The sequence below is a fragment of the Psychroflexus lacisalsi genome (genome assembly GCF_020164495.1).
Taxonomy (GTDB): Bacteria; Bacteroidota; Bacteroidia; order Flavobacteriales; family Flavobacteriaceae; genus Psychroflexus; species Psychroflexus lacisalsi.
The window spans coordinates 1-181,146 of record NZ_JAIQYZ010000005.1; the positions used below are offsets into that span (position 1 = coordinate 1).

Here is a 181,146-nt window from a genome sequence, read left to right on the forward strand (position 1 = left end):
AAGGCTACCATAAACATCAAATACATCTTTACTAATGTCAACTCCATAAGTTTCTCTATATTTATTCATAAGAACTGATTTATGAAAGAGCATACTACCTTACTCACAACAACTTAAAAACGAGATCCAAAGTCTCACAGAACTGAACGTGGTTGAGATAGTAAAAAGAGAGGGGATTATCAATGTTGACGAAGTCTAAGCTTCACCGTGTATAGTAACCTTAATCCTCTCTTTTGTTCTTTCTGATTTATATCTAAATGTAATAGAAATCAAACTTAAGCCGTATATAGCTCATAGCTAATTAGTTGATTAACCGTAGTTAAAGTGTATTTGGAAAGTCGCCAAATTTTTAAATTTGACGATTTCCAACAAAAAAGATAAATAGTAAAATTTAAAAATCTGGCTTGTGTTTAATCCGAAAATAATCGCTAATTTACACGCTACGAGCCATATACAATACCGTTGCCAGTAATTTGAAAAATGACAGTACTTAAAGCAATCTTACTGACTTTATTTTTGATTTTAGTTTTTGCTCTAACCCAAGTTGGATTTGGATTGTTAGTATATAAAACTGAACTAATACCTGAAAGCTACCAAACACATTACGGAATTACAATCGGGTTATCATTCATTATTGGATATTTGGTAACATTCAAAATTTTCTGGAAATCCAATTTCGGTATTAAGAAATCGCTGAAATTAAAAAAAATTGATTTTAGGTTAATACCCTATTTAATTTTAATAGTTGTCGGACTTCAATTATTGGATAGACCTTTTTGGGATTTAGAAAGAATATGGAATTTTCTAAATTACTCTGAATTCCAAACTGACATTAGCTCATTTAGTGGATTTAGACCAGCACTTTTATATAATACCATATCGATTTTAATAATCGCACCAATTTTTGAAGAGTTGTTTTTTAGAAAATTTCTATTGCAAAATTTATTAAAGAAAAACAGCAAAATAATCGGAATATTAATTTCGAGTTTGTGCTTTGCTATTATACACATTGAAACACTATTGAATTTAGTACCAACTTTCATTTTTGGAATAATTAGCGGACTAATATTTATTAAAACCAAAAGAATAATTTATTCTATAATTTTGCACTTTTTGGTTAATTTAATGGTTCAAACATTATATGTGTTTGACTTTACTTTTGACAGATGGTTGTTAACTTTAGATTTTAATTTTATATATTGGGTAATGTTTTTAATCGGAATTGGAATAACATACTTTGCGACAAAAAAACTACTGGCAACAACGTATATAACTCATAGCTAGTCAGTTGCCTAATCGAAGTTAAGGCATATTTGCGAGTCCGCCAAATTTTTAAATTTGGCTTATTAGTAAAAAAAGATAATAAGAAAAATTTAAAAATTCGGCTCGTGCTTCATCCGAAAATAATTGTTTAATTTGCACGCTACGAGCCATATACAGAGACGTTGTAATTTAGGGCTCAGAAAAAATTAATTGAAAATAATGAATTATAGAAAAATATTTCAAGTTATAAGTTATCTACAATATCCATTTATTTTGCTCGCACTATATTTCGCGGCTAAACCCTATTTCAATGGGTTTGATTATTTAGTTAAAAATCCTGACATTGTTTTTTACAATTACAATTATGTTTTGATCTTTATCGGACTTGGTTTTAGTTTTTCTACACTTCAGGACACAACCAAAACACAAAATAATTTTTCGAAAAAAATATGGGAAAATCCGAAAAAAGGAAAGTTATTTATTGGAATATTATCATTTTTCACCTTCATAATTCTGACCTTTGGAATCTTTGGATATTTTATTACAAACAATGAAAATATCCAACAATTATCATTCGGAACAATAATATTAGGAATTGGATTTATCGGATTTTTAAAGACTGGTTTAGATGTATTTGAAAATCATAGATTAGAAAAAAAAAACTAAACAAAATAACGTATAACCGAGACCTTTTAAGTGAAAGCAAATTATTAAAATTTAAAAAAAGTATATAAAATGAGTAAAAGAAAAATTGGTTTAGTCATTATGATACTTGCAATTTTCATAATAGGAATAGGAATTGGTTTAAAACTCAACAACTCTGAATTGAATACTAATTTGTTTTTAATTGTGGGTTTAATTCTTAATGGTATTGGACTATTGATTTTAGTTACAGCCAAGAAAAAAACGGATAAGCAAATTGAAAATTAATTTCTGAATGTAATATGTTTATGATAGCAAATTTAATTTGCTGATTTTACTCAGATATATAAAAAATTTATTTTAATACATACTTAGAATATCGCCCCAAAATACAACATCGGTTAAGCGCAAATAGCGGGCTTAGTCGAAAAAGTGTATTTTAGATACTTATCAAAAAACAACTAAGCCGACAAGAACGTGTCCCTACTCCACGCTACTTGCCTTAACCAAGACCGTTGCATTTAATTGAGACGCCTTTTTGGAGCGGATGTAGTTCTGAAGTTTAAAATGGATGATATGGGCACGCTAGTGCTCAAGTCTTTTGCGATTAGCATCGTGAAAATGTATTTTCAAACGTTGATAACGTCCTAAAGACTTAATGAAGTTAGCGAATAAAATTGACAAAGTCAAGTGAGCTAACTCAATATCAGTCATATACAGTTCAGAACTAGGGCTCTTGGTACTCTCCTTATACCAGCATAAAGATAATACCAAGAGCGCATCCTGTGTCTTTTATTGGCAGGCGAACGGGAAAGCGTCTCAACTCCGTTACTCTAGCGCTATTGAAACATACACTCTCAAAAGGATAGCGAGAGCAACTAAACACAACTGGCGAATATAACCCATACCTCCTCCGTCATGTTTTAATAAACTATTACAATTGGAAGAATTGTAGTAGTTTTACATTAAGGTCTTGACTCGGTACGGGTCATATCCGCTTTACGTTACCCAACATTTGAATAAAAAACCGGAATTTAATGAAAAAAACAATCGGAATTGGAGTTTTATTTCTGTCAATTATTTCTTGCGGATATTTATTCCAACTTGAAAACGATGAAAAATTGGCGAAAAAAATTGAAACAGAACTGAACTCTGAAAATGGAGCGGTTGATTTTGCGAAAATGACCGATTTTGATTGGGACAGCTTAATAATTCTTGGACCTTATACTACGATAGAAAATGTCGAAGATGAATTTAACTTAAATCTTGCAAATATCAGACAGAACGGAATTCACTATTCTGATTATTATGATTTAATCGTTTTCTTAAAAGACAAAAAATCGGTCAAAATTATTGAGCTTAATAGAGCATTAAGTTCACAACGGAGAATTATTAAAAAAGAGGAAAGTAAATTTAAAACTGGAGAAGACGGAATAATAAAACTGACCGAATAAAAACGTTGGGTAACACCATATATAAGCTATGGCTTGGTCTGTCCTCACTTGGAAAATCCTGCGGATTTCCCAAAGTTAGTTTATATTTGGAGAGGTTCGTGCCAAAACACGCCACAGCTCATATACAAATCCGTTACCACACATATGAGAAAAACGATATTACTTTTAATAATTGCAATTATCTTTACGAATTGTGCTAAATCTCAATCTGAATTGAGCTTTTTGGCGAATGAATTATGTAATTCTTTCGAGGAATCTGATTTAAAAAAATCTAATAAGAAGCTTTTTAAACTCATTCAGAATAAATCGAATGAAATCTATAATAAGTATCCGAAAAAATTAGATTCTCTAACAGAAGAACTGAAAAAAAAATATCCTGACAAAAATCAACAAGAAATAGCTTTAACGGTTGGTAACGAAATTTCTTTGTTTGCAATTGAAAAGTGCCCGATTTTTCAAAAGATAACCCAAAAAATAGCAGTTCCCGAACCTAATAAAAACAAAAAATCAATAACAAATGTTACGGATGAATTATGTGAACTACTGAATAATAGTTCGGACAAAAACACTTCTGCTCTAAATAAAATTGTGGATGACAAACTGTTTGACCTTGTATTTCAGAATAAGGAACTGATTGAGAAAGAATATGGAAACTTTGGTAGTTCGGAATATAAAACTGACTTAAACGCAAATCTTATGAAAAATTGTGATATCTACTATAAATTGATAATGGGGGAAAATTAATAAAATACGTGTGGTAACAAAGAACTGAAGTGAAAACAACTCTTTTCTTATTTAATTTGAGACAAAAAAATATTTCAGGCTCACAAATTCCTAACATAGATTCTTTGAACTTTTTTCCTCAAGTTCGTCCCCTTTTGCCATCTTTAATCCCAACGTAGCTAACGATAGACAATTCAGTTGGCAACAAGCTGAACCCAAGATTCTGTATTCAATAACCCAAAGCAACCTTTTGGTATACATCTCATCTTAAAATAAAAATCGTTACGAAGTTTTTCAATTTAAATAAGGCATATATATTATTCATTGTTATTGTAACAAGTAGTTGTAGTAAAAATAGCGATGATATAATCATTGAACCAGCAGGTTCAGCAGAGTATTTTATAAATAATGAAACAAATAAAGATATTCTTATAATTTACCAAAAATCAGAAGAACTAGGATTCGAAATAGACACAACCGATGTTATAGAAAAAAACACTTCTTTCAAAATTTTTGAAGATGGAATAATTGGAGTCAATCCAGTCCCTAAAAATTCATTTAGTGAAATTAAATTTTATGAATTACCTGATTTGATTACTCCTTTTTCAATGTTATCACCAGTTGAAAATGAAGATTGGACGGTCATCAATCAAGATTTAGGAAGTTCAGGGTATGGATTAACAACTTATGAAATTAAATTGACTGATTAAAGGTTAATATAACATAAAAGCCAGTTACCAACAGTGTATAATCGCAATCATGGCAGATTCGACTACGCCCGAATCCACTCGGAATTGCTAACTTCATTGCAAAACCGAAAATTAACGCATATTAATCCGTAACTGACGGTGATATGAGACCGTTGGCAACAATTAGAAAACACAATGAAAATATTAGATATTAATATTATGAGTCTATTTACAAGATTATTAAGTATGATGCTTTTAATTATCTTGACTAATTCTTGTAAGGGACGAGAAACAGAGAATATAGACAATAAAAAAGTTAATTCGAGTCAACCAAGTATAGAGAAACATAAACCTTTCATTTACACAAACTCAAAACAACATTCTACTTTAAATGGGATCGTTAGGGAATTTGTATGGCAAATTTATCAAGATAGAAAAGGAAATTATTGGTTTGGAACTAACCACGATGGTATTCTCGTCTATGATAATAATTCAATTATTCAATATACTTCAAAAGATGGAATAGGTGGAAATGCAGTAAGAGCTATAACCGAGGACAAAATTGGGAATATTTGGTTTGGCACATCAAATGGTTTAACGAAATACAATGGAAAAGAATTTACTAACTACACAATAGATGACGGACTAATTGACAATGAAGTTTGGGCAATTGAAGTTGACAATACGGGAACAATTTGGATTGGCACAGTTGGAGGTGTAAGTAAATTTGACGGAAATAATTTTGAGACTCTCGAAGTTCCAAAACCTAATGTTCCTAACGCCAAACCTATGCTATCTAAAAATAGAGTCAATGATATTTTAATTGATAAAAATGGACATTTTTGGTTTGTTAACGATAGCTACGGCATCACAAAATTCAATGGTAGTCAATATGAATTTTTCACAACTGAAAATGGGCTGACCGACAATAATGTGGCTGACCTTTTTGAAGATAGTCAAGGAAATATTTGGATAGGAACTTATTATGGAGGTGTAAGTAAATTTGATAGCAAGACTTTTACAAACTTCACAAAAGAAGGAATAATTAAGGGAATAGAGACCTATAATTTTTGTGAAGACAAAACAGGTAATATTTGGTTTTCCGCAGAAAATTATGGTGTATATAGTTATAACGGAAAAGATTTTACCCAATTCACAATGAAAGACGGACTAGCCACAAATACAATTCAAACAATTTATGAAGACAAAAAGGGGCAAATGTGGTTTAGCACTTGGGAAGGAATAAGCCTTTATGATGGAAAAGAAATAACCAATGTCGCTGAAAAAGAACCTTGGACAAAATAAAATAATTGTTGCCAACATTCAACCCTGTAAAAACGATCGTTTTGATTTTCAATAAGACTCAAAATTTATTTTCGTTTAGATTTCGTTTAATTTTTGATTAAACTTGATATTTCTTTGGGCAAATATTCTATTTCTGATGAAAAAATATCTCCTAAAAACCTTAGACAAAACATCTTGTTAAGACGTCTAGCTTTAGCCCATTAAATCTTTATTTTCGCCATTCAAAAGTTACAGAAATGAAAGATAATAAAGTGCTGAATTACGTTGAAGATGTGTTAGAGAACACGCCGTTGGATTGGTTAAAATTAACAACCCACCGTCTAGATATTTATGAGGAGAGTTTAGCTAAAACTCAATTTATAGATCGGTTTGAAGAACTCTACAAAGCCAATAATTCTTCTTTATCTGCACTTAGTGAATTGCCCACCGCTTTTGATTATATAAGGCTGGGACACCCGCTTTCTTCTGTTTTGGAATGGGCTATTGCGCATTTACATCATCTCCAACCCGCACAGGTTATCAGTTTTTCATCTCAAACTATGCCGGTTTTAGCAGTGTTAAGGAAGAATTTATTTGATCATAAGAAAACTCAAATCGCTTACACTGGAGAACTTCCTGATCATTTTGATTTTGACGCGCTAAAACGAGTTTACGGATACAATTTCGAATTAAAACAAGTTGAAAGTGCGGATCAAATTCCAGACTTCAACGGGAGTACTATTTTCATTTCAGAAGAAGATAAAATCGGAGAAGCTGCGTTGAACTCGTCGATTGATTTTTTTCTCACTATGCATGCCGATTTAGGAAGCATAATTGTAGTCAACAGTGAGTATAGCGACAGTTATATTTCAGAAATTCTACATGTCCGTCGTAGAGAATCCATTGCGATGACTCCTGCAGATTCATTTTCTGCTTTACAGCGATTGATTGGAAAATCCCCATCTGTTCATGTCCACAGAGATGTGGAGAAAAATAAAGCAAGTGTGGTTAAATCTGTTCAAAAAATTACGGCTGCCCAATCGAATGTGCTACTTGGCTCCTGTGGGCTATCAGTACAATATGCCATCATGATGGGGCTCATTGATGATGCCATGCAAAAGCATCCTGGAAAAGCGATAAAAATTATAGTTCCGCCAAATTGTTACGGGGGAACAAACGATCAGGCCAGGCGTGTGGTTGCTGCGATTGACAATGTGGATATTTTAGATTTACCAGTGGATCGAGATAATGATATGGTCCAAAGTACAGATCAGGTTTTGAATGAAGTTGCTAGTGAAGATGCTGTCCCTCTTATTATTGCTGAAATTCCTACCAACCCAAGAGTCGAAGTTCCAAACTTAGAAAAACTAAGAGACGCTTTAAATAAAATACGCAAAACACCATCTGTCGAGTTAGCTATTGATCCGATTTTTATTTTAGATCAAACCTTTTGCCCAAACGTGCAATTCTTAAGTAAAGAGGGGATCTTCTCATCGATCCGAACTATTTCTTACGTAAGTGGATCAAAATTTCCTAGTGGAGGTAAATGCACTGCAGGGTATTGCGTTGCCAACGAAAAAGCTGAAAACCTAATGCCTTCGATTAAGAAGCATTTTAAAATTTGTGATAATGAAGCTACTGATTTGCAAGTTGAAATACTTTCAGAGCAATTACCATCCATGAACCAAAGAATCATCGATGCTTACACAAACACTCGTGAATTTGTTGATTTTATAGAAAAGGAATTACCCGAAGCTAAAATCAATTTTGTTCCTGAAGACGTTGTTCAGCAAGGATTTACGCCTTCCGTTTTTTCACTGGATCTTCCAACCAAAGGAAATACAGATGAAGAAAAGGAAACTTATAAAAGGGCTTTAAATAAGAAGTTAATCAACATGATGATAAGTAGAATACCCGATGAAAGCAAACACTGTGTAAGTTACGGGCAGCTAAAGGGTTGCTATTGGACCATACCAGCCACATCTACGCAAGGCACCACCAAAGAAAAAGATAAAGATTACATTGCCCGTGTATCTGTATCGCCAAATCTTAATCTTGAGTTACATAAAAAGGTGTTTTTAGACTTCATCGAAGAAATTGAGTCGTAATTTGATACAAAAACAATTAAATCCATGAGGCTATAATCTAAGTTTAATTCTTACTTTTCAATCCTTTGTTTGTCTTTGAATTGCAAAGCGAGGTCCTGAATGAAAAATTGAAGTTGAGTGTTATTATTGGTTTCAATAGCTTTTTTAATCTCAGCATTATCGACAAGAACATAGATAAATCTGTTGAATTCTTCTTTTGAAATATTTAGTGTAGTTTTTATAAAATCGGATTGATTGTCAATAATAAAATCAAAGTAATCTTCATCTTGATCAAATTTTACCAGCTTCTTAAGCTTATCGGTTCTCCCCGATATTTTATTGAGAATCGGGTCCAGAGGTAAGGAACCTCCTAAGATTGCCAAAAGGTGAATGGGTTTGAAATCTCCGGCTGTTTGAAGCCGCCTTTCATTGGGTGTGAGTTCCACCGCTTTATGATCTACGATACGTAAGCTTACTGCGTTAATATTTGGAAATGCATTTACAGTAACCTCATCCAGAGTATTTACTTTGTCTGAAACTTGAATATTTAAAACTTCTAAAGCAAGAATTACATCAGTTAATTTTTCGTTGAAACTACTGAAGGCTATATGAGAAAAATTTAAAGTATCGCCAGCAGATCCCTTGATCTTAAATTCGCCGTTGTCGTTTGATTCTGAAAATTCGCCAGTTGATATATTTGTAATGATAACATCTTGAACCGGTAAGTGTTCATTCTGAATTTTGCCTAATATCTGCAATTGCTGTTGGTTTTGTGATATTAATACCACAGGAAACAAGAAAAAAATTAAGCCTAACAGCTTCATATTATTCTGAATATTCATTGAATTTAGACTTAGTAGCTTTAAATAAAGTAAGCTTTAACTTTTTTATATCACCAAAGCAATTCATTGAATTAGATTTATTTTATTTGTTGTAATCTTTGAATTTTAATCTATGCGCCTCAAATTTTTATCCATTACATTAATGTGTATTTCGCTATTAAGTATTCAGTGTAAAAAAGCATCAACTAATAAGGAAACTCCTCAGATAAAGTTTGCAAGCTTTAATGTGAGCATGGAGTCCGAGAATTATCTGGGAAGAGGTGCTGAAGGAGTTTCCGCTCAAGTCTTGATAGACAGTCTCGCTTCAGGTAAGAGCAAACACATAATGAGTATTGCAAGCATCATACAAGAAGTAAGGCCTGATGTAATTCTCCTCAACGAGTTTGATTATATTGAAAACCCAGAAGAAGGGGTTGAGCAATTTATTGAAGCTTATTTGAAAGTGGATCAAGAAAACACCAAAGCCATCGACTATCCTTACTATTACTACTCAACTTCCAATACTGGTGTCGAAACTTCTTTCGATCTTAACAGGGATGGAGAATTTGAAGGCAATAGAAACGATGCTTTTGGTTACGGAAGATATCCGGGTCACTATGGCATGGTGTTGCTCTCAAGATATCCTATTGACACGGCGAATGTCAGAACTTTTCAAAAATTCAAATGGAAAGACATGCCAGATTTTCTTGAAACCAAAAGTAAAAATGGCGAAGATTTCTATAGTCCGGAAGCCTGGGAAGAATTCAGATTATCATCAAAGTCTCATTGGGATGTGCCTATTCAATTTGAAAATAAAGTCATCCATGTTTTAGCAAGTCATCCTACCCCTCCTGGCTTTGACGGTGAAGAAGACAGAAATGGTAAACGGAATCATGATGAAATCAGATTTTGGGGAGATTATGTGGATGAACATAAAGGTTCCTACATGTATGACGATAAAGATAAAAAAGGTGGACTTGGTGATGCCTCTTTTGTGATCATGGGAGATTTAAATGCTTCGCCAGATGAAGGAAGCGCCATCAATGACGGCATAAAAAGTTTGCTGAATCATCCAAAAGTGAATAACCAATTCACACCCTCAAGCAAAGGCGGAAAACTACATAGTCCGGACAATGCATTTGGAAAATTTCATACAGTCCTTTGGAGGTTGAGAGCAGATTATGTCCTGCCTTCTTCGGATCTTAAAGTACTGGATCATGGACTTTTTTGGCCTATTGAAGGCGAGCCCTTGCACGAACTAATGGCAGACAGAGAAGCTAGCTCAGACCATAGATTAGTTTGGGTTGAAATTGGAATCTAACTTTAGGTTCTTTATGAGTAACTTAAACTTACAACATTTTGCTTATAATATTATCAGGATATTAAGAAGTCAAAATAACCATTGGCTAATTATTACGATACTTAACAGACAAAAATTAGAACTATAATGTTTTGTCTAATGAAAATTTTTAAACACACTCAAAAAATTCTAAAGCATTGAATCTGCACCAAAGCTTTTGAATTTATATTTTCTGCAGAAAATATTTATAAAGTTTTGATAACAAAATATTTATAAATTAAATAAAATAATTTACTTATTTAACTTAATCAGAATCTAGGAGAATTTTTTCATATTTAAAAGTCCATAATCGTTACAACAAAACTACAAAAATTAAATATTTCATAATTTATTTCTATATTTAGCTATTATTAACAAATAAATTTTGTGTTATGAAATTAAAACTACTTTTTATCAGCTTTTTGTTATTTTCAGTAACTGCAAATAGCCAATTGCTGCAAAAGAATATTGAATTTGCTCAAGCACATTTGATTAATGCCAATTTAGCTCAGGTTAACGATGGAACCAATGATGTTGTTATTGCAAGTAATTTACTAAGCACTGCTTCTCCAGAACCAATGCTAAAGCGCTTGCAGGATGATGGAACTATTGTGTGGGCAAAAACCTACGACGACCAGACTCTGGCAAATGCCAGAATATTTGACATCACCAATTATTTTGATCTTATTTTTATGACTGGCTCTGTTGATGTGAACGGAGTAAAAAAAGTATTTGTTGCCAGAATAGAAGCTACAACTGGTGATCTTTTGGATGACAGATATTACGATATTATTAATACCAATTTTAATTCTACAGGTTTAAAAGTTATTGTTTCCGAGTCTGATGCCACAGGAGATGGAAACCCTAATCCAGGTCTTTTGATAACCGGTTTTTTAGGGAATTGTGCAAATGCTGACCCAAGTTGTAACTTTAACGAAGGCTTTGCTCTAAGAACAGATCTAAATTTAAATCATTTTTGGGTTACAGAAGTCGAATCTTCTGTTTCAGGATCACTTGACTATGATTTTGTAAACGGAGTAGTTGAAACCAGCGATGGGTTTGTACTTACGGGAAGCGCTACTGGACAAGGTAACACAAGTATACAGGCTGGAGCTTTAGCTCACAAAATAGATTTTGAAGGAAATCAAGTCTGGGACAGTAGTTACATTTTCGGAAATTCTAGAGACGTCAGTGTCGATGCATATTACGATTCAACTAATGATGAAATTTTTATGCTTAACAACTATTCAAATCAACACGGTTTTGGAGTTACAGTATTAGATAATGCAAATGGCACTATAAATGCTTCGAAATCGTGGTATGTTAACGAAGTCAATTTTACACTAGATTTCTATGGATTTTCACTTAGGGAATCTTTAGCCTCTGCAAACAATTTGATAATCTACGGATATCGAAGAGAATATTTCGATGGTGCAAACACAAATCAAACTAATATTATAATACACGAATTTGAAAAATCAACTGGTAATCAAGTAGGCACAAGTTATCAGTATTTACTGCCTTACCAAGAGCCAACAGGGGATGACTACGGCTTTTGGGATTCTCAACTACCTTTGATCTATTATCCAGATATGGCTTTATATGATACTAGTGTTACAACCCCCATTCATTATGCTGTAGGATACCGTAATGGAGACTCTGCTACTGGTGGATTTTCAAATATCGAGTTTATGAATGTGGATGCTCAAAAGATGAATGCTTGTGATCATATGAGCTTAAATTTCACAGCAAATGCATTGGGAACTGTCAATACAATAACAAATGTTTCATCTGCTTTAGTTTCTGTTGTTGAAAGTGCAATGGCTATAAACGGAACAGCAATTACTTTGACAGAAGATTCTTGTAGCAACCCATTATCAATTCAAAGTCAGAAACAATTCAATATAAAACTCTATCCGAATCCAGCTTCAGACTACGTTTTCTTAAATGAAGATATTGATATCAAGAAAATTCGCATTATGGACATTACAGGTAAAAAGGTATTTGAAACTAATTCTTATTTAAAAGATGGAGGAATTTTTATAGGTGACTTAAGTAAAGGTATTTATTTCATAAATATTGAAACACGTGATAATGTTTCAGGCAATTTGAAGCTGATCAAAAATTAATTTAGCTTATTTATTATCGTTTATTTTAAAAGCTGGTTTTAAATTTTAACTAGAAAAGAAAAGCATTTTGGAATTATAAAATTGATGAATGATTTTCAATATTTCTGCTAGCAAAAAAAGACACCTCAAAAATTAGGAGGTGTCTTAAAGCTAATAAAAATAAACTCTATTTTAGTAGAGGAAGTTTAAAGCTGTAATGTCATTGGAATTAAATTCTCCGTCTTCATTATTGCTGAAACAAGCCAGCATGATGGAAGTTGAGTCGTAACCACTTGGAGTTCCAGGAATATAATTGGCGCCAACACCAGCAGTTCCTTCATTGGTGTTCTGACCACAGCTTTGTCTACTGAAATAATCTGTATGTCTAAAACCAACGGAATGTCCTATTTCATGAGTGATCACATGCTCAATCACATTGGTATTGTAATTACTCAAACCGTAAATTTGAACAAATTTGAAAGGACGGCCGCCACTAGGAAACCCTGCTGAACCTCCTGCACCATTGGGGTTGTTTATGGTGTTGTTATACACGACCATGTCTTTATTGCCAAAGTTGGTACCGAACGTCAAATTAAAATTTATGTTCAGATTCAATCGGTTATAATTCGCCACTGCCCAGCTCAAAGCTGTTCTTTCCGAAGAAGTTAAAGCCTGACTACCACCTGTATAGCCAATGACATTAATCGTTCTTGGACTTACCAGGGCGTTGGTGCTGTATTGCTTTTGGTGGATATTTTCATAACCGTCAAAATCCAGTTGATCTAGATCTTCAGGAAACATAACAATATCTCCTTCCACGCGAATCACCTCTCTTTTCTCCCCGCCAGGTAGCACCATTTCTTCAAGCTGTGCACCCAAAGGACTCAAATGGTTCTTGGAAATTAAATCCAATGTTTTCTGATCAAGATTGGTGGGCGTTTCAGAAGTATTAACTCCTAAAACGATACGGTCTGAAGTATCTATTTCGTTAGTATCAGCAACTTCGTCTGTCACAGTGTTCTCATTTTCACATGATGTAATAAATAATAATCCCAAAAATGCCGGAACTATAAAGTGTTTAGTAATTGTCATAAAATTTAGATTTAAGGTTAGTAATACTTGCGCAAGTATTCATTAATTTTGCTCTAATTTCATTTTAAATGATCAATTAAGACAATTAATTTTGATAATTTTAGTTTTATTTAACATTTATTTAAGTTTATTCAAGGTGTTTGTATTATTAAATCTCATGGAGATAAAACTTACTTAGACAAGTATGAAAAAATCAGTAAAAATCTTGTCAGTAACCCTGTTTTTAGTTGTAGCCACAGAAGCTTCATCACAAATCACAGCCTCTTTCTAAGCCAATAGTAACTCGTCAAAATTTGCGGTAGGCTAAAATATCAATGAACACTTTTGGGCAGACCTTTGAGTGTATTCCGATACCAGTTTGGATAACATTACACCAGAAATAGTTATCAATCACAACATCGAAAAAAAGCTAATGACGATGTTTACTTTGGCGCAGGCGCTATTCTGAATAACATTAATGCGGTTGTCGTTCCTGTAGGTATTGGCATCAAACCCTTCGAAAGTCTCAGGAATCTATCCTTTAATATTGAATTTAACCCAATCTATGAATTTGACCTTGATGATGTGTTTATAAGAGGATTTATAGGCATACGTTATATCTGAAACTAGGATCTGATAACTCAATTTTAATATATTTACAGTTCAAAAACTAACTAAAAAACTATTAACTATGAAAAAAACACTTTTAGTACTGCTGATCTGTCTTGGAAACTACAGCATCAGTTTAGCACAGGATAGTGCATTTATGGAAGATGCCTTGAAACTTACAAGATTGTCTAATGATGCAGTTGAAGCTTCTTTCGGTCAATTATACGCCATGATTCCAGCAGAAAAACTGGAAGACTTTAAAGAAGAATTAAAACCTGTTCTGGATAATTATTATACCAAAATGGCAAAAGTATCTATGGAGTTTTACAGCCATGAGGACGTAAAACAGCTCTTGGACTTTTACGAATCAGACCTTGGTCAAAAAATGTTGGATGCACAGGCTAAACTGACAGTGAGGAGTATGGAAATGGCTCAACCGCTTAGTATGGAGCTGATGCCAATCGTTCAAAAATATACTAACTAATTTTTTCAGCAGTAAATTTTAAAACACCAGAGCAAAATCTGGTGTTTTTTTTTGAAATATATTCCCCCTGAATCTTGACTTAAGCTTATAAAGCTATGTGTTATGAAAAAAACTTATTAAGTCCTCCTTCCCTATTTTATCTATTTCAACTTCAGTTTACAGCCAATTCAAAGAAAACAATAGAAAGCTTACTTTTTTCGGGCTTCCTTTGATAGGGTCTTCAAATGCATTTGGATCTGGTATCGATGGATTTGCAAAACGCCTTCCGTCGGCTATTTCATTTCAGAACGCACTTCCATCGATATCAATTTTAGTTTTGCAACACCCAATGATTTAACTCTGAATGATGTCAATTCTTATGCTTTTATTCCAACGATTAGAAATAATTTTTTCAATAAAAAAAACTTAGACTATTTGGAGAAATCGGTTACAGACTTGAAACTATAAAATACAATGCAGATAATAGCCTATAGTGATCTGCAAGTCATAGAAATTTGAGTGGAAGTATTTCAATCCTCAATATTGGCATTGGTTTCAACTACTTCTTCAATGAGGCAATCGGGTTGGAAGTTCTGCTTCCTTATCTCTGTACTACCAATATCACTTAAGAATCTATAAACGTACTTTATTCAGGAATTGGACCAACATTAGGAGTGATTTTCGTGATCAATTAGCTGTAAGACATATGTATACGAGGTTACTCCTCTTCTGAATTTGCCTTAAGACAGTTTAGAGTGAAGATGACTTTTTTGGACGCTATTTAAAGCCTTAAAAATATTAACTTTAGATTCTAATTTTAAATTTAAACGCATGTCAACACAACTCAAACTATCATTTCTGCTGATGGCTTTCCTTTTCATAGGAATCTCCTGTCAGAAACCCACCAAAAAAGAAGATGTCAATGAAAAATTGACCTCCTGGCTAGATGAAAAACACGAAGAATCCCTTCAGAAAAGCCCTCTAAGATTAATGGCTTTAGGAAGAAAAGACCGTTATGACGACATTGACGACATGAGTCTTCAAGCTTTGGAAGATGAAGCAAAGTGGATGCAGGAAAGTGTAAATGAACTTGAAGCAGAATTCAACTACGATGAGCTTGATCAACAAGGCAAACTATCTTACGATTTGTGGATGTATCAAAATGACATGAAACAAAAAGAGGTGAAATATGCTCCTATGGAATATGTCTTTGACCAAATGACGTCTATTCATACCCGCCTTCCCAATATGTTGATCAACTTTCATAAAGTAGACAGCCTTCAAGACATGAAGGCTTACATCAGCCGAGTGGAAAAAATGGGGAGAGCTTCAGAACAATTATTGACAAGAGCAAAATCCCAAGCCGAGAATAATATTCTACCTCCACGATTTGCTTTAGAAATTGTTCAAAAACAATCTAGGTCTCTCATAGAAGGACACCCATTTGATGATAGTGAAAAAGCTTCAGCCATCTTTCAAGACATGACCAAAAAAATAGAAGCATTAGTTGAAGACGAATTAGTTTCAGAAGAAAAGGCTGAAGAACTCAAAGAATCTTCAAGACAAAGCTTACTAAAAGTCTTCAAGCCTGCTTACGAAAATCTAATCGCCTGGACCGAAAAAGAACTTCCCAATACAGAGGAAAAACCATCAGGAGTAAGTCGTCATGAGAATGGTGCAGAGTATTATGATTATAAATTAAGTGCTTCCACCACTACCAACCTCACCGCCGATGAAATTCATAATATCGGTCTCGAAGAAGTGAAACGCATCCAGGAAGAGATGAAAGCTATCAAAGCCGAAGTGGGTTTTGATGGCGATCTGCAAGCATTTTTCAAATTTATAAATGAAGATGAACAGTTTTATTTTCCCAATACAGACGAGGGTCGTCAGGCTTATCTCGATCTAGCTACCAAATACATTGACGAAATCACCGAAAAACTTCCGGACTATTTTGGCATCTTACCAAAAGCGGATTTAGAGGTAAAACGTGTAGAAGCCTTTAGAGAGCAAGATGGCGCACCTCAGCATTATATGGCAGGAACTCCAGATGGATCCAGACCGGGGACCTATTATGTCCACCTGTCCGACATGACTTCCATGCCAAAATCAACTTTGGAAGGTGTAGCTTATCACGAGGGAAACCCTGGTCATCACATGCAGATTTCTATCGCTCAGGAACTAGAAGATATCCCAAAATTTAGAACGCAAGGCGGCTACAATGCTTATGTAGAAGGCTGGGCACTGTACTCTGAAAAACTCGCCAAAGAAATGGGACAATACGAAAATCCTTATTACGATTTTGGACGTTTAGTCAACGAAATCTGGAGAGCAATTCGTCTTGTCGTTGACACAGGATTACACTCCAAAGGATGGACCGAAGCAAACGCTATAAAATATTTTAGTGAAAATTCATCCGTTTCCAAAGGGGCTATCCAGGCAGAAGTGAGACGCTACATGGTCATTCCTGGTCAAGCCACTGGCTATAAAATTGGTATGCTCAAGATTGGTGAACTAAGACAAAAAGCAGAACAGGAACTCGGTGAAAATTTCAACATCAAAGAATTTCATGACTTAATTCTTGGTAGTGGAGCTTTACCATTAAATTATCTGGAACAGCAAGTGGATTCCTGGATAGAGCAAAATAAAGGAAACGCTTAAAATCTTGTTTTGAAAATTGAAAACGTAAAAGCGCAACTTATCGAGTTGCGCTTTTTTTATACTTCAGAAGCAGATTTACGCTTTAGCTTGATCACGGTAATTTCTGGCCATATACCTACCCTTCCAGGATATGCCAAATACCCAAAACCACGGTTCACATTGATGAAACGCTTTGCATTTTTGTATAAACCAGCCCATTGGTCATAACGGTATTGTACCGGACTCCACTTGAACCAGCCTGGGATTTCAATCCCAAATTGCATCCCATGCGTGTGTCCACTTAAAGTCAGTTGAACATCTTTTTCATGCGTTTTGATCACCTCATCCCAATGAGAAGGATCATGACTCATCAGGATTTTAAAATCCTTGGGGTCTACACCATCAGCAGCTTTATCAAAATCACCGGCTCTTTTAAAACCTCCCTTCCCCCAATTTTCAACACCTATTAATTTGAGTTTACTTTCTCCACGCTTTATTTCTCTATTTTCATTTCTTAACAAATCCCAGCCCATCTCAGCATGAATATTCAAGAGAGCTTCAAAATTTTCCTGTTTCTTATCTTTACTATCAAAATCATAATAATCCCCATAATCATGATTCCCCAAAATGGAGAACACGCCGTCTTTAGCCTTCAACTTCTTAAAAACCGAAGTCCAGGGTGTCATTTCATCCGCCAAATTATTGACCAAATCTCCCGTAAACAAAATCGCATCTGAGTTTTGCTCATTCACTAGATTTATCGCATATTCTATTTTTTTAGTATTATCGAAACTCCCGCTATGGATATCGCTTAGTTGCGTAATTTGGTAACCATCAAAAGCTTCAGGAAGGTTGTCGAATTCCAGTTCGTAAGACAAAACTTTAAAATTATACTTTCCTTTATACATCCCGTATAGCAGGGACAGGAAAGGAATCGCGCCCAAACCAAGCGCGATAGTACTGATGAATTTCCGCCGTGAAGGCAAATGATCAGGGGAAGAGGTGGACAATTTCCGGTAAATAAAAATAGAGCCCCTTACTATATCTTCACCAAACATCCACAAAATCACGCTCAGCTTAAGTGCCATAATACTCAGAAAAAAACCAATCATATAGGCGCGAAACCCTGTCAAAGATCCGTGAGGACTTGGCTGGTAGAAAGAGTAAAACAGCAATCCCAAAACAACTACCGTTACCCCCACATATACAGAAAGGCTCCACCAAAATTTGAAAAGCGTCCTAAACGCCTGGAAAGCATAGACTTCCAATGCCAACAAAATGACAATTGTAATGATCCACCGCATCTTTTTTTGTGCAAATATATCTCTGACAAAAGCTTAAGCACCTGATTTATATAAAGTTTTAGAAGATTTTATTCTGAATTTAATCCTGCTAGATTTCAAGTGTTGAAGACCACTAAAACTTAGTCTAAACTTAATGCAGGTATCTGCCTCCGTTTTCCACTGAAGGAGACAATGAAGATTCGTGATTTAAATAAAAATGAATCCCTTGTGTCCTCTGTGGCTCTATGGTAAAATCACACTAGTTTTTCCTCCTAACAAATTCAAAATAAACCATCCCTTAAGATGTCAGGGCTACGCCCCTAATCTTTAAAGAATCAGTTCAATAAAAATAAGCTAATGAGCCAGTGTGCAGAACCATTGAATCTTTATGATTAAAAGTATCGTATAATCAAAGGGGCAGAGCCCCAAAATCTTCGTAATAAAAAGACATACAATATAATAGAAGGGGCAGAGCCCTGAAATAATTCACCGCAAAGACACAAATCCCACTTGTAATAAATTTTATTATTCCTTTTTAGAGTGCAACTTGTTCAAGTTAGAGCGGAGTCGAGAACCAGATTTATTTTAGCTTTAGTTAATCCTAAGCACCTGTCGAAGGACACAAAGGAAATCAAAGGGGGCACAGCGCCCCGAAATCTTCGTAAACAAACCTCAACTTCCATTTGGGCTAAGCCATAATTTCAGTTAAATTTACATTCAACAAAACAGACTTATGGCTTCCAAAAAACGACTTTTCTTAGTAGACGCATACGCAATGATATTCCGCGGGTATTACGCCCTCATCAAAAATCCAAGAATCAATTCCAAAGGCCAGGATACCTCAGCCATCATGGGATTTATGAATTCATTGTTTGATGTCATCAAACGTGAAAACCCAGACCATCTGGCGGTTTGTTTCGATAAAGACGGCAGCAAGGAACGCAAGGAAATGTATGAGGAGTATAAAGCCAATAGAGACGAAACGCCCACAGTCATCAAAGAATCTATTCCTATTATTCAGAACATTCTTCACGCTATGGAAATTCCAGTCGTTGAGATTTCCGGTATGGAAGCCGATGATATTATAGGAACTCTAGCTAAACAAGCAGAGAAGCAAAACTATGAAGTTCATATGGTAACCCCGGATAAAGACTTTGCACAGTTAGTGTCAGAAAATATATTTATGCAACGCCCTGCACGAATGGGTAACGGTGTTGAGAAATGGGGTATTCCCGAAGTTCAAAAGAAGTTTGGAGTGGAACGCCCCGAACAGGTTATTGACTTTTTAGGAATGATGGGAGATTCAGCCGATAATATCCCTGGGCTTCCTGGAGTTGGCGAAAAAACGGCTAAAAAATTCCTGCAACAATTTGGATCCATGGAAGCCCTCTTGGACAATACCGGCCAGCTGAAGGGTAAAATGAAAGAGAAAGTCGAAGACAACGCAGAGCTAGGTCGCTTGTCTAAAAAGCTAGCTACCATCTTTACCGATTGTGATGTCACCTTCGATGAAGAGAAATATGAGGTCTCCCCTCCTGATGTGGAGAAAGTGCTGGAGATTTTCAAAGACCTAGAGTTCCGAAGGTTGACTGAGCAGTTCGTCAAAATGTACAACAAAGGCGAAGCTGCTACAGAAGAACCTTCTTCCAAAACGGCTTCTTCCAAAACCGCAGGTGCTGGTCAGTTCTCCTTGTTTGGCAACGACACCGATGCTTCCAATGTTGATCCTTCCGATTTTGACGGTTATAAAACTTTAAAAAATACCGATCACCATTACCAATATGTAAAAGGAAACATGTCTGTAAAGTTATTTATGGACAAACTCATGAAACAAACTTCGGTGTGTTTTGATACTGAAACTACCAGCCTGAAAACACTGGATGCAGAATTGGTGGGAATAGCATTTTCCTGGGAAGCACACAAAGGCTATTATGTCGCTTTCCCCGAAGATCCAGAGAAAGCTCAGGAGTTGGTTGAAGTCCTTAGACCTTTCTTTGAATCTGAGGAGATCGAAAAAATTGGTCAGAATTTAAAGTATGATATCAAAGTCTTAGCTAATTATAAGTTGAAAGTCAAAGGACCTCTGTTTGATACCATGCTGGCGCATTACATCATCAATCCAGACATGCGTCACAATATGAATATTCTGGCGGAAACTTACCTCAACTACTCCCCACAACCTATTGAAGATCTCATTGGCAAAGGAAAAAACCAAAAGTCGATGCGAAGCGTTGATCTCGAAGACCAAACCCAATATGCGGTAGAAGATGCCGATATCACCTTTCAGCTGAAAACCTTTTTTGACAAAGAATTGAAAGAAGCCTCCAATGAGCCGTTATTCAAAGACATGGAAATTCCATTACTTCGTGTATTGGCTGCCATGGAACTAGAAGGCATCAATCTGGATAAATCGGCTTTAGAAAACATTTCAGAAAAGCTGAATGAAGATATCGAGCGCCTGGAAAAATCAGTCTATGAGGAAGCAGAGGAAGAATTCAATATCGGGTCTCCAAAACAATTAGGAGAAATTTTATTTGGAAAATTGGAAATTGCAAAAAAGCCCAAGAAAACCAAGTCTGGACAATATTCCACCGCAGAAGATGTCTTGTCTGACTATAAGAAAGACCATAAAATCGTAAGAGAAGTACTGGAGTGGAGACAGCTCTCTAAATTAAAGAGCACCTATGTGGATGCTTTGCCAAAGCAAATTCATCCAAGAACCAAACGGGTTCATACCGAATTTATGCAAACCGTTGCGGCTACTGGTCGCCTAAGCTCCAATAATCCCAACCTGCAAAATATCCCCATACGAACCGAGCGCGGACGTGAAGTAAGAAAGGCGTTTGTGCCTAAGGACGAAAATTATGTCCTTCTTGCTGCCGATTACTCCCAGATAGAGCTTAGAATTATCGCGTCTTTAAGTCAGGAAGAAACCATGATCAATGCCTTTAAAAATGGAGAAGACATTCACGCTTCTACCGCAGCTAAAGTGTTTGATGTAGATATCAAAGACGTGACACGGGAACAACGAAGCAACGCCAAAACCGTTAATTTTGGGATCATCTATGGTGTTTCTGCGTTTGGCTTGAGCAATCAAACCGACTTGAATAGGACAGAATCCAAAGAGCTGATAGAAACCTACTACAAAACCTATCCAAAACTCAGGGATTATATCGACGATCAGGTAGAATTTGCAAAGGAACATGGCTACGTAAAAACAGTAATGGGCAGACGTCGATACCTTAAAGACATCAATGCCAAAAATAATGTAGTACGCAGTGCAGCCGAACGAAATGCGGTAAATGCTCCCGTACAGGGAAGTGCTGCCGACATCATTAAGGTCGCCATGATTAATATTTATGAGGCCATGGAAGAGAAAAACTATAAGTCCAAAATGCTCCTTCAGGTGCATGATGAATTGATTTTTGATGCACACAAAGACGAACTGGAAGAGCTAAAAGCTTTGGTAAACGACAAAATGGAACACGCTTTTAAACTTGATGTTCCACTAGATGTCGATATGGGAACAGGCCAAAACTGGCTGGAGGCGCATTAAAATATTAAAGCCTTGTCATTTTAAATTTATAGATATAAAAACAAAACTCCCGAAATATCGGGAGTTTTGTTTTTAGAATAAGGTTCATCGTTAACCCACAATATTCACAATCTTACCGGGAACGATGATTACCTTTTTAGGGGTTCTGCCATCCAGTTGTTTTTGGGTGCGTTCATCTGCCATGACGATCTCTTCTAATTTGTCTTTGCTCAAATCTAAGGACAGGTCCATGGTAAACCTCATCTTCCCATTAAAAGATATGGGATAGGTTTTGGAATCCTCCTTGAGGTACTTTTCATCAAAAAGAGGATACTGTACTTCAGAAATACTTCCGGAATGTCCTAAGCGCTCCCACAATTCTTCAGCGATATGCGGCGCGTAGGGAGAAATTAATACGGCTAATGGTTCCAAGATTTCTCTTGAATTACACTTTTGCTGAGACAACTCATTCACGCAAATCATAAAAGTGGATACCGAAGTATTAAAGCTAAAGTCTTCGATATCCTGAGTTACCTTTTTGATCGTTTTATGTAGAGTTTTTAAGGCCTCTTTGGATGCTGGTTCTTCAGAAACTGAAAACTGATCTCCATCGTGGTATAATTTCCAAAGTTTTTTCAGGAAGTTATGCACTCCAGAAAGCCCGGCAGTATTCCAAGGCTTGGCCTGTTCCAGTGGACCCAGGAACATTTCATAAAGCCTTAAGCTGTCGGCTCCATATTCCTCACACACATCATCCGGATTGACCACGTTGAATTTGGACTTGGACATTTTTTCGACTTCGCGACCCACGGTAAATTTCCCCAACTCATTAGTGATAAAGTGGGCATCTTTAAATTTTGGTTTTATGTTTTTTAAACTTTCTATATCTAACTGATTAGAAGCATTGACTACTGAAACATCAACATGCAACGGTGAAAAATGAGAAGATTGAGTTTTAGATGACTTCAATTGAACGCCATCCAATATCTTGTAGATTTGATTAGCAACAGATTCGCTATAATTGATCAACATTTCTTCATTACGTATGGATTCGTCAATAATAGATTTAGAAACAAATACTGTTTTAAAATTCTCACCTTCTACATTATAATTCCACCTATAAACAAAAGCACTCTCCCCTAAAATCATCCCCTGGTTGATCAATTTTTTAAAAGGTTCATTCACAGGTAGGACTCCTTTGTCGTTCAGGAATTTGGTCCAGAACCGCGAGTATAGCAAGTGACCAGTCGCGTGTTCGCTACCTCCGATATATAAGTCAACGCTGTTCCAATACTCCAAAGCTTTTTCTGAAGCAATATGTTGGTCGCGGTTGTTTTGTTCTTCCATATAGCGAAACAAATACCAGGAGCTTCCCGCCCAGCCTGGCATGGTGTTAAGTTCTAATGGGAAAACAGTTTTGTGGTCGGTCTTGTCATTAGAAACTACCTTATTACTTTTAGTATCCCAAGCCCAGTCGTTAGCTCTTCCTAATGGTGGAGCACCATCTTCAGTAGGTAAGTATTTTTCCACTTCTGGTAATTCTAAGGGAAGGTGTTTTTCATCGATCATTTTAGGAAGTCCGTTGACGTAATACACAGGAAACGGTTCGCCCCAATAGCGTTGTCTGGAAAAGACGGCGTCTCTTAATCTGTAGTTGACTTTCTTCTCCCCTTGCCCTAGTTTTTGCAAAGCCTCGATAGCTTTAGGAATAGCTTCCAAAACACCTAAGCCATTCAGGAAGTCAGAGTTAGCGATTTTAGTCGCATTGGTCTTGTCGGCGTAGGCTTCTTGAGAAATATCAATGCCATCAAACACGTTTGGAATTGAGATGCCAAAGTGATTGGCAAAATCGTGATCTCGTTGATCACCACAAGGGACGGCCATGACAGCTCCAGTTCCATAACCCGCCAAGACATAATCGCCAATCCAAATCGGTAGTGGCTCTTTAGTCAATGGATGCTCAGCATAAGCTCCTGTGAATGCACCGGTGATAGTTTTGACATCGGCCATACGTTCGCGTTCGCTTCGCTTGGCCGCTGCTTTTATATAAACTTCTACTTCTTCTTTCTGCTCGGGAGTCGTGATTTGAGTCACCAAATCGTGTTCTGGCGCCAGTACCATAAAGGAAACACCGTAAATGGTGTCGGGTCTTGTAGTGAAAGCTTCAATTAAAGATTTTGAATTCTTAATATTGAATTTAAGCTGTGCTCCTACCGATTTTCCGATCCAGTTTTTCTGAGTTTCTTTAAGGCTTTCGCTCCAATCTAAATTATCTAATCCTGAAAGCAGACGTTCAGCAAAAGCTGAAATACGCATGCTCCACTGTTTCATTTTTTTGCGGGTCACAGGATGGCCGCCACGTTCTGAAACTCCGTTCACAATTTCATCATTAGCCAACACAGTCCCTAGTGCCGGACACCAGTTCACTTCGGTTTCGGCGAGGTAAGTGAGTCGGTAGTTGAGTAAAATTTCTTCTTTTTGTTCTTCTGAAAACGCTGACCATTCGCTAGCAGAAAAAGCAGGCGTATCTTCATCACAAACGGCATCGATTTTTGAATTGCCTTGGTTTTCAAAAATGGAAATTAATTCTGAAATGGCTTTGGATTTCTGTACATCAGCGTCATACCAACTTTCAAACAACTGAATAAAAATCCATTGTGTCCATTTGTAATACTTAGGATCGCTAGTGCGCACTTCCCGACTCCAATCGAATGAAAATCCGATTTTATCGAGTTGCTCACGATAGCGTTTAATATTGGTTTCAGTGGTTTTAGCGGGATGCTGACCAGTTTGAATCGCATACTGCTCGGCTGGCAAACCAAAAGAATCGTAACCCTGCGGATGCAAAACGTTGAAACCTTTATGACGCTTGAATCTCGCGTAGATATCACTGGCAATATAACCGAGTGGATGCCCAACGTGGAGTCCCGCACCAGATGGATAAGGAAACATGTCCAACACATAAAACGGCGGCTTTGGCTCTCCTTCAAAATCTTGTGGTTGCTTAGCCCTAAAGGTTTGATGCTCTGCCCAATACTTCTGCCATTTCTGCTCTATTGCTTTATAATCGTACGCCATAATAAGTCTGCTTATTTACAAGTCGCAAAACTAATATATATGACATTAACTCCTAGCCGAGAGAGGAATTTAAATTGCTGATGTGGTGACTTTTGATTGGTGGTAGGAAAAATTGATTCAGCTCATTAGTCATGTGTCTTGAGTCAAATGTGCTTACCTAAATATCGTTGACTGTTTTAATGTATGATTCGACATTAAGTTTACATTATTCGGCATTTTAAGGTTATAGCTGAAGAAATGCAATTTCATTCTGATTAGAATTTAAGGTGAATGTAACGGTATTTGATATTAATTTATACTTTTAGCTTCAAATCTATATGAAATGAAATTTATCCTCAATTTTTTTAAAGTCGTTGTTGTGTTTTTAATTTTACTCGTTGCGGTCCTATACATCACAGACACCGATTATCTGATTAAAGCCGTACGTACCATTTATTTGCAAGGGCATACGACGGCATTTTTAGATGATTATAAACGTTTTGATAATCAAGTTATCGATGCTGGAACTCCTCAGGACTGGCCAAAACATAAAGACTATAATTCTGTAAGTGAAACGAAAGCTCTTCAAGAAGCTAATCAAGATTGGGGAACAGTAGCTTATGTGATCATTAAAAACGACAGTATTTATTTTGAGAACTACTATGATGGTTATGATACCGATTCAAAATCTAACTCATTTTCTATGGCTAAAAGTTATGTGTCTGGATTATTGGGTAAAGCTATCATGCAAGGCCACATCAAAAGTTTAGATCAACCCGTTTGCGATTTTTTACCAGCTTTTTGTGAGGGTAAAGCTGCAAAAATGACGGTTGGTGATTTATCAAGTATGGCATCGGGTACCAATTGGGACGAAGCTTATTATTCGCCATTGTCCATCACCACACGTGCTTATTTTGACGATGATTTACGAAAAGTGATTAATGGATTGGAAGTTGTAAATTCTCCAGGGCAAGCCTACAAATATGCCAGTGGTGATACGCAAATGTTGGCCATGGTCATTGAAAAAGCAACAGGTAAAAAAATGTACGATTATCTCACCGAGAGTTTCTGGAAACCCTTAGGATCGGAAAATCCAGCTTTATGGCAGGTAGACAGTGACGAAGAGGATTTAGTAAAAGCTTATTGCTGTATAGCAAGTAATGCCAAAGATTTTGCGCGATATGGAAAGTTGTATAAAGACCATGGAAAATGGAATGGAAAACAAATTCTGGATTCTGCTTTTGTCTCTAAATCCTTAACACCGCGTTTTCCTTCTAGTCCAGAATATGGCTATGGGTGGTGGCTGAAAAACCAAAATGGTAAAGATTATTTTATGATGCGTGGCCACCTTGGCCAATACGTTATTGTGCAACCAGATGACAACCTAATTATAGTTCGATTAGGACATCAAAAATCACCTGATGCTGGTGTTGGAGCTTATACAGAGGATATTTCCTTATATATTGATGAAGCCTATAAAATGATGAATCAGGAGAAAAGTTAATGGAAAGATTCAATTTCAAAATTGAAAATTAGAATCTATAGCCGATGTAGACATCCCCAGTGGCTAGAAATTCATTTGGGCTTTCCCCAAGTAAATTTCTTCCTACGCCCAATTTGAGTTGAAATACAAATCCATTTGAATTTATCCACTTAGATCCAACAGCAAAACCTGGAGCTACTTCAAAAAAAGTATCGTCTTCTCTAACGAAATCACCCTGTTGATTATAATTAAAACTGTCGTCTTCTCCAATGTGGAAATAAGAAAAAGCTTCTACAAAAAAACCACGACCCTTAAATTCAGGATTTTTCCCAAAATAAAAGCGATAATAAGGAATAAGGCCAAATTTTTCATAGTCGATATTATCGTCGAAATTCACCATAAGAGAAACCCCATAACCTGAGGTTTGCGAGTTGACATATTCATAACTTACGTCCAAAAACCCACTAGCAAGTAGCTTAATTGCCCCTAATCTGAGTTCGTGTACTTTTTCGTAGTTGTTTTTTGAGATGGAATCTACAGTTTCAGGCATTTCTTTTTCCTGAGCAAAAGAAAAAAAGACGCTAATAAGTAATAAAACAAAAGTGATTATTGATTTCATGAAGTTGATTTTGGATAGTTAATGCGAATATATAACAAAACAAGACTCGATATTTTTAATTTTCGATTCTAAGCCCTGGCATTACGAGTTTCTCCCGCGCTCCCGATAGGAGTGAAAACCCCGCAAAGGCTGAGCGCTCTAGGTCGAGCTTGTAGCGATTGACCAACGGAAAAGACGCTACGGGCTCTAGACCTAGAAGTGAAGCCTGCGGAGTTGAAGCGGATAGCGGGAAATAGCGGCCATGAAATTAATTTGGTGCAGCGTCGTTATAATGCTATAGTTTTATATTTTTACCAAAATTTATTGAGTGGCTTCTTCTTTTGAAAAATACCAAAAACGACGATTAATTACCTCCTACTTTTCGGTGGTGATCAGTATCGCATTAGTGCTGTTTTTGGTGGGTTTGCTTGCACTTTTGGTGCTGAATACCAAAAAAGTTGCCGACCACTTTAAGGAACAAATCGCCTTATCCATCTACCTCAAGGACACGGCAAAAGAGGTCGAAATTGATCAATTACAGAAGTCTTTAGCGATGGCAGAATACACCAAAAATATAGATTTTGTATCCAAAGAGGAGGCGGCGAAAGCCTACAGCAAGGAAATTGGAGAGGATTTTATGGAGTTTTTGGGATATAATCCCTTGCAAAATTCTGTGGACGTGTATTTTAATGCAGATTATGTTTCTGAAACCAAAATTGCTGAAATTTCCAGAGACCTAAGTGAAAAGGAATTTGTAGATGAAATCATTTACGACAAACCCCTGATTGCCTTACTAAACGACAATATCAAGCGATTGAGCTTTTGGATCCTGGCGGTCAGTGGATTGCTAACGTTCATCGCGGTGTTGCTCATCAACAGCTCAATACGACTTTCGGTTTATGCCAAGCGGTTTACCATCAAAACCATGCAAATGGTGGGGGCGACCAAGCGTTTTATCCGTAAACCATTCATATTAAAAAGCTTGAAATTGGGAATTATTGGATCGACCATTTCTTTGATTGGGATGGGTGTGGTCTTATATTACCTGGACCAAAGTTTTCCTGAGCTCAACCTGATCAGTGATGAAATCTTGCTAGCTGCTATTTTTGCTGGAGTGCTTGTTTTGGGAATTTTGATTTCCTGGCTCAGTACTTTTTTTGCCACACAGCGCTTTTTAAATTTAAAAACTGACGAATTGTACTACTAATCATATGGGAGAAAGTAAACGAAAGAAAGAGGCCAAAGCCAACGAAAAATTCATTTTTGAAAGGGATAATTATAAGTTCATGATCATTGGACTTGCTGTGATTGCTCTTGGATTTATTTTGATGGCTGGCGGTGGCAGCGATGATCCTAATGTTTTTAACCCAGAAATCTTTAGTTGGAGACGTATTCGGCTGGCACCTACTGTAGTTTTGATTGGTTTTGCGATTGAGATCTATGCTATTTTACTGAAGCCAAAGTCAGCTAAGTAATGGATGTATGGGACGCAAGTATCCTTGGCATTATCCAGGGTCTGACTGAATTTTTACCTGTTTCGTCAAGCGGACACTTAGAATTAGGTAAAGCTATTTTAGGAGATGACAGTCTGCCAAAAGAATCCTTATTACTGACCGTAATTCTTCATTTTGCAACAGCTTTGAGCACGATTGTGATTTTCAGAAAAGACATTGCTAAAATCTTAAAAGGTTTATTTTCCTTTAAATGGAACGAAGAAACCAAATTTTCACTTAAAATCATCATTTCGATGATTCCTGCCGCTTTGGTGGGCTACTTTTTTGAATCTGAAATGGAAGTCCTTTTTGGAGATAATATCATTCTTGTAGGGTTTATGCTTATTTTTACTTCACTTCTACTCTGGCTTACCGATAAAGCCAAGGCTACTCAGAAACCTGTTTCTTATACCAATTCTTTTGTAATTGGTGTTGCTCAGGCTATCGCCATCTTACCTGGTATTTCCAGAAGTGGCGCCACCATAGCGACTTCCGTTATTTTAGGAAATGATAAATCCAAGGCGGCGCGCTTTTCGTTCTTAATGGTCGTTCCTTTGATTTTTGGAAAAATAGCCAAAGATATTGCTGGCGGTGAAATCTCAACTGACAATGCTAACCTGCTCATCTATGTCGTAGGGTTTATTACTGCATTTGTTTCAGGCTTATTTGCCTGTACGTGGATGATTTCGATTGTAAAGCGGAGCAAACTAAAGTACTTTGCGATTTACTGTTTTTTTGTTGGGGTGGGATCTATCATTTTTACTCAAATAAATGGATAAATTGACACTCGAACATATCAAAGAAGGACAAGTCTTACTATTTGATAAGCCACTGCACTGGACCTCATTTCAAGTTGTAAACAAAGTAAGGTGGCTCATCAAGCAAAAATTTGGATTGAGGAAAATCAAAGTTGGTCATGCCGGCACTTTAGATCCTTTGGCAACTGGACTTGTGATTTTATGCACAGGAAAAGCAACCAAAACCATTGAATCTTTAATGGGACAAACCAAAGTGTATACCGGAGAATTAACCCTTGGCGCCACTACTCCCTCTTATGATCTTGAAACTGAAATCGATAAAACCTTCGAGACTTCTCACATTACTCAGGAACTTATTGATGAAGCTTTGATAGCATTTCAAGGAGACATCATGCAAAAGCCTCCTGTGTTTTCAGCTTTGAAAAAAGAAGGCAAACGGCTTTATGAATATGCCAGGAGAGGTGAAGAAGTAGAAATCCCCAAACGTCAAGTCCATATTGATCATTTTAAAATCACAGAAAACCTTTTACCAAAACTCAACTTTGAAGTCCAATGCAGCAAAGGCACTTACATTCGTAGTTTGGCCTTTGACTTTGGAAAAGCATTAAATTCTGGTGCTTACTTATCTGAACTTCGACGCCCCCAAATTGGGGATTACAATGTTGAAGATGCCCTTTCTATTGAAGACTTCGAAAAGTTGCTGAATGATTAATTTGATTGGACCAAGCTGTAGACTAAATCTTCAGCAATATTTTTGCCTTTGTCTTGGTTGTACCATTTCTGAAGTATGATTTTAAATTCATCTCTCAATTTTCCAAATTCAGCTTTTTCTTTAGCAACTAAATCTGCAGCTTCTTTTGGCCGTGGGCCCCAAGTGAATAAAATATTATTTTCTTCAAGATTAAAAGAAATCAATTTTGGGATTGACTTGCCACCGTTTGTCAGAAATTCATTCATCAACTCATCGTTATCATCTCTTAAGATCAATTTGAAATCGATCAGCGGATTCAGATCAGCTATCTTTTTCATGATAGGAATTACGGGGGCTGCGTCTCCACACCACCCTTCAGTAATCATCAACAAGGTTTGTTTTTGACTGACTCCTTTTATCTTTTGAATTTGATTCTCTGTCAATTCTGAAGTTTTTTCCCAACGTTTCATTCTATTAAAACCAAGTTTGGAGTAATTCAAATAGGCTTCATTTTGTGTATATCCCGTGGATTTACCTTCTTTCAAGAGATTTTCTACAAGTTGCTTATATTCTGAATAAGAAAGCGTTTTATCTAAATGCTTTTTTATAATTTCAATTTTATCTTGTTGAGACATAATCAGTATTTTTAGAATTTAGTCGAAATTAATTTGAATAATTATAATGGCAAAAGTAAGGTGTGACTGGTGCAATAACTCTGAAATCTATGTGAAATATCACGATGAAGAATGGGGTGAACCAGTTTACGAAGATCAAGAGTTTTTTGAGATGCTAGTACTGGAAAGTTTCCAGGCGGGTCTGAATTGGTTAACGATTTTAAAAAAGAGAGAACACTTTAGAGAAGCTTTTGATGACTTTGATTACAAGCTAATCGCTCAGTATTCTGATGCTAAAGTCAAGGAGTTACTCAGTAATGAAGGCATCATTAGGCATCGGGGAAAAATTGAGGCAACGATTAATAATGCAAAGGCCTTTATGTCAATTCAAAAGGAGTTTAATTCATTTTCAAATTACATCTGGAGCTATGTGGATCACCAGCCAATTTTGAATCATTTTTTAACTTTGAATGAAGTTCCAGCTCAAACAGATTTGAGTCAGAAAATTTCGAAAGACTTGAGAAAACGAGGCTTTAAATTTCTGGGACCAACTACGGTTTATGCCTTTATGCAAGCTACAGGTATGGTTAACGATCATCTGACCTATTGTTTTAAACATAAAAAAAGTGCCTGATTTCTCAGGCACTTTATATAATCTAAGGTGAATACTATTTAATTACTCACCACTTCAGTTTTTCCGTTATTGGTCACTTTTACTCCGGCGATTCTACTGTTCTTATAGTTTACTTCAGTTTTCTCGCCATTATTCCAGAATATCCATTTTCCAACTTTCATTCCTTTGCTATAATTAGCTTCTGTAATTGTGTTACCATCTCGATCGAAAGATTTCCATTCACCGTGAAGTTTATCATTTTTGATAAATCCCATTTGGTGTACTTCACCGCTTTCATAATATATAGTCACTTTTTCTAAATCTCCTTGTTTCTCTGTTTTCACCAGGTTATTTTCAGTCTGAGCAAAAAGTGTAAAACTCATTAAAAATACCATTAAAAGGGTGCTAAATGCTTTCATATCTTTTTTTGTTTAGTTCAAATATACAGATATTTTACGTTTAAAATACATTGAGTTAACGTTAAATTTACATAGTAGCGCTTAATACCTGTATAATCTGACTTTTACTTAAAGATATTAAGTATTATTATTGATAAGACTTTGATCAAAAATTTCTTTTACATCTCATCGATAAGACCGCTAACTTCTTATTTTTGCAAATTGTTTCATAAATCAGTTGGCATGTATAGAGATCACAATAACAGCGAGTTAAATATCTCATCTTTAAATAAGAGGGTGACTTTGTCTGGCTGGGTACAGAAAATAAGAAATAAAGGATTTATCATTTGGGTAGATCTTAGAGATCGTTACGGTATAACTCAACTAGTATTTGATTCTGAGCGTACTTCCAAAGAAATTATGGAGCAGGCTAGAGAATTGGGACGAGAATTTGTGATCCAAGTCGAGGGACAGGTTTTGGAAAGAGAATCCAAAAATGAAAAAATTACAACAGGCGATATTGAAGTTTTAGTAGAAAAACTAACTGTTTTAAACGTTTCTGAAACTCCCCCCTTTACCATCGAAGATAAGACTGACGGTGGTGAAGACTTAAGAATGAAATATCGCTACTTAGACATCAGAAGGAACCCAGTTAAAGACAAACTGATTTTCAGAAGCAAAGTCTCAATGGCAGTGAGAAACTACCTTTCTCAGCAAGATTTTGTAGAAGTAGAAACTCCTTACCTCATCAAATCCACTCCGGAAGGTGCTAGAGATTTTGTTGTCCCTAGCCGAATGAATGCTGGACAGTTTTACGCTTTACCGCAGTCTCCACAGACTTTTAAACAATTGCTTATGATTGGTGGGCTAGATAAGTATTTTCAGATTGTAAAATGTTTTAGGGATGAAGATTTGAGAGCAGACAGACAGCCAGAATTTACACAGATCGACTGTGAAATGACTTTTGTTGAACAAGAAGATATCTTAAATACTTTTGAAGGTTTGACCAAGCATTTGCTCAAAGAAATCAATGGCGTAGAGGTTAAAGAATTTCCTCGTATGACTTATGATGAAGCGATGCAAACCTACGGAAATGATAAACCAGACATCCGCTTTGGGATGAAGTTTGGCGAATTGAATGCCGTCGCTCAACACAAAGAATTTAAAGTTTTTAATGAAGCAGAGTTGGTCGTAGGTATCGCCATTCCTGGTGCAGCATCTTATTCCAGAAAAGAAATCGATAAACTCATAGACTGGGTTAAGCGCCCGCAAGTTGGTGCTAAGGGCATGGTTTACGTAAAATATAATGAAGATGGAAGTCTAAAATCTTCTGTGGATAAATTTTATAACGAAACAGATTTAAAAGCCTGGGCAGAGCAAACCGATGCGAAGCCAGGTGATTTAATATGTGTTTTGTCTGGTGACGCCAATAAAACTCGTGCACAATTAAGTGCGTTGCGAATGGAAATGGGCAATCGACTTGGATTGAGGAAACCAGATGAATTTGCACCCTTATGGATTATAGATTTCCCTCTTTTGGAATGGGATGAAGAGACTCAGCGTTATCATGCAATGCACCACCCGTTTACCTCTCCAAAAGTTGGACAGATTCCATTATTAGCGACAGACCCAGGAGCTGTAAAGGCAAACGCCTATGATTTAGTCTTAAATGGAAATGAAATTGGCGGCGGCTCCATCAGAATTCATGATCAAAAAACACAATCCTTGATGTTTGATTATCTTGGGTTTACAAAAGAAGAGGCAGAAGCTCAGTTTGGGTTCTTGATGAAAGCCTTTACCTTTGGTGCTCCTCCTCACGGCGGTATTGCCTTTGGCTTGGACAGACTCGTCGCCATTCTTGGAGGTCAGGAAAGCATAAGAGACTTCATAGCCTTTCCAAAGAATAATTCTGGAAGAGATATTATGATTGATGCACCAGCACCCATAGATGAAGAGCAACTCAAAGAACTTGATTTGAAGTTGAGAAGCTAATCATCTTTACAGAATTACCAGAAGTAAATTTTGCTTTTTTACATAAAAGTTTTCTTCATGATACTTTAAAATATGAGTCGTAAAAAGTTGAATATTACATCTTTAGGAAATAAGACCATGAATTGGTTAGGAAATTTTCTGACCAAACAACAGATACTTATTCTGCTTAGTGCTTTTGTGGGATTAGTATCAGGGCTAGTAGCCGTGACTCTAAAAAACTTAACCTATCTCATTCAATCTTTGCTGGGAGGTGGCTACATATCCAATTATCATAATGCATATTATTTTGTTTTCCCTTTGATAGGTTTAACCTTGGTCTATCTGCTCTCAAAATTTATTTTAAAAAAGGATATAGGTCAGGGAATATCCACAACATTATATTCCATTTCCAGGAGAAAAGGATTCATGCAGAAGTTTCAGAACTATGCCTCAATGATTGCTGCCCCAATCACTTTGGGGTTTGGCGGCTCTGCGGGTCTTGAAGCGCCAACAGTAGTGTCGAGTGCAGCTTTGAGTACCAGTTTTTCGAAATACCTTAACTTAACACAAGCTTCAAGAACCTTGCTTATAGGCTGTGCAGCAGCAGGTGCCATGTCCTCAATTTTTCAAGCACCTATAGCTGCCATCATTTTTGCCATTGAGATTTTTAGTTTAGACCTCACTTTAATTTCTATGATACCATTGCTTGTAGCTTCTGTGTCCTCTATCTTAACGTCTTATTTTTTCTTTGGATCGGACATTATACTCCACACTCAGTTAGAAAAAGCATTTAGTATTGGTGACGTACCCTTTTACTTAGCTTTAGGAGTTTTTACGGCTCTTGCTTCTATCATATTTACTAAAGTATATATGTATACTTTTAAAAAATTCAATACTATTGATCATAAAATCAACCGCATTTTGATCGGAGGTATCATTTTAAGTGCTATCCTGTTTTTCATTCCTCAAATTTATGGTGAAGGCTATGCGACTGTGAATGAACTTTTGGCTGGAAATCATGACTTGATAACCAATAACCGATTTTTAAAAGGTTGGGATATGACGTGGATGGTCATTGTTTTTTTGCTTTTACTCGTCATATTTAAAATGATAGCTACGTCCGTAACCATTGCCGCCGGTGGTATTGGAGGTATTTTTGCGCCAGTTTTATTTATAGGAAGTATGATAGGCCACAGTTACGCTTTAGTGATTAATGCGTTAGGAATTACTAAAGCACCTTTATCTGTGAGTCAATTTACACTAGTAGGCATGGCAGGTTTGATGGCAGGCGTTATGCATGCGCCTCTCACCGCTATTTTCCTTATTGCTGAAATCACAAGTGGATATAGCTTATTTATCCCATTGATGATTACCGCAGCCATTTCATATGTCATCACCAGTCAATTTCAACCTAACTCAGTGTATACTTTGGAATTGGCAGAACGAGGAGATTTGGTTACTCATAATAAAGACCAAGCAGTGCTTACTCTTATGGATATTGAACAAGTCGTAGAAAACAATTTTGAAATACTTACAGACAACATGAATCTTGGTCAAATCGTTAATGAAGGCGTGGTCAAGTCCAATAGGAATATTTTCCCGGTGGTAGACAAAAACAATATCTTTAAGGGAATTATACTTCTTGATGATATAAGAACCATCATGTTTGATAAATCTTTGTATGAGGAAATGACAGTTACTTCCCTAATGCAAAGAGCACCCGATGTTATAGATTTGAAAGAATGCAGAATGAATCATATCATGAAGAAGTTTCAGGATACAGATGCCTGGAATTTACCCGTGGTAAGAGATGGGAAATATGTCGGTTTTATATCTAAATCCAAATTACTGACAGCCTACAGACAAAAATTAATTGAAGTCACCGTTTAGAATTAAACTATGAGAGCATTAATAAAATTAGTTTTTATATTGATAGCAGCGGGCTTTGCCCTGGGTGCGTATTTTAAAATTTATGATGAAGAATTGATTGGTGAACGAATTATTGGCATATGCGTTTTAGCAAGCGCTTTTGTGTTGATGCCCTTATTTTTGGCCCACCGATGGAAAGGTAAACGTCTTCAGGATTATACACTTACCAAAGAAAATATTGAAAGAATGAACAAAAAGGATACTGATAGAGATCTAGAAAAGGGTAATGAATCTAATAATGATAAAGACTGAAAACATTACTTTATTGAAAATGATTTATTTAAAGTAAAATTTTTCGATAAATGTGATGTAGACCATTAATTTTAATTACTTTTGTATTATATTATTAATTATTATTTATTATTATGCAAGGTAAAGTAAAATTTTTCAATGAGTCTAAAGGTTATGGATTCATTACAAACGACGAGACAGGAGAAGATATTTTTGTACACGTCACAGGACTTAACGGAGAATCTCTAAACGAAGGAGACGAAGTTGAGTACACAGAAGAAGAAGGAAGAAAAGGAATGAACGCTACAGATGTACGTTTGATCTAATCATATAAACATTTTTTTTTCAAAGCCTTAAAACGCCACTCTTTCGAGTGGCGTTTTTATTTTAAGAACTTACCTAAATTTAAGGCCTTTAGCTTAAATCACTTTCAAAACAATAGTTTCTTCATTTACCCCTATTTAAGGTCAGCTTACCAACCAGTAAATTATAAATAGAGAATAAGAATCATGCGATTCATCAGTATTCTGGTCTCATTAATGGTTTGAACATTAGAGATAAAAACCAATATCAGTTATAAGCTTATTTGAAATACTCTATGAAATTATTTTTAGTCTGTCACTAATAATGACTAAGAGGAATAAAAAAAGTCACATAGCTCTACAAGTTAAGATTACTGATAAAATAACTTCTAGTTGCAACAAAAAAACTCCTTTAAGTTAATAAAGGAGTGATATCAAAATAAAAAGTAAAATAAAATTACTCTACTACTTCAGCGTCTTCAGTATTATCAATTAGGACTTGGCCTCTGTAAAACATTTTACCTTCATGCCAATGTGCTCTATGAAATAAGTGAGCTTCGCCAGTGGTTGTATCTGTAGCGATTTGAGGCATCTTAGCTTTGATGTGCCCTCTTCTCTTATCTCTTCTTGTCTTCGATATTTTTCTCTTTGGATGTGCCATTGCTCAAGTATATATTTATTCGTTTAGTAATTCCTTTAATTTATCCCATCGAGGATCTATATCCTCTTCTTTATCTTCTTTTTGATTTAATTTTGGCTTTAACTCTTCTAATTTTTCAAGAATGTCTGATTGAATTGTTCCATCTTCTACACCAGGGTGTATTCTTTTGGCTGGTAAGCCTAAAACAATCCCTTCATAAATGTACTGTTGTACGCCTACCTCATGCTCCCCATGCGGGAGAATTAATAATTCCTCATTATCATCGTTGTATTCATCTCCAAACTTCACAACTAAAGACAGATGATTATCTATTTCTTGGTCGTAAGGTTCAAGAGTAACATCACAATTTACATTAACGTAGCCTGAGAAATCGAATTCCAACTCCAGCATATTTGCTTTTTTGGTAAATTCCAAATCTACATCAACGTCAGAACTATTAAATTCCTGAAAATCAAAAAGATCAAAGAACGCATTATCAATCTTAAAATCAAATCTGTGCTGCCCCTCCTTCAACCCTACAAAGGGTATAGCATAAGCTTTAAACTTCCTCATACAACATCAGTTTTGGGTTTGCAAATATATTAAAAATTAATAATAATCCTTATAAAGATTTGATAATGATTTATAAAGGATTTTTAGTTAACTCCAAATATTCCATTCGATACTTGAAAATTGAAATCGACATAAAGATAGCCTGTGAAAAAGAACTACATTTTGCAATGCCTTTACCGGCAATATCAAAGGCTGTACCGTGATCTGGAGAAGTCCTGATGCGATTAAGTCCCGCAGTAAAGTTAACTCCATTTCCAAAGGATAAGGTTTTGAAAGGAATCAATCCCTGGTCGTGATAGGCTGCTATAATGGCATCAAAGTTTGCATTGTTTTTAGAGCCAAAAAAACTATCTGCTGCGTAAGGTCCAAAAACAAATTTCCCATTTTCAACAAATTTCTTTATCGCTGGTTTTATAACTTCATCATCTTCTTTACCTATAACACCTCCATCGCCTGAGTGTGGATTTATTCCTAAAACTGCAATTTTTGGTTCTCGTACGTTGAAGTCTTTTTTGAGAGATTCGTGAATGGCATTCACTTTTTTATCTATCAGCTCTTCGGTGATCTTTGAGGAGACATCCTTCACAGGAACGTGATCTGTTAATAAACCTACTTTAATGTTGTCAGAAACCATAAACATTAGACTATCCCCTTTCAGTTCCTGAGCTAGAAAATCTGTATGTCCTGGAAAATTAAAATCCCCTGACTGTATGCTATTCTTATTAATAGGAGCTGTAACGAGCGTATCAATATCTTTTTTTGCTAAAGCTTGGGTCGCAGCCCTTAGAGATTTAATTGCATATCCACCAATGGTTTTGTCCTCTTCACCAAAGTTGACTTTTACGTTTTCTTTCCAAACATTCACAACATTAATTTTGCCTTCTACAGCATCTTCAGCTTTGGATATTCCGTGAAATTGTAGCTTGATTTTAAAATGATTTCCGAAAAAAGACATCATCTTAGAGTTTGCAAAAATCACAGGCGTAAAAAGCTCAAGAACACGGCTATCTTGTAAGGATTTAAGAATAATTTCTGGACCAATACCGTTCATATCTCCAATACTTATACCTACTCTTATATTTGACTTCGCTTTCATAAAATTCGTCTATTTTTGCAGTAAACAAAGGTAACGAAATAATCTACAATTATGTTTACAGGTATTATTGAGGAGGTAGGAACGATCTCAAAAATTGAGTCGTCTGGAGGGAATATTGATTTTACAATAAAGGCCAATCTAGCCGATGAATTAAAGATTGATCAAAGCGTAGCTCACAATGGAGTTTGCCTGACTGTTGTTGATATCACAAATGATACTTATAAAGTAACAGCGATAGGTGAAACTTTAAATAAAACCAACCTTAAGCAGCTTAAGGAAGGGCATCAAATCAATCTCGAAAGAGGAATGAAAATGAATGCACATCTGGATGGGCATATTGTTCAGGGCCATGTAGACCAGGTCGCTATCTGTGAGCGTGCAGAAACTAAAGATGGAAGCTGGGAATTTACATTTTCCTATGATCCCAAGCTTATGAATGTCACTATAGAGAAAGGTTCTATCACCATTAACGGGGTTAGCCTTACGGTCGTCAATTCAAAATTGAATGAATTTAGCGTTGCTATCATTCCTTACACCTACGAAAATACTAGTTTCAAAACCTTACAAAAAGGCGATATTGTAAATCTAGAATTTGATGTTATAGGAAAATATGTAAAGCGATTGATGGAGATGCAATCTAACTAAACAACTATTCTACTTCTACATCGTTAACTAGAATATTGAATAAGCTTGCTTTAGATTTAAGTAGTTGTTCAAAGACTTTAATCTCTTTCAACCTAGAATCTATCAAACTTACTTCTCTAGCGTTGACTAGAAAAACTGAGCTTTCGCCAAAGCTAAATTTTCTCTCTTCAGCTCTTAGTAAACTTGAATAATCTTTTACGATGGATTGGAAAGTGTTGAGTTGAATGATAAAAGACAATATTTCGCTTCTGGATGCTTGAATTTTATTCTGAAGTTGAAGCGACTCAAAATCTAGATCCAGTTGGGCTTCATTGACTTTAATTTTAGCAAGCTTTAGATTTCCTCGCTCTTTTCTAAGAAACAATGGAAGTTTGAAAAACAAGCCGGCTTTGTAATCGTTTGGATTGAAATTCAAATTGTTAACTTGACTGACCCGTTCGTTTACAAAGTTGTACTCCAGATCCAACTGTGGTTTTAACATTTCAGCTTTAAGCTGCTGATTCACTTCCAATTTATCAATTTTGTAGTCTAAAGCTCTAATCTTGGGATGATCTGCTAATACAAAATTCTCTAGTTGCAGTAAATTAGTTCCCAAAACAGGGTCCAAAGAATTTTCGCCTAGCTCTTCTGGCAAAACAAAGGGCCCGAGCTCAAGCGGAATATTATCTTCGAACCAAAGAAAATTGGAAAGATGAAGTCGACTTTTAATCAATTTTAAATTCGATTGCTCCAACCTCAATTCCCGGTCTTGGACTACTATGCCTGCCTCTAGAGTATCAATAGTAGGCATATTTCCAGCTAAAGCACTTTTTTTGATTCCATCAAACCTAATTTCTGCACGTTCGAGAAAATCTTGAAAAAGGTTGACTTCACGATTGGCTAAATACCAATCGAGATAGGCCAAAACGGCATCAGACAATAACTGGTTAAGACGAATATCACGCTGAGCCTGGCTTAAATCCTGCATGATTTTGGCTTGTTTTAAATCTGCCATTCTTTGGTTGATAAACAAACCTTGACCAATAGGAACCGAAACTCCTGCACTATAAAGGCCATCATCTGGAACGCTATTCTGTGGATTTAAAAATTCACCTTGGTTTTGTTCAAACCCAGCCTTGACTTCTATGCCATACCAAGTTGGTATTTTGAAGGTAGAATTTAGAATATCGTAATACCCTTTACTATCAAATTCTTTGTTTTTCCAATCCACCATCACCTGAGGATCGAAAGCTCCTCGAGATTTTAGCAAAGTTGCTTGGGCAGTTGAAATTTCAAAATTAGCAAGTTTTGCAACCGGATGGTATTCTTTTACATACGCCAAAAACTCATTTAAACTGAGAACATTTTCATCTACAACAGGATTTGTCTCACCCTGTGCATACAAACTGAAATGAAAAATTAAGCTTAGAACAAGTAAATAAACTCTACACATTTATTTTCCAGTATTTTGATTTTTATTGGAACTCATATTGGAATCTTGCGGGGTGTAATAATCTGGAGGAAAGCCATTGATTTTCCTCCATAGCTCATACCATACAGGGACGTCATTGAGTAAAGCCATAGTCTTTGCACCAGAACCAGCACGGATAACTTCTGGCCAGGATTGTTCGTCAGGATCTTCTTCTATCAATACTCTGAATTTTCCTTTTGCTGGATTCATAGTTCTTTCTACCGCAACTATTCTTCCTCCATAGGTGCCATAAGACAAATTGGGCCATCCGGAGAAAAATATAGCTGGCCAGCCATCAAATATTATTCTTATAGGCTCACCAGGATGTAACAACGGTAAATCTATTGGATCCACGTAGGTTTCTACCGCTAGGTCAATGTCCAAGGGCATAATACTTACAATCTGTGTCCCAGCTTTGAAAGTCTCTCCAATACCACTTTGCAAGGCTCTATTTACAAAACCATCTTGTGGCGCTGTAATGTATCGCATTCCCGATCTTACACTGAAATTGGAGAAGTCGTTTTCCAGCTTAGTTCGTTGAGCTTCGGTATCATATTGACCCGAAAGTGCTGAAAACTTATCACTTTCTGCTTTTGAAATCTTCTCCTGGTAACTGGCTTTAATGCTCGAAATTTCAATTTGGGCATTGATCACTTCATTTTTACTGGATAGCAAGCGATTTTTACGACCCAAAACGTTTGCTAAACTATTTTGTAGCTGAAGCCTCTTAGCTTCAAGGTCTGTTTTGGCTAGCAAGCCTTCCGCTTCAAGGTTTTCTGTCCGTTCAAACTGTATTTCTGCAATTGTTACCAAAGTTTGAGCAGCTTCCAGTTCTATACTATCACTTTCTACCTTTAAGTTAGCTTGTATAAGTTTGTTTAAAGCCTGTTCAAGTTTTAGTTTTCTTTCTTCTTTTAACGATTCAATCTGAATATTCAAAGATTTCACCTTTTCAACGTAGGAATCCAGAGAGTAGTTCTTGGCCTTGATCTGAGATTCAGCACGAGATAATAAATTTGGATCGAAGAACTTATCTGTAACTTCAGATATGTATAAAATAGTGTCTCCTTTTCTCACAATTTGCCCTTCTTTTACATACCATTTTTCTATTCTGCCTGCTATTGCAGATTCTATAGATTGGGATCTTTGGCCTGGGCTTAATGCTGTGACATAACCTCTACCTTGAACAATCTGGGTCCACGGTAAAAAAAGTATTGCCAAAAGAACAACCCCAAAGATCGTCATGATCTTATTGAAGGTAAGGAAGCGATCCTTATGAAATGTGAATTCCATTGATTTATACTTGGATAAATCAACCTTTTCGTTCAGTTTAAGTTTTGATATATCAAGCATATTATTCTTTTATTGTCATTTTACCATTATCCATATAAAGGAAACGATTACATTTCTTTTTCCAAATTTCTTTAGTACTTATAACTACTAAAGCCCAAGGTCGGTCTGGTTCTGTAAGAAAATCAATAATTACTTTGGACTCGTCGTCCAGTAAATCCTCTGTGGGGTCTTTTAGAACCAGTAACTTCGGCTTTGAGGCAACTGCTCTGGCAATCATTATTTTTTTATTAACCGTATAAGGGAGTTGTCTTCCTTCAGAATAAATAATTGTTTCCAAACCTTTATCCTGAGATTTGACATAATCGCTAAGCTGTAATTTTTTCACCAATAATTGCACATAATTCATAGATATATCTGGATTATTGAGTGTTATATTTTCAAGTATTGTTCCTTCAAAAGTCCTATTGCTTGGAAAAAAGTGCCCTGCAAAATCTCTAAAATAAGTAAGGTCAACATTTTTCAAATTAAAATCATTTACAAAAATATTACCGTCTATATTATCAATAAGCCCCACCAAAACCCTCAGAAGTGATGACTTACCAGAACCAGGCGTCCCGTTTACAAGTATTAAGTCTTCCCGGGTTATTTTGATATTTATATTGTTAAGTATGTTCTCTTTACCCAGGGTAAGGTTTATATTTTTGTATTCGAAAATAAAATCTTGCGTTTTATCGAAGGGCTTATTACCTCCTTGGCGCTCTATTGAAATATCTGTAACCCTTCCAAGTTTTTCTAAACCTGCAAGTAAAGCATAAAGATCTTCGAGACCCTTTATCAATTTTTCTACAGAATTAATCATCAAAACAATAATAATTTCTGCAGCTACAAATTGTCCAATATTCATCTGTTGATTGATGACTAAAAGCCCGCCAACGATAAGGAGTGCAGCGGCTACAATCACCTTAAAAGCTATCATTTTGAAAAACTGAAACCTTAACACCCGGAAATGTTTTTCTCTGGCGTTCAAATATTTAAGGCTTGTCTCATCGTTTCTTTGTGAGGCATAAGAAAAACTTTCTGAAACCTTAAACCCTTCAATACTTCTGGCAACTTCTTGGATCCAGTGCGCTGTTTTATACTTAAAACTCGACTCCATCAATGATTCTTTTACGCCTTCTTTCAGAGATAATTTAAAGATTAGATAAAAAAGCAGAATCAATAAAAAACCAAAAAAGACAAAGAAAGGATGATAGAGAGAAAGCAAGACCAATCCAAAAAAGATTTGAATGAAGGCACTGGAAAATTCGATAAGCAGTTTGGGTAATGATTTTTGAATGGTCATCACATCAAAAAAACGATTGGCTAATTCTGGAGGATATTCATTTTGCAAGGCAGAGTATTCCATCTTTGGAAATCTGTAAATAAGCTCAAAAGAAGATCTAGCAAAAATTCTCTGTTGTAAATCTTCACCGATTCTTAGCTGCATATATCTAAGCACTCCGGCAAAAGCAACACTGAATAATACAACACCAGTAAGCAGAATCACCGATGCATTAAAGCTGCCACCCACAATTATATTTACAATTGCCTGTATGCCAAGCGGTAAACCAAGCTCTACAAGACCAGCAAAAACGGCATAAAATAAAATTTTAAAAACGGATTTTCTTTCAAGACTTAACAGTCTCCCTAACCTAATCCATGGGGTTTTAGTATCTATGGCCATATATTAAGACATTAATGTTTTGGTCAGTAAATCTTTATAGAATAAATATAGATTATCTTTTGAATGACAGTCGGTTAAGTTATGAAAATGTTCTGATAAGAAGTATTGATTCAACGAACCTTCTGTAATGACAGAAGCCAAACTTTTGCAAAAGGAATAATCTGAATTGACCTCGACAATCATCTCAGACAATCGTGAAACTAATCTTTTGTAAATGCTGAAACATCCAGCTTCATTTTCTTCATCCACAAATTTGTGGTGATAAGCCTTTACGAATTCTGAATTGAGAATGTGTCTCAACTTTTGTCCTTCAATTTCAAAAGAAGTGCATTTTGTTTGCGGCGTACTAAATAAAGTTTCTACGGCTTTTAGTAATTTTTCTAAGCCGTCAGACACGTTATTAGTCTGTACTACCATCTGAAATTCCATAATCCCCCAATAAAGGGACGAAATGTATAAAAGAAGGCGATGCTTGTTTTCAAAATATCTGTAAATCGAGCTTTCAGTAGAACCAATTTCCTTTGCTAATTTTTTGAAATTAAACTCTTCAATTCCATGAGCATCAATAAGATCGATGCTCGATTTTACAATATTGATACCCAATAGAGAACTCTCAGGATCCTTTAGATATAGAGATGAATTGATATCCACTCTAAGATTAGATAGTAAATTATGCATAAATCAAAATTGAAATCGCAAATATAATAGTAATACTATCATTTAATACTACCTCAAAACCTTAAATATTTCTTTAGACTATTTAATTAAATGTTAATTTTGTTAAAGTATCTAATTTTACATGAACCTTAGAATGTTATAAATTAGCTCTTATTTAATATAAAATGAAAATCAGATTAAGATTAAAGTCAAGGCCTAAACGCTTTCCACACAGAACAGAAAAATGTTTAAACTGTGAGAAAAAACTGGATATTTCCGATCAATTTTGCTCGTACTGTGGTCAAAAAAACTCCTCTAAAGCCTTAAATCTTAAAGAACTTTTGATGGAATTCTTCTCGGGACTAATTTCTTACGATTCACGTTTTAGAAAAACCATCAGTGCATTGATTTTTAGACCCGGAAAATTAAGTAGAGAATATATCATTGGAAAGCGTATAGGCTACGTCAATCCTTTTAGATTCTTTATAAGCATAGCGATCGTTTTCTTTCTTGTTGTAAGCTGGATCAATCGTGATGAACTTAAAGAGGCAAAAGTCTTAACTGTCGAAGAAAGTGAACAAAACTCAGATATATTCAAAAGTGGATTGTGGTTTGACGAAAACTCAGGAGCCTCAAAAATTACAGATTATATAAAAGAACATCCAAATGCTAAATATTCTGAAGCGATGAAATCTTTAGCACTGGAAGAAACTCTGGTGAACAGATTAAAATTTGACTTCATATTTGGTTACAATAGACTTGTAGACAATCCTGCAGGATTTATCAACTTTCTTCTCCCAAAGTTACCGTTCTTTCTTTTCTTCTTCATCCCAATCTACACACTTTCAAGCACCTTAATTTATTTCAGAAGAAAAATTCCCTATACACATCATCTTATTTTCAATTACAACCAACAGGCTGTTTTTTTAATTCTGTTATTTCTAGCCTTTATAATTGACTTCATCCCTGTCAAAATTTGGCTATTAGTTTATGTGTTCTACCTGTATAAATCCATGAGAAAATTTTATTCACAAGGAAGATTTAAAACTATTTTCAAGCAAATCATAATAATGAGTTTCTATTTAATAAGTAGTATTTTGGTCTTAACCAGCTTATCATTTTTGAGCATTATCTTTTTTTGAACCTGACAAAGACATCATATAGAAAACTTCTCGCCTGATTTCCAAAGCACGTTCCAGGTATTTTACATCCTTTAGCTGGGTAGTATCAAACAATTTTGGATCTTCATAAGGTGTAGCAAATCTGGATAAAGCTTCAGGGATAAACGGGCAATTTTCGTCTACATGAGAAGAGGTCATGATCGCCAAAAAATCTTTATTTGGGTTCTCAGAATCATCATAAACTTTAGAAAAACAAGTTGTAGATTTTTGTTTTCCAAACTTTACGTCATGTTTGGGATTCGCTTCAGATGTAGTTGTACTTACTTCAAATCCCATCGATTTTAATGCAGTTACCGAATTGGGATGAAGTGCAGTCACTTCGGTCCCACCAGAAAACGCTTCAATTTTTGAGGAAAGTCCATAAAATTCTGCAGCAACATTGACCCAAACCTGCCCAAAATGACTGCGCCTGGAATTGTGAGTACAGATATAGATGAGTTTAGCTTTCCTTCTAGAGTCAATTTCAGAAGCTATCATTGCAGCTATACTTTTCAAAATTTCCTTTCTTTCTTTTGAAATTAAATCGCATTCACTTTCAAATATTCTACAAAGCTTTTCAATTTTTGGAAACATGAATTATGATGTTTGGTGGTGAATACAATTAAAGATCAATATCTCCATTTATTAGCAATTGCCACTAAAGACAACATCACTGGCACTTCGATAAGAATACCAACCACCGTTGCCAATGACGCGCCGGAATTTAATCCGAATAACGAAATCGCTACGGCAACCGCCAGTTCAAAAAAGTTACTGGCACCAATCATGGCCGATGGAGCACAAACATTATGTTTCAGTTTTAAATATTGACCGATAAACCAGGTAACAAAAAAGATAAAATAAGTTTGTATCGTCAGCGGTACTGCAATCAATAAAATATCAAAAGGGTTATTGATGATTTTATCACCCTGAAATGCAAATAAAAGCACCAAGGTGGTAATCAGGGCAATCATTGAAACTGGTTTCAGTTTGGCCAAGAATACAGAATTGAACCATTTCAAACCGTGTTTTTTAATCAAATATTTATTGGAGACGTAGCCGGCTGTCAGAGGAATTACCACGAAAATCAGCACTGAATAAATCAAAGTGTCATATGGGATTTCAATATCTGTAACGCCCAGAAGCAATCTTACTATAGGAATAAACAACACAAGCAATATTAAGTCGTTCAAAGACACCTGAACGAGTGTGTAGTTTGCATCACCTTTAGTCAGGTAAGACCACACAAATACCATCGCTGTACAAGGCGCTGCTCCAAGAATAATTGCACCGGCAATATATTGCTGAGCATCTTCGGGATTGAGATAAGCGCTAAAAATCTGGTCTAAGAATAACCAGGCAAAAAAGGCCATGGTAAATGGCTTTATCAGCCAATTGATCACTAAAGTTAAACCCAACCCTTTGCTATTTTTGGTCACATCTTTTATCGACGAAAAATCGATCTGTACCATCATAGGGTAGATCATCATCCAAACCAAAATTGCGACAGGAATGTTGACTTTTGCCACTTCCAACTGACTTAAAAACTCGATTGAGTCTCCAAATAATCTACCGATTGCAATTCCTACTATTATGGCAATAGCGACCCAAAGTGTCAGATACCTTTCAAACTTTCCCATGACTTAAACTTCTATCTTTTCAATATGGAATTAGCAACAGCCAGAGTTTGGAGCACATGCTGAACTTGGCTCTTCAATTTGCGGCTCCGGAACCCCACATTTATCTTTGGCTAAACAATCGGTGAGTGTACTTGCCAATTGAAACTTACCATCACTAAAATCTAAATGGTACTTACCAATAGTATCGCCTTGATATTCTACCTCAACCTCCAACCTATCGTCTATAAACAATTTCTTTTCTGACAGCTGAATGATGTTTTTAAGTTTCTTTGGTTGCAATCTGTGATCAACGTCATCGGCATTCCACAACTGGAAATTCACTACTTTCTCATGCCTCATCGTACCTCCACAGTCAATAAAATCTTTTGTCACCTGACCTACTTCTGTCACATGAAAGTGAGCTGGTACAATGTTCCCATTTGGTAATTGAAATTGTAAGGAATCCACTTCTGCTAAATGTTCTTTTACTTGTTTAAGTGTCATAATTATACTTTTAAATAATGCTTTATTTTTCTTTGCGTTCTTCGCATATTGACTTTGCGTTTCTTTGCGTGAAATTTTAGGAATAATGATTTAAAATACTAACAACAATCTTTTGGGTTAGGATAGCGATCGAAAAGCTCGTTAAAAATCATTTTCATCTCGTACCATTTTTCTTCATTGATGCAGTAGCAAACCGAAGTGCCTTCTATGTTCCCTTTAATGATGTCTACGTTTTTCAACTCCTTCAAATGCTGGCTGATGGTCGATTGAGCTAAACCCAATTCTTCTACTAAATCTCCGCAGATGCAAGAATTAGATTTCAATAAAAATTCTAGAATTGCTAAGCGGGCGGGGTGCCCGAAGACCTTAGCTACCTGTGCGAATCCATTTTGTTTTTCAGTAAAGAGGTCTGATCTAGTAACTCCCATATCGTAATATTTATATATTGCAATATTACGATTAATAAGTAAATTTTTAAAAATTGAGCAATTTATTTTCAACTTCTTCAATAGTTAAAAGTCCTAAGGCTGTACATTTGAATTTTTGAAATTAGACTCCTTATGGTTGGACGCTACGTCTGTTTATTACTTTACTTTTTTATAAGTTTTGGTTGGGCTCAACAAAAAAAACAATATTCGATTTTGAGACAAGAGGCATCTGCAGAAATTGATGGTGTTTTAAGTGATGAGGTTTGGCAGAACCTTGATGTCGCTTCAGATTTCATGCAATTCACGCCTAATCTAAACCTTGCAGCAACACCAGATCGCAAGACGGAAGTAAAGCTGTATTATAATAATGAAGGTGTTTTTGTTTCGGCAAAGCTGTATGACGACCCAGCTAAAATCATGAGTCAAAATACCATCCGGGATGAGTTTGGACAAACCGATTATTTCACGCTGGTTTTAAACCCCAACAATGATGCGCAAAACGATACCCAGTTTATAGTTTTCAGCTCAGGAACTCAAGCCGACGCCTTGTCTTCACCAAGTATAGGTCAGGATTTTGGATGGAATGCCGTTTGGGAAAGTGCTGTAAAGAAAACGTCTTTTGGCTGGCAATTGGAAATGAAAATTCCCTATAGAACACTTAGATTTCCAAAGACAGATATTCAAACCTGGGGTGTTCAATTCCGAAGATATTTTAGAAGAGAACGCTCTGAATATGCCTGGAATCCTATCGATAGAACCAAGGGTTATGAAGGTCTTTATCATGGAAAATTGCTGGGTATAAAAGACTTAGCACCGCCATTGCGATTGAATTTGTATCCCTTCACAACAGGTATCGTCAACACCGTTGGTGATAAAACTTCTACAGATTTCAAACTGGGTATGGATCTTAAGTATGGTATTACAGATAACCTCACTTTAGATGCTACGCTTATCCCCGATTTTAGTCAAGCCAGATTTGATGACGTGGTACTGAATCTTGGCCCTTTCGAACAAACTTTCGCCGAGCAGCGTCAATTTTTTACCGAGGGAATTGATCTTTTTACCAAAGGAAATCTGTTCTTTTCCAGACGAGTGGGGAGTGCTCCAACAGGAAGTGCAGAGTTAAACGAAAATGAAACTTTAATAGACCGTCCAAGTGAGGTAAGCCTCATCAATGCCTTAAAAATGTCTGGTAGATTAAAAAGTGGTCTTGGAGTTGGCGTCTTTAATGCCGTAACAGAATCTACTAAAGCAACAGTTCTGGGCACCTTTGGAAACAGGGAGAGGCAAGTTGAGGTAGAACCCCTTTCCAACTATAATATACTGGTCGTTGACCAGCAGTTTAATAGAAATTCTTCAGTGAGTTTAATCAACACCAATGTGACCCGTTCTGGTAGTTTTAGAGATGCGAAAGTGACCGGAGCTTTGTTTAACCTTATCAATAACAGCAATTCCTATAGTCTGGCTGGGGAGTTTAAGATGAGTCACATTAACGAAGCAGCAGAGAATACAACAGGCTTTAGTTCAGCGCTAGAAGTAGCCAAAATTAGTAATCAATACCAGTTTGCTTTAGGCCATACTTATGCGGATGAAAAATATGATATCAATGACCTTGGTCTACTGCTGAGAAACAACTTTAATAATTTCTCTGCCAATGCTTCCTATAGGATATTTGAACCTACTGATAATTTTCAAAGTTATAACATCAGCTTTTCTTCACAATATAAACAATTAGCTTCACCAAATACTTATACGGGCTTAGAACTAGAAGCCAGTTTAAGGATTAATTCTCTAAAGCTCGATACCTATGGTTTTGATATAGCTATGGAGCCTGGTAGACAATTCGATTACTTTGAGCCAAGAGTCGATGGTCGATTTTTCATTTACGAGAACTTCACCAGCTTTGGAGGTTTTCTGTCTTCAAATTACAACAGGACATTTGCTATTGACATCAGAAGTAATGTAAATACTTTTTTTGAAAGCGGAAGAGAGTCTTATGCATATAATGTGAATATTGAACCCAGAGTGCGGTTCAATGACTACTTTTTTATGGTTTATAGTTTTACTTTCGATAACCGCATCAACGACAGAGGATTCGCAAGTTTTCTAGAGGAAGAACCGATTTTTGGAGAACGGGACAGAGAAATTTTAACCAATAGTATTTCTGCCAATTACAATTTCAATCCTTTCCATGGCCTGAAATTACAACTGCGTCATTACTGGGATACAGTTTTATACGATGATTTTATGTATAATTTGAACCTTAATGGAAGGCTCTCTGAAAATCGAAATCTTCCAAAGGCTGATTTACCCAACAGTCCAGATATTAATTTCAGCACCTGGAATCTCGATTTGAATTACTCATGGCAATTTGCTCCGGGGAGTTTTCTGACAGCTTTATATAGAAATCAATTGTTTACAAATAATGATCAGGCGCAAAACAATTTTGAAACCACCTTCACCAATTTATTTCAACAAGATATACAGCATACGGTTTCAGTTAGATTACAATACTTCTTCGATGTAAATACGGTAAGTTCTATTTTCACTTCTGAAAAAGGCTAAATGATTTTAAATTTCATTTATTCGTGTAATCCAATAATGGTTAAAACTATTTCTTTACACATTCTTTATTTTGGAGCTCAAAATCAATCGTTTTAACGGTTTCAAATTTGTATTTAATTTTAATGTGGGCTATTTATTGGTTCCAAAAAAATCTAAAGCTTTAAGTACTCGCTGACTTCTTGGATGGTTTGCTTAGCATAACGTCCAACTCCAATAATCGTTGCTGAAGCAAAACCAGTCCAGCCTCCATAGCCTAAGAGCCACAAACCATCAGTTTCTTTGGCTTTTGTTGATTTAGTTGGTACTTTTCCTTTATTGTCTATAGAAACTAAATTGTTTAAAAATCCAGTTGAATAGCCAAAACCAGTACACCAAATGATTGTGTCAATTTCTTGATGACTGCCATCTTGCCAAATCACACCATCTTTAGTGATGGCTTGAATTTGTCCTTTGGAATGCAAAACATCTCGTTCACGCGCTTCCTTGACTGAAGGAACCATGACGATATTTCCTAGGTTATATTTGGATGCATCAAATGTTTCGCCTTTCTTTTCAGCATAATATTTGGCTGAAGCAACATCAAATAAAACTCTGCCGTCCACATCATCAGGAAGATACTCAGGTTCTTGGTGTGTGGACCAAAACGTATTTGCCACTTTAGAAACTTCGGCTAGAATTTGAGCTCCAGAATTACCCTCACCAACGATCATTACTTTTTTATTTTGAAAATCTTCTGGAGTGCAATATGCTGATGAATGTAATTGCCGTCCTTCGAATTGATCACGCCCTTTTACCTCTGGAATAAATGGGTTTTGAAACGTGCCTGTAGCAGAAATAACAGCTTTCGATTTGTAGTCCTTCTTGTTGGTTTTGATACTGAAAATACTATCGTATTTATTTACTGAAATGACTCTCACCGGCCGCTCTATAGAGAACCCATACCGGTCTTCGTATTGACAGAGATAATCAATAGTTTCCTTTCGAGTAGGGAACTCTCCTTCAGAAGCAGGCATTTGCCAACCTGGAAGTGAACTGTGTTCTGGAGGAGAAAATAAAGTGAGTGACTCCCAGGTATGTTTCCACGATGCTCCACAAGAATCCTGATCATCCAAAATGAGATAGTCTATATCTTTTCGTCTTAGAAAAAATGCACAGGCCAGGGCGCTTTGCCCTCCTCCTATAATGATGAGGTCATGTATTTTATCGTCCATACCTTAAATTTGGTCTGTAATTCTTATTTGTTTCTTACTGAAGTAGAATTTACTCTAAATCTTTCTTTAATTTATAGTCGCCTTCTATTTGGCTACGGATCAAATGACCTTCCCTATCTAAAGCCATCATTGCATTTTCCATAACTTTATAGGTGTTTGGTCTTTCTTCGCTTTCTAAAGTGATTTCACTTCCTGAAGCATTCCAGCTGAAGTTCCCCTGAGATTGATCTTCTTTTTCATCTTTACCTAAATACTTTATGGACTTTATGTACGTATTGTTGGATTTGAGTTGAATTTTGGTCTCGATACCTTCACAATCGGCGCAAGGTAAAATACCCTGATATGTTCCTTCCCAGTCTAAAGAATTTTGACTGGTATGTTCCTCTTTAAATGATTCATCTAGCACATAGATATCTAATTCTACGTTGGCTTCAGTATTATTCTTACATGAAATGAAAGCAAACAGAATTAAGCAAACGCAATACGGACGTAGCATCATTTTAGTAGGAATTTTGAGCTGAATATCTACAAAGATAAGATGAAGTGTGGCAAATTCCGAAGAAAAGCTATGCCTTAGATCGCTTCCTCGCCGGATTTTTGGTCACCATAAATACTCCTAAAAACACAAGTATGACAGAAATAATTTTAAGAAGCGTTAATTGGTCTGCACCAGAAAAAATGGCAAATGCAATAGCAATAACTGGCTGTAGATAGGTAAACACGCCTATGGTTGAAGCGGATAAATGTTTTAAGGCAAATATATTGAGAAGATAGGTCGTAAAGGTTGTCCCTACAATTACAAATCCGATGCGCCATAGAGCAGAAAACGGCATGTTGATCCAGTCTACTTCTCGAAATTCGGACCAGCCAATAGGAAGGTTGATTATGATTGCGGTTAAAAATAGCCAACGCATCAAGGTAATAGGGTGGTAAGTTTTGGTAAGTGGCTTGGCGACAATTAAAAACATACCAAAGGACAGGGCGTTGACAAATAACAGGACGTTTCCAAGAGGAATATTGGGGGCACCCACCTGTTGCTGAACACCAAAAAAAATAAGGCTAAGTCCTCCAAAAAGTCCCAGAATTGCTCCGGAGCCTTTGAGAATTGTAATTTTTTCTCGAATTAATACCGCTGAAAGTATAAAGACTAAAATTGGTGTAATAGTAACGATGACTGAGCTATTGATTGGTGTGGAAAGACTCAAACCCTTGAAGGAAAGCATCATATTGATGACCATACCGAACAAAGCACTCAGCAAAAGTCTTGGCCAATGTTCTCTTTTTATCTTTTCGTTTTTTATAAAGAGGCTTACAACCCAAAATATAATTCCTGCACCGAGTACCCGTGTAAAAACAAAGCCATAAGGCTGAACGTAATCTGGCATTAAACCCTTGGCTAAGGTATGGTTGATTCCAAAAAATGTTGTGGCAACTAGAGCGGCTAGTAAAGCTTGTACTCGCTTAGTCATTGAATAGAGACTTTAAGGCGTCTACTGTATGCTTATCATTACCTATGAATATTTTATCGTCAATGACAAAAATAGGTCTTTTTAGAAATGTATAATGTGATAGAATGTATTCCTTGATTTCTTCTTCGGAAAGATTCTCGTCTTTTAAACCTGCTTCTGTATATTTTTTAGCCCTTTTGTTAAGTAAGATCTCGTAAGATCTCGTGTTTTTGTAGAGAAATTCTAAATCTGATTCAGAAATATGTTCCTTCTTGATATCTTGGATAATAACATCTTCTGGTAAAGAAAGTTTACCTAAAATACGTTTGCAAGTATCACAGGTTGAAAGATGGAAAACTTTTTTCATTGTGTGTTTTGTTGAGATTTCTTTTTCTTGAAGGATCTATAAACCACATATAGAACTCCTCCTACGAGAATGTATGGAAACGCCATAAGATAAACTATACCATCGTTGATGGCTTCTGCCTGTCCTGTATCTTGTTCAGATTCTAATACTGCTCTGCACATAGAACACTGGGAAACGGAGTCCCAAATTGTCACAAATATTAATACCAGTGCTAAAAAATATTTATTCATCTTCATCATCTTTCAAATTTAGTAATAAGGTAGCATAAATAGATAAACAAGAACTCCTGTTATAGCAACATATAACCATATGGGAAATGTCCACCTTGCAATTTTTTTATGTTTTGTATATTCTCCTGTCAAACCTCTATACATTGTAAATAAGACAAGAGGTATAATGATGGCAGAAAGCGCGATATGTGTAATTAAAATAAAAAAGTAAATATACCTCAGGGCTCCTTCTCCACCATAAGGCACAGGTTCATTACTGATTTTTGAAATGACATAGCTTACCAAAAATAAGGCGGATAATCCAAAAGCAGTTATCATGACATTCCTATGAGCTATTTTTCTGTCTTGCTTGATAAAAGTGTATCCTAGAAGCAATAAAATTGCCGTCATACCATTGATAAGCGCATGGAAAAATGGAAATGAACCAACTTCTAAACCTAAGAGGTCATATCGGGTTGGAAGGTTCATTAATACAACAACCACAATAGGTACAATAACGGATAGCCCTATTATGATAGGAACAATAGTTTTGTCAGATCTACTTAAAGTCGCTTTCATTTTAAAAGTATTTCAATGTCTTCTATCAATATATCAATTTGTTGTGTCTCATGACTTTGACTGTCAGATTGATTTCTGGGTACCGAACCCTGGTAAAAAATAATAGGATTACCGGCCTCGTCTTTCCTACTCCGGATGTAACCCTCTTGGTCAATTAAAGCGAAAAATCCAGAATGCTCAAAACCACCCTCTGCATTTTCATCTTCTCGAGCATAAATATTGAAACCTTGGTTTGCTAATTCGTAAATTTCATCTTGGTCACCCGTAAGGAAATTCCAGTGTGGCAACTTCACCCCCAACTCATCAGCATGTTCTTTCAAAACCTCGGGAGTATCATGTTTAGGATTGATGGTGAATGATGCAATTCCAAAGTTCATATTTCCATAAAATTCATCTTGAACTTCCAGAAGATTCTCGTTCATTATGGGACAAATCGTTGGACATGTCGCGAAAAAGAATTCCACTACATAGACTTTACCGAGGTAGTCTTCATTGGTTATTGTGTCTTTGTTTTGATTTACAAACTCAAATTCTGGAACTTTTTTGCGCTCACCATTGATTTCAATATACGCTAAGCTCTCTGTGGAATTTCTTGATAACATCTCACTGACTACCCAGATTCCAAAAACTAAAATCACTAGAGATATTCCTACGTAAGAATATTTTTTCATTATTTTTTCTCTCTTTGGGCGTTATTCTTTTTCAAAGCAAATCTATATTCTGCTAAGATAATCTTTACATCATCGTTCATTTTATCGCTTACTTCTTTCAAATTACTAAGATCGTAGGCATATTTTGTTCCTTCATCTTCATCATCGCTACGCCCTCTTAATTTCATCTGCTTGTCAATGATAAAAGCATATTCACTGGAAAGTTTGTCATCTAATTTCAAATCTGAATCCAGGCTTTCAAATAATCTCTTTATCTCTTTGTCTCCAAGCACTAGAAAAAACCATTCGGAAGCATCAGATGTTTTGTTGATTTCATTTCTGAAATCTTTGATACGTTCTTCTGAATTTAATTCAGTTATGCTTACAACCTGAAAATTATCAAACTTGTGATAGCGGTCATAAATCTTCTCTTTCATATTGAAAGCGTGAACCTTTATTACATCAAAGTCTTTTCCAAAGAAAGTGAGGATAGTGATTTTGTCATCGAAAGTAATCTGCTCAGTCTCAAATTCTTTTAATTCTGAAAGGTTTTCATTGAGTACGGGAAGTCTGCCAAATGAATTTATTCCGCTAGAAAAAAACAGATAAGCAACAAGCGGCAGTACAAATAAGACAATAAGAACAATGTACTTTTTCATGTTTAAAATATATGCAAAATTAAAAAAGGCGGTTCTCTAAAAACCGCCTTTTGAAGTATTTTTAACCTTTAATCTTTAGAAATCCCAAGTGATATAACCACTTTCGTAGATCTCCTGAATATATGTACCTTCTATGAGAAGGATGGCAATTAAATAGGATATAAGAAAAACGCCTGTCCATACTACCACTCTTCGCAGACTTGCAGCTTCATGCTCCATGTGCATAAATGCCCAGACTATGTAATAGGCTTTAATTATTGTTAGTACTATAAATATCCAGTTAAGAAGTGATAATGAAACCAAATCTGTATGAACCAAAAAATCTGGTTTAAAGATACCGAGTACTACCTCTACTATCGTTAAGATAGAAAGAATGATGAATACTTGCCAAATTCGCTTTTTCGCTCCTGAGTGTTCGCCGTGAGTTGTATCGTGTGCCATTGTGATATAATTCTTTATTAAAATGTTATACTAAGTAGAAAAAGGTAAAAACAAATACCCAAACTAAATCGACAAAGTGCCAGTATAGTCCGACCTTTTCCACCATTTCATAACTTCCTCTTTTCTCATATGTTCCTACTAAAACATTAAAGAATATAATAATTAGTATAATAACTCCTGAAAGAACGTGAAAACCGTGAAAGCCGGTAATGAAGAAGAAGAAACCTCCAAACAATGGTGCACCATATTCATTTTGAGATAAATTGGCACCTTGTATAACTCCAATACCCGATGTATTTAACTTGAGCAAAGATTCCTCTCTGTTTAAAACTTCTTTTTCACCCTCGTCAGTAATTTCCATGGTTCTAACCCGAAGATCTGGATTTGCAGCAAAGCCATTTTTCACATCTTCTATAGACAAAGGATTATAAGAAGCTTCAGAATTATACCATATCCCATTTTTAGCTTCATGCTGAGTTCTATCTTTTATAGATGCGCTGGAGAATTCCTCAAGAGCTACCCGATTACCTTCAGAGTCAGCAAACTGTATAATTTTACCACTTCTGGTTTCAACTGCTCCATATTCACCTGATATAAAATTAGACCATTCCCAAGCTTGAGAACCTATGAAAATAATACCTCCAAGTATTGTCAAAGCCATATAAGTAACGACTTTATTCTTTTGCATTTGGTGACCAGCATCTACAGCAAGAACCATTGTTACAGATGAAAAAATCAAGATAAACGTCATTAAAGCCACATAATACATCGGAGCATCTACACCGTGTAAGAATGGAAAATGATTAAACACTTCATCCGCTATAGGCCATTCATTTATAAATTTAAATCTTGTAAACCCATAAGCAGCCAAAAACCCTGAAAATGTAAGAGCATCCGATGAGATAAAGAACCACATCATCAATTTTCCATAACTCGCTTTAAGTGGTTTTTCATCACCTCCTCCCCAAGTTTTTCCCTCGGTACCTGTTTTCGCAACGGTAGTAGCTTCCATAAAAATCAAATATTAATGTTCTGCAAAAATAGACAATTTTATTATTATCTAAAGAAATATAAAAACAAAAAGAGGTATAGCCAAAGCCCATCTACGAAGTGCCAGAAGGTTACTCCCAAACGCAATCCCAACATGTTTCCTTTAGAATATTTCTTTTTAAAATGATTATAAATTACAACTAAAAGTACAATGAGACCGGCAGCTACGTGGACTACGTGTGCTAGAACCAATAGATACACAAAAGACATAGTGATGCTACTTGCGCTTCCAGTAAAGTAGTAACCCGCTTCCACAATTTCATCAAACCCGATGAATTGCATCACTATAAACAAAACCCCTAAAATGAAAGTGGATACGATTGCGATATTAGCTTTATCTGTATCACCTTCAGCTGTAAATTTTTTGGTCAAATGAAATGTAATACTGCTTATAAAAATGACCAGTGTACTCCAGATAAAAACATCTGGCAACTGATAATCTGTAAGCCAATCTGGGCGGTTTTCACTTACTACATAGGCACTAGTAAGACCAGCAAACATCATTCCCATACTTATGATGCCAAACCACATCATCATCATTCTCGCCCGTTTGTGTTTCTCGTCTAAAGCCATAATCTGATATATTTATCTAAAACGTAAATAATTTGTATTAAAGTAATATAGGACACACTTGCCAACATAAGTTGTCTTGCCTGTTTAATTTCTCTGTTTTTGAAAAGTTTAATTGCATAAAACAACATCACCAAACCTAGAGCAAAAATTAAAACTGCTGAAACCACAGACAACTTTAAGTCACCCGTTACTCCAAGTACTGGAACTACAGAAACAAGAAGTGTCCAAACTGTGTATAAAATAATTTGCATGGCAGTTCCTTTGTCTCTTTTGCCTGTAGGCAACATAAAAAAACCACCTTCCTTGTAATCGTCATAAAGCCACCATCCTAGTGACCAAAAGTGAGGGAATTGCCAAAAAAACTGTATCATAAATAGCGTCCCTGCCTCTATCCCGAAAGAACCTGTTGCAGCTACCCAACCCAGCATAAAAGGAATTGCTCCTGGGAATGCTCCAGCAAATACAGAAAGCGGAGTCATCGTTTTTAAAGGTGTGTAAATACTTACATAGAGAAAAATAGAAATGGCGCCAAACATGGCTGTAATAGGATTGATTACAAAAAGCAGTAGCAATCCAATGATGGTAAGAATTGTAGCTATGGCAAATGCGGTATTCACCGACATCGTGCCGGAAGGAATGGGACGGTTTTTGGTCCTCTTCATTTTTGCGTCAAGATCCTTCTCTATGATCTGGTTGAAAGCATTGGATGCACCAACCATTGCATAACCCCCAATTGCCAATAGGATTAAATTCCAAAAACTGAATTCATCTGCGCCTAACAAGTAACCTGCTATGGAAGAAAAAACAACACTTACAGCTAGTCTAAATTTTGTAAGCTCTTTGAAGTCTTTAATCCATAAAAGTATATTTGGATATGCTAAGGAGGTTGACAATACTTGAAATTTTTGCAAAGATACGGCTAAAAAGTTTTTTTTTAGAAGCAGACGTTCGTTAATATTTACTAAGTATTGGCTTAATAATCATAATACCAATTAAAAATATCTGTCCTGAATCCTAGATTAACCCAAGTTGTATTTCTGTCAAAATTTAGGGCTGTATTTTCTGAAACATCAAATTTTCGATGAATTAAATTGAGGTAAACTTTTAAGTTAGTTGTGGGATTGACAATAAATCCAGCCTCTAGTTCGCCGTAGTAAGAATTGCCTCTGTTTCCTTGACCAATATTTATACCTTCATCAGCGATTCTTAGCCTTTCATCTCCGAGTAAATTAGTTCCATAAAAAGGATCGCTGCTTTCATTGGTTTCGAATCCACGTTCACCAAAAATGAATTTCGCATGTCCATACCATCTGTCTTTCTTATATCTGGTAATGAATAAAAGTTCTCTAAAATTTGCTCCCCACAAATGAGCCATAGACTGGTTATCGTTGGTGTAATGAAGATTCAAAGTATTGTGAGAATAAGTGTAAGGTCTTACCTGGTTATATTCTAATTGTAAGAAGAGATTATCCACCTTGAAGGCGTCAGCATATTTTAAACCCATCTGAAAGCCGAATTTATTTTTCCAGCTTTTATTACCTGCAGTCACATCATTAACCGAAAATTCATCTATAAGTAGCTGACCATAGCTATTGATTTGGTCAGTCCATTTATATTTATAACTAAGGCCAATAAGGGATTTACCAGACCTGGAACCTGTGGAGTATTCAACCATATTGTAAAACAAAATTGGGTTTACAAAATTCCAATCGAAGCCTCGATTGGGTTCATTTTCAAACAAAACAGATTCAAATAAACCAATATTAAGTCGTTTATTGACATTGTAGCTCAAATAATGAGTCGCCATATATTTGGTCAAGAAAGCACCACCATCCGTGAGTGTATTTGGATTTCTTAAAGAGGACCAGGTATTGGTATACTTAAATTTCCAAAAACTTGTATTGACTTTTACATAAGCATTGGGTGAAGCATTATCACTCATAAAAAGAGATCTGTAACCGTCACCGATAAAATTATTGCCTCTACCAAATTGTACGTCTAGAAAATCTGTAGCATTATAAGACAGATAGCCTTCAACAACGGGATAATCAAACCCGTCACGATAAGGCTCTCCAATTCCTCGACCTGGAATATTCACCTGGCCTGAGTTCCTTCTCCCTAAATCCTCCGCTAAATCATTGAAATACCCTGCAAATTTTCCCTGACTCTCATAAATCACCGTGAAAAAATTGAGCCGATCTCCTAAACCTCCTTGAAAAATACCAGCTCTAGTATTATTGTAGGTTGTAACGGACTCTTCAAAATCTCTACCTACCTGAAGATCTGCAGCAATATCAAACGTAAACCAATAATCTTCACCTTGTATTTGAACAGTATTTTCATTGAAAAATTTTCGTCCGAACCAGGTCTCCTTATCATAAAATAAAGCCCTGTTTTCTTTTTCAAAGTCGTAATAAGGTTGAACTTCTGTATACTTGTAAGGCTTTGAAGCTGTGTGCGCATTAGTTCCAATCTTATCCATCTTTGTCGTAAATCTATTATACAACTCATGAGATAAAGGAATGTTGAGACCGCTTTTGTACTGAGGATAGTTAAAGTCTTTTGTTTTTATATCATCAAATTCATTCTGGTAACTTTCTAATGGCTCTTCTTTCTGAATTGACTCTTCTTGAATAGATGATTGAAAAAGTGGGATTTGGAGTGGCATTCTAAATTGAACATAAGTTGGTGCTCCATTGTAAGTTGCGGGTCTAATTTTTGGAATACTACTGAAGACTCTTTCGAGTTCATCGTTCAATTCTTGGTATTCTGAATTCACATACAACATCTGAAATACCCCATCTCTGTCAACTTCAAAAATTACAGTCGCAATTCCATTATAATTTTCTGAAGAAATGATTTTAGGTTCATTATAATTGGAAAAAATAAAGGACTTGAGTTGATTCTTAAAACACTTTTCCTGTTCTGATTTTGAAATACTTTCACAAGAAGGAAAAGTAGGATAACTTTCAGTTTTTGAAATAAAGTTTTGACTGAAACCCGAAACAAAAGCAAGGAATAAAACTAAAGGAAGGCTTTTCATAATTTACTAGTTGGAAAGACTCTACAAATATGATTTAAAAATAGGAATAAAAAAATCCCGAATGCAATATTCGGGATTTAGGTATTATGAAATTATAAAATTTAGTCCTGGACTTGAAAAGTAATAGGAAGGGAATAAAGTACCCCTACATTTTGACCTCTTTGTTGACCAGGCTTCATTTTAGGTAACTTTTTTATAACTCTTTCGCCTTCAGATTGTAATCTTGGGTGTGGAGCTCTAGCCGCAACATTTACAATATTACCAGATTTATCAATTTTAAATTGAACGTAAACTCTATTTACACCGCTTAATCCTAGATCTGCAGCAAGACCAGTGTCAAAGTTTTTATTTACAAACTGACTTATCTTTTTACTCATGCATTGCTTACGTTCTTCATTGTTATTTAAGCCTTCACAACCTGGAAAAATTGGCACACTTTCAATAACAGCAAAAGGAACATCACCAATTTCTTCCTCTACCTCCTCTACCTCTTCAACTTCGACCACTTCATTCTGGTCAGTCTCAGTAGACTCAATAACTACTTCCTCCACTTCTTCATCATCTTCAACAACCTCAATTACTTCCGGTGCTGGTGGCGGCGGCGGTGGTGGCGGTGGTGTTTTTTGTATTTCAGTAATTGGCACATCTTCTTCATCTAACATGTCAAGATTTACAACACCAGTATCAATAGCATCTCTGTCATAGGTCTTCCATTCAATCATTATCAGTGTAATTCCTAGAACTAGTGCTAGTCCAATCTGGAAAAACAGAAGACTTTTTCTGGAAAGATCTTTCTTCGGATTCTTTTTTGGTTCCATATTATTATTTTAAATAGTTTACTAAAGTATAAAAAAAATGAAATTTACTTTCAATTTGGATTTATATTTTCAAAAATCTTTTTCTAAAAAAATGAAATGTAGAATAACTTATAATAACTCCTGAGCTGTTTGCTATGATATCATAAATATCAAAAACCCTATAATCTGTTGTTATTTCTTGTAAAATCTCAACAATAATACCAAAACTAATAATTCCTAAAGAAATCAAAACATTTTTTTTAAAAGGTTTTGATGAGTAAGGGACTATAGCTAGAAGCCAAGCAGTATTAAGAAAGAAATAAGCAATGAGATGATAAAGCTTATCTTCATATTGAACCTCAAGTTTTGGTAAGCTACTAATATCTGATAAAGACAAATAAAATATTAGAAGGGTACATAAAATTGCAAATACTAGAAGCAATTTACTATTCAATATGAGACTTATAAGTTTCTGCATCCATCAACTCTTTAATCTCGTCTTGATTTGCTATTTTCATTTTGATCATCCATCCTTTTTGGTAAGGCTCCTCATTTACCATTTCTGGCTCATCTTCTAGTTCTTCATTGAATTCTAAAATTTCGCCACTTAGAGGTAAGTAAAGATCAGAAACTGTTTTTACTGCTTCTACAGTACCAAAAACTTCATCTTTATCCAAGGTTTCTCCAACGGTTTCCACTTCTACATATACTATGTCCCCAAGTTCACTTTGAGCAAAATCAGTAATACCAATAGTTGCTGTGTCTCCGTTAATCTCGATCCATTCATGATCTTTTGTGTACTTTAAATTGTCTGGTGTGTTCATTCGTTAGTTATTTTTTTAATTTCCAAAATTATATCTCAACGTAACTCCTGTTCTAATCGTTGTTTGAGGAAATATCGTTGAGATTGCGTTTTGCGAAAATACGTGATCGTAGAAAAATAATGCAGTTAAATTCTTAGTAAATGCATAATCTGCTACAAAATTTATTGACCAGATGTCCTGTCCGGAAGTTACTCGATTACTTAACACATCTAAATTTCTAATAATAGTTTCATTTCTTCTCAAAGAAAGGTCCGCTTTTATATTCAAATCGCTACTCAACACTCTCCTATTTCCTTCAAATTGAGTTACAACTGTTAGATCTTTTATCCTGTACCCTAATCCAACAATATACTCATCTCCTTGCATTTCTGTGAGCAAATTATTATTAAAGCTTAAAGACAGAGCCCGGTCTCTTCTAACTTCAGCAATCACACTTATAGAATTTTTCATTTCAAAATCAAACTTGACTAGGGGACTGAACTCTTCTATAAGATTAACATTTGAAACAAATAACTCTGGTCTAAAGTTGCCATTTTCATCTAAATTGAAATTTCCGAAAGGGTCTCTTCCGTTGAATTCTAAGTTGGATTGGAACTGATTGATTGTATAGGTTGACCTGTAGCCATGTTGAATAGAGAAACGGTTGAAGTTTTCTCTGAACCAGGTTAATCTCATAAATCCTGTATATTTCAAATTCCAGCCTGGTATTGGTATATCTCTAAGTATTCCCAGGTCTTCACTTTCTGGACTTGATCCCGTGTATGCCGATAAAAAAGATGGTAATAATACAGCCTGACTAGTTCTACCAAACCCAACCGGAAAACCATTTTCATCTATATTATTAGGATCGTTAAGATTGATTCCTGCTTGTTCTGCCAATCTATTGGCAACTATAAATCGATTTTCTCTAAACTGTTCAAAATTCTCTGAGACATCTCTTGTACTCGTGCTGAACGACGTGCGTATCATATTGGTAGAAATCCTGAAGTTCCCAAATGTGTTCGGAATGATGGAATTATATTCCATCGTTTCAGGATCTACCCGGAAGTTCTCAGTATACGTATCAGAATACAGTCTATTGGCGATTAAGTCTACAGTAAGACCTGGCAAAAGTTTTAATCCTGCCTGGATATCCAATTGTTGATTATCTGTCCTGGTATATTGTTCATTAAAATCCTGATACATTGTAAGCCAGCCTCTTCTTGCCGCTTCTCGTCTTACATCGTTTTGGCTTCCAAAAGTAAAACCAGCAGTAGGTTTCAAAGTTCCACCAAAACCAACATCATTGGTATAGCCTGGCAAGAAAATACCCTTCGTGTCAGAATAATTAACTTGTACTCTGTCCAAAGCGGTCACAATTCCGATAAGCGTATTCACGGCTTTATCGCCAACGCTTAATTCTGTGTCAGTATTTTGTGTAGTATTATTTTGGTTTCCTCCTTGATTTTCTTCCTGCCCTTGACCAGGTTGTCTTCTTCTTACGTTTCTTTTGATCTCTGCCGGATTTTGAGCTCTTTTCTTCGTCAATCCTAAGTAAGAATAAAAACTAGACATATTCAAGTTCGAATTGATTTGATGACTTGCCGAATTTTGAACTGAGTTCCCCAGATCTGGTATTCCTTCAAGACCTCTTAAAATTTCTGAACCCTTAGTCCATAAAAAATCACCTGTATAAGAGTATTGTGTTTGAACAAATTTTAAAAAAGGAATTTTATTAAACGGTAGAGTGTAATTAAGCTGAAGTTGTTGATAATGCCTGTTCGGTATTCCTACATCAAAGAAATCATCGAAAATACCGATACTGTTATCCTGTAAATTATTTTCATCTATGTAATTCCTTACAATTCTATTGGTGGAGGCGTTAAAGTTGAAATTAAGAGCTTTGGTTAAGCTATAATCTATGGCATATTCCCAATCAAAAAAGTAGTTCCTTTGGAATAACTTCGGAGTTCCGAGGCTTCCTGGGGGCAGATTAAATTCTCTATACCTCAACTCATTGTATTGTCTATTCACATTTGCTCCAGCAGTAATACTATTGGGCAAAAGATTAACATTAAAATCTTTGAAAATTGCAAAATACGGACTTTCAAAAAGACCTATATTTTCTAAAGGTTTAACTTCCAGAGGTTGAAAGTTGAAGCCATAAGTAAGTGCAGCATCTACATTTTGATCCAGAGATTCTCTTATTTCAAAATCTCTGTAATCCGTTTGATTATAACTGGCGGATAATGTAAAATTTTCAACATCATAAGGCATTGGTGTTTTATCTTCGTTGGTTCTATCCTTCCTCAGACCAATAACACTAATTCCCTGCCTTCTGGTGTATGTTTCAGCCTGCTCTTGAAATTCAGCTCTATCATTTTCATCAGCGGTATTATCCAAGAGGGTTTCAAGTTCGAGGTCACCAAATACAGGATCAAATTGTGGAGTAATAAGTTCTTCTCCTCTATTGTAGTTTAATGGAATTTTTACTCCCCACTTTTGAGGCAGGACCTGGCCTAAATTAAGTCCTGTTACAACATCGTATTGCTGGATATCTTCTCTGCTCCTTTGATTTGGACCTTGCTCAATTGCTCCAAAACCTATAGTAGACATTCTTCCACTTGCTGAGACATTTGCAAAATCTGCAAAATTGGTATCGAGGTTTAAAACTGCAGCCCAACCTCCCTCATTTTTTAAACCCGACAATCTCATTTCATTAAACCAAACTTCACCAGAAACGTTTTGACCACTAGAATTTTTAAGACCAAGCATCATAACTCTTATATTACCAAAACTAGGATTACCAATAATTCCTACTTTAAGATTTTCATTGAAGCTGCCATTAACAGGATTTAGAGATTCATCAAAATAATTGAGCTCAAGATTACTTAAATTATCGTCACCTAGAACTCTTGATTTAATCTGCTGAAGTAATTCTAAAGGAAGATTCAAATCATTTTCTAAAGGCCAAACTCCTCTGGGAGAGAGATCTTGAGGATCTGAAACTTTTAAAGGAATTTCAATCTGGTAATAGTTACTGGTAAAATCAATACCCATTCTTATAAAAGCCGTAAGCTGGTCATCTTGGAGCTGGGTGTTTGGTGATGGTAATGATTGTGCGTGCAAATACATTTCCAATCGTTCAAATTGCCGCATATCAATCTGGTAGTTTTTGAAAACCCCTCTAGAATCTTCAGACTTTAAGTTACTCACTTTTAAAGCAAGAGACTTTTCATCTTCACGAATAGCTACATTATTATTTACTAATTCCTCTCTCAAAACTCCAGGCGGAGTTACGTAATTTGAAGTGATTTCTTCGCTTACTGCTTCAGAATTAAACTGGGTATTTCCAATATTTGGATTTGATCCATCTGGTAAAATGGGTTGATCGTAGGTAAAATAATCTCCTCTTACGAGTTCCAAAGTTCCAAATCTTAAGATCGTTTCCTGACTGAAGTCTGTCATAAACATTCTCATGAACCGTATAGATCTGAGGTCACTTATTCCCCCGATAGCAAATTCTTCGCTAGTTCTCAACGGAACTCTAAACTGAACCCATCTTGCTTCTATTTCTTGTCCATTTTGAAGCGTCGTAATCACTTCCTGAACATCCGTAATGTAATCTGAATTTATTCCAGGCCTAGAGCTTGTATTATTTTCTACACTCATGTTAGGAAAAACAGGAACTTCATACTCAAAGTAACTATCGATCGTATTCATGGTGTTGTCCATATTTACATCTTCAACATCTGGAAAAGCAGAATTACCACGATTATTCTCCGTGACTTCCACAGGATTGTTTCCTTCAGTACCATTAAAATTTCTGTACCGATTTAGAATATCTCCATTTCTATCTAAATAATACTGGTAATCATCATTGGAAGGATCTTCGAAGCTTGAAAATTCGGGAAACTTTTCGGCCTCATCTAGATTATCTAATCCATCAAATCCAACGTCTTGATTTACTCTTTCTTGCCCATTGGTATCAAAAGCATAGACCAAAGATTGATTGCTTGGTACTTTAGCATAATTGGTCGATAAAGTATTTGAATTTCCGCCATCTTCTGGTAGACCATTTTCAAATTGTTTTCTCCCATCTTTCAAAATATCCTCGGATATACTTCCAAAGTTAAGTACCACTTTACCTCCTGTATTTGCAGTATTTTCAGGATAGATAAAAGGATCCATCACCCAAAATTCGACATACTCTACATTGGATTGTTCAAAATCTGTAGTTTGTAAACCTCTCATTATACCCCCAAAATTTTGATTCGGGTTAGGAAGTGTGTTATCGCTAGTGGCTGCCGAATTGTAGTTATACATTCCTCTTTCACTGGGTCTGTATACCAAATCCAACGGAAATAAAGTTTGAATTTGTCCAGGTACAATATCAATATTGGGAAATATTTCATTCACGAGAATCCGTCTTGAGTAATATTGAGAAAGATCTTCGTCTGTTACATCTCCTGGTCTTTGAAAACTATAAAAAATGGGGTCTATGGTATACCAATTGAGCTTGGCTCTATAATCATTTGTGCTTATATCATTGTTGGCATCGTATGTACCGTTAGCATCATTTGGCCCTCTGTAACCTACTGGAGCGCTTGACAACTTCCAAGCCTGCGGATCTATAACAGAGATAGACGTTTGTGAACCTTCAAAATCGTCTACATAACTTGTAGCATCTCCTTCAAAATCACTTGCATTTGGGCTTCCGGGTAATAAATAAGCAAATTCTCCTCTGAGAGAAAAATTCGATTCTACATCTGTATCAATATTTGGTAGTTTATTAACCATTCTGGTAAAGAATGGAACTGTAGTATTATAATTGAAATTAACTCCGTAAATACTATTATTCACAGGTTCGGTCCCATAATCTGCTTTTTGGGTAATCGGTCTTTCGTTCAAATTTAAAAATGTTCCACCTATCAGTAATTCTTCACTAAACCTATGCTGAACATCAATTCCTGTAAATCGCTTGGTTTGCCTTCCAAATAAAGCATTGTTTTCTGTAGACACCTGGATTGGAGTATCCGAAGCGAGTAAGGCATCATCGAGGATGTTTACCCTTCCTAACTCATAATCCACCGTATAATCTATTCCTTCCTGAAGTATTCTGCCTCCTGCGGAAACAGTCACAGAACCCCTGGGAACGTTGAAGGCACCAATAGGGATTCCACCAGTATTTGAAGCTTTATAACGTCCTGATAATTTGAATTTATTTTTCTCAGCTCCTTCTTGTTGAGCCTGTATTTTGGTAGTTGCATAAAGACTTCTGAAAACATACTTGGATTGGTTTTCGTTATAAGTCTGAGGATTATCATAATCTTCTGAACCAGTCTCTAATTTACTAAAGAGGTGCTCGCCAAAAGGTTCTACTTTGGTAAACTTTAAAATTCCGTTTTGAGGATCAATGGTGATATTGGGCACAAAGTCAAAAAAGCCGTCGCCACCATTCACGGGGTCATTATTAAAATTTAAGTTATCGAGATCTAAAACCTGCAAAAGGTTAGTTTCACTCACATCATCTGGAAGAGGGGTTGTGCTCCCTGGCGCTTCGGTAATAAAGTTGACAGGTTGTGGATCTGCATATAAAATATTGAATCTAAACCCGTCCTGCTCCAATCCAGAAGCTCCTAGACTGTAAAAGTTTTTCATCATCAGATCCCAAATTGGCTCCTGGACAAAGGTAATTGGACTCTTGAGTAGTTTTACAATTAAGTTTTGGTTGAGTGCAATTTGCTCCTCCTGTTGTTCCGGGTTTTCTTGAGTTTCTGTTCCTGGGGGTCCCCCATTTCCAAATTCACCAACACGAAACACCCGCCCATCGGTTGTAGTATATTCAAAAGCAACTCCTAAAACCTCGTCATTGTTAAGACGTTGATTCAAAGAAATATACCCTAACTGAGTGTTTAAGTAATATTCATTGGGCTGCAATTCTCTTGCATTTTCTAGAATTGCATAATCACGCCCTTCAGAAACAAAAGACTGTGCAGAACCAAAGCCCTCCTGTATGGATGCTAGATCTCTTATCTGGCTCGTCAGCACCGACTGCCCGCTACCAAGAGCACTGGGGTTGAACAAGTTATTAGCATTATTAGGTCTTCCGTTGGGGTTCAATATAAAATTGGGGACTGGAGATGGTATTGGGTCACCTGTATTATCATCTTGTAATAATCCTAGATTGCCAGGTTCACTTTCACCAAGATCTTGCAAAGCAATAATATTCCTTGCATTGGATGTCGTTGCAGAATTGTTTGTCCGATTGGTAACCCAAACCTGAAGTCTTGTAATCTGAATCCTGCTATTGATAAAGGGATAGTTTTCTAAAGCTCGATCATATTCGTCTCTAAAGAAATGGGCAAGAAAAAAGTGCCTGTTTTCATCATAGTCCAAAGCAAATTTATCAAATTCTCTCACAGTCGCTCCACCCTGGATATTTACACTTTGTCGCTCTGAATTTAATTCTGAAAATACTCCCGTTATTGTAGTCTTTCCGAATTGAAGCTGAGTTTTTACACCAAACAAACTTTGTGAACCTTGTATAAGCGAACTATTTAAAGGCATCTGAACGTTACCCACTTCAATCTTTTGAATAATATCGTCTTCAGAAGGAGTATAATCCAATTTAATTTGATTCTGAAAATCAAAAGTTGATTCCGTATCATATTCAGCATTCACTTGCAGTCGAGTCCCTACTGAAGCTTGTAAACTCATGCTGATGCGTTGATCAAAATCAAAAGTGAGATTGCTTTGATTTCTTGGAGATAACGAGGGATTATCCTGTTTACCATATAGGATGCCCATGTCTACGGCAACAGACCCCCTGGGTTGTACATCGATTTCATTTCCTCCAAATACTGACTGAAAAAAAGAATTGTTCACGTAAAAAATAGGAATCAAATTCTTTTGATTCTCCTCGTCGCCTTTTCCTAAACTGGCATCAGATTTCTCTTTGAAATAAGCTTTCATCTGTTCTTCCAGAACAAGATCTTCAAATTCCTGAGGGGTGAGAACCAAAGGATATTTTGTATTTACAGAACCGATTTTTTCTGTGTAGATATACCGATCTAAAATAGGATCATACTCATATTTCGAAACTATACTCGATGGATTTGGCATAGATATATTGCCAAAAGAAGGACCTTTAGGAATAGAATCTTGCTCATCCTGAGCATAAACATCAGATGCAAATAATATTGCAACAAGTAAAACTACAGGGCAAGAAATTATGTTAATGAGTCGATGAGTAATCTTCAAATGCTTTATAGATTTTTTAAGGCGAGTTTGATTATCTCTTCAACGCTTGCATTTGGATTATTATTACAAATTTTAGTGATAATTTTTCCAGATTGTTTTCTCGTGTAACCTAAAGTCTCCAAAGCGGATAAGGCTTCTTCTTTATTGGCGTGACTTGGAGAACTAACAATTTCTGTAAGCGCTTCTGTACTTTTGAATTTATCTTTAAGGTCTAAAATAACACGTTGTGCAGTTTTCTTACCAATACCTTTTACACTTTGTATGGTGTCTGTGTCTTCACTCGTGATTGCTTCAATCACCTGTTCCGGGGTAAGAGAAGATAACATTATCCTAGCTGTACTTGCACCAATACCAGACACGGATAATAATTGTCTAAATACTAGACGTTCCGCCTTATCTATAAATCCATATAACGTGTGGGAATCCTCTTTAACCTGAAGATGGGTGAATATTGTGATCAATTCTTCATCCTTCAAACGAGAAAAGGTATGAAGTGAAATATTCACCTCATACCCTATCCCGTTACAATCTATAACTATATGAGTTGGGTTTTTTTCTAAAAGTTTACCTCGTAGCTGAGTAATCATCTTAACTTAATTTTAGGAATCAAATGTAACAAAATTAAGTTTAGAACTTAAAAGTCTTTACCACATTATAAGCCACTCAATAATGGGATCTACTATACCTTACGCTTGCTTTTTTGCTGAGCATCTACAACCGCAACAGCAGACATATTTACCATCTCATCTACACTCGCTCCAAGTTGAAAAACATGAGCTGGCTTATTAAGTCCCATCAAAATTGGTCCTATGGAACCAGCACTATTTAGTTCTTTCATTAACTTATAAGTACTATTAGCAGAGTCAAGATTTGGATAAATGAGTGTATTGACTTTTTTTCCATTAAGTTTAGAAAAAGGAAATTTATCCATTCTCATTTTCTTGTTGAGAGCAAAATCAATTTGCAACTCTCCATCAACTGCAATTTCCGGATAATTTTTATGTAAATATTCCACTGCTTCTTTCACCTTTGATGCATTCGGATAGCTGGATGATCCGAAGTTGGAATACGAAGCCATAGCGATAACAGGGTCTATTCCAAACATTTTCACTGTTTTGGCTGTCATCTGGGCGATTTTAGCCAAAACTGTAGAGTCCGGATCTATGTTGATAGAGGTGTCACTAATAAAGATAGGCCCTCTTTTGGAGTTCATTAAGTTGGTAGCTGCTACATTGGTAACTCCTTTTTCTTTTCCTATTAATTCTAAAATCGGCTTTAGAACTGCAGGGTAAGCTCTAGAATATCCAGATAACATAGCATCTGCATCTCCGTTCTCTACCATCATTGCTGCAAAATAGTTTCGCTCTCTTATCAATTTTTTAGCATCGTAAAGAGTAACACCCTTTCTACTTCTTTTTTTCCAAAGAGCTTCCGCATATTCGTGTCTCTGTTTTTGCTCTTCATCAGATTTAGGATCTATGATAATGATATCCTCTCCTTCAAATTCAATTTCACTCATCAATTCAAGGATTACATCTCTTCTGCCTAGAAGTATGGGTGTAGCGATTTTTTCATCATAAACCTGTTGAGCGGCCTTTAAAACATCCAGATGATCTGCTTCAGCATAAACTATACGTTTAGGGTCTTGTTTAGCACGGTTAATAAGAAGTCTTGTTATCTTATCCTCACTTCCCATACGTTCCAGAAGATCTTCTTTGTAAGCCTCCCAATCTTCAATCGGAGTCTGAGCCACACCAGAATCCATAGCTGCCTTGGCAACGGCAGGTGGGACTTCAGCAATAAGTCTGGGATCAAAAGGTTTAGGTATGATATAATCTCTTCCAAAGTTGAGGCGTGTTTCAGCATAAGCAATATTCACTTGCTCTGGAACAGGTTCTTTGGCAAGTCTAGCCAGTGCTTTAACAGCGGCCATTTTCATCTCTTCGTTTATTTGCGTTGCGCGAACATCCAATGCACCTCTGAATATGTATGGAAATCCAAGAACGTTATTGACCTGATTTGGAAAATCTGTCCGTCCTGTTGCCATAATAATATCATCCCGAGTCTCTAAAGCTAGATCGTAATCTATTTCTGGATCTGGATTGGCCATTGCAAAAACAATAGGATCAGGCGCCATTTTTTTCAGCATTTCTGCCTTTAAAACTCCTCCCACAGAAAGCCCTAAAAACACATCTGCATTTTCGATTGCCTCGTTTAAATCTTTTATTTTTCTGGTTGTTGCAAACTCTATCTGTTTAGTAGATAAGTCATCTCTACTTTTATCAATTATCCCTTGACTATCAAACATCAGGATATTTTCTTTTTTAACACCAAGCAAGACATAAAGTTTTGTGCAAGCAATAGCAGCGGAACCTGCTCCAGACACTACAATCTGAACTTCATCTATTTTTTTGTCTGCCAGCTCTAAAGCATTCAAAAGTGCTGCAGCAGAAATAATAGCTGTTCCGTGCTGGTCATCATGCATCACAGGAATTGGCAATTCTGCTTTGAGTCTTTCTTCTATTTCGAAAGCTTCTGGAGCTTTAATATCTTCTAAATTGATACCCCCAAAAGTTGGTGCGATATTTTTTACTGTTTCAATAAATGCATCTATATCCTTGGTGTCTACTTCAATATCAAACACATCGATATCAGCAAATATTTTGAACAGTAAGGCTTTACCTTCCATAACTGGCTTGGAGGCTTCAGCTCCGATATCACCGAGTCCCAAAACGGCTGTTCCGTTTGATATTACTGCTACCAGATTTCCTTTGTTGGTGTATTTATAAGCATTTTGAACGTCCTTTTCTATCTCCTTACAAGGCTCGGCTACTCCTGGAGAATACGCCAACCCTAAATCTCTTTGGGATGCATGTTTCTTGGTAGGCACGACTTCTATTTTACCAGGTCTTGGTTTGGCGTGGTAGACTAAGGCTTCTCTGCGTTTTCTTGATGTACTCATAGGTTTCTTACTCTTGTCGAAGTCGTTTTAACTTCAACATATATTAAAAAAAACAAAGGTAAGGCTTAAGTCTAATTCTGAAAGACATCCGCTTCAATATTAGAACCAACATTTAATTGTTGCGGAACTTCTAAAAACTAAGAATCATAAAATTTAACAGAAAAGAGAACTTACCTATTTGCGAAAAATTGAATTATCTACAGGATTGATCTGGGGGGCATACTTTATAGGGGATTTAACTTGATTGAATATAATTCATATTTCTTTTCAAGCCTTCATACTTGGTACGTTTTACGGCTGATTTTCTGAAAATTTCATTGAAAATATCTTTAGTAATTTCCTCCCAGTCTTTTTTATCGAAAGAAAGCAAATCTGGATGAGGGTTGAACAATGGCTCATTATGAGGTTTACTAAATCGGTTCCAGGGACAAACATCCTGGCAAATGTCACAGCCAAACATCCAGTCTTCAAATTTATCTTGAAAGCCGTTGGGAATTTCATTCTTCAATTCAATGGTGAAATAGGAAATGCATTTGCTTCCATCCACTTTGTAGGGTTCATAAATCGCATCTGTGGGGCAGGCATCAATACATTTAGTGCATGAACCACAATGATCTGTTACTGGGGTATCGTATTCCAGATCGATATCCAAAATCAATTCGGCAATGAAATAAAACGACCCTGTTTGTTTTGACAGTAAATTGGAATGTTTGCCTACCCAGCCCAAACCACTTTTGGTGGCCCAGGCTTTTTCCAAAACTGGAGCAGAATCTACAAAAGCTCTACCTCCAATTTCACCTATTTCCTGATTCAGCGTATGCATCAGTTCCCTCAACTTAGACTTTATGATGTGATGGTAGTCTCTACCATAAGCATATTTACTGATTTTGTAGGTGTCGTCTCTTTGAGTTTCTTCTGGGAAATAATTATAGAGTAAAGAAATCACGCTTTTGGAACCTTCAACGAGTTTGGTAGGGTCCAAACGTTTGTCGAAATGATTTTCCATATACTGCATCTCACCATGAGCATTTTGCTTCAGCCAATTTTCCAATCGTGGAGCTTCTTTTTCTAAAAATTCAGCCTTAGAAATTCCACAAGACAAAAACCCAAGGCGATCTGCTTCAGCTTTTATCAGTTGGGTATAGGTTTCTTTAGTCGAGATAAGCTTATCGTTTTGAAAATTTTACAAAGGCATTTTTTGGCTTCAAACTAATGAGAGGCTGGATTTCAATTTCTGGTTTAACTTCTTCGATTTTAAATTTTTTCAACAGCTGATGAAGAGCTAAAGTGATTTCATACATTGCAAAATTATTACCAATACATTTCCGGGGTCCGGCGCCAAAAGGAAAGTAAAAATCGGTTACGCTCCTTGTCTCTGCAAAGCGGTCCGGATTGAAATCTGAAGGATTATCCCAATTTTTTGCATTCCTGTGTATTTGATGCACAGAAAAAAGTAGTGTAGTATTTTTAGGAATCTCAAAACCTTTAAAAGAATCCTCTTCAATATTTTGCCTGTCGATAAAGTAAACCGGAGGAAATAAACGCATAGATTCTTCAATCACGTTTTGGTTGTATTTACTTTCTTTTAGAACCTCAAAAAGTGATCTCTCCTCGAGATCTTTAATTTCTGAAAATAACTTTTCCTGAACCTTACCTTTTTGCCCAATCAACTGTATTGTGAAGGACAAAGCATTGGATGTAGTTTCATGTCCCGCAATAAAAAGAATGAGAATTTCATCGATGAGTTGCTCTTCGTTCATCTTTGAACCGTCCTCATAGCTCAATCCCATTAGCATGTCCAAAAGGTCTTTCCCTTCTTGTTTGGAATCTCGCCTTCTTTTTATAATACCAGATAATAAATCTCTAGCATCCTGACTTAAACCCAAATTCCGCTTAAGTTGGCCACTTAATATAAACCACCATTTTTTATAAGGCTGTCTCAATTCTTTGACGAGCATTTTCTGAGTTTCTTCGGTGATGAACTGTAATCTTGCTATTTCTTCTGAATTTATGGCGTCACTGAAAAGACTTTTGACCACCACTTTAAAGGCTAAATCATTAAATATTGGAAATATATCAATCGTCTTATCGACTTCAATTCTGTCTAATTCCTTATCAATGGCTTCTACCATAAAATCTAAAAGCGTGTAAAGATTCTTTCTGTGGAAGGCTGGTTGAATCAATTTTCGCTGAAATTTCCACTCATCACCATCAGAAGTGAGTAGACCGTGACCAACATACTTGGCAAGATCTTTAGTCTGAATCTCAGTTTTTTTGAAATTCTTTTGATTATCTCGTAGCGCATATATAGCAAACTCAGGATCTCTGGAAAAAACTACAGAATTTCCAAACCCAAGGTTTAGTCTAAATGTATCACCTAGTTTTTCAAAATTTTTTTGATGAAAAGGAAGAGGGTTTTTTAATATTCCGCCTGCATGTGTAAAAAAATCAATCGAAGGAACTTCAGGAAGTTGTTTTAAATCTGACATAAATAATAATTAAAATAATCCACCTTGTTTATTTTCTCTAAGCCTTCCAAGGTGTTTGTAGGCAGATTCTGTTACTTCTCTACCACGAGGAGTTCTATTGATAAACCCCTTCTGAATAAGGAAAGGTTCATAAACCTCTTCAATAGTCTCTGCATTTTCGCTCACTGCTGTAGCCAATGTTGTAAGTCCGACGGGACCACCTTTAAATTTGTCGATGATGGTAAGTAATATTTTATTATCCATATCATCAAGACCGAAGGCATCAACATTTAAAGCTTTCAAACTATATTTTGAAATTTCCATATCAATTTTACCATTGCCTTTTATCTGGGCAAAATCTCTTACTCTCCTCAAAAGTGCATTGGCAATCCTAGGAGTTCCTCTGCTTCTGCCGGCAATTTCAATAGCTGCTTCACTGGTTATGGACACACCAAGAATAGAGGCACTTCTCAAAATAATATCGCTGAGTAACTCTGTTGAATAGTACTCCAATCTACTTGATATTCCAAACCTTGCTCGCATGGGTGCAGTAAGCAATCCTGACCTTGTAGTTGCTCCAACTAATGTAAAAGGATTTAAGTTGATTTCAACACTTCTGGCGTTAGGACCAGATTCGATCATAATATCAATCTTGAAATCTTCCATTGCTGAATACAAGTACTCTTCAACAACAGAACTTAGTCTATGGATTTCATCAATAAACAATACATCCCTAGGTTCGAGGTTGGTCAACAAACCAGCAAGGTCACCAGGCTTATCTATAACCGGACCTGAAGTAATTTTGATGCCTGTTTCTAATTCGTTAGCGAGTATATGCGCTAAGGTAGTTTTACCAAGTCCGGGAGGACCATGGAAAAGCGTATGGTCGAGAGCTTCACCACGAAGATTGGCAGCCTTAACGAAGACCTGTAAATTTTCTAGAACATGAGATTGACCTGCAAAATCATCGAATGAGAGTGGTCTTAAAGCTTTTTCAACTTCTTGGTCTTGAGGAGTGAAGTTTTCACCGGAGGCATCTAAATTTTCATTCATAAAACAAAGATAAATAAAAAAGCCTCCAAGGAGTTAATGCTTGGAGGCTTCTAATTTTTTATTGACAAATTATTCATTCATCTCTTCTTCGTTATCTTGGACAGGAACATTTTGTGGAACAAAATCTTGTCCCGCAATGATGTAATCTGTGTCTTCCTTATTTCTTTTGCTGTAATCATAAGACCATCTATACACTTTAGGAATTTCTCCAGGCCAGTTACCGTGAATATGTTTTACAGGCGTAGTCCATTCTAGTGTATTTGATTTCCATGGATTTTGTTCAGCCTTTTTACCGTAAAATATCGAGTGAATAAAATTATAAACAAAGAATATTTGAGCTGCGGCAGTAATAAAAGCAAAAACTGAAATTAAGATATTAGTATCTGCTAAATCATCAAAATATGGAAATTCAGTAAACTTGTAGTAACGTCTTGGTAATCCAGCCATACCAATGAAGTGCATTGGGAAGAAAATACCGTAAGCACCAACTGCAGTTATCCAGAAATGTACATAACCTAAGTTTTTACTCATCATTCTTCCAAACATCTTTGGAAACCAGTGATAGATACCCGCAAATAAACCATACAATGCTGAAATACCCATAACTAAATGGAAGTGAGCAATTACAAAATAAGTATCGTGAACATTGATATCAAGTGTACTATCTCCTAAAATAATACCAGTCAAACCACCAGTAACGAACGTAGATACAAGACCTATTGAAAACAACATGGCTGGATTCAACTGTAAGTTACCCTTCCAAAGCGTAGTTATATAGTTGAAAGCTTTTACTCCAGAAGGTATAGCAATCAATAATGTGGTAAATGTAAATACAGAACCTAAGAATGGATTCATACCAGATACGAACATATGGTGACCCCAAACAACAGTAGACAAGAAGGCGATGGCAAGAATGGAAGCAATCATAGCTCTGTAACCAAATATTGGTTTTCTTGAGTTAGTCGCAATGATCTCTGACGTAATACCAAGAGCCGGTAAAAGGACGATATAAACTTCAGGGTGTCCTAAAAACCAGAAAAGGTGTTCATATAATACTGGTGAACCTCCTTGGTAAGATAAAACTTCACCTTGAATATAAATATCACTTAAGAAGAATGAGGTTCCAAAACTTCTATCCATCAACAATAATAAACCTGCGGCTAATAAAACCGGGAAAGAAACGACACCAATAATGGCAGTAACAAAAAATGCCCAAATTGTCAAGGGGAGTCTTGTCATTGTCATACCTTGAGTTCTAAGGTTTAAGACTGTAACAATATAGTTTAATGAGCCTAACAAAGAGGAGGCGATAAATATAGTAATCGCTACTAACCATAATGTCATCCCAAGACCAGATCCTCCTATAGCCTGTGGTAACGCACTAAGAGGTGGATAAACAGTCCATCCAGATGATGCAGGACCAGCTTCTACAAAAAATGAAGAAACGATAACGACACATGAAAGAGCGAATAACCAATAAGATAACATATTAATGAATCCAGAAGCCATATCTCTTGCACCAATTTGTAAAGGTATAAGTAGGTTACTGAATGTACCACTAAGGCCAGCAGTTAAAACGTAAAATATCATGATTGTACCATGAATTGTAGAAAGAGCTAAATAGATACTAGGATCCATAACACCATCTTCTCCAAAACGACCTAATAGAACTTCATAAATCCAAAACGTTTCATTTGGCCAAGCTAATTGGAGCCTCATAAGCATTGACATAGCAATACCTATAAATCCCATAATAAGACCAGTAATAAGGTATTGTTTAGCGATCATTTTGTGATCGGTACTAAAAATGTACTTCTCTATGAAAGTGGGCTCGTGGTGACCTTCCTCGTGTGCATGATCGTTAGCAAGTGGTTGTGCAGCTACTGACATATATATTCTTGTTTAATTTTATAATTAATTTTGGGCTGTTAATTCTCCAAATGTTTGTTGTTCCGAAATCCATTTCTGATACTCTTCTTCTGTTTCGACAACAATTTTCATTTGCATGTTGTAGTGAGATACACCACAAATTTTATTACACAACAGATAATACTCGAATTCATAGTCCTTCTCATCTGGACCTAAATTGTCATTATTTTGACGAATTTCGTTGATATTTTTTACTTTTTCAACCATGTATTCGCTATTTCGGATTTCTTTAGAGGTTGTTGTAGGAGTGAAACCAAACTGGGTGGTCATACCAGGAACAACGTTCATTTGTGATCTAAAAAATGGAAAATAGGCGGAGTGTAACACGTCCTGAGATCTGAATTTAAAAAGAACTTGTCTGTCTACAGGCAAGTGAAGCTCTGTTGTAATTTTATCGTCTTGAGCATAAGGATCAGATTCATTTAGACCTAACTGATTTATGCCTTCTATGAATCTGACGTTTGCTTCTCCAAGTGTTCCATCTTCTCCTGAATATCGGGCTCTCCAGTCAAACTGATAAGCGTATATCTCTACAACTAATGTATCGTCTGTTTCCTGGACATTCATGATTTCCGACCAACTGAATAATCCATAAATAATCAAAGCTGCAAGAGTTATAACGGGTATGATAGTCCAAATAAATTCCAGCTTATCATTATCGGCATAAAACAGGGCTTTCTGACCTTTTTTACCTCTGTATTTATAAGCGAACCAGTGGATCAAAAACTGGATAATAACTTGAACAAACATGATAAGTCCAAGAGATATAAAAAATAATTGATCGTAATCATCTGAGTGGGAAGAAGCACCAGGAGCATAAAATTTACTTAAACTCCAAAATGAATAAATCATTAACCCATACAGGAAAACCGTAAAAACCAGAAATATTTTTCCTTGCTTTTGATTGTCTTCATTAGTGGCTATTTGAGAATCATCGCTTTCAATTGGCTGGGATAATTTGAAGATTTTTGAAATCTGCCAAATCGTAATCCCTAATAAGGCTGCGACTAAAATGATAAGTAATGCGGTCATCTTCTATCTTTCTTTTAAATAGTTTTAATAATGGAAATGTTTGCTTTCTTCTAGAAAAGCACCGTGTTGAACTGTTAGCGGAGCTTTTGCTAATGCTTTGAACACTGTAAATATAAATACACCTAATATCAGCAATATTGAGCTAATTTCAGGAATACCAATCGTCCAGGATTCTCCAACTGTACCTGGCATAATCATAACGAAAAAGTTTAGATAATGTCCCAAAAGGATTATAACCCCTGCGAAAACAATTATCCAATTAATTCTCTTAAAGTCCGAATTGATAAGAATAAGCATTGGTAACACCCAATTCAAAATAACAGTACTGAAGAATAATACAGGGTAATCCTCCAATCTTTGTGCGTAATAAGTCACCTCCTCTGGGATATTTGAATACCATATCAATAGAAATTGAGAAAACCATAGGTAGGCCCAGAATATTGAAAAGCCCATCATGAATTTACCTAAATCATGGATATGACTGTTGTTGACGTGCTCTAGGTAGCCCTTACCTTTTAAGTAAATAGTAACTATTGCAATAGTTGTTACAGCAGATACTAAAATACTGGCTAATACGAACCATCCAAACAAAGTACTAAACCAGTGAGTATCAATACTCATAATCCAATCCCACGACATCATAGACTCTGTTACAATAAAAAACACCAAGAACCCAGCTGAAAGCTTGAAATTGCGCTTGTGAAGCCTCAAGTCAAAACCTTCATCCATTTTTCTGGAATTCTTAATAATCAGTTTAGAAAACAATATCCATCCCGCTAAATATATAAAGGCTCTAATTAAGAAAAAGGGAGTGTTTAGATAAGCCACCTTATTCTGAATGATTTCATCGTGAGCTACTACTTCAGGGTCCATCCAAACAAAAAGATGATTGAGATGTAAACTTGAAAGTATTAAAAGTAAGTATACAATGATACCCCCTGGAACTAAGTAGGAAGAAATACCTTCCATAACTCTAAATAGTACAGGAGACCATCCAGCTTGTGATGCGTTCTGTAAAGCGTAGAATACAAAAACACCAAGTGAAATTAGAAATAAAAATAAAGCAGGAACATAGATTGCAGCCCATGGTTTATTTTGTAGTTGGTGATAAATGTGTTCAGCGTGCTCATCGTCACCGTGTGCATCAGAACTAGATGAAGAATTAGCTTCCATAGCGACACTTTCACCCTCGTGGGACGCGCCGTCTGAATGTAGCATTTCTTTAACCTCTTCTACAGAAGATGGTGCATCTATGAAACTGTAAGCCAACCCAATAGCCCCTACAACAATAAGGATTAAGGAGAATGATTTTATTTTACTTGACATTGTGTACATAATATCTCAGCTATGTATTATAATTAGTTTTATTCTGATTCTGTTTCAAATTCCCTAGGTTCTTTACCTTCCAATTCAGCTTTCAACTTCATGACATAGTGGTCAACAAGCCATAGTTCTTCGCTGTTCATTTGTGAAGCATAAGAACCCATAGTATTTATACCATGCCACATTACATGATAAACACTACCTTCTGTGATAGCTCTACCCTGGTCATCATAGCTAGGAACACCAAGAATTTTCTCTCTCTCTACTAAATAGCCTTTACCATTACCATTTTCTCCGTGGCATGTAGCGCAGTAGATGTTATAAAGTTCTTTTCCCGTAGCTAGATTCTCTTCGGTGTAAGGAACTTCATTTTTCAATTCTTCCTTCGCCTTTGTATAGCCCTCTGTATTATCTTCATATTCATATGGCGTAAAGCCACGAGGTATAGAACCCTCTACAACAGTCAATGCTTCTTGCTCCTCTGGAAATATCTCATATTCTCCATAGGTATCGTAAGGTACTGAAACGTACATGTTTGGAAAGTACTGATAGTTACGCTCCGTTTTATCAGAACAAGAGATAAAAGCTAAGGAAAAAACTATAAGTAATATAGTAATCAAACTTTTCATAAACTTATTTATTATCAATTAATTTAATTTCAGAAGCACCATTTTCATGTAAAACTTCTGCAATGGCTTGCACATTATTTTCGTTTACTGAAATTTCCATCAAAAATTTATCGTCTGTAGTTCTTACATCAGGGTTTTCAGATTTTTTGAAAGGCCATAATTTACTTCTCATATAAAAAGTAATGACCATAAGGTGTGCAGCAAAAAATACTGTCATTTCAAACATAATAGGCACAAAGGCTGGCATATTTTCTATATAACTGAAACTTGGCTTACCTCCAATGTTTTGAGGCCAATCTTCAATCATAATGAAATCCATCATCCAGGTAGCTACAGCTAAACCAACTAAACCGTATAGGAATGAGGTGATCGCCAGACGTGTATGAGAAAGACCCATAGCCTTGTCCAGACCGTGAACAGGAAATGGACAAAAGACTTCTTTTATACTATATTTTTTCTCGCGCAAAGCTTTAACCGCCTGCATCAATATATCATCGTCTGTAAAAATCGCATGTAAAGATTTTGATGCCATTATGAGTTTGATTTTGAATTAAACTGTGCTGAAAAATCTGGTAAAGGTTCTTGCTTAGGCTCAACATATAATTTAGCGTCATCTCCTTTTTCAGCTCTTATTTTTTTGAATTTTTCTCCGGAAGCTTTCAATATTGATTTTACTTCAGCTTGAGCAATTACTGGGAATGTTCTTGAGTATAATAAAAACAACACAAAGAAGAATCCAATAGTTCCTACAAATATGCCAATATCGACAAATGTTGGTGAGAACATGGTCCAAGCTGACGGCATATAATCTCTGTGCAATGAAGTCACAATAATTACAAAACGCTCAAACCACATACCAATATTTACTACAATAGATATAAAGAATGAGAACATAATACTTCTTCTCAACTTTGGAAACCACATAAGTTGTGGAGAAAACACGTTACAAGTCATCATTGACCAATAAGCCCAGGCATAAGGACCTGTTGCCCTGTTAAGGAAAGCATACTGTTCGTATTCTACACCAGAATACCATGCCATAAACAATTCCGTAATGTAAGCAACACCAACAATAGAGCCGGTAATCATGATGACTATATTCATCAACTCAATATGCTGAATGGTGATATAATTTTCTAGGTTGGATACTTTTCTCATAATAATAAGAAGCGTATTCACCATAGCAAATCCTGAAAATACAGCTCCCGCAACAAAATAGGGAGGGAATATAGTGGTGTGCCAACCTGGTATTACAGAAGTAGCAAAGTCAAAAGATACAATAGTGTGAACTGACAATACAAGAGGCGTTGCCAAACCAGCTAATACAAGGGAAACTTCCTCGAAACGTTGCCAGTCTTTCGCTCTACCACTCCACCCAAAAGCGAGTATTCCATAAATATGCTTTTGGAATGGCTTTACAGCTCTGTCTCTAATCATTGCAAAATCTGGCAGTAAACCTGTCCACCAGAATACTAAAGAAACCGATAAATAAGTTGAAATCGCAAATACATCCCAAAGTAATGGGGAATTAAAGTTTACCCACAAGGATCCATATTGATTTGGAATAGGAAGAACCCAATAAGCCAACCATGGACGACCCATGTGAATAATTGGGAACAAACCAGCTTGTACTACGGCAAAAATAGTCATTGCCTCTGCAGACCTATTAATTGCCATTCTCCACTTTTGTCTGAAAAGCAAAAGCACTGCCGAAATAAGTGTTCCAGCGTGGCCAATACCTACCCACCATACGAAGTTAGTAATATCCCAGGCCCATCCAATTGTCTTGTTAAGACCCCAGGTACCAATACCTTCGGAGACAGTATATACTATACAACCTAAACCCCATAAAAAGGCGATGAGTGCAATTGAGAAAGCAACCCACCATGATTTATTTGCCTGCCCTTCAACAGATCTTACCACATCCAATGTAACGTCATGGTAAGACTTATCTCCTGTAACTAAGGGTTTTCTAATAGGCGATTCGTAATGAGACATAATTTGATATAAATTTGTTCCTAATTAGTTGATTAAGCTTCTGTTGTGTTTCTAACTTTAGTATGGTACATGACATTTGGCTTGGTACCTAAATACTCTAGGAGATGATACATTCTATCATCTTGAGTCTTTTTATACACAACACTTTCTTTATCATTAATATCTCCAAATACCATTGCGCCATTGTCACAAGCGGCAGAACAAGCAGTCTGGAATTCTCCATCTTCAATAACTCTTCCTTCTCGCTTAGCGTCAAGTATAGTTTTTTGTGTCATTTGTATACACATAGAACATTTCTCCATTACACCACGTGATCTTACAGTCACATCTGGATTTAATACCATACGTCCAAGATCATTGTTCATATGATAGTCAAATTCGTCATTTTGGTTATATAAAAACCAATTGAAACGTCTAACCTTATAGGGACAGTTGTTGGCGCAATATCTTGTACCGACACAACGATTGTAAGTCATATGATTTTGACCTTGGCGTCCGTGAGCAGATGCTGCAACAGGACAAACGGTCTCACATGGAGCATGGTTACAGTGCTGACACATTACAGGCTGAAAAATAACCTGAACATCTTCTGCTGAAGCCACTTCAAGATCTCCGTAGGTACCAATAGCACTGCTTAAGCCTGAGATATCATTTTTCTTATCATAATCACCCTGGATAGTATCTTCAGAAGAATAGTACCTATCGATTCTTAACCAGTGCATATCCCTACTCTTACGGATTTCATCTTTACCAACTACAGGGACATTGTTCTCACTGTGACAAGCTATAACACATGCGCCGCAACCAGTACAAGCATTTAAATCGATTGATAGATTAAAATGGTGACCAATAGATCTATCAAATTCATCCCACAAATCTACATCTGGGCTCGTCACCTCAACTTCTTGATGATTAAGAGAAACTTCAGGAACTGCATTCCAGTGTTTTTTATCTTTAGTATTGAATATCTCCAAGGAAGTTTCCTTTACGATATCCTTTCTACCCATCATTGTATGGTGCAACTGGACACAAGCAAACTCATGAACACCATCTACTTTATCAACTTTTACAGTTTGATTGACATCAAAGTTTTGATATAGAGGATAAGCATTTACACCAACCTGCATTTCTTCTTGTATGGATTCGATTTTACCATATCCCAAGGCAACACCTATTGACCCAGGAGCTTGTCCTGGCTGAATAATCACTGGTAGTTTAGCAAGTTTTTTATCACCAATGGCGACTGTAACGTAATTCCCGTTCAAAGCACCGTTGGCGACATTGGTATTTACAAGACCTAAGCTTTCAGCATCATACTTAGACATTGTTACATAATTGTCCCAAGAAGTTCTAGTTACGGGATCTGGCATTTCTTGCAACCATGGATTATTAGCCTGACGACCGTCACCCATGGAAGTTTTAGTGTATAAAGTCAATTCAAATCCTTCTGAATCACTCTTGGAAACAAGTTTTCTGGCTCCGGCTGAGATATCAATAGTCGAAGTTTCTTCTACTTTTGATAAATCCATATCGTAGACAAAACTACCATCATGAAGTGATTGATTCCAAGATATGCCTTCGAACGTAGACTTGAAGTTATCTTTTACATATTCATAATATTTAAAAGAACTATTATTCAGCTTCAACAAGCAATCTTCAAATTGCTTTGTATTGAATAATGGTTTTATTGTGGGCTGTATTAAGCTAAAGTCATTCTTAGTAACTCTAACATCTCCCCATGATTCAAGATAATGTGGAGTTGCCGCAATATATTTGAAAAGTTTAGCAGTTTCGTCTTTCTTCATTGAAAAACTCACTGTAGTTTCTACATTTTTTATAGCTGAAACAAATTCATCAGCATTAGGAAGAGAATATGCAGGATTCACACCGGCTACCATAACACTTCCAACCTTGCCTGCATTCATTTCTGAAATCACAGTCTGAATTGTAGAATTTTTTCCTTGACGAATAAGACGTGGATTTTCAATATTGAAAACCTGGCTGGATAGTTTTTCATTAATCTCTAAAGCCATTGCCTGTGCTTCTACTGAATCTAATCCAGTAACAAATATAGCTCCAGAAGACTTAGATTTCAATTGAGCAATTGCGTTGTCAACATGGCTTTGTAAGGCATCACTAAGGTCTGTAGAAGCTACTCTACCCACAATTTGGTTATAAACTTCAACCACAATTTGGTTTTGCAAAGAAGGCTTTACAGGAACTCTTTTATCTGCGTTTGCTCCACTCAAAGTCATGTTAGCTTCAAATTGCACGTGGCGAGACATTTTACCGTTATTTGGAACTCTGCTCTTACTGTAGCCAGAATCAAAAGCACCTCCCTGCCAATCTCCTAGAAAGTCAGCACCAACAGATACAATCATTTCTGATTTTGAGAAATCATAGTTAGGAAGAGCTCTATATCCGTACTTAGCTTCAAATGCATTTAAAGCAGATTCATCAGAAACCGTGTCATATACAACATGTTCCACATTCGGATACTTCTCCTGAAATTCTTTAATAAGTTTCTCAGTAGATGGAGAAGCAAATGTCTGAGTTATCAAGTAAGTCTTTTTATCAGAAGTAGCTTTTAGTTCTGTTTCAAGAGAAGAAAAGAATTCAGTCCACGTTACATCTCTATTTTCAATCTGTGGGTTTTGAAGACGTTTAATGTCATACAAATCCAGAACAGATGCATGAACTCTAGCTTTACCAGCAGAAAGCCCATTGGATTCTTTATTAGTTTCAATTTTAATAGGTCGACCTTCTCTGGTTTTCACAAGGATACTTGCAAAATCAAAGCCGTCGGCAATAGTTGTCGCATAATAATCTGCAACACCAGGAACAATGCGTTCTGGCTGAACAACGTAAGGAATCGACTTAATAACTGGACCTTCACAAGCCGCTAAAGATGCAGCCGCTGTACTAAATCCAACATACTTAAGAAAGTCTCTACGCGATGTTTGAGAACTCTCTAGCTTATCCTTATCACCTAAAAACTCATCTGCAGGAATATGTTCTGCAAATTCATTTTGTTCAAGCGCTTCTACAAGAGGGCTGTTTTCCTCAAGTTGTTCAGCACTTTTCCAATATTTTTTTTCTGATGACATATTAAACTTTAATTTTTCTTTATTGATATTAATAATGACACTTTCCACATTCCAGACCACCCATTTCTGCAGCGGTTAACTGATCAACATCATACTTTTTGGAAAGTTCTTCATGTATTTTTTCGTAATAGGCATTACCTTCAACCTTGATGTTGGTTTCTCGGTGACAATTAATACACCAGCCCATTGTTAGAGGTGCGTACTGTTTTTGGATTTCGTAAGTTTCAACTGGACCGTGACAAGTTTGGCAATCAATTTGGCCAACAGTTACGTGTTGTGAATGGTTGAAGTAAGCAAAATCTGGAAGATTATGAATACGAATCCACTTCACAGGCTTTGTATCTCCAGTGAAAGATTGAGTGGAAGTATCCCAGCCTGTAGCTTCGTAAAGCTTTTGAATTTCAGCGTTGTAATCGACACCATATTCTTTTTGACCCTCAGCTTGAGTTTCCGGCGCGACCTCAGCAATCTGTTTGTGACAATTCATACAGACATTCAACGAAGGTATACCTGAATGCTTTGAAACTCTTGCAGAAGAGTGACAGTACTTACATTCTATTTGGTTTTCACCAGCATGTATTCTGTGAGAATAATGTATCGGCTGAATCGGCGCATAGCCTTGATCAACACCAACTTGCATTAAAAAGCCATATCCACCCCAAGCTACTGCCAACAATAAGAATACCACTGCCACAAGAACTAAAAATTGATTCTCAGCAAACGCTACCCAAATTGGTTTCCCTTTAGGCTTGTCAGCTCTTACGGGAATTCCATTAACCTCAGCAAAACGATTTAAAGTTTTATTGACAAGGTATAAGATAACTGAAAGTACAAGTAAGACCACTGCAAGTAATCCCAGTACAATTTCAGTAGAAATACCACCACCACCTTGTGCGTCTGCAGCTGGAGCAGCAGCTACATCAACTATAGGTTCTGGTTTTGGCATTTCAACATAAGCTAATATGTTATTGATATCTTCTTCACCCAGCTGTGGATAAGCATTCATGGCTACTTTATTCCATTCCTCATACAATTGAACAGCTTGTGAATCCCCAGATTTTATCAGCTCCTGGCTATTGACAATCCATTTGTACAACCAATCCATTTCTCTTCGGTCTGTAACCTTGTGTAACGCAGGTCCAGTTGCATTTTTGTAGCGCTTGTGACAAGCGGCACAAAGAGAATTGAATAACTCTTTTCCTTTTGCATCATCAGCATTTACAACTACTTCTGGCACATAATCGCCGTATCCTCCTTCTTCTTCGTCTTGTGCAAATGTTGTAAAGGTGAAAAGCAAAAGAAACATTAGGAAGAAATGTTTCAAATTTAATGGGCGTTCCATCGTCTTTCTCATATGTATTTTATTAATCTTTTTGAATGTGATGCCCGTAAAAATATAGGTTTAAGCATCAAAAAAACTGACTACAAAAGTAATACTTATAAGACGTTTCTGGAATACCTACATATGTTAAATGGCAATTTATAATCTTTCTAAATTACAATTTAAATGCTTTATTTTGCGTTAAACTGTACATTTGCTTTAAAACCAATGAGATGTTAAAAAATGTAGTTTTCACCTGTATATTTATTGTTTTTTATTTTTCAGCAAACCCATGTTTTGCACAAGATAAATTAAACACTACTGAACTGAATATGGTGAAAAAATTAATCAAAGAAAAGCATCAACTAGAATCTAACAATGAACTAAAGAGTTCCTATAAATTACAAATTTTTTCAGGTCCTTTAGACGATGCCAAGAACACCAGAGTTAAGTTCGAGACTTTAGAATTTGACTTAGATTCAAAAATAATTTATCAAACTCCAAATTATAAAGTATGGGTTGGAAACTACAGAAACAGAATCCAAGCCGATAGAGCTTTTGATAAAATAAAATCTGAATACCCAAATACGCTTATCATAAGGCCTGGGAAATAAAAACTAAGCATCAGCTGAGTATTCCTAAAATTTATATCTGTAAATTTTGAAACCTTGTAAGAATTTTCTCGTAAGTAAGACTAAAGTTAAAGATGAATACCACTACAGCACTTTTAATTTTTGCAAGAACTGCTTCCGAAGAAAGTAAGCATAAGTCATTCAAGGCTTCTGAAGCTTTTTTCAGGTATCAAAATAAAAAGTTGCTTGAACTGGCTAAAACATCAGGACTTGACTACTTCTGGGTAGACGAAAGCCATCAAATTGGTGAAAACTTTGCCCAACGTTACCTCAACGCCATTCAGTTTGTTTTTGAAAAAGATTATGAACAGGTCATCTCCATAGGAAACGATTCTCCAGGCTTGAGTTTAGATCAAATAAATCAATCTGTTCAACTTCTCAAATCCAGGGATATGTGTTTTGGTCCTTCTCAGGACGGAGGCTTCTATCTTTGGGGAGTAAAAAAAGCATTTTTCAAAAAAGAAGAGTTTCAGAATTTCCCCTGGAAAACTCAGAATCTGCTTTCAGTAATTTTAACTACTCTTGAGCAGCAATCAATTTCAGTAGATTATCTCCAAACCTTAGGGGATCTGGATTTTCGGGAAGATGCTCAGCACCTGCTGAAAAACACCAAACTATCCTTCACACTAAAGGACATTTTGCTTCAGATGATCAATCCGAAGCAAAATGTACTTTCCCTATTTCAACCCCATTTAAAATCAAAATTCACAGACGTTTATTATAATAAAGGATCGCCAAAAAGCTGCTTAATACAGACCTTTTGAAACTTTAATGAACATGTAATAATGTTATAAAATCCGTGTGAAATATCTGGTTCTATTAATTCTTCGTGAAAGCCTTGGAAGTAAACCTTGGAATTTTGGGCCTAAAATTTCAGGAAATCTGTCTGCCTTTTTAGGCTGATTAGACCTTCAATCACGGATTAAACAAACACCATAATGAAACTATTTCTCATTGCCGCCTGGCAATTATTTGTGATCACTATGTTTTCACAAAATACCTTTTATGAATCCAGAATCGTGGATAGTGATCAAAATCCTATTCCATATGCCGCTGTAAATGAAACAGGTACTCAAAACTATACCACTACAGATGCTAATGGCTTTTTTAAATTAAAGACCCAGTCTGAAAATTTTACACTTCAAATCTCCTCAATAGGGTTTAAAACTCTCAGTATTGAAGTAAAAAACGGCTTACTCCAGGATGAAATTATTTTAAAGGATTCCGAAGAGGTACTCAGTGAGGTTGTCGTGACAGCATTAGGCATCAAAAAAGAAAGACGCTCTTTGTCTTCTTCAGTTTCTACAGTAAATTCTGAACAAATGGTCAATGTGCCGCAAACCAATATGGTGAATGGCATGGCTGGTCAAGTAGCAGGGGTACAAATTACCAATGGATCCAGCGGCGTGGGGTCATCGTCACGAATTATCATACGTGGTGAAAATTCTCTAAGTGGCAGTAACCAGCCGTTGTTTGTGGTAGATGGAGTTCCGATTAGCAACGAACAAATCACCAGCGATCTTGTTAATAACGGCGCTTTACAGGAGGTGGATTATGGTAATGGAGCTTCAGAGTTTAGTCCAGACGACATCGAATCGATTTCTATATTGAAAGGTGCTGGTTCTGCGGCACTCTACGGCACTCGTGCTGCAAACGGAGTTGTTCTTATCACTACAAAACGTGGTAAGAAATCTAAAGGCTTAGGAGTTAGCATCAATAGTAATTTTACGGTTGAAACTCTATTAACGCTTCCAGAATATCAAAATGAGTACGGTTTAGGTTCTAATGGCCAATATGCCTTCCAAGATGGAGTTGGGGCAGGAATAAACGATGGAGGCATAAGCAGTTATGGACCACGACTGGATACTGGTCTTTCGATTCCACAATTCGATAGTCCGTCTGTGGATATCAACGGTAATCCTGTTCGAGCAGGTGATGTGAGTTCCCGTAGGCTTGCAGATGGTTCTTTTACTCCTATCACTGCCACTCCCTGGGTTGCAAGACCAGATAACGTTCGTGATTTTTTCAATACCGGTATCACTTACCAAAATAATATTGCCATAAGCAACCGAGGAGATATTGGAGGAATGCGTTTGTCTTACAGCAATCTGCGTAACGAAGGCATTGTTCCTAACACAGACCTGAAAAGAGATGGTATTGCTTTAAGTCTAGACCAGGAACTTAGTGATAAGCTAAAGGTCAACACATTTCTGAATTTCATAAACACGCGAAGTGGCAATCGTCCCAACTTAGGTTATGGTTATGAAAATGTACTTTACGGCTTCAACTGGACGGGTCGCCAAGCCAACATTGGTTCTATGAGAGATTACTGGCAAGCTGGGCAAACGGGGCGTCAACATTATGATATCAATTATTTATGGCTCACTAACCCCTACCTCACTCTGTTTGAAAACACCAACAGTTTTGATAAGAACAGAATTTTGGGAAATGCATCTGCCACTTATGAATTTAGCGATCATTTATCGTTTAAAGCAAGAACGAGTATAGATACTTATGATGATCAAAGGAATTTCAGGAGGGCGGTTAGTACCAATGCGAATCCTTTTGGTTCCTATAGAGAAGACAACGTGCGCTTTACTGAAATGAATACCGATCTTTTGCTTTCTTATCGAAATAAAATCAACGAAGATTGGGACTATACGCTTACCGCAGGAGCCAATCGATTTGACCAGGAAATACAATATTCATTTTCTGAAGCCTCACAGCTAGCATTACCCGAAATCTTTACGTTAGCGAACTCTCGTTCCCCATTACTTGGGAATAGCGAAAGTTTTAAAAAACGCATCAACAGTGTCTATAGCACAGTCAATTTTGCATTTAAAAATGAACTATACGCTGATTTCACGTTTAGAAACGACTGGAGTAGCACTCTGCCTTCAGAAAATAACTCATTCAGCTATTATTCTGCAGGGTTAAGCTATATAGCTTCAGAGCGCTTCAAGCTACCTGAAGCTGTATCATTTCTAAAATTCAGATTAAGTGCAGCATCGGTAGGAAATGATACAGACCCCTTCCAAAATTCACAAAATTTTCAGTTAAATGGTAATTATGGTTCCAACTTTAGAGTCACAAATGCCACAGTTTTACAAAACACCAACTTAAGACCAGAACGACTGGATGCTTATGAGGCTGGTTTGGAAACTTGGTTTTTTAAAGGAAGACTTCAACTAGATGCTTCTGTATATCAAAATGTAAGTAAAAATCAAATCATCTCCAGACCAGTTTCTAATGCAAGCGGCTTTTCGAGCTTTAATGAAAATGGAGGTCAGATCAGAACCAGAGGTGTGGAAGTCATGTTGTCGGCATCACCTATTAAATTAAATGACTTTCAATGGAATACCGCTTTAAATTTTAGTACGTTTAGAAGTATTGTGACCGAGCTTCCACAAGGCGTGGATCAATTTGTAACTGCTACAGCAGACGTCTTTAGCGGTAGTGGCGGTTCTAACACAGTCTTTTATATCGCCAGAGAAAACGGCCGAGTAGGCGACATGTATGGATCTGGCTTTATTCAAATTGACGGTCAAAACCTATTTGACTCCAATGGCTTACCCGTTCAGGATCCCAACTTACGTAAATTAGGAAATTACAATCCAGACTTCTCTGTAGGTTTGAATAACAGCTTTTCTTACAAAAATTTTGATGTAAATATTTTATTTGACTGGCGTCAAGGTGGCACCATCGTGTCTAGAATTAAAGCCCTTGGAAGCACATCTGGCGTTTTAAGGGAAACCTTGGCTGGCCGGGAAGGAGGTTCGCCAAGTACTCGTTTTGCTGATGGAAATGGTGTTGTAGGAGATGGAGTGATGAATGTTGGATCTTCAGAAAACCCAGTCTATGTGCCCAATACAACTGCAGCCGCGGCAAGCACTTTCAATAATGCTTTTTATGATAGAGGGAATGAAGAAAGTGCGCTTTATGATGCTTCTTATGTTAAACTGAGGCAGCTCAGCATCTACTATACATTTCCTCAAAAAATAGCTAAATCTCTGGGTACAGAAGATCTGAAAATTGGACTCACAGGAAATAATTTATTGCTATTTACAGAAAACCCTCATTTTGACCCAGAACTCAATGCCTTACAAGGCCGTAATATCGTTCAAGGCGTGGAAGATTTTTCATACCCTTCGACTAGAAGTTTTGGCGTCAGTTTAAAAACCAATTTTTAATATAACTAATATGAAATATATACAACCCTTTCTTTTTGCATTGATGTTTCTATTGACATTAAGTTGCACAGAGGATTTTGAAGACATCAACGACAATCCTAATGCTCCTCAGGAGGTGAGTCCAGAATTTTTGTTGACCAATGTGATTTTAGAACAAATCAATGAGCACACCTATACGCAAGGCTTAAGATTCAACAACTACCTGGCTCAATTTAATGCAGATGTCGAATTTGAAAGAATTGATCGCTATGAATTGGGCAGCAACTCTGGCTATTGGAACATGATATTTGGTCTATTGGCAGATTTGGAATCTATGAAAGAACTACCAGGCTACAATGATGCCTACGATGCTGTGGCAGAAATTTACAGAGTTTATCTCTTTTCTCAACTTACAGACTTGTGGGGTGATGTGCCTTACAGCGAAGCCATTCAGTTCAATGAGCTCAACTTCACACCTGTCTACGATACTCAAGAAGATATCTATATCCATCCAGAAAATGGCCTGTTAGCAAAACTGGAAGTTGCGGCTGCTCAACTTGAAGATACTAGCGAAAGTATACGGGGAGATGTGATGTTCAATAACGATCTTACCCAATGGTTCCAATTTGCCAACTCGCTACAAGTAAGATTTCGGTTACGCATCAGTAAACGATTTACAGACTTTACCCCACTCCAACAGCTTGCAGATGGAGGCAACCTCATGCAATCCAATACCGATAATGCTGTTGTGCCCTACTTAAGCTCTGCTCCCAACCAATTTCCATTGTTCAATGCAGCAACAGGAATATTTCAAGGCTTAAAAATGAGTGAGACTGTAGAAAATCAATTAAAACAATGGAACGATCCTAGACTAGACGTTTTTTTCAAGCCAACTCCAAAAAGTATACTGGATGGAACTCCTGAATTTAAAGGTTTGCAAAATGGACTGAGCACACAATCCATAAGCGAAAGAGGAGTTGACCTTAATGATCTTTCAGTTCTATCAGATCGGTTTAGGACTATGCCTAACGGAGTAGACGCTCAGATTATGTTGTATTCTGAAGTGCAATTTGCATTGGCTGAAGCTGTAGAGCGCGGTTTTATTTCTGGTAATGCAGAAGTCTATTATCAAAACGGAATTGAAGCTCATTTTGAATACTATGGAGCTTCACTACCAGGCGATTACTTTACTCGAGATGCTGTCGCATTGAATGGTTCTACCGAAGAAAATCTTGAAAAAATACTTACACAAAAATGGCTAAGTCTATTTATGATTGGCCATGAAGCGTGGTTTAATATCAGAAGAACAGGCTTCCCAAAACTGATGCCAGGACCAGACAACTTTAACGATAACAGGTACCCTGTACGCTATTTGTATCCAGAATCTGAACAAGCAGTGAATAAAGAAAATTATGATACGGCTGTGGAAAGAATCGATGGTGATGATATCAACTCCAAAAACTGGTGGGAAAATTAAATTAACTCAAAACAAACTCTAATGCAAAATCTATATAGAAATACGCTTGTCATCTTGTTTACACTTGCACTAATAAGCTGCCAAAGTGACCAAAGAAACACTAAAGAAAACACCGCTGACTTAGATGGTAAAGCCACAACCGAATCTACTTTAGATAAAACTAATGAAGAAGAAGGAAAGAAAAAAGTGTGGATAGATGCTGATGTGGCCGTAGGCATGAAGCGTTATGAACGCGAAGACTATAGCGATGTAGATGATGGCTTTGCTATTTTGCAGCTTTTTAAAGCTGAGAATATTGAGGTCAAAGGGATGAGTGCTGTATTTGGGAATACGAGAATTGATGATGCTTACCGCCTTTCTCAAAAAATGGTCGATGATTTCGCACCATACGAGATCCCCGTTTTCAAAGGAGCAGGAAAAGCAATCACCTTAGATGAGATAGAAACTAACGACGCTGTAGAAGCCTTAGCAGAAGCCTTGAAAAAAGAACCTTTGCATATATTGGCTATTGGCCCTGCTACAAATATTGCCACTTTAGTGTTGTTATATCCTGAATTGAAATCTCAGATAAAAGAAGTAGTACTTGTCGCTGGAAGACGAACCCCAACCTCCTATTTTGAAATTGGCAAACCAGAAGTAAAACACGCACCAGACCTTAACTTTGATTTGGATAACGATGCCTTTCGAGTGCTGTTGGAAAATGAGATTTCAGTTGTCCTTTGCCCGTTTGAAATTTCCAACAAAGTGTGGATCACTCAAAAAGATCTAGGAAAACTGAGTGAAGGCGACCCAGCTAGCAAGTGGATGGCCAAAGAATCACAACCCTGGTTGCAACAATGGCAGTCAATGGGAGAAAACGGATTTAACCCTTTTGATGTTTTGGCAAGCCATTATCTCATTGCCCCGGAAGATATTATACAAGAAGATCTAAATGCTCATCTGGAAATTCACCCCAATGACATGAAACTGGATTCTCCTGGAAATCATTTCAAAAATTATCTTCTTTGTAATGAAACTCATGGATCCACTGTGACATATTGTTATGATGTTGTTGAAGATTATCATGAAAAATTGATGGAAAGCCTTTTAAAATAAAAAAGCCGAGGATAATGAAACATGTAGAAGAATTAACTGCAGACAAGGCCAGTTTAGAAAGCTATCTAAAGGGACAAGGTTGGTTACAACTGAATGAAAAGATCACAGCATTAGAAATACCAGGCGCTGGAAATATGAATTTCACGATTCGTGTAAAAACTGGGGAGCGTAGTTTTATTGTAAAACAAAGCCGGGAGTACGTAGAGAAATTCCCTCAAGTTCCAGCTCCCTCTGAACGTGCGCTACGAGAAGCAGAATTTTATCAGTTGGTTTCAAACAAGAGTTTGCTCAATGAAAAGATGCCAAAACTCATCGGCGTCGATAAAAAAAATCACGTCTTAAATCTTGAAGATTTAGGACACGGGGTAGACTATACCTTTTTATATCAAAAAGGGGAGCATATCGATGAAGCAGAGCTTAAGCAAATAATGACTTTCATTGCTAATCTCCATAAAGCCATAAACACCAAAACTACTGATACCAGACTGCCCAATAGAAAAATGCGAAAGCTCAATCACGAACATATATTTATTTACCCCTATCTTGAAGATAACGGTCTAAATCTAGACGACGTTCTCCCTGGCCTCCGAGCGGCAGGAAAACCATTTAAGCAGGATGAGGCCTTAAAGAAAAAGGTGGGAAAATTAGGAGATCGGTATCTACAGGATGGAAACACCTTACTACACGGGGACTATTTTCCTGGAAGCTGGTTGAAGACGAACGATGGGATTAAAATTATCGATCCAGAATTCTGCTTTTTTGGAGAGGTAGAATTTGAAATTGGTGTCACTTTAGCACACCTTAAAATGGCTGATCAACCAGATAAATTGGTAGAAAAGGCTTTGAGATTTTATAAAGATCGATCTGCTTTAAATGAATCTCTTTGTAAGCAATTCATGGCTGTAGAAATTTTACGCAGGATTTTAGGTTTGGCACAATTGCCATTAAGTCTTGATCTAGAAAAACGAAAAGAATTATTGAACGAAGCGCAGTCAATTCTGATACCAGAATAAATCACATGTTCTAGGCTAATTTAGTAACAGATGATAATGACAGGAAAAACCAATCGTTTCGAGTAACCTGTTCAAATATTAAAAGATGATATCTTTGAAAAAAGATTCTAAAGGTTTAGAGAAACACACTTAAAACTACAGATTTGAAATACAAACTTTTAATTTCAATTATTATGTTTGGAGGACTTCCGTTTTTGGGAATCTCCCAAAACAAGATTGACAAAGCTTTAAAACGATACAACTCAAATTCAGTAGAATACATTAGTACTGAAGACTTGATTCATCTGAAAAATTCAAGCGACAACATCAAAATTTTAGACACGAGAGAAGCCTCAGAATATAGCATAAGTCATATTCAAGACGCCATTTATGCTGGATACGATGATTTCAACTTGCAACACATTCAAGATAAAATCGATACCAAAGATACCATTGTAGTCTATTGCTCCATTGGAGTACGTTCCGAAGATATTGGAGAAGAACTTCTAAAAGCAGGATATGAAAATATTTATAACCTCTACGGAGGAATTTTTGATTGGATGAATAAAGACCAAAAGGTCTACGATCACAAAGGAAATCCAACCGATAAAGTCCATGCCTACGACAGATTTTGGGGTGATTACTTAGAAAAAGGACAGAAAGTATATTAATGGATAGATTAATTATAGTTTTTGCAAAAAACCCTGAACTTGGCAAGTGTAAAACACGTTTGGCCAAAAGCATTGGAAGTGAAAAGGCTTTAGAGGTTTATAAAAAATTGATAAAACACACGGCTAAAATAATCAGCAACGTTAGCGCTAGTCGGGCAGTGTTTTATTCAGAAAAAATTCAAAAAAATGACTTCTGGGACGATTCTCAATTTCATAAATCAGTACAGAGCAGCGGTCATCTTGGTGAGAAAATGCAAGCTGCTTTTGAATGGGGTTTTGCTCAAGGCTATTCTAAAATTTGTATTGTTGGTAGCGACTTATTTGAGCTTGAAACTTCGGACTTTGAAAAAGCATTTCTGGAATTAGAACAAAAGGACCTGGTTTTTGGACCCGCCAACGATGGTGGATATTATCTCATGGGTATGTCTACGTTTTACAAAGAAGCCTTTCTGGAAAAAGCATGGAGTACAGAAACTGTCCTAAAGCAAACTCTAAAAGATTTAAAGAATCAAAACATTGCATTTCTGAAAACCAAAACCGATATTGACATTGTAGAAGATTTGGTAAAACATCCAGAATTTCATCATGTTATACCACACCAAATTTTAAAAAAACTAACATAAATCTATGAAAGACAGACTAGAAAAAACTGTAAGCTACCTTGAAGAAAAAGGATTTGAAAATCCTGAAATCGGCATCATTCTCGGCACAGGCTTGGGAAAACTGATTGACCAAATAGACATTGAAAAAGAAATAAGTTACAACCACATTCCACACTTCCCGACAGCAACAGTGGAGTTTCATCAGGGCAAATTTATTTTTGGCAGCTTAGGTGGCAAGAAAGTCGTAGTTATGCAAGGACGTTTTCATTTTTATGAAGGCTACTCGCTGCAAGACATTACTTATCCCGTACGCATTATGAAGGAATTGGGCATACAGAAGCTTTTGGTGTCTAATGCCGCAGGCGGTATCAATAAAACTTACAAAAAAGGCGACTTGATGCTTATTGACGATCATATCAATTTACAAGGCGGTTCGCCATTAGCATTCAAAGGCGTTTCTCAACTTGGCGAGCGTTTTGTCGACATGTTGGCACCTTACGATAAAGAGATGAACACCCAATTCAAAACCATCGCCAAAGAACATGATATCAGGCTTCATGAAGGCGTTTACGCTTCCGTGGTGGGTCCCCAATTGGAAACTCGTGCAGAATATCACTATCTCGGCATCATTGGCGCCGATGCTGTGGGAATGAGCACTGTGCCAGAAGTTATTGTCGCCAATCACCTAAAATTACCTGTTTCGGCTATTTCGGTCTTAACCGACGAATGTGATCCCGATAATTTGCAACCTGTGAATGTCGAAGAAATCATTGCCGTGGCGGGCAAAGCCGAACCCAAACTCGTACAACTTTTCAAAAGCCTTATAGAAAACATGTAGGGCGTTTTCGGGCTTTTCGCTGCAAGTCCGCCTGCAGTTTTAGAGAGTTGTAAAGCTATAAAAAGAGCTTCTTTGCAGTCGCTTTTTTATAGCCACACCTCTAATCCAAAACCGCAGTGCGGGCTTTACGCTTTAATCCCTAACGCAAGTCTTAAGTCTATTTAAACAATAAATTTTTAAGTTTGCAGCAACCAATTTAATATTAATGATCTCGAAGTGCTTTATCAGTCTAAGCTTTATATTGTTTAGCTTTTGTTGCTTAGCTCAGGAAAAAGCATCCAAAGCATCCGATGTGTTTCATGCCGATTACCTCTATGGCAGAATCATGAGGCATAGCCCTCAAATTTTACATCTCATCCAGGGAACTACTCAAGGAGTTTTGTTTTCCTGGGAACGGGAAACCTTTGGCGAAAAGGAGTGGCAGCAATTGTACAATTACCCGAGTTATGGTGCATCCCTGTTAATTCAGGATATGGGATCGCCAGAATTGGGTAGAGTGTATAGCTTACATGGAGAGTACAGGTTCTTCTTCCTAGATCGAAAGCTTAACCTTAAAGCGGGACTTGGTGCAGGATATATCCCAAACACTTATGACCCCATAGAAAATCCGAGAAATACAGCTTACGGATCGTCCTTCACCGCTTCAATATTATTCGGCCTGGAGTACCGCTTCCAGCGCCTTTTCGATTTGCCTTTGGATTTTAAAGTCGGGACCTTTTTAGTCCATTATTCCAATGGGAAAACTAAATCACCAAATACCAGCACCAACAACTACGGACTTCAGGCCGGATTGAATTATAACCTATCTGAAACGAAAAAGGAATATAACACCTCATCTTTAGAACCCATATCCAAAGACTGGACCTGGGATATTTTAGCAGCATCGGGAGCCAATGACAGTGGCATTTGGGGAGAAGCAAACGAAGCGTTTTTAACGCTCACAACTTCTGTCAACAAACGCCTTTCTCACCGCAGTGGATTAAGTTTAGGACTAGATGCTTTTTTTACACCCTCCGTCAAAACCTTTATCCAATACCGTGCTGCAGCATTTCCTGAATTGGACAACTTCCAAGGGGATGAAGATTGGAGACGGGTTGGCTTATTTTTGGGTCATGAATTGTATTTAGGAGGTTGGAGTGTGATGTCTCAAATAGGTTATTATGTGTATTATCCGATAGATTATCTTAACAGGGAATATATAAAAGTAGGATTGAGACGTTATATCACCGATAAATTTTATGTGTCAATCGTGCTTAAATCTCACTATTCTAAAGCGGAGGCTATAGAATATGGAATAGGAATACGTTTATAAAACCTAACATGATAAAATATATTTTCCTTTTTATTTCAATTTTAATCCTTAGCTCTTGCGATCTGGAAGCGACAAAAGACTGCTTAAAAGGAGCTGGAAATACTGAAGCACGCAATTTGAATATTTCTGATTTAGAAAGAATTATAATAAGAGAAAATATTCGTTTAGAAATAACCGATAGTGATATAGATGAATTAACAGCTGAAGGTGGAAAAAATCATCTGGACCAACTAGAAATTATTCAAAATGAAAATGAATTCGAATTCAAGGTAAATGAACTCTGTACTACAGGATTTTCTGAGGCACCTATCGTTTTAAAACTAAAAAGCTCAAGGCTCAATTATGTGAGAAATTCCTCACAATTTGAAGTTGTGAGTACCAATGTTTTGAAATTTGAAAATCTTTCCCTGATTTCAGAAGATTTTAATGACAGTAATGCTCTAAATCTGGGAAATTTCAAGGTAAAAGTAGATAACGAAAGAGTAAATATTGTTGGAAACGGTATATCAGATTTTGAAATCAGTGGAATAACTCAGCTTTTTAATTTTATGACTGCTTCTGGATCAGGAACCATATTGGCCAGAGATTTAGAAGCAGAAGCAATCACTTTTTCACATCGGTCGTTTCGAGATGCTATCGTCAATCCTGGCAAGTCGTTGAAAGGAGAAATCCGATCCTCTGGAAATCTTATCAGCACAAAAAAACCTCCACTTGTGGAGGTTGAAGAATTTTATACGGGAAAACTTATTTATGAATAAGCTTCCTTAATTTTTAGCCTCTCGAGACTTCAAGGATTTCAAAGTTCAGTATTCCGTTGGGCACTTGAATTTCAGCGGTATCACCAGCTTTCTTACCTAACAAACCTTTTCCGATAGGAGAATCTACAGAAATTTTACCTGTCTTTAAATCAGCTTCACTTTGTGCAACCAACTTATAGGTCATTTCTTTATTCATTTTGGTGTTTTTCAACCTCACATTACTGTGAATCAAAACTTTTGAAGTGTCTAGTTGAGACTCATCGATTACTCTAGCGTTAGCAACAACTTCTTCAAGCTTAGAAATACGCATTTCCAGCATGCCTTGTGCTTCCTTAGCAGCATCATATTCAGCATTTTCACTCAAGTCTCCTTTATCTCTTGCATCAGCAATATCTTGCGAAGCCTTAGGCCTTTCCACGTCTCTCAACTGGTCAAGTTCTGCTTTAAGCTTTTTCAATCCTTCTTCCGTATAATAAGATACTTTACTCATAATCTAGTCGTTTATATATAACAAAAAAGAATCCCGGTCGTTTCGAGATTCTATAATACAAATATAATATTTTTGTAGGTCCAAAGTTGTAAACACTTAAAAATTAATATGAAAGCTATTTTTCTCTTTATTGGATTGTCTTTATTGATGAGCTGCGAAAACGATGATAACTTGAGGAGGAATCCTAATTTGCTAAATATAAATGTGAACTACGAGGTCAATTTAAACCTGCCTCAATTCAATAACCTCAACTTTAGCGGTAACTCGGTTTATATACCCGGTCAGGGGAATCAAGGGCTTATCATAGTAAATTCGGGTAGTAGTTATTTAGCTTGGGATGCTGCAGACCCTAACCTTGTTCCAAGTGACTGCTCAAGACTTATTATTGATGGTTTGAATGCTGAATCTACATGTGATACACCTCCAAATAGTTATAGCCTAATAACAGGTCAACCTTTAGTAGAAGATTTAAGATATCCACTATTTGCTTACAGGATAACTGAAAGTGGCGGAGTACTCAGAATATTTAATTAAGCCTATTTTTAATCTTATCCCAATCAAAGTCGAAGTTTACATTATCGTTTATTTTGAAATCTTCAGTTGAAGTCGCAAAAATTGATTTTGAATTGAAGTCGATTTCGATAAGATAATGTGAGCCTTTAAAATAACTAGATGTAACCCTGCCTTGATATTTTGAAGTTGTACCCACTCTAATCTCGTGAGGAAAAATAATAACTTTATCATCTGCCAGTTCGAGATTAAATTCACAGGTGTCAATTACATTGACATCTCCAAAAAGTGATGCACAGTACTCATTTTTTGGCTTGCTATATACCTGCTGAGTAGTTCTAAAATCTAGAGATTTTCCGTCTTTAAGAACCATAGTAAAATCAGAAAATGGCAAGACGTCATCTGCATCATGAGTCGCAAAAATGCAGGTAATTTCTTCTTTTTTCAAAAATTTAAAAAGTCGACGCCTTAATCTATGTTTCAAAAATTGGTCAATATGGCTAAAGGGCTCATCTAATAAAATCAGTTCTGGAGGCTTTGCTAAAGCTTGTGCAATTGCTACTCTCTGTTTCTGCCCGCCGCTTAATGTTTTAACTTTTTGATGTTTAACCTCATCGAGATCAAACAGCGCAATAAGTTCATCACTTCTTCTTTGATTTTCTTCGGGAGTTTCTCGCGATAAAAACTTCTGTATATTCTCCTCTGAAGTAGTAAAAGGCATCAAATCAAATTCCTGAGACAGATGTTTAAATCTTTTATAGCCTGGTACAAGATTATAAGCAGGTCCCAAAATTTCTTCTTTTCTCCATTTTATGGATCCCTTATCAAGGTCAAAAAGTCCATAAACTGTTTTTATAAGTGTGCTTTTACCACAGCCACTTTCACCTATTAGGGCTAAGTGATCTCCTTTTTTTAATTCGAAATTGATATTTAAAACGCCCTTATCATTTTCGTGTAAATAGGTAAGGTTACTGACTGTTAGCATAAATAACTATTTACACAAAAGTAACTAAAGCAAAAAGACCAAAGTCAAATGACTTCAGTCTTTTAAAGCTGCTGAAAATTCAAATTTTATTGAACTATTAATTTCTTAGTATAGGTCTTGCTTCCAGATTCTACCATTATGATAAATACTCCCGAATTAAGAGTTTGAATATCAACTTTCTGGTTATTATCAGAAGTTTTTGAAAGAATTAATTTACCTGTCATATCATAAATATCAACTTGAGCGTTCGCAAGATTTCCGTTTGTCAAACTTAAGCTGAAGCTTTCTTGAGCTGGGTTTGGATAAATCCCGAAAGAATCAAATCCAAAACTTTCATTAGACAATGAACAATTCAACACACCAGAAGGTGGGAGATCAAAAGCTTCTTCCTGGTCCTCTCTGTTATCTGTATCCCCCTGTTTAGCACTCCATCCAAGGCCTCGTTTAGCAAATACTTCCCATATGAGGCATTGGTTTGCACCACCATTTGCGAGCAGATCTGCTTCCAATATAGCATCGCGTGCATCGATAAAGCCAGGACTGCAAGCCTGTAATTTCATGCCGTCAATAACCAGTTGCATATTGATATTATTTCCACCTGTTCCTGTATATAGATTTGAGTCAAACCCATAACGCTCTATAAGTGCCCAGTTCAAATCCCATAACATGGAAGCCCAAACAAAACCAATTCCGTGAGGTTGGCTTAGGTCTAGATTGTTTGTTAGGCCGTAAGTTGCAGGATTAATGTCTGTTGATGTGGAATATCTGAATGGTCGTATCCCTACTCCTTCAATAGATTGAGATGTGGCAAAGGTACCTATACCTCTACCCTCAGTCGCAATATCTCCATCAGAAATTGTCATCATCAGTCCCAACCAATCACTCCATCCTTCACCCATTTGTTCTGCGTTTGTTAAGCAATCGGCTTCAGAAGCACCGCCGGTTAAACGATTAGAAATACCATGACCATATTCGTGTGCAATAATCCCATTATCAAAATCCCCATCAACTTCATATGGACCATTATTAGCTAAAGAACCTAAAACGACCTCATCATTTTGAAGGGCTTGAATTATCATCTCACCATCAGCCTGACTCAACATAATAGAAGGAATGGTAATACCAGTATCATCACCTCCCATAATTATTGGCTCCCCAGCAACATTATTAACCATGATTACTGCTGAAGCTCCAGCAGCTTGTGCTTTCTCAATCTTACTCGCAAAAGCGCATTCTCCTCTTCTAATGATCACAATCTTTCTATTTAATACTGTGGCATTCAATAATTCTCCACAAGCATCTAAAGGGTCTGAGCTCGAATCCTCATCAAGTGCCAGAGCAAACTCCCGTGAGACTGGTCTTGAAGAAAGGCTAGGACCAAAAGCAGCAGCAACACCATTATAACCGCCAGCAAGATTACTTGGATCTGTAATTGATAATGGTTCTATTAAAGGGCCAGAAGGTGACCACAAAAACATTTGCATTCGTGGACGAGATCCATCTGGGGGCGTAGCAAAATTTGCATTGTTAAGACCGTCACCGTCTTGAGCCTCAGCTCTAACATAATCATTACCCAAACCTCTTCCATTATAATTGGTTTGTTGAAAATTACCAGAGGATTCATCAAAACCGTAATTAGCCCACATATCGTGAACGATATTATTCCAATAAAATAAATTGGTGATCGCAGCAGCTTGATTGAACTGAGGTTGACGGTTTAAGTCCAAAGGGAAATTGAAATTTAAACTTTCACCACCATCTGGTGAATAACCTTCAATATTTTCATTCGCAATGTCTTCGTAAGCATGTACATTATTACCTCTGGTAATAGTATATTCAGCACCTTCAACACCATCAGTATCATGCCATCCAAAGGGTGAAAACAAAAGGTCTTCTGGGTTTGATACTATTTCTCTCAACCCATGATTCGGAGACTCCACAGGATAAGGGAACACATTATAACTTGATCCAAGCATAAAGGTAGAAGTTAAATTTTGAAATGCATTATGGGTAAAAGAAGTTCTTAACTTTTTATCTGCAATGCTAGAATGATCAAAGTCACAACTTACCATCCAGTCGTTCTTTTCTAAAATCCTTCCATTAATAGCATCTACCCTTAGGCTCCACCAATGAGAACCATCCACCATGTGAATTGACATATCCCAGGCTAAACTCAAAAAACCTTCTTTTGATTTTTGATATACGAGCTTAACTGGAATCTCATCGATTGAAATACCAGATTTAGAGAGTAGTAAATCCTCTTTAGAGTTAGATTTTAAAACATTAATTTTATTAGGTTTTTGTATTCCCAGTTGAGTGGTCGCTGCGATTAGAGCCTCTTGGGGAGATAAAGACGGTTTTTTGTTGGAAATATTTGTTTTAAGATTGAAAGTAAAATTATAAGTTGCGAACTTAACCTTTCCGCCTTGCAAGGCAAAGTTCCCTAATGCATTAAAAATTGGAATACCCTGATAAGTTTGTTGAACATACACATGTTCTACATTTGTACTTTTAGAAAAGTGTTGAGAACTTATATCTAAATCTGCAAGATCGTCTGTAGATATTAGATTTTTTGATATTCCTTGCTCCAAATAGGCTTTGATAATATCAATTTCTGATTGAGCATTAAGTTGAAAAAAAATAATTGATAAGAATAAGAAAAATGGTAATTTTAATTTCATGTGAAGCTTTTATTAAATTTAAAGCAACTTAATTATAAAAAATAATAATCATTTACTAACAGATGTTAATTTAATAATGAAAAAAGACCAAAGTCATTTGACTTCGGTCTTTTAAAGCTAAAACTTGCTTAGTATTACTTAGCGTCTGCCCACATTGAAGTTTCATAATCTGCTACCTTTCCTTTCAAAATAGCAATGTTTTGTTCTTTGGAAGCTGTAGGGTTCATTTGAATAGCTTCACCTTCTGGAGTGTATACCATATAAAAACCATCTTCCATGGAAGCTAACTTGATCAATTCTCCATTCTCATCGATAGCATTCCAGGTTTTATTATCTGGTGTATATACCATTTCTAGAATTTCACCTTTATTTTCTCCTGAAAGCACTTCTACACTAAAATGATTTTTAGTAGCCGTCATTTTGACGTCCTGACCTTTTACGTTTGCGTATTGTGTTTCTTCTTCACCTTCTGCCATCGCGATAGGATTATCCCCGGTCCAGAATTCCAAAACGTTGAAAAATAGAACATCTCCAGCTATGAATAATCCATAAACCGGCACAATATTAAGCGCCCAAAAAATTAAGTTATCTAAGAATTTGTTATCCGTTACACCATCATTCCAGTCCCTTAGCGAGTTAAAAGCGCTAAATGAACCCAAGCAACTTGTACTTAGTAGGGTCATTGATAAAGCACCGCAAATAAAAATTTTCTTTTTCATTGTATTTAGGTTTTTAGGTTTGTATTTACAATGTAGAAGTAAATAAGCAACCTGACTTTTGACTAAACAGAAATTTAACATTACAGAGCTATACTCAAGTGCCTTGCACAAAGGTAAGCACTCGTCCAAGCAGCCTGAAAATTGAAACCTCCAGTAACCGCATCGATATTTAAAACTTCTCCAACAAAAAATAAATTGTCATGTAGTTTACTTTGAAAGGTTTTAAAATCAATTTCTTTCAAATGGATTCCGCCTGCAGTTACAAATTCCTCTTTAAAGGTGCTTTTCCCATTCACATGAAATTCTCCGGCACAAAGTTCTTCGGCCAGAGATTGAGTTTGGGATTTATTGAGAGTGGACCAGTTGAGTTGAGAATCGATATGAATGTAATCCAAAAGACTTTGCCAAAAGCGTTTAGGCAAGCCTTCTATTGGATTTGAATAAAGTAACTGTTTGGGATGTGTGTCCTTCAAACCTTCCAATAAAGATTTAGCAGACTCTTCATTATGTTGGGGTAACCAATTGACTCGCAATTGAAATTGATGATTCAGCTCATGAAATACTCTAGCTCCCCAAGCCGAAAGCTTCAATATACAAGGACCACTCAACCCCCAGTGGGTTATCAATACTGGCCCGGAAGACTGAAGCCTCTTGAGTTTTTGCTTGGATACACCTCTGTCTTTTGTAGTAAAAACTTCAACTTCAGCATCCAGACTTATTCCAGGAAGGTCTTGCAAACGTTCATCTTTCACATTAAAAGTGAATAATGAAGGGACGGGATCTACAACTTGATGACCTAGCGTTTGAATCAGCCGCCACATTTTTGGACTACTCCCGGAAGCAACAATAAGATGTTTGGCGAAAACATGAACTTCTTTTCCTTTCATTTCCCAAGCATAATCTTGGTCTTCCAATTTTGAAATCGCATCTATTCCAGCATTGGTTTTGACATTTACACCTAGTCTATCTGCTTCATTTTGAAAGCAGTCCATTATGGTTTGTGAGGAATCTGACACTGGAAAAACCCGACCATCTTCTTCAATTTTGAGCTCGACGCCTCGTTCTTCCAGCCAGGCAAACATATCGCCTGTCATAAATTGATGAAAAGGACCTAGCAATTCCTTGTGGCCTCGAGGGTAATTATGAGCCAGAGTTTTTGGATCAAATTCTGCGTGAGTAACATTACACCGGCCACCTCCAGAAATTTTAACCTTACTAAGAACTTGCTTTCCCTTTTCAAGAATAATAACTTTTACTGCTGAATTTGATGCTGCTAGATTAATGCCTGCGAAAAAACCTGCTGCCCCTCCTCCAATAATGGCTACATCTGTTTTTGTAATTTTCATTCAGCAAAAGTAATGGAATAGATGCTTCTAATCTGGTAAAAAAGTTTAAGATGGAATTGAATATCCAACTATCTAGCTGAAAAAGGAATCCGTATGAAGTTTAATCTAAAGATGAGGCTATCTGCTTAGCCAAAAACTTTTGACCAAACTCAGAATTGAGGTATTTCATATCCTCAGAATTGGATAAAAAGCCTAATTCGACCGTAACTGCAGGACATTTTAAATTTTTCAAAAGAAAAAAATTAGCTGATTTAAGGTCTGAGGTTTTAAAATCTTTTCGTTTAAACGATTCCAGAATTTTAGTTCCAAAATAAGAAGATTTGACTGTGAATTCATTTTCAGCAACAAAAACCTCCACTCCATTTCTGTCTCTATCTGGCGAATAGTTAGCATGAAGGGAAATAACTAAATCTGGTGAAAGGGCTTCTATTTTAGCGAGCCTATCTTGTAAAGACATAAATTCATCTTCTGTTCTCAGTAAAATGACTTCAATGTTCTTATCTGAACAAAGCTCCTTGAGGTGAGAAGATACATCTGCAACAATTTGCTTTTCCAATATTGAATTGCTTTGCGCTCCAGTATCTATACCACCATGACCTGCGTCAATGACAACGCGAATTTTGTTTGGATGAGACGGATCCGCAGACACAAAATTGAACCCAACACAAAAAACAAATAAAAAGCAAAGTAATCTCATAACTCACAAAAATTTGAATGTTAAATGTAATGATTTTTTATAAAAAATTAAGGTTTCATTATGAAAAATATATTATTTAACATGTGGTCAAAACGGGATGCTTATCACTTAAAAATTACAAGCCTTTGACATTTAACGCATTCGTAATGTATAAAATTATATTAGTTGCTTTTTCCCTTTTCAGCACTAAGCATATTTCGATACTCATCACTAAATTTATAAAACTTGTCAATTAAGTCAAGTTCGTAGGAAGGTTCTAAGTAAACATACTCTAATTGCTGAATGGCAAGAAATTCGTAAAATAAATCATGACTTTTTTTCGGGATGAGAAGTTCTAATGTTAGAAACTCAGTATCAAAAAAATCATCCCTAAGAAATAAGATCTCAAAATCTTCAAAACTTAAGTACTGAGGAGAAGCGTTTTCAGGCTTTGAATCATTTTTAAACAGATCAAAAATGGATTGAATCATATTACCAATATTCCCTTTGGAAGTTCTGTAAAGGTTTGGATGTTTTTTAATATCCTTTTGAATTTGACCAGAGAGCTCGGTATCCAAATCCTCAATAGCTGTATTACGAGATCGATAACCCGTAATCCGCACTTCATCTAAAGTAGATATACTTAATTCAACTACAAACTTTTTCTCAACATGCTGATCTTCAACAACCAACTCATACAAATCGTAAGCCACTGAAGTAAAATGAATAGTATCTCCAACAGCTGCTTCAACTCTGAAGTAACCATTGGGGTTAGAAACTTCAACTATTTCTTGATTCAAATTACTAATGCGTACCCCCGGAACCCTTCCTGAATCATCGTAGGTGTAGCCCTCAATTTCCTGTCCATAAGCATAGACACAACTGAAAAGGAATACATAAAATAAAGTTTTTGTCAAAATTTGGTCACTAGATTTAAAACTACAATATACTAGATTATGACAATCCAAAGCAGTAGGTACCTGAATTATATCAGTAAAGTAACTTTTCTATAGGGGCTTTATTTTAAGCTCTGATTCAAAAAAAGCCTCTCAGTATATGAGAAATTTTTAAAATTTAATAATTATCTATAATCTTAGCTTGAAAAGCCTTGTTAAAAAAACACATGGTTTTATTTTGGTTTTTAATTCGTGATTTAAAAATTCATCATTAAAGTTAGAGTTTACTTACATTGACTCAGCAAACATTAATAAACCTATAATTTCAAGAAGTCATATAACTAATGATCAAAGTTCCTATTGCTAAAGATATTAAGACAATGTCTTTTGCAATATCAAACCTGTATTTATTTCTTTTTCTTCTTTCATTTTCAATTTTACCTTTTATTAATTTAAAATAACCACCATCAAAACTTAAAAATGTGTTTGCTTTTTCAGTTATATGGTATTGAAAGACTTTACCCGAAATTTGAGGTCTTTCGTAATATGTTTTTGAAATAAATTCATCAACAATAAATAGGTCTATCAGATTCCAAGGAACAGTTAAGGATTTATTTTCAATTAAAAAATCTGATATTTTATTGTGAATTTTTTTAAAATCAACTTTGCCTTCTATGTTATTTATCAAAAAAAATAGTACTTGATCAGCTTCTTTTGCTTGCTTTAATGTCATTACCTAATTATTTATTTGATGTTTATATAATTCAATACCAAAATTTAAAATAAGAGATAAGAAAGCTACAACTGAAAGAATTTTATTTATAGCTAAATCTTTCCTTCTATTCCTCATCTTCTATTTTTTGAGTTCAATTTCATTATCTACCGCTTTAGTGTAACCTCCTTTAAATAATATAAAAAAGCCTCTCTTTTATCAGACAACTAAAAATAATCTAATTTTTTTATCTTCAATTTGAGTAACTATTAATTTTATTTAATAATAGTTCTTTAGGTGATAGGATAACTTGTAAATAAAAGTTAGGCTATTATATTTTCATTAAATCAGACATGATTTTGAGGTTTTGTTTAGCTAGGTTTGAAAAATAATGATCTTCTGATTTTAATATTTTTCTAGCTATCTCCTTATTCTCAATACTTTCAGAAATAGAATTATGAAAAAAAAGTTTTATTTTTTTAAAGAAATCATCTTTTTCATTGAAATTAAGATCAATTATTTTTTGTTGATTACCATTAACAGTTTTTAAAATATATTTTATTATTTCCTCTGTTTTTTGAGAAATTTCATTTTTACTTAAGTAGCTATTTGATTTTGAATCTGAAAATGGAATATGTGCAATTGCAGATGCAATTTGTATATCTCGTAAAAAATCTTTGCTTTCTGAAAATCCGATTTTTTCTTTGCTAAATCGAGCACCCATAACTATCATCATATTAGTCATAAACCTTACTTTGTAAGCGCCATAATCAGACACTTGAATTTCTTCATTTGGATAGTCTTGCTTAAAATAAGAAATTTGATTTCTATAGGCTTTCTCTGTTTCATCAGAATATAGTTTCATGCACTCTAAAACTTTAATATTGATCTTTTCTATTTTCTTTTTCTTACCGAATACTCCAAACATTAATTTTAGTTTTACTTATGTGATTTTACTTTTGATTTTATATAAAAAAATTGTTATTGAATTCGCCTTTTTAGTAAATAATAAATGCGTGTTTTACTATTTAGGGACTATTTAATAAACCCGAAGTTTATCTTGTTTTTTTAACCTACTCCCACCTATTTCACTGAAGGTATTTTGAATAAATTTAGTCCTTAGAAATAATAAAATTTCAAAAATTTTTCAAGTTCTTAAGGCCGAATATTATTCGATAACATTAAATTCAATCCCACTGTAAGAGAAAGTTATACCAGTAACATTCCCACTACTTCTAGTTTCTATAGTATAAGATCCCTCAGGAAGCCAGAGCGGAAACGGATTTAGGTTAGAATATTTTGTATTATCAGTATTAATTATACTTACTAAATGCCCATCAATTTTTGCATACGCTGAATTAAAACTATCTCCAATTGTTGCAGATGTTATTTTCCATATTTTTCCAGAAGGAACTGTAAGTATACTGGTTTGGGTTCCATTTTCAACGTCAGCATTAAATTTAATTACACTATTAAACTCAAGATTCTTTTGTGAAAATGCATTAAATGAGAGGAAAATTAGTACGATTAAAAAGGTTGTTTTTTTCATAGTTTAAGATTTAGAATCCATCCGATAAATACATTAAAGTTTTATTTTGTTGGCTAGTCCCAGATTTTTTTGAATAAAAAGAAAAAGGTACACTTAAAAATTGTGTTGTTCCTAAATTAACAAATCCACTACCAGTATTCAATTCGATGTTTAAGTGAAAAATTCCTGTAGACCAGTCAATTTGATTAAATTGTCCAATTTGTGTGTTGCCTTGACCTACAATTGTGTTGATTTGACCTAAATCATCAGTTATTAAAGAATTTGTTTCACTGTAAACAGGTGTGTTTTCTGGCAAACCACTTATAATATTAAATTTAAAAATGACTTCTTGATTTTTTATTAGATCACCATTATTATCTCTTACTGTCGCTTGATAATTAAATCCATAAGGAACTTGACTCAATGCGCTAATGGAATAAAAACATAACAACAGAATTACTATATTTTTCATTTTTTAATGATTTTAATTGATTTGTAAAAGTTTGTTTCCCTATTAGATAGGCTTAGAATATACACGCCCTGAATTAGATCCCCCATGTATAATTGTCCTTCTTTCAAAGTCTTTGACTTGATTAATCTACCATTTATATCAAACACCTTCACATCAAATAATGTATTTGACTCATACTCAAACTTTAAAAAACTTTGGACTGGGTTTGGGTAATATTCAAAGTGGGTAATGAAAGGGTTCTCTATTGATAGGGTTGAGATATTTAAACTTTGATAATAGCCATTTGACAACTGAATATCTGAGCTCTTCATTAATCCAATAACGGGCTCACCAATTGAGAAATTTGTCCGACTTACAGTGCTACCCAAAGAACCATTGGAGCTAATTAAACTTTTCGAAATGCTCTGGCTTAAAAGGTTTAGGCTATAAAAAGCAATAAACAGAAATAATGTAAATTTAAGTTTCATAATATTGGTTAATCAATATTATATATTCTAAAAGTATATTCCAAAGATTATTTAACTTATTTCAGTAAAGCATATGAATGTTAATTATAAATATCGCTCTAAATTTATATGGCAATAAGGCAAAAAACATTGCAATGGAGTGTCATTAATATAAAACAGGGTAGGATTCAGGGGAATAAACAAAATAAGAAAAGGCTAAACAACTATAATATAGCCATTTAACCTTTTCTTTTAGTACGGGCGGAGAGACTCGAACTCTCACACCTTGCGGCACTAGATCCTAAGTCTAGCGTGTCTACCAATTCCACCACGCCCGCATTATTTTTTGCGATTGCAAATATAGATAATAATTACAACTTTCAAATTAAGTTTCAGGAAAAAATTTTATATTGTAAAAACTCAAATTTTTAGCATGACAACTAGACCTTATATCGACCAACACCAAGAGCGTTTTATAGATGAGCTTATCGAGCTATTAAAAATTCCATCTATCAGTGCAGATCCTAAGTTTAAGAAGGAAGTTTTGATGACGGCTGGCGCCGTAAAAATCAATTTGGAAGCTGCTGGCTGCGATACCGTGGAAATTTGTGAAACCTCTGGGTTTCCTATCGTTTACGCAGAAAAAATCATCGATCCTGACCTCCCTACTGTATTAGTTTACGGGCATTATGACGTCCAACCCCCAGACCCTGTGGAATTATGGACGAGTCCGCCTTTTGAACCCGTCATTAAAAACACCGATATTCATCCTGAAGGAGCTGTTTTTGCCAGGGGGGCCTGTGATGACAAAGGTCAGATGTACATGCACGTGAAGGCCATGGAAGTCATGATGCAAACCGATGAACTGCCTTGTAACATCAAATTTATGATCGAAGGCGAAGAAGAAGTAGGCAGCGTGAGCCTGGAAGCTTTTCTGGAACACAACCGAGAAAAACTAGCTAACGATGTGATCTTGATTTCCGATACAGGGATGATTAGCAAAGACGTCCCCTCCATCACCACCGGTTTAAGAGGATTGAGCTATGTGGAGGTAGAAATCGAAAGTCCTAACCGTGATCTTCATTCTGGACTTTACGGCGGAGCAGTGGCCAACCCCATCAATATTTTATCTCAAATGATTGCCTCACTTCACGATGAGAATAATCATATTAATATTCCGGGTTTTTACGATAAGGTAGAAGAATTGAGCGATGCTGAAAGAAAGAAAATGGCTGAGGCTCCATTTGATCTGGAAGACTACAAAAAACACATTGGCATCAACGATATCCACGGTGAAACAGGCTTTAGCACCAACGAACGTAACTCTATCAGACCTACCCTGGACATCAACGGCATTTGGGGAGGCTATATTGGTGAAGGTGCGAAAACGGTGATTCCAAGCAAGGCATTTGCAAAGATTTCCATGCGTTTGGTACCTAACCAGGATTGGAGAGAAATTACAGAACTATTCAAAACCCATTTTGAAAGTATCGCTCCCAAAAGCGTAAAAGTAAAAGTTAAGCCGCACCACGGTGGACAGGGCTATGTTACGCCCATAGATGGTATTGAGTACCAGGCTGCAGATCTTGCCTTTCAGGAGGCCTTTGGCAAACCTGCAGTACCACAGCGTAGCGGAGGCAGCATACCTATTGTCTCTTTATTCGAAAAATATTTGGGTAGCAAAACGGTTTTGATGGGCTTTGGTCTCAACTCCGATGCGATACACTCACCCAACGAACATTTTGGGATCTGGAATTACCTTAAAGGCATCGAGACCATTCCTTATTTCTACAAGCACTTTACAGAACTTTACAAAAAAGAAAACCAATAGGGTTTGGGCGTTACCCCCAACGCATTGGGGGTCGAGCTATTCGTTGCAAGCCATTTCAGTAAAGCTATAAAAATATAAGCCTGGCAAAAGCTTCCTTTGGTCGCTTTACCAGACTTTATTTTTAAAGGGCTTTTACTTTATGGACTTTTCACTGCTATCCCTAACGCAGGTCTTTAGTTAACTTTAATTTTTATAAATAATCAATTAAATTTTACGCCGATTTCAATTAAAACTTAACAGTTTAGACGCCATATGAAATCATAAGACAACTCGAAGCTGAATATCGAAAACTTAAAAGTGAGCTGTTGCAAAATCAATAGAAAAAAGCAATAGAAATTCTATGAACTCTTGTATTCCTTCACGGCGTCTACGAAAGCTTTTGCATTCTCCACAGGAATATTGGGTAAGATGCCATGTCCTAAGTTTACGATATAGCGGTCTTTTCCAAACTCATCTATCATTTGATGAACCATTTTCTTAATGTCTTTTGGCGGAGAAAATAACCGTGAGGGATCAAAATTTCCCTGTAAGGTGATCTGGCCTCCAGACAAAAGCCTGGCGTTTTTAGCAGAGCAAGTCCAATCGACTCCAAGGGCTGTAGCCCCGGATTTTGCCATCACATCCAGTGCAAACCAGCAGCCTTTTCCAAAAGCAATCACTGGGATTTCATCTTTTAAAGCATCAATGATTTGCTGAATATAAGGCCATGAAAACTCCTGATAATCGACTGGGGACAGCATGCCTCCCCAGGAGTCAAACACCTGTACCGCATCTACGCCAGCCTCCACTTTTCCTTTGAGGTAAGCAATAGTAGTGTCGGTAATTTTTTGAAGCAACTCATGAGCCATTTGGGGTTCTGTAAAGCAAAATTCTTTGGCTTTATCAAAATTTTTGGAGCCCTGTCCCTGCACACAATAGCAAAATATCGTCCAAGGTGAGCCTGCGAAACCGATGAGAGGCACCTCATCGTTCAGCTCTTTTTTGGTCATTTTAATAGCCTCGTACACATAGCCCAATTCTTCATAGACATCTGGAACAATCACCTGGTCTAAAGTTTTTCTATCCCGAATAGGATTGGGCAACCAGGGACCTACTCCAGGTCTCATCTCTACTTCTATGTTCATGGCTTGTGGAACAACCAGAATGTCACTAAACAAGATCGCTGCATCTGTCCCTACCTGATGTATGGGCATAACAGTGATTTCAGTTGCAAGTTCTGGAGTTCTACATCGTGTAAAAAAGTCGTATTTAGCTTTTAGCTTCATAAAATCTGGCAGGTATCTGCCAGCTTGCCTCATCATCCACACCGGTGGTCTTTCTACAGTTTCTCCCTTTAAGGCTTTGAGAAATAAGTCATTTTTAATCATGTATTCTGTATTGAGAATTCAATAATATTTTTAAAATGCAAAATTAGTGAGTTACAGTAATTTTGCAGCATCTTTTGCAAAATAACTGGCAATCATGCTGGCTCCTGCCCTTTTGATAGCGGTTAGTTGCTCCAACATGACGGCGTCGTGATTCAACCATCCTTTTTCTGAAGCTGCTTTGATCATGGCATACTCACCGCTCACCTGATAAACTGCAACAGGCACTTCCACCTCGTTGGCAATATCTCTAACGATATCCAGATAGCATAAACCTGGTTTCACCATTACAATATCAGCACCTTCGTCGATATCGGTAAAAGTTTCTTTCAGAGCTTCAGATCTATTGGCCGGGTCCATTTGATAGGTTTTTTTATCTTTTGGAATGTCTTTGACATCTACTGGAGCAGAGTCCAGTGCATCTCTAAAAGGACCGTAAAACGCAGAGGCAAATTTGGCAGAATAACTCATAATTCCTATATCGGTGAAATGAGCATCTTCCAGAACGCTTCTTATTTCTAAAATGCGTCCATCCATCATGTCACTAGGGGCAACAAAGTCTGCTCCTGCCTGGGCATGGCTGAGTGCCATTTGAGCCAAAAATGAATTGGTTCTGTCATTAACAATTTTTCCCTGATCCACAATACCATCGTGACCATATATAGAATAGGGGTCCAAAGCGACATCGGTCATCACCAACATTTCTGGAACAGCATCTTTTACCGTTTTGATAGCTCTCTGCATCAATCCGTTAGGATTGGTAGCCTCCTCTCCTCTATTGTCTTTTAGTTTTTCATCCACCTTTACGAATAGTAAAACTGACTTTAAGCCTAGTTGCCAAAGCTCCCTGACTTCTTTTACCAGAAGGTCCAGGCTAAACCTATAATAATTGGGCATAGAGGCAATCTCATCCTTCACGCCCTTGCCTTCAACTACAAACAATGGAACAATAAAGTCTGTTGGACTTAAATGGGTTTCTCTTATCAGTGATCGTATAGATTCATTTTGTCTTAAACGACGGTGTCTTTGCAATGGAAACATACTACTTGAAATTTGGCTTTTTCTTGTTTAAGAACGCTTGGGTTCCTTCTTTAAAATCTTCGGTTCCGAAGGATTTTCCGAAGTTTTTGATTTCCGTTTCAAATCCGTTGATGCCATCTTTGTAGTTATCATTTACGGCTTCAATCGCCACTGAAATGGCTTGCATGGAATTATTCAAAATCTTGTTGGCCAGTTTTTCAGCAAGAGGAATAAGCTCCTCTAAAGTGGTGACGTGATTCACCAAACCGTAATCTTTGGCTGTTTCTGCATCTATCATGCCTGCGGTCATAATCATTTCCATGGCTCTCCCTTTTCCAACCAACTGAGGTAAACGTTGAGTTCCACCGTATCCTGGAATTACTCCCAGAGAAGTCTCTGGCAATCCTAATCTTGCATTATCACTAGCAATTCTGAAATGTGCAGACATGGCCAATTCCAATCCACCACCAAGGGCAAAACCATTAACAGCTGCAATCACTGGCTTAGGGAAGTTAGCGATATAATCAAAAACAGTCTCCTGTCCTTTAGCCGCAAGATCCTTTCCTTCTTCTACAGTATATTCAGAAAATTCTGAAATATCTGCACCAGCAACAAATGCTTTTTCTCCGCTTCCGGTTAGAATTATAACAGACGCCTCTTCGTTGGCTAAAAGCCCTTTAAACGCTTCGTGAAGCTCCTGAATAGTAGCTCTATTTAAGGCATTTAGTTTTTTGGGTCTGTAGATATAAACAGTCGCAATGCGATCTTGGATACTAACTTGTAAATTTTCAAATGTCATGAGTATTGGATTTTGGAAATTTTAGTGTAAAGATAATGCCTTCATCAGGTTTTGAAGTCAGTTTTATATCTCCTTTATAAGTTTCAACAATATTTTTTACCATACCCAAGCCTAATCCCATGCCGCTGGTTTTAGTGGTAAATCGTGGTTCGAAAATACGCTCCTGCAAATCTTCAGGAATACCAACTCCATTATCTTCTACGGTTATAATCGCATTTTCTTCTTCAGAAAAAATATTTACTGAGATGATTGGGTTTTCCAAATGTTCAGTTGCCTGAATAGCATTTTTCACCAGGTTGGTGATGATTCTAATTAACTGACTTCGATCAAATTCAATCTGAATGTTTTGTTGTTCAGAAGAAAATTGAATTTTGTTATCGTTGAAAATATCCAGAGCCAGTTTGATGATTTCAACAGCATTTAAGTTTTCATTCTGTTGAGCTGGTAATTTTGCGAAGTCCGAAAATGCCCCAGCAATAGCGCTTAAATTGTCAATTTGCTGAATGATGGTTTTAGAAAATTCCTTAACTCTAGTCTTTATATTTGGGTCGTTTGGATCAAATCTTCGTTCGAAGCTTTGCATGCTCAAGCGCATAGGAGTAAGAGGGTTTTTAATTTCGTGAGCTACTTGTCTTGCCATTTGCCTCCAGGCCTCTTCACGCTCGGTTTTAGCGAGCTTTAAAGCGCTTTCTTCCAACTCGTCAATCATATCGTTATAAGCTTTTACTAGAGGTTTAATTTCATAACTTATCTCCTCATAAGATATTTTGGGATTGGATTGATCTAGTCTGGTTTTGGTGATTTTTTTGCTGATGCTCTGCAAAGAACTTGTAATATATTTAGATAAAAAATAAGCTAATACAATTGCAGAAATCAGCATAAATAAATAGACTTGAGACAAAAGCATAAGAAAATCTCTAAGCTCTTTTTGTAAAAATCCATCATCTTCGATGTAAGGTAAATTTAATATCCCAATCGGTTTGAAATAATTATCGAGTATGTAGGTGTAAGAGGACTGGTAATTTTGATTATCTAATTTAAAATTTTCAACGTATTTCTTTTCACTAGAATTCTGAAGCGCCTGTACCTTTTCTGGATTCATTTGAGTTTCCAGAGAATCCATATAAAAGGTCGCAATGGAAGATTTAAGCAAATTTCCCTCAAGATCATAAATATTAATTTCAGTATTATGAATGTCTTGGATCTCGTATATTTTTTCTTTAAAAATGAGAGGTAAACTTTTGGTCTCTACTGGATAAGTTGTGGTCCTGAGGACGTAATTGATATTGGCCCTTATCGCATTCTCCTTTCGGTTAAGTTTTTCTCCATGTAATTCTTTGGCTTCTTCTTTAAATTGAAAAATAGTTACCCCTGCAATCAGTACAGAAGCTCCAACAACCAAAGCAATCATGGAGATAAAAATTCGAGTTCGTAAGGATCGCCTGTAATTGAACATCATGAGGAAGATTTTCGGTTTCTAAGGCGTTTGTACAATTTAATCCCAAGCATCAGTACAACACCAAGACCAATTAAACCTATAAGACCCCAAATCCAGTTGATTGCACTTTTTAAAATGACCAAGAACACAATAGCAAATAATATAAGCGTAGCGCCTTCATTCCAAAAACGCATCCCATTGGAAGTCCACCTAATATCGTCCTTTTGAAACTGCTTAAATATGAAATGATTTTTGATGTGGTAAGCGAATAGTAAAACAACGAAAGCAAGTTTCACATGCATCCACCCTTGCTCCAACCAACCCGGAACGAGAATCAAAAGCCAAATGGCGAAGATGGTTGCCAGAATTGCAGATGGCCAGGTGATGATGTACCATAGGCGTTTTGCCATAATTTTGAGCTGTTCACTCAAAATATCGGCATCAGGCTGTGATTTTTGTCTAGCTTCAATGTGATAGATGAAAATTCTTGGAATATAGAATAAGCCTGCAAACCAAGTGATTACAAATATGAGATGTAGCGATTTGATGTAGTTATATTCCACTTGAAAATATTGAATTTATTGGATCTATTGAATCAAATATAAGCATAACAGTAAGATTTATTAATTGAGAAAAAGTTCACGTTAAAAAAGAAAATAGGACAAGGATTCAAAAACTCGGACTTATACTTAATAAATCAACTCAGAATCTAACTCTAAGAAGTTTTCACTTGTGCTTCATCTTCAACAATCAGGGTCGATTTTACTTCTCGTCTAAGGAACAAGCCGGTTATAATAGTGGATATTAAATCTGCTAATGGGAATGAAATCCAAACCCCAAATTCTCCGTAATAATTTGGCAAAATCAAAATCAAAGGAATAAATATAAAACCCTGTCTTGATAAAGTAAGAAGTAACGCAGGTACTGCTTTGCCAATGGCTTGAAAATAAGCACTCCCTATCAATTGAATTGAAATGATTGGAATAGCAGCAAACACCCATCGCATAGCACTGGTTGTATCGTTTACAACTTTTTGATCTTGGGTAAAAACAGAAGCTATTTCTCCAGGGAAGATCATAATAATAGCAAAGACTAAAATGGCCATCACCGAAGCATAAAGAATAGCTTTATTGATACTTTCACGCACACGTGAATATTGATTTGCTCCATAGTTGTAACCAGAAATTGGTAAAAATCCTTGAGTTACTCCTAAAACAGGGAATAAGGCGAACATAAGCATACGCCCAACGATGCCGTAAACAGCAACAGAAGATTCTCCCCCCAATTCAAATAAAATATTATTCAATAGTAAATACGTCACACTTACCACAGCTTGTCTGGAAAGTGTAACAAAACCAAGCGCTCCGATTTCTTTCAGAATCGTAAAATCAATTCCAAAATCTGAAAATCTAATTTTCAATTCAGAATGTTTTGACAAGAAAAACCAGACGATGTATCCTAAACATAAAATGTATGAACCAGTAGATGCCCAGGCAGCGCCATGCATTCCCAAATCCATTATATTAATGAAAATATAATCCATAATAAGATTGCCAACAGAAGGAATAATCATGGCCACCATAGCAAATTTGGGTTTACCCTCAGCGCGTATAACGCTATTGCCCATCATAGCCACCCCAAGCACTGGCACTCCGTACAGGACTATCTTATAATAAATTTTAGCAGGATCGAAAATATCACCTTTCCCCCCAAACGTAGGAATTAAATCATCCACGAATGAAAGTCCGAAAATGACCATAGTGACAGTCACCAGTAAAGTAATAGTAATTTGATTACCGAAAGTTTTGAGCGCTTTCTTGTCATTATTGGCCCCTAAAGCCCGAGAAATAATTGAAGACCCTCCTATTCCAATAGCCATTCCCAGAGCTGCTATGAAGAAAGAAACAGGAAGCACGACATTGATCGCCGCTATGCCAATAGAACCGATCCAATTGCCTACAAAAATTGTGTCCACCAAAATATTGATGGACATAACTAAAATTCCAATAGATGCAGGAACGGCTTGTTTAATAAGCAGCGGACCTATAGCCTTGTTTCCTAATTCTTCAGAGTTAGCTCTAGCCATTTACTATGCGTTAACCTTTTCATTTTGATGCGCCCATTCATCAATCCAGCGACTCATGGTTTTTATCCAATCTTCTCTATCGTTGAGACAAGGAATAAACATAAAATCATCACCGCCAGATTCTTCAAAAATCTCTCGAGCTTCCATATTGATTTCTTCCAAAGTTTCTAAACAATCTGAAACAAAAGCTGGGGATACTACCGCCAACTTTTTAGTGCCTTCTAGACCTAACTTTTCAACGGTTCTGTCTGTGTACGGCTTCAACCAAGGGTCAAATCCTAAACGGGATTGAAAGCTCGTACTGTAGGTTCCCTCTTTTAAGCCTAAAGTTTTCGCCACGCCACGGGTGGTTTCAAAACACTGGTGTCTGTAACAAAATTGATGTGCTTTGGAAGGCGTTTGGCAGCATGACCCATCTACTTTACAATGCGAATTGGTGATATCGCTTTTTCTGATATGACGTTCAGGGACTCCATGATAACTAAACAACAAATGATCATAATCAAACTCATCTAGCTTTTCTCCAATACTTCTTGATAAAACAGTCACATAGTCCGGATGATTGTAAAAAGGAGGTAGTGTGGTAAACGACATTTCAGGGAAATGTTCGCGTCTCAGCTCCTCAGCCAATACAAGAATCGTTTCTGTGGTTGCCATAGCAAACTGAGGATACAAAGGGACTAACAATACCTCATCTACGCCTTTGTCATGAAGCTCCTGGAGGCCAGATTTAATATTTGGTTGACCGTAGCGCATGGCCAACGAGATAGGAACTGTTGTTTGCTTATCAATTCCCTTCTGTAAACGCTTTGATAACACAATAAGTGGAGAACCTTCATCCCACCAAATTTTTGAATAAGCTTCTGCAGATTTTTTGGGTCTTGTATTTAATACAATTCCTTTTACAAGAATTGTTCTGAAAAACTTCGGTAAATCAATAACACGCTCGTCCATCAAAAACTCACCCAAATAGGTTTTTACATCTTTGGGATCTGTTGATTTAGGCGAACCTAGATTAACTAATAATACTCCTTTCATGTGCTTATTTTTATCATTTTTAAATGCTCACACCTATTAGTCGGGGGTAAGGGGTAAGTGTCACTCAGTTGATTAAAATTTATTTTTAAGAACCATTTTAATCATGTCGGTTTAATTACATTTTCAACAAGTGTCAAAATTAAAGCACTTAATTTTAACAATAGCTAATTTTGATAGAATGTTATAATAAGTGTAAAGGAAAGCGTTATTTTATTTCATTCAAAAAAAGAACGACTTCTGAAGTCCCTTCGTAGACTTTTATCAATTTATTATCCTTGTTATATAAAAAAGCAGTTGGAAATGGACCGACATTAAAAGCATCTGCAAATTTGTAATCTTCATCTCTTAGGATCTCAACATTAACTAGGTTTTGAAGTTTGGGAGCGTGTTGTTCGAAAAAAGACTGGGTAAGTTGCTCTGTATTTGCTGAAATTGTATAAATCTGAACGTCTGCTTTTTTGATCTGATCCGATTTAAGATTCAAGACCTTAAAAGTATCTACACAGTGCCCGCAAGTCGGATTGTAATATATGAAATAATTAAAACTGTTTTCTTTGATATTTTCCTTACTAAAGGTTTCACCATTGAGTTCATATAATTCAAAATCTACCAAGCGCTCTGGATGGCTTTGAGCTATATATGACTGAGTAATAAATAAACTAAAGACTAATAAAATGTTCTTCATGATGTTATTATGTATTGTTAATAGGAAATAATTATAATTTCAGTTTCAAAATTAGATATATTTAGATCAAACAATTTCAATATTTAGACAAACTTAATGTTTCAAAATAGCATCATGGTTAAAAAATAGACAGATAGAAAAGGATTGACAACTTTAAAGGCAACAATACTTATGTTTGTATATGCCAAAATCTCCCGATATATCCTTATTTACCGATTGGTTTGCGTCCAAAGGCTGGACACCATTTGAATTTCAAACTGAAACCTGGCACGCCTTTGCAAAAGGAAAACACGGTCTATTGAATGCACCGACGGGTAGCGGAAAAACTTATGCGCTTTGGATTCCAATTTTCCTGGAAATTTTGAAACTCAAGGCTCAAAAAAAAAGAAAAGCTTCCACCCTGAAGGCGGTTTGGATCACCCCATTACGAGCGCTTTCTATTGAAATACAACAAGCTGCAGAGCAACTTATTGTTGATCTTAATTTGGATCTTAGTGTAGGTATTAGGACTGGAGATACCCCTCAGAAAGAACGGGCAAAGCAAAAGCGCAAAATGCCAGACTTGCTTATTACCACTCCGGAAAGCCTACAGTTACTTCTGGCATCCAAAGATTACCCCAAAACATTTAAGGATTGCCAGGCTATTGTCGTCGATGAGTGGCATGAGTTGTTGGGCACCAAGCGCGGTGTACAAATGGAACTGGCATTATCCCGTTTCAAAACCATCAATCCAAAGTTGAGAGTCTGGGGAATATCAGCCACCATTGGCAATCTGGAACAAGCAAGAGATGTATTGCTGGGCGTAGATCCTAAGATGCTCAAAAATTCCATTTTAATCAAAGCGGATCTTGAGAAAAATATACACGTCCAAAGCATAATTCCTGAAACTATGGATAAATTCCCGTGGCGTGGGCACCTGGGTTTACATCTTCTGGAAGAAGTGGTCCCCATCATCAAAGCCTCAAAAACCACTTTGCTGTTTACCAACACACGGTCACAATGTGAAATCTGGTTTCAGAAGATTTTAGAAAAACATCCTGAATTTGCTGGAGAACTGGCGATGCATCACGGGAGCATCAATAAAGAAACCCGACTTTGGGTGGAGAGTGCTATCCGAAATGAAAGCCTCAAAGCAGTGGTGTGTACTTCCAGCTTGGACCTGGGTGTTGATTTTGCGCCTGTGGAAACTATTATTCAAATTGGCGGACCTAAAGGTGTTGCCCGATTTTTACAACGGGCCGGCAGGAGTGGTCATCAACCTGGTAAAACCAGTGTCATTTATTTTCTTCCCACCCATGCCATTGAATTGATTGAGGCTTCTGCTCTGCAAAAAGCCGTTAAGTCAAAAACGGTGGAAGATCGTTTGCCTTATCTCAACAGTTTTGATGTCTTGGTGCAGTATTTAACGACATTGGCGGTATCTGACGGATTTTACCCTAAAAATATTTTTCCTGAAATCCAATCTACCTTTTGTTTTCAAACCATTACTGAAGAACAGTGGGACTGGGCCTTAAGTTTTATCACTAAAGGTGGAGAAGCACTGCAAACTTATGATGAATACCGCAAAGTGGAAATTGAAGAAGATGGTTTATTTAAAGTCAACCGAAAAGGGATTGCGATGAGGCATCGCTTACAAATTGGAACGATTGTAAGTGATGCGGTCTTGACGGTGAAATACATGACAGGCGGCTTTATAGGATCTGTTGAAGAATGGTTCATTTCAAAACTGAAGCCTGGAGATGTATTTACTTTTGCTGGCCGAAATTTGGAATTGATTCGCATCAAGCAGATGCAAGTATTGGTGAGAAAATCCAAATCTAAAACCTCCAAAGTTCCCAGCTGGATGGGAGGGAGATTGACGTTGACCTCACAAATGAGTGAACTGCTTCGGGAAGAACTCTATAACCAGGATGCTGAAGATAAAAGTCCGGAACTGGTGGCTCTTGAACCGATTTTTGAACGGCAAAATCTGGAATCCATCGTCCCCAGACCGCATCAGTTTTTGATAGAAACCTTTAAGACCTGGGATGGCTATCATCATATATTTTATCCATTTGAGGGACGTTTTGTCCACGAAGCCATGGGAAGTTTACTAGCCTATCGCATCAGTTTGCTGTCACCGATCTCATTTTCGCTGGCCTTCAACGATTATGGGTTTGAATTGCTTTCTGATCAGCCAGTAGATATGCAATCTGTTTTGGATAATGATTTATTTACAGCCGATTATTTGCTGGACGATTTATCCAAAAGTCTTAACGCGACGGAAATGGCCAGACGAAAATTTAGAGATATTTCGGTTATTGCTGGTTTGGTCTTTACTGGCTATCCTAACAAGCTGATCAAAAACAAGCATTTACAATCCAGTTCGCAGCTGATTTTTGATGTATTCAAAGATTTTGATCCTGATAATCCTTTGTACCAACAGGCGTTTACGGAAACGTTTGAACATTCACTGGAACAAGGGCGATTGCAAAAAGCTTTGGAACGCATTGCCACTCAGGATATCGTCTGGAAAACATGTAAAAAACCAACTCCGTTTTCTTTTCCTATCATCACTGACCGATTAAGAGAAAAATTGTCTTCTGAAAAACTGAGTGATCGCATTCAAAAGATGATTAAGAAGTTACAGAAGTCGTGAGTCGTGAGTCGTGAGTCGTGAGTCGTGAGTCGTGAGTCGTGAGTCGTGAGTCGTGAGTCGTGAGTCGTGAGTCGTGAGTCGAAAATTGAAATAACAAATTTGAGATTACAAGTTTTAGATGTGAAATTTAAAATATTTTCCACGCCGACTTCAGTTGAAACTTTACACTTTAGGCGCTGGATGAAGTGAACAGCAACATCTAAGTTGGATATCGTAAAGCATCTAAACTAGCAGAGGCAAATTCAGAAAGAACTAAATAATTTCCACTCCCTTCGCTTTCAATTCTTCTTGTTGTTGTTTGAATTTATCCTGATCCAAAGCTTTGGTCGCCTGTTCTATTAACCTGACTTTGAAGCCTTCCTTCAGCGCATCTTTGATGGTGAAATACACGCAAATATCTCCGGCAAGTCCGCAAACATCTAAGGTTTCACAACCTTTTTCTTTAAGATAGCCAGACAGACCAGTTGATTTTTTGTGATGATTATCGTAAAAAGCACTGTAGCTATCGATTTTGGAATCGGTTCCTTTTCTGAAAATAGCCTCGATGCAATTGGTTCTCATGTTGGGATGGAACTCAGCGCCTTTTGTACTCTGGACACAGTGCTCTGGCCATAGCGTCTGGTCATAACCATCGATTTCCTTCTTTTCGAAAGGTTTTCGACCCTCATGATTGGAAGCAAAACTCATGTGATGTTCTGGATGCCAGTCCTGAGTTGCCAAGACGAGGTCATACTGAGGTTGAATGAGATTGATGTGAGACACAATCTGGTCGCCGTGTTCTACCGCCAATCCTCCACCGGGCATAAAATCGAGTTGCGCGTCTACGATGAGTAAGATTTTCATGAGTTTTTATTTTTATAATGATTTTTCAATTGATCTCGTTCTTCTAAAAGTCGATCTGAAATTCCAATTTTATAGATATGTGGATTTTCAAAACGTTGAAATTCTTCTGAAAATTCTGACAGGCGCTTTCTCGAAAAGGCTTTGATCTCCTCCAGAGATTTTGGCGGATAAGTTCTCTTGCCATTTTTCATCACCGATGAAAGCAATGGCTCTGCTGAGCAGTCTGTAAAGGAAAGTGTTTTGGAAGGTTCAAAAGGATGATTTATATGGCGAACTTCTGTTTCATCTCTTAAGGTCACGGCATCGGCTCCTGCGAGTTCTCCTTTGGTATTTCGAATCCTGTAGACTTGCTTTTTGTGAGGCATCGTAAGTTTGGCGAGATTTTCTGAAAGCTTTATACGAGGTTTCCCATTGGCAAATGCCAGTTTGTAAACACCATCCAGTGCCGCATCGGGATCGCCAATGACTAAGTTGGTTCCTACACCAAAGACATCGATCGGTCCTTTTTGCTCTTTCAAGCTCCTAATGACATATTCATCCAACTGGTTTGAAGCTGCAATTTTAACGTCCTGTAAACCCGCTTCATCCAGAGCTTTCCTACATTTTTTAGCCAGGTAAGATAAGTCACCGCTATCCAGGCGGATGCCTTTCAATTCCTCACCACGAGATTTCATTTCTTTTCCTACAGTAATAGCATTAGGCAAACCACTTTTGAGCGTATCGTAAGTATCGATGAGAAGAATTGTGTTATCAGGATGACATTGGGCAAAATCACGAAAAGCCGTTAACTCTTCATCATAACTTTGAACGAAGGAATGTGCCATCGTTCCCGAAATGGGAATATTGAAATCCTTACCAGCGACCACATTACTGGTAGCTTCAAAACCACCAATAAAGGCTGCTCTGCTGGCGTGATAAGCTCCTGTACTTTGAGCACGTCGCATACCAAAGTCAATAAGAATATCCCCCCCTGCAGATTTTCTAATACGGCTGGCTTTGGTCGCAATAAGGGTTTGAAAATTGAGCAGGTTGAGTAAAATGGTTTCTACAAGTTGAGCTTCTACCATATTGGCTTCGACCTGTAATACCGGTCTTGTAGGGAAGACAATATCTCCTTCTTTTACACTTAAAAGATTTCCTTTGAATTTGAAGTCTTTTAGATAGTCCAGGAATTCTGAGTCTAAACCCTGATTTTTTAAAAACTCCAAATCCTCTTTTGAGAACTGAAAATTTTCAAGAATTTCCAAGAGTGTCTCCAAACCTGCAAAAACAGCGTAGCCTCCTTCAAATGGGAGTTTCCTGAAAAAATAATCAAATACTGCAGTGTGTTTATGTTTCCCCTGCTGGAAATAGACCTGTGCCATATTGATTTGATACAGGTCTGTATAAGTCGCCGTAAATTGGTGCATAGGTTAGGGTTTTCTCAAATTTAAGAATAGTTATCCTTGAAACTTAGCCAGGGCTGATAAATAAATGCTAAAAGCTTTTTGATTATGCTCTTTTTGGAACTTCAAAGCAAATGCGCGTCCCAAAATTTTCTTCTGAATAATCCACCCAAATGGTTCCGCCATTTTCTTCAATAAAAGTTCGACAAAGAACAGTCCCTACACCATTGCCTTCTTCCTTTTGTGTGCCTACTGAAGAAATAATGGAGGAGTTGTTGAAAAGCCTTCTGGCTATATCCTTTGACATTCCTACTCCAGAGTCTTGAATACAAACTCTGTCATACCCATCCTGTCTTGTGGTTGAAATTGAAATTTCATCTCCAGAATTACAAAACTTTATAGCATTTGAAATCAGATTACGAGTCACCAATTTTAAAGCATTAGAATCCATGTAGATTTGAAAATCTTTTGAGATTTTATTATTAAAAACTAATCCTTTCTTTTTTAAAGGTGTGCTAAAAAAGTCTTTCATAATTTCAACTTCCTGGTATAAATCAATCTCAGTTTTTTGCACTTGAGATTCATTCAAAGATTCGCTCGCCCATTTGAGAAGATTATCAATTAGAAGACGCGTTGAGGTCAAATTTTTATTGATTTCCGGCAACCAGTCTTTGAATTCTTTTTCTGAAATCTGATCTGACAGATACATTTCAAAAATCTGACTCAGACTGTTTACTGGACTCCTTAAATCATGCGAAATGATCGAAAATAATTTATTCTTCTGAAGATTGGATTCGTTTAATTTGATGTTTTTGGTTTCAATTTCTTTGTTCTTTTGACTAAGAAGCAGATTTGCTCTGGTCTTATTTTTTCTGATTTTGAGTAAAAGAAATATGACTAGGATCAATCCAAATAATGAAACACCAAGTCCGATGATGAAATTTTCTCTTTGGTTTACTTTTACCTGATTCTCTAATTGTTGATTTTGCTTTTCGAACTCCAGTTGTTCTTTCAGACTTTTAAATGCTAATTCTGCTTCAAGCTTACCCAATTCTTTGCTTTTTTCGTCATTGAATAAACTGTCTTTGAGTTGAGTATGAATTTCCAAAAATTCTAAGGCTTCACTTGGCCTGTCACTGGATTTTAAAATCTTATAGAGCAATTCTGTAGTAGAAGACTCTTCTGCTAAAGCTTTAATGTCTTTGGAGATTGCATAGGCCTTCCTGGCGAAATAGCTGGCAGAATCCAGCTTGTTTTCTTTCAAATAAATTTCCCCAAGTCCGTTGTATATAGATAAACTAGAATATTGGTCATCGATTTTTTCAGCAATAGTTCTGGCTTTCTCATAAAAGCGTTTGGCTTCCGGGAAATCTTCCAACTTCAGGTAATTGTATCCAATGTTGAAGAGATTATTCACCATATAAAATTGGTTACCTTGTTTGCTGAATATAGTTAAAGATGAATCTAAAGACTGGAGAGCAGATTCGTATTTTGTTTGGTTAGTCTGAATTATAGAAAGGTTAAGTAACAGAGTAGCATAAGTTGTTTTATCCAGATCTTTAATGATGGAAACTGCTTTTTTATACAGCGAAGCCGCCTTGTCATCATCATTGATATTAAGATAAGTATTCGCAAGATTGTTCAATATAATTGCTTGCAAACGCGGATTATTCATTTTTTCAGCAGAAACTAACGCATTTTCAAAATAGGTTATGGCCTCAAGATAATTGCCTTGTTTTCGTGAGATGTTCGCCAGGTTATTATACATTCCTGAAATGAGCTTTTCCTCGTTGAGTTCCTTAAAAATCTCGAGGCTTTCAGTATATTGTTGAATAGCATCATCGAAATTCCCTTTTTTCTCGGAAATGAGTCCTTCTCCTGTAAGGATGCTAGCTTTAGACTTCAAATCATCTAATTTAGCATTGATAGTTTTGGCTTCCTTAAAAACTTCCAAGGCTTGCTCATATTTTCCCTGGTTCTGAAAAATATTCCCCTTGTTTATTAAATTGTCAACTACACCTTGTTGGTTATCTGCTTTTTGATGAAAGTTTATCGATAAACTAAACTTTTCTAAAGCTTTTTTGCTGTCTCCTTGATTTTTTAAGAGCACTCCATAGCTTTGGTAGGCTTTTGCTAGTTCTAAATCGTCTTTTATTTCTTTAAACAATTGAACAGCTTTCTCAATTTTATTTATGCTTTCAACTTGATTCCCCGCGTAGAAATAATAAATAGATTGATTTTTTAGAGCTAAGCCTTTTCCTTTAGGGAAGTTGATTTCAGCGGATAAATTAAAGGCTTTTTGAGAATATGGAAGAATACTATCATAGCTTATGTATATGAATTCTGTAGCTATTTGATTTAAAATAGAGACTCTAATAGTGTCCACTTTAGTGTAGGATAATGTTGTTTTTAAGCTATCGATCTTTGGATTGCTAGCTAAAGACTGTAGGCTGAAAAACAGATAAAAAAGGGCTGGAATTATGAATTTCATTGACTATATTGGTTGAGGCAATATAGTTTTTTTATAAAAATTAGTATTCAATTAACAGGCTTTTATTTTTTGTATTATCGACAAATAAAATTTATGATTCAAAAGCGTGTAAGCCTATTGTCAAAGTAGCTTATACATCAGACATAATTTTAAATTTGCATGCTAAACCAATTCAATGAAAAAAGAAATCCTCATCATAAGTAATTATTTCCCTCCCGAATCGGGTGCAGCCTCTAATAGAATCTATTCTTTAGCAAAAAAGTTGTCAGATAATAGTTATGATGTTAGTGTCATTTGTCCTCTTCCAAACTATCCTGAGGGAAGAGTTTATGACGACTATAGAGGGCTATTTAGTAAAAAAGAATTTATTGGAAATATAGTGATTAAAAGACTATTTATTTATGCTAGTAATTCTTCTAATAAATTTTTAAGGCTTTTATCTTCATTAAGTTTTGCTATTGTGCTATTTCAATATATCCTCTTCAATAACGTTCCAAAAAAAGTAATCATCCAAGGTTCACCTTTAATTGTAGGTTTCATCGCTGTTTTGAGCTGCAGAATCAAAAGTAGAAAGATTATACTTAATGTATCAGACTTGTGGCCACTGGCAGGTTTGGAAATGGGAATTTTAAATAAAGGATTTTACTATAATATCTTATTAACCCTAGAGACTTATATCTATAAAAATTCAGATATAATTGTAGGACAATCAAATGAAATTCTTAACCATGTAAGCAATACGATTTCAATTAAGAACAAAATCCTTTTTCTTTATAGAAACTTTCCCGATTTTGAAGCTCTTTCCGTAAAGAAAAAGAATAATAAAAATTATAAAATAGTTTATGCAGGTCTTTTAGGACTCGCCCAAGGTATTGAGTCTATTTGCAATGAAATAGATTTCCCTAAAGACACCGAGTTTCACATTTATGGTAACGGACCGAAGGAGTCTGAGATTGATAAAATTTGTAAGAGTAAAAGTCAAATTTTTTATCATGGTAGCTTAAAAAGAGAAAAACTACACAGTGTACTTCAAGACTATGATGCTACCCTTATCCCATTAAAAAACAGAATATATGGATCTGTGCCCTCTAAAATATTTGAATATTCTAAGTTAGGATTGCCAATAATATATTTTTCTGATGGTGAAGGTGCTGAATTAGTTTCTAATTTAAACTTGGGGATTTCAATTCGAAAAGCGAATTATAAAGAACTTCAAAGAGTTATAGAACAAATAAATAATGGTGATGTAAAGCTGCCTTCAAAACAAAAAGTTTTAAATATTAGTTTTAGGGAATTTGATTTAGAAAAACAATTTGAAAATTTTGAAAATCAAGTATTATCTCATCAGTAAGCTTTTTTCTCACCTTTAATAGCATTCAAAACCGTTTGGATCACGATTTTTATATCTAGCAATAAAGACCAGTTTTCTAAATAAAAAATATCGTATTTCACTCTATTGATGATATCTTGGTCGGTTTCTACCTCTCCTCTGTAACCGCTTACTTGAGCCAAACCTGTGATCCCAGGCTTAATAAAGTGTCTAACCATAAATTTGTCTACATTTTCAGCATACATATGCGTATGACTTACCATGTGGGGACGTGGGCCCACCACACTCATGTCTCCCAGCAGAACGTTGTAAAATTGGGGCAATTCGTCAAAACTGGTCTTACGTAATAAGCGACCTACTTTGGTAATGCGCTGATCATTTTTGTTGGCCTGATGCAAGTCCGCCTCAGGATTAGGTTTCATGGATCTAAACTTATAACAGTAAAATTCGTTGTAATCCAGTCCGTTTCTCTTTTGCTTGAAAAACACCGCCCCTTTACTTTCGAGTTTGATCAAAATCGCTATTAAAGGCGTTAACCAGGATAGAATGAAGATGATAACTCCAAGGCTTAAGACGATATCCAGAGTACGTTTTAAAAGCTTATTAACAGTGGAATCTGTCGGTATTTTCCTAAGAGATATAATAGGTAGGTAACCGTAATATTCAAAATTTAATTTTCTGGTAAATACATCTTTATTATCTGGTAAAAATTTAAGAACCTTCAAATTATTATCAGCAAAATTGATCATAGCGTTGATCTGTTCATTGTTGAGCTCTGCCATCGAACAATAAATTTCGTCAATTTCATTTTGAAGAATGAACTTAAATATATTTTCAATATTAGTATTGGACTTGATTTTAAACTCCTTGATGCAATTATACCCATATTCAGGATTATCATCAAAAAAAGACCTTAACTGTAAACTTTTAGGTGAATTTCCTAAAATAACAGTTCTTCTAAAATTTCCTCCAAGATCTTTCCTGTACTTCTTTAGGAAAAAATGTAATGAGATTTTAAAAAGAAAAATAACGGCAAAAGACTCGCTTAAGTATAAAAGCACTCTGCCAGGCTCTCTTATTAGTTCGTAAAATATTCCGAAAAAACTAAAAACTATAAGCGCAAAAAGTAAAGCCTGGGAAAGGGTTAACGAAATTATTTTAATCAATTTTGTAAACCGGTATACCTCATAAAACCCTAGGTAGGTGGAAAGTATAATCCAGCATACAGTAATATAAACATCGAAAAGAAGACTCATCTCTAGATCAAAATCGAATTGAGAAGAGAAAAGGATAAGAATGACTAAATCAATTAAATATGATAAAGGCCTTATATAAATAGAATATCGTCCTGATTGAGCCATTGGCTACTTCTTGTTGTGGTCTGAAAAATCTTTATGTTCACTCCTTTGTAATTCTTCCTTTGTGAGTGACTTAAAATAATCATAAGTCAGCTTCATCCCCTCTTCTCTATTGACTTTTGGTTCCCACCCCAAAATAGATTTGGCTCTCGAAATATCTGGCTGACGTTGCATAGGATCGTCTTTTGGAAGTGGTTTGAATACGATCTTTTGATCTGTACCTGTTAGTTTGATGATTTCTTCGGCAAAGTCTAAAATAGAAATTTCATAAGGATTTCCAATATTAACCGGTTCGGCGTAGTCGCTCAACAACAATTTATAAATACCGTCGACCTGATCATCGACATAACAAAACGAACGGGTTTGAGAACCATCACCAAACACAGTTAAGTCTTCTCCACGTAAAGCCTGACCAATAAAAGCAGGGATGACGCGCCCATCATTTAATCGCATTCTAGGTCCGTAAGTATTGAAAATCCTAACGATTCTGGTTTCCAGTCCATGGAAGCGATGATAAGCCATGGTCAATGATTCCTGGAAGCGTTTGGCTTCATCATAAACTCCTCTGGGTCCAATGGTGTTCACATTACCATAGTAGTCTTCGGTTTGAGGATGAACCTGAGGATCGCCATAAACTTCACTTGTAGAGGCGATCAAAAGCCTGGCACCTTTGGCTTTGGCTAAACCTAGTAAATTATGTGTTCCTAAAGATCCAACTTTAAGGGTCTGGATAGGTATTTTCAAATAATCTATGGGACTTGCAGGGGAGGCAAAATGAAGGATATAATCTAAATCATCTGGGACATGTACAAATTTGCTGACGTCATGGTGATAAAACTCAAAATGCTCCAGTTTCGTCAGATGCTCAATGTTTTTCAAGTCACCAGTAATGAGGTTATCCATTCCAATGACTTTAAAGCCTTCCTTTATAAATTTATCGCAAAGGTGAGAGCCCAAAAATCCTGCAGCCCCTGTTATTAAAACTTTTTTCATGTTATGCATTATTAATTTCTGCTAATGATGTAAAAGGAATGACTTCTACACCATGACTTCTTTTTTGGTACTGGCTTCCTCCGTATATAATCCTGCCCCCAGTTAAGCCAGTTAAATTATTCCAATAGTCTAAGCCTTTAAAATAATCTTTGGTAATTGTTTCGCCCGATTTTATTTCAATAGGGATCAACTCATCAAAATTATCAATTATAATATCAATTTCATTGCCCTTACTATTTCTCCAAAAGTACAAGTTATTTAACTTTCCCTTATTCAATCTTTGTTTTAATAGTTCGACGATCACCATATTTTCAAATAAACTTCCTTTGAAAGGGTGAAACTCTAGTTGTTCTGCTTTTTGCACGCCCAATAACGCACTCGCTAGACCTACATCATAAAAGTATAATTTCGGCATTTTAACCACTCGTTTATTGAAATTTTTATGATGAGGTTGTAACCTGAATATAATAAAACTTGCTTCTAATACTCCTATCCAGGATTCAATTGTTTTACTATCGACTCCTGTTTCCATTGCCAAAGTATTTTTATTTAACAGTTGCCCCACTCTGCCTGCACATAATTTCAAAAATTTTTCAAAAACAACAAGATTTTCAATACTTCGCAATTGCCTTACATCTCTCTCTATGTAAGTACTAATATAATTTGATAACCATTTTTGAATTTCAAATGGTTTATCGTATAACGGAGGATAAAATCCTTTAAAAAGCAATTCATGAATTTTCGTTGGGGCCAAATTCTCAACCTCTGATAAAGAAAAAGGTAACAAATTTAAATACCCAACTCTGCCTGCCAAACTTTGAGTAATACTTTGCTGTAGTAAAAAATTATTGGAGCCTGTAAGTATAAATTGAGCGGTTTGGTCATTTTCATCTAGTACCTGCTGTAAATAAGAAAATAGCTCTGGTGTGCGTTGTACTTCATCTAAAATAGCTCCTTTAGAAAATTGATCAAGAAAGGCTTTAGGATCTTCAGAAGCATAATTCCTCATGTCTGGGTTTTCTAAATTCACATAGGGTTTGTCTGGAAATACTAATTGTACTAATACCAATTTAGTTTTTAAATGTTGTATTAAAAATTTGAATTATTTTTTACTTAGTTGAGGAAAAAAATATAAGCATAGCAATAGTTACGGTTCTATTTTATGACGATTAATAAGTGAAAAAGAAACTGATTTTATCCGACATTTGAATGCTAAATTGGTATAAGGTTGTCTTACCGGACTGCCTAGGGCCAATAACTGCTATGGCCTTATATTGATGAGACAAATTTATAAGTTCTGCTTGTGCTATTCTTGAAATCATATACAAATATAAGTCATAAACTGCACAATTTAGGAATCCAATTCCTAAATTGTGCAGTTTATCTTATCAATAGAATTTTTGGTAAAGTCGACTTTAATCAAGATAATCGCCAGTGTATAAAAATTTTGCCATCAATTATACTTTTTGTCTCCCTATAGAAATGTAATGAATTCCTTGCTTAGCTAGTTCCACCGTTGGGTATAAGTTTCTCCCATCAAAGATAACAGGGTTTTGTAGATTGGACTTTAATAAATTATAATTTGGAGTTCTGAAGATACTCCACTCAGTACAAATCAACAAGGCATCTGCCCCCTCTGTCACCTCATACATATCCTTTCCATACTGTAACGTATCCCCATATTTTTCTTTTACATTCTCCATCGCCTCAGGATCAAAAGCCTTTACGTTAGCACCGGCTTCCAAAAGCTTATCGATCATATATAAAGCAGGAGCTTCTCGGATATCATCGGTTTCAGGCTTAAACGCTAAGCCCCAAATCGCAATGGTCTTTCCCTCCAAATTATCATCAAAATAAGAAGAAACTTCTGGGAAAAGAATTGTTTTTTGGTGTTCATTGACTTCTACCACAGCCTCCAAAATTTTAAAATAGTAGTTGATATCCTTTCCCGATTTGTGAAGTGCCTTTACATCCTTTGGAAAACAAGACCCACCGTACCCAATACCTGGAAAGAGAAATCGTTTTCCAATCCTAGAATCGGTTCCCATGCCTATTCTTACCTTATCAACATCTGCCCCTACCTTTTGACAATAGTTGGCGATTTCGTTCATAAAAGTAATTTTGGTCGCTAAAAAGGAATTCGAAGCATATTTAGTTAATTCTGCTGACTTCTCATCCATGATAATAATGGGGTTACCAGACCTTACGAAAGGCTGGTAAAGCCTTTGCATAACCTCAATAGCTCTTTCACTACTGGAACCTATCACGATGCGTTCTGGCTTAAGAAAATCATCGACGGCAAAACCCTCCCTTAGAAATTCTGGATTAGAAACCACATCAAAATCGGTTTTACAACTCATTTCTATAGTTGATTTTACCAAATCTGCTGTCCCAACAGGAACTGTACTTTTATCAACAATGACCTTATAAGTTGTAATGTATTCTCCTATTTCTTTGGCTACACCCAAAACATATTTTAGATCAGCAGAACCGTCTTCATCTTCTGGAGTGGGTAAGGCTAAAAAAATAACCTCTCCAAAATCTAAGCCTTCTTTCAAATTGGTGGTGAAATTGAGTCGACCTGCTTTAATATTTCTTTCGAATAGCACATCCAAATGCGGCTCATAGATAGGAACTGTCCCCGCTTTCATTTGATCAACTTTATTTTTATCGATGTCTACACAAAGAACATCGTTCCCGTTTTCAGCTAAACACGTTCCAGTAACCAGACCTACATAGCCTGTGCCTATTACAGCTATTTTCATAAGGTTGAATTAATGATTTTAATTGAGTGTCGACTTATAACTCACAATGTAAAAGGTTTATTTTTTGAATTTTTCTTTAAGAATCAAAAATATGAATTTAGAGTTACCGATAAGATATCTTTTCCACATTCTTTTAGGTTCTTGTATAAATCGAAAAAACCATTCAAGTCCTGATCTTTGCATCCATAAAGGTGCTCTTTTGACCAAACCCGAGACTACGTCGAAGCTACCTCCTACTCCCATAATAAAATTGACGACTTTGAGGGTTTCTCGATTTTCATATAAGAAGTTTTCCTTTTTAGGAGAAGTGATAGCCACAAATAAGATGTTAGCACCGCTTTCTGCAATCTCTTTAGCGATTTTCGGCTCTTCTTCTTTCGTAAAATAACCATTCCTGTAACCCGCGATAATCTTTGGAGAATACTTTTCTTTATAATGAGAAACCACTTGTGAAACCACCTCTTCTTTTGCCCCAAGGCAATAAATTTTATAATTTTTTTGATGCGCTAATTCGACTAGGTTCTGCATTAAATCTATCCCTGCCACGCGTTCTTTTAAAGGTTTCCCTAATAACTTGGAGGCCCAGATAACCGCTTGCCCATCAGCATTAATAAGATCTGCACTATTCACACTTTTACACAGTTTTACATCATCATGCATCAACACTATCTTACCCGCGTTGACTACGGAATGGTGAATATGTTCACCGTTTTGTATAGACTCACCTACTAAATCCAAAGTTTCTTGCATTGAGAGGTTGTGGATTTTAGTATTTAGTATTTGAAAGTGTTTAATCATAGGTTTTTGAAATTCTTATGCCTGATTTTATTAATTAAAGGTTATTATCTTATCCTCTGGTTTTAAGAATTTTAAAAGCTTTTCAAATTGAGTGAGTGAAAATTTAGTAAAAGCTTTTGGATGTCCTATGATTACAAAATTTTCAGCTTTATTTTTTTTATGCAAACCATAAGACTCTTTCAAATAAGATGCTTTGTATCCATCAATTGATACTACACTCTTAGAAGGAGAAAACAAAAGTTTTAAAATATTTTTTTTTGTTTTTGATATGGCTAGCCCATCACCAAAAGCTTGGTGCTTTTTTTGTTTTAATAGTTTATGAAAAGCAAATTTCCAAAAAAACAAAGGACTAACATTATGAGAGCTAATCGGAATTTCCTTAAAACTACCTTTTGGGTCTTCTTTTGTTAAATTATTTGAAAATTTATAACTGCCTTTAAAAGATTCTATTTCTCTAAAATCGTAATATTGATTTGATGAATAGTAATAACCTCCGGGAAAAACTGTGCTATCGATAGTAATATTGTTTTCTAATAATGCATTGCCTATTTCATTGAAAGGTTGAGCACTCCAACCACCAGCTCTGTATGCTTTAGCTGTTTTGCCTGAAATTCGATTAAGTGTTTGCGTATACTTCGACACAATTCTATTTATTTCATCTGAGGAAAAATCAGCAAGTTTGTACCTTGATGTATTAAACGCCCAATCGTTTCCATCATAATATGAATCTTCCCAATGAGGATGGATATGTAGACCTATGCCATGACCATTATCAGCTAAGTGTTTAATCTGGCGGGTTATCTTTGTATAATCTTCCTGAAGTTGACTGTATTTTTCTTTTTGTTCTTCTAACTTTACTAAATAGCCTACATCTACAAAGCAAACAATCTTAATATTATTTGAGTCTGCAATTTTTAATAATGCTCGGGTAGGCTTAATGATGCAGTTTTCTACACTTCCACTTCGGGCACCAAAAAATAGCTCATAATCTAATGTTATATATATGTTCATTTTGTATCTAATTAAGATATACTTTAACTTCAAAGCTATTGATTTCACTAGAAAATCTTAAGCTTTTATAATTTATAGTTATTAATAAATGAAAAAGGTAGAGCTAAAATATAGTAAAGTACTCTTTTATAATACTTCAAACTTTCCCATTTTTTATCCGGTTGTATTTTAATCTTTTTCTGAGTCTTCATCCGGTTCCCACCAACAATATGAGGTGTTTCAAAATATTCTGGAAAATCTTCAGCTGCAGTTTGCTCCTCAAAAATGTGAGTATAAACTTTCGATAAAGTTTCTTTAGGCTTTTCTACCAAATCTTCATATCTAATTTTTAATATACTATTATCTTTCATATAAACTAATTCCGAAAAAAAGTTGATTGCGTTGTAATATAATAAAGCACTTAAAGGCTTTTTAGAAGTTTGCACTTTTTTCTGAAAAGAATAAACTACACCTCTAGGGTCTCGGACTATATAAATTCCTTTTATGTGTAATTTTTTACTCTTCTTTAGTAGCAGATAACGAGCAATATATTTAGAAGAGTCTAAATACCATTTACAATTTCGTTGCTGATGTATATGTGAGTAAACCTCTTCTTGGATAGTTAGGTATTGATGGTTAATGGTTTTGCCTATCAGAAGTCTAGGGATTCTACCGTGAGCTTCTTCCTTTTCAATGAGGTGTCTACGAGAGCTAATATTTGATTTTAAAAAATTTGCAGAGACATTCCATTCTGTGCAATTTCTTAAGCTTTTACCACAGGAACAGTTTTTATTTTCTTCTAGAAACTCATAAAATTGATTCACTTCCCCTAAGGTTTTTATGTTATCATGGTTGTTTAAAAGGGTCGCTAATAGAGTAGTCCCACTTCTCCCAGCACCTAATAAATAAATTAAATTAATACAATTACTCATTTTAAAACTTATACGATTCAAAGATTTTAGCCTATTGCTGTTTTAGATTTGATAAAAAACTTATTTTCTTCTTCCTAAAGCAAAAAAACGCTTAAAAAAGATTTACCGACAAAAGTAGGGTTTATTTGCTTTTTTCTGAATAAAATCAGAAATACACTATCTTTAAATTACGTTGAGACTAAATAAAATTAAATCATTCCCTTTTTTATTTGTAAAAAATATACTTAGCCTAAAAAATTAAAATAGAATTTTTCCAAGAATTATTCCTTTACTTTTCTATTAATTAAAAATAATGATATAAAAATTGAAAAATATTCTATACCCTTTATTCGTACCATCATAGACTCAGTAAGATTTGCAACAAAAAATGTGATGACTAGAAAAAGAAATAAATAATTTCTATCCTTTAGACTTATCACTATTAAGTATATGAAAACACCCATATAAACTAAAGCACCAATCATACCATTAAGGGACAGATACTCAAAAAATTGATTATGAGAATTGTATTTCTTTTCGGCAGCAGTATAAAAACCGCTTTCTTTATATTTTCTGATTCTTTGTTCATCTATACGATCAAAACCAATCCCAAACAAAGGATTTTCTTTGAATATGTTATAAGAAATCTCTAAACGATTAAATCTGGAATCTTTAGTAATAGATTCTGAAGAAGAAAGTCTCTCTATAAAGTATGCGCTGCCTTGAGATATAAAAAGTAGTGAGACTAAAAAAACTAATAAAACTCCCCCAATTACAAATTTTAGGTTTTTTCTCAAAAATGAAAAAATATAAATTAAAAACGTCATCAAAAAAATAACCAAAGCAACTCTGCTCGCTAACTGAAGTATTCCGAACAAAAAAAGAGAAAGTATAAACGTCTTTAATTTATAATTAAAACTTTTTGTATAAAACAACAAAAAATAAGTGGAAGTACATATAAATAAGCCAAGATAAGCAGGATGAGTATCTGCTATTTCTGTAAAATTATGACTTAAATGTCGCCATCTTAAAAAATAGCTCCATGGCTCATTGTAGCTAATAATTTCAAAAACAGCATTGGCATAACACAACATTAAGGTTGCTGCAGAACCATAAATTAAGCCTTTAAATGCATAGGGAATTAAAGCTTTCGTTTTTTCTTGTTGAAAGCTAAATGCTACTGGAACTAACAAGAACGACCAATAGCTTTCAAGGTGTTTGAGAAAAAGCAAATCTGTATTATTAATCGATGCTATTAGGGCTAAAATAAAAAATAAGAATATGGGAAGATATGCTTTCAGTGTTTTCCAGCTTGGATACGCTTTGTCTTTTACTCCTTTTAGTATCATCCATACAAGGAATATCCCTAAAATGACATTATTTAAGCCCATATACATGGGTAGAGTAAATGCAACCAAAAAAAGTAGTGTTTTGAAGATTTTATCTTGCTGCCTCAATTCTCTATTATTTAAACTAATCAGTTTTGGGTTATAAATACTAGACTTTTATAAAAAAAATTGTAACGTTGAAATATGAGTTATCCATTAAGTTTATTTTTCCTGTTTGACTAATAGTGTTATTAGTTACTGCTATTTTTTCAACAAACTATTTATGGTTTTTTATAAAATACAACTCTTTTATTTCTTGAAACATTTTAGGTAAATTTTCATAGATAGAAACTTCTTCAAAAGAATTACCTACACGTAATTCATCAAAATAAACTTCTTGGTCATTAGAGTCATCCCAATAACGATATTGCCCAAATTTAAAATAAGCTGGAGATTCATTATGCATATTGGGTCCATAAGCCCTATTGTCCATTCCGTTAAAAGGGGTAAATGGTTCGTTATTCATCCAAACAGCAATATAACCAGCATTTGTAAAACTCCATTTAATTTCGAACATCATATCATGCCATTTATCTATTTCTATTTTTTGAACCGTAATTGTCGACCATTTATAATCTTTTTTTTCAAATTGAGATTTCCCATTATTTCCATATCTTAACAACAAATAATAATCTTGATTATTATTTGTTGTTAAGTATAATGCCACACTAGGTCTATTGTACTTCATGTATTTTTTATAGGCTCTCCAACCTTTTCCTGGTGCGGGCTTACTATGCCATTGGCATATCATGGTTTCTCTTCCTAAATTTTCTTCATCGAACTTCAAATTATTAGGAACTTTAAAACTAAAAGAAAGAAATTTAATGTAGTTTATAGAGTCGTACAGTTTAACACTATACTCGGACCTTTTAGGCACTGAGTAAGCCCCAGTTGGCTTTGTATAATTAGGTAGTTGTCGTTAAACCTTCCTTCTTTCGTTATTGAATCAATTCTGTAACCATTGTTTTTGGTTATTTCTTTTTTCCATCCCTTTTTAAAGTCTCCTAATCTAAAGTCATCATGAAACCTAAACTCACTACTTTCTTGCGAAAACAACATATTCGTACAAACAAAAAGGATGAAAACTATTTTTAATTTTTTCATATTTAGTTTCTATATTTTAAAATTTTAGCAGGAACACCACCAACTATGGCAAAATCTGGAATATCCTCTGTCACTACGGCTCCAGCAGCAATAATTACATGATTACCTACATTACAACCTGCTGTTATTATAACATGAGCCCCTAGCCATACATCATTGCCTATCTTGGTTTGATAATAATTTTTACCTTGTTTTTGAATTGGCAGTTCCAAACTATCAAACTTATGATTTCTTGAGTAAATTTTTACATCTGGTCCCATTATAACGTTATTTCCAATGTTCACATTGGACTGAACCATACACCTAGTTCCTAATTCTGAGTCAAATCCTACAACGCTATTTGGAGAAATTTCTGCACCGCTTTTTACCCTCAACTTTTTACCACATTTTTTTAAATAAAGCCTTACGGCTAAAGACCTGAGCCTTGGGAAAAATATGGCATAAGGTCTATAATCCTCCGGAGTGTTTTTGAGAAAGAAAAGATAAAATACGAAAATTATTTTTTTCAAAATATGATTTTATTGTAATTCTTTATAAATATATACAAGTTTTTTACATACGTTTCGCAATGATAATTCATTAAATGAATTTAATGCACCTTTTACAAGTTTTTGATATTCGCCTTGAGGCATTACATTAGTTCTTAAAATTATTTTTGAAAGTTCTTCTACATTATTTAAAGGTACCATGTAACCATTAACACCAACGTTTATTTGTTCTTTAAACTGAGGTATATCAGAAGTTATTAACGGCAAACCACAAAACATAGATTCAATAGTTACTGTTGGAAATCCTTCATTTCTGGACATAATTAACAAAAACTTTGACTGATTCAACAACTCACTTACTTCAGATTGAGATTGATCTTGTTTAATAGTAATATTAAAACCTTCAGCTGAAAGCTTTTTAAGGCTTGAATAATAATCTCCTGATCCACAAAAACAATAACTAATTGCTTTATCATTTAAAGTAGAAATAGCCTTGATTATTGTATCAACACCTTTCCTTTCTGTAAAAGACCCTACAAATATAAAATCATATTTCTTTTTAATTGTTTTATCGTTGAAAAAAATGTTATCGTTAACCCCTACAGGTATAACTGAACCTAGATTTAGTTTTAGCTTCTCTTCAACTAATTTAGCTAATGTACTTCCAACAGGTATCGTGAAATCAACGCATCTTGAAATTTTTTGAAAAAAATGCTTATTTTTTTTATTTACCCTTTTAGTTATATCCATTCCATGAAATGTAACTATCACTTTGCAACTTGGGTGAATTTTTTTGTAGAACCAGGCTAAATAAATAAGTGGATAAAAAAAATGAAGATGAATAATGTCATATTTTTTGAATAAATAGGGGGAAAAGAATATAAAAGTCTTTAAGTATTTCAATAATGAACCCAATCTAGAAGTAAATTGTCTTTTCATGAAAAAGATCTCTATAGAATCTTCTTCACCTAGTATTTTTTGAAGTTCTTCATATTGATTCTTTACAAAAATCCCTGCATATGTTTTTTCTTTGCTGGGATACATATTGGTAATGACTAAAATTTCCATTTAATCTTATTTTGGGTATCACTAGATTTTGTTATAAATAATACTAAAAGTATTGAAGTTATAATGGTGTATAAGTTATTGGTTAACATTGGATTTGTGATAGAATAAAATAAAAAAACTAATATAATAGGAAAAACAAATGTTTTGGTTGTTGATATTTTTTTTAAAAAAGATAACAAATAATAAAACATAAAAAAGAAAAATATTATTCCCATAACTCCATATTCGCCTATTATCGATGCCACATTACTGTCGTAAATTCCCTGTTCATTTTTAAAGTAATATCTATCTGCCTGTCCATATATTTCGTATACAATATCATCAGAAATCACAGATCCGAAAGTAGCAGCTCCTGTTCCGATAGGGAAATAATCTATTGAAATGAGACCAGAGAGATAAATCATATTACCCCTTATGTAACTACTTGTCAAATCCATAGATTGGTTTATATTTTGGGCTATTGAATCAAGGAGACCAGTAAAAAAATAAGCGTATATGGATGCTAAAAAACCTAAAAATAAAAAACTAAGAAGTACTTTATAGTTCTTTATAAAATACTTGGAATAAAATGCAGTGATTAATAGTCCTATAGATAACATTGCTGTCCGAGAATCGGCTAAAATAATAATGATAAAGCAAATGAGAATTTTAAGTAAATCTTTAAAGTTGAGATTCTTATTTATTTTGTATTTATTATTTAAAATATATCCAGCATAAATTATCATCATATAAGCTAAATGGTTAGGATGAGTAAAAAATCCCACATACCTAGTGTCAGGTCTTGCAAAAGCAGAAATACCTATCCATTGATTAAATTTTAAACCAAAACTCAAATGTAATAACAGACCAAATACTGTAAATCCAATCACTATAAAGAAAAATTTATTTAAGGTTTTATAATTATATTTGAACAATTCTATGAATGCTAACAGTATGATAAAAAACTTGATACTTATTAGCGTTTGGAATAGTATCTCCAAAAAATTTCCGTTAACTCCAAAAATCAAACTAATAACTACTGAATACATTATAAATAATGTGATAATGAAATAAATAAGTTTAATTTTTTTAGCAAATAATATTTTTGGTATAAGTATACAAATAGAAAGAAAAAGTATTATTTCATCAAAGTACTCAAACAAAGAAGTCTTAAAAAGGAAATTAAAAATTCCCTTAAAAACGCTTAAAAAACTCAAGACTAATAATATTGGTCTTATGTAAGTATATAAATGGTTTCTTTTAATTTCCAACTTATTTTTCTATAAAATCTGTTACTCTTTTAATCAATTTATCTCTAAATTTTTCATGACTAATTGGATTCTTCGGCGGGTTATTCCAATCTATACCAGATTTATAAAAAAAGTTCATGTTTTTTAAGTGAGGCATTGTAGTGTCAAAATCCTCTTCTATTAAAATATTCATATGGTCTACAATACCATCCAATCTTTTAAATTCGTCTGGATTTGAAAGTTTATCACCTATAACAAATAAAACTGGGGTTCCAAGGGCTAAACATGGAAGCGCGATATGTATTCTTGATGTAACTACAACTTTTGCAGAAGCCAATTCCTTGAGCAAGTCAAGAGCAGATTGAAACCTTTCGTATTGACTAGAATTTGCTGGATAATAACACGTTAAATTTTTGGTTTCCTTTTTATTTTTTTCAGGAATTAGGCTATGGATATAATTATTTATTTTATTAAATTTTAAAATATTACCATTTAATAATTCTTTGAAAAAATAAAGTTTATTTCTCTTAATTTTTAAGGAGATATTTTCTTTAAAGAGAATATCTACCAATAATATTGTGTTCGTTTTTTCAATATTATTTTTAAACAGATTTCCATCATAATTTAATGTAGTGGTCAGGCAACAAGAAAAATAAGCATCTATTCCCTTTGCCTTCATTCTTTTCGCTGTATTATAATCTCTGCATCCAATAGGTTCATTTTTCTTTAAATATTCAACAACCTTTTTATTGTTCATTAAAGCATCAGATATGTTTTTATTTAGATGAAACGATACGAATAATGGTTTAATTTTATTTGAAGGTGGCCAGTTTTCAGGATTATAACCAAACCAACCATTCATTATTAGCTTTACACTATCATCGGTATATTGCTTTAGGCCATCTCTTTCAATTTCTTTGTCAATATGTGGAAGAAATTGTCTAGCTGCTATGCTTTGTACATAGTCTCCTATATTAATTAAATTATTGTGAGAATGTTTGTAAATAAAAAGTCCGAATTTCATAAAGTGTATGTTAATATAACAACTATAAAAAGCAGTGTTAAAGGTATTAGTAAAAAAGGTGAAAATTTTAAATTCAATCTGGCTTTCGTGTCATAGTATCTAAGAATTGAAATTAATGAGAACCCTAAAAAAATGGATAAGGAAGCACCTGTAAGTCCAAAATATTTAGTCAAAACTAAAGAGAGCAAGACAGAAGCCCCTGACCCAATCAATGTAGTAATAAATATTTTATTTGTCTTTTTCCACTTTAAATAAAAAGCACCGAAATACGCAGATACATTTGCGAATACAGTCCCCAATATTAACCAAGGAATATATTTCCATGCTTCATAATAATCTACTGAGACTGCAAATCTTAATATGGGTCTTGATATTAAAATAATGATAATTGCTAATGAAAAAAGAAAAAATAATAAATAATTAAAAACCCTAGAGTTATAAGCTTTGTTCTCGCCCTCACTTTGTAAAATCACTTTATCTTGCCATGCAAGGCTAAATATTTTATTAAGAAGGTAAATTACAGAGGAAAATTTAAAAGCAATCGCATAAATTCCGTTACCTTCTAGTCCTATGAATAAAAAAATGATCCAAGTATTAGCTGACGCAACAAGCCACCAACTTAAAGAATTAGGTATAAGGGGAAGAGAGTATGTTAAAAGATCCTTACAAACGGATTTATTTAAATTAAAGTTTTTCTCTACATATTCAAATAAATTAGTTGAAAACCACAAATAACAAATAGATATAAAATTTGCAGATATAAAAGAATAAAAAACCCCTTTTATTCCAAAACCGAAAACAACTAGTGAAAGCACTAATAGAAAAACAAACATAAAACTGTACAAGATATCACTTATAACATAATTTTTATTTTTTTTTATGCCTCTTACAATCTGTTTAGTTGATATATTAATAGAGAATAAAAAAGCCATAAAGAAAACAAATTCCCCATGAATGATAGAGGGTTCGAAATTGATTATCAAGTATAATGTTGACAAAATAATTAAGGTTGAGTATAGAATCAGCTTTATGCCGTTTGAAATAATTTTGACTCTTTCTTCTTTAAGTTTTGATGTAAGTAAAAATCTAAAAATACCATCAGAAACTTGAAACGTTGCTATTGGCATGACTAAATAGATGGTATTTATTATTAAATCATAATAGCCTAATTCTGATTTTATTAGGTAAAAAGTCAATAGTGGATAAATAGCTAAATTAATGGCTTTTGAACCAAGGCTTCCAAAAGAATAAATAAACATCCCTCTCATAAGTTCAGAGTTAGTTAACTTATGAAGAGTAGCCTTATTAAGATGCCTTAATTCCATTTAATTATTTTTTACTCTTACAATGTCATCATAAAACACCCCACAAAAATCTAAAACTACTTTATCGTTAGGGAGTTTTAAGGTCTTGAATTCTTTATGCGCCACCAAAAAAACAACTATATCAGACTTATCTGAAGCCGTTTTATAGTTTGTTAATTTAAAAATCTTATGTGACTGTATATTTGGCTCTACTATAAAATATTCTTCATTGTTGGCGTTTTGTAAAACTTTTTGAGCAATATATTTAGCAGGTGATTCCCTCAAGTCGTCAATATTAGGCTTAAACGCTAGACCCATTATAGCTATGCTAGGTTTACGTCCGTGTTTCAATTCAAATTCCAGTTTTGAAGATTGCACTTTTTCAGCACACCAAAACGACTTATAATTGTTGACCTCTCTCGCAGTACCAATAATTTTGGACTCCATTGGGTAATCTGCAACAATAAAATAAGGATCCACTGCAATACAATGACCACCTACTCCACAGCCTGGTTGCAAAATGTTCACTCTTGGATGTTTATTTGCTAGCTTAATAAGCTCCCACACATTGATATCTGCTTTGTCACAAATTAAAGACAACTCATTGGCAAATGCTATCTGAACATCTCGTGATGAATTCTCAACCAATTTGCACATTTCTGCTGTTCGGGCATTCGTCTCATGCAAACCACCTTTTATAAATTGTTTATAAAAATCTATAGCTTTAGTTGTTGATTTTTCATCGATGCCCCCAATAACTCTATCATTATGAACTAATTCGTACATCACATTACCAGGCAAGACACGTTCTGGACAATAGGCTGCATTAAGTTTTCCTTTTAATTCGGGTCGTTCTTCATATATCAAATTCACCATCTTTACAGTCGTACCAATTGGCGAAGTGGATTCAATGATGTATAAATCATCCTCTTTTAACAAAGGAATAATTGATTTTGTCGCGGCTTCAATAAAGGAAATATCAGGTTCATTTTTGGCTTTAAAAGGAGTGGGGACAACAATTAAATAGGTGTTAGCCTCAACAGGTGTCGTTGCCGCTTTTAAATAGCCTTCTTTTACCGCCTCTGCTACAGCAGTGTCTAGCTCTGGTTCTACAATATGTATTTTCCCTTCATTGATCGTATTAACTACATTTGGATTAATATCTACACCATGTACAGCAGTTTTATTTTGAGCAATTAGGGCGGCTGTTGGAAGGCCGATATAACCCAGCCCAACAATGACAACTTCAGGCTTCATCTTCATAATTAAATGTTTTTAATATATTCTACTATTTTTTTACATGCTGTTCCATCGCCATAAGGATTGTGCAACATGCTCATTTTAGTGTAAAAAGAATTATCATTAAGTAATTTGTTAGCTTCAGAAACTATTTTTCTGGTATCTGTCCCGACCAACAAAACAGTTCCAACTTCTACTGCTTCTGGTCGTTCAGTTGTATCTCTCATAACTAATACTGGTTTCCCAAGACTTGGTGCCTCTTCTTGGACTCCTCCACTATCGGTAATGATGATGTGCGATTGGCTCATTAGCCATATAAATGATGGATAGGAAAGCGGGGCAATTAATCTCAGGTTAGGAATGTCTTTAAGAATCTCATAAACTGGCTCCTGGACGTTAGGATTTAAGTGAACTGGATAAATAACTTGAACATCAGTGTTTTCTTGTACGATTTGCTTTAAGGCATTGCATATATTGACAAATCCTTGGCCATGATTCTCTCGCCTATGACCAGTCACCAAAATAAGTCGTTTAGTAGTTTCTAAAATAGCTTTAACGGATTCAATTTCTTTATTATTAAACCCTAGAGAATTCACTTTAGCATTGCTATATTTTAAGGCATCAATGACTGTGTTACCTGTAATAAGAATATTTCTGGCATCTATGTTTTCCTCTAATAGGTTTTTTTTTGAAGTCTCTGTTGGGGCAAAATGATAGTCTGCAATACTCCCAGTGACAGTTCTGTTCATTTCCTCAGGAAACGGAGATCGTTTATTAAAGGTTCTTAACCCAGCCTCTACATGGCATACTTTAGCACCCGAATAAAAGGCTGCTATACTAGCAGCCATTGTTGTTGTTGTGTCACCATGAACATAAACATAATCTGGCTTAAACTCTTCGAGAATAGGTTTAAGGTTAGTGATAATATCTGCTGTTAATGAATACAAATCCTGATTTGGTTTCATCAAGTCTAAATCATAATCTGGTGTAATTTCAAAAAATGATAACACTTGATCAAGCATTTCTCTATGTTGGGCAGTAATACAAACTTTAGTTTCAAAAGAACTGACCTCATCTTTAAAAGCTTTAACCAATGGTGCGATTTTAATAGCCTCGGGGCGAGTACCAAAAACGATAAGGTTTTTTATTTTTTTCATTAATTTAAATTAGATCTTTAAGCTTGCTTTTATAATAAAATATATTTTGAATGGTGTCACAAATAAGAAATCTATCATTTTGAATACGATATATTTAATCCATCTCAACAAAAATTGCTGCACTTCTTTCTAGCTATACTTCTTTTAAGATATTTAAAAAAAATTGGTTGCACTTTTCACTCAATTTCCCAAAAGCAAAATATAAAGTTTTTGAAATTTCGTCTTTAGAAGATAGTTCGTTCATAAAAACTAATACAGTATTCATTAAGTCTTGATTTTTACTCAATAACTTTTTCAGTTCTTGAGTTGTTGTAAAAAGCATAATATGTCATTAAAACATTCATACTATATTACATTACTTTATTCCCTTCTTGGGCTTTCAAAAACTTACCAAGTCCTATCAGCAGAAACACAAACAGGGTAATGGAGAACGTTGCTAAAGGTATTGCAATGATATATTTTTCATACCATTCTCTAATGTCATATCCAGAAGAGGGAAACCCAGAAATAACACTTATAATATCTTTTTCTGCAACCATAAGCCGTAATACCTCTCGTTTTTGTTCTTCGAGTTTTAGTTGCTCTTTTAATAATTCTGCTTCATTAACCGAAGAGTTACTGGCCTCAGCATCTCCCATGTATAAATTTGTTCCATTACTTTCTGGTTTTTGTGATTGTGAGATTTTTATCTTCAAATACTCATCAATCAAATAGCCTGTTTGAATAACTTGATTCTCTAAAGCTACCTTTTCCCTTTTTAAGTTTTCGACATTAACCATGGCTAGCTCATCCAAATAGTCATTATTAACTAATTCTTTTATAAAGGCTTTTTCAATTTCTTTGTAAATAAATTTGTCTGTGGATGCAACCCTAATTTGGTGCACGGGAAACGCATAACTACTTAGTGACTCTTTATAACTTTTATAGGTCACTTCTGTCTGAGATATCGAATCTAGATTTTGACGATACTCAAAGTACATTTCTGCTATATTGTTTTCCTGAGTGCCTGGTTTTATATAAAAGCCTTTCAATTTAGACGCTTCTGTTGGAGAGATGTTTAGTATTTTTCCTAATTCAACGGTATCTCTATCAACACTTGCTAGTTGGTTTAACTGATTTATATTTTCATAAACTTGCCTACCGGAGTCGAAATTCGTTTTGATAAACATATTGGCACCGTAAGACTTTCCAGCAGTTGCATTTAGAATAAAGCCTAGCACTAGACCTATCACAACAGCTCCAACATACCAAAATATACGCTTAAAAAAATGTAGTAAGATTAAAACTAAGCCTTGGAATAATCCTTTAAAAATGTTGGCTATGCCTTTAAAAAAATTACTGAAGCCATTTCCTATAGCCTTAAACAGCTGACCTAGGTCAACTTCTTCAGATTGATTTTGTTGCTGTGAATCTTTGCTCATAATTATTGATTGATGATAATGTATTCTAGCTAAATATTTGTTCTAGTTTTTCATTTTTTTATAAATGTGTATATCCTTGAACCCAAGAATATCTAAGGTTATATTTTTAATTTAACTTTTAAAAAATCGTTTTGAGCAGTATTTTCAAAAACAACGCCTAAGTCAATTTCGTCTGAGGCGTTTTGTGAAGTTTGTTCTGACATTTAGATATGGATGAAATTAGTTTTACAAATTTAATAAATCTTTCACAATATAGAGATGCAGAAGCTTACAAAAAGGTTGCGTGTATAATGGTACTATTTTAGTAAGCTCTATCATTTTTCCCCTCGTAAAAATTCATAAACGCCTTGTTAACTACTTTATTGCCTCCTTTTGTAGGGTAATCCCCTGTGAAATACCAATCGCCTAAGTTTTTGGGACAGGCTTCATGGAGTTTGTCTACAGTTTGGTAAATCACTTTCACCTCTGAATTGATGCTTTCATCGCTTAAAAGTTTGGCAATACGATCTGACACTTCTTCGTAAGAAAAAGGCTCATACATCGCCTTAACGTGGTTTTGTTCCGCCTGATGAGCAAATTCAGATTGGTCTTTACATTTATCATAGATCGCATCTACCGTTTCCTTATAAATGCCTCGCTCTTTTAGAAGGGAAACCGCTGCCTGGAAAGCGACAAAATCTTCCAATTTCGCCATGTCTATTCCGTAACAATCAGGATAACGGATCTGTGGCGCTGAAGAAACAATAATGATTTTCTTAGGGTTTAATCGATCCAGCATTTTCAAAATACTCTTCTTTAAGGTAGTCCCACGAACAATACTATCGTCGATCACCACCAAGTTATCGGTAGGCTTTACGACTCCGTAAGTCACATCATAAACGTGAGCCACCAAGTCGTCTCTACTGCTATCTTCTGCGATAAAGGTGCGCAACTTCACATCTTTGACTGCGATTTTCTCTGTTCGCAATCTCAAACTGAGAATCTCTGAAAGACGTTCGTCGGTTAAGCCTTCTTTTTCTTTAAGTATCGCCTGGTTTTTCTGGTAGTTCAATTCGTCTTGCGCCGCCTCTACCATACCGTAAAATGAGGTTTCCGCTGTGTTAGGAATAAATGAAAACACAGAATTCATCGTGTCATAGTCAATAGCCTTTAACACTTCTGGCATGAGTAATCTCCCTAGATTTTTTCGTTCTTTATAGATTTCAGCATCACTCCCTCTGGAGAAATAAATACGTTCAAAAGAACAGGCTTTACGTTCTCTTGGTTTCAGAATTGTTTTAAAATGAACGGAACCGTCTTTTTTGGTGATAATCGCTTGCCCAGGTTCTAGCTCATGGACGTCCTCATAATCGACATTAAAAGCGGTCTGTATCACTGGTCGCTCTGAAGCCACCACCACCACTTCGTCATCTTTATAGTAATACGCCGGACGAATTCCATTAGGATCTCTCAACACAAAAGAATCACCATGTCCAAGCATACCCGCAATCACATAACCGCCATCCCAGTCTTTAGAAGACTTTCTCAGAATTTTGTGCACCTTCAGTTGTTCCACAATATGAGGAGAGGCCTCTTTTTTATTATAGCCTTTTTCTTTTAGCTTTTTGTATAATTTTCCTACCTCGGAGTCTAGGAAATGACCTATTTTCTCCATCACCGTGACTGTATCGGCTTTTTCCTTGGGATGCTGCCCTAGCTCGACTAAGTTTTCAAATAACTCGTTGACATTGGTCATATTAAAGTTGCCAGCAACAATTAGGTTACGGTGCATCCAGTTGTTTTGTCTCAAAAAAGGATGGACACTCTCTATACCGTTTTTACCGTAAGTTCCATAGCGAACGTGTCCTAAGTAAACCTCCCCTAAATAAGGAAGCTGTTTCTTTTGTGAATCGATATCCTCAAGGATCTCAGGATGTAACTCTACCTCCTCATTAATTCTTTCGTTGATTTTCTTAAAAATATCTTGGATAGGTTGTGCCTCGTTAGAACGCACTCTGCTAATATAACGATTACCAGGTTCCATATCTAGCTTCACACTCGCAAAACCCGCACCATCTTGACCCCTATTGTGCTGCTTTTCCAACATCAAATACATTTTGTTAATGCCATAAAAGGCACTCCCGTACTTTTCCTTATAATAGGAAAGGGGTTTTAGAAGTCTTAGAGTGGCGATGCCACATTCATGTTTGATCAATTCACTCATTGGTGTATCCTATAAAAATGCCCCGAGAATTCAGGGCAGTATGTGTTAAGCTAAATTTATTTCAAATTGAGTTAGAGCCTGAAAACTCTCTAAGCGCTGATCAACTTCGTCTTTATCGAGTTCTAGCATTTTTTCTGTACCAAATTTTTCAACACAGAACGATGCCAGGTTAGATCCGTAAATCACAGCATTTTTCATATTTTCAAAAGAAGTGTCTTTTGTGTTTGCCAGGTAACCTACAAATCCGCCAGCAAAAGTATCTCCAGCTCCGGTAGGATCAAATACTTCTTCCAATGGAAGCGCTGGCGCAAAAAACATTTCTTCGTTGTGGAACAATAAAGCGCCGTGTTCCCCTTTCTTGATGACCACATAATCTGGCCCCATATCTCTTATCTTTCTGGCTGCTTTCACCAACGAATATTCACCAGAAAGCTGTCTCGCTTCTTCATCGTTAATGGTAATCACATCCACTTTAGCAATCACCTGCTTAAGTAAATCCAATTCTGAATCCATCCAGAAATTCATGGTATCCAGGACAATCAATTTTGGATTTTTGACTTGGTCAATCACACTGAGTTGAACGGCAGGGTGCAAGTTCCCCAACATCACGATATCAGAATTGATATAATCTTTTGGTACAACAGGACTGAATTCTGCCAGTACATTCAATTGAGTATCCAGCGTATCTCTGGAATTCATATCGTTATGGTATCGACCACTCCAGAAAAAGGTCTTTCCACCTTTAACTATTTCAAGGCCTTCTAAATTCACATTTCTATCGGTAAGCAAATCCAAATACTCCTGCGGAAAATCATCTCCAACAACTGAAACTATTCCAGATTCCACGTCAAATTGAGAAGCACTTAGAGCGATGTAAGTCCCAGCGCCACCAAGAATTTTATCTGTTTTTCCGAAGGGCGTTTCAATTGCATCAAAAGCCACAGTTCCTACAATCAATAATTTGCTCATATCTGTTTTAATTTTTTGCAAAGATAAGATTTAGAAATTAGTTTGGTTGCATTAAAATATCATAACCTCCTTAATTAAGGAATCTTTTAAATGAGAATCAGGAATCAATACATTTTGATACATAACGATCTAAATGAGTGTAGAATACAGATTTTTAATGCTGATTTATGAAGTTAGGAATTTACCTAGTCCATAGAATTTATGACCTAAAATTTACTTCCTCCCAAAATCAGCTGGGATCTCCCCCCAAGATTTGGTTTGCCACTTTAAAATAGGATTTTTAAATGTGTTTTTCTCAAGCCAAGCTTCCGCCCGTTTGATCAACTCGAATAACTTTTCGTTTTTGGAATTTTTACCTAGTTTAGTTTTGCATTTTTTTTGTCTGATCCAGGACATGGCGATTTTGGAATCCGTGTAAATCGGCAATTCACTTTTTTTATCTTTCAAGAAAGCCAAACCATGCACCAAAGCCAGAAACTCACCAATATTGTTAGTTCCATTAGGAAACGGACCCATATGGAATAAAATCTGCTTGGTTTTAGTGACCACACCCCGGTATTCCATTCTGCCCGGATTACCGCTGGAAGCAGCGTCCACAGCAATAGATTTCCACTCAATACCTTCAGTAGAAAAAGATGCGGAAGTTAGTTTTTTTTGTTTTTGATAGCCAAAGAAACCCATCGCGTAAGCGGTTTTGGCCTCTTCCAGGTTCGGGAAAGATTTGTATTTGGCATTGGGATAGTTTTGGATTTTCAGCTTGCACTCATTCCAGGAGGAATAGATTCCTGGTTCATAACCTTCCCATACGACATAGTACTTAGAGGATTTGGCCATAAATTAAGTCAACAGCTTTTCAATCACTTTGGGATAATGCTCATATTCTAGGCTATGAATTTTTTCTTCCAGAGAGTTAAGATCTTCATCATTATTAAGTTCTAATTTGATCTGAGCAATAATTTCACCTTCATCATACTCTTCATTTACATAATGTATAGTGATTCCACTTTCTTTATCCCTATTCTTCAATATTTTTCTGAAAACCCGCTCTCCATACATACCTTCACCACCATATTTGGGGAGTAAAGAGGGATGAATGTTTATTATTTGTTTTGGAAATGCGGCTAAAAAAGACTCAGGGACTTTCAACAGGAAGCCTGCAAAAGCTATTATACTGGGATCGATGTCTTTTATAACATTGATCAAAGAAGGAGAATCGTATAGGTCCTCTTTTTCAAAATGAACACACTTTATTCCCAAATCGTGAGCCCTTCGTAAAACTTTAGATTTTTTGTTGTTAGAGAATATATGAGAGACCTCAATGTTTTTATTATTTCTGAAATAATGATATATATTTACAGCATTTGTCCCATTACCAGAGGCAAAAACTACAATCTTTTTTTTTGAATTTGAATTTGAATCTTCCATTTTACTTAATGTTGAATTTGAAATATAAGCAATTTCAAAACTAATTTATAAAATATTATTATGTAAATTTAAACACATTTTCAGCTTAAAAACTTGTTTTAAACTAAAGTTTTATATTTTTGCGCACTGAATTTAAACATAAAAAAATACAATCATGTCAGACATTGCATCAAGAGTAAAAGCCATTATCGTTGATAAATTAGGCGTTGACGAAAACGAAGTTGTTACAGAAGCTAGCTTTACAAACGATTTGGGAGCAGATTCTTTGGATACAGTTGAGCTTATCATGGAATTCGAAAAAGAATTTGATATTCAAATACCTGATGACCAAGCAGAGAACATTTCTACAGTTGGTCAAGCTGTCTCTTACATAGAAGAAGCTAAAAAATAAACAGTCTTATTTCATGGAATTAAAGCGAGTTGTAGTTACTGGATTGGGTGCACTTACACCTATCGGAAATAATATATCAGAATACTGGGATAGCCTAATACACGGTAAAAGTGGGGCAGCGCCTATTACCTATTTTGATACTAGCCTGTTCAAAACCAAATTCGCTTGTGAAATAAAAAATTTTAATGCCAACGATTACTTCGACAGAAAAGAAGTGAGACGACTAGACAGGTTTGCACAATATGCTTTGGTAGCTTCAGATGAAGCCATCTTAGATTCTGGTGTAGATCTCAATGTGGTCGATAAATATCGTGTCGGTGTCATTTGGGGTGCCGGAATTGGTGGACTAGAGACTTTCCAAAACGAAGTTATTGACTTTGCAAAAGGAGATGGCACACCACGTTTCAACCCTTTCTTTATTCCAAAAATGATTGCAGACATTGCTCCGGGAAACATTTCCATCAAACATGGATTTATGGGTCCTAATTACGCAACAGTTTCTGCATGCGCCTCTTCTGCCAATGCTATGATAGACGCTCTCAACTATATAAGGTTGGGGTATAGCGATATTATGGTTACCGGAGGAAGTGAAGCGGCGGTAACTCAGGCTGGTATGGGTGGATTTAATTCCATGCATGCGCTTTCCACAAGAAATGATGACCCACAAAAAGCATCAAGACCTTTCGATGCCAATAGAGATGGTTTTGTTCTTGGTGAAGGTGGAGGCGCTCTTATTCTTGAAGAATATGAGCACGCTAAAGCTAGAGGAGCGAAAATATATGCTGAAGTCATTGGAGGAGGAATGTCCTCTGATGCTTATCACATGACAGCTCCACATCCAGAAGGAATTGGTGTCATCGCTGTGATGAAAAATTGCTTAGAAAATTCTGGATTAAAGCCTGAAGATGTAGATACTATAAATACACATGGTACTTCTACACCTCTTGGTGATGTAGCAGAATTGAAAGCGATTAAACAAGTTTTTGGTGAACATGCTAAAAACATCAATATTAATTCTACGAAATCCATGACTGGTCACTTACTTGGCGCTGCAGGAGCAGTAGAAGCTATCGCTTCTATTCTTGCCATGCAAAATAGCTTGGTTCCACCAACAATCAATCATGAAACTGCAGATGAGAATATTGACTCAGAACTCAACCTGACATTGAACAAACCTCAAAAAAGAGAAATCAAAGTTGCCATGAGTAATACTTTTGGTTTCGGAGGACACAATGCCTGTGTAGCTTTCAAAAAGATGGAGGAGTAGTTTATTTATTTTGAATGAAATTTTTAAAACATATACTAAACGAATCCCGTTCTCGCAGAGACGGGATTTTTTTTCAAAAAATCCAAAAGATTGTAAGAGTTAAGCCCGGTAACTTACCTATTTACAAGCAGGCATTTACACACACTTCTCTGAAATCTAAAGACGAGGAAGGGCAAATAATAAGCTATGAACGTCTGGAATTTCTCGGGGATTCAATCCTAGGCGCAGTGATCTCTACTTACCTTTTTGAAAACGCTCCTTATGGGGATGAAGGCTACCTTACTAAAATGCGTTCAAAAATTGTAAGTCGTAAACATCTTAACTTGTTGGGTGAAAATTTTAATCTTACAGATTTGATCCTTTCGGAAATCCCAGCAGAAAGGCTTGGTAAGAACATCAATGGTAATCTATTTGAAGCACTTATAGGCGCTATTTATGTTGACAAAGGTTTTAAAGCTTGCGAAAACTTCATTTATAAAAAAGTAATTCAGGAAGATGTAGATCTAGCTAAACTGGAAAAACGAGTCGTCAGCTATAAAAGCCTGATGATAGAATGGTGCCAGAAAAATAAATTCCCATTTGAATTTGTTATTGAAGATGATTTCGGAAAGGATGAAGAGAAGCATTTTGCTGTAAAATTATTCATCAACAATGAAATCTCCGGTAAAGCAAGGGAAACTTCCAAAAAACGTGCTGAAGAAAAAGCTTCACAAAGAGCTTATTTCACATTTCAAAATCACATTAATATCTAAAATACTTTCCACGAAAACGTTTTCTTGACGTTTAGTCCCGCATTAAGCAAGCTAAGAGTTGATGCATCTTGTTTTGTTTCATATATTTACAATTGGTTCTGTCGTAAATGAAGGCAATTTTTGTAAATTATGATCATGAAAAAAAAGAAATTCAGTTTATCTGATTTTGAAATTTGTGATTTTAAACTTATTGGCATTCATTCCCAACAAGAACCTCACAAATTGGCTTACCTTATAAATACCATTCTAAAAACAAATTTTAAAAGAATGGAACATGATCTGGATCTTAAAATAAACGGTCAGGTCGTAGGTTTTCCTGTTTTCGATTACTATAATGAGGAGTGGGACACCAAATCTCATTTAGTCTGTAATAAAGTAAGCATTGAGCAAGAATTTAAAGCAGCTGAAAATTTATTTGGTATCGACGATTTTATAAAAACAGAGTTCTTATTAAAAGACTACAAACGTGTAGATTACCTTTTAAAGATAGAGGACGAGCTTGATATTTTCAACCCTCAACTCGTCATAGATAAACTGATAAAACTGCACCAAATATCTATGATATATACTATAGATACTAGTGCATTAAAACACCCTGAACATTTAATTTTAGACTAATGAAAGCAACAAAGAAAACAAAAATAGTTTCCACACTAGGCCCTGCAACTAGCAAAAAAGAGGTCCTGAAAGATATGCTAGATGCAGGAGTAAATATTTTTAGAATCAACTTTTCACACGCCGATCACGAAGGTGTAAAAGAACGTGTAAAAATGATTCGCGATCTTAATGAAGAGTATGGCTACAATGCTGGTATTCTTGGTGATTTACAAGGTCCTAAACTACGTGTTGGGGTGATGAAAGATGAAGTGATCGTGGAACCAGGAGATGAAATTGTTTTTGCTACAGGAGAAGAGTTTGAAGGGACAAAAACACGTGTGTTCATGAACTACGATACTTTCCCACAAGATGTAAAAGCTGGTGAACGCATTTTACTTGATGATGGCAAACTGATTTTCGAAGTTATCAACACCGATCGTAAAAGTGAAGTCAAAACTAAAGTTATACAAGGTGGACCTCTAAAGTCCAGAAAAGGAGTTAATCTTCCAAATACCAATATCTCACTACCTGCATTGACAGAAAAAGATGTAGAGGATGCAATTTTTGCCTGTGAACTGCAAGTGGACTGGATCGCTTTATCTTTTGTAAGATTTGCAAGTGATCTAAAGCAACTTCAGAAGATAATTAAAAAACATAGTGCGCATAAAATTCCTATCATATCTAAAATTGAAAAACCTGAAGGGGTCAAAAATATAGATAAAATTATAGCTTATTGCGATGGAATAATGGTAGCCCGTGGAGATTTGGGTGTCGAGGTCCCTGCACACGAAGTTCCATTAATTCAAAAGCAACTGGTCCTAAAAGCAAAGCAAGCAAGAATCCCTGTCATTATCGCCACACAAATGATGGAAACAATGATTGATAGCCTAACGCCAACAAGGGCGGAGGTAAATGATGTTGCTAACTCTGTGATGGATGGTGCCGATGCTGTGATGCTATCTGGAGAAACTTCAGTGGGAAAATACCCAGTACAAGTTATCCAAAAAATGACTCAGATCTTGAAAAGTGTTGAAAATTCCCCACTTATCCGGGTTCCACATGAAGCTCCTCAAATTCAGACAAAGCGATATTTAACCAAATCGATTTGTTACCACGCTGCCTTAATGGCGAATGAAATTGACGCCAGTGCGATTTGTACATTAACCAATAGTGGTTATACAGCTTTTCAGATTTCGGCATGGAGACCAGCTTCGCATATTTTAGCTTTCACTTCCAACAAACGAATTTTAACTCAGTTGAGTTTACTATGGGGTGTACAGGCTTTTTTCTATGACAAATTCGATAGTACAGACGTCACAGTAGAAGACATCAACTCTATTGCAAAAGCTAAGAAATATGTTGAGAAAGGAGACTTTACCATCAACCTGGCAGCAATGCCAATTGAAGATAAGGGTATGGTGAACACATTAAGAGTTTCAGAGATTAATTAGTCTTAATAACATATTGGTAACAACCCTGAAAATGTTAAACTGTTTTATACAAGTTGATTTTTCAGGGTTTTTTATTCCTAAAAATTGAAGTGTTTCTAATATAAAAGACTCAACACGAGTATCTTTCTTAAGAAGTTTTTTGGCGAATGATGAATCATATCCTCTGCAAATTAAAAGAGCTCTTGTCACTGTTTTTGACTCAAGATGACAAGCAACACTTGAAGAATTTCAATCATTTAGCTTTATGAACTCTTACCCGCCAATACGATCACAAATTCTCCTTTGGGTTTTTTCTCTTCGAAATGAGCTATGACCTCGGCTAAAGTTCCACGAATCGTTTCTTCGTAGAGTTTTGAAATCTCACGGGAAATTGAGACTTGACGATCTGCTCCAAAATGCTCAACCAACTGCTGTAATGTTTTAGGAATTTTATAAGGTGACTCATAAAAAATGATGGTCCTATCTTCTTCAGCCAATGCTTTCAATCGTTTTTGTCTGCCTTTTTTGGCTGGTAAAAAGCCTTCAAAGACAAACTTATCATTCGGTAAACCACTATTCACCAGAGCAGGGACAAAAGCCGTTGCCCCAGGCAGACATTCAATCTTGATGTCCTGAGCAACACAAGCCCTAACGAGCAAGAATCCAGGATCAGAAATGCCCGGTGTGCCCGCATCGGTTATAATCGCCATTTCCCGACCGTTTTTAATTTGCTTCACCACAGAATCTGTCATTCCATGTTCATTGTGCATGTGGTAGCTTTGCATAGGCGTTTCAATGCCATAATGTTTGAGCAAAATCCCGCTAACACGTGTATCTTCAGCAAGAATAACATCAACAGATTTCAAAACCTCAACAGCTCTGTAAGTCATATCTGCAAGGTTGCCAATAGGGGTTGGTACCAAAATTAATTTTGACATACTTACTCAAATTTACGTTCTACAATCTCCATGAATCTGACTTCCGTTGCTTCTTTTCCAGTCCAGTGATTATAATCGGGTTTCACTTGGTTTTGAATAAAAGATTCAACTTCAGAAAAAGAAGACATAGTATTGAGTTGAGAAAGTACGCGGTTGTAATCGTCTGTACTCCCTCCAAATAAATGATTGGTAAAGGCAATTCTATCGTTAAGTCCTATTTTTATGCCTTTTTTTAGTTTATCATTGAGAGATCGCTTTTCGGAATGTCCAGAGTTTAGGTTGGATTGAATTTCTTCAGGATCTGGTGGCGGAGATTTTGATTCTTCTTTAGGTACTTCTGGATTTTTCTTTGGGTATTCTTGTTTTGCAGGATCGGGAGCTGACTGTTCTTCAGGTTTTGGTTCAAAATCGGGCAAATCGTCGAAATGAACTCCGTAATTATTGAAGTCATCTTCTGTTGGATAGGGTTTATTTGAAGCTGGCTTATCCTCTTCAGTCTCTGGATCTGGTGACTGTTTATTTTCTTCTGAGCTTTCCCCACCTTTTTTTGGCGGGTTTGTTTCAGAACTAAATTTTGAACTTCCAGTAAGTTTTTGGAATTCAGCTAAAAGCAAATCTACTTGTTCAGATTCTGCAGGCATTTGTGAAACAATGTCCTTTATTTTTTCCGTATTGGGTTCTGAAATAGGATCAGGATTGTAATCCATTCCATCAGGTGACTTGTAATGACCGCTTTCTTCGTCAATATCGCTAAATTGCTGTTCAAAAGCTTCTTTAAATTCAGTTTTAGAAACTTCAGACTTCAGACCACCAAAATGTAATTCAGCAAAAGCCAAAATGCTCAACTTCTCATAGAGAATACCAGTTTCTTTTTTCAACTTATGAATGTCTGCTCTATTCTTTAATTTTAGAATTCGCTCTGCCAGACTTATCAGCTCATCCTCTAAAACTCTCTTCATAACATTTGTGATTTTCTTTTTTAAAGGCCCTATATTTTTTGCTAATTTTAGCCTTGATTATTTGTAGTGAAAACTATTTATTAACGCCCTAAATTACAAAATGTTTCTCGAAAACACTGTTAATCATAAAGAGCAATTTGGCTGGATCGAAGTGATCTGCGGAAGTATGTTTTCTGGAAAAACGGAAGAATTGATCCGAAGGCTCAAACGCGCCAAATTTGCAAAACAAAAAGTAGAAATCTTTAAACCTCAAATAGATAGAAGATACCACGATGAAGAAGTGGTTTCTCACGACGAAAATTCCATTCGCTCCACACCGGTTCCTGCAGCTGCCAACATCAGGCTGCTTGCAGACAGTTGCGATGTGGTAGGTATTGATGAAGCTCAATTTTTTGACGATGAAATCATTTCGGTTTGCAATGACTTGGCCAACAGAGGCGTGAGGGTGATTGTTGCCGGATTGGATATGGATTTTAAAGGAAATCCCTTTGGGCCTATGCCCAATTTGATGGCTACTGCAGAATATGTGACAAAAGTCCATGCCGTTTGTACTCGAACTGGGAATCTAGCGCAGTACAGTTTCAGAAAATCCACCAAAGAGGACCTGGTTTTATTGGGTGAAACCGATGAGTACGAACCATTGAGCAGAGCAGCTTACTTCAAAGCTATGCTGAAGGAGAAAATAAAGCATATCGACGTTAAAGATCCTGAAGAATTGACCCAACAAAAAAAAAGCTGAATAATGTCCAAAGTTCTAGAAACCCGTCTGGAAATTGTCCTCAAGGCTTTGGAATACAATTTCAATTTGCTGAAAAGCAATCTGAGTCCGAATACCAAAATGATGGGAGTTGTGAAAGCTTTCGCTTATGGAACAGATTCTATTATCATCGGAAAACATTTGGTTAAGCTGGGAGCAGAACATTTGGCAGTTGCCTACATTGAGGAAGGTGTTCGATTAAGAGAAGCTGGTGTTCAGGTGCCTATTTTGGTATTCTACCCTCAACTCGAGAAAATTCACAATTTAATCGATTATCAACTTACGCCAAGTGTTTATACCCATCGCTTTTTGGAAGGACTATGCAAAGAATTACCTCATCATGAAGTAAATGAGATCGGAATTCATTTGAAAATCAACACAGGATTGAATCGGCTAGGATTTGAGTTAACTGAATTGGATTCAATCTTGAAGCATTTAGAGTTAGAGCCTAAAATTAAAGTTGCTGGAGTTTTTTCACACCTGGCGGCTTCAGGAAATAAAAATGAAGTTGAATTTACCAAAGCTCAGATTGCTAAATTTACGGAAGCAAAAACCTTTTTTGAATCTCATTTAGATTATGATTTCCTTTGTCACATTTGTAATTCTAGTGGGATTCTGAATTTTCCCGAAGCTGAATTTGACATGGTACGTGCCGGAATCGCTTTATACGGTTATGGAAATAATCCGACTGAACACAAACTATTAAAAGCGGTAGCCAGCTTGAAAACTGTGATCGCCCAATTAAGAACCATCCAGAAAGGTGATAGCGTGGGTTACGAACGTAAATTCAAAGCTGAACACACCACCAAAATCGCTACACTGCCTCTTGGCTACGCCGATGGAATTTCCAGAATTTTTGGAAATGGCAAAGCCCAAATTCTGGTCAATGGGAAAAAAGCACCGATTATAGGCAACGTTTGTATGGATACCTTGATGGTAGACGTGACAGGCATCGATTGTGAAGAAGGTGATGAAGTGGAGGTTTTTGGAAAAAATAACACAGTAATTGACTTTGACATTGAGCAACAAACTATTCCCTACGAAGTGATTACCAGAATTTCTCAACGAGTGACGAGGGTGCTGGTTTAAAATTTCAAATCTATTATTACAGATTTTCTTCTCTTATATGCTAATGGCTTATATAGCACATCAAATTATTACGTCTGTCTAAAGTATTCTAACAATGATATCGACATGCTGCAATATATAATTTATCATTTTCATATTTGTATACCAGTCGATGTTCTGAAGTGATACGTCTGGACCAATAACCGTGTAAGACTCCTTTTAAAGCTTCTGGCTTTCCAATTCCATCAAAAGAAGTTCGCATGCAACTTTTGATAAGTTCATTTATGCGTTTAGCTATTTTCTTGTCAACTTTTTGCCAGTACAAATAATCCTCACATGATTTAGTCGACCAAGTAATACTCATTACTCAATTAGTTCTTCTTGAGTACCCTTACCTTCTTCAAGTTCCTTATTAGAATCGAGTAAAATATCTCTGTTCTTCCCAGTCAGCAAATAGGTTGTTTCTTTAAGAGAATTATATTCGTCTAAAGAAATCAAAACTAAATCCTTTCCGTTTTTTCTTTTGATAACGACATCACTCACGTCATCAATGACTTTGTCAAACCAATGCTTAAGGTTTGATCTAAAGTTTGTGTAATTTACTATTTCCATAGAATAAATATAAACAAAAGTACTTATACCTGTACTTTCAATTTCATAATGGAGGTTATTCAAATTCGAAACATGTTTCATCTTCATAAACCTTCTCTTACTTCAAGCATATCGTTTAACTTTGTAGTGAGATCAATTTATGGAAACCACAGAACTAGATATACAAGTCAAAACCCTTCCGGAACAACCTGGAGTCTATCAATATTACGACAAAGACGACAGGATTTTATACGTTGGTAAGGCCAAAAATTTAAAGAAAAGGGTTTCCTCGTACTTCAACAGAGAGCACGACAGTCATCGCATTGGAGTAATGGTCAAGAAAATCAAAAACATCAAGCACATCGTTGTGGATTCTGAGATGGATGCCTTGTTGCTGGAAAATAACCTCATTAAAAAACTGCAGCCTCGCTTCAACATTATGTTGAGGGATGACAAGACGTATCCTTGGCTTTGCATTAAGAACGAACGGTTCCCCAGGGTTTTTCTTACCCGCCAAGTCATAAAAGACGGGAGTGAATATTATGGACCTTATCCAAGTATACGTACCGTAAAAACGCTTATGGGCTTAATAAAGGGTCTTTATCAACTCAGAACCTGCAATTACGATTTATCGAAAACTAAAATTGAACAAGGTAAATATAAAGTTTGCCTGGAATACCACCTTGGCAATTGCAAAGGGCCTTGCGAAGATCTTCAGGACCAAGAAGAATATCTTAAACAAATTGAAGCGATCCGGAACATCGTAAAAGGAAACTTGAAGGATTCTCTAAAAGACTTCAGAGACCAAATGAACAATTTGGCTGAAGAAATGAGATTTGAGGAAGCTGAAAAAGTAAAACGTAAAATCACTACTCTGGAAAAGTATCAGTCTAAATCTACAGTAGTCAATCCAAAAATAAGCAATGTAGATGTCTTTTCTGTCGTGAGTGATGAAGGTTATGGATATGTCAATTTTATGCAATTATCACATGGTGCCATCATACGTTCGCACACCATCGAAATGAAAAAGAAACTGGATGAAAGCGATTCGGAGTTATTAGAACTGGGGATCACAGAAATAAGACAACGCTTTGAGTCGAAATCTCCAGAGATTTATGTGCCTTTTGCAGTGGAAGCTGGAGAAAACGTGAGAGTTACCGTTCCAAAACTCGGAGATAAAAAAGCCATTGTGGACCTTTCTACACGAAACGCTAAATATTTCCGTATGGAGCGCTTCAAGCAAATGAAAATTGTAGATCCTGACCGGCATACCAATCGTCTCATGGCACAAATGAAAGAAGACTTGCGACTGAATGAAGAGCCTAGACATATTGAATGTTTTGACAATTCTAATATACAGGGCTCCAACCCGGTTGCGGCATGTGTGGTTTTCAAAAACGGTAAACCCAGTAAGAAAGACTATAGAAAATTCAATATCAAAACTGTGGAAGGTCCCGATGATTTTGCCTCCATGGAAGAAGTCGTTTATAGACGCTACAGACGTTTGCTGGAAGAAGATGAACCCTTACCGCAACTCGTCATTGTAGACGGGGGAAAAGGACAATTGTCCTCTGGCGTTACAGCTTTGGAACGCCTTGGCTTAAGAAGTAAGGTGCCAATTATTGGCATTGCCAAAAGGTTTGAAGAACTGTTTTATCCAGGCGATCAGTACCCTTTGTATCTTGATAAAAAGACAGAAACTTTGAAGATCATTCAACAGTTGAGAAACGAAGCTCACAGGTTTGGCATCACATTTCACAGAAATAAAAGGAGTAAAAGTGCAATTGGTACAGAACTGGAACAAATTGCAGGAATTGGAGAAAAAACCTCTATAGAATTGCTTCAGCATTTCAGATCTATAACAAAAGTAAAAAAAGCGAGTTTAAAAGAACTAGAAGATGTTATTGGAATCTCCAAAGCTAACCTTGTTTATAAATTTTACCACAACGATCAAAATGAAACTTAACTTTTTACTACTGCTTTTCCCTGTATTCGTTTGGAGTCAAAATTTGGATCTAAACAGACTTGACAGTCTTCAAAAATCTGGGAAAGATATCAAAGTGGGTTTGGTGTTAAGTGGTGGTGGTGCAAAGGGACTCGCTCATATAGGGGTATTAAAAATCATTGAGGAAGCAGGTATTAAGATTGATTATATTGGCGGAACAAGTATGGGTGCTATTGTTGGGGGTCTTTATGCATCAGGATACACTACGCAGCAGTTGGACTCAATTTTTAAAGAGACTGAATTTAGCGCTTTAATTCAGGATAATTTACCTCGAAAATCTAAAAGTTTTAATGAAAGAAATGACTCAGAACGTTATGTACTCAAACTTCCTTTTGACGATTTCAAAATTAATTTACCGTCAGGATTGTCCAAAGGGCAAAATATTTATAACCTCTATGCTCAGCTTTTATCTCACGTAAAACGAGACGATTTTTCTCAGCTTCCTATTCCCTTTTTATGCGTAGCCACCAATGTAGAGACTGGAGAACAAGTCGTCATGGAACAAGGTGATCTTGCAACTTCACTCTCTGCCAGTGGTGCTATTCCAACATTGTTTAGTCCTGTTTATATCGATGGCTCGATGCTAACAGACGGTGGTGTACTCAACAATTTCCCTGTGGAGGAAGTTCGAGCTAAAGGGATGGATATCATTATAGGAGTAGATGTCCAGGACGATTTAAGAAAAAGAGAGAATTTAAAAAGTGGATTTGAGATTTTGGCTCAGGTAAATAATTTCAGAACGATTAGAGCCGCTGAAGAAAAAAGCCTGAAAACTGATATATATATCAAACCGGATATCAAAAAATTTACTGTGCTATCTTTTGATGAGGGTGAAAAAATAATTGAGAATGGAGAAATCGCAGCAACAGAAAAGTTTGAGTCCCTCAAAAATGTCGCTAAAGCACAAAACAGAAAAACTTACCGTCCCTCCATAAACGTAAAGGATAGTATTTCTATTGGCAATATTGACATCATAGGTAATGAAACGTTTCCAAGAAATTATATACGGGGGAAACTAAAAATTGAGTCTTTTCAAGAAACTAGTTTCAAGGAATTGAATGCAGGTCTCAACAATTTGTCCGCTACAGGAAGCTTCGAAAAAATTAATTATTCACTCACCGAGAATAATGGCTACAAAGACCTAACTTTAAAAATATACGAGAGTAATCAGAATACTCAATTGAAATTTGGTGTTCATTATGATCAGCTTTACAAGACAAGTTTTTTGGCTAATCTGACGCAGAAGAGCTTATTTTTCACCAACGATGTTGCTTCCCTGGATTTGATTATTGGGGATAATCTTAGATATAATTTTAACTACTATATAGATAAAGGCCGTTACTGGAGTATTGGAGTCTCCTCAAGATTCAATCAATTTGAAGATGATGTCAATTTTGAATTTATACAACAGAATGTAGGTTCTCAGAATCCTCTGAATTTGAATCAGGTGAGATTAAAAAATGATGACTTTACCAATCAGATTTTTGCTGAAACCTTTCTTACCAAGGATTTTAAATTTGGAATAGGCGCTGAATATAAGTTCCTGGAGGCCAAGACTGAAACATTTATAGAAGACCCTGTAATGAACGGAGCAGAAACCATTATTGAAAAAAATAACCTGTTCAGCACCTATGGATATTTAAAAGTAGATACTATGGATGATAAGTTTTATCCTCGCTCTGGCCATTTCTTTTCTGGACAGTTAAACATTTATTTCCCGCTTTTTGACGATTATTCTGAATTTGCCATTGCCAAAGGAGAAGCTGCTTACGCCCACCCAATTTCTAACAGGCTATCTGCTTTTATCAGCTCAGAATTGGGATTTAGAACAGGAAATGAAGACCTGGCTGGGCTTAATTTTTTCTTAGGCGGGTTTGGAAATCAAACTATCAATAATTTCTCCCATTTTTTGGGTTACGATTTTTTTACGCTTTCAGCAAACTCCTACATTAAAGGAGTATTGCAACTCGATTATAATTTCTACAAAAAAAACCACCTCATTTTTACCGCCAATTATGCCAACGTTGAAGACGATTTACTCTCCAATGGAAACTGGCTCAGCACACCCGATTTTTCTGGCTACGGAGTTGGCTTAGGTTCGCAAACTATCCTTGGGCCTATTGATCTAAAGTATTCTTATTCACCAGAAACCAAGGATAGCATTTGGTTTATAAGTATTGGATATTGGTTTTGATGTGAGTTTTAAAATTCAACTTGCTATAACAATTGTTTAGATAATTATTCTAAGTTTTTCAGTTTACATCTATTTTCACGATATTTGATTAAATCGTAAAAATTATGCCTTTCTACCACAAACTTGGTAAGATCCCACATAAAAGACACACCATCTTTAAAAAACCCGACGGTTCTCTTTATCGTGAGCAGCTGTTTGGAACCATTGGGTTTGACGGTATGTCAACCAATAGTTATCACGAACATCATCCCACCCAGGTCAAAGAAATTCTTGGACATAAAGATGTTACCCCAAAAATTGCAGTGAATACAAATCTAAAATCCTACAAATTTCACGGATTCAAAACCATACCTCAACCCGATTATCTAGACAGTAGAACTACCGTTTTGCATAACTCAGATGTAAGCATCATTCTGGCCGCACCGACGGAGTCGTCCAAAGATTACTTCTACAAAAATGCGGATGCAGATGAATTGCTTTTCATCCACAAAGGGAAAGGGAAATTGAGAACGCATCTGGGTAATCTGGATTTTAAATACGGAGACTATTTGCTCATCCCGAGAGGAGTTATCTATAAAATTGATTTTGAAACTGAAGATAATCGCTTGTTTATAGTTGAGTCTCGAAGGCCTATCTACACACCAAAGCGCTACAGAAATCATTTTGGACAATTGCTAGAGCATGCTCCTTATTGTGAACGGGATTTGAGGCAACCTTATGAGCTAGAAACCAATGATGAAAAGGGTGACTTTTTAATCAAAGTGAAAAAAGAAAATCAGTTGTTTGATATGGTGTATGCCACACATCCCTTTGATGTGGTGGGTTATGACGGCTACAACTACCCGTACGCGTTCTCCATCCATGATTTTGAACCAATTACTGGTAGAATTCACCAGCCACCTCCTGTGCATCAAACTTTTGAGACCGATGCTTTTGTGGTATGTTCGTTCTGTCCGAGATTATTTGATTATCATCCGGAAAGCATTCCTGCGCCCTACAATCATAGCAATATAGATAGTGACGAGGTGTTATATTATGTCGACGGTGATTTTATGAGCAGAAATGATATTGAAGCAGGACATATTTCCTTGCATCCGGCAGGGATTCCTCACGGACCTCATCCTGGTGCAGTAGAACGAAGTATTGGTCAAACGAAAACGGAAGAACTTGCGGTTATGGTCGATACCTTCAAGCCTTTGAAAATAACAGAGGAAGGTATGGCCATTGCTGATGATAGCTATCATAAATCCTGGCTAGAGGACAACCACTAGCGAGTAAGCCCGCGTTAGGGATTGTCGTGGAAAGCTTTCTTCATCTAGTGATGGAAGTCTTGCTGGACTTGGCGACTATAAGAAGCCAAAGGACAGCAGTAGATTTGCAAAACTAGATGAAGAAACTTGTAACAAAAGCCCGACCCCCAACGCCGATAGTTATCGGGATTGGGGGTAACACCCAGAAAAATAAATATTGAATTAAAAACAAAAACACTATGAGTACAGATACCACCAGCCAAAAACTAAAAAAAGTAAATGCAGATGCAGAGGATTTTCTGCCGATTTTAGGAACTGATTTTGTTGAGCTTTATGTCGGAAATGCCAAACAAGCTGCTTATTATTATCAGACCGCCTGGGGGTTTCAACCCATCGCCTACTCAGGCTTGGAAACTGGCAAAAAAGACACCACGTCTTATGTATTGCAACAAGGAAAAATACGCTTGGTACTCACTAGCCCACTGAGCCAGGGCGGTGACCTGAACCGGCATATCAGCGAGCATGGTGATGGAGTAAAATTTGTCTCGCTTTGGGTGGATGATGCGACCAAAAGTTTTGAAGAAACCGTAAAACGCGGTGCCAAACCTTATGCTGAACCTTACACGATTGAAGATGATAACGGTAAAGCTGTGATTTCTGGAATTCATACTTACGGCGAAACCATTCACTTATTTATTGAGCGAAAAGATTACGCCGGACCCTTTTTGCCGGGTTACAAAGCTATATCGAAACCCTACAAAACTGAAGATGTTGGACTAAAATACATCGACCATATGGTAGGAAATGTAGGCTGGAATGAAATGAACAAATGGGTAGATTTCTACGCTGATGTCATGGGTTTTGCGCAACTGCTTTCGTTTGATGATAAAGATATTTCTACGGAATATACAGCGCTCATGAGTAAAGTGATGAGCAACGGAAATGGCCGCATTAAATTTCCTATCAACGAACCAGCTGAAGGGAAAAAGAAATCTCAGATTGAAGAATACATCGATTTTTACAATGGCGCGGGAGTTCAACACATTGCTGTAGCTACAGATAATATTATTGAAACCGTTAGTGAATTGCAACGCAGAGGTGTTGAATTTCTGAATATCCCTGAAACCTATTACGATACCGTTCTGGATCGTGTTGGAGAAATCGATGAAGATTTGGCTCCTCTTAAAGAGCTTGGTATCCTCATAGACAGCGATGATGAAGGCTATTTGCTTCAAATTTTTACTAAACCTGTTCTGGACAGACCTACCATGTTTTTTGAGATTATACAAAGAAAAGGAGCGCAATCTTTTGGAAAGGGCAACTTCAAAGCGCTATTTGAAGCCATTGAACGAGAGCAAAATTTAAGAGGAACACTTTAAAAATAATTTTGAACTTACAATCACAAAGAACTTTAGTCATGCGCTAAAACTGTTATATTTTGACAAAACTTTTATTATAAAATCCTCATAAAATAAAGGCATGTTAATTGATAATATTGACATTTGAACAAACGTTATGTATTCATGAAACTTATCCTCAGCCTTTTATTTTGCTTTTCAACCTTTACAGGGTTTACTCAATCTGCATTTGAAGAAGGGGAACTGCTCAATTTCAGAATCAAATACGGTTGGTTCAATACCAGCAAGGCTAGCCTTGAAATCAAAAAAGCTAAACTAGATAATGAAGATGTCTTTCATATCATTGGTAATGGGAAAAGCGTAGGTTTGTTGGACTTATTCTTCAAAGTGAGAGATCGTTATGAGACGTATATCACAACCCAGGAAGGTGAACCACTAAAGTTCATAAGAGATATTAATGAGGGGGGGCACAAGAAACACAAAGAATTGTTTTTCAACCACAAGAACAACCGAGTGAAAGTCGTTGACTTCAAGCACAGTACTACAAATTCTTTTGACATAAAACCTAAAACACAAGATATGATTTCTGCGTTTTATAAACTCAGAAACACTATAAACACAGATGATCTGAAAATCGGTCAAGAATTTTACCTTAATATGTTCTTTGATGATGAGAACTATGATTTTAAAACAAAATTTTTAGGTTATGAAACTCTGGAAACTAAATTTGGGTATGTTGCTTGTCTGAAATTTAGACCTTACGTTATGGCAGACCGTGTTTTCGAAGAAAGTGAAAGCCTTACCTTTTGGATAACGGCAGATCAAAATAAAATACCTATAAAGATTGAGGCAGAACTGGCCGTCGGTTCTCTTGTAGCTGAGCTGGATGAGTTCAAAGGACTAAAATATCCTTTTAGAACCGTTAGGGATTGATGAAATCTATAATATATGGATAATTAGTTTTTTATGGTATCTCCTCCGAAAGCACAATCACATTGGTTCGTATTATACACCAAACCAAGGTCCGAAAAAAAACTTGCGGAGCAGCTTCTCGACGATGGTATTCAGACTTACTGCCCTTCTCAGGTTGAGATTAAACAGTGGAGTGATCGAAAAAAGAAAGTGGAGACTCCCCTATTACCTTCGATGATCTTGGTTAATATCAAAGACGGGGAAAGAGATAGGGTTTTTAATAGAAAACATGCCGTTCGGTATCTGTATTGGCTTGGCAAACCCGCCAGAGTTACTTCTGAAGAAGTGGAAAGCCTCAGATCTATGATAGAAGATAGCCAATTTGAGAGTCGAGGCCTGCAAAAACTGAAACCTGGAGAGAAGCTGGATATGACAGCTTTAGGTTTTGAACACATCCAAGGTACGGTAAAGTTTGTGAACGCTCAGGAATGCTGGATTGTTTTAGAAAATTTAGGATATGTAGTTAAGTTCAGGAAAAGTTAAAATTTTAAGTTGAGACCAAATTGGTATGTCAGGGCTTCCGCATTATAGATATTACTAAATTGATTGAGCCGATCTACATTCACGAAGAGATTGATTTTCCAGACATCCAGAGCTAATCCAGCTCCGTAATTTGGCTTGTTGAATTGATCCAAACCTAAACTTACTTTAGCATAAACTGTTTTCCAAAAACTTCTTTCATACATCCCTGTGATGCTGTAAAAAAAATTACCAGCACTTACCATGCTAAACCCATGCAAACTCAAAGTTTGATTACCAGCGCGCTTTCCGCGTGAGTTGACTCTGCACTCGCACCAACTGCCTTCACCACCAAAATTGTAGCTCAGGCCTGCATTTAGTTTAGTAGGTTGAACGTAAGTATATGGATCTGCTGTAGTTTCAGTTGGAAGATCTTGTTCAATGTCATCTCCAAGATTCTGATAATAGGAGATAAGGTCGTCACCAGCTGCAAAATTTGGAAATTGTATCCCTAAGCCTTCGTACTCAAAAAAACCTCGAGATACATCTCTCCTTGTGTTTTTATTGAATCTAATAAAACCCAAATCCAGAATACTTCCTGTGAATTCCCATCGGTCATCAAAAAAATAAGATAAACCAAAGTCCAATCCTAAACCGAAATTAGACCCGATAAGAATGTTTCCTGTTGACAATTGATCTGCATCTTCAAGGCCCGTACTATCAAACCTTAAATTCAGGTTACTAATGCTTTGTTCGAGCAGAATTCCACTTCCTGATTCCCTGGAATTAAACTGTCCAGAATTTCTTACAGATCTTATGTTGACACTGGACGAATAAAGCTTTACTCTAGCACCAAGGTGTAAATCTTCATTGACTTGCTCATTGATGCCAAAGTGAAAAACACTTTGCACATTGGCTCTAAAATTGATCTGTCCAATATCATAACTCCTATTCTGTCCTGCATTTCCAAAATAAGCCAGTTCAATGAGGTCTTTGGGAAAATTGGAAACTCCATCACTTTCCTGATAAACTCCTGCCGTGAAGTAACGATCTCCATTGCTCCAGCCTACATTAATAAGATCAAGCTTTTGATTGAACGCCACAAAATCCTTGGGTGAAATCCTATTGATTGCCAGAGCAACATTCGCATTGAAATCATTGTTATTAAAAAAATTATCTACATTCAGAATCGTATTTCCGGCAGAGGCATAAATATTAGACAGCCCTGGAACCCCAACATGAAAATCTGTTTTTTCGTAAGCAACCCCAGGATTTAGCATTAAGGATTGTGGATTGTGAGTTTGGTTGTAAAGCAAATGCTTATTTTGACTCCATAGAGAATTTGAAAGAACCCATAGAGCAATAACAAAAATATACCTCATTCTCCTGAAAATAAATAGCCTCCTTCCACAATACATTCTAGCTGCATAGTTCCAGAATTGTTCGCAGTTGAGGGTTGTGTTACAAAAAACTCGGCTCTCACGCTTGAGGTAATAATTTCTATTTCTTCGGTGTTGAGATCGACAGAAAACTCTTTAAGAGTTGGATTCCCTGTTGATCCTGCTGGAATTGGCTCTGTCACTCTAAACGTTTCTAAGTCATTATTGTCAAAGAAAATAAAATCTAGATTTTGTGTTTGGTCAATACTGTTTTCTGCTAAAACTGTAAACCTTAGTCTCTCCAAATAATCAGCATTGAACTCTTCGTTCAAAAAATCTACATCAATAAAATCTCTGAGTTTATTTTGACCAGTATTAGAATCATTTCCGGTGTTGATTGATCCCGCTGAATACTGAGTTTGAAAGACATTGGTTTCAAAAGAAGGTCTGGCTTCAAACTCATCTGTATCTAAAGGTCTATCATCCGTACAGCTTAAAAAAAATAAACAAATTATAACGAGATACTTCATAGTATTTAAACAAATCAAATTAGGGCTACCCTAGGTGGCAATTGACAAACGACGGCGAATAAACAAAAATTGTAGCAATACAGATATAAAATAATCGCTTTTTCACAAATCGCTTTAACAATGGTTTGATTAATTTACGAAATATATCCTATTACGGTTCAATACATTAAACACTTTTTTGGGCGTCCCCCCTGCCTAAAACTGGCAGAGGTCGGGCTGTTTGCTACAAGTCAGTTCAGAAAAGCCAAAAAAATATAGGCTTAGCAAGAGCTTCCGTTGGTCGCTTTGCCAGGCCTCATTTTTTAAAAAGCTTTACTTCCTGAGCTTTTCTCTTCTATCCCTCACGCTTAACTTATTAGCATAATGTTGAACTTTAGCCTGACTAAAAGAGACAACTTGTATAACACCTCTCTTCCTCTTTAAGTGTATAGGAAGTTAACTTTTTCAGTAATTCTTCTCCCTAAAATCAAATGTAAGCTGATCGATATCATTAAAATTTAATCGTCTCTTATGATAAAAATGAACATTAAAAAGGACCTTTGCACTTTATACGTTTTATGTCGTAATTTTCAAAAATTCAATATTAATGAACAAAGGTATTTACATAGCTACTAGCGAACCCAATAGTGGAAAGTCTATTGTGGCTTTGGGTTTGATGAGAATGTTGCTCACTAAAACTGCTAAAGTTGGCTATTTCAGACCCATTATAGATAACAATACAGAAGGGAATAAAGACAATCATATTAATACCATTTTGTCACATTTCAATTTAAAAATTCAACACGACGAAGCTTATGCCCTTACGCGTTCAGAATTTATAAGCAAGCGAAATGCCAATAAAGACGGAGAAATACTGGACATTATTATTGAAAAGTATAAAGCCTTAGAAGATCGAAATGATTTTATGCTCGTTGAGGGCACTGACTTTTCTGGGGAAGGCACTGCGATTGAATTGGATGCCAATATATTAATCGCTCAAAACTTAGGCTTACCTACCATAATTGTTTCCAGCGGTATTGGTAAAAGTTTAGATGAGTTTATCAACGGATTAAATTTAGCTTACGATTCCTTTGATGAAAAAGGAGTGAAAGTTTCGGCCGTCATTGCCAATAAAGTTCAAAAAGAAAATATAGAAAAAATCATTAATGGCGTTGAGAAAAAACTACCCAAGAATGTGGTTGTCAATGCTATTCCATTAATTCCAAATTTAAAAAATCCAACACTTAGAGAAATTGTAAAATCTGTGGATGCCAAAGTTTTGTTTGGCGAGGAGTTTTTAAACAATCAAAGCAGCAGTTTTACCGTTGGTGCTATGCAATTGAGGAATTACTTAACTCACCTGGAAGAAGATTGTCTAGTCATTACTCCAGGAGATCGGGCAGATATCATTCTGGGAGCCCTTCAAGCCAACATTTCCAGCAAATACCCAAAAATTTCAGGAATCGTTCTTTCTGGAGGATTAATTCCCGAAGAGCCTATCATAAAGCTCATCGAAGGTTTACAGTCCATCATCCCAATTCTTTCAGTTGAGGAAAATACCTTTGAAGTTGCCAATAAAATTGGAGACATGAGATCTCATATGTACGCCGATAATGAAGCGAAGATCCTTTTATCCTTAAATACTTTTGACGAATACTGCGATGTTGATAGACTTTCAGATAAACTCATCACCTTCAAACATAAGGGAATGACCCCAAGAATGTTTCAGTATAATTTATTGAAACGCGCTAAAACTCAGCGTAAACACATCGTACTTCCTGAAGGTAGCGATGATAGAATAATTACAGCTGCTTCACGATTAGCCATGATGGATTTTGTAGACTTAACCCTTTTGGGACATAAAGATAAAATCGAAGAAGCTGCTGCAAGATTGAGTGTTAAACTGGATTTTGATGCGATCAATATCATCAATCCTTTAGACTCAGACCATATTCAGGATTTTGCCGGAACTCTTTATGAGGAGAGAAAGCATAAAGGGATGACCATAGACATCGCTGAAGATTTGATACGAGATGTCTCCTATTTTGGAACCATGATGGTTTATAAAGGTCTGGCTGACGGCATGGTTTCTGGAGCAGCACATACCACACAACACACTATAAAACCTGCTCTACAGTTCATAAAGATGAAACCTGATGTTTCTGTAGTATCCTCAGTATTTTTTATGTGTTTGGAAAACAGGGTTTCTGTGTTTGGCGATTGTGCCATCAATCCTAACCCCAATGCCGAGCAATTGGCAGAAATCGCCATATCATCGGCAGAATCTAGCAAAGCCTTTGGAATAGAACCAAGAATTGCTATGCTATCTTACTCCTCTGGTGCTTCTGGAAAAGGAGCTGATGTGGATAAAGTGAGAGCAGCCACAGAAATTGTAAAACAAAAACGACCTGACTTAAATATTGAAGGTCCCATTCAGTATGATGCCGCTGTAGATCTGGCCATTGGACAAAGCAAACTACCTGATTCTAAAGTCGCCGGGCAAGCTACAGTTTTGATTTTTCCAGATTTAAATACAGGAAATAACACTTATAAAGCCGTACAACGGGAAACTGGAGCAATTGCCATTGGACCCATGTTACAAGGGCTTAACAAACCTGTTAACGATTTGAGCCGAGGATGTACAATTGACGATATTTTTAACACCGTTATCATCACCGCTATACAAGCACAAGGTCTTTAATTATGAAATGAGCATAAACTTTTTTGAACATGCTATGGCAACATGATCAATATAAGTTGATGTGAATTCCTGAAAGTGTAGAGGTTTTAGTTTTCTACATTTTCAGAAAACAACAAAATTTTAAACAGATGAAAATTTTAGTCATCAATTCCGGAAGTTCTACCATAAAGTATCAATTGATAGAAATGCCAAACCAGGCTGTTATTGCTAAAGGTCTGATTGAACGCATTGGCTCCAAAGAAGCCAAAATCACCTTTCAAAAAGGTGATTTCAAAACGCATAAGGTTTTGGATATTCCAGACCACCAAACAGGCTTGGCCCAAATCAATCAGCTTTTAATGGATGATCAAATTGGTGTGATTGCCAATAAAGACGATATTGAAGTTGTTGGCCACAGAGTAGTACACGGTGGAAAATCGTTTTCTAAAACTGCAAAGGTGACCCAAAATGTAAAGGAAGCAATAAAAAGCTTATCAGCTTTAGCTCCACTACACAATCCACATAATTTAAAAGGCATTGAAGTTGCCGAAAACGTCTTTACCAAAGCCCAGCAAGTAGTTGTTTTTGATACGGCATTTTTTCAGTCTATGCCTCAAAAAGCTTATCAATATGCCATCCCTAAACATTTAATGGAAGAACATGACATCCGAGCTTATGGTTTTCATGGGACCAGCCATAAATATGTTTCTGAAAAAGCCAAAACCTTTTTGGAAGCCAAAAATGGTTCTGCTTCCAAGTTGATCACGATACATTTAGGAAACGGTTGCAGCATAACAGCTCTAAAAGACGGACTCGCTATAGACCATTCCTTAGGTTTTGGACCAGCAAACGGGCTCATTATGGGAACTCGTGCCGGAGACATCGACCAGTCGGTTATTTTTTACCTCATCAATCAGTTAGGCTATTCTGCAGATGAAGTCAATGAACTGTTGCTTAAAGAAAGTGGCATGTTGGGCTTAACCGGTCATAATGATATGCGGGATATTCAGAAAAAAGCTGAAGAAGGAGATAAAAATTGTCAATTGGCTTTAGACATGAACGCTTACCGCATCAAAAAGTACATTGGAGCTTATGCTGCAGCACTCAACGGTCTCGACGCGATTGTCTTTACAGCTGGAATCGGCGAAAATAGCGCCTTGCTTCGTGAACTTGTTTGTAAAGACATGGATGTTTTGGGCTTGGAGTTAGACACTACTAAAAATGGAAAACATAGTGCTGAAATTAATGAAATAAGTACCGCCCACTCCAAAGCCAAAATTTTAGTCATTCCCACCAATGAAGAGCTGGAAATTGCAAAACAGGCTTTTGAAATTACGTCCAAGTAAAATTTAGAATCGATAGGTTTCGCTGACTGTCTTTTAATTTAAATCATTGAGATACCAATTTCATCACTCAATCGACATGATTATTTATTGATATGAAATCAAATTTAAAAGGCGGAGTTTTCTAATGATTTGAAGTTTTAGGATGTAAACTCGATAAAACCTAATTCTGATAATTCAATCCAGTTAGAAAACTTCCAAGTGCAAAATCGAGAAAGACGAGGATGATTAAGACCTGAACATATAGAGATTCAATTTTTCTCTTGGGCTTCCTGAAAGGATTTCAATAACCTCTAGAATACGCTTCCTTTTCAAGCAGATATTCCTTTTGAGTTCCATCTCCAGTCCTAAATTTTGTTTCTAAGGTTTCTCTTGCAAATAATTTTTGTTTAAACACGACTAAATGCAAATGAGGGCCAGAACTCCATCCCACGTTTCCGCTAAAGCCAATATGTTGCCCCTTGGAAATCTCATCGCCAACCTCAACTACAGAACCGTTTTGTTTAATATGGGTGTATTCTGCAAAGGTGCCGTCTGGGTGATATATAATTATTTTGTTGTTGTATTTTTTACATTCTTCTTGTGCGCAGTTTTTACTATTTTTCTCAACGACTTCAGTAACAATACCTTCTCTTATTGCCATAATTTTGGTTCCAATAGGCATGATTATATCCAGAGCATTTTGATTTTGATGAGAAAATGTACCATTGTAACCCTGATTTACTCTAAATTCATTTGAAGTTTTGAAAGGTAAATTATAACTATAATCTTCATCATATTCGTCTTTATGATGATTACCATAACTCCTCAAATATCTATAATTAAAATTATAAGCTAACCTTGTATTAGATATTGTGATTTTTGTTAGTTGTTGTCTTTTACTTCTTGGATCTATCACGTAAACCTGAAGATTTCCACCATCAACTTCCATATTATTTAATTTGAAATCAATTTTTACACTCACATGGCAAAACTCATCATTGTCTGTAAGCATTAAATATTAATATGGTATTTGAAAGCCAAAATGCTTTAACAAATCAATGACTTACTGAGTAACCGAAAAATGTTTTTGGATCCGATTCAGTCATAGAGCCAATAAAAACAATTAATGATATTATTCCTGCAATAAGGAAAAGAGTTTTTTTGTCATATTATTTTTTCTTAATATTTATTGTGAATTTTTTTTACAATGAATGGCAACGGTCGCGGCTATACGTAGTGCATTATTTCAAAGCACTTGACTTTCCGTTTAGCAGTTTGTTTATTTGATGTAATTGCTTTCATATTATCACTTTAGCCCGCATTACGTATAGCCAATGTTGTGTTTTCGTACTTTTTATTCAATTTCTTTTATTCCGATTTCTTTCAAATATTCGAATGTCTGATCGTAAAATTTCTTGGGTCGAGTTTGATCAATTTCACTGCTTTTAGGAATGTATAATACCATACCTTGTCTAGCTCGGGTAAGAAGCACTCGATAAGTGTTTTTCAAATATTCTTTATCTAACTCTTTGTTTATGTTTTGCCATTTAGTCCCTTTGAAACTCTAGTATTTCCAAGACTTACTATTCATATAAAAATTGCCTCCCCATGCCACACAAGCCCAATCAATTTCAAGACCTTGAATATCAAACTCTGTCGCTACTTCTTCCAAAAAATAAGAAGAACGGATATCTTGACTATTGTTTAAAAACCAATTAGGTGCAGATATTTCATTTTTGACATCAATGCCAATTGGTCTAAGTCTTCTGGCACCTGATGAACTAATCAATCCTATTCGTTCACTACCTTTCGCTTGTTGGCGTAACCAACTTTTTGCCTTTTCTAGTTCTCTAGTCAAAACGATTGGATATGAGTCTTTTATTTCTGAATAAATCTGCTTGGAGTTGTCTATGTTGACATTTAATAACTCATGAATAAAGTTTGACAATTTTTCAGATCTAAAAGATCTCACTGAAACTGCAAGATGTAAATCAGGTTCACTAATTCCGTTGTTAACTAGCCATTGTTTGGACTCTTGGGATTTTAAATAATTATCACTATCTAAAATTGAGTTTGAATAGTGTACATTCCAATCTGCAAAATGATTTTGTAAAGAATTTATCCATTCTTCCAAGCCTGCTTCACCTGTATTAATTTCCTGGCCTCCTCCAATTAAACAGACAATAGTGCACCAATCAAAATGGCGGTTCATAACCTCAATTAAAAATTCAGGTTCTGACATGTTAAAATCATCTATTCCTTTTTTTCTTCGCATAAAGGAACTTGCTTGTTCTTTTGTCCAAGCCCTTTGTGCTTCGTCAAAAACTACAACTTTCTCGATTGGTGCTTTGTCTGAAAGTAAGTTGTCGTCTCGAAAGTGGTGGATGTTTTGAATGAAAGCGTTTGCTTTAATAGCAGCTTGTTTCTTAGTGATTTTATTTCCGTTTTGCTTTGCTGTAAAATATTCATCTCTGGTGAGCGCTTCTCTAAGTACATCAACTAAAGGTCCATTTCCTGATAAAAAAACAGCATGTTCATCTTCGTCTGCTTTCATTCTTTCAACGGCTATATTCAACCCTGCTAAGGTTTTGCCTGCTCCTGGTACTCCGGTTACAAAACAAATTGATTTTATTTTTTCTCGTTTAGACTTCTCTATAGTTGTGTTAATACTATTTGCCGTTTTTGAAAGATTTATGGCTCCTGAGTCAGATCGTGTGATTTCCAGCACATTATGTCCTTTGTATAAGGCTTGTGCTGCTTCTACTATTGTCGGAGTAGGTTTGTAAATAGACTTTTCCCAATATTCTATATCAATTGGTATATTATCGCTATTAACGAAAATTTGAATAGTGTCAGAAAGATTGTCTTTGTTGGTTTTTGCAGCCGTCTTATAAATTAATATATCACTGCTTGTTTGATTTATAATTGACGCATTAGTAGCTACTAAAATAGGTATGAGTTTTGTATGATGACTGCCTTCGTGAAAATTTTTAAGGTCAATTGTATAGTCAATCACTTGTTCAATGGCGTGTTTTTCATATCCACCTTCACCTACTTTGAATTCAACAACAAAAATTACATCATTAACTATTATGATATTGTCTACTCGCTTACCCATTCTGGGAATGGCAAATTCAAAATATATTTTCCCCTTTAAGTCCTTGAGCTGATTCTTGAGTACCTCAATCTGCTTTCTCCAAGCATTTATTTGTAATTCTTCAAGAGTTCGATTGCTATGATTAGCAGTTAATTCACCTAAAATGCTCGAATCATTGTCAAGTAAAAATTTTTGTATGCTATTCGAGTAATAGGATCTTTTCATTGATGATTTTCTTTTTTCACTGCTGTTCTAGTATGAAACACAACGTTGTTGTGTATGGACCGTTGCGTGTTAAAGCACGAACCATTCCAAGTACAAATCTACGTGAAAATTCCGCAGGGATTTTCCAGATGAGCACAGACCCAGCAATGGTTTATACACGGCTTAAGTTTGATTCTCTTTAAATTGTGATATAAATCAGAAAGAACAAAAGAGAGGATTAAGGTTACTATACACGGTGAAGCCTAGACTTCGTCAACATTGATAATTCCCTTTCTTTTTACTATCTCAACCACGCTTAAGTTATGTGAGACTTTGGATTTCGTTTTTAAGTTGTTGTGAGTAAGGTAGTATGCTCTTTCATAAATCAGTTCTTATGAATAAATATAAAGAAACTTATGGAGTTGACATTAGTAAAGATGTATTTGATGTTTATGGCAGCCTTAGCGGTCACCATCAGTTTAACAATGATGAGTCTGGGTTTAAAAAGTTCTTTAAAGGATTGCCAGAGAACTCATTAGTAGCCATGGAGGCAACAGGTTACTATCATTACAGACTCGCACAGTTTCTTTACAAAAATGCAGTAGCAGTATCCGTTATCAATCCCTTGTCGATCAAGCGGTTTATCCAGATGAAACTGGCCAAGGTAAAGACAGACAAAAGTGATGCAAAGGCGATCTGTGAGTATGCTCAGAACAATGCGGTTCCCCTCTACAATGCACTTACTGAAGTACAGAGTG

General features: G+C 36.0%; 155 protein-coding genes, 1 tRNA gene and 1 pseudogene. 56 read left to right on the plus strand and 101 right to left on the minus strand.

Annotated features, from left to right (window positions below):
• Positions 1-480: 480 nt before the first annotated feature.
• From LB449_RS11660 to LB449_RS11690, 7 genes are all read left to right on the plus strand, one after another.
• Positions 481-1,284, plus strand: coding sequence for a CPBP family intramembrane glutamic endopeptidase (locus tag LB449_RS11660; protein WP_224455278.1), 804 nt, complete (start codon positions 481-483; stop codon positions 1,282-1,284).
• Positions 1,285-1,482: 198 nt separating this feature from the next.
• Positions 1,483-1,929 (plus strand): hypothetical protein, encoded by a 447-nt coding sequence (locus tag LB449_RS11665; RefSeq protein ID WP_224455279.1) that lies wholly within the window; start codon positions 1,483-1,485, stop codon positions 1,927-1,929.
• 69 nt (positions 1,930-1,998) lie between these two features.
• Positions 1,999-2,193 (plus strand): hypothetical protein, encoded by a 195-nt coding sequence (locus LB449_RS11670; protein WP_224455280.1) that lies wholly within the window; start codon positions 1,999-2,001, stop codon positions 2,191-2,193.
• Positions 2,194-2,942: 749 nt separating this feature from the next.
• Positions 2,943-3,359, plus strand: a complete 417-nt coding sequence (locus LB449_RS11675; protein WP_224455281.1) for a hypothetical protein — start codon at positions 2,943-2,945, stop codon at positions 3,357-3,359.
• A gap of 144 nt (positions 3,360-3,503) precedes the next feature.
• Entirely contained in the window at positions 3,504-4,103 is a 600-nt protein-coding gene (locus LB449_RS11680; protein WP_224455282.1) for a hypothetical protein, read from the plus strand.
• Between the two features lie 863 nt (positions 4,104-4,966).
• Positions 4,967-6,076: a ligand-binding sensor domain-containing protein gene (locus tag LB449_RS11685; RefSeq protein ID WP_224455283.1), complete on the plus strand. Its 1,110-nt coding sequence runs from the start codon at positions 4,967-4,969 to the stop codon at positions 6,074-6,076.
• Between the two features lie 236 nt (positions 6,077-6,312).
• A complete protein-coding gene (locus tag LB449_RS11690; RefSeq protein ID WP_224455284.1) occupies positions 6,313-8,163 on the plus strand; it encodes an aminotransferase class I/II-fold pyridoxal phosphate-dependent enzyme in 1,851 nt (616 codons plus the stop codon).
• A gap of 50 nt (positions 8,164-8,213) precedes the next feature.
• Here LB449_RS11690 and LB449_RS11695 read toward each other — a convergent pair whose 3' ends face one another.
• The gene (locus LB449_RS11695; protein WP_224455285.1) at positions 8,214-8,900 is read right to left on the minus strand and encodes a carboxypeptidase-like regulatory domain-containing protein; all 687 of its coding nucleotides are present in this window, start codon (positions 8,898-8,900) and stop codon (positions 8,214-8,216) included.
• Between the two features lie 196 nt (positions 8,901-9,096).
• Here LB449_RS11695 and LB449_RS11700 point away from each other — a divergent pair, with 196 nt between their 5' ends.
• The gene (locus LB449_RS11700) at positions 9,097-10,284 is read left to right on the plus strand and encodes an endonuclease/exonuclease/phosphatase family protein (RefSeq protein ID WP_224455286.1); all 1,188 of its coding nucleotides are present in this window, start codon (positions 9,097-9,099) and stop codon (positions 10,282-10,284) included.
• A 410-nt stretch (positions 10,285-10,694) separates the two neighbouring features.
• Positions 10,695-12,431, plus strand: coding sequence for a T9SS type A sorting domain-containing protein (locus tag LB449_RS11705; protein WP_224455287.1), 1,737 nt, complete (start codon positions 10,695-10,697; stop codon positions 12,429-12,431).
• Between the two features lie 171 nt (positions 12,432-12,602).
• On the opposite strand, the gene LB449_RS11710 is transcribed toward LB449_RS11705, so the two are convergent.
• Entirely contained in the window at positions 12,603-13,502 is a 900-nt protein-coding gene (locus LB449_RS11710) for a zinc-dependent metalloprotease (protein WP_224455288.1), read from the minus strand.
• Between the two features lie 670 nt (positions 13,503-14,172).
• Between LB449_RS11710 and LB449_RS11715 the strand changes: the two genes are divergently transcribed.
• Both LB449_RS11715 and LB449_RS11720 read left to right on the plus strand, forming a co-directional pair.
• Positions 14,173-14,574: a DUF2059 domain-containing protein gene (locus LB449_RS11715; protein WP_224455289.1), complete on the plus strand. Its 402-nt coding sequence runs from the start codon at positions 14,173-14,175 to the stop codon at positions 14,572-14,574.
• Positions 14,575-15,384: 810 nt separating this feature from the next.
• A complete protein-coding gene (locus LB449_RS11720; RefSeq protein ID WP_224455290.1) occupies positions 15,385-17,214 on the plus strand; it encodes a DUF885 domain-containing protein in 1,830 nt (609 codons plus the stop codon).
• 56 nt (positions 17,215-17,270) lie between these two features.
• On the opposite strand, the gene LB449_RS11725 is transcribed toward LB449_RS11720, so the two are convergent.
• On the minus strand, positions 17,271-18,497 hold the full coding sequence (locus tag LB449_RS11725) for a metallophosphoesterase (RefSeq protein WP_224455291.1): 1,227 nt from the start codon (positions 18,495-18,497) through the stop codon (positions 17,271-17,273).
• Between the two features lie 712 nt (positions 18,498-19,209).
• Here LB449_RS11725 and polA point away from each other — a divergent pair.
• The gene (gene polA, locus LB449_RS11730) at positions 19,210-22,032 is read left to right on the plus strand and encodes a DNA polymerase I (protein ID WP_224455292.1); all 2,823 of its coding nucleotides are present in this window, start codon (positions 19,210-19,212) and stop codon (positions 22,030-22,032) included.
• A gap of 90 nt (positions 22,033-22,122) precedes the next feature.
• Here the strand turns inward: polA and LB449_RS11735 are convergent, their stop codons facing one another.
• Positions 22,123-25,089, minus strand: a complete 2,967-nt coding sequence (locus LB449_RS11735; RefSeq protein ID WP_224455293.1) for a leucine--tRNA ligase — start codon at positions 25,087-25,089, stop codon at positions 22,123-22,125.
• Positions 25,090-25,411: 322 nt separating this feature from the next.
• Between LB449_RS11735 and LB449_RS11740 the strand changes: the two genes are divergently transcribed.
• The gene (locus tag LB449_RS11740) at positions 25,412-26,572 is read left to right on the plus strand and encodes a serine hydrolase domain-containing protein (protein WP_224455294.1); all 1,161 of its coding nucleotides are present in this window, start codon (positions 25,412-25,414) and stop codon (positions 26,570-26,572) included.
• A gap of 28 nt (positions 26,573-26,600) precedes the next feature.
• Here LB449_RS11740 and LB449_RS11745 read toward each other — a convergent pair whose 3' ends face one another.
• Complete coding sequence (locus tag LB449_RS11745) at positions 26,601-27,170, minus strand: hypothetical protein (protein WP_224455295.1); 570 nt, start codon at positions 27,168-27,170, stop codon at positions 26,601-26,603.
• A gap of 307 nt (positions 27,171-27,477) precedes the next feature.
• On the opposite strand from LB449_RS11745, the gene LB449_RS11750 reads away from it, so the two are divergent.
• From LB449_RS11750 to truB, 4 genes are read left to right on the plus strand one after another with little or no spacing between them, the layout of a single operon-like run.
• Positions 27,478-28,356, plus strand: coding sequence for a cell division protein FtsX (locus tag LB449_RS11750; protein WP_224455296.1), 879 nt, complete (start codon positions 27,478-27,480; stop codon positions 28,354-28,356).
• 4 nt (positions 28,357-28,360) lie between these two features.
• Positions 28,361-28,624 (plus strand): DUF3098 domain-containing protein, encoded by a 264-nt coding sequence (locus LB449_RS11755; RefSeq protein WP_224455297.1) that lies wholly within the window; start codon positions 28,361-28,363, stop codon positions 28,622-28,624.
• The gene (locus LB449_RS11760; RefSeq protein WP_224455298.1) at positions 28,624-29,421 is read left to right on the plus strand and encodes an undecaprenyl-diphosphate phosphatase; all 798 of its coding nucleotides are present in this window, start codon (positions 28,624-28,626) and stop codon (positions 29,419-29,421) included. Before LB449_RS11755 ends, LB449_RS11760 begins: the two co-directional genes overlap by 1 nt.
• Positions 29,414-30,112, plus strand: coding sequence for a tRNA pseudouridine(55) synthase TruB (gene truB / locus LB449_RS11765; RefSeq protein ID WP_224455299.1), 699 nt, complete (start codon positions 29,414-29,416; stop codon positions 30,110-30,112). Before LB449_RS11760 ends, truB begins: the two co-directional genes overlap by 8 nt.
• On the opposite strand, the gene LB449_RS11770 is transcribed toward truB, so the two are convergent.
• Complete coding sequence (locus LB449_RS11770; protein WP_224455300.1) at positions 30,109-30,726, minus strand: thioredoxin family protein; 618 nt, start codon at positions 30,724-30,726, stop codon at positions 30,109-30,111. The genes truB and LB449_RS11770 overlap by 4 nt on opposite strands.
• A 46-nt stretch (positions 30,727-30,772) precedes the next feature.
• Between LB449_RS11770 and LB449_RS11775 the strand changes: the two genes are divergently transcribed.
• Positions 30,773-31,339: a DNA-3-methyladenine glycosylase I gene (locus tag LB449_RS11775; protein WP_224455301.1), complete on the plus strand. Its 567-nt coding sequence runs from the start codon at positions 30,773-30,775 to the stop codon at positions 31,337-31,339.
• 38 nt (positions 31,340-31,377) lie between these two features.
• Here LB449_RS11775 and LB449_RS11780 read toward each other — a convergent pair whose 3' ends face one another.
• On the minus strand, positions 31,378-31,737 hold the full coding sequence (locus tag LB449_RS11780; RefSeq protein ID WP_224455302.1) for a toxin-antitoxin system YwqK family antitoxin: 360 nt from the start codon (positions 31,735-31,737) through the stop codon (positions 31,378-31,380).
• Positions 31,738-31,959: 222 nt separating this feature from the next.
• Between LB449_RS11780 and aspS the strand changes: the two genes are divergently transcribed.
• The 4 genes from aspS to LB449_RS11800 all read left to right on the plus strand — a co-directional run bounded on the left by aspS (position 31,960) and on the right by LB449_RS11800 (position 36,173).
• A complete protein-coding gene (aspS, locus tag LB449_RS11785; RefSeq protein WP_224455303.1) occupies positions 31,960-33,708 on the plus strand; it encodes an aspartate--tRNA ligase in 1,749 nt (582 codons plus the stop codon).
• A 72-nt stretch (positions 33,709-33,780) separates the two neighbouring features.
• Positions 33,781-35,577, plus strand: a complete 1,797-nt coding sequence (locus LB449_RS11790; RefSeq protein ID WP_394372317.1) for a chloride channel protein — start codon at positions 33,781-33,783, stop codon at positions 35,575-35,577.
• 9 nt (positions 35,578-35,586) lie between these two features.
• The gene (locus LB449_RS11795) at positions 35,587-35,868 is read left to right on the plus strand and encodes a hypothetical protein (RefSeq protein ID WP_224455304.1); all 282 of its coding nucleotides are present in this window, start codon (positions 35,587-35,589) and stop codon (positions 35,866-35,868) included.
• 113 nt (positions 35,869-35,981) lie between these two features.
• Positions 35,982-36,173 carry a cold-shock protein gene (locus tag LB449_RS11800; protein WP_262901867.1) on the plus strand — a complete coding sequence of 64 codons (192 nt, stop codon included), beginning with the start codon at positions 35,982-35,984 and terminating at the stop codon, positions 36,171-36,173.
• A 433-nt stretch (positions 36,174-36,606) separates the two neighbouring features.
• On the opposite strand, the gene rpmF is transcribed toward LB449_RS11800, so the two are convergent.
• The 3 genes from rpmF to pdxA form a co-directional block, all read right to left on the minus strand.
• A complete protein-coding gene (rpmF, locus tag LB449_RS11805; protein ID WP_093365270.1) occupies positions 36,607-36,810 on the minus strand; it encodes a 50S ribosomal protein L32 in 204 nt (67 codons plus the stop codon).
• Between the two features lie 15 nt (positions 36,811-36,825).
• The gene (locus LB449_RS11810) at positions 36,826-37,362 is read right to left on the minus strand and encodes a YceD family protein (protein WP_224455305.1); all 537 of its coding nucleotides are present in this window, start codon (positions 37,360-37,362) and stop codon (positions 36,826-36,828) included.
• A gap of 70 nt (positions 37,363-37,432) precedes the next feature.
• Positions 37,433-38,458, minus strand: coding sequence for a 4-hydroxythreonine-4-phosphate dehydrogenase PdxA (gene pdxA, locus LB449_RS11815; protein ID WP_224455306.1), 1,026 nt, complete (start codon positions 38,456-38,458; stop codon positions 37,433-37,435).
• Positions 38,459-38,509: 51 nt separating this feature from the next.
• On the opposite strand from pdxA, the gene LB449_RS11820 reads away from it, so the two are divergent.
• Positions 38,510-39,103, plus strand: coding sequence for a riboflavin synthase (locus LB449_RS11820; protein WP_224455307.1), 594 nt, complete (start codon positions 38,510-38,512; stop codon positions 39,101-39,103).
• A 4-nt stretch (positions 39,104-39,107) separates the two neighbouring features.
• Here LB449_RS11820 and LB449_RS11825 read toward each other — a convergent pair whose 3' ends face one another.
• The 4 genes from LB449_RS11825 to LB449_RS11840 are packed head-to-tail and all read right to left on the minus strand — an operon-like array spanning position 39,108 to position 44,247.
• The gene (locus LB449_RS11825; protein ID WP_224455308.1) at positions 39,108-40,535 is read right to left on the minus strand and encodes a TolC family protein; all 1,428 of its coding nucleotides are present in this window, start codon (positions 40,533-40,535) and stop codon (positions 39,108-39,110) included.
• Positions 40,536-41,906, minus strand: coding sequence for an HlyD family secretion protein (locus LB449_RS11830; protein ID WP_224455309.1), 1,371 nt, complete (start codon positions 41,904-41,906; stop codon positions 40,536-40,538).
• A gap of 1 nt (position 41,907) precedes the next feature.
• Complete coding sequence (locus LB449_RS11835) at positions 41,908-43,569, minus strand: peptidase domain-containing ABC transporter (protein WP_224455310.1); 1,662 nt, start codon at positions 43,567-43,569, stop codon at positions 41,908-41,910.
• A gap of 3 nt (positions 43,570-43,572) precedes the next feature.
• Positions 43,573-44,247 (minus strand): TetR/AcrR family transcriptional regulator, encoded by a 675-nt coding sequence (locus LB449_RS11840; protein WP_224455311.1) that lies wholly within the window; start codon positions 44,245-44,247, stop codon positions 43,573-43,575.
• A 164-nt stretch (positions 44,248-44,411) separates the two neighbouring features.
• On the opposite strand from LB449_RS11840, the gene LB449_RS11845 reads away from it, so the two are divergent.
• Positions 44,412-45,368 carry a DUF3667 domain-containing protein gene (locus tag LB449_RS11845; RefSeq protein ID WP_224455312.1) on the plus strand — a complete coding sequence of 319 codons (957 nt, stop codon included), beginning with the start codon at positions 44,412-44,414 and terminating at the stop codon, positions 45,366-45,368.
• Here LB449_RS11845 and LB449_RS11850 read toward each other — a convergent pair.
• From LB449_RS11850 to LB449_RS11865, 4 genes are all read right to left on the minus strand, one after another.
• Positions 45,342-45,980: an arsenate-mycothiol transferase ArsC gene (locus LB449_RS11850; protein WP_224455313.1), complete on the minus strand. Its 639-nt coding sequence runs from the start codon at positions 45,978-45,980 to the stop codon at positions 45,342-45,344. The two genes, LB449_RS11845 and LB449_RS11850, sit on opposite strands and share 27 nt — an antisense overlap.
• A 35-nt stretch (positions 45,981-46,015) precedes the next feature.
• Positions 46,016-47,026: an ACR3 family arsenite efflux transporter gene (gene arsB / locus LB449_RS11855; RefSeq protein ID WP_224455314.1), complete on the minus strand. Its 1,011-nt coding sequence runs from the start codon at positions 47,024-47,026 to the stop codon at positions 46,016-46,018.
• A 30-nt stretch (positions 47,027-47,056) separates the two neighbouring features.
• Positions 47,057-47,509, minus strand: coding sequence for a DUF6428 family protein (locus LB449_RS11860; protein ID WP_224455315.1), 453 nt, complete (start codon positions 47,507-47,509; stop codon positions 47,057-47,059).
• A gap of 98 nt (positions 47,510-47,607) precedes the next feature.
• On the minus strand, positions 47,608-47,937 hold the full coding sequence (locus LB449_RS11865; RefSeq protein WP_224455316.1) for an ArsR/SmtB family transcription factor: 330 nt from the start codon (positions 47,935-47,937) through the stop codon (positions 47,608-47,610).
• A gap of 132 nt (positions 47,938-48,069) precedes the next feature.
• Between LB449_RS11865 and LB449_RS11870 the strand changes: the two genes are divergently transcribed.
• A complete protein-coding gene (locus LB449_RS11870) occupies positions 48,070-50,502 on the plus strand; it encodes a DUF5916 domain-containing protein (RefSeq protein WP_224455317.1) in 2,433 nt (810 codons plus the stop codon).
• A 152-nt stretch (positions 50,503-50,654) separates the two neighbouring features.
• On the opposite strand, the gene LB449_RS11875 is transcribed toward LB449_RS11870, so the two are convergent.
• From LB449_RS11875 to LB449_RS12020, 30 genes are all read right to left on the minus strand, one after another.
• Positions 50,655-51,713, minus strand: a complete 1,059-nt coding sequence (locus LB449_RS11875) for an ArsO family NAD(P)H-dependent flavin-containing monooxygenase (protein WP_224455318.1) — start codon at positions 51,711-51,713, stop codon at positions 50,655-50,657.
• A gap of 49 nt (positions 51,714-51,762) precedes the next feature.
• On the minus strand, positions 51,763-52,212 hold the full coding sequence (locus LB449_RS11880; protein WP_224455319.1) for a copper resistance protein NlpE: 450 nt from the start codon (positions 52,210-52,212) through the stop codon (positions 51,763-51,765).
• Positions 52,213-52,279: 67 nt separating this feature from the next.
• On the minus strand, positions 52,280-53,182 hold the full coding sequence (locus LB449_RS11885) for a DMT family transporter (protein WP_224455320.1): 903 nt from the start codon (positions 53,180-53,182) through the stop codon (positions 52,280-52,282).
• The gene (locus LB449_RS11890) at positions 53,175-53,528 is read right to left on the minus strand and encodes an arsenate reductase family protein (protein ID WP_224455321.1); all 354 of its coding nucleotides are present in this window, start codon (positions 53,526-53,528) and stop codon (positions 53,175-53,177) included. Before LB449_RS11890 ends, LB449_RS11885 begins: the two co-directional genes overlap by 8 nt.
• Positions 53,525-53,764 carry a hypothetical protein gene (locus LB449_RS11895; protein ID WP_394372321.1) on the minus strand — a complete coding sequence of 80 codons (240 nt, stop codon included), beginning with the start codon at positions 53,762-53,764 and terminating at the stop codon, positions 53,525-53,527. Before LB449_RS11895 ends, LB449_RS11890 begins: the two co-directional genes overlap by 4 nt.
• A gap of 12 nt (positions 53,765-53,776) precedes the next feature.
• Positions 53,777-54,316 (minus strand): DUF420 domain-containing protein, encoded by a 540-nt coding sequence (locus LB449_RS11900; RefSeq protein WP_224455322.1) that lies wholly within the window; start codon positions 54,314-54,316, stop codon positions 53,777-53,779.
• Positions 54,313-54,987 carry an SCO family protein gene (locus LB449_RS11905; RefSeq protein WP_224455323.1) on the minus strand — a complete coding sequence of 225 codons (675 nt, stop codon included), beginning with the start codon at positions 54,985-54,987 and terminating at the stop codon, positions 54,313-54,315. Before LB449_RS11905 ends, LB449_RS11900 begins: the two co-directional genes overlap by 4 nt.
• Positions 54,987-55,625, minus strand: coding sequence for a redoxin domain-containing protein (locus tag LB449_RS11910; RefSeq protein WP_224455324.1), 639 nt, complete (start codon positions 55,623-55,625; stop codon positions 54,987-54,989). The genes LB449_RS11905 and LB449_RS11910 overlap by 1 nt, the downstream gene beginning before the upstream one ends.
• 75 nt (positions 55,626-55,700) lie before the next feature.
• The gene (locus LB449_RS11915) at positions 55,701-56,066 is read right to left on the minus strand and encodes a cytochrome C oxidase subunit IV family protein (protein WP_224455325.1); all 366 of its coding nucleotides are present in this window, start codon (positions 56,064-56,066) and stop codon (positions 55,701-55,703) included.
• Positions 56,067-56,091: 25 nt separating this feature from the next.
• Positions 56,092-57,078: a cytochrome c oxidase subunit 3 gene (locus tag LB449_RS11920; protein WP_224455326.1), complete on the minus strand. Its 987-nt coding sequence runs from the start codon at positions 57,076-57,078 to the stop codon at positions 56,092-56,094.
• Positions 57,079-57,122: 44 nt separating this feature from the next.
• On the minus strand, positions 57,123-57,689 hold the full coding sequence (locus tag LB449_RS11925) for a cytochrome c oxidase subunit 3 (protein ID WP_224455327.1): 567 nt from the start codon (positions 57,687-57,689) through the stop codon (positions 57,123-57,125).
• Complete coding sequence (cyoE, locus tag LB449_RS11930; RefSeq protein ID WP_224455328.1) at positions 57,680-58,582, minus strand: heme o synthase; 903 nt, start codon at positions 58,580-58,582, stop codon at positions 57,680-57,682. Before cyoE ends, LB449_RS11925 begins: the two co-directional genes overlap by 10 nt.
• Positions 58,583-58,662: 80 nt before the next feature.
• Positions 58,663-60,732 (minus strand): gliding motility protein RemB, encoded by a 2,070-nt coding sequence (locus tag LB449_RS11935; RefSeq protein WP_224455329.1) that lies wholly within the window; start codon positions 60,730-60,732, stop codon positions 58,663-58,665.
• Between the two features lie 101 nt (positions 60,733-60,833).
• Positions 60,834-61,550, minus strand: a complete 717-nt coding sequence (locus LB449_RS11940) for an energy transducer TonB (protein WP_224455330.1) — start codon at positions 61,548-61,550, stop codon at positions 60,834-60,836.
• 61 nt (positions 61,551-61,611) lie between these two features.
• Positions 61,612-61,926: a VanZ family protein gene (locus LB449_RS11945; protein WP_224455331.1), complete on the minus strand. Its 315-nt coding sequence runs from the start codon at positions 61,924-61,926 to the stop codon at positions 61,612-61,614.
• Positions 61,927-61,975: 49 nt separating this feature from the next.
• A complete protein-coding gene (gene gcvH / locus LB449_RS11950) occupies positions 61,976-62,353 on the minus strand; it encodes a glycine cleavage system protein GcvH (RefSeq protein WP_224455332.1) in 378 nt (125 codons plus the stop codon).
• 15 nt (positions 62,354-62,368) lie between these two features.
• Positions 62,369-69,565: a T9SS outer membrane translocon Sov/SprA gene (sov, locus tag LB449_RS11955; protein ID WP_394372322.1), complete on the minus strand. Its 7,197-nt coding sequence runs from the start codon at positions 69,563-69,565 to the stop codon at positions 62,369-62,371.
• Positions 69,566-69,600: 35 nt separating this feature from the next.
• Positions 69,601-70,182, minus strand: a complete 582-nt coding sequence (gene ruvA, locus LB449_RS11960; RefSeq protein WP_224455333.1) for a Holliday junction branch migration protein RuvA — start codon at positions 70,180-70,182, stop codon at positions 69,601-69,603.
• Between the two features lie 92 nt (positions 70,183-70,274).
• Positions 70,275-72,557: an NADP-dependent malic enzyme gene (locus LB449_RS11965; protein ID WP_224455334.1), complete on the minus strand. Its 2,283-nt coding sequence runs from the start codon at positions 72,555-72,557 to the stop codon at positions 70,275-70,277.
• Between the two features lie 235 nt (positions 72,558-72,792).
• Positions 72,793-73,719: a tRNA epoxyqueuosine(34) reductase QueG gene (queG, locus tag LB449_RS11970; protein WP_224455435.1), complete on the minus strand. Its 927-nt coding sequence runs from the start codon at positions 73,717-73,719 to the stop codon at positions 72,793-72,795.
• A gap of 4 nt (positions 73,720-73,723) precedes the next feature.
• Positions 73,724-75,046: a cytochrome P450 gene (locus LB449_RS11975; protein WP_224455335.1), complete on the minus strand. Its 1,323-nt coding sequence runs from the start codon at positions 75,044-75,046 to the stop codon at positions 73,724-73,726.
• A 9-nt stretch (positions 75,047-75,055) separates the two neighbouring features.
• Positions 75,056-76,078, minus strand: a complete 1,023-nt coding sequence (ruvB, locus tag LB449_RS11980; RefSeq protein WP_224455336.1) for a Holliday junction branch migration DNA helicase RuvB — start codon at positions 76,076-76,078, stop codon at positions 75,056-75,058.
• A 69-nt stretch (positions 76,079-76,147) separates the two neighbouring features.
• Positions 76,148-77,968, minus strand: coding sequence for a cytochrome c oxidase subunit I (locus LB449_RS11985; RefSeq protein ID WP_224455337.1), 1,821 nt, complete (start codon positions 77,966-77,968; stop codon positions 76,148-76,150).
• Positions 77,969-77,992: 24 nt separating this feature from the next.
• Positions 77,993-79,039 (minus strand): cytochrome c oxidase subunit II, encoded by a 1,047-nt coding sequence (locus LB449_RS11990; protein WP_224455338.1) that lies wholly within the window; start codon positions 79,037-79,039, stop codon positions 77,993-77,995.
• Positions 79,040-79,063: 24 nt separating this feature from the next.
• Positions 79,064-80,374: a quinol:cytochrome C oxidoreductase gene (locus tag LB449_RS11995; protein ID WP_224455339.1), complete on the minus strand. Its 1,311-nt coding sequence runs from the start codon at positions 80,372-80,374 to the stop codon at positions 79,064-79,066.
• Between the two features lie 29 nt (positions 80,375-80,403).
• Positions 80,404-80,991, minus strand: a complete 588-nt coding sequence (locus tag LB449_RS12000; protein WP_224455340.1) for a c-type cytochrome — start codon at positions 80,989-80,991, stop codon at positions 80,404-80,406.
• Between the two features lie 4 nt (positions 80,992-80,995).
• Complete coding sequence (locus LB449_RS12005) at positions 80,996-81,523, minus strand: DUF3341 domain-containing protein (RefSeq protein ID WP_224455341.1); 528 nt, start codon at positions 81,521-81,523, stop codon at positions 80,996-80,998.
• On the minus strand, positions 81,523-82,989 hold the full coding sequence (gene nrfD, locus LB449_RS12010; RefSeq protein WP_224455342.1) for an NrfD/PsrC family molybdoenzyme membrane anchor subunit: 1,467 nt from the start codon (positions 82,987-82,989) through the stop codon (positions 81,523-81,525). Before nrfD ends, LB449_RS12005 begins: the two co-directional genes overlap by 1 nt.
• Positions 82,990-83,021: 32 nt before the next feature.
• Complete coding sequence (locus LB449_RS12015; protein ID WP_224455343.1) at positions 83,022-86,096, minus strand: TAT-variant-translocated molybdopterin oxidoreductase; 3,075 nt, start codon at positions 86,094-86,096, stop codon at positions 83,022-83,024.
• Positions 86,097-86,124: 28 nt separating this feature from the next.
• Complete coding sequence (locus LB449_RS12020) at positions 86,125-87,450, minus strand: c-type cytochrome (protein WP_224455344.1); 1,326 nt, start codon at positions 87,448-87,450, stop codon at positions 86,125-86,127.
• 299 nt (positions 87,451-87,749) lie between these two features.
• Between LB449_RS12020 and LB449_RS12025 the strand changes: the two genes are divergently transcribed.
• From LB449_RS12025 to LB449_RS12075, 11 genes are all read left to right on the plus strand, one after another.
• Positions 87,750-88,031, plus strand: coding sequence for an SPOR domain-containing protein (locus LB449_RS12025; RefSeq protein WP_224455345.1), 282 nt, complete (start codon positions 87,750-87,752; stop codon positions 88,029-88,031).
• Between the two features lie 92 nt (positions 88,032-88,123).
• Positions 88,124-88,813 carry a TIGR04282 family arsenosugar biosynthesis glycosyltransferase gene (locus LB449_RS12030; protein ID WP_224455346.1) on the plus strand — a complete coding sequence of 230 codons (690 nt, stop codon included), beginning with the start codon at positions 88,124-88,126 and terminating at the stop codon, positions 88,811-88,813.
• 174 nt (positions 88,814-88,987) lie between these two features.
• Positions 88,988-92,239, plus strand: coding sequence for a SusC/RagA family TonB-linked outer membrane protein (locus LB449_RS12035; RefSeq protein ID WP_224455347.1), 3,252 nt, complete (start codon positions 88,988-88,990; stop codon positions 92,237-92,239).
• A 10-nt stretch (positions 92,240-92,249) separates the two neighbouring features.
• Positions 92,250-93,695, plus strand: a complete 1,446-nt coding sequence (locus tag LB449_RS12040; protein ID WP_224455348.1) for a SusD/RagB family nutrient-binding outer membrane lipoprotein — start codon at positions 92,250-92,252, stop codon at positions 93,693-93,695.
• A gap of 21 nt (positions 93,696-93,716) precedes the next feature.
• Complete coding sequence (locus LB449_RS12045) at positions 93,717-94,790, plus strand: nucleoside hydrolase (RefSeq protein ID WP_224455349.1); 1,074 nt, start codon at positions 93,717-93,719, stop codon at positions 94,788-94,790.
• A gap of 14 nt (positions 94,791-94,804) precedes the next feature.
• Positions 94,805-95,803 carry a phosphotransferase gene (locus LB449_RS12050; RefSeq protein ID WP_224455350.1) on the plus strand — a complete coding sequence of 333 codons (999 nt, stop codon included), beginning with the start codon at positions 94,805-94,807 and terminating at the stop codon, positions 95,801-95,803.
• 143 nt (positions 95,804-95,946) lie between these two features.
• Positions 95,947-96,453, plus strand: coding sequence for a rhodanese-like domain-containing protein (locus tag LB449_RS12055; protein ID WP_224455351.1), 507 nt, complete (start codon positions 95,947-95,949; stop codon positions 96,451-96,453).
• Complete coding sequence (locus LB449_RS12060; RefSeq protein ID WP_224455352.1) at positions 96,453-97,076, plus strand: TIGR04282 family arsenosugar biosynthesis glycosyltransferase; 624 nt, start codon at positions 96,453-96,455, stop codon at positions 97,074-97,076. The genes LB449_RS12055 and LB449_RS12060 overlap by 1 nt, the downstream gene beginning before the upstream one ends.
• 4 nt (positions 97,077-97,080) lie before the next feature.
• On the plus strand, positions 97,081-97,893 hold the full coding sequence (locus LB449_RS12065; RefSeq protein ID WP_224455353.1) for a purine-nucleoside phosphorylase: 813 nt from the start codon (positions 97,081-97,083) through the stop codon (positions 97,891-97,893).
• A gap of 205 nt (positions 97,894-98,098) precedes the next feature.
• Positions 98,099-99,205 (plus strand): acyloxyacyl hydrolase, encoded by a 1,107-nt coding sequence (locus LB449_RS12070; protein ID WP_224455354.1) that lies wholly within the window; start codon positions 98,099-98,101, stop codon positions 99,203-99,205.
• Between the two features lie 8 nt (positions 99,206-99,213).
• Positions 99,214-99,963 (plus strand): GIN domain-containing protein, encoded by a 750-nt coding sequence (locus tag LB449_RS12075; RefSeq protein ID WP_224455355.1) that lies wholly within the window; start codon positions 99,214-99,216, stop codon positions 99,961-99,963.
• Between the two features lie 13 nt (positions 99,964-99,976).
• Here LB449_RS12075 and greA read toward each other — a convergent pair whose 3' ends face one another.
• Complete coding sequence (gene greA / locus LB449_RS12080; RefSeq protein ID WP_224455356.1) at positions 99,977-100,453, minus strand: transcription elongation factor GreA; 477 nt, start codon at positions 100,451-100,453, stop codon at positions 99,977-99,979.
• A gap of 108 nt (positions 100,454-100,561) precedes the next feature.
• Here greA and LB449_RS12085 point away from each other — a divergent pair, with 108 nt between their 5' ends.
• Positions 100,562-100,987: a hypothetical protein gene (locus LB449_RS12085; protein WP_224455357.1), complete on the plus strand. Its 426-nt coding sequence runs from the start codon at positions 100,562-100,564 to the stop codon at positions 100,985-100,987.
• Here LB449_RS12085 and LB449_RS12090 read toward each other — a convergent pair.
• The 12 genes from LB449_RS12090 to LB449_RS12145 all read right to left on the minus strand — a co-directional run bounded on the left by LB449_RS12090 (position 100,980) and on the right by LB449_RS12145 (position 111,762).
• Positions 100,980-101,948, minus strand: coding sequence for an ABC transporter ATP-binding protein (locus LB449_RS12090; protein ID WP_224455358.1), 969 nt, complete (start codon positions 101,946-101,948; stop codon positions 100,980-100,982). The genes LB449_RS12085 and LB449_RS12090 overlap by 8 nt on opposite strands.
• Before the next feature lie 86 nt (positions 101,949-102,034).
• On the minus strand, positions 102,035-104,629 hold the full coding sequence (locus LB449_RS12095) for a T9SS-dependent M36 family metallopeptidase (protein WP_224455359.1): 2,595 nt from the start codon (positions 104,627-104,629) through the stop codon (positions 102,035-102,037).
• Positions 104,630-104,763: 134 nt separating this feature from the next.
• Positions 104,764-105,348: a DUF3332 domain-containing protein gene (locus LB449_RS12100; protein ID WP_224455360.1), complete on the minus strand. Its 585-nt coding sequence runs from the start codon at positions 105,346-105,348 to the stop codon at positions 104,764-104,766.
• Positions 105,349-105,428: 80 nt separating this feature from the next.
• Positions 105,429-106,694: a BaiN/RdsA family NAD(P)/FAD-dependent oxidoreductase gene (locus tag LB449_RS12105; RefSeq protein ID WP_224455361.1), complete on the minus strand. Its 1,266-nt coding sequence runs from the start codon at positions 106,692-106,694 to the stop codon at positions 105,429-105,431.
• 100 nt (positions 106,695-106,794) lie between these two features.
• Positions 106,795-107,391 (minus strand): N-acetylmuramoyl-L-alanine amidase family protein, encoded by a 597-nt coding sequence (locus LB449_RS12110; protein ID WP_224455362.1) that lies wholly within the window; start codon positions 107,389-107,391, stop codon positions 106,795-106,797.
• A 161-nt stretch (positions 107,392-107,552) separates the two neighbouring features.
• The gene (locus LB449_RS12115) at positions 107,553-108,287 is read right to left on the minus strand and encodes a hypothetical protein (RefSeq protein WP_224455363.1); all 735 of its coding nucleotides are present in this window, start codon (positions 108,285-108,287) and stop codon (positions 107,553-107,555) included.
• 304 nt (positions 108,288-108,591) lie between these two features.
• A complete protein-coding gene (locus LB449_RS12120) occupies positions 108,592-108,999 on the minus strand; it encodes a hypothetical protein (RefSeq protein WP_224455364.1) in 408 nt (135 codons plus the stop codon).
• A gap of 310 nt (positions 109,000-109,309) precedes the next feature.
• A complete protein-coding gene (locus tag LB449_RS12125) occupies positions 109,310-109,906 on the minus strand; it encodes a hypothetical protein (RefSeq protein ID WP_224455365.1) in 597 nt (198 codons plus the stop codon).
• 240 nt (positions 109,907-110,146) lie between these two features.
• Positions 110,147-110,527, minus strand: coding sequence for a hypothetical protein (locus LB449_RS12130; protein ID WP_224455366.1), 381 nt, complete (start codon positions 110,525-110,527; stop codon positions 110,147-110,149).
• A 10-nt stretch (positions 110,528-110,537) separates the two neighbouring features.
• Positions 110,538-110,978, minus strand: coding sequence for a hypothetical protein (locus LB449_RS12135; RefSeq protein ID WP_224455367.1), 441 nt, complete (start codon positions 110,976-110,978; stop codon positions 110,538-110,540).
• Entirely contained in the window at positions 110,975-111,445 is a 471-nt protein-coding gene (locus LB449_RS14095) for a T9SS type A sorting domain-containing protein (protein ID WP_394372318.1), read from the minus strand. Before LB449_RS14095 ends, LB449_RS12135 begins: the two co-directional genes overlap by 4 nt.
• A gap of 235 nt (positions 111,446-111,680) precedes the next feature.
• Positions 111,681-111,762, minus strand: a tRNA-Leu gene (locus tag LB449_RS12145).
• Between the two features lie 95 nt (positions 111,763-111,857).
• Between LB449_RS12145 and LB449_RS12150 the strand changes: the two genes are divergently transcribed.
• Positions 111,858-113,255, plus strand: a complete 1,398-nt coding sequence (locus tag LB449_RS12150) for a dipeptidase (protein WP_224455368.1) — start codon at positions 111,858-111,860, stop codon at positions 113,253-113,255.
• 338 nt (positions 113,256-113,593) lie between these two features.
• On the opposite strand, the gene hemE is transcribed toward LB449_RS12150, so the two are convergent.
• The 8 genes from hemE to LB449_RS12190 form a co-directional block, all read right to left on the minus strand.
• On the minus strand, positions 113,594-114,622 hold the full coding sequence (gene hemE, locus LB449_RS12155; RefSeq protein WP_224455369.1) for a uroporphyrinogen decarboxylase: 1,029 nt from the start codon (positions 114,620-114,622) through the stop codon (positions 113,594-113,596).
• A 51-nt stretch (positions 114,623-114,673) separates the two neighbouring features.
• Entirely contained in the window at positions 114,674-115,660 is a 987-nt protein-coding gene (gene hemB, locus LB449_RS12160) for a porphobilinogen synthase (RefSeq protein ID WP_224455370.1), read from the minus strand.
• A 1-nt stretch (position 115,661) separates the two neighbouring features.
• A complete protein-coding gene (locus tag LB449_RS12165) occupies positions 115,662-116,438 on the minus strand; it encodes an enoyl-CoA hydratase/isomerase family protein (RefSeq protein ID WP_224455371.1) in 777 nt (258 codons plus the stop codon).
• Positions 116,428-117,894 carry a sensor histidine kinase gene (locus LB449_RS12170; protein WP_224455437.1) on the minus strand — a complete coding sequence of 489 codons (1,467 nt, stop codon included), beginning with the start codon at positions 117,892-117,894 and terminating at the stop codon, positions 116,428-116,430. The genes LB449_RS12165 and LB449_RS12170 overlap by 11 nt, the downstream gene beginning before the upstream one ends.
• On the minus strand, positions 117,894-118,439 hold the full coding sequence (locus LB449_RS12175) for a CopD family protein (protein ID WP_224455372.1): 546 nt from the start codon (positions 118,437-118,439) through the stop codon (positions 117,894-117,896). The genes LB449_RS12170 and LB449_RS12175 overlap by 1 nt, the downstream gene beginning before the upstream one ends.
• Before the next feature lie 152 nt (positions 118,440-118,591).
• On the minus strand, positions 118,592-119,962 hold the full coding sequence (locus tag LB449_RS12180) for an MATE family efflux transporter (protein ID WP_224455373.1): 1,371 nt from the start codon (positions 119,960-119,962) through the stop codon (positions 118,592-118,594).
• A gap of 3 nt (positions 119,963-119,965) precedes the next feature.
• Positions 119,966-121,000: a ferrochelatase gene (hemH, locus tag LB449_RS12185; protein ID WP_224455374.1), complete on the minus strand. Its 1,035-nt coding sequence runs from the start codon at positions 120,998-121,000 to the stop codon at positions 119,966-119,968.
• A 205-nt stretch (positions 121,001-121,205) separates the two neighbouring features.
• On the minus strand, positions 121,206-121,685 hold the full coding sequence (locus tag LB449_RS12190) for a peroxiredoxin family protein (RefSeq protein WP_224455375.1): 480 nt from the start codon (positions 121,683-121,685) through the stop codon (positions 121,206-121,208).
• A 181-nt stretch (positions 121,686-121,866) separates the two neighbouring features.
• On the opposite strand from LB449_RS12190, the gene LB449_RS12195 reads away from it, so the two are divergent.
• Positions 121,867-124,323, plus strand: a complete 2,457-nt coding sequence (locus LB449_RS12195) for a ligase-associated DNA damage response DEXH box helicase (protein WP_224455376.1) — start codon at positions 121,867-121,869, stop codon at positions 124,321-124,323.
• 252 nt (positions 124,324-124,575) lie between these two features.
• Here the strand turns inward: LB449_RS12195 and pncA are convergent, their stop codons facing one another.
• The 3 genes from pncA to LB449_RS12210 all read right to left on the minus strand — a co-directional run bounded on the left by pncA (position 124,576) and on the right by LB449_RS12210 (position 129,042).
• Entirely contained in the window at positions 124,576-125,166 is a 591-nt protein-coding gene (gene pncA / locus LB449_RS12200; RefSeq protein WP_224455377.1) for a bifunctional nicotinamidase/pyrazinamidase, read from the minus strand.
• Positions 125,163-126,575: a nicotinate phosphoribosyltransferase gene (locus LB449_RS12205; protein ID WP_224455378.1), complete on the minus strand. Its 1,413-nt coding sequence runs from the start codon at positions 126,573-126,575 to the stop codon at positions 125,163-125,165. The genes pncA and LB449_RS12205 overlap by 4 nt, the downstream gene beginning before the upstream one ends.
• A gap of 82 nt (positions 126,576-126,657) precedes the next feature.
• The gene (locus LB449_RS12210) at positions 126,658-129,042 is read right to left on the minus strand and encodes a tetratricopeptide repeat-containing sensor histidine kinase (protein ID WP_224455379.1); all 2,385 of its coding nucleotides are present in this window, start codon (positions 129,040-129,042) and stop codon (positions 126,658-126,660) included.
• 175 nt (positions 129,043-129,217) lie between these two features.
• Between LB449_RS12210 and LB449_RS12215 the strand changes: the two genes are divergently transcribed.
• Positions 129,218-130,393, plus strand: a complete 1,176-nt coding sequence (locus LB449_RS12215; protein WP_003443718.1) for a glycosyltransferase family 4 protein — start codon at positions 129,218-129,220, stop codon at positions 130,391-130,393.
• Here LB449_RS12215 and LB449_RS12220 read toward each other — a convergent pair.
• From LB449_RS12220 to purN, 21 genes are all read right to left on the minus strand, one after another.
• A complete protein-coding gene (locus LB449_RS12220; RefSeq protein WP_224455380.1) occupies positions 130,387-131,733 on the minus strand; it encodes an undecaprenyl-phosphate glucose phosphotransferase in 1,347 nt (448 codons plus the stop codon). The two genes, LB449_RS12215 and LB449_RS12220, sit on opposite strands and share 7 nt — an antisense overlap.
• A gap of 3 nt (positions 131,734-131,736) precedes the next feature.
• Positions 131,737-132,723 (minus strand): UDP-glucuronic acid decarboxylase family protein, encoded by a 987-nt coding sequence (locus LB449_RS12225; RefSeq protein ID WP_224455381.1) that lies wholly within the window; start codon positions 132,721-132,723, stop codon positions 131,737-131,739.
• Between the two features lies 1 nt (position 132,724).
• Positions 132,725-133,792, minus strand: a complete 1,068-nt coding sequence (locus tag LB449_RS12230) for an ATP-binding protein (RefSeq protein ID WP_224455382.1) — start codon at positions 133,790-133,792, stop codon at positions 132,725-132,727.
• Between the two features lie 388 nt (positions 133,793-134,180).
• Positions 134,181-135,488 (minus strand): UDP-glucose dehydrogenase family protein, encoded by a 1,308-nt coding sequence (locus LB449_RS12235; RefSeq protein WP_224455383.1) that lies wholly within the window; start codon positions 135,486-135,488, stop codon positions 134,181-134,183.
• A gap of 57 nt (positions 135,489-135,545) precedes the next feature.
• Complete coding sequence (locus tag LB449_RS12240) at positions 135,546-136,238, minus strand: WecB/TagA/CpsF family glycosyltransferase (RefSeq protein WP_224455384.1); 693 nt, start codon at positions 136,236-136,238, stop codon at positions 135,546-135,548.
• A 78-nt stretch (positions 136,239-136,316) separates the two neighbouring features.
• Positions 136,317-137,297, minus strand: coding sequence for a polysaccharide deacetylase family protein (locus tag LB449_RS12245; protein ID WP_224455385.1), 981 nt, complete (start codon positions 137,295-137,297; stop codon positions 136,317-136,319).
• A gap of 65 nt (positions 137,298-137,362) precedes the next feature.
• The gene (locus LB449_RS12250) at positions 137,363-138,208 is read right to left on the minus strand and encodes a sulfotransferase (RefSeq protein ID WP_224455386.1); all 846 of its coding nucleotides are present in this window, start codon (positions 138,206-138,208) and stop codon (positions 137,363-137,365) included.
• Positions 138,209-138,468: 260 nt separating this feature from the next.
• A complete protein-coding gene (locus tag LB449_RS12255; RefSeq protein WP_224455387.1) occupies positions 138,469-139,644 on the minus strand; it encodes an O-antigen ligase family protein in 1,176 nt (391 codons plus the stop codon).
• A 148-nt stretch (positions 139,645-139,792) separates the two neighbouring features.
• Entirely contained in the window at positions 139,793-140,452 is a 660-nt protein-coding gene (locus LB449_RS12260; protein WP_224455388.1) for a heparin lyase I family protein, read from the minus strand.
• 229 nt (positions 140,453-140,681) lie between these two features.
• Complete coding sequence (locus LB449_RS12265; RefSeq protein ID WP_224455389.1) at positions 140,682-141,188, minus strand: acyltransferase; 507 nt, start codon at positions 141,186-141,188, stop codon at positions 140,682-140,684.
• Between the two features lie 9 nt (positions 141,189-141,197).
• Positions 141,198-142,235, minus strand: a complete 1,038-nt coding sequence (locus LB449_RS12270; protein ID WP_224455390.1) for a glycosyltransferase family 4 protein — start codon at positions 142,233-142,235, stop codon at positions 141,198-141,200.
• The gene (locus LB449_RS12275; protein WP_224455391.1) at positions 142,223-143,485 is read right to left on the minus strand and encodes an O-antigen ligase family protein; all 1,263 of its coding nucleotides are present in this window, start codon (positions 143,483-143,485) and stop codon (positions 142,223-142,225) included. Before LB449_RS12275 ends, LB449_RS12270 begins: the two co-directional genes overlap by 13 nt.
• Position 143,486: 1 nt before the next feature.
• Positions 143,487-144,488 (minus strand): polysaccharide pyruvyl transferase family protein, encoded by a 1,002-nt coding sequence (locus LB449_RS12280; RefSeq protein ID WP_224455392.1) that lies wholly within the window; start codon positions 144,486-144,488, stop codon positions 143,487-143,489.
• On the minus strand, positions 144,485-145,813 hold the full coding sequence (locus LB449_RS12285) for a lipopolysaccharide biosynthesis protein (protein WP_224455393.1): 1,329 nt from the start codon (positions 145,811-145,813) through the stop codon (positions 144,485-144,487). Before LB449_RS12285 ends, LB449_RS12280 begins: the two co-directional genes overlap by 4 nt.
• Positions 145,814-147,055, minus strand: a complete 1,242-nt coding sequence (gene wecC, locus LB449_RS12290; protein WP_394372319.1) for a UDP-N-acetyl-D-mannosamine dehydrogenase — start codon at positions 147,053-147,055, stop codon at positions 145,814-145,816.
• Positions 147,056-147,057: 2 nt separating this feature from the next.
• Positions 147,058-148,188, minus strand: a complete 1,131-nt coding sequence (gene wecB / locus LB449_RS12295) for a non-hydrolyzing UDP-N-acetylglucosamine 2-epimerase (protein ID WP_224455394.1) — start codon at positions 148,186-148,188, stop codon at positions 147,058-147,060.
• A 350-nt stretch (positions 148,189-148,538) separates the two neighbouring features.
• Positions 148,539-149,609: a hypothetical protein gene (locus LB449_RS12300; RefSeq protein ID WP_224455395.1), complete on the minus strand. Its 1,071-nt coding sequence runs from the start codon at positions 149,607-149,609 to the stop codon at positions 148,539-148,541.
• A gap of 301 nt (positions 149,610-149,910) precedes the next feature.
• Complete coding sequence (locus LB449_RS12305) at positions 149,911-151,812, minus strand: amidophosphoribosyltransferase (RefSeq protein ID WP_224455396.1); 1,902 nt, start codon at positions 151,810-151,812, stop codon at positions 149,911-149,913.
• Between the two features lie 45 nt (positions 151,813-151,857).
• The gene (locus LB449_RS12310; RefSeq protein WP_224455397.1) at positions 151,858-152,781 is read right to left on the minus strand and encodes a PfkB family carbohydrate kinase; all 924 of its coding nucleotides are present in this window, start codon (positions 152,779-152,781) and stop codon (positions 151,858-151,860) included.
• A gap of 213 nt (positions 152,782-152,994) precedes the next feature.
• Positions 152,995-153,615: a ribonuclease H1 domain-containing protein gene (locus LB449_RS12315; protein ID WP_224455398.1), complete on the minus strand. Its 621-nt coding sequence runs from the start codon at positions 153,613-153,615 to the stop codon at positions 152,995-152,997.
• A 3-nt stretch (positions 153,616-153,618) separates the two neighbouring features.
• A complete protein-coding gene (gene purN, locus LB449_RS12320) occupies positions 153,619-154,206 on the minus strand; it encodes a phosphoribosylglycinamide formyltransferase (RefSeq protein ID WP_224455399.1) in 588 nt (195 codons plus the stop codon).
• A gap of 154 nt (positions 154,207-154,360) precedes the next feature.
• Here purN and LB449_RS12325 point away from each other — a divergent pair, with 154 nt between their 5' ends.
• The 5 genes from LB449_RS12325 to pyk all read left to right on the plus strand — a co-directional run bounded on the left by LB449_RS12325 (position 154,361) and on the right by pyk (position 158,664).
• Positions 154,361-154,597: an acyl carrier protein gene (locus LB449_RS12325; protein ID WP_093364943.1), complete on the plus strand. Its 237-nt coding sequence runs from the start codon at positions 154,361-154,363 to the stop codon at positions 154,595-154,597.
• Positions 154,598-154,610: 13 nt separating this feature from the next.
• A complete protein-coding gene (fabF, locus tag LB449_RS12330) occupies positions 154,611-155,864 on the plus strand; it encodes a beta-ketoacyl-ACP synthase II (protein WP_224455400.1) in 1,254 nt (417 codons plus the stop codon).
• 14 nt (positions 155,865-155,878) lie between these two features.
• Positions 155,879-156,616 (plus strand): ribonuclease III, encoded by a 738-nt coding sequence (gene rnc, locus LB449_RS12335; RefSeq protein WP_224455401.1) that lies wholly within the window; start codon positions 155,879-155,881, stop codon positions 156,614-156,616.
• 135 nt (positions 156,617-156,751) lie between these two features.
• Positions 156,752-157,234: an IPExxxVDY family protein gene (locus tag LB449_RS12340; protein WP_224455402.1), complete on the plus strand. Its 483-nt coding sequence runs from the start codon at positions 156,752-156,754 to the stop codon at positions 157,232-157,234.
• Positions 157,234-158,664: a pyruvate kinase gene (pyk, locus tag LB449_RS12345; protein ID WP_224455403.1), complete on the plus strand. Its 1,431-nt coding sequence runs from the start codon at positions 157,234-157,236 to the stop codon at positions 158,662-158,664. Before LB449_RS12340 ends, pyk begins: the two co-directional genes overlap by 1 nt.
• Before the next feature lie 242 nt (positions 158,665-158,906).
• Here the strand turns inward: pyk and rsmI are convergent, their stop codons facing one another.
• Both rsmI and LB449_RS12355 read right to left on the minus strand, forming a co-directional pair.
• Positions 158,907-159,581 carry a 16S rRNA (cytidine(1402)-2'-O)-methyltransferase gene (rsmI, locus tag LB449_RS12350; RefSeq protein ID WP_224455404.1) on the minus strand — a complete coding sequence of 225 codons (675 nt, stop codon included), beginning with the start codon at positions 159,579-159,581 and terminating at the stop codon, positions 158,907-158,909.
• Between the two features lie 2 nt (positions 159,582-159,583).
• Entirely contained in the window at positions 159,584-160,540 is a 957-nt protein-coding gene (locus LB449_RS12355) for a hypothetical protein (RefSeq protein WP_224455405.1), read from the minus strand.
• Positions 160,541-160,640: 100 nt separating this feature from the next.
• Here LB449_RS12355 and LB449_RS12360 point away from each other — a divergent pair, with 100 nt between their 5' ends.
• Positions 160,641-161,279, plus strand: coding sequence for a thymidine kinase (locus tag LB449_RS12360; RefSeq protein ID WP_224455407.1), 639 nt, complete (start codon positions 160,641-160,643; stop codon positions 161,277-161,279).
• A 3-nt stretch (positions 161,280-161,282) separates the two neighbouring features.
• Positions 161,283-162,386 carry an alanine racemase gene (gene alr, locus LB449_RS12365; protein ID WP_224455409.1) on the plus strand — a complete coding sequence of 368 codons (1,104 nt, stop codon included), beginning with the start codon at positions 161,283-161,285 and terminating at the stop codon, positions 162,384-162,386.
• Between the two features lie 88 nt (positions 162,387-162,474).
• On the opposite strand, the gene LB449_RS12370 is transcribed toward alr, so the two are convergent.
• Together LB449_RS12370 and LB449_RS12375 are read right to left on the minus strand one after the other, a co-directional pair.
• The gene (locus LB449_RS12370; protein WP_224455410.1) at positions 162,475-162,729 is read right to left on the minus strand and encodes a Txe/YoeB family addiction module toxin; all 255 of its coding nucleotides are present in this window, start codon (positions 162,727-162,729) and stop codon (positions 162,475-162,477) included.
• On the minus strand, positions 162,729-163,064 hold the full coding sequence (locus LB449_RS12375) for a type II toxin-antitoxin system Phd/YefM family antitoxin (protein WP_224455412.1): 336 nt from the start codon (positions 163,062-163,064) through the stop codon (positions 162,729-162,731). The genes LB449_RS12370 and LB449_RS12375 overlap by 1 nt, the downstream gene beginning before the upstream one ends.
• 52 nt (positions 163,065-163,116) lie before the next feature.
• Between LB449_RS12375 and uvrC the strand changes: the two genes are divergently transcribed.
• The 6 genes from uvrC to LB449_RS12405 all read left to right on the plus strand — a co-directional run bounded on the left by uvrC (position 163,117) and on the right by LB449_RS12405 (position 171,218).
• On the plus strand, positions 163,117-164,922 hold the full coding sequence (gene uvrC, locus LB449_RS12380) for an excinuclease ABC subunit UvrC (RefSeq protein ID WP_224455413.1): 1,806 nt from the start codon (positions 163,117-163,119) through the stop codon (positions 164,920-164,922).
• Entirely contained in the window at positions 164,912-167,155 is a 2,244-nt protein-coding gene (locus LB449_RS12385; protein ID WP_224455415.1) for a patatin-like phospholipase family protein, read from the plus strand. Before uvrC ends, LB449_RS12385 begins: the two co-directional genes overlap by 11 nt.
• A gap of 104 nt (positions 167,156-167,259) precedes the next feature.
• The gene (locus LB449_RS12390) at positions 167,260-168,426 is read left to right on the plus strand and encodes a homogentisate 1,2-dioxygenase (protein ID WP_224455417.1); all 1,167 of its coding nucleotides are present in this window, start codon (positions 167,260-167,262) and stop codon (positions 168,424-168,426) included.
• A 218-nt stretch (positions 168,427-168,644) separates the two neighbouring features.
• Positions 168,645-169,784, plus strand: a complete 1,140-nt coding sequence (gene hppD, locus LB449_RS12395; RefSeq protein WP_224455418.1) for a 4-hydroxyphenylpyruvate dioxygenase — start codon at positions 168,645-168,647, stop codon at positions 169,782-169,784.
• A 144-nt stretch (positions 169,785-169,928) separates the two neighbouring features.
• Positions 169,929-170,696, plus strand: coding sequence for a DUF3108 domain-containing protein (locus tag LB449_RS12400; RefSeq protein ID WP_224455419.1), 768 nt, complete (start codon positions 169,929-169,931; stop codon positions 170,694-170,696).
• Positions 170,697-170,729: 33 nt separating this feature from the next.
• Positions 170,730-171,218, plus strand: coding sequence for a UpxY family transcription antiterminator (locus tag LB449_RS12405; protein ID WP_224455420.1), 489 nt, complete (start codon positions 170,730-170,732; stop codon positions 171,216-171,218).
• On the opposite strand, the gene LB449_RS12410 is transcribed toward LB449_RS12405, so the two are convergent.
• Together LB449_RS12410 and LB449_RS12415 are read right to left on the minus strand one after the other, a co-directional pair.
• Positions 171,215-172,576 carry a DUF5723 family protein gene (locus tag LB449_RS12410; RefSeq protein WP_224455421.1) on the minus strand — a complete coding sequence of 454 codons (1,362 nt, stop codon included), beginning with the start codon at positions 172,574-172,576 and terminating at the stop codon, positions 171,215-171,217. The genes LB449_RS12405 and LB449_RS12410 overlap by 4 nt on opposite strands.
• The gene (locus LB449_RS12415) at positions 172,573-173,103 is read right to left on the minus strand and encodes a hypothetical protein (protein WP_224455423.1); all 531 of its coding nucleotides are present in this window, start codon (positions 173,101-173,103) and stop codon (positions 172,573-172,575) included. The genes LB449_RS12410 and LB449_RS12415 overlap by 4 nt, the downstream gene beginning before the upstream one ends.
• A 586-nt stretch (positions 173,104-173,689) precedes the next feature.
• On the opposite strand from LB449_RS12415, the gene pta reads away from it, so the two are divergent.
• Positions 173,690-175,783, plus strand: a complete 2,094-nt coding sequence (pta, locus tag LB449_RS12420) for a phosphate acetyltransferase (protein ID WP_224455424.1) — start codon at positions 173,690-173,692, stop codon at positions 175,781-175,783.
• 128 nt (positions 175,784-175,911) lie between these two features.
• A complete protein-coding gene (locus tag LB449_RS12425) occupies positions 175,912-177,108 on the plus strand; it encodes an acetate/propionate family kinase (protein ID WP_224455425.1) in 1,197 nt (398 codons plus the stop codon).
• Between the two features lie 280 nt (positions 177,109-177,388).
• On the opposite strand, the gene LB449_RS12430 is transcribed toward LB449_RS12425, so the two are convergent.
• Both LB449_RS12430 and LB449_RS12435 read right to left on the minus strand, forming a co-directional pair.
• Positions 177,389-178,099: a M23 family metallopeptidase gene (locus LB449_RS12430; RefSeq protein WP_224455426.1), complete on the minus strand. Its 711-nt coding sequence runs from the start codon at positions 178,097-178,099 to the stop codon at positions 177,389-177,391.
• A gap of 342 nt (positions 178,100-178,441) precedes the next feature.
• Positions 178,442-180,409 (minus strand): annotated as a pseudogene (locus LB449_RS12435) (DUF2075 domain-containing protein).
• 373 nt (positions 180,410-180,782) lie between these two features.
• Between LB449_RS12435 and LB449_RS12440 the strand changes: the two are divergent.
• Positions 180,783-181,146 (plus strand): IS110 family transposase (locus LB449_RS12440; RefSeq protein WP_224455427.1); only part of this gene is annotated, 364 nt, incomplete at its 3' end.

Excerpts from the sequence above, each read along its gene's own strand:
- LB449_RS11660 (WP_224455278.1), top strand. The coding sequence starts at position 481 with ATGACAGTACTTAAAGCAATCTTACTGACTTTATTTTTGATTTTAGTT.
- LB449_RS11665 (WP_224455279.1), top strand. The coding sequence starts at position 1,483 with ATGAATTATAGAAAAATATTTCAAGTTATAAGTTATCTACAATATCCA.
- LB449_RS11670 (WP_224455280.1), top strand. The coding sequence starts at position 1,999 with ATGAGTAAAAGAAAAATTGGTTTAGTCATTATGATACTTGCAATTTTC.
- LB449_RS11675 (WP_224455281.1), top strand. The coding sequence starts at position 2,943 with ATGAAAAAAACAATCGGAATTGGAGTTTTATTTCTGTCAATTATTTCT.
- LB449_RS11680 (WP_224455282.1), top strand. The coding sequence starts at position 3,504 with ATGAGAAAAACGATATTACTTTTAATAATTGCAATTATCTTTACGAAT.
- LB449_RS11685 (WP_224455283.1), top strand. The coding sequence starts at position 4,967 with ATGAAAATATTAGATATTAATATTATGAGTCTATTTACAAGATTATTA.
- LB449_RS11690 (WP_224455284.1), top strand. The coding sequence starts at position 6,313 with ATGAAAGATAATAAAGTGCTGAATTACGTTGAAGATGTGTTAGAGAAC.
- LB449_RS11700 (WP_224455286.1), top strand. The coding sequence starts at position 9,097 with ATGCGCCTCAAATTTTTATCCATTACATTAATGTGTATTTCGCTATTA.
- LB449_RS11705 (WP_224455287.1), top strand. The coding sequence starts at position 10,695 with ATGAAATTAAAACTACTTTTTATCAGCTTTTTGTTATTTTCAGTAACT.
- LB449_RS11710 (WP_224455288.1), bottom strand. The coding sequence starts at position 13,502 with ATGACAATTACTAAACACTTTATAGTTCCGGCATTTTTGGGATTATTA.
- LB449_RS11715 (WP_224455289.1), top strand. The coding sequence starts at position 14,173 with ATGAAAAAAACACTTTTAGTACTGCTGATCTGTCTTGGAAACTACAGC.
- LB449_RS11720 (WP_224455290.1), top strand. The coding sequence starts at position 15,385 with ATGTCAACACAACTCAAACTATCATTTCTGCTGATGGCTTTCCTTTTC.
- LB449_RS11725 (WP_224455291.1), bottom strand. The coding sequence starts at position 18,497 with ATGCGGTGGATCATTACAATTGTCATTTTGTTGGCATTGGAAGTCTAT.
- polA (WP_224455292.1), top strand. The coding sequence starts at position 19,210 with ATGGCTTCCAAAAAACGACTTTTCTTAGTAGACGCATACGCAATGATA.
- LB449_RS11735 (WP_224455293.1), bottom strand. The coding sequence starts at position 25,089 with ATGGCGTACGATTATAAAGCAATAGAGCAGAAATGGCAGAAGTATTGG.
- LB449_RS11740 (WP_224455294.1), top strand. The coding sequence starts at position 25,412 with ATGAAATTTATCCTCAATTTTTTTAAAGTCGTTGTTGTGTTTTTAATT.
- LB449_RS11745 (WP_224455295.1), bottom strand. The coding sequence starts at position 27,170 with ATGAAATCAATAATCACTTTTGTTTTATTACTTATTAGCGTCTTTTTT.
- LB449_RS11755 (WP_224455297.1), top strand. The coding sequence starts at position 28,361 with ATGGGAGAAAGTAAACGAAAGAAAGAGGCCAAAGCCAACGAAAAATTC.
- LB449_RS11760 (WP_224455298.1), top strand. The coding sequence starts at position 28,624 with ATGGATGTATGGGACGCAAGTATCCTTGGCATTATCCAGGGTCTGACT.
- truB (WP_224455299.1), top strand. The coding sequence starts at position 29,414 with ATGGATAAATTGACACTCGAACATATCAAAGAAGGACAAGTCTTACTA.
- LB449_RS11770 (WP_224455300.1), bottom strand. The coding sequence starts at position 30,726 with ATGTCTCAACAAGATAAAATTGAAATTATAAAAAAGCATTTAGATAAA.
- LB449_RS11775 (WP_224455301.1), top strand. The coding sequence starts at position 30,773 with ATGGCAAAAGTAAGGTGTGACTGGTGCAATAACTCTGAAATCTATGTG.
- LB449_RS11780 (WP_224455302.1), bottom strand. The coding sequence starts at position 31,737 with ATGAAAGCATTTAGCACCCTTTTAATGGTATTTTTAATGAGTTTTACA.
- aspS (WP_224455303.1), top strand. The coding sequence starts at position 31,960 with ATGTATAGAGATCACAATAACAGCGAGTTAAATATCTCATCTTTAAAT.
- LB449_RS11790 (WP_394372317.1), top strand. The coding sequence starts at position 33,781 with ATGAGTCGTAAAAAGTTGAATATTACATCTTTAGGAAATAAGACCATG.
- LB449_RS11795 (WP_224455304.1), top strand. The coding sequence starts at position 35,587 with ATGAGAGCATTAATAAAATTAGTTTTTATATTGATAGCAGCGGGCTTT.
- LB449_RS11800 (WP_262901867.1), top strand. The coding sequence starts at position 35,982 with ATGCAAGGTAAAGTAAAATTTTTCAATGAGTCTAAAGGTTATGGATTC.
- rpmF (WP_093365270.1), bottom strand. The coding sequence starts at position 36,810 with ATGGCACATCCAAAGAGAAAAATATCGAAGACAAGAAGAGATAAGAGA.
- LB449_RS11810 (WP_224455305.1), bottom strand. The coding sequence starts at position 37,362 with ATGAGGAAGTTTAAAGCTTATGCTATACCCTTTGTAGGGTTGAAGGAG.
- pdxA (WP_224455306.1), bottom strand. The coding sequence starts at position 38,458 with ATGAAAGCGAAGTCAAATATAAGAGTAGGTATAAGTATTGGAGATATG.
- LB449_RS11820 (WP_224455307.1), top strand. The coding sequence starts at position 38,510 with ATGTTTACAGGTATTATTGAGGAGGTAGGAACGATCTCAAAAATTGAG.
- LB449_RS11825 (WP_224455308.1), bottom strand. The coding sequence starts at position 40,535 with ATGTGTAGAGTTTATTTACTTGTTCTAAGCTTAATTTTTCATTTCAGT.
- LB449_RS11830 (WP_224455309.1), bottom strand. The coding sequence starts at position 41,906 with ATGCTTGATATATCAAAACTTAAACTGAACGAAAAGGTTGATTTATCC.
- LB449_RS11835 (WP_224455310.1), bottom strand. The coding sequence starts at position 43,569 with ATGGCCATAGATACTAAAACCCCATGGATTAGGTTAGGGAGACTGTTA.
- LB449_RS11840 (WP_224455311.1), bottom strand. The coding sequence starts at position 44,247 with ATGCATAATTTACTATCTAATCTTAGAGTGGATATCAATTCATCTCTA.
- LB449_RS11845 (WP_224455312.1), top strand. The coding sequence starts at position 44,412 with ATGAAAATCAGATTAAGATTAAAGTCAAGGCCTAAACGCTTTCCACAC.
- LB449_RS11850 (WP_224455313.1), bottom strand. The coding sequence starts at position 45,980 with ATGTTTCCAAAAATTGAAAAGCTTTGTAGAATATTTGAAAGTGAATGC.
- arsB (WP_224455314.1), bottom strand. The coding sequence starts at position 47,026 with ATGGGAAAGTTTGAAAGGTATCTGACACTTTGGGTCGCTATTGCCATA.
- LB449_RS11860 (WP_224455315.1), bottom strand. The coding sequence starts at position 47,509 with ATGACACTTAAACAAGTAAAAGAACATTTAGCAGAAGTGGATTCCTTA.
- LB449_RS11865 (WP_224455316.1), bottom strand. The coding sequence starts at position 47,937 with ATGGGAGTTACTAGATCAGACCTCTTTACTGAAAAACAAAATGGATTC.
- LB449_RS11870 (WP_224455317.1), top strand. The coding sequence starts at position 48,070 with ATGGTTGGACGCTACGTCTGTTTATTACTTTACTTTTTTATAAGTTTT.
- LB449_RS11875 (WP_224455318.1), bottom strand. The coding sequence starts at position 51,713 with ATGGACGATAAAATACATGACCTCATCATTATAGGAGGAGGGCAAAGC.
- LB449_RS11880 (WP_224455319.1), bottom strand. The coding sequence starts at position 52,212 with ATGATGCTACGTCCGTATTGCGTTTGCTTAATTCTGTTTGCTTTCATT.
- LB449_RS11885 (WP_224455320.1), bottom strand. The coding sequence starts at position 53,182 with ATGACTAAGCGAGTACAAGCTTTACTAGCCGCTCTAGTTGCCACAACA.
- LB449_RS11890 (WP_224455321.1), bottom strand. The coding sequence starts at position 53,528 with ATGAAAAAAGTTTTCCATCTTTCAACCTGTGATACTTGCAAACGTATT.
- LB449_RS11895 (WP_394372321.1), bottom strand. The coding sequence starts at position 53,764 with ATGAAGATGAATAAATATTTTTTAGCACTGGTATTAATATTTGTGACA.
- LB449_RS11900 (WP_224455322.1), bottom strand. The coding sequence starts at position 54,316 with ATGAAAGCGACTTTAAGTAGATCTGACAAAACTATTGTTCCTATCATA.
- LB449_RS11905 (WP_224455323.1), bottom strand. The coding sequence starts at position 54,987 with ATGAAAAAATATTCTTACGTAGGAATATCTCTAGTGATTTTAGTTTTT.
- LB449_RS11910 (WP_224455324.1), bottom strand. The coding sequence starts at position 55,625 with ATGAAAAAGTACATTGTTCTTATTGTCTTATTTGTACTGCCGCTTGTT.
- LB449_RS11915 (WP_224455325.1), bottom strand. The coding sequence starts at position 56,066 with ATGGCACACGATACAACTCACGGCGAACACTCAGGAGCGAAAAAGCGA.
- LB449_RS11920 (WP_224455326.1), bottom strand. The coding sequence starts at position 57,078 with ATGGAAGCTACTACCGTTGCGAAAACAGGTACCGAGGGAAAAACTTGG.
- LB449_RS11925 (WP_224455327.1), bottom strand. The coding sequence starts at position 57,689 with ATGGCTTTAGACGAGAAACACAAACGGGCGAGAATGATGATGATGTGG.
- LB449_RS11935 (WP_224455329.1), bottom strand. The coding sequence starts at position 60,732 with ATGAAAAGCCTTCCTTTAGTTTTATTCCTTGCTTTTGTTTCGGGTTTC.
- LB449_RS11940 (WP_224455330.1), bottom strand. The coding sequence starts at position 61,550 with ATGGAACCAAAAAAGAATCCGAAGAAAGATCTTTCCAGAAAAAGTCTT.
- gcvH (WP_224455332.1), bottom strand. The coding sequence starts at position 62,353 with ATGAACACACCAGACAATTTAAAGTACACAAAAGATCATGAATGGATC.
- ruvA (WP_224455333.1), bottom strand. The coding sequence starts at position 70,182 with ATGATTACTCAGCTACGAGGTAAACTTTTAGAAAAAAACCCAACTCAT.
- LB449_RS11965 (WP_224455334.1), bottom strand. The coding sequence starts at position 72,557 with ATGAGTACATCAAGAAAACGCAGAGAAGCCTTAGTCTACCACGCCAAA.
- LB449_RS11975 (WP_224455335.1), bottom strand. The coding sequence starts at position 75,046 with ATGTCAGATTTAAAACAACTTCCTGAAGTTCCTTCGATTGATTTTTTT.
- ruvB (WP_224455336.1), bottom strand. The coding sequence starts at position 76,078 with ATGAATGAAAATTTAGATGCCTCCGGTGAAAACTTCACTCCTCAAGAC.
- LB449_RS11985 (WP_224455337.1), bottom strand. The coding sequence starts at position 77,968 with ATGTCAGTAGCTGCACAACCACTTGCTAACGATCATGCACACGAGGAA.
- LB449_RS11990 (WP_224455338.1), bottom strand. The coding sequence starts at position 79,039 with ATGACCGCATTACTTATCATTTTAGTCGCAGCCTTATTAGGGATTACG.
- LB449_RS11995 (WP_224455339.1), bottom strand. The coding sequence starts at position 80,374 with ATGTACACAATGTCAAGTAAAATAAAATCATTCTCCTTAATCCTTATT.
- LB449_RS12000 (WP_224455340.1), bottom strand. The coding sequence starts at position 80,991 with ATGAAAAGTTTGATTACTATATTACTTATAGTTTTTTCCTTAGCTTTT.
- LB449_RS12005 (WP_224455341.1), bottom strand. The coding sequence starts at position 81,523 with ATGGCATCAAAATCTTTACATGCGATTTTTACAGACGATGATATATTG.
- nrfD (WP_224455342.1), bottom strand. The coding sequence starts at position 82,989 with ATGTCTCATTACGAATCGCCTATTAGAAAACCCTTAGTTACAGGAGAT.
- LB449_RS12015 (WP_224455343.1), bottom strand. The coding sequence starts at position 86,096 with ATGTCATCAGAAAAAAAATATTGGAAAAGTGCTGAACAACTTGAGGAA.
- LB449_RS12020 (WP_224455344.1), bottom strand. The coding sequence starts at position 87,450 with ATGAGAAAGACGATGGAACGCCCATTAAATTTGAAACATTTCTTCCTA.
- LB449_RS12025 (WP_224455345.1), top strand. The coding sequence starts at position 87,750 with ATGGTGAAAAAATTAATCAAAGAAAAGCATCAACTAGAATCTAACAAT.
- LB449_RS12030 (WP_224455346.1), top strand. The coding sequence starts at position 88,124 with ATGAATACCACTACAGCACTTTTAATTTTTGCAAGAACTGCTTCCGAA.
- LB449_RS12035 (WP_224455347.1), top strand. The coding sequence starts at position 88,988 with ATGAAACTATTTCTCATTGCCGCCTGGCAATTATTTGTGATCACTATG.
- LB449_RS12040 (WP_224455348.1), top strand. The coding sequence starts at position 92,250 with ATGAAATATATACAACCCTTTCTTTTTGCATTGATGTTTCTATTGACA.
- LB449_RS12045 (WP_224455349.1), top strand. The coding sequence starts at position 93,717 with ATGCAAAATCTATATAGAAATACGCTTGTCATCTTGTTTACACTTGCA.
- LB449_RS12050 (WP_224455350.1), top strand. The coding sequence starts at position 94,805 with ATGAAACATGTAGAAGAATTAACTGCAGACAAGGCCAGTTTAGAAAGC.
- LB449_RS12060 (WP_224455352.1), top strand. The coding sequence starts at position 96,453 with ATGGATAGATTAATTATAGTTTTTGCAAAAAACCCTGAACTTGGCAAG.
- LB449_RS12065 (WP_224455353.1), top strand. The coding sequence starts at position 97,081 with ATGAAAGACAGACTAGAAAAAACTGTAAGCTACCTTGAAGAAAAAGGA.
- LB449_RS12070 (WP_224455354.1), top strand. The coding sequence starts at position 98,099 with ATGATCTCGAAGTGCTTTATCAGTCTAAGCTTTATATTGTTTAGCTTT.
- LB449_RS12075 (WP_224455355.1), top strand. The coding sequence starts at position 99,214 with ATGATAAAATATATTTTCCTTTTTATTTCAATTTTAATCCTTAGCTCT.
- greA (WP_224455356.1), bottom strand. The coding sequence starts at position 100,453 with ATGAGTAAAGTATCTTATTATACGGAAGAAGGATTGAAAAAGCTTAAA.
- LB449_RS12085 (WP_224455357.1), top strand. The coding sequence starts at position 100,562 with ATGAAAGCTATTTTTCTCTTTATTGGATTGTCTTTATTGATGAGCTGC.
- LB449_RS12090 (WP_224455358.1), bottom strand. The coding sequence starts at position 101,948 with ATGCTAACAGTCAGTAACCTTACCTATTTACACGAAAATGATAAGGGC.
- LB449_RS12095 (WP_224455359.1), bottom strand. The coding sequence starts at position 104,629 with ATGAAATTAAAATTACCATTTTTCTTATTCTTATCAATTATTTTTTTT.
- LB449_RS12100 (WP_224455360.1), bottom strand. The coding sequence starts at position 105,348 with ATGAAAAAGAAAATTTTTATTTGCGGTGCTTTATCAATGACCCTACTA.
- LB449_RS12105 (WP_224455361.1), bottom strand. The coding sequence starts at position 106,694 with ATGAAAATTACAAAAACAGATGTAGCCATTATTGGAGGAGGGGCAGCA.
- LB449_RS12110 (WP_224455362.1), bottom strand. The coding sequence starts at position 107,391 with ATGAGATTACTTTGCTTTTTATTTGTTTTTTGTGTTGGGTTCAATTTT.
- LB449_RS12120 (WP_224455364.1), bottom strand. The coding sequence starts at position 108,999 with ATGACATTAAAGCAAGCAAAAGAAGCTGATCAAGTACTATTTTTTTTG.
- LB449_RS12125 (WP_224455365.1), bottom strand. The coding sequence starts at position 109,906 with ATGTTTGGAGTATTCGGTAAGAAAAAGAAAATAGAAAAGATCAATATT.
- LB449_RS12130 (WP_224455366.1), bottom strand. The coding sequence starts at position 110,527 with ATGAAAAAAACAACCTTTTTAATCGTACTAATTTTCCTCTCATTTAAT.
- LB449_RS12135 (WP_224455367.1), bottom strand. The coding sequence starts at position 110,978 with ATGAAAAATATAGTAATTCTGTTGTTATGTTTTTATTCCATTAGCGCA.
- LB449_RS14095 (WP_394372318.1), bottom strand. The coding sequence starts at position 111,445 with ATGAAACTTAAATTTACATTATTTCTGTTTATTGCTTTTTATAGCCTA.
- LB449_RS12150 (WP_224455368.1), top strand. The coding sequence starts at position 111,858 with ATGACAACTAGACCTTATATCGACCAACACCAAGAGCGTTTTATAGAT.
- hemE (WP_224455369.1), bottom strand. The coding sequence starts at position 114,622 with ATGATTAAAAATGACTTATTTCTCAAAGCCTTAAAGGGAGAAACTGTA.
- hemB (WP_224455370.1), bottom strand. The coding sequence starts at position 115,660 with ATGTTTCCATTGCAAAGACACCGTCGTTTAAGACAAAATGAATCTATA.
- LB449_RS12165 (WP_224455371.1), bottom strand. The coding sequence starts at position 116,438 with ATGACATTTGAAAATTTACAAGTTAGTATCCAAGATCGCATTGCGACT.
- LB449_RS12170 (WP_224455437.1), bottom strand. The coding sequence starts at position 117,894 with ATGTTCAATTACAGGCGATCCTTACGAACTCGAATTTTTATCTCCATG.
- LB449_RS12180 (WP_224455373.1), bottom strand. The coding sequence starts at position 119,962 with ATGGCTAGAGCTAACTCTGAAGAATTAGGAAACAAGGCTATAGGTCCG.
- hemH (WP_224455374.1), bottom strand. The coding sequence starts at position 121,000 with ATGAAAGGAGTATTATTAGTTAATCTAGGTTCGCCTAAATCAACAGAT.
- LB449_RS12190 (WP_224455375.1), bottom strand. The coding sequence starts at position 121,685 with ATGAAGAACATTTTATTAGTCTTTAGTTTATTTATTACTCAGTCATAT.
- LB449_RS12195 (WP_224455376.1), top strand. The coding sequence starts at position 121,867 with ATGCCAAAATCTCCCGATATATCCTTATTTACCGATTGGTTTGCGTCC.
- pncA (WP_224455377.1), bottom strand. The coding sequence starts at position 125,166 with ATGAAAATCTTACTCATCGTAGACGCGCAACTCGATTTTATGCCCGGT.
- LB449_RS12205 (WP_224455378.1), bottom strand. The coding sequence starts at position 126,575 with ATGCACCAATTTACGGCGACTTATACAGACCTGTATCAAATCAATATG.
- LB449_RS12210 (WP_224455379.1), bottom strand. The coding sequence starts at position 129,042 with ATGAAATTCATAATTCCAGCCCTTTTTTATCTGTTTTTCAGCCTACAG.
- LB449_RS12215 (WP_003443718.1), top strand. The coding sequence starts at position 129,218 with ATGAAAAAAGAAATCCTCATCATAAGTAATTATTTCCCTCCCGAATCG.
- LB449_RS12220 (WP_224455380.1), bottom strand. The coding sequence starts at position 131,733 with ATGGCTCAATCAGGACGATATTCTATTTATATAAGGCCTTTATCATAT.
- LB449_RS12225 (WP_224455381.1), bottom strand. The coding sequence starts at position 132,723 with ATGAAAAAAGTTTTAATAACAGGGGCTGCAGGATTTTTGGGCTCTCAC.
- LB449_RS12235 (WP_224455383.1), bottom strand. The coding sequence starts at position 135,488 with ATGAAAATAGCTGTAATAGGCACAGGCTATGTAGGTCTGGTTACTGGA.
- LB449_RS12240 (WP_224455384.1), bottom strand. The coding sequence starts at position 136,238 with ATGCAAGAAACTTTGGATTTAGTAGGTGAGTCTATACAAAACGGTGAA.
- LB449_RS12245 (WP_224455385.1), bottom strand. The coding sequence starts at position 137,297 with ATGAACATATATATAACATTAGATTATGAGCTATTTTTTGGTGCCCGA.
- LB449_RS12250 (WP_224455386.1), bottom strand. The coding sequence starts at position 138,208 with ATGAGTAATTGTATTAATTTAATTTATTTATTAGGTGCTGGGAGAAGT.
- LB449_RS12270 (WP_224455390.1), bottom strand. The coding sequence starts at position 142,235 with ATGGAAATTTTAGTCATTACCAATATGTATCCCAGCAAAGAAAAAACA.
- LB449_RS12280 (WP_224455392.1), bottom strand. The coding sequence starts at position 144,488 with ATGAAATTCGGACTTTTTATTTACAAACATTCTCACAATAATTTAATT.
- LB449_RS12285 (WP_224455393.1), bottom strand. The coding sequence starts at position 145,813 with ATGGAATTAAGGCATCTTAATAAGGCTACTCTTCATAAGTTAACTAAC.
- wecC (WP_394372319.1), bottom strand. The coding sequence starts at position 147,055 with ATGAAGATGAAGCCTGAAGTTGTCATTGTTGGGCTGGGTTATATCGGC.
- wecB (WP_224455394.1), bottom strand. The coding sequence starts at position 148,188 with ATGAAAAAAATAAAAAACCTTATCGTTTTTGGTACTCGCCCCGAGGCT.
- LB449_RS12300 (WP_224455395.1), bottom strand. The coding sequence starts at position 149,609 with ATGAGCAAAGATTCACAGCAACAAAATCAATCTGAAGAAGTTGACCTA.
- LB449_RS12305 (WP_224455396.1), bottom strand. The coding sequence starts at position 151,812 with ATGAGTGAATTGATCAAACATGAATGTGGCATCGCCACTCTAAGACTT.
- LB449_RS12310 (WP_224455397.1), bottom strand. The coding sequence starts at position 152,781 with ATGAGCAAATTATTGATTGTAGGAACTGTGGCTTTTGATGCAATTGAA.
- LB449_RS12315 (WP_224455398.1), bottom strand. The coding sequence starts at position 153,615 with ATGGCCAAATCCTCTAAGTACTATGTCGTATGGGAAGGTTATGAACCA.
- purN (WP_224455399.1), bottom strand. The coding sequence starts at position 154,206 with ATGGAAGATTCAAATTCAAATTCAAAAAAAAAGATTGTAGTTTTTGCC.
- LB449_RS12325 (WP_093364943.1), top strand. The coding sequence starts at position 154,361 with ATGTCAGACATTGCATCAAGAGTAAAAGCCATTATCGTTGATAAATTA.
- fabF (WP_224455400.1), top strand. The coding sequence starts at position 154,611 with ATGGAATTAAAGCGAGTTGTAGTTACTGGATTGGGTGCACTTACACCT.
- rnc (WP_224455401.1), top strand. The coding sequence starts at position 155,879 with ATGAAATTTTTAAAACATATACTAAACGAATCCCGTTCTCGCAGAGAC.
- LB449_RS12340 (WP_224455402.1), top strand. The coding sequence starts at position 156,752 with ATGAAAAAAAAGAAATTCAGTTTATCTGATTTTGAAATTTGTGATTTT.
- pyk (WP_224455403.1), top strand. The coding sequence starts at position 157,234 with ATGAAAGCAACAAAGAAAACAAAAATAGTTTCCACACTAGGCCCTGCA.
- rsmI (WP_224455404.1), bottom strand. The coding sequence starts at position 159,581 with ATGTCAAAATTAATTTTGGTACCAACCCCTATTGGCAACCTTGCAGAT.
- LB449_RS12355 (WP_224455405.1), bottom strand. The coding sequence starts at position 160,540 with ATGAAGAGAGTTTTAGAGGATGAGCTGATAAGTCTGGCAGAGCGAATT.
- LB449_RS12360 (WP_224455407.1), top strand. The coding sequence starts at position 160,641 with ATGTTTCTCGAAAACACTGTTAATCATAAAGAGCAATTTGGCTGGATC.
- alr (WP_224455409.1), top strand. The coding sequence starts at position 161,283 with ATGTCCAAAGTTCTAGAAACCCGTCTGGAAATTGTCCTCAAGGCTTTG.
- LB449_RS12370 (WP_224455410.1), bottom strand. The coding sequence starts at position 162,729 with ATGAGTATTACTTGGTCGACTAAATCATGTGAGGATTATTTGTACTGG.
- LB449_RS12375 (WP_224455412.1), bottom strand. The coding sequence starts at position 163,064 with ATGAAGATGAAACATGTTTCGAATTTGAATAACCTCCATTATGAAATT.
- uvrC (WP_224455413.1), top strand. The coding sequence starts at position 163,117 with ATGGAAACCACAGAACTAGATATACAAGTCAAAACCCTTCCGGAACAA.
- LB449_RS12385 (WP_224455415.1), top strand. The coding sequence starts at position 164,912 with ATGAAACTTAACTTTTTACTACTGCTTTTCCCTGTATTCGTTTGGAGT.
- LB449_RS12390 (WP_224455417.1), top strand. The coding sequence starts at position 167,260 with ATGCCTTTCTACCACAAACTTGGTAAGATCCCACATAAAAGACACACC.
- hppD (WP_224455418.1), top strand. The coding sequence starts at position 168,645 with ATGAGTACAGATACCACCAGCCAAAAACTAAAAAAAGTAAATGCAGAT.
- LB449_RS12400 (WP_224455419.1), top strand. The coding sequence starts at position 169,929 with ATGAAACTTATCCTCAGCCTTTTATTTTGCTTTTCAACCTTTACAGGG.
- LB449_RS12405 (WP_224455420.1), top strand. The coding sequence starts at position 170,730 with ATGGTATCTCCTCCGAAAGCACAATCACATTGGTTCGTATTATACACC.
- LB449_RS12410 (WP_224455421.1), bottom strand. The coding sequence starts at position 172,576 with ATGAGGTATATTTTTGTTATTGCTCTATGGGTTCTTTCAAATTCTCTA.
- LB449_RS12415 (WP_224455423.1), bottom strand. The coding sequence starts at position 173,103 with ATGAAGTATCTCGTTATAATTTGTTTATTTTTTTTAAGCTGTACGGAT.
- pta (WP_224455424.1), top strand. The coding sequence starts at position 173,690 with ATGAACAAAGGTATTTACATAGCTACTAGCGAACCCAATAGTGGAAAG.
- LB449_RS12425 (WP_224455425.1), top strand. The coding sequence starts at position 175,912 with ATGAAAATTTTAGTCATCAATTCCGGAAGTTCTACCATAAAGTATCAA.
- LB449_RS12430 (WP_224455426.1), bottom strand. The coding sequence starts at position 178,099 with ATGCTTACAGACAATGATGAGTTTTGCCATGTGAGTGTAAAAATTGAT.